The following is a 229822-nucleotide window of genomic DNA, read 5'->3' as shown; positions in this document are numbered from 1 at the left end:
CGCCGCCATGGACCGGGCGCGTCACGCTTTGGCCGTCAACCCTCAGGCAGCGGCGACCATTGGCACGGCTCAGATGCCCAGCACTGTGCGCACTCCCAGCAACTCCGGGAAGAAGGTGAGGTCCAGCGCCTTCTTGAGGAAGCCTACGCCGGAAGAGCCGCCCGTGCCGCGGCGGTGGCCGATGATGCGCTCCACCGCCTTCATGTGGCGGAAGCGCCAGAGCTGGAAGCTTTCCTCGATGTCCACCAGCGTCTCGCACAGATGGAACTCGCTCCAGAAACTTTCCGGTGCCTCGTAGATGCGCCGGAATACCGGCAGCAAGCCGTCGTGGCGCTGCCAGGGCTGGCTGACATCGCGCTCCAGGATATCGCGCGGGACCGCATGGCCGTGCCGCGCCAGCCAATGCAAGGCCTCGTCGTAGAGGCTGGGCGCATGCAGCGTGTCGCGCAGGCCCTGCTGGATCGCCGCGTCGTGCGCGAACACCTCGAGCATGTCGGCGTTCTTGTTGCCGAGCAGGAACTCCACCGTGCGGTACTGCGCCGACTGGAAACCGGACGACGGCCCCAGCACATCGCGGAACGCGAGGTATTCGTGCGGCGTCATCGTCTCCAGCACCGCCCATTGCTCGAACAGCTGGCGCTGGATCTGCTTCACCCGCGCCAGCACCTTGAGCGCGGGGCCGATGCGCTCGCCGCGCATGAATTCCATCGCCGCGCGCAGCTCGTGGATCAGCAGTTTCAGCCACAGCTCCGACACATGGTGCTGCACGATGAACAGCATCTCGTCGTGGTACGGCGGATCGGATACCGGCCGCTGCGCGGACAGCAGGGTATCCAGCCGCAGGTAGCCCGCATAGGTCATGCGTCCTGAGAGGTCGCGTTCGATGCCCGTTTCGAGCTCGCGCTGGTTGTCCGTCATGGTCGATCGCGATGGTCGGAAACGACCATGGTAACCGCTGGCGTCGCCGCCGTTTCTTGCGAACCCCGTACCCGTCCGCATGCTGCGGCGTGCCTTGCGACGCAACATGCCCGCCTGCTATCAATATGCGGCTTTTCCCGGCCGTTTTGATCGCCACGGCGGTCGCCGGCAAGGGAGTTTCGCGTGTCTGGCCCCACTGGATGGGCCACCGCCCCCACCCCATTCGTCACCAACGGGAGCGCGTCGTGTCCATCGCCGCCAAGTTCGAAATCGAATACCTGCAATACCTCGACGCCGAGGGCAAGCAGGTTCGGGATGACCTGCCTGAGTTCGCCAAGAACCTCGACCACATGGTCGAGCTGTACAAGCTGATGCTGTCCACCCGCGTGTTCGACGCGAAGTCGGTGGCGCTGCAGCGCACCGGCAAGCTCGGCACTTACGCGAGCTGCCTGGGCCACGAAGCCGCGCACGTCGGCATCGGCAGCGCGATGAAGCCGGAAGACGTTCTCGCCGTGAGCTACCGCGAGTACGGCGCGCAGCTGTACCGCGGCGTGCAGCCGCGCGAGGTGTACATGTACTGGGGCGGCGACGAGCGCGGCAACGACTACCAGAACGAGCCCGCGCGCCACGACTTCGCGTGGAGCGTGCCGATCGCAACGCAGTGCCTGCACGCCGCCGGTTCCGCGCTGGCATTCAAGATCCGCGGCGAGAAGCGCGTGGCCGTGTGCACCATCGGCGACGGCGGCTCGTCCAAGGGCGACTTCTACGGCGCCATCAACATCGCGGGCGCGCAGAACCTGCCGATGGTGGCGGTGATCGTCAACAACCAGTGGGCGATCTCGGTGCCGCGCAAGATCCAGTCCGGCGCGCCCACGCTGGCGCAGAAGGGCATCGCCGCCGGCCTGTACTGCATCCAGGTCGACGGCAACGACATCATCGCCGTGCGCAAGGCGATGGAAGACGCGCTGGAGCGCGCGCGCAACGGCGAAGGCGGCAGCGTGATCGAAGCCGTGACCTACCGCCTCGGCGACCACACCACCGCCGACGATGCCCGCCGCTACCGCGGCGAGCAGGAAGTGAAAGACGCCTGGGCGAAGGAGCCGATGAAGCGCCTGCGCAACTGGCTGGTGGCCAAGAAAGTGTGGGATGACCAGAAGGAAGAGGCCTGGAAGGCCGAGTGCGACGAGTGGATGGACAACGAGGTGAATGCCTACCTCGAGACCAAGACGCAGCCGGTGACGGCGATGTTCGACTACACCTTCGCCGAAGTCCCCGCCGATCTCGCCAAGCAGCGCGATCTCGTCCTCTCGCACGAAAACAAGGGCCACTGAGTCATGGCACAGATCACCCTTATCGAAGCCGTCACCCAGGCGCTCGCCTACGAGATGAAGCACGACGACAGCGTCGTGGTGCTGGGCGAGGACGTGGGCGTCAACGGCGGCGTGTTCCGCGCCACCCAGGGCCTGCAGGAAAAATTCGGCGAGCTGCGCGTGCTCGACACGCCGCTGGACGAGACCACCATCGCCGGCGTCACCGTGGGCCTGGCCGTGCAGGGCATGAAGCCGGTGGCCGAGGCACAGTTTGAAGGCTTCATCTACCCGATGATGGAGCAGATCGCCTGCCACGCCGCGCGCATGCGCAACCGCACCCGCGGCCGCCTTACCGTGCCGGCCGTGTGGCGTGCGCCGTGGGGCGGCGGCATCCGCGCGCCGGAGCACCATTCCGAGGCGAACGAGCACCTGTTCACCAACATCCCCGGCCTGCGCGTGGTGCTGCCCTCTTCGCCCGCGCGCGCCTACGGCCTGCTGCTGGCGGCGATCCGCGATCCCGATCCGGTGATCTTCCTCGAACCCAAGCGCATCTACCGCCAGTACAAGGAAGAAGTGCCCGACGACGGCGAGGCGCTGCCGTTGGACGTGTGCTTCGTGTTGCGCGACGGCACCGACGTGACCCTGGTGACTTGGGGCGCGCAGGTGAAGGAAACGCTGGAGGCCGCCGACGAACTGGCCAAGCAGGGCATCAGCGCCGAAGTCATCGACGTCGCCACGCTCACCCCGCTGGACTTCGACACCATCGCCGAATCGGTGCAGAAGACCGGCCGCTGCGTGATCGTGCACGAGGCTCCTAAGACGGCCGGTTTCGGCGCCGAGATCGCCGCGCGCGTGGCCGAGGAGTGCCTGTACGACCTGCTCGCGCCGGTCGAGCGCGTCACCGGTCCCGACACCCACATCCCGCTGTTCCGCCTGGAAATGAAGTACCTGCCCAGCGTGGAGCGCGTGGTCGAGGCCGTGCAGCGCACGCTCGCCGCATCCTGATTCCCTTCTTCCCGCCGGGGAGAAGGTGCCCCGAAAGGGGCGGATGAGGGGCCACGACTTGCGACAAAATGCAACGAAGCACGGCTTCAATGCACGCTACCGCAGGCCCAACCCCTCACCCAGGCCCTCTCCCCGGCGGGGAGAGGGAGAAAAACCAAACCTTGGAAGCTCACTCATGGCCGACATCAAGACATTCCACCTGCCCGACCTCGGCGAAGGCCTGCCCGACGCCACCATCGTCGAGTGGCACGTGAAGGAAGGCGACTACATCAAGCTCGACGCGCCGCTGTGCTCGATGGAAACCGCCAAGGCTGTGGTCGACGTTCCGTCGCCCTACACCGGCACGGTGAAGAAGCTACACGGCGCCCCCGGCGACATCATCGAGACCGGCGCCGCGCTGGCCGACTTCGAGCCGGATGCCAACGCCAAGCAGCGCGCCGAAGCCGAATCCACCGGCCACCACCACGGCCCGAAGAAGGCCGAGACGCCCGCCCCGGCTCCCGCGCCGGCCAAGGCCGCCACTGCCGACCGCGAAGACGAAGGCACCGTGGTCGGCGCGATGGTCAGCGGCAACACCGTGCACGTCGAGCAGGCCGCCAGCATCGGCGGCGTGAAGGCCGTGCCCGCGGTGCGCGCGCTGGCAAAGAAGCTCAAGGTCGATCTCGCCCGCGTGCGCCCTACCGGCGCCGACGGCGTGGTCACCATGAAGGACGTGAAGGATGCCGCCGCCAACGGCAGCGCAGCGCTGGGCGCCGCCCCGGCGCGCGCCGTGCCCGCCTCGGCTGGCCGCCACCTTGCGCCGGAACTGCCCGAGCCCGGCGCGGCGCCCAGCCGCACTGCCGTGTCGCTGGCCGGCAAGGCCGTGCGCACCGCCCCACCGAGCGTGCAGGCCAGCGGCCAGCCGGAGCAGCTCAAGGGCGTCCGCCGCAACATGGCGCGCGTGATGGCCGAAGCCCACGCCAACGTGGTGCCTACCACCCTGGTCGACGACGCCGACCTGCATGCCTGGATCGGCAAGCAGGACATCACCGCACGCCTGATCCGCGCCATCGTCGCCGCCTGCAAGGCCGTGCCGGCGCTCAACGCGTGGTTCGACGGCAAGAACCTCACCCGCACCCTGCACCCGCACGTGGACATCGGCATCGCCGTGGACACCGAGGACGGCCTGTTCGTGCCGGCGCTGCGCAATGCCGACGTGCTGGACGGCGCCGGCATCCGTGCCGCCATCAAGCGCCTGCGCACCTCGGTGGAAGACCGTTCCATCCCGGCGTCGGAGCTCTCGGGCTACACCATCAGCCTGTCGAACTTCGGCATGTTCGCCGGCCGCTACGCCACACCGGTGGTGGTGCCGCCGACCGTCGCCATCATCGGCGCTGGCAAGCTGTGCCACGACGTGGTGGCCGTGATGGGTGGCATCGAGGTGCATCGCCGCATGCCGATCAGCCTCACCTTCGACCATCGCGCCGCCACCGGCGGCGAAGCCGCGCGCTTCCTCAAGGCGCTGCTGGACGATTTGTCCGCGCCGAACTGAGGCAATGCGGCCATAGGAAGCAAACGGGGCGCCTGTGGCGCCCCGTTTGCTTTGTGCTCAATCCCGTCCCGCGAAGGCCTCGTCCAGCCATATCCGCATCAGGCGATACGAACGCGCCGCGGCTTTCGCGTCGTATTTGCATCCCGGAGAGTTCTCGCCCTCCTCGGTGAAGCAATGCACCGCATGCCCCAGCGCCACGAACTGCCAGTCGGCCGGGCTCTGGCGCATTTCGTCCATGAACTTGTCGGCGTCCTTCATCGTCCACGTGTCGTCGGCGCCGTTCATCGCCAGCACCCGTGCCTTGATGTGTTTCGCCATCGAGGCATCGTCGGTGGAGAGGTCGCCGTGGAAGGACACCACGGCCGCCACGTCGGCGCCGCTGCGGGCCAGGTCGAGCACCGCTGCGCCACCGAAACAGAAACCTATGGCAGCCAGCCTCGCGGTATCGATGGGTGCATCCTTCGCCTGCGCCCTGAGCTGGGCCAGCGCCTCGTTGATGCGCGAGCGCATCAGCGCCCGGTTCGCGTACAGGGGCTTGACGGCGACCTGCGCCTGATCGGCGTTGTCCAGTTGCGGACGCACGTTGGCGCCGTACATGTCGGTGAGCAGGATCACGTAGTCCTTGCCCGCGATCATCTCCGCCTTCTTGATGGCCTCGTCGTTCACGCCGAACCAGTTCGGCACCATTACCAGGCCGGGACGCTTCGCGCTGCTGGCGTCGTCGTAGACCAGCACGCTGTGGAAACGCGTACCGCCCTGCGTCCATTCCACCGGGCGTTGCACCATCTTCGCCTGGGCGGCGAAGGCGAGGCTGGCGAGCAGGAATACGGCGAGACAACGGACGTAACGCATGGCGAAGCCCTCCATCGTGAAGAGTGCGGCCAAGGATGGCCGCCCGTTTGAATTCCGCGTTCACGGACGAACGCAAAAAAACATCAAAGACCGGCTGCGTGCTGCGCGATGCGGCGCTTCAGCGGCACCAGCCGGTCGAGCAGACGCACCCCGAGACCTCGCGCGGCGACCAGCGGTGGCGACTGCCAGGCGTAGATGCGCGCCAGCACGTCGAAACCGCGCGCATCCAGCGTATCGGCGCTGCGGCGCCGACGCGCGTAACGGCGAAGTACGTGTGGCGAGGCAATATCACGCCCGGCTTCGCGGGCGGCACCCAGCACGTCGCAAAGCTCTGCCACGTCGCGCAGTCCGAGGTTCACACCCTGTCCGGCCAGCGGATGCACCGCGTGCGCGGCATCGCCCAACAGCACCAGGCGTTCGGCCTGATAGGTTTCTGCCAATTGCAGCTTGAGCGGGAAAGCCGCGCGTTTCGTGACTGATACGATGCGCCCCAGACGGAAATCGCTGGCGACGCCCAATTCCTGCATGAAGGCCGCGTCGCCCAGTGCCAGCACGCGTAGCGCCTCGTGCTCGGGCAACGACCAGACGACGGAACTGCGCCCGTCCGCCAACGGCAGCAAAGCCAGGGGACCGGTGGGCAGGAAGCGTTGCCACGCCGTCTGCTCGTGCGCCCGCTCGGTCGCGACATGGGCCACCACCGCACGCTGCGCATAGTCGCGACCGCGGGTGGCGATGCCCGCCATTTCGCGCAACGGCGAAGCGGCACCATCGGCGGCCACCACCAGGCGCGCGGACAGGCTTTCCCCATCGGCCAGTTCCAGCGCCACGCGATCTTCGCGCGCCTCGAAGCCACGCACTTCCGCCGGGCACAGGCGACGCACGCCGGCGGCTTCCAGCGCCTGCCACAGCGTCCACTGCACAAGATTGTTCTCAACGATATGACCGAGCAGGTCGCGCCCTTCGTCGGCGGCGTCGAAGCTCACGGCCGCGCCGTTCTCGCCGTCCCACACATGCATGCGCGCGTAGGGTCCGGAGCGCGCGTCGCGGATCGCCGCCCACACACCCAACTTGTCGAGCAAGGCTACGGACGACGGCGCCAGCCCCACTACGCGCAGATCCACCTCGTCGGCCATGCTCCACGGTTGCGGCGCACGCGCCTCCAGCAGGGCGGTGGCGAAGCCCGCGCGCGCCAGCGCCAGCGCTGCGGCGGCGCCCACCATGCCGCCGCCGACCACGGCGACATCCAGCGCGGGCGGGCGGCGGCGTTCGGCAACGGTGCTCATGGCAGGCGCTCCAGTACGGCACGCGGCGGTTCGCCGCGGAAGCCCATGCCATGCCGGGCCAGACGGTCCTGCAGCGGCGCAAAGCGGTCATTGGCGAGGAGTGCCAGCGAGCGCAGCGGCGCAAGCGTCGGCTGTTCGAGGCAGGCAAGGCGCACCAGGCCGTGGCTCATCGCCATCGTGCCCTCGCGATCGGGCGCGCGGCGCACAGCGTAACGTTCCAGCAGGTCCGGCGCGCCGGGATCGTCCGCGGCAGCGACCAGCTCGGCGAGGGTAAGCGCATCGCGCAGGCCCAGGTTGAAACCTTGTGCGCCGATGGGATGCACGGTCTGCGCCGCGTTGCCCACCAGCACCGCGCGCGGGCCGGTGAGCCGCCGCGCAGCCACGCGATGGATGGCATAGGGATGGCGCTTGCCGGGCCGCCTGAGGCGACCCAGCCGCCAGCCGAAACGCAGCTGCGCCAGCGCGACGAAATCGTCGTCGTCCATCGCCGCCACTTCATCGGCCTGTTCCGCGGGCACGGTGAGCACCAGCCCGCAATGCCCTTGCGTCAACGGCAGCAGTGCCACCGGCCCTTGATCGGAAAAGCGCTCGTAGGCGCGGTTCGCGTGCGTGCGTTCGGGAGTGACCGTAGCGACGAACAGGGTTTGCCGGTAATCGAGCCGATCGGCTTCGATACCCAACTGCGCACGCACAAAGGATTCGGTGCCATCGGCGCCCACCAGCAGCGCAGCGTCGATCATGCGCTCGCCGTCGGCGGTGCGGATGCGGGCGCGCCAGCCATCGGCCTGTGCTTCCACCGATTCCAGTTTGGCGGGCGCAAGCCGGGTCAGCCGGTTGCAGGCATCCAGCCGTCGCAGCAGTGCCGCGCCCAGTTCGCGCGCCGGCAATGTCCAGCCCAGGGCATCGACGCCGTGTTTCGCCGCATCGATGCGCGCGCTGCCGAATTCGCCGGCGCGGCTGACATGGATGTGGCGGACCGGGGTGGCTCGCGCAGCCGCATATGGCCACACGCCGATGGCGGACAGGCCGTTGACGGTGGCACGGGCCAGCGCAAGGTTGCGCTCGTCGTAGCTGGGCTGGGCGTCGATGCGCGGTACGGCAGCCTCGACCAGGGTGGCGGCGACGCCGGCGGCGTCCAACGCGATGGCAAGGCTGGCGCCGACCAGGCCGCCACCGACGATCAGCACACTGGCGGCAGGGGATGCAGGGGGATTCATGCACGTGATGATACGCGCCGGCGCATCGGGCTGGCTGCCATGGAGTTGTTCCATATCTCCGCGTGGCCTGCGCCGGGAGCCGCTTTGCATGCAGGACAAGAACGAAGGCACGCGGGAAGAGTCCGGGAATGGACTCGGCTTTTGAGGAGCGAGGCGTGGGCGTCAGTCCACGACCAAGGGATGACGCAGGCACGCGGGCAAACAGACCTGGCCCCTTCGGCCTGCGTTGCCGTGGCCGCCAGGCGACAGCAGGCGGCTTGACCTGCCAGCCACGCAGACACTGCGCCACGCGCCACTACCCGACATCCACGGCGAGGCAACACAGGCTACGTAGAGATATGGAACAGGCTCTTACGCTAAACTATTCGCCTGATTTCAGTTGCGTCGCACGGAGTAATCATGGCAACCACAACGACCCGACGCCTGGCCATCTTCCTGGCCCTGGCCCTGGTGATGGGCGTCACCCGCTTCCATCCTTCGCTGCTGCATCACGCGCTGTGGGATGCCTCGTGGGGCGTGTTCTTCCTCGCCGGCTTCTGGCTTCGCGGCCAGGGCCGCTGGGCCTTCCCGCTGCTGATGGTGGAAGCGGTGCTGGTCGATTATTTCGTCATCACCGGCCTGGGCATCGATTTCTGGAGCCACTACTGCGTGTCGGCGGCTTACTGGTTCCTGATTCCGTCCTATGGCGCGCTGTGGCTGGGCGGCAGCTGGCTGGCGAAACATCAGCACGGCCTCGACCTCACCACGCTGGGCCTTGCCGTTGCGGCACTGCTGGTCGCGGAAGGCGCGTGCTACCTGGTCTCCAACGGCAGCTTCTACTGGATCAGCGCCAGCGTGCCGGCGCCGCGCAGCTTCGGCGCGTGGTTCGCCAACCTCGGCGACTGGTACCTGCCCTTCCTCGAAGGCACCGCCCTCTATGCGGGGCTGGGTGCGGTGGTGCACGTGCTGGCGACGCAGTTGTCGCGCGCTCCACGGCATAGTGGCCACGCGCCGCACTGACGGTGGGCAATCGCCTTTCGAAAATCTACACACGCACCGGTGACGACGGTTCCACTGGCCTCGGCGACGGTTCGCGCGTGCAGAAGGATTCCCCGCGCGTAGCCGCCTATGGCACCGTGGACGAACTCAACAGCACCGTTGGCATGGTGCTCGCCAGCACGGGCGTGGACGAAGCCGTGCGCGAGGCGCTGACGCAGGTCCAGCACGAGCTGTTCGACCTCGGCGGCGAGCTGTGCATCCCCGGCATGGCGATGATCGAGGATGCCGATATCGCGCGACTCGAAGCCATACTGGACACCTTCAACGAACCGCTGCCGCCGCTCAAGGATTTCATCCTGCCCGGCGGGGGCATGGCGGCCTCCTGCTGCCACCTGGCGCGTACCGTGTGCCGCCGTGCGGAACGCGAGGTGATCGCGCTGCGCCGCGTGGAGCCCGAGGTGCGCCCGCAGACGCAGCGTTATCTCAACCGTCTCTCCGACCTGCTGTTCGTGCTCTGCCGGGTGCTCGCCCGCGCCGGCGGCCACGGCGAAGTGCTGTGGCAGCACGAGCGGCGGCGCAAGCCTGCCGCCAGCTGAAGCCCCCGCATGCTGCGGCTGTATACCCATGCCGCCTGCCTGCGGCACGACAATGGCCCCGGTCATCCCGAGACGCCGGCCCGACTGACTGCGGTGCTGCGCGCACTCGACCACGATCGATACGCCGCGCTGGATCGCGTCGAGGCGCCGCGCGCCAGCCGCGAGCAACTCCTGCGCGTGCACACGGCAGCCCATGTCGAACGCATGCTCGCCGCCGTGCCCGAAGGCGAAACGCAGCGGCTGGACGAAGACACCGCGCTGTCGCCCGGCTCTGCCGAAGCCGCCCTGCGTGCCGCCGGCGCCACGGTGGCGGCGGTGGATGCCGTGCTCGATGGCGGCCATGTGCGCAGGGCGTTCTGCGCGGTGCGGCCGCCCGGCCACCACGCCACGCACGAGCAGGCGATGGGTTTCTGTCTGTTCAACAATGTGGCAGTCGCTGCGGCGCACGCGCTGGCAGCGCACGGACTGAAGCGAGTGGCGATCGCCGACTTCGACGTACACCACGGCAACGGCACGCAGGACATCTTCTGGCGCGAACCGCGCGTGCTGTTCGCTTCCAGCCACCAGATGCCGCTGTACCCGGGCACCGGGCACCCTGAGGAACGGGGCGCGGGCAACATCTTCAACCGGCCGCTGTCCGCCGGCGACGGCCCCTACCTGTTCCGTGAACTGTGGGATGGCGACCTGTTGCCACGTCTGCACGCGTTCAAACCGCAGCTCGTCCTGGTCTCGGCGGGCTTCGACGCGCACCAGCGCGACCCGATAGGTAACCTGTGCCTGGGCAGCGAGGACTACGCCTGGATCACCGCGAAACTGGTCGACGTGGCGAACCGCCATGGGGATGGGCGGCTGGTCTCCACGCTGGAGGGGGGCTACGACCTTGCCGCCCTGGCCGCCAGCGCGGCGGCGCATGTCGAGGCATTGATGGAGTAGGAGCGCATCCTGTGTGCGAATGCTCTCTCCCTGACCGAAGCACCCAAGCCATCGCGCACAGGATGCGCTCCTACGCCGGTTCGAAGTCCAGCGCCAGCGAGTTGATGCAGTAACGCAAGCCGGTGGGCCGCGGGCCGTCAGGGAACAGGTGGCCAAGATGCGAGCCGCAATGCGCGCACCGCACCTCGGTTCGATGCACCCCGTGACTTTCGTCGTCGTGGTTGGATACCGCGGCCGGGATCAATGGCTGCCAGAAGCTGGGCCATCCGGAACCGGAGTCGTACTTGCTGTCCGAACCGAACAAGGCGCTGCGGCAGGCCACGCACACATAGATTCCCTCGGCATGGTGGCGGTACCACTTGCCGCTGAAAGGCGGCTCGGTGGCCGAGCAACGACATACCGCGTACTGTTCGGGGCTCAAATCGGCACGCCACTCCGCTTCGCTCCTGACCAACCCGGGTTCGTTCATGACTGAATCCTCGTTGCCGGCGGCAGCCTCGCGTCTGCCTGACCTGGGGTGTTTCTGCTAGTTTTACCGACCTCACTGCCGCCGGGTTTCCATCGTGACGCGCAAGCTTCCTCCACGCCGCCTGCTGGCCGTTGCCGCCGCCCTTGCCCTGATCGGGGGCCCGGTCGAAGCCGGCAGCGCCGGGCCACACCGCGGCTACACGCTGGACGGCAGCGAGCCGGCTTGCCCGCTGGGTTCCTTCACCTGCCCGCCACGCCCGTACAACTACGTGATGTGCCGGCCCAACGCCATGCTGGAGTTCTACGACCCCACCCTGAGCAAGGACAACACCGTCCGCGACACGAGCAAGACCTACGTGTGGGCCAAGCACGTGGACAGCTCCGACCAGACGGTCTATCACCTGTCCGGCGACGTGCGCCTGGACAGGGCCGATCAACGGCTGCAGGCGGACACGGTTGACTACAACCAGGACACCGCCGACTACGATGCGCGCGGCAACGTGCGCTACCAGGACTACTCGCAGCTGATGTCCGCCACGCATGCGCGGGGCAACGACGCCTCCGGCATCGGCATCGCCGACGACGTGCGCTACCAGATGCTGAATTCGCGTGGCAACGGCGTGGCCCGCCAAGGGCAGGAACTCGACGCCCAGCACACCCGCTACACGCAGGCCACCTATTCCACCTGCGACATCGGCCACCACCTCTGGGAATTCCAGGGCAAGACCATCACCGTGGACAAGGTCAACGGCGTGGGCGTGGCGCGCGACGCGACCTTCCGCGTCGGCAACGTGCCGCTGCTCTACCTGCCCTGGTTCAGCTTCCCGGTGGACAACCGGCGCAAGACCGGCTTCCTGTATCCGACCATCGGCCACAGCAGCCGCTCGGGCTTCTTCCTCAGCACGCCGTATTACCTGAACCTGGCGCCGAACTACGACGCCACGCTGGACCCGCGCATCTACACCACGCGCGGCTTCATGCTGGATACCGAATTCCGCTACCAGCTGCCTGGCAGCATCGGCACGATGGACGTGGAATACCTGCCGAACGACCATGGCCCGACCGATCCAGACACCACCGCCAACACCGCGGGCACGAACCGCTACCGCTACACCATCAAGGACACCACCCACCTGTGGGGAAGCTGGAATTTCAGCACCTCGATCGACCGCAGCTCGGACAACAACTTCTTCTACGACTTCGGCAACCAGATGGGCGGCACGCCGATCTACATCCTCACCTCCACCGCCCAGGTCGCCGGTGGCGGCAAGTGGGGAGATGTGTCGTGGTCCACCGCGGTGGGCGGTGCCGCCTACCAGAACATGAACCCGTTCCTCACGGACGCGTCGCTGCCGTACCGCGCGCTACCGTACGGCAATTTCAACCTCGACTGGCCGATCAACAACTGGCTGGAATTCGGCATGGCCAACCAGTTCGTGGCGTTCCGCAAGCCGGGCTACGTGGAAGGCAGCCGCGAAGACCTGCAGCCTTACCTGGCCGCCGACTTCGGCACCTCCGCCTGGTTCGTTCGCCCGCGCGTGGAATGGCGCTACACCGACTACCAGCTCAGTGCCGGCTACCAGCAGTACGGCTACTACGGCCTGCTGGGCAGCGGCACGGCCACACCGTTCACGCAGCAATCGCCCAGCCGTTCGCTGCCCATCGTCAGCGTGGACAGCGGCCTGGTATTCGACCGCAATACGTCGCTGTTCGGTGAGGACTACACGCAGACGCTGGAGCCACGGCTTTACTACCTGTACGTGCCGTACCGCAACCAAAACAACATGCCGCTGTTCGACAGCAGCCTGATGACGTTCGACTACTGGCAGCTGTTCTCCACCAACCAGTTCGCTGGCGCCGATCGCCAGATGAACGCGAACAACCTCACCGCGGCCATCACCACCCGCCTGCTCGACGACAGCGGTGTGGAACGGCTGTCGGCCAGCTTCGGCCAGATCCGCTACTTCACCCCGCAAGAAGTGCAGATGCCGAACAGTACGAACACCGTGTCGCCGGCCACCGACTGGAGCGGATCGGCCTACGTGGCCCAGTTGAACCTGCAGCTCAACGACCGCTGGCGCGCCAGCAGTTCCTACCAGTGGGATCCGAACACCCGCAATACCGACATGGCCATGTTCCAGTTGCAGGGACGGTTGGGCCTCGACGGCATCGTCAACTTCGCCTACATCTACCGCACCGGGCTGATGGAACAATACAGCGTCTCGGCGGTCTACCCCGTGTCCGATCGCTGGCGCCTGATCGGCGCCTGGACGTATGCGGAACCGGTCAAGGGCGTGGTCAACCCGCTCAAGGGCACCATCGAGGCCTTGGCCGGCGTGGAATACGACAGTTGCTGCGTCACCCTGCGACTGGTCGATCGCAGTTACGTGAACCAGGGTTACTACGGCGTCGCCGCCCCCATCACGGGGACTCCAGGCAACCTGCGCGACAACGCCATCATGTTCGAAGTCATCTTCAAGGGCCTGGGCTCGACCAGCAGCCAGATCGACCCGCTACTGCGCCGTGATATTCTCGGCTATCAATAATCCGCTGTATCTCACTCTTGGCTGCTCCCTGATGAAGCGTTTTCTCGCCCCGCTCCTGTCCACCCTCGTGTTCGCGCTCGCATTGCCCGCGCAAGCCCAATTGCTGCCCAACGCCGGCGCTGGTGCACCCGTGTCCTCGAACACACTGGACCGCATCGTGGCGGTGGTGAACGAAGATGTGGTCTTGCAGAGTGAACTGGACAACGCGGTGCGTTCCGTCCAGCAGCAATACGCCAGCCAGCCCGGCCAGCTGCCGCCGCTGAACGTGCTGCAGCAGCAGGTGCTGGACCGCCTGATCCTGATGAAGCTGCAATTGCAGAAGGCCGACGACCAGGGCGTGCACGTCTCCGACGCGCAAGTCGACCAGGCCGTGGCCCAGGTGGCCCAGCAGAACAAGATGAGTCCCGACCAGTTGCGCTCCGAAGTCGAGCACACCGGGCAGGACTTCGGCTCCTTCCGCCAGCAGCTGGCCGACCAGCTCACCGTGCAGCAGCTGCATCAGAGCGTGGTGCACGACTCGGTGTCGGTCACCGACAGCGAGATCGACAACCTGCTCAACAGCCCCACGTACAAGGCTGGCGAGATCCATCTGGCACACATCCAGATCAGCATTCCCAGCGGTGCCGACGCTGCCGCAATCCAGGCCGCTGCAGCCAAGGCCGAACAGGCGCTCGATGCGATCAAGGGCGGCATGGACTTCCACGCCGCAGCGATCCGCTACTCCGACGCACCCGACGCACTGGATGGCGGCGACCTCGGCTGGCGCCGCATGGACGAAATCCCGCCTGCCTTCGCCGACACCGTGGCCAACATGAAGTCCGGCGACGTCAGCTCCGCGTTGCGCGGCCCTACCGGCTTCCACATCATCAAGCTGGTCGGCCAGCGCGAACCGTCGAAGCAGATCGTCACCGAATACCACGCGCGCCAGATCCTGCTCAAGCCGAGCGAACTGATGACGGCCGACCAGGTCGAGCAGAAGGCGCAGGAGCTGTACGAGCAGATCGCCAACAAGCACGCGGACTTCGCCAAGCTGGCCAAGGACAACTCCAAGGACGACACCACCGCCAACGTCGGCGGCGACATGGGCTGGTTCGCGCAACAGGCATGGGGTGCCGCCGTGGCGCAGCAGCTCAGCCAGCTGAAGGACAACGAGGTCTCGAAGCCGTTCCAGGCCGGCGACGGCAACTGGGACATCCTGCAGTTGCTGGGTACGCGCCAGAGCGACCTCACCAGCCAGATGGCACGCGACCAGGCTCGCCAGGCCATCGGCAACCGCAAGGCCGAGCAGGCCTACGAGGACTTCTTGCGCGACCTGCGCGCGAACGCCTACATCCAGGTGCTGGTGCCCGAGCTGCGCGACGACACCAACACGCCGGCCGGGGCCGGAAAGACCTCCTGACCGGGAGCCACGGGCATGACCCTCCCGCGGCTCGCCGTCACTGCTGGTGAGCCGGCTGGCGTCGGCCCGGAATTGATCGCTCAACTGGCTGCCACGCCGCTGGCAGCCGACCTGGTGGCAATCACCGACCGTGATCTGCTCGTCCGCGCCGCTGCACGATGTGACTTGCGCATCACCCTGGCCGATGACGACGGCTCGCCCCGCGAGCAACGGGCGCCCGGCAGCCTGCGTGTGCGCCATGTGCCGCTGGGTGCCGAGGAAATCCCCGGCCGGCCCGACCCGCGCAACGCGGACCACGTGCTCGCCACGCTGACCGAGGCCGCCAATGGTTGCACGGCAGGCCGCTACACCGCCGTGGTTACCGCACCGTTGCAGAAGGCCGCGATCAACGAGGCCGGAATCCGTTTCAGCGGCCATACCGAATTCTTCGCCGAGCACGCCCACGCCGACGTGGTCATGATGCTGGCCAGCCCGGAACTGCGTGTGGCGCTGGCCACCACCCACCTGCCGCTGGGCGCGGTGCCAGCCGCCATCACGCGCACATCGCTGGAGCGCACGCTGCGTATCCTGCACGCGGAGCTGCGCGGGAAATTCGACATTGCCGTACCGCGCATCGCCGTGCTGGGTCTCAACCCGCATGCGGGCGAAAGTGGCCATCTTGGCCGCGAGGAACTGGACACCATCATCCCGCTGCTCGATAGGCTGCGCGCCGAAGGCATGATGTTGATCGGCCCGCTGCCCGCCGACACCGCCTTCGTGCCCGCGCAGCGCGCGCGCTACGACGCCGTGCTGGCGATGTACCACGACCAGGCCCTGCCGGTGCTCAAGAGCGAGGCCTTCGACCGCACCGTCAACCTTACCCTCGGCCTGCCCTTCATCCGCACCTCGGTCGACCATGGCACCGCGCTGGATCTTGCCGGCACAGGTCGCGCCGACCCGTCCAGCCTGATCGCCGCCGCGAACATGGCATTGGAACTCGTGGCGCGCCGCGGCACTCATCCATCCTCTTCCCCTTGGGGAGAGGAACGAGGTGAGGGGCCAATCTTGCGAAAAACGCCATGAACCACACCCCCGCCCGCCCCAAGAAAAGCTTCGGCCAGCACTTCCTGCACGACCGTCGCTACATCGACGACATCGTCCGCGCCATTGCGCCACGTGCCGGCGATTTCCTGGTGGAAATCGGCCCTGGCGAGGGTGCGCTCACGCTGCCGCTGCTGGCGTCCGCGGGTTCGCTCACCGCCATCGAGCTGGACACCGACCTGATCCCTGCGCTGAAAGAGCGCGCGGCCAGCGTGGGCGAACTGGCGGTGATCCACGCCGACGTACTCAAGGTGGATTTCGCCGCGCTGGCACACCGCCATGGCGTGGAACGCCTGCGCATCGCCGGCAACCTGCCCTACTACATCTCCAGCCCCATCCTGTTCCACTGCGTCGAGCATGCGTCCGCCATCGAAGACATGCACTTCATGCTGCAGAAGGAAGTGGTGGACCGCATGGCCGCCGACCCCGGCAGCAAGGTCTACGGGCGCCTGTCGGTGATGTTGCAACTGGCCTGTCGCGTGGTGCCGCTGTTCGAGGTGCCCCCGGAAGCGTTTCGGCCGCCCCCGAAGGTGGACTCCGCGGTGGTGCGCGTGGTACCGCTGGCCCCGCACGAACGCCACGATGCCGACCCCGCGCTCCTGCACGACGTGGTGAAGGCCGCCTTCGGTCAGCGTCGCAAGACGCTGGCCAATGCGCTCCGGCAACTGCTCGATGCCGAAGCGATCCGCGATGCGGACGTGGATCCCAGGGCGCGCGCCGAAACCCTTGCGCCGGAAGATTTCGTGCGATTGGCGAAACGCCTCGCCATGCGCTGAGCCACCTGCTCGCTGCGCGAACCGGCGTTCGCCCTTACAATTGCCGCATGAGCGAAAACAATCCCTACACGATCGACGTGCAGGTCAGCACCCGTTTCGTCCCCGACCAGTCCCGCCCCGACGACAACCGCTATGCGTTTGCCTACACCATCATCCTGCGCAACACCGGCGATGTGCCGGCACAGTTGCTGACCAGGCATTGGGTCATCACCGACGCCAACGGCAAGGTGGAAGAGGTGCGCGGCGACGGCGTGGTGGGCGAACAGCCATGGATGCGCCCGGGCGACGATTACGAATACACCTCCGGCGCAGTGCTGGAAACGCCAGTGGGCATCATGGGCGGCAGTTACCAGATGCTGGCTGACGACGGCACCCGCTTCGACGCGCCGATCCCGCCGTTCACGCTCGCCATACCGCGCACGTTGCACTGATGGCCACTTACGCGATCGGCGACGTGCAGGGCTGCTACCCGGAACTGCAGCGCCTGCTCGACAAGCTGCATTTCGACCCGGCGGCCGACAAACTGTGGTTCTGCGGCGACCTGGTGAACCGCGGCGGCGAATCGCTGGCCACGCTGCGGTTGATCCACGGTCTGCGCGAACACTGCATCGTCACCCTGGGTAACCACGATCTCAGCCTCCTGGCGATCGCGCTGCGCAAACCCGAGGCGCAGGCCAAGGTGAATGCCGAGTTGCGCGAAGTGCTGTTCGCCGAAGACGCGCCCGTGCTGTTCGACTGGCTGCGCTCGCAAAAACTGCTGCATCACGACGAGCAGCTCGGCTGGACGATGATCCACGCCGGCCTCGCACCTACGTGGACCCTGCGCCAGGCGCAGAAGGCCGCGCAGGAGGTGGAGCGCGAGCTCTCCAGCCCGCGTCACCCACGCATCCTGCGCAACCTGTTCGGCAACCGACCGGCTGGTTGGTCGAGCCGCCTGCAAGGGCTGGATCGCCATCGCGCCACCATCAATCTGCTGACCCGCATGCGCTACTGCGACGTCAACGGCCGTATCGACTTCGAGAGCAAGGATATGCCGGGCACGCAGCGACCCGGACTGTATCCGTGGTTCGAGGTACCGGGGATGCGTCGCCGCGAGACGCGCATCGTCTGCGGGCACTGGTCCGCGCTCGGCCGCTTCGCGGGCCTCGGCGTGTTTGCCATCGACACCGGCTGCGTGTGGGGCGGCCAGCTCACCGCACTGCGGCTGGACGGCGAGGAGCCGCAATACATCACCGTCGCCGCCGAGCCGCACCGCAAGCGCATACCTGGCGCGGACTGATCGCGTGCTAGCTTGACGACTCCCTCCTCAGGAGTCGTCGCAATGGAACACCAAGGCACCGTAGCCCGGCAGTTCGGATCGCAGGCGCAGGCTTATCTGGCCAGCTCCGTGCATGCACAGGGCCGCGACCTTGGCCAGCTCGCCGAGCTCGCCGCACGCGTGGCCGCCAACGGCGCGGCGCTCGATCTCGGTTGCGGCGCGGGCCATGCCAGCTTCGCGATGGCGCCGTACGCCGCGGAGGTTGTGGCTTACGACCTTTCGCACGGCATGCTTGATGTGGTGACCCAAGCAGCCGCTGCACGGGGCCTGGCATCCGTGCGCGTACAGCACGGCCCTGCCGAACGGTTGCCGTTCGCCGACGGCAGCTTCGACCTCGTAGCCAGTCGCTACAGCGCCCATCACTGGAACGATCCCGCGGCTGCACTGCGCGAAGCCGCGCGCGTGCTCGCACCCAGCGGTACCTTGTGCCTGATCGACGTGGTGGGTCCACAAGGCCCACATGCGACTTTGCTGGACAGTCACTTGCAGACGCTGGAACTGTTGCGCGACACCTCGCATGTGCGCGACTACAGTCGCGCCGAATGGCGCGCCATGCTCGCCGACGCCGGCTTCGCATTGCAGGACGAACACGACTGGCGGCTGGACATCGGCTTCTCCAGTTGGCTGGCGCGCATGCGCACCCCGCCTGTGCTGGAGGCAGCGATCCGGCAATTGCTCGCCCATGCACCCGACGAGGTGCTTGCCCATTACCAGGTCGATCCGGCGACGCTGGACTTCAAGCTCGAATCGGCGATGTTCGTGGCGGCACGGACGAACTGACCTCTACCGTAGATCAGCAATGAAAAACGGCCGGGTCGCCCCGGCCGTTTTCTTCATGTCCGCCTTCGGTCAGTTCAACTGGCCATGGCAATGCTTGTATTTCTTGCCCGATCCGCAGGGACAGGGATCGTTGCGGCCCACGCGCGGCCCGTCGGGCTGCTGCGGTTGCATGGCACCGGCCGGATCGGCACCCAGCGCCAACATATCGGGGGCACCACCGCCGCTGGCCATCATCTGGCGCTGCAGGCGCTCGGCGAGGCGCTGCTGTTCGGCCTCCATCGCGGCGACTTCCTCTTCGCTGCGGATGCGGATGCGTGCCAGCATCTGCACCACTTCGCCCTTGATGCGATCGAGCATTTCCGAGAACAGGCCAAACGATTCGCGCTTGAAGGCCTGCTTGGGGTCCTGCTGCGCATAGCCCACCAGATAGATGCCCTGGCGCAGGTAGTCCATGTTTGCCAGATGCTCCTTCCAGGCGTTGTCCACCACGGTGAGCATGATGTGCTTTTCCAGAGCGCGCATGGTTTCGGCGCCGATCTGCGCCTCCTTGGCCTGGAACAGCTGGTCCACGCCTTCGCGCACGTGTTCGAGGATCATCCCCGCATCGACTTCCTTCTGCTGCTCCAGCCAGTGCGGCAGATCCAGCGAGAGGCCGAACTTGCCTTCCAGCTCGCGGTCGAGAGCGGGGACATCCCACTGCTCGTCGATGCTGTCCGGTGGCACATGGCCGCGCACGATGCTCTCGACCACGTCGTGGCGGACATCGGCCACAGTGGCGGAAACATCTTCGCCTTCCAGCAGTTCGTCGCGCTGGCGGTAGATCACCTTGCGCTGGTCGTTGGCGACGTCGTCGAATTCGAGCAGGTGCTTGCGGATGTCGAAGTTGTGCTGCTCGACTTTGCGCTGCGCCTTCTCGATCTGGCGGCTGATCATGCGGTCTTCCAGCGCGTCGTTTTCCTTCATGCCGAAGCGCTTCATCCAGCGGATCAGGCCCTCGCCGCCAAAGATGCGCAGCAGGTTGTCTTCCAGCGACAGGAAGAAGCGCGAGGAGCCCGGGTCGCCCTGGCGGCCGGAACGGCCACGCAGCTGGTTGTCGATGCGGCGCGACTCGTGGCGTTCGGTGCCGATGATGTGCAGGCCGCCGGCGGCGAGCACCTGCTCGTGCAGCTTCTTCCAGTCGGCCTTGACGCGGGCGCGTTCGATCTCGGAGGCCTCTGCCGGCAACGCCGCCAGCGCAGCCTCCAGGCTGCCGCCGAGCACGATGTCGGTGCCGCGGCCAGCCATGTTGGTGGCGATGGTGACTGCGCCCGGTGCGCCGGCCTGCGCCACGATGTGCGCCTCGCGCTCGTGCTGTTTGGCGTTGAGCACCTCATGCGGGATTTTCTGCGCACGCAACTGGCCGGACAGCAGCTCGGACACCTCGATCGAGGTGGTGCCCACCAGCACGGGCTGGCCGCGCTTGTGGCAGTCCTTGATGTCCTCGATCACCGAGTTGTACTTGGCCTGCTGGCCGAGGAAGACCAGGTCCGCGTTGTCCTTGCGGATCATCGGCTTGTGGGTGGGGATCACCACCACTTCCAGGCCGTAGATGCTCTGGAACTCGAACGCCTCGGTGTCGGCTGTGCCGGTCATGCCGGCCAGCTTCTTGTACATGCGGAACAGGTTCTGGAAGGTCACCGTGGCCAGCGTCTGGTTCTCGCGCTGGATCGGCACACCTTCCTTCGCCTCCACTGCCTGGTGCAGGCCATCCGACCAGCGGCGGCCCGGCAAGGTGCGGCCGGTGAATTCGTCGACGATGATCACCTCGCCGTCGCGCACGATGTAGTCCACGTCGCGCTGGTAGATCGCGTTGGCGCGCAGCGCAGCGTTGAGGTGGTGCACTACGGCAAGGTTCTTGGAGTCGTACAGGCCGCTGTCTTCGCTGATGACGCCGGCTTCGCGCAGCAGCTCGTCGGCGTGCTGCATGCCGTCCTCGGAAAGGTGCACCTGCTTCTGCTTTTCGTCGACCCAGAAGTCGCCCTCGCCCTCCTCTTCCTTCTGGCGGACCATGCGCGGCACGATCTTGTTCACCGCGATGTAGAGCTGCGGCGAATCCTCGGCCGGCCCGGAAATGATCAGCGGTGTACGCGCCTCGTCGATCAGGATCGAGTCCACTTCGTCGACGATGGCGTAGTTGAGGCCGCGCTGGTAGCGCTGCTCCTTGCTGAGCGCCATGTTGTCGCGCAGGTAGTCGAAGCCGAATTCGTTGTTGGTGCCGTAGGTAATGTCGGCGGCGTAGGCCTTGTGCTTGTCCGCGTGATCCATACCGGGCCACACCACGTCGGTGGTAAGGCCGAGGAAGCTGTACAGCTTGCCCATCTGCGCCGAGTCGCGGCGGGCGAGGTAGTCGTTCACGGTGACCACGTGCACGCCCTTGCCTGCCAGCGCATTGAGGTACACCGGCAGCGTGCCCACCAGGGTCTTGCCCTCGCCGGTACGCATCTCGGCGATCTTGCCCTGGTGCAGCACCATGCCACCGATCATCTGCACGTCGTAGTGACGCATGCCCAGCACGCGCTTGGCACCTTCGCGCACCACCGCGAAAGCCTCCGGCAACAGCTTGTCCAACGATTCCCCGTCGGCGACGCGCTGCTTGAACTCCGCGGTCTTGCCGCGCAGTGCTTCATCGCTCAACTTCTCGAATTCGGGTTCCAGCGCATTGATGCGCACCACGATGCGCGACAGCTGGCGCAGCACGCGGTCGTTGCGGCTGCCAAAAATGCTGGTGAGGACGCGATTAAACATCGATCTTCCGAATGGCGTGGACAAAAGGTTGCGCCTTGGCGCAAACCAAACGGGCATGGTACTACACGGGCCCGGGTGGCATGCGCGGTGGCCGTCCCGGCATGGCGGCGGCGGCGTACGGATTCAAGAGCATGGGACGGGTATCATCAGCGCATCGTTCCCTCCTGGAGCCACCGGCCCATGTCCCGCGCCGCCCCATCCCGTGGTCCGCAAGCTCTCGAAGCCTGCGGATCCTTCGCAAGCCTTGCCAACAAGGCCGCTGCGCTGGACGCGATGGACCGTGCGCTGCGCCAGACCCTGCCGTTGCCACTGCGCGAAGAGGTGCGCTTTGCCAACCTGCGCGGCGGGCGCCTGTTGTTCCTCGCCAGTTCGCCTGCCTGGGCCACACGGCTGCGCCTGCTGCAGGCGCAGATTCTCGCCGCGGCACGAAGCCTGGATATCCGCGCCGAAACCATCGGCATCAAGGTGAGCCCGCTGCCGCACATCGAGCCCGAGCCCGAACGCATGCGTACACTGTCGCCATCGGCAGCCGGTCACCTGCGCGCCGCGGCCGCGGCTACGGCCGATCCCGAATGGAAGGAGTTGTTCGGCAAGCTGGCAAGGCTGGCCAAGCCTGGCGAATGATTTTTCGACCATCCCTGAGCGCATGGAGCAAATGGGAGGCCATGCATGGCATATAGCCTTGCGATCGTCCTGATCGCGAGGATCAAACGGGCGGCCATCCATGGCCGTACTCTTCAACAAGTGCTTCCCAGACAAAAAAAGCCGCCGCATTGTGGGATGCGGCGGCTTTGCTTCTTGTCCGTTGACTGTTGCGATGCGCGCTATCAGATCGCCTGCGCGGGATGCGCGTAGGAGATCGGCGAAGTGGCCGGATCGTCCTGGTAGCTGGCCTCTTCCCAGGCCGAGGCATCGGCCATCAAGGTGCGCAGCAGCTTGTTGTTGAGCTCGTGGCCGGACTTGTGCGCACTGTAGGCACCGATCAGGCTATGGCCGAGCAGGTAGAGATCGCCGATGGCATCGAGGATCTTGTGCTTGACGAACTCGTCCTCGTAGCGGAGGCCGTCCTCGTTGAGCACCCGGTAGTCGTCCAGCACCACGGCGTTGTCCATCGAGCCGCCCAGCGCAAGGTTGTGTTCGCGCAGCATCTCGATGTCGCGCATGAAGCCGAAGGTGCGCGCGCGGCTCACTTCCTTCACGAACGAGGTGGTGGAGAAGTCGATCTCGGCGCGCGAGGTGCGCTTGCTGATGATCGGATGGTTGAATTCGATCGAGAAGCCGACCTTGAATCCGTCGAACGGCTCGAAGCTGGCCCACTTGTCGCCTTCCTGCACCTTCACCGGCTTCTTGATGCGGATGAAGCGCTTGGCGACGTTCTGCTCCTCGATGCCTGCGGACTGCAGGAGGAACACGAAGGGACCCGCGCTGCCGTCCATGATGGGAACTTCGGGAGCCGACAAATCCACGTAGGCATTGTCGATGCCGAGGCCCGCCATTGCCGAGAGCAGATGCTCGACCGTGGCAACACGCACGTCGCCGTTGACCAGCGTGGTGGAGAGCCGGGTGTCGCCCACATTGTCGTGGCGTGCGCGAATATCCACCGGCGGATTGAGATCCGTGCGGCGGAACACGATGCCGGTGTTGGGTGCGGCAGGGCGCAAGGTCATGTACACCTTGTCGCCGGTGTGCAAGCCCACGCCGGTGGCGCGGATGATGTTCTTGAGCGTGCGCTGCTTGATCATTGTCGTTGGTACCTGCCAAAGAGCAGCCAATTCGGTGGCGGATGCTAACACAGTTTTAACCAGCTGCAATAGCAAACCGTACCGTACAGTCTGGTCGAGTCATCGCGCATCCCCATCCCGAGGCGCGCTTCACGAAACATGTCCAGCCACACCATGGGCATGGATGCGACACGCCACCCCGGTCCGGGACGGGAATTCCGGCACCGGGGCAACGGATCGACCAATCCGGGCTTTCGCCCGGGGCAGCGGATCATGCGCATCCCTGTCGCACTGTCTGGCAGGGTCCAGCCCCAAACGCATCACTTTGCCATTCGCTTACAGCCATGGCGCCATGTCAAGCCTGGACCCACCTTTCACGTTTCAGCTCTGACCAATTCGGCAGGCGTTCGTTCAACTCCTTATTAACAAGCCATTGGCGCCCGATACAGGCGCCTGTGCTTCAGTCGGCCTGACGACGCAGGAAAGCCGGAATGTCCAGGTAGTCCAGCCCGTTGTCCTGGCCCTTGGCCGGCGCTTCGCTGCGCGGATTGGCGCTGAACACCGGTTCCGGCTGGGCATAATCGACCACTTCGTTGCCGGTGCCGGTACGCAACACCACCGGGCGCGGGCGCTGGCGCATCTCGACCTGCCGGGCCTCCACCGCACGCACGCTCTGGCGCGCCGGGGCGCGGTTGAGGCCGGTGGCGACCACGGTCACGCGCACTTCGTCCTTCAGCTCCGGATCGAGCGAGGTGCCGATCACCACGGTGGCATCTTCGCTGGCGAAGTCGTTGATGACGCGGCCGATCTCGTCGAACTCGCGCATGGTGAGGTTGGGACCGGCGGTGACGTTGACCAGGATGCCGCAGGCGCCGTTGAGGTTGACGTCTTCCAGCAGCGGGTTCTTGATCGCCTGCTCCGCCGCGGCCTGGGCGCGGTCATCGCCACTGGCGACGCCGGTGCCCATCATGGCGAGGCCCATTTCGCTCATCACGGTGCGCACGTCGGCGAAGTCGACGTTGATCAGGCCCGGCGCAGTGATGAGGTCGGCGATGCCCTGCACCGCACCCTGCAGCACGTTGTTGGCGGCCTTGAACGCGTTGACGAGGGTGACTTCGCGGCCCAGCACACTGATCAGCTTCTCGTTCGGCACGGTGATCAGCGAGTCGACATGCTGCGAGAGGTCTTCGATGCCCTTCTGGGCGACCTGCATGCGGCGGCGTCCTTCAAACGGGAACGGCTTGGTGACCACGGCCACGGTGAGGATGCCCTTCTCCTTGGCCAGCTGCGCCACCACCGGCGCAGCGCCAGTGCCGGTGCCGCCACCCATGCCGGCGGTGATGAACACCATGTCGGCGCCTTCCAGCATCGCCTCGATGCGCTCGCGATCCTCCAGCGCGGCCTGACGGCCGACCTCGGGATTGGCACCCGCGCCCAGGCCCTTGGTGACATTGGAACCCAGCTGCAGGTGGGTGCGCGAGTTGCAACTGCTCATCGCCTGCGCGTCGGTGTTGGCGACGATGAACTCCACGCCTTCGATGTTGGCGTTGATCATGTGCGCCACGGCATTGCCGCCACCGCCGCCGACGCCGATGACCTTGATGACTGCATTTGGTGCGAGTTTCTCGATCAGTTCAAACATTTCCCGTCCTCCAGAGTTGTTGTCGTTGTAACCATGGATGCAACTCCTGTTGCTCCATGGTGGTGGGCGGCTGACCTGCCGCCCGCGGCCGCGCTTCCTGCGTTGCCAAAACCTCGCCCTTCCAGCGGATGCCTACCGGCGCCGCGCTAGAAGTTCTTCTTGAACCAACTGCTCCACTTGCCGAGCACGCCGCCGACCTGGCCGAGCGAGCTGCCGCCGCCGCGCACCGGCGCGTTGTGGCGCGAGGCGTGCAGCAGCAAGCCGGCGCCAGTGGAATACAGCGGACTGGCGATGACTTCGCCGAGGCCGCTGATTTCCTGCGGCACGCCGAGGCGCACCATCTTGTGGAAGATCTCCTCGGCCAGTTCCAGCGCACCTTCCATCTGCGCGGCGCCGCCCGTGAGCACGACGCCGGCCGCCACCAGGCTGTCGTAGCCAGAGCTGCGCAGCTTGTCCTGCACCATCTCGAAGATTTCCTCGTAGCGCGCCTGCACGCTCTGCGCCAGCGCCTGCCGCGCCAGACGGCGCGGCGGGCGGTCGCCCACGCTGGGCACCTGGATGGTTTCGTCGGCATGCGCCAGCCCGGTCAGCGCGCAGGCGTACTTGATCTTGATCTCCTCCGCGTGCGCGGTCGGCGTCTGCACCGCATAGGTGATGTCGCCGGTGATCTGGTCGCCACCGATCGGCAGCGAGGCGGTGTAGCGGATCGAACCCTGCGTGTAGATCGCGATGTCGGTGGTGCCGGCACCGATGTCGACCAGGCACACGCCGAGCTCGCGCTCGTCGGGCGTGAGCACCGCCCGCGCACTGGCCAGTGCGGATGGCACCAGTTCGTCCACCGACAGGCCGCAACGCTGGATGGATTTGGTGATGTTCTGCACCGCCGCCGCCGCGCCGGTGACCAGGTGCACGTTCGCCTCCAGCCGCACGCCGCTCATGCCGACCGGCGAACGGATGCCGTCCTGGCCGTCGATGCGGTATTCCTGCGACTCCTTGTAGAGCACCTTGCGGTCGGCCGGGATCGCCACCGCGCTGGCGGCCTCCAGCACCTGGTCGAGGTCGTCCGCGGTCACCTCGCGCTCGCGGATCGCCGCGTTGCCGTGCGAGTTGCGGGTTTCCAGGTGGCTACCGGAGATCGAGGCGGTGACGGCGCGGATGTCGCAACCAGCCATCAGCTCCGCCTGTTGCACGGCCTGCTGGATCGAGTGCACGGTGGACTCGATGTCCACCACCATGCCCTTGCGCAGACCGCGCGAGACATGGGTGCCCATGCCGATCACGGTGATTTCCTCACCCGGTTCGTATTCGCCCACGATGGCGGTCACCTTCGAGGTGCCGATATCGAGGCCCACCACCAGTTGCTTGTCGTTGCGAGTCTTCATGGGCATGGCGTTCTCAGGAGCGTCGCGTGGTGGCGGGCTTGGCGACGGCGGGTGCCTGTTCCGGCCAGCGCACGGCGAAACCGTTGGTGTAGCGAAGGTCGGCGTAGACGAAACCGTCGGTGTGGCCAGCCATCATTTGCGGGTAGACATCCAGGAAGCGGCGCAGGCGGTCGCCGGCAAGGTCGCGGTCGCCGATCACGATGCGTGCGCCGCTGGTCGTGGTTACGCTCCAGCTGCCGCGCGCGGTCAGCGCCACGCCGTTGATCGAGAGATGCGTCCCGGCGAAGGCCTTGCCCACGTCGGCGTAGAAGCTCACCACTTCGGCAAGCCGTTCGTCCGGTCCTTGCAGATCCGGCAGCGTGGCGGCGTCGGCGGCATCGATCGGCGCGTCGAACACCTTGCCCTGCCGGCTGATGAGCTGCTTTTCGTTCCAGCGCGCAAACGGCTGGCGCTCGATCACGCGCAGCTGCAGAGTGTCCGGCCAGCGCTTGCGCGCTTCCACCGACTCCACCCAGGGCAGCGCCGCCACGGCCTGCTGCACGCCGTCGAGGTTCAGCGCGAAGAAGCCCTTGCCGAGACGCGGCAGCACCGCGGCGCGGATCTGCTCCATGCCTACGTGCTTGAACTCGCCCTGCACGGTGAGTTGCGTCACCGGCCAGCGGTTGACCGCGAACCAGCCGTTCAGCACGCCCACGACAGGCAGCGCCAGCAAGGCAGCGACCAGGCACCAGACGACGGGGCGAACGCCTCCCCTCATGTGCCCTCCCGGAAGCTGGTTTCGAGCACGCGCCAGCACAGCGCCTCGTAGTCGATGCCCGCGGTGCGCGCGGCCTTGGGTACCAGCGAGTGCGAGGTCATGCCCGGGGCGGTATTCACTTCCAGCAGCCAGTTGCGCCCTTGGCGGTCACGCATCACGTCCACGCGCCCCCAGCCGGCGCAGCCCAGCGCATCGAACGCGGCCAGCGCCAGCGCGCGCAGCTCGTTCTCGGCATCGCCCTGCAGGCCGGGGCACAGGTACTGCGTGTCCTCGGCGACGTACTTCGCGTTGTAGTCGTAGAACGCGCCCTTCGGCACGATGTGGATCGAAGGCAGCACTTCGCGACCGAGGATGCCGACGGTGAGCTCGTCGCCCTCGATGAGCGTCTCCATCAGCAGGTCGCCGGGATACTTCGCCGCCAGTTCGACGGCGCTGTCCAGCTGCGTCTCCTCGAACACGCGGGTGACGCCCACACTGGAACCCTCGCAGGCCGGCTTCACGATCAGCGGGAAGCCGATCTCGCGGGCCGCCACATGCACTGCCGCGGCATCGCCGCCCCGCGGCAACGCCACGAACTTCGGCGTGGGCAGGCCCAGCGACTGCCACACGCGTTTGGAGCGCGTCTTGTCCATCGAGAGTGCCGAGCCGAGCACGCCCGAACCGGTGTACGGCACATTGAGCGATTCCAGCGCGCCCTGCAGCACGCCGTCCTCGCCGCCGCCATGCTGGCCGTGCAGGATGTTGAACACGCGCGCGAAATGGCCGGCGCGCAGTGCGTCCAGCAAGGCCGGAATGCCGTCGATCGAATGCGCATCGACGCCGCGCGCCCTCAGCGCCGCCAACACGTTGCGGCCGGAGTCCAGCGACACCTCGCGCTCGGCCGAACTGCCGCCCATCACCACCGCGACGCGGCCGAACTCGGCGGGATTGGAGATACGGGTTTCGGACTTCGTTGCCATCACGCGGCGCCCTTGGTCTTGAGTTGGCCCAGCTGCGCCAGTTCCACCGCCGCGGCACCGATGTCGCCGGCGCCGAGCAGCAGCAGCAGGTCGCCGTCGCGCAGCAGCGCCGGCAGGGTTTCCTTCAGTTCGCGCGGGTGCTCGACCAGCACCGGATCGACCTTGCCGCGCGCGCGCACCGCACGTGCCAGCGCGCGGCCATCGGCACCGGCGATGGGCGCTTCGCCGGCCGGATAGACCTCGGTCAGCACCAGCACATCGACCTCGGCCAGCACGTTGGCGAAGTCGTCCAGCAGGTCACGCGTGCGGCTGTAGCGGTGCGGCTGGAAACCGACCACGAGACGGCGCTCCGGCCAGCCGCCGCGTGCCGCGGCGAATACCGCGGCAAGTTCGCTGGGATGGTGGCCATAGTCGTCCACCAGCAATGCGGAACCCTTGTCTAATGCCAACTCACCACGGCGATGGAAACGCCGGCCGACGCCCTGGAAGTTCGCCAGCGCGCGGGCAATCGCCTCTGCTTCCACCCCGAGTTGCCAGCCGATGCTGGCGGCCGCCAATGCGTTAAGCACGTTGTGCCGGCCCGGCAGGTTCAGCGTCACCGGCACTGCGGCCGCGTTGCCGGGCAGATGCAGGTCGAAGTGCATCTGAAAGCCCTGCTGGCGCACGTTGGAAGCGCGCACGTCGGCATCTGCGCTGGCGACACCATAGGTCATCACGCGGCGCGTGGTGGTCTTCGCCAGTTCGGCCACTTCGGCGTCGTCCACGCACAGCACGGCCAGGCCGTAGAACGGCAGGCGATGCAGAAAATCGGCAAAGGCCTTCTTCACCTCGGCGAAGTCGCCGTGGTAGTTCTCGAGATGGTCGGCGTCGATGTTGGTGATCGCAGCGATCACCGGCGACAGCAGCAGGAAGGAGCCGTCCGACTCGTCGGCTTCTGCCACAAGGTACTGCCCAGTGCCCAGGCGGGCATTCGCACCCGCGGCATTGAGCTGGCCGCCGATCACGAAGGTCGGGTCATAGTTGGCCTCGGCCAGCACGCTGGCAACCAGGCTGGTCGTCGTCGTCTTGCCGTGCGTACCGGCGATGGCCACGCCGCGACGGAAACGCATCAGCTCGCCCAACATTTCCGCACGGGGAATCACCGGTATGCGCGCGGCGCGCGCGGCGAGCAGCTCGGGGTTGTCCTCGCGGATCGCGCTGGAGGTCACTACCACATCGGCGTCGCCCACGTTCGCGGCATCGTGGCCCACGTGCACCACGAGACCCAGTTGCGCAAGACGCTGCGCGGTCGGCGAGTTCGACTTGTCCGAACCCGACACCGCATAGCCAAGGTTGTGCAGCACTTCGGCGATGCCGCTCATGCCGACGCCGCCGATGCCGATGAAGTGCACGCGGCGGAAGGTGGTCATCAAATCCTCATGCGCGAGCAGGCGGCGCGGCGTCATGCGGCCACCTCCACGCAGGCGCGGGCGATGGTGGCCGCCGCGTCGGGCTTGGCGAGCGTGCGCGCGGCATCGGCCATGGCCAGCAATTGCGCGCGGTCGGCGAGCAGCGTGTCCAGACGCTGTGCGAGTCGTTCGATGTTCAAATCGCGTTCCTGGATCAGTTCCGCTGCACCAGCAGCGAGCAGCGCTTCGGCATTGCGGGTCTGGTGGTCGTCCACCGCGTGCGGGAACGGCACCAGCACGGCGCCCAAGCCGGCTGCGGTGAGTTCGGCGAGGGTGAGCGCACCGGCACGGCAAACCGCGAGATCGGCCCATGCGTAAGTGCCCGCCATGTCTTCGATGAAAGGCACCACCTGCGCGTCGATGCCCGCCTTGGCGTAGGCCTCGCGCGCTTCGTCGATGCCGCGGTTGCCGCATTGATGCAACACCTCGGGGCGTCGCTCCGGCGGCATCAGCGCCAGCGCTTGCGGCAGCGCAAGGTTCAGCGCACGCGCACCAAGGCTGCCGCCCAGCACCAGCAGGCGACCACGGCCCGTTCGCTCCGCGAAGCGCTGTGCCGGCGGCATCAACGCGGCGATCGCGCTGCGCACCGGATTGCCCACCCATTCCGCATCCGGCAACGCGTCGGCAAAGCCAGCCAGCACGCGCTGAGCGCGCGTGGCGAGCTTGCGATTGGTGAAACCGGCTACGCGATTCTGCTCGTGCACCAGCAAGGGACGGTGCAGCAGATGTGCAGCCAAGCCGCCCGGACCGGCCACGTAGCCGCCCATGGACAACACACTGCGCGGCTTCAGTTTGCGCAGCACGGCCAGGGCGGACAGCAACGCGCGCGCCAGCATCAATGGCGCCGCCAGGCGCGTCTTCCAGCCCTTGCCGCGCAGGCCGCCCACGCGGATCTCGTGCAGTTCGATGCCGTGCGCCGGCACCACTTTCGTTTCCATGCCGCCGGCCGCGCCCAGCCACGCCACCGGCACGCCCTGCGCGCGCAGGGCTTCGGCCACCGCAAGGCCGGGAAAAATGTGGCCGCCGGTGCCGCCGGCCATGATCAGCACGGGGCGCGTGTTGGCGCTCATGCCGCCACCGCCTCGTGCTGGCGCACCGCGTCATTCGCATCCGCAGCCGCCACTGCTTCCGGCATGCGCTTGGCCATTTGCCGCGCGTCGAGCGCGCGATTGATTTCCCAGGTCGCGCGCAGCAACACGCCGGCCATCGCGCAGGTCAACGCCATCGACGAGCCGCCGTAGCTGATCAGCGGCAGGGTGAGGCCCTTGGTCGGCAATGCGCCGAGGTTCACGCCCACCGACACAATGGCCTGCATCGCCAGCATCAGCGAGACGCCGAAGGCCACGTAGCCGGCGAAGCGCTGGCCTACCTCGACGCCCTTCAAGCCCATCGCCAGGCCACGCCCCACCGCCAGCGCGAACAGGCCCATCACCAGCACGATGCCGATCAAGCCAAGCTCCTCGCCGATCACTGCGAAGATGAAGTCGGTGTGGGCTTCCGGCAGGTAGGAAAGTTTGAGCACGCTGGAGCCCAGTCCGACGCCCGTCCATTCGCCGCGGCCGATCGCCATCAGCGACTGGGTGAGCTGGAAGCCGTCGGTGAACGGGTGCTCCCATGGGTTCATGAACGACGTGAGGCGCTTCATGCGGTAGCTCTCGCCGGTGGCCGCCATGTAAAGCAGCGGCATCAGCGGCAGACCCATGCCGCACAGATAGACCGGTCGCGCGCCACCCAGCCACACCATGCCGATGGTGACCGTGATCACCAGCATGGCCGAACCGAAATCGGGCTGCAGCAGCAGCAGCACCACGAGGATGCCAGCCACCATGAGCGGCTTGATCAGGCCGAGGAACTCCGTCTCGATGCTGTCGCGCCGGCGCACCAGGTAGCTGGCCATGTACACCACCAGGATCAGCTTTACCGCTTCCACTGGCTGGAAGCTGGTCACGGCCAGGTTCAACCAGCGCCGCGCCCCGTTGAGGCGCATGCCGAAGTGCGGCACGAACACCGCCAGCAGCAGCGCGAACGCCAGCGCCAGCAGCGGAAAAGCGTTTTTCTCCAGCAACTTGAGTTCGGTGCGCATCGCCACACCGGCCGCCAGCACGCCCAGCGAGAGGAACAACACGTCCTTCTTCAGGTAGTAGAAGGCTCCCTGATGGTTGCTGTCCGCCACCGCGATGGAACTGGACGTCACCATCACCAGGCCGACGCTGGCCAGTCCGATCAGCGCGACCAGCAGCCACGGATCGAAGCTGCCGCGCGGGCCCTGCCGCTTGACCGCCTGCGATGTGCCGAAACCGAACATCTCAACGCACCTTCAACGTGGCGAGGCCGATCAGCACCAGCACGACGCTGATGATCCAGAAGCGCACGATCACCCGCGGTTCGGGCCAGCCCTTCAACTCGAAGTGATGGTGGATGGGCGCCATGCGGAACACGCGTTTTCCTGTGGTCTTGAAGCTGGCCACCTGGATCATTACCGAGGCGGTTTCCAGCACGAATACGCCGCCCATCACCAGCAGCACGATCTCTTGCCGCACGATCACCGCGATGCAGCCCAGCGCGGCACCGATGGCCAGCGCGCCCACATCGCCCATGAACACCTGCGCGGGATAGGTGTTGAACCACAGGAAACCCAGACCCGCTCCAGCCAGCGCGCCGCAGTAGATCGCGAGTTCGCCCGCGCCGGGGATCGAGGGAATGCCGAGGTATTCGGAGAACACCTTGTTGCCGGCGAGGTAGGCGAATACGCCCAGCGCGCCGGACACCAGCACGGTAGGCATGATGGCGAGACCGTCGAGGCCATCGGTGAGATTCACCGCGTTGGAAAAGCCCACCACGATGAAATAGGCCACCACCACGAAGAGCACGCCCAGCGGAATCGCCACGTGCTTGAACAGCGGCACGTACAGCGCCGTTTCCGCCACCGGCACGCCGCCCATCGCCTGCGGTGCGGTGTAATACAGGAACAGCGCCGCGCCAAGGCCGAATACCGACTGCCAGAAATACTTCCAGCGCGATGCCAGGCCGCGGCTGTCCTTGAGCACCAGCTTGCGGTAATCGTCGTAGAAGCCGATCACGCCGAAGCTCAGCATTACCGCCAGCACCACCCACACGTAGCGGTTGTGCAGGTCGGCCCACAGCAGCGTGGCCACGGTGACCGCGAGCAGGATCATCACGCCGCCCATGGTCGGTGTGCCGGCCTTGGACAGGTGCGACTGCGGGCCGTCGCTGCGCACCACCTGGCCCGCCTTCAATGCGGCGAGCTTACGGATCAGTGCCGGCCCCAGCAGCAGCGACACCGCCAGCGCGGTGAGCGCGGCCATGATGGTGCGGAAGGTGATGTACTGGAACAGGTGCAGCGTGGTGAAGTGCCGCGCCATCCAGTCCGCAAGTTCAAGCAGCATCGGATGCGCCCTCCTTCTTGACCACGCCTTCGAGCGCCTTCACGACTTGTTCCATGCCCGCCGAATGCGAACCCTTGACCAGGCAGGTCACGCCACCGTGCAGGCCACTCTGCAACGCGGCGATCAGACTCACCTTGTCCGCGAAGTGCTCACCGCCGTCACCGAATGCCTCGACCGCTGCCGCGCCCAGCACGCCGACCGCGAACAGGCGTTCGATGCCATGCTCGCGCGCCTTTGCACCCACCCCTGCATGCAACGCGCGCGCGTCGGCGCCGAGTTCGGCCATGTCGCCCAGCACCAGCCAGCGCTCGCCCTGTGCCAATGCCAGCGTCTCGATGGCCGCGGCCATCGAACTGGGATTGGCGTTGTAGCTGTCGTCGATCAACGTGCCACCACCGGTCAACACGATGCGGCGCAGACGTCCCGTGACTGCGCGAGCCTGCTGCAAGCCGGCGACGATGGTGTCGAGCGGCACGTCCAGCGCCAGCGCAATGGATGCCGCAGCCAGCGCGTTGGCCACGTTGTGGCGGCCGGGCAGCGCGAAGTCGACCGCTGCCTTGCCCTGTGGCGTGACGAGCACGAAACGCGAGCCATCCGCGTGCAGCTCCAGGCTCTCCGCACTCAGGTCGGCCTTGTGCTCCAGGCCGAAGCGCAACACACGCCGCGACCCGACCAGACCGGAAAAAAAGCCGGCGAATGCATCGTCCGCGTTGATGATGGCCACGCCGTCCGCGGGCAATGCCTGGTATAGCGCGCCCTTGGTCTCGGCCACGCCTTCCACGCTGCCCATGCGCTCAAGATGCGCCGGCGCAATGATGTTGACGAGGCCGATTTCGGGCCGCGCGATGGCGGCCAAATAGGCGATGTCGCCGGGCTTGCCCGCCCCCATCTCCAGCACTGCGTATTCGGCGTCCTCGGGCATCGACAGCAAGGTCAGCGGCAGGCCGATCTCGTTGTTGAAACTGCCGGTATTGACATGGGTGCGGCCGTGCAACGACAAGATGGCCGCCGTCAGCATCTTCACCGTGGTCTTGCCGTTGGAGCCGGTGATGCCGATCACCCGTGCATGGCGCTGCGCACGCACCGCGCTGGCGAGGTCGCCCAGCGCCGTCTCCACGTCGTCCACCAGCACCTGCGGCAACGGGCTGTCCACCTTGCGCGCCACCAGCGCACCGGCCGCGCCAGCGGCTTGCGCCTGCGCGAGATAGTCATGGCCGTCCACATGCTCGCCCTTGAACGCGACAAACAGGTCACCGGGCTTGATCTTGCGCGTGTCGATCGCGACACCGCCCACGGCGGCGTCGTCACCGAGCAGACGACCGTGCGTCCACATCGCAATGGCGCCGAGTTGCATCATGCGCGGCGCTCCAGGGCCGCACGCGCGACCAGCATGTCATCAAACGGGCGCTTGCCAGCCGCGCCCTCCTGGTAGGTTTCGTGACCCTTGCCGGCGATCACCACCACGTCGTTGACCATGGCCATTTCCAGCGCCTGGCCGATGGCGGCGGCGCGGTCGCGCTGCACGCTGTATTCGCGCGCCGCGCCCATGCCGGCCACGATCTGCGCCACGATGGCGTCGCCGTTCTCGCCACGCGGGTTGTCGTCGGTAACGAGGGAAACGTCAGCCAGGCGCGCCGCGATGGCGCCCATCAGCGGCCGCTTGCCCGCATCGCGCTCACCGCCGCAGCCGAATACGCAGATCAACCGCCCGCGGCAATGCGCGCGCACGGCATTCAGCACCTGCTCCAGCGCGTCAGGCGTGTGCGCGTAATCGACCACCACCAGCGGCAGACCATCGTGCCCACCCAGCCGGCTCATGCGGCCGTTGACCGGCTGCAATTTCTCCAGTGCGGCCACGATGCGCTCGAACGGCTCACCCAACGCACCGAGGCAAGCCGCCACGGTGAGCAGGTTGGCCACATTGAACAGGCCGAGCAGGTGGCTCCTGAGCGTATGCGCGCCCCATGGCGTGCGCAGTACGAAGGACAGGCCTTCGGCGGAGCTGACCACGTTGCCCGCTGTTACGTCCCCCGCCGCATCGCCCTTCGCACTGACGCGCAATGCGCGCACTTCGGCAGGCAACTGGTCCAGCAACTGGGCGCCGAACGCATCGTCGCTATTGATGACGGCCGCGCGCAGACCGGGCCACGCGAACAGCTTGGCCTTGGCCGTGCCATAGGCCTCCATGCTGCCGTGGTAATCCAGATGGTCGCGGGTGAGGTTGGTGAATGCGGCGACCTCGAAATCCACCGCGCCGACACGGCCCTGCTCCAGCGCATGCGAGGACACCTCCATCGCCACGTGAGTAGCGCCGGCGTCGCGAAATTCGGCGAGCAGGCCATGCACGCTGATCGCATCCGGCGTGGTGCGCTCGCCATCGCGCAGCCACCCGTGGAGACCCGCTCCCAGTGTGCCAATCGTGGCGGCGCGACGGCCAAGGAACTCCAGTGCCTGCGCCAGCAATTGCACGGTCGAGGTCTTGCCGTTGGTGCCGGTGACGCCGACCACCCGCAGCTCCTCGGAGGGACGGCCGTAAAAGCGCGAGGCGATTTCGCCGACCTGCTCATGCAAGCTATCGATCCACAACACCGGCACGTCCAGCGAGGCGATTTCGACGGCCGGCGCTTCGGCCAGCACCACGGCTGCGCCGCGCTGCGCTGCGCTCGCGGCAAACTGGATGCCGTGGCCCTGCGTACCACGCAAGGCAAAGAACGCGTCGCCGCGGCCAACCTTGCGCGAATCCAGCGCGAGTCCGCTTACCGCGATGCGCGCAGCAGTCGCGGGAACGTCGGCGATGCCCAGCAGCAATTGATCGAGGCGGCCGGTCATGGCGCGTCTCCTTCCGACGGCGCTTCGTCGACCGGCGCCTCGTGCACTGGCGCGTCGTTAGCCGAAGGTTGCGGTGGCGGCGTCTGGCTGCCGACCAGGCCGCCATTGCCCTGCAGCGGGCCACCCACATACCAGCGTCCGATGTTGTCTGGCGGAATGTCGAGCAGGCGCACGGCCCCACCCATTACCGCGGAAAACACCGGCGCCGACACGGTGCCACCGAAGTAGCCACCCCTGGTGGTGCCGTTGACCACCACCACGGCCACCAGTTGCGGATCGCTGGCAGGCACGATGCCGGCGAACAAGGAGTTGTAGGTATCTTTGGAGTAACCACCGGCGATCGCCTGGTGCGAAGTGCCGGTCTTGCCGGCCACGCTGTAGTTCGCGATGCGCGCATTCGCGCCGGTGCTGTTGGGTCCGGTTACCGTCTCCAGCATGCTCACCAGCTCGTGCGCCACCTGCGGCGAGATGATCTGCTTGCCCGGGCTGTCGTCGCCCTTGATGAACGTGGGCGTGTGCATCACGCCACCGTCGGCGATCGTCGCGTAGCCAGTGGCCAACTGCAGCGGCGTGACGTTGAGGCCGTAGCCGTAGGCCATGATGGCCTTTTCCAGCGGTCGCCAGTCACGGCCGACGCGCAGCAGACCCGATGATTCGCCCGGAAAGCCGCTGCCTGTGCTGCTGCCGAAGCCGAAGGCGCGATAGGTGTTGTACATCAGCGACGTGTCTAGCGTCATCGCGATCTTCGCCGCGCCCACGTTGCTGGAACGCGTCAGTACGCCGGTAGGCGTGAGCGTTCCGTTCGGGTCGTCGTCGTGGATATCGTGGCCGTAGAAAAACCAATGGCCGTTGCCGGTCTCGATGGCCGGGCTGGTCGGCGTGTATTTGCCGCTGGACAGCGCCGCCGCCAGGGTGAACGCCTTCATCGTGGAGCCGGGCTCCACCACGTCGGTCGCCGCGCGGTTGCGTCGCTGCACCGGCTTGCTGCCGGCCAGTGCGTTCGGGTTGTAGGTCGGGAGGCTGGCCATCGCCAGGATCTCGCCGGTGTGCACGTCCATCACCACCATCGAGCCGGAAGCCGCGCTGTATTTTTCCAGCGTGTTCTTTAGCTCGTTGTAGGCAAGGAACTGGATGCCGCGGTCGATGCTGAGCGTGAGGTTTTGCCCCGGTTTGGGTGCGCGCACCTGCTCTAACTCCGCCACTTCGTGACCCTTGCCGTCGCGGATCACGCGTTTGGCACCGGGCTTGCCGGCGAGCCAGTCGTCGTAGGCCAGTTCAAGGCCTTCCTGGCCGTGGTCGTCGATATTGGTGACGCCGATGACGTGTGCGGTGACCTCGCCCGACGGATAGAAGCGCTTGAACTCGCGCTGGCTGTTGACGCCCGGGATGTCGAGGTCGAGCACGGCCTGCGCCGCCTCCGGCGGCATCTGCCGGCGCAGGTAGACGAACTCGCGATCGGAGCGCTGCTCGAGGTATTGCTCGATCTGCTGCGGATCGCCGCCCAACGCCTTCGCCAGCGCGGGGATGCGATCCGCGTTCGCCAGCAGTTCGGCCGGATTGGCCCAGATCGAGGTGACCGGCGTGGACACTGCCAGCGGCTCGCCATTGCGGTCGAAGATGGTGCCGCGCGACACCGCAATCGGCATCTCGCGCAGGAAGCGCGCATCGCCCTGCTTCTGGTAGAACTGCTTGCGCACAACTTGCAGGTCGAACGCGCGCGCCACCAGACCCAGCGAAATCAGGCCAAGCACAGCCACCACCAGCACCATGCGCTTGCGCGCACTGGAGCCGGCGCCGCGGCGCCGGCTACGCGACGACTTGGCGCGCTGCGGTTGCGGACGGATGCGGTCTCGCCACTTCATCATCGGCGCAGCAACCGGATGTCTTGCGGTCGCGGATCGACCATGCCCAATTGCTGCCGCGCCTCCTCGTCGATGCGACGCGGCTCGGCGAACGTGGCCTGCTCCAGCTCGAGCCGGCCATATTCGATGTTCATGTCGTCGCGCTGGTTCTGCAGCGCGGTCAGCTTCACGAACAGCACGCGGCTTTCGTGGCGCGCCCACACCACGCTGATGGCGCTGCCGATCACGGCAGCCAGCAGCGCAAGCATGAAAATGCCCTGGATCGCCTTCATGCCCCCTCCGCCAACGGCAGCTTCTCGGCGACCCGCAGCACGGCTGAACGTGCGCGCGGATTCGCCGTCAACTCGGCATCGGAAGGAAACTGCGCCTTGCCCACCGCCACCAACTCGGCTGGCGCGGCAACCACCGGCGGCCCACGCCGGCTGCCCACCACTCGCCCGCCATGGTCGCGGATGAATTGCTTGACGATGCGGTCTTCCAGCGAGTGGAAGCTGATGACCGCGAGCCGGCCGCCGGGCTTCAGCCGCGACAACGCGGCATCCAGCCCGCGCCGCACGGCATCCAGCTCTCCGTTCACGCGGATGCGCAGCGCCTGGAAACTGCGCGTGGCCGGATGCTTGCCCGGTTCGCGTCGACCCACCACACGCTCGATCAACGCGGCAAGTTCGCCGGTACGCGTGACGGGATTTTCAGCGCGGCGCTCGACGATGGCATGGGCGATCTTGCGGCTGAAACGCTCCTCGCCGAACTGCCACAGCACATCGGCGATTTCGCGCTCGGTGGCATGCGCGAGGAAATCCGCGGCGCTCTCGCCCCGGCTGGTATCCATACGCATGTCCAGCGGAGCATCGGCCATGAAGCTGAAACCGCGTGCGGCTTCGTCCAGCTGCGGCGAGGACACGCCGAGATCGAGCAGCACGCCGTCCAACCCTTCGGCTGTTTCGTCCCATTCGGCCATGCCCGAGAAGTTGTCGTGGCGGATCGCCACGCGCGGCTCGGCAGCGAATGACTTCCGCGCTTCGGCGACGGCCTGCGGGTCGCGATCCATCAGCAGCAGGCGACCATCGGGGCCCAGGCGCGACAGCACGGCGCGGGCGTGACCGCCGCGTCCAAACGTGCCATCCAGATAACGCCCGCCTGCCTGCACGGCAAGGCCCTCCACCGCTTCTTCCAGCATTACCGGGATGTGCCGCAATTCGGCCATGCCGCACCCTCCCGTCCGGTTCGTCCGCAAAATTTCACGCCGCGTTACAGCTGCAACGCGGCCATGTCGTCAGTGATGTCGTCTTCGCCGATGGTCTGGCGGATCTTGGCCAGGTGGGCCTGTTCGCTCCACAGCTCGAACTTGTTGCCCATACCCAACAGCACCGCCTTCTTCTCGATGCCCGCCGCCGAACGCTGACTGGCCGGCAGCAGGATGCGTGCGGCGCCGTCGGGTTCGACGACGGTTGCAGCACCCACCAGCTTCATCTGCATGTCGCGATGGGCGGCCTTGACCTTGGGCAACGCATTGACCTGATCGCGCACCTTTTCCCATTCGTCGTGCGGGAACAGCCACAGGCAGCCCAGCTCGAACGGGTTGTAGGTGACCACCAGCCGATTCGCGCAGGCGCCAACCACCAACTCGCGGTAAGCGGTCGGAATGGCCAGGCGGCCCTTGTCGTCAACGGTGATGGCAGTCTCGCCTTGGAACACGAACAGACTCCACGATTACCCACGATTTCACACTGAAATCCACGATAGTCTCGCCCTGTGAGACTGTCAAGGGATTTTTGCTTGTGAATCAATGAGAAAGGCGAAGTTATGACTGTGTTTCCAGCACTTTCTGAGGAACACCATCAAGGTGTTTGAATGCAGGGAGGTTTTTCCGCAACACACTCGACACATAGAGCCCGAAAACCATCCGCAACGGCCGCCATGGCGGCAACGGGATGAACAAGCATTCACGCTGCCGCACCGCGCACCCGCAGGCCCGCCCCGGCGCATATCGCGTCGGGACGGGCAGCAAGGGAAAGGCGGAGTCGGCCTGTAAGCCGGGTTCTGTACGCCTTGCGGCGCGACAGTCATTCCTCTCGGCCAGGCGTCGCCACCTGGCTCCAGCAACCTACCCGGGAACAACGCGGGCCGCGTTATCGTTCCCCTATTTGGTCTTGCTCCGAGTGGGGTTTACCGTGCCGTACGACGTTGGCCCCGTACGCGGTGCGCTCTTACCGCACCCTTTCACCCTTACCTGTGCCCTTGCGGGCCATCGGCGGTCTGCTCTCTGTTGCACTGGCCGTCGGCTCGCGCCGCCCAGGCGTTACCTGGCACTCTGCCCTATGGAGCCCGGACTTTCCTCGACGCGCTTGCGCGCGACGCGACTGTCCGGCCGACTCCGCTGCTCATTGTAGCGGGCAGGAAGCGGAAAAGCCCGCTCGCACGCGCCATCACGATTCATACAAGGCCTTGCGCGCCGCGCCGCTGATCGCCGCGGCCAACTTCGCCGCCTTGGCCGGCGGCAATTCCTCGCGCAGGATCGCAAAGATGCGCCGGCCTTCGGCCAGCTTCGCATCGGCCTCCTCGCCACGACCGGCAACGAGGATCACGCACTCGCCGCGCTGCTGGTCGGGATCGCTTGCCACGCGTTCGGCCAGCCGCGCCAGCGGCTGATCGATCACCGTCTCGAACATCTTGGTGAGTTCGCGCGCCAGTACCGCCTCGCGCTCATCACCGAATACCGCACGCATGTCGGCAAGGCTCTCCGCCACGCGATGCGAGGATTCGTAAAAGATCAAGGTGCGCGGTTCAGCTGCCAACTCCTGCAGGCGTGTACGCCGCGCCGCAGATTTCGGCGGCAGGAAACCTTCGAACACGAACCGATCGCTGGGCAATCCCGCCACCGACAACGCGGCAATTGCCGCACAGGCACCTGGCACCGGCGCACAACGCACACCGGCCGCCCGCGCCGCACGCACCAGCCGAAAACCCGGATCGGAAATCAACGGCGTGCCCGCATCGGAAATCAGCGCCACCGATTCGCCGCCCTGCAATCGCCTCACGATGGCGTCTACTACTTCGCGCTCGTTGTGCTCATGCAAGGCAAGCAGCGGCGTGGCGATGTTGTGGTGGAGCAGCAGCGGCTTGCTGTGGCGAGTGTCCTCGGCGGCGATCACCGCCACCTCGCGCAGCGTGGCGATGGCGCGCGCAGAGAAATCCTCGCGATGGCCGATCGGCGTGGCGACTACCCACAGGCAGCCGGGTTGGATAGGTGGCATGTGCAAGACCGGGTCACGGAAACGATGGGCTATCATCGCTCACACTCGACGCAAACATGCCGACATTGAGAGTCCAGATGCGCCTGCGCCCCGTCACCCGACAGTCCCTGCCGGCCCTCGCCTCCGTCCTGCTGCTTGCCGGCACGCTGGTTCTGAGCAGTTGCGTCCCTGGCAACACCAAGCCGTCGCCCGCCGAAACCGCCGCCACGGACAGCGCCGCGTCGCTGGCGCGTCAAGGCCAGTTCGACCAAGCCGCGCAGGCTTATCTCACGCTTGCCTCCCAATACGGCGGCCATGCCGACCATTATCGCCTGCTGGCTGCCGAGGCCTGGCGCGAGGAAGGCCGCATCGACACCGCCGCGCCCACGCTTGCGCAGATCAAGCGCGAAAACCTGCAAGGCGACGACGCCATGCGCTTCGACCTGCTGCGTGCCGATCTCGCGTTGCACCACCACGATGCCGCTGCCGCACTGCGGCTCACCACGCAACCCACCGTCGCCGTGCCGGAAGCGCTGCAACTGCGCCTGTACGAACTGCGCGCCCGCGCACAGGCGGCCACCGGCGACCACTGGGGTGCTGCGCGCACCCGTGTGCAGATGGACGATCACCTGCAAGGACTCGACCGCTCGGAAAACCGCAAGCTGGTTCTCGCCGAACTCGCCCAGCTTGACGTAGCCACCCTCAAGCAACGCGCTGCCGCGATGCAGGCGGGCGACCGCATGTTGCCGTGGACGAACGAGGCGCTGAGCCAACACGGCATCGCAGTCGCACAACCCACGCCATCGCTGCAGCAGCCGGTAGGCACCTTGTTGCCGGGCGCCAACGCCGATGTCCGGGAGGGCTACAAAATGCCCGCCCGCATAGCCCTGTTGCTGCCGCAAAGCGGCCCCTACGCCGCCGCCGGCAACACCATCCTCGAAGGCTTCTTCGCCGCCTATGCGGAGGCCGCACGCACCCATGCACCTCGCGCCTCGGTGCGCATCTATGACACCCGAGGCAATACCGATGGTGCAACCGAGGCTTATCAGCAGGCCACCAAGGACGGCGCCCAACTGGTGGTCGGCCCGCTTACTCGCGGCGCAGTAGCCGCGTTGTTCGCCCAGTCCTTGCTGCCAGTGCCGGTGCTGGCACTGAACCACCCGGACAACAAGCAACCCCCGTCCAGCGGCACCAGCGAATTCGGCCTGCTGCCGGAAACCGAAGGCGCCCAGGCAGCCGACCACATGGTCGACCGCGGCCTGCACCGGGCCTACGTAGCGATCTCCAGCGACGACTTCGCCCAGCGTGCGGCCAACGCCTTCAAGGCCGAATTCCTCGCCCGCGGCGGCAACGTGCTCGGCATGGCCACCGTACCCGCCACCGACACGGATTACACCAACACGATCAGCCAGCTCAACATGGCCGGCGCAGACAGCGATACCGGTCTCTTCATCAGCATGCGCCCCAGCCAGGCGCGCCTGCTGATGCCGCAATTGCAAATCGCCAAGATCACGTTGCCAGTATTTGGCACCTCGCACATCTACGCCGGCAGTGACAATCCCACCGCCGATGGCGATCTCAACGGCGTGGAATTCTGCGACGCCCCGTGGCTGTTCAACGCCCAGCCCGGCCTGCCCAGCCACGACGACATTGCCACCCAGTTGCCCTCCGCACGCGACGCCAACGCGCGGCTGTTCGCGTTCGGTATGGATGCGTGGAATCTCGTGCCTTATCTCGATTGGCTGCGTGACCATCCAGGCAGCTATCTCCCCGGCGCCTCCGGCCAGCTCACCGCCGACCAGTTCGGCCGCATCCGCCGCGTGCTGACCTGGGCGAAATTCGAGAACGGCGTGGCCCGCCCGCTCAGCGGCAGCCTGCAATTGGACGATCTGCCCGCATCGTCCGGCAGCGCCCCCGCGCCGGCCAGCAGCAGCGTGCAACCCGCGGCGGCTTCTTCAACCAGCAACTGATGCGCAGCACCGGCGCCGCCTTCGAGCAACGCGCCAGTGCCGAGCTCGAGCGCGCCGGCCTCGAGGTGCTCGCCCGCAACTACACCACCCGTCTCGGCGAGCTCGATCTGGTGATGCTGGATCGCGATGTGGTGGTCTTTGTCGAAGTGCGTTATCGCATACGCGCAGGCCACGGCAACGCGCTGGCCTCAGTCACCCGCAGCAAGCAGGACAAGCTGATCCGCACTGCTCAACTCTGGCTGGCTGCTCACTCGCAACACGCTCACCGGCCCTGCCGCTTCGACGTGGTCGGATACGACGGCCCCGAAGCGGATGCACGTATGCAGTGGCTGCGTGGCGCATTCGAAGCATGACGCTGCGTAGGTAACGGACTACATAACGTCGGCGCAACCCGACGCACTTTTCAGTGCATCTTCTTACATGCCCCTGTTCGTGCACGAACTAACATGCACGGCGCACAGTTTTGGGATGCATTCGACGAAACACGCGCGAGTGGCGTGACAGCATCCGCGAATGTAGCGGCTTCATATGCCATCAGGGGATTCGTCGACTAACCCAGCTCGGCACATGCCCGCACGGCGCACCACGCTGCGTCGGCTGCTCGGATGCGAATGGCTTTGGATTCTTTGGAATGGATGCACGAATGGATATCGCAGTGCTTGGACAGCGCAACGCATCGACGCGCACGCAGCGCACCAGCACTCCCTGCACGCATCTCTCCGAACAAACCCTTGTTTCAAACATGACCGTCGACAGCGGCGCTTTGTCATTTCCATGCGACGCGCGAATGGCAGCATCCATGCGGCGTTCGAAACACCCTCTTTCACTCTCAACCAGCGGATCAGCCATGGACAAGGATCTACTGAAAATGCCCCGTGCAGGCGCCATGCTGCTTGTCATCGCGGCACTCGCCGGATGCGGCACCCCGCCAGCCAAGAACTTCAGCGGCCCATGGAAACCCGTCAATCATTTCCAGAATGCGCCGACCGAGATACCGCTGAATCCGGCCTATGTGTTTTATGCCTCTCCGATGGACGAAACGCTCAAGACGATGCTTGCGCGCTGGGCCAAGGACTCGGGCAGAGAGCTGTCGTACCAGCTTCCTTTCGACGTGACGCTGTACCAGCCCGTTGTCGGCATTCGCACGACGGATGTCGACAGCGCCGTCGCGCAGCTCAACTCCATCTATGCGGCGCAGGGTGTCTCCGTCACGGCCAGCCTGCGGCGAATCGAAGTCCAGCCAGCTGCCTCCAGCGGCGCGGGCGCGCCCACCGGAAGCGCCACGCCTGCAGCACCGTCTTCCACGACTCCAATCGCCACGAAATGACCATGCGCGCCATCAACACGAAAGGGTCGAAACCCCGCCCATGCTGAAGAAAAATTCCTCCAGCCAGAAAATAGACGAAGCGGTCGCCAAGTCCGTCAATTTCGAATTGACCATTGCCGATCTCGCCAGACGCAGCGAACGCCGCGCATGGATGGTCGCGTTCGGTGCCATCACCATGTCGCTGATCCTTGCCGGCGGCTATTTCTACATGCTGCCGCTCAAGCAGAAAGTGCCTTACCTCGTCATGGCCGATGCCTACACCGGCACCAGCACAGTCGCCCGCCTCACGGACGACGTGGCCCAGCACAGGATCAGCACGAGCGAGGCGATCAATCGCAGCAACGTCGCTCACTTCGTGCTGGCACGCGAGTCCTATGACCTGGCACTGCTCAATCTTGGCGACTGGACGACGGTCCAAACCATGTCCTCGCCAGGAGTCAGCGCGGCCTACACCCAGCTCTATTCGTCGACCAATCCCGATGGCCCCTACAAGAAATACGGCAAGGACACCGCCATACGCATCAAGCTGCTGAGCATCGTGCTCACCGGTGGCGGCCCCGGCATGGCGCCCAAGGGTGCCACCGTGCGCTTCCAGCGCAGCCTCTACGACAAGCGAACCGGCAGCACTCAGCCGCTGGACAACAAGATCGCAACGATGTCGTTCGCCTACAAGTCCAACCTCGACATGGACGATCAGAGCCGCATCCAGAATCCACTTGGCTTCTGGGTCACCGAGTACCGCGTCGACGACGACTATTCGTCGGCTCCGCCTGCCGAAATCCAAAACGCAGTCTCGCGCACCGTACCTCCCCAGGGCATCAATTCGACTGCCGTTCCATCGATGGCCACCACCGCTCCGACCGCCCTGCCCCCCGCTTCCGTCGTTGCCAATCAACCCATGCAGGCACCCGCGCAAGCCTCCGGGAATTCCGCCACTGGAGTAGGCCGCCCATGAATCGATCCAACCTGCTTGGCACGACCATCGCAGCGTGCGCGGCCCTCTTCGGATTGCCCACGCTGGCGAACGCACAGGTCGTGCAACAGTACGAATACCAGCCCGATCGCATCTATCCGGTGCGCACGGGACTCGGCATCACCACGCAAATCGAGCTCAGTCCGCAGGAGAAAATCCTCGACTACAGCACCGGCTTCAGTTCCGGCTGGGAGCTCACGCGGCGCGACAACGTCTTCTACTTGAAGCCGAAGAACGTCGACGTGGATACCAACATGATGATCCGCACGGCAACGCACTCCTACATCTTCGAACTGAAGGTGGTCGCCACCGACTGGAAAACGCTCGACCAGGCTCGTCGCAGCGGCGTGGAATACAAGATCACCTTCAATTACCCGGCCGATGCCAGCTTTGCCAAAGAGATCAGCAAAGACGCGAAGACATCCGCACTCAACACCAGCCTCGTCCCGGATCGAAGCTACAACTTCAACTACGACTACGCGACGCGCAGCAAGGCTGCGCCGTGGCTGGTTCCGGTCAATGTCTACGACGACGGTCACTTCACCTACATCAAGATGAGCGACCTGAAACAGTTTCCGACCGGCGATTTCCCCGCGATCTTCATGCGCGAACAGGAAAACAGCGAAGACTCGCTGGTGAACACGACTGTCGAGGGCAACACCATCATCGTTCACGGCACGTATCCCTACCTGGTCATCCGCCACGGCAACGACGTCGTGGGTCTGCGAAGGAACACCCAGAAGTGAACTCCAATACTCCCAATCAGCCCGGTGATGGCTCCATGCCCCACGACGTGCCGGGTAACCAGGCCGATCCGCTGGCCAGCAACCCCTATTCCACCCGCTACCAGCAATCCGCTGCGCCCGATCTCGACGCAGGCGCTCCCCAGCTGAGGTCGCACGATCTCAAGCGGATGAACCAGCGTGCACTGCTGCTGCTGGGTGCGGTCGTGTTGCTTTTGTTGTTTGTTGCCTACTGGATGCTCTCCGGCGTGGGCAGCCACAACGAACAACCGAAGCCGCGCGAAGAAAAGGTCACGGTGGCGGAGCCACCCAAATCCCTGATCCTGCCGCAGCCCACCGCACCTGCACCCGCACCGCAACAAGCCGCTGCCATCCCCTTGGTGCAGCAACCACCTGTGCCTCCGATGCCGCAGCAGCCGTCGCAGGCAGCCGCCGCGCAACCACCTTCGCTGGTGCAACGCCGGATCGCCGCATTGCAAGGCTCGGATTCCGCCAATGTGGATCAACCCAGCGCCGGCCCCACCACACCGGTCGCCGCATCACCCATTGGCCCTGCAGGCAGCCTGCATGACTCGAACGTCACCAGCGCCCAGCCGCTCCGCAGTCCCGACACGCTGATGCAACGCGGCACCTACATCCGCTGCGTGCTCGAGACCCGCATCATTTCGGACATCCCCGGATATGCGTCCTGCCTGGTCACCGAACCGGTCTACTCGTTCAACGGGCAGCACTTGCTATTGCCCAAGGGCTCCAAGGTACTTGGCAGCTACGACAAGGGCCCGGTGGGCGACCGCGTGGCGGTAATCTGGGATCGCATCATCACGCCCAACGGTATTGACGTGAACATGGCCAGCCCGGGCATCGACAACCTGGGCGGAGCTGGCCTCCCCGGCTATTACAACGCCCACTGGGGCCAACGCATCGGCGCGGCCCTGCTCGTCAGCATGCTCAGCGATGCCTTCAGCTACGAGGCTGCCGAGCATGGTCCAAAGACCGCGACCATCACCAATGGCGCGGTGGTCGAGCAACCGTTCCAAAGCAATACCGCGCAAACCTTGCAGAACCTGGCCGGCCAGGCAGTGCAGGCCTCTGCCAATCGTCCCGCAACCGTCACCATCAACCAGGGCACGATCATCTATGTCTACGTCGCCAAAGACGTGGATTTCAGTGGCGTCGTGGCCCGTTTCTGATTCACCTCACTTGAAGCAACCATGCAGGAACTGGACGCCCACGTCTCGAACGAATTCCTCACCTACCAGTACGAAGTACTGGGAGTGCGGGAGTTCATGTCTTCGCCAGACGTCACCGAGATCTGCATCAACCGCCCGGGTGAGCTGTACTTGGAAAGCCACGGTGCATGGCGCCGCGTCGAGGTGCCCTCGCTCACGTTCGAACGGGCACGTCAGTTCTGTACCGCGGTCGTCAACGAGAGCAACACCGGCCAACGCATCACCGATACCGATCCGGTGGTGTCGCTGACTTTCCCCACCGGGGAGCGCGCGCAATTCGTGATACCCCCGGCGTGCGAGGCGGGCAAAGCATCCATCACCATCCGCTTGCCCTCCAAGCAGACGAAAACGCTGGCCCAATACCAGCAGGACGGCTTCTTCGACGAGATCGTCGAGGTCGGCCGCGGCATCAGCGACAGCGACCGCGAGTTGCTGGAGCTGCGCGCCAGCCGCCACTACGCGGATTTCTTCCGCAAGGCGGTGCTCAACAAGAAGAACATCGTGGTCTCCGGCGCCACCGGTAGCGGCAAGACCACCTTCATGAAGTCGCTGGTGCACCACATCCCCGACAACGAACGGCTGGTGACGATCGAGGACGCGCGCGAGTTGTTCATCACACAGCCCAACGTGGTGCACCTGCTCTATTCCAAGGGTGGCCAGAGCACCAGCAACGTCACTGCCAAGAGTTGCATGGAAGCCTGCCTGCGCATGAAGCCGGACCGCATCATCCTGGCCGAATTGCGTGGCGACGAATCGTTCTACTTCATCCGCAATTGCGCCTCGGGCCACCCGGGGTCGATCACCAGTTGCCACTCCGGGAGCACGGAACAGACCTGGGACCAGCTCGCCCTGATGGTGAAGGCCTCCAACGAAGGCGCCGGTCTGGAATTCGCCACCATCAAGCGCCTGTTGATGATGACGATCGACATCGTCGTGCACATCAAGGCGCATGCAGGGCGTCGTTGCATCACCGGGATCGATTTCGATCCGGCGCGCAGCTTTGCGCAATCCTGACCTTCACCACGCACAGAGACTGGAAATCGCACCATGTTCGCCGCAATCGGATTGATGGCTTGCCCAAACTTGGCCGTATCGGCCGAGGTAATGAGCCACATCGTCGATGTCGAATCGGGCGCCAATCCGTATGCGATCGGCGTGGTCGGTGGCCAGCTCGAACGCCAGCCGAAGAACCTGGCCGAAGCGCTGGCCACCGTGCACATGCTCGATGCCAAGGGCTACGACTATTCGCTGGGCGTAGCGCAGGTGAACCGCGCCAACCTCGGCAAGTACGGCTTGGACTCCTACGAAAAAGCCTTCGACGCCTGCCCCAACCTGGCGGCCGGTGCGCAGATACTCGCCGCGTGTTATGCCAGCTCCGGCGGCGACTGGGGCAAGGCCTTCAGCTGCTACTACTCGGGCGACTTCGTCACCGGCTATCGCGACGGCTACGTGCAGAAGGTATACGACTCCATCAACCGCGGCATGGGAGTGGCGGTGAATACCGATGACTCCCGGGCCATCCCGCTCAAGGCCGTGGCCACGACCGACAGCGCCGACAAGATATCGACGCCGCTGCCGGACAGCCCCGAATACCGCGTGGCTATCCGCAGCGTGTCGTTCTACTCGACGAAAGCTTACCCGGCAGTCGCCGGAGCCCAAGTCTTGGATCAAGCTGCCGCTGCGCTGACCAGTGCGGCGTTGGATGCCGCCAGGATCACCCCCACTCCCCCGGCAGCAACCACGATGACGACGGCGGCAGTGGCAGCGACACCAACTGCATCAACCGCTTCCACACCTGCCTTCCGACCAACCAACAACACGCCAAACAATGCCACGGCCGACTCTTCGGTCTTCGAGCCGCAGGTAACCGGGCCGAATGATCCGCCGCCCTCACCGGTGCCCGCATCCGAACCGGCCAAGTCGCCTCAGGCGACTTCCGGGGTTGCCAGCACCACAACCCATACCCCAGCCGCCCACGCACAGGAGCCCGGCGATGCCGCCTTCGTTTTCTGAAGCCGCGACGTGCTCCATCGCGTGCGCGACTCGCCCAGGTTTGCGGACCCGCAAGTCCGCGTCGGTGGCCGCACGGCCGCAAACCCGCCTTGCAACATCCAAGGCGTCCTGCAGTGAACCCGGCTGCGCACCAGCAGCATCCCCTGAAGCGGCGCACCCCTGAGCGCCACATGTTCCACACCCACCCAAGGAAATTCGACATGGCACCGAACCAGATCGTCACCGACAGCCTCCTTCGCTCCAGCCGCGCGCGCCTGGGCACGTTCTTGTACGTGGCAATCACCCTTGCTTTGATCCTGCCCAATATCGCGCTGGCCGACCCTACCGATGCCATCACCACCACTTGCACTTTCGCCAACAACATCAACATGTTGCTCAATGCCGTCTCCATCGTGGTGGTGACCATTGCGGTGGTCTTTTCCGGCTACCAGATCGCCTTCGCGCACAAGCGCATCGGCGAAGTCGCCCCTGTCATGATCGGCGCGATCCTGATTGGCGCGGCCAGCCAGATCGCCAAGATGTTCCTGGGCACCAGTGCAGGCAGCTCTTGCACCGTGCAGCAGGCGAGCCTGATTTCGCATGCATTGAGTCACTATGCATAAGAACGCGCTGTTCCGCGGCTGCACCCGCCCGCCCATGTTCATGGGCGTACCCTATGTGCCGTTTTTCATAGGTGCGGGTGGGTGCTTGCTGTTGGCGATGTACTTCAACCTGTTCTACCTGTTGCTGATTCCGCCGGTGATCTTCGTGATGCGCCAGATGGCGCGTCGCGACGAAATGATTTTCCGGCTGCTCGGCCTGCGGCTGCAGTTCCGCACCCGGGTCCGGAACCTGCGCGAGCACGACGGGATGTGGGTATTCACGCCCAACAGCTACCGCGGCCAGTCGAAAGACAAAACGTAAGCCACCAAGGCGCCCCGGCATGTCGGGGCGCCGTTTCGGATCCAGACCATGTCCAAGCCCAGCTTCATTCCCGACACCGCGATCAGCGAATTCGTCCCGCTGTCCACCCACGTATCGCCGACCGTGCTCAAGACCACGGGCGGCGATTACCTCATGGTGTGGCGCCTGGGCGGCCTGCCGTTCGTGGGGCGCGAGGAGTGGGACATCGAGCACCGCCACAACACCTTCAACCGCATGCTGCAGACCCTGCGTGCGCCGGATTTCGTGAACGTGGCGTTCTGGGTGCACGACATACGTCGCCGCCGCCGCTTCAAGGATCACGGGCGCTTCGCGCAGACCTTCAACCAGGGCATGTCGGACGCGTATTACAGCGCGCTGTCGGCGCAGAAGCTGATGCAGAACGAGCTGTACCTCACCCTGATCTACCGCCCCATCGTCGAAGGCAAGCGCTTCGCCGAGAAATCCAGCGACATCGCCCGGCTGGAATCCGAGCAGTTGCAGGCCGTCAACACCGTGCTGGAACTGGCGGGCAACGTCGAGGCCGTGCTGAAGGACTACGCGCCCTACCGGCTCGGCATGTACGAAGCCAAGAACGGCGTGGTGTTCTCCGAGCCGCTGGAGCTCTACGGTTACCTGCTCAACCGCATCGATGAACCGGTGCCGGTGCTGCCTGCACCGATCTACAGCTACCTGCCGGTAAGCAAGCACCGCTTCTCGGCCAAGACCGGCGACTTCGTCATCACCTCGCCCGACGGCACCAACCAGTTCGGCGCCATCCTCAACATCAAGGAATATACCGACGGCACCTATCCGGGCATCCTCAACGGACTGAAGTACCTCGACTTCGAATACGTCATCACCCACTCCTTCAGCCCCATGGGTCGCCACGACGCGCTGAAGGCGCTGGATCGCACCAAGGGCATGATGATCTCCTCCGGCGACAAGGCCTTCAGCCAGATCGCCGAGCTTGACCACGCCATGGACCAACTGGCCTCCGGCAACTTCGTGCTGGGCGAATACCACTTCACCATCGCGGTCTACGCGCCGAACCAGGAAACTCTTTCGCAGCAGATCGCCGCAACGCGTGCGGAGCTTTCCAACGCCGGCTTCGTATCGGTGAAGGAGGATCTCGCCGTCACCGCTTCGTTCTACTCGCAGTTGCCCTGCAACTGGAAATACCGCACGCGGCTGGCCAATGTCAGCTCGTTGAACTTCCTCGGCCTCTCGCCGCTGCACAACTTCGCCACCGGCAAGAAAGAGAACAACCCCTGGGGCGACTACGTCACCACGCTGCAGACCACCAACGGCCAGCCCTACTACTTCAACTTCCATGCCACCCACCCGGCGGAGAACTCGCTGGGCGAGAAGGCCATCGCCAACACCATGGTCATCGGCAAGTCCGGTACCGGCAAGACCGCGCTGATCAATTTCCTGCTCAGCCAGGTGCAGAAGTACACGCCCTCGCCCACGATCTTTTTCTTCGACAAGGATCGCGGCGCGGAGATCTTCGTGCGCGCCTGCGGCGGCAACTACCTGGCGCTGGAAAACGGCCAGCCCACCGGCTTCAACCCGTTCCACTGTGAGCGCACCGAAGCCAATGTGCAGTTCCTCGCCGAACTCATCAAGGTACTGGCCGGCAAGAGCGTCTACAGCTCGCGCGAGGAGGAAGACATTTTCCGCGCCGTGGAAAGCATGCTCGACACGCCGATGCGCCTGCGCAACATGACCAACTTCCAGAAGAGCCTGCCCAACATGGGCGACGACGGCCTCTACGTGCGCATGCGCAAGTGGACGGCGGGCAACTCGCTGGGCTGGGTGTTCGACAACCCGGTCGACACGATCGACCTTGAAAAAGCCAGCATCATCGGCTTCGACTACACCGACATCATCGACAACCCCGAAGTGCGCGTGCCGGTCATCAACTACCTGCTGCACCGGCTGGAAGCGCTGATCGACGGTCGGCCGCTGATCTACGTAATGGACGAATTCTGGAAGATCCTCGACGGCAAGGGCGGCCTCAAGGAATTCGCCAAGAACAAGCAGAAGACCATCCGCAAACAGAACGGCCTCGGCATCTTCGCCACCCAGAGCCCCGAGGACGCGCTGGCCAGCGACATCGCCGCCGCGCTGATCGAACAGACCGCCACCATGATCCTGCTGCCCAACCCCAACGCCAGCCGCGAGGATTACGTGGAAGGCCTCAAGCTCACCGAAGCCGAATACCAAGTGGTGGTGAGCCTGGATGAACGCTCGCGCTGCTTCCTCGTCAAGCAGGGCCACGCCAGCGCGGTATGCCAGCTCAACCTGCGCGGCATGGACGACGCGCTGTCGGTGATCTCCGCCTCCACCGACAACATAGAAATCATGCACCAAGTGCTACAAGAACGCGCCGCCACCGCGAGCGTGGGCGTGGACGAGCTGCGCCCCGACCAGTGGCTGGATGCGTTCTACGAAAATCGCAAGGGTAGCGGAAAATCCAGCCCCACCCAGCCGCCACAGTCCACGCGGCCGACCCGATCTGCAGCCCTGTAACCGAACTCGCATGAACACGAAGGAGTGCGTCATGACCAACTCACCTGCTCGCCCGGTGCCTTCGCGCTTGAAGCGCGCCCGCCACGTCGCCCTGGCCGTGACCCTGCTTGGTTGCCTCATTGCCGGCGCAATCCACGCCCAGGATGAAGTTGCCGTTTCCGACCAGACCGTCAGAAACAATACCAACAGCATCAAGACCAATACCTCCAACATCAGCAACCAGCTTGGCGGCAGCACCAGCAGCGGCTCCACCGACACGGTCAACGGCCATCTCAAGAACATCGACACCTTGGGCGCCGCGCCATCCAACGCCCTCAGCACCGTGACCGCACCCGACAGCGCCGTCAACCCGGACTCGATGGTCAGCACGCCGACGGACAACAGTGCCACGGCCTGCAATGGCGTGGCCTCGGGGCAGCAGGGCATGTGCCAAAACATCATCAAGGCCAAGGTGGCGCGATTCAACTACATGAAAGCCATGTACGACTCTACGCTCAAATTGCAAACCGCCCTCACCAACCTGCAAAACGCGCGCCAGCAAATCGGCGCGGAAGAATTCGGCAAGCTGCAAGACAACAGCAACCAGATCCTCGCCATCATCGCGCAGTTGCAGATCGACCGTCAGCAGATGGAATCGGTCAATCTCGCCTATCTGGCGTACATCGACGACCAGCAAAACCAGCAGACCCAGCTGGCTAAGTCGGCCACCGAGCCCAGCGGGGACAGCATCATCAGCAACATCGCCTCGCAAGCCATCGCCGGCGCCGTCCTGCAAGGGGCATTGAGCGTCCAATCATCCGGCACATCCCAGCCTCTCAGCATCGAAAAATCCAGTGGCTGGTAAGGATCCCATCGTGCCGGACTTCATACGTTTCGCAAGCCGGAGAACGGCACCCGGCGCGACTTGCGCCTGTCACCGCTTCACCGGAACCCTGTTCGACAAGGAAACCTGAACCATGGGCTCGTTCGTCTTTTTCACCATCATCAACAACTGGCTGAGCAACGAGATCTACATCTTCCAGAACAGCCTGTTGACGAACATGACCATGCTGATCGGTGGCGTGGCGTTGATCGTGGTGACACTGTGGGTCATGTTCCACGGCTACCGCATCGTCACCGGCCAGTCGCAGCAGCCGATGATGATGCTGGTGGGCGATTCGCTGCGCGCTGTGGTGATCGTGATGGCGGCCACCTCCATGGGCGCGGCCGGTTCGCAGCTGTACTGGACGCTCACCGACGGCACCTCCACCGCCATCGTGGAACTGGTCACCAACAGCAACACCGGCCCCTTCCAGCAGATCGATACCAACCTCGCCGAAATGCAGATCGCCATGTCCACCATCGACACCATCGAGGATGGCGGCAACGGCAACATCGCCAGCGACCTTACCCGCGACAAGTGGATGTCCGGCATCGGCGTGGCCGGCCCGGCCGTCATCGCCGGCTCGCTGCTGCTGAACAAGGTGGCGCTGGCGCTGTTCATCGGCCTCGGGCCGCTGTTCATCCTGTGCCTGCTGTTCAAGCAGACCGCCCCGCTGTTCCAGAAGTGGCTGCTCTACGGCATCGGCACCGTGTTCTCGCTGGCTGTGCTCAGCATCATGGTTACCATCGCCATGAAGATGCTCGCGGCCGTCACCGCCGCCTACGTGGCCCAGTACGTCGCCTCGATGGCCATTACTGGTGGCAGTACATCCACCGATGGCCTCAATTCCATGGCCCTGCAACAGGGTGGTATCGGCCTGATCCTCTCCACCCTTCTCATCTCCGCTCCGCCCATGGCGGCTTCCTTCTTCCAGGGCACGTTGGGGCAGGTGAACTTCTTCAGTCCGTTCGGGCGCATCGGCGAGGGCATGGCCAGCTCCCGACAACAGACAGCGTTGGGGGCTCATCCGCATCAGGCGTTGCCACCGGGGAATACCAACACTACAGCCAATCCAAATTCGAAGGGTGGCAACACGCCACAAATCACCGGCCCGAGCGGCTTCGGTGGTAGTGGTGACGATACCGTGAAGTCCTATAACCCAAACACGGGAGCCTACGGCTGATGAAACGATGGCCCTTGATCTCTCTATTCGGCGGCCTGCTCTGCGTATCGATTGCCGGCCATGCGCAACAATGCGGTTATGGCGCACAGGATGGTGGCCAGTGCGTGCCGGCGGATCAGGTACCCGGCTATCAGGACAGTCTGCAAGACAGGCAGGCTCGACCGCAGCAACCACAGGTGGTCTGGGCTGACCGCTGGGGCGCCATCGCTATCGACAACACCTCCAGCGTTGGCGTCTCTGAGAATCAGGCCAGCAAGTCCGCCGCGATTGCTGAAGCGCTTCAGCGTTGTGCATCGAAAAGCACCAACCAAAGCTGCAAAGTTTCGCTTGCTTATTATAATCAGTGCGCCGCGCTTGCATGGGGAACAAAATTTGAATCAACTGCAGGTGCATTACACGCAGAAGATGCTCAGAAAAATGCACTAATTAGCTGCTCCAAAGGAGCCTCCGACTGCAAGGTCGTTTACACCGCCTGCGCCCACCCCGTCCGCGTCCAGTAAACCCGGTGTTTGAATAGCCCCCTGCAACGGAATGAACCAGGAGACATGTCATGAAACTTCACGCCCTTTTCGCCACCGTTGCCCTCGGCGCCATCACCAGCTTGGCCACGGCCCCGGTACACGCCCAGGACAACGTCTGCGCCAGCTTCCTCTGCATGGCAGGCAAAACCCAGGGCAAGAACAATGTCCAGGGATGCACCGCCCCGGTCCAGGCGTTCTTTTCCCCCAGCCTGTACATCTACGACGAAGAAGGCATTGACTGGCCCGCCACCGCCGCGAACCGCGAGCAGTGGCTGTCCCAATGCCAAGGCAGCCAGGGCCAGAACTCCGGCATCCTCGCCACCATCATCGCCGAGTACGGCATGCGCGCTTCCGGCTGACCCGCAAAACAGTGGTCAAAGTGCAGTGCGTACTATCTTCCAAAACCAGAAGCCGGCTCACTTATCCATCGGCTAATCGTCTGCTGACTCGGCGCAAGATGAACTGCGTACCATCCATAAACTCGCACCCCCACAATTCGGCTTTGACTATGGCTCGCAAGAATACAAAAGTTAACTCGACCCCGTTTTTTGCCATTCGCTTGAAGATCGGATTCGCAGCTCTTTTGGCCGCGAGTAATGTTGCACAAGCCCAGAGTTCAAATACGCCGGCACAGTTGGATTCCGATGGCATTCGAGCCTCTTATTCCGCCTGCCTCAAGGCGGCCGATGGCGTAACGCCGGACATGCAAGATTGCATCGGCAACGAGTACACATATCAGGACAAGCGTCTGAACCGGGTCTACAAGACGTTGATGGCGCGGTTGAGCAAGGACGAACAAGCCAAGTTGCGGGACGAGGAAAGGAAATGGATCGTCCATCGCGACACTGACTGCGCGCCTCCGCCGGATGCAGGCCAAGGGCAACGCCTGGACTCCAACGATTGCGCCATGGAAGAGACCGCGAAACGCGCCGCTGCCCTGGAAGCACGCCAATCCACCAACTGACTCGGAGCATCATGCCGCACACCTTGGCCTGAGAGGAGAAGGACATGGCACAACCCGAATGGCATCTTGGTCAAACTTCTGCGCATTACGAAGGCCACGGCCCCGGCACGATTTCCAGCGGCAAGGGTGACTATGGCGGGGTCTCTTATGGCACCTACCAGTTTTCCACGCAGCCGGACGGCGGCTCGATGAAAGAGTTTTTGCACCTGTCGGTCTATCGGGACCAGTTCAAGGGATTGGAACCCGTGACGCCAGCATTCAATGCAAAATGGAAAGAGCTTGCGCAAAACGACCCCGGCTTTGCCCGGGATCAGTATGACGTGATGAAAGCAACGCACTACGACGCACTGGTCGCCCGGCTGAAGTCCGAGGGGATCGACCTGACCGGACGCGGCCCCGCCGTGCAGGATGCGTTGTGGAGCACCTCCGTGCAGTTCGGCCCCAACCACTGGCACGGCGCGGATGGTCCCGACGTTTTCGAGAAAGGTCTGCACGAAAAGTTCGGCAAGGACTACGAGTTGTCCAAGCTTTCGGATGCGGATGTCGTCGAGGCCGTGCAGGACTACAAGATCAAACACAACGAAACGCTGTTCACGCATTCCCCCAAGCAATGGGCCTCGCTTGAAAACCGGGCAAGGAACGAAAAAGCCGACCTGCTGAAGTTAGCTGGCGAAAAAATTGCCGCCAAGGAAAGCACGGCTCCACAAACACTCTCCAGGCACACGGCGCATATCCATGCCGCGCATGGACAGGCACTGGAACAAGGCGCCCACGGCCCTGCCGTCACCACCCTGCAAGCCGACCTCTCCAAGCTGGGCTACGGCCAGGATCGGAACCAGTCGCTCAAGGTCGACGGCGACTTCGGCCCCCATACCCGTCAAGCCGTCGAACGCTTCCAGCACGACCACCACCTCACCATGGACGGCAAGGCCGGCCCCGTGACTCAACAGGCCATGCACTCGGCACTGCGGCAGCATTCCATGGCGCACGCCCTGAGCGATCCGAAAAATCCCGACCATGCCCTGTACGAGCAGGCGCTGGCCGGCGTGCGTACCCTTGATGCGCATGGCCACCCTACCGATCAGCAACGTCTCAACCTTGCTGCATCGCTGGCCGTCGAGGCCAAACAGCAAGGCATGACGCGCATCGACCAGGTGGCCCTCGGCGACAACGGCAGCCGGGTCTACATCGCCCAGCATCCGACATCGCCGATGGAGATGGCGAAGTTTGGCTCCGTCGATACCGTGGCCGCCTTGCAGACGCCGATGGCCCAAAGCTCCGCGATGGCAGCCTCCGCACCGCCACCGTCCATCGCGCCGCAGGCACCGGTCATTCAACCGTCCGCACCTGCCCAAGCCATGGTCCTGTGATGCGAATGGATCGCCGATGACTCGCCAGCCCATGCTCGGCAACCACGCCTTCCGTTTTGCCTCGGGGCAAGGCGGCGTCATGATCGTCGGCTACCGCATCGTCATCCAAGCATTCAACGAGGCAGTGAAGGATGAGTCAGGGAAAATTGATTTCCACGGTGATAACGCTCCTAGTTGCCCTGCTCGGCGGCCTCTACTTCGCTGACTGGCTCACGCTGTGGCTGCTCGGCCTGAAGGGCTCGCCCCTGACCTGGAATACCTGGTGGCAGTACCACCAGGCCGCCAGCCTGCCGCAATACGCGCCATACGCCGGCAAGATCAAGCTGGCCGGTGGCCTCGGCTTCGGACTGCCCCTGCTTGCGTGGCTGCTGCTATTGATTCCGTTGTCCCGGCGCAGGGTCGAATCCCTGCACGGCGACGCCCGTTTCGCCGGTCTGCATGACCTGAAGAAAGCCGGGCTGCTCACGCAGACTCCGCAGGGCATTCTCGTCGGCAAGTACAGGGGACACTACCTGTGGTTGAACGGCGCTCAGCATGCGATCGCCATTTCGCCCACTCGGTCCGGCAAGACCACCAGCATCGCCATTCCCGTGCTGCTTTCCTACGCCCAGTCGATGGTGGTACTCGATCTCAAGGGGGAGTTGTTCAAGTCCACCAGCGGCTGGAGGGAAGCGCAAGGCCACTCCATTCGCGTGTGGGCACCTTACGACGATGCCGGAAACACCCACCGTTTCAATCCGATGTCCCTCATGGCCGGTCTGGATCCCGGCAAGCGCCTCGGCGAAATCCAGACCATGTCGGCCATCCTCTACCCGGACGAGACGGGCAAGGATCCTTTCTGGATCAGCCAGTCGCGCGCCGCCTTCGCCGCCTTCGCCTCTTTCATGTTCGAGGTCTGGGACGCCCAGGTGCTGGCCCAGCAGAACGCCGGCAGTCCCGTGTCGATGCGGCTCGATCCGGACACGTCTGCTCTGTTCCCCAGCCTTGAACGCATCCTGCGTCTTTCCAGCGGCATGGGCGGCAAGAGCAGCAGGGAGACGTTGCAGCAAATTCTCGCCGATCCGGCCTATGCCTGCGTCAGCACGCAGACGCGCACCGTGTTCGGCAATCTTCTGGGGCTTGCCGAGCAGACCTTCTCCTCGGTCATCGCGACCGTGCAGGCACCATTGCAGCAGTTCCTGAGCCCGATCCTGGCAGCCGCCACCAACGCCACGGATTTCGACGTCACTGCGCTGCGCAAGCGCCCCACCACCCTTTACGTCATCATCCCAACGAACAAGCTGGATGAGAGCAGCAAGCTCTTGAACATCTTCTTCAGCACCGTGATCGGCTCCAACCTCGGCAGGCAGCTGGGCGAAGAGCCCGACCTCAAATACCAGTTGCTGATGCTGATGGACGAATTCACTGCCATGGGCCGCGTGGACGTGTGGGCCAAGCGCATCTCGATCTCGGCCAGCTACGGCGTGCGCGACCTGTGCATCGTGCAGAGCCGGTCGCAGTTGCGCTCGACCTATGGCGACCACGACGCGCAGAACTTCATCACCAATCACGGCGCACAGATCGTGTTCGCCCCGCGCGAACAGGCCGACGCCAACGAATACAGCGAAATGCTCGGCTACAAGACAGTGCGCAGGAAACAGCGCAGCGAAAGCCGTGGCCGTGGCAACAACCAGGTCTCGACGAGCTACAGCGAAGAGAAGCGTGCGCTTTTCCTTCCGCAGGAGATCAAGGAGCTTCCGCAGGATGAGGAGATCATCTTCTACGAGGGCTGCAAACCTATCCGCGCACGCAAGAACTGGTTCTTCAGGGACAAAGAGCTCAAGGCGAGAGCCGACTTGCCTCCGGCAAAAATCAAACCGATAGCCCGCAATCCTGCAGGCGAAGCGACAAGGAACATCGTTCGGCCGCAGCAGGGACAAGCTGCGACGTGGTTGGCGCAGTAGGTCGTGCCGCGACTCCAGAAGACTTCGACCCGACCTACCCCAAACCCGACGATGAAGCATCAGCACCGATTCTTGAGGACCCGATCACCATCTCCACGACCCATGCTTGTATGGCGCTCACTTCCAATCATGAAATCTCGAATCCAACCCGTCTTGTTCCTCACCTTGACCGCGATCACAGGATGCTCCATGGCACACGGCGACCCAAGCAACCCGAAAAAGAACCCACACCCCGTCAAGCGCTATGAAATCACCGCCACGACTGAGGCTCCGGGCCCATGGGATTCGGTAAGCGGCACGGTGTTTTTCGACGTCGTCAATGTGGACTGCGTGCCGCAGGGGGCATTCACTGGCGGACGGAACATCCCGAATGTCAGCCATGAATTCGAAATGACCCGCATGGATGGAAAAACCTGGAAGGGCCTTTTCCATCGCGACCTGCTGCAAGACGAAAACTATTTCGGCAAGGGCGTCTGCCATTGGGACGCGACGGGCATGGGTCCGGTTTTTGTTGTACACGGCGCAACGTTCTCTCCGACGAGAGGCCTGGAACAAGCGATCAGGGCCGGGTCGTACACCGAGTACTTCAAGAAGAGCGCCTACAAGGACCGCTCCTTTACCGACATGAGTGCGCTGGAGTTCCTGCCAAACTCCCCTGAAGTCGCCAAGCATCCCGAGGACTTCTTCCCGATCACGGTCACCATCAAGGAGGCCGGGCCGTGAGTCCAACAGCAAGGGAACAAGCCGATGCCGCCAGCGACGCCTACACAAACCACCCAAATTACCTGCACGACAACAAGCCCGTTTACCTGGGCGGCGCCGAGTACAAAATCATTGGCTACAGGAATGATTCAACCTCGGGCTTCCACGCCACGGCCTATCAAAGCGTGGCCACGCACGAAATCATCATCGCCTACCGCGGCACCGATCCCGCCATCAAGGACATCACGAGCCACACCCTCACGACACTCCAGGACATTGCCGTCGATGCAACAATGGTGCGCGATCGAATCAATCCGCAGGAGGCCGCCGCAAGCGACTTCACCAGAGAAATAATCGACAAGGCGAAGATGCAGGGCATCTCGACGGACCAGATCACCGTCGCCGGCCACTCGCTGGGCGGCACCCTGGCTGAAATCGAGGCGTACAAGTACGGCCTGAGCGGTGCGACCTTCAACGCCTATGGAGCGGCAAGCCTGGATTACGGCGTGCCCGAGGGCGGCAGCAAGATCATCGACTATGTGATGGCGGGCGATGTGGTCAGCGCCGCCAGTCATCACAACGGTCGTGTTGCGACACTTGCCAGCCCAGAGGACCTGGAGAACATGCGGTCTGGACGCTACCTGGATCCGCCAGCCGGTGCGCAGGCGCCCAATCCTTTCCTGGCCATGAGCCTGGATGACCACAGCATCAAGCACTTCGCCCCCGGTCCCGGCGACCACATGGCAAGCGTCCTTGATCCAGATGCGTTAGCTCAATGCGAGAGGAATTACGCAGACAACAAGGCCGCCATCGATGCCTACCGCAACGATGTCTATCGCGAGCGCGGCGAATTGTCCGAAGCGTTGCGCCAAGCTCAAGGCCACGGCGCTCGCGCGCAACTTCCGCCGGACATCCGCAAGCAGTTGGACGAATACCTGACGGTGAATGTGGATCCGCTCATACAGAAGAAGGTCGAGCAGAACGGCGTCGTACTGGGTGCGGAACACGGGTTGCAAGCAGGCGCCGACGCTGCGCACGCGGGCGGCCAATATGTGCAGTCACAGTTTGAGCATGTGGCAACGGCAGTACACAAGGCGGGCGACGCTATGACGCCCGTCAATCCCATCGCGCCGCTGGCAGGCACCATCGCCGGCGAAGCCGCGCATTTGCAGGGACAGGCGGCACATGCCATAGGCGACCTCGCCGCAAACAGCCTGCACGCCACCCAAGAGGCGATCGAACGCGGCACGCACCGCGCCGCACGAACCATCGATGCAGCCGTCCACAGCTCCGAGGTCCAGGCAGGGGTCATTCATCTCGTCAACCGCGCCGTCGGTAAGTATCGAGCAGTCGAAGACGCCGGCCATGCAGCCGAGCAGACCTATGACCATGCCAAACAGGCCGTGTCGCACGGTACCGATGCAGCCAAACAGACGGCCGCCAAGGCTTATGACGACACTCGACAAGCCGTGACGCACGGCATCCAGGCTGCCGAGCACACCGCCGCAAAGGCTTACGACCATACCCGGCAAGCTGTCTCGCAAGGCATCGCCACCGCCGAGCACGCGGCCTCGCAGGCCTACAACAGCACCAGACAGGCCGTGTCACACGGTGCGGATGTCGCCGAGCACGCAGTCGGCCACGCTTACGACAAACTGACACATCCGGGGCAGTGGTTTGGGCACGACGCGGCTCCTACAACCGCCGCGCAGCTGCAACATCCGCTTTCGCGTCCGACGGCGGAATCGCCCTATACGCATGATGATCCACGCCATGCGGCAAACCCTGATCACGCGCTGTACCAGCAACTGCACGAGCGCATCCCGGCGGCCGGTGAAAAGCGTCTGTTGCAGTTCACCGCGGCCTGCCACGCCGGCGGCATCACCCACGACAACATCGGCCCGATCGCCTACGACGAGAGCCGCGGCATCATGCATTTCATGACGGTGTCGGAACTCAGGCCCCCCGTCGCGGTGGACGTGAAAACACCTTCGCCCGATCCGCAGCACTCCATTCACCAGATCCAGCAAGCCAATCAACTGCAGGCCCATATCCATGGCCAATCCCAGGCTCACGGCGCGCAAATCGGGCAATAGCAAGCTCCCCGCACGCACGAGGTCGGTACGTAGCCATGACACCGGCTCGATGACAGGTCATCGGCCAGGATCGAGTTGCCTGGCACGTGCAACAACCATGTCGCGCGTACATCGCTAAACTGGTGCGATGCCGCTCGCACCCGCCTTGTTGAATCTTCTGCACGACACATTGCCGCCCGGGGCACTCTCGATCGCCGAAGCCGATCGCCTTGCCTGCGCACACGACAACTCGCGGCTCGACGCGTTGCCCGATGCGGTGGCATTCCCCGCCGAGCATGTACAAGTAGAGGCTCTGGTACGCGCCTGCCGGGAGCATCGCGTGCCGATCACCGCGCGCGGCGGCGGCACCAGTTCCACCGGCGCCTCGGTGCCGATGGCAGGCGGCGTGGTGGCGAATTTCATGCGCATGGATCGCATCCTGCGCATCGACCCGGACAACCGCCTCGCCGTGGTGGAGCCGGGTGTGACGAACGAGGCGCTGCAGCAGGCACTGGCGCCGCACGGCTTCTTCTGGGCGCCCGATCCAGGCTCGGCGCCATGGTGCACGGTGGGCGGCAACCTTGCCTGCAACGCCTCCGGGCCGCACGCGGTGAAATACGGCTCGACCCGCGACAACGTGCTGGGCCTGCGCGCCGTGGCCGGCAACGGCGAAAGCTTCCGCTGCGGCGCGCAGACCACCAAGAGCGCGATCGGCTACGACCTCACGCGCCTGCTGGTCGGCTCGGAAGGCACGCTGGCCCTGATCACCGAGGCCACCCTCAAACTCACGCCGAAGCCCCTGGCGGTGCGCACGCTGCGTGCCACGTATCGCAATACCGCGGCAGCGATACAGGCAGTGGCGCGCATCATGGCGCAGCCGGCCACGCCATGCGCGCTGGAGTTCATGGATGCGCTGGCGCTGAAGCTGGCCCGCGAGCATCAGCCCGAAGCCGGCATACCCTCGACCGAAGCGCTGCTGATGATCGAGCTGGACGGTGCGCCGGACGCACTGGACAGCGCTGTGGCCGCCGTCGAGTCCGCCGCCCGCGTGGACGGCCTGGTGCAACTGGAGGTAGCCCGCGACGAGGCGCAGACCCGCGCGCTGTGGGCCGCGCGCAAGGCGCTCTCCTTCGCCCAGCGCGCCGCCACGCAGCACAAGATCAACGAGGACGTGGTGGTGCCAGTGAGCCGCCTGCCCGAGCTGGTGGATGGCGTGCGCCAACTGGCGGAAAGGCATGCCGTGCCCATCGTGAGCTTCGGTCATGCCGGCAACGGCAACCTGCACGTGAACCTGCTGCCGCGCGACGTGGACGAGATCGAACGCGCCTACGCCGCGTTGCCCGCGCTGTTCGCGCTGGTGATCGCGCTGGACGGCACGATCTCGGGCGAGCACGGCATCGGCGTGGTCAAGCGCGAGTTCATGCCGCTGGCGCTGTCGAGCGAAGCACTTGACCTGATGCGCGGCATCAAGGCTGCATTCGATCCCGATGGCATCCTCAATCCCGGCAAGCTGCTACCGTAGTTGCTCGCATTCGACAGGGAAATCGCATGAAGCGTGTGTTGCTTGCAGTAGTGGCCGTGCTGTGTCTCGCATTGAATGCCTGCAGCCAGCAGGCACTCATCGACAGAATGGAGCCCAAGGCCGAATCGTCCTCGGCCAAGACCATCATCGACCAGTTGCGCAATGGCGATATCGATGCCGTGAAGGCGCAGCTCGATCCGAAGTACCTCAGCCCGGACATCGACGGCAAGTTGCGCAGTGTGGCTTCGACATTCCCGGACAATCCACCGGAATCCGTAAAAACCGTCGGCGCCTATACCACCCATTTCAGCAAGTTCGGCTCGCATGAACAGAGCGTCGTGTTCAACTTGACGTATGAGTACGAATTTCGCGACACCTGGGTCGTCGCCAACGTCATGCTAAAACGGCAAGGCGGCAAGCTCATGCTCGAAGGCCTGCGCGCCAAGCGCCTCGCCGGCCCCCTGGAGGCCAGCAATGCATTTACCTTCAAGGACAAGAGCGTCACGCACTGGCTGATGTTCGCCCTGCTCATCGCGGACGTGTTGTTGTGCGTGTACGCCTTCGTGCTGTGCCTGCGCACGCCTATCGCGCGACGCAAATGGCTGTGGGCGCTGTTCACTCTCGTCGGGGTGACTACGCTGCATTTCGATTGGAGCAGCGGAAAGTTCTCGTTCCAGCCCTTGAGTGTGCAGCTGCTCAGCGGATCGGCCGTAGCGCAAGTCTACGGACCACTGGTCCTCGGCCTGTCGATCCCGCTCGGCGCGGTCTGGTTCCTGATAGTACGACGCAGGTTGATCGCCGCATCCAAACCGCCTCCGCTGCCGGATGTCCCGGCGTAACCATGAATGCGTCCGCCAGCAACGACGTCGCAGCCTTCCAAGCGCTACTGGCCGAGATCCGCGGCTGCCGTATCTGCGAAGCACACCTGCCATTGGGACCGCGTCCCGTATTGCAGGCGTCGCCGCAGTCGCGGCTGCTGATCGTGAGCCAGGCGCCGGGACGCAAGGTGCACGAAACCGGCATCCCCTTCAACGACGTCAGCGGCGATCGCCTGCGCGAATGGCTGGGCGTGGACCGCGGTGCTTTTTATGACGAGGGAAAGATCGCCATCGTACCGATGGGTTTCTGTTTTCCCGGCACCGGCAAGGGTGGCGATCTGCCGCCGCGCCCGGAGTGCGCGCCCACCTGGCACCCGCGCCTCCTGCCGCATCTGCAGCAGGTTCGGCTGACGCTGGCGATCGGCCAGTACGCGCAAGTCGGCCTGCTCGGCGAGCGGCGCGGCCGCACGCTCACCGATACCGTGTTGGCCTGGCGCGAGCATCTCGCGCACGGCGTGCTGCCGCTGCCGCATCCCAGCCCGCGCAACCGGCTGTGGCTGACGCGCAATCCATGGTTCGAGGCGGAGCTGCTGCCGGTGCTGCGTCGACAGGTTGCGGCAGCGCTTGCCGGGTAACCTCAGGCGCCACGCCTGGCAAAGATCAGGTGCAGGCCGAACAGCATGAATACCGCACCGGCACAGCCGTCGATCCAGCGTCGCAGACGCAGGTAGCCCCGGCGCATTGCCGGCAGCGCGAACACGCCGGCCACCAGGGCGAACCACAGCAGCGTCTCGGCCACCACCATCAGCCACAGCCCCCAGCGTGCCCAGGCACTCTGGCCATCGCCGACGAAGGCGGAGAAGATGCTGCCGAAATACACCACCACCTTGGGGTTGGCGAGGTTGGTGAACAGGCCGTTGCGCATGGCGCGCCACGCGCCGTCGGCCAATTTCACCGCGTGCATCGGCGCGCCGCCGGCAGGCGCGGACAGCGCGCCGCGCAGCATCTTCAGGCCCATCCAGCACAGATAGGCGCCGCCGCACACCGCGATCGCTCGCTCCAGCCACAGCACCCGATGCAGCAGCAGTTGCAGGCCGAGCAACGCCAGCGCAGCCCACACCGCCACGCCCAGCGTGATGCCCAGCACGCCAGCCAGCGCCTCGCGGCGCGAGTGGCTCACCGCGGTCTGCGAGACGTAGAAGAAATCCGGACCCGGGCTCATCAGGGCGATCAGCTGGACCACGGCGATGGTCAGGAACAAGCTCATGCAACACGCTCCGGACGGGATGGCGGAAGCGCAGTTTAGCCGCACTCGGACGATGCGCCGCGCCTTGCTGCACAGCCGGAGCTTCCTCTACTCTCGCCCGATTCCAAGCAGCATGGCCACGGGATCGTCCCCGGCCGCACAGGGGATCCAGACCCATGAGCCTCAAGCTCCGCCTCGTCGTCCTCAACTTCTTCCAGTACTACATCTGGGGCGCGTGGCTGCTGACGATCGGCACGTGGTGGTTCCAGACCCTGCACTGGTCGGGCACCAGCTTCGGCGCGATCTTCTCGACGATGGGCATCGCCTCGCTGTTCATGCCTTCGCTGGCAGGCATCGTGGCGGACAAGTGGATCAACGCGGAGCGCCTGTACGGCCTGTTCCAGATCGTGGGCGCGCTGGTGCTGTTCGCGATACCGCACGCGGCCGACCCGCAGCAGATGTTCTGGGTGGTGCTGCTGTACATGTGCTTCTACATGCCCACCATCTCGCTTGCCATCACGGTGGCGTTCAACGCGCTCAAGCAGGAGGGGCAGGACGTGGTGAGCACCTACCCGCCGATCCGCGTGTGGGGCACGGTGGGTTTCATCGCCGCCACCTGGACCACCAGCCTGCTCGGCTTCAAGGCGTCGCCGGCGCAGTTCTATGTGGCCGCGGGCGCCTCGCTGCTGCTGGGCCTTTACGCGTTCACGCTGCCGAAGTGCCCACCCAAGCTCGATGCCACGCACAGCCGCAGCCTGACGGATCGCCTCGGCCTCACTTCGTTCGTGTTGTTCAAGAACCGCAACATGGCGGTGTTCTTCGTCTTCGCCATGTTGCTGGGCGCGGCGCTGCAGCTCACCAACGCCTACGGCGACGCCTTCCTCAGCGACTTCGTCAAGGTGCCGGCCTACGCGAATCTGCTGACGGTGAAGTACTCGACCATCATCATCTCGATCTCGCAGTTCTCCGAAACCGCGTTCATCCTCACCATCCCGTTCTTCCTGAAACGCTTCGGCATCAAGGCGGTGATGACGATGAGCATGCTGGCCTGGGTGCTGCGCTTCGGCCTGTTCGCGTTCGGCAACCCGGACCCGCTCGGCGGCCTGTGGATGATCGTGCTGTCGTGCATCGTGTACGGCATGGCGTTCGACTTCTTCAACATCTCCGGCTCGCTGTTCGTCGAGGGGCAGGCCGACCCGAAGATCCGCGCCAGCGCGCAGGGGCTGTTCATGCTGATGACCAACGGCGTTGGCGCGGTGCTGGGCAGCCTGATCGCCGGCTTCGTGATCGACCACTTCTTCACCGACCACACCTGCAACGATGCCTTGCTGATCTGCAAGGACTGGCATGGCATCTGGCTGGCCTTCGCCGGCTACGCACTGGTGATGGCGTTGCTGTTCGTACCGCTGTTCAGGCATCGCCACAACGCAGGTGCCGCCCGCGGCATGCCCACGCACTGAGCCTCAGTCCAGCAAGCGACTCTCCATCACCCGGTCGCGTCCACCGGACTTGGCCGCATACAGCGCGAGGTCCGCGGCGCGCATCCAGCTCGACAGGTCGCGGCAGCGCACTCCATCGAAGGGTGCCACGCCGATGCTGATCGTCAGCCGCTCCAGCGGCAGGTCGTCGGGCATGGTCAGTGCGGCGGTTCCCGCGCGCAGTCGCTCAGCCATCCGCATGCCGGCGGCCAGGCCGGTTCGCGGGCACAGCACGGCGAACTCCTCGCCGCCGATGCGCGCCACGAAGCAGGGGGCGCCGACCGCGCCGCCCAGATAATCGGTGAGGATGCGCAGCACGCGGTCGCCTTGCGGGTGGCCGATACTGTCGTTGATGCTCTTGAAATGATCGATGTCGATCAGCAGCAACACGTGCGCCGCGATGCCTGCTTCATGCGGCCCGTCCAGCAACTCGCTGGCCCGCTGCTGGAATGCACGCCGGTTCGCTATCCCGGTGAGAGGATCGCGCAATGCCTGCGCACGCAGTTCGGCGGCGTGCCGGCGCTGCGCGCGCAACAGCAAAACGAGCAGGCCGACAATGAGCGACAGGGCCCCGGCCAGGATTGCGATCATCGCGTTGGCCAGCCGTTGGCGCTGCTGCTGTTCGCGCCGACGTTCCGCTTCGGCCTTCACTGCCCTGAGCTGCAAGTCTTTCAGCTCATTGGCATGTTCCAGCTCGCTGATGCGCAATTCCTTCTCGCGGGTGGCATAGCGCTGCTCCAGCTCGGTTTCGACGAGGCGCTGCGCCGGCGTATCGACCGTGTCGTTGAGTCGCGACGCCTCGCGCTCGTCGTCCAGTGCCTGGCGCAGGTCGCCGACCTGTTCGGCCATCCGGCTCTCCACTTGCAGCATCCCGATCAACTGACCGTTGATGCCGGCCTGGCGTGCACGCACCACGGCTTCGCGCATCCGCGCGTAGGCCTGGCGATGCTGGCCCAGCGCCGCCTCGGCCAATGCGATGTCGGTGGTGGAATCCAGCGAATCGCTGATGCGTCCGGCACCCAGCTCCTGCTTGAGCGAGGCCTGCGACAACGCCATCGCCTCGCGCGCGCGGCCCTGCTTCAGGTACATCTTCGCCAGGTTGTCGCCCACCAGCACCACCAACTGTCCCGCCTTGGCCTTGGCGTAGTGCTCGCGCGAGCGCACGTAGGCCGCGGCCGCGTCATCGACCTTGTCCTGCGAGGCCAACGCGATGCCTGTGTCGTTCTCCACGTCGCCCATGCCGAACTCGTCGTTCAGCGCGCGATAACCCGCCAGCGCTTGCTGACACACGGGCAACGCCTTGTCCGGTTTGTCGTCGAGGGTGTAGGCGTCGCACAACTGATAACGCGCCCAGGCCATGATCCGGGGATCGGTCTGCCCCAGCACCTTGTTCGCTGCCTGCAAGGCTTCGCCCAGACCGGCACTGATGCCGTTGGCGATGTCGTGGCGCGCCTGCAGAAAGCCGGCAGCCGCAGCGGCTACCGGGTCGTGCGCCACCGCTGCAAGACTGTCGAGGCGCAGCGTGGCTTCGGCCAGCGCGGCATCGTCGTTGCTGTTGATCGCAGCCGTGCCCATGCCCCACAGCAATTCGCGTTCGCGCGCGGGCGGCAATGCGGTGCCGGCCCGGTCGAGCTGCTGGCGGACCGCGGCAATCAGGCTGTGCGGATTCGTCACCGCACGCTCGCGGAACGCATCCATGGAGGCGGCGGCCGCCGGCACTGCAACCAGCATCCCCAGCACACCCAGCCACGCCCTCTTCGGCATCCTAAGCCCACCCTGTCCTGCGGTTTTCCAGAATTTTAGGGCTTGTTCGACGTCGTCGCACCCTGGCACAGCCAATCTGCATCACCCCATCGCAGGTGCGTCAACCGCCGTCGCCTGGAAGCAGGTGTTCTTGCACCAGTTGGCTGCGCGAGGCATCTAGATTTCCATCCGTATCGAAGCGCAGCACAACCAGCCAGTCGTATACGTCGCCTGGCCACGACTTGTGACCGGTGATGGCTTTGGCGTCGCCGCCGAAGGCCTCGAGCAGCTTGTCGATGTGGCCGTGGTGCCATGCGATCAGCACTACCGGCGACTGGTTGTCCTTGCCCAAGGATTTCACCAGCTTGTCCACGTCCGCGTCGGCATACGGCTGCTCGATCGGCAGGCCGAGGCGCTGCGACAGCGGCGTCAGCGTGAGGCGCGGCCGGATGCTGGACTTGCTGTCCCTGGTGGCGATCAGTCGCCCCGGCAGCAGGCTCTGGCCATCGAGCTGCAGCGGATCGAAATAGGCGGCGTAGTCCTGCGCCCGCTGCTCGCCCTGCGGGCTCAAGCCGTTGCCCGAGGCCGGCTTCTCGGCATGCCGCACGATCAGCACGGTGACATTGCTCAGCCCGCGGCTGCCCTTGTCGCCGTGATCGTGGTGCGCCAGCGCCAACGTCGGCAACAACAGCGACAGCGAAAAAAGCATCCATGAGCGCTTGCGCCAGATCGTGTTCATGCAGTGCCTCCGTCGGTTCATCGGGTCCAAAAGATCAGGCAGGTACAATACCCGCATGCAAATCGGCCCCTACCGCATCGACCCGCCGCTGGCGCTGGCCCCCATGGCCGGCGTCACCGACAAGCCTTTCCGCCTGCTGTGCAAGCGGCTGGGCGCGGGCCTGGCCGTGTCCGAGATGACAACGGCCGACCCGCGCCTGTGGCATACACGCAAGTCGCTGCGCCGCATGGACCACGCGGGCGAACCCGAGCCGGTGAGCGTGCAGATCGCCGGCTACGATCCGGCGATGCTGGCCGAGGCCGCGCGCTTCAACGTGGCCAACGGCGCACAGATCGTCGACATCAACATGGGCTGCCCGGCGAAGAAAGTCTGCAACGTGTGGTCGGGCTCCGCCCTGCTGCAGGACGAGCCGCTGGTGGCGCGCATCTGCAAGGCAGTAGCGGATGCGGTGGAAGGACCGGTGACACTGAAGATCCGCACCGGCTGGGACCGCCAGAACAAAAACGCACTGGCCATCGCGCGCATCGCCGAGGACACTGGCATCGCCGCGCTCGCCGTGCACGGCCGCACCCGCGCCGACAAGTACGAAGGCGAAGCCGAATACGAAACCATCGCCGCGGTGAAGGCCAGCGTGCGCATCCCGGTATTCGCCAACGGCGACGTCACGACACCGCAGCAGGCCAGGCACGTGCTGGCCGCAACCGGCGCGGACGCGCTGATGATCGGCCGCGGCGCACAGGGCCGCCCTTGGATCTTCCGCGAGATCGCCCACTACCTCGCCACCGGCGAACTGCTGCCCGAACCCACGCACGCCGAAGTGGCGACGATCCTGCTCGGTCATCTGGAACACCTCTACGCCTTCTATGGCGAACAGGCCGGCGTGCGCATCGCGCGCAAGCACCTGGGCTGGTATGCGAAAGATCGGCCCGAGAATGCCGCGTTCCGGCAGGTGGCGAATCGCGCGGAGAGTGCGCAGGAGCAGTTGCGGCTGGTGCGTGATTATTTCGAGGCGTTGGCGGTTGGGGAATTGTTGGCGGCGTGATGGTTTAGGCCTGCAAATCGAGGGTCAATTCGAATTGGGACGGGCATCCGGCAACCAAGCCGCCAGCAGAAAGCGAGTGCGCTGCGTCGGCGCAACAATGCCAAGAATCGGCACAAATTCGTCACCATCCCGGCGCCATATGCCAAGCAGCCAATCGTCGCTGACACTCGTGACAAACGAGGCATGGCCAATGCAACCCAGCAACCATTCACCATGCCAGCGAATGGGAAAAAACACGCCTTTCATGAATCCCGAAAAGCCATTTTCGTGGCCATCCTTATGGTCGGCGTAGTAACTCTCTGGCCCTTCCTGGCTGTCCACCGTCTCGCCCCAGGAAAAGTACTGAACATCGGTATCTTGTTCGGCAAGTTTTCGCTGTGCTTCGAACTGTGCTTGCGCGTCGGCCGGAATGTGGCCACTTAGCGCGTCGGGGTCACGGTCGCGTACGTAACGCTCAAGAGTCTTGCTAGCCAGATTGGACAATCCTGTGCAATCAGCCCATGCACAATGCACATATTCCAGCGACGTGTGGTAGTCGTAACGCACATGTACTCTATTCGGGTCAGCCCAATTGCTTCCATCCCATTGCTGAACTTCGATATCGTTAGCTGCAGCACTGTCATCATGCGAGCTCAAGGCGTAGGCGTGCCCCTCGAATTCCACGAGCGACCAGTACGAATCATCCAAACTTACGCAGCCACGGTCGAACACCGCTGGCACAGGAGCAGGCTGCACTACCCGATCACGCCAGCTGAAAATGTAAAACACCATGCCCTCGCAGTTGCCAAACATAATCTGCGAAGAAAGAGCGCCCAATCGGAAGGCATCGAGGCGGTCCAGTTCCGGGTTGAGGAATTGACCCGCTGGGCCAACCAGCTTGGTCAGTGGGCCTGTATCGAACGGCAACGATCTTGTCGGATCGTATGACTGTTCCGTTGCCGTCTTGAAAACTGCGCCGTCACTTTCCCAACTTGGTGCTCCGGGCGATTGGCTTGTGAGGTACTTCGCGATGGCAGCAGGCAGAGGCGCGTCCTTTGGCGACGTGTCAAACACATGCTGAAGAAACGCAATGCGCTCCTGGTACAACGAAGCGCCTCCTGGGCCGAACACCGCTTCGTTACGTTCACTTAGCCAGTTGCGCTGATCGCGCAACAAGGCCTCCAACTGCGACGCGGCCTTGGCACGCGCTCGTTCAAACGCCTGTGCCATCTGGCTGTCGAGCTGTGACAGCTCGGGATCGGCGCAGATCTTCTGTTCGACCGTGCTCTTTGCCTTCGCGCAATCGAACCCCGCCGCTGACGCCAGCGGAACGACGCCCAGCAGGGCCACAGCCAACGAAAGCTTCATCCAGATCGAGCGCATGACCGTCCCTCTTGCCGTCCAGCGGCAAGGGATTCTTGCATGCCTTTCGATGCCTTCTGCGGCCGCGGGCGGGCAAGCTCGTGACAAGACGAGGGCAGACCGCGTCAATCCGTCAAACCGTCCTCGACGCGCCGGCAGGAAACACGGACCTTCAGGCAGCCAGCTCGCGCGGCAACTCCAGCATCGTCAGGCGAAGCCGCGGCGGTATCTCGGCGAGCACCTCGCCACGATGCCCGAGCAGGCGCAGCACGCCGTCCGCATCCTCGGTCAGCGCGGTGAGGCTTTCCACCCAGTCACCATCGTTCGCATAGATCAGGCCGTTCCGCTCGATCAGTCCGGCGCGGTGGATGTGCCCGCAGACGATGCCGTCGAGCTGGCGCCGTGCGACATCGTCGAGGCCGGCCTGCACGAAGCGCTCGATGTAGCGCTCGGCGGCGTTGCTGCGCCGCTTCACGAATTCCGACAGCGACCAGTAGCGCAGGCCGGCGCGCCGGCGCGCGATGTTGAGCCAGCGGTTGCAGGTGAGGATGCGGTAGTACAGCCAATCACCCAGGCGCTCCTGCAGGCCGCCGAACTGGGTGACGTTGTCGTAGTCATCGCCGTGCGTCACCAGCAGTCGGCGGCCGTCGGCGGTGACGTGGACCGCACGCCGTCGCACCCGCATGCCGGGCAGCATCAATCCACACACCCGCCGCAACGGGCGGTCGTGGTTGCCCGGCACGTAGACGATCTCCGTGCCGCGGGCATGCAGCGCGTGCAGCGCCTCGATCACCCGGGTATGCGCACCGCTCCATTGCGAACGGCGCTGCGCCATCCACCACAGGTCGACGATATCGCCCACCAGGTACAGCTGCCTGCAGCGCAGGCCGTCGAGGAAGTCCGCCAGCTCCGCCGCATGGCAATGCCGCGTGCCCAGGTGCACGTCGGAAATGAACACCGCGTTCCATGGCCGCTGCGTCACCGCGACGAGGCGCCTCATGCCGGCACGCTCCGCGCCTGCAGGTAGCGTTGTCGCTTGCGCGGACGCACGCACTCCAGGTCCACCTCGATGAGTCCGTCGATGGCGCCGCTGAAGTCCGGGTCCACGCCGAAGGCGAGGAAGCGCGCGCCGCCGGGTTCGCACAGCTCGGTGTATTGCTTGTAGAGCATCGGTACCGAGGCGCCCAGCCGGGCCAGTGCCGCCTTCAGCGAGTCGAACGCCGCATTGCCGTCGTCCTGGCCGTCAGGCGCGGATGGCGCTCCCGTGGCGACGAACGGCCGGCGCGCACTGGCCAACCGTTGCGCGCTGCCGTAATAGCGCCGGTAATAGTCCACGATCCGTTCACTCGCCTCGTGCGGCATGGCCGCGCTGATCGACACTGCGCCGTAGAGGTAGCGCACGCCCGGATAACGCTGCAGATATGCACCGATGCCCTGCCACAGGTAGTCGAGGCTGCGGCTGCCCCAGTAGTCGGGCACCACGAAACTCCGTCCCAACTCAAGCCCGGAGGCCAGTCGCGGCACCGCTTCGTCCTCGTAACGGAACAGCGATGCGGTGTAGAGGCCAGCCAGCCCGCTGCGCGCCAGCGCCTCGGCGCCGCGCATCACCCGGTAGGCACCGGCGATGCACGACGCCTGCGCATCCCACACCAGGATGTGGTCGTAGTGCGCGTCGTAGGCGTCGAGGTCACGGCTGCGTCCGGTGCCTTCGCCGACTTCGCGAAAACTCAACTCGCGCAGCCTGCCGATTTCCTGCAGCAGCGGAGAGCCGCCGGCATGGCGCGCCAGGCGGATCTGCTTGCCGTCGCCAGTGCAGCCGAGCAGTTCGGTGGCCTCCATCGCGCGCGCCAGCACGTCAGCGTCGATGGCCGCTGCCAGCGGCTGCCGGCCGACCGCGGCAACGGCCAGGGCGGCGGCAGGCCTGCGGCCGCTCGCGTAGACCGCGTGACGGATGCGTTTCAACGCCGCGCCTTCGTCCTCGTCCTGCGCCAGCGACAAGGCTTCGCCCACATACAGACGCATCGGGCGCTGGCGCCGCGCGAACATCTCCCTGGCCAGGAGTGCCGTCGAAGCCGGCCGCCATAGCGCGGAAATCCCATAGAACAACGCCGAGTTGCGCGCCTCGATGCGCACCGGCAACACGGGCGCCGAGGTGCGGCGCGCGAAGCGCAGGAAGCCGGGGCGCCAGCGCGTGTCGCGCACGCCGCCTGGTCCCAGCCGCGAGACTTCGCCGGCGGGAAACACGATCACGCATTCGCCATCGCGCAGCGCGCGCTCCACCCGGCGCAGGCTGGCCGCGCCGGCGCTGCCGCCGAACACGCGCACGGGCAACAACAATTCCGCCAGCGGCTCCACCAGCGCCAGCACTTCGTTGGCGACGATGCGCACGTCGCGACGCACTCGCCCCACCATGTCCAGCAACGCCAACGCGTCGAGCCCGCCGCAAGGGTGGTTGGCGACGATCAGCAGCGGCCCCTGCGGCGGAATGCGCGCCAGCGTTTGCTCGTCCACGTCGTAGCGCAGCTGCAGATAGCGCAGCGCCGCCTCGACGAAGGCGAAGCCGTGCAGCCCGGCGTGCTCCGCCTCCGCACAGAAGGCATTGATGCCATCCAGCCCCGACCAGCTGGCCCATCCGTGCAGCAGCGGAGCGGCGAGTCGCCCGCGGTGACCGCGGAACCAGTGCGGATAGCGTTGCTGCAAACGCTGCTCGATGGCTTGCATGGCGAGTCTCCCGGCTTGGCCTGCCGCAAGATTCCGCGGTTACCGGGACGGCTGCGTTGCGCTGCTGCGTCAACGGCGTGACAGGCCGGGCGTCGAATTCCCCATGGCGTTTGGACGGCCATCCGCCCATTGACGGATGCTGCGCCACGGCGTACCTTGCGCAGCGCCGAGGTTTTCATCTCTTTATTCGAATGAAGAGATGAAATTAAAAGGGAAGCCGGTGCGAATCCGGCGCTGCCCCGCAGCGGTATGTGGAAACGACCTTCGCCATCAGCACTGGGCGCAAGCGCCTGAGCGGGAAATCATCCGTTTCGTCTCGGATATTTCTGCAGCTCAGGCTCGATGCCCGGGAAGCGGCGGACAGTAGGCGGCCGGCGCATAGCCAGCCTCGTCCACGAGCCCGAAGACCTGCCCCGGCGAAGCCTGCGCGTCACGCGAAAGCATGCGCGCGGGCTTGTATCGGCCTGGCTCTCCGCGGGGAGCGCCGCGCCCGCCGCGTGCCATGCGGCGGTTGCGTCGCGCCCGCGTGAGCCGGTTCGCCCGCGGGGGCGAAGGTCAACGGAGCAGCAACCACTGCCCATCCTTCGTTCCTCTTTGCCCATATCCGCAAGAGGAATCATTCATGTCGCTCGTTACCCATCCTGGTTTTCCCCGCATCGGCCTGAAGCGGGAGCTGAAGCGTGCGCTGGAGGCGCACTGGCGAGGCGAAACGCCTGTCGAGGCCCTGCTCGATGCCGCCCGCGAGTTGCGCGCGCGGCACTGGCGGCTGGCGCGCGACGCCGGCGCCGATGTCGTGCCCTGCAACGATTTCAGCCTTTACGACCACGTGCTCGACACCGCCGTGCTGTTCGACGCGATCCCGGAACGCTACCGGGCGCTTTTCGCGGACAGCCGTCTGGACGGCTACTTCGCGATGGCTCGCGGCCATCGGCGCGACGGCCATGATCTGCATGCGCTGGAAATGACCAAATGGTTCGACACCAACTACCACTACCTCGTGCCGGAACTGCATGCCGGCCAGCATTTCGCCCTGACCGGCGACAAGCCGTTGGCCGAACTCCGCGAGGCGCAGGCGCTGGGCCACCGGGCGCGTCCGGTGCTGCTGGGTCCGGTGTCGTTCCTGCTGCTCTCCAAGACCGTGGACGGCAGCGACCGGCTGGCCTTGCTCGACAGACTGCTGCCCGCCTACGCCGAGTTGCTGCGCCAGCTGGCCGAAGCCGGCGCGGAATGGGTGCAACTGGACGAGCCCTGCCTGGTACTCGACCAGGACGCCGATGACCACGCCGCCTACCGCAAGGCCTATGCGGCGCTGGCCGCGGCGAACGGTCCCAGGATCCTGCTCGCCAGCTATTTCGGCGCCCTGGGCGACAACCTGGCGCTGGCCACGGAGCTGCCGGTGGATGGACTGCATGTCGACCTGGTGCGCGCGCCGCAGCAGCTCGATGCCGTGCTCGATGCGTTGCCCGCAGGCCGCGTGCTCAGCGCCGGCGTGGTCGATGGACGCAACGTATGGCGCAGCCGCCCCGGACAGGTGCTGCCGCTGTTGCGCAAGGCGCACACGCGGCTCGGTGGCGAACGGCTGTGGCTCGCCCCGTCCTGCTCGCTGCTGCATGTGCCGATCGACCTCGAGGCCGAGACGACCCTTCCCGCGGAACGCCGCGCCTCGATGGCGTTCGCGAAGCAGAAGCTGGAAGAATTGCGCGCCTACGCCGATGCGCTGGCCGGCCATCCCGAAGCCGAAGCCGCGCTGCTCGCGCAGCAGACCCTGCTCGACCGCCAGGCCGGGCAGGCCGGTGTGCTGAACCCGGCTGTGCGCGGCCGCCTGCAGGCGCTCAGTCCGCAATCGGCATTGCGTCGATCGGCCTACGCCTCGCGCCGCGTCGTACAGGCCGAAGTGCTGGCGCTGCCGCCGCTGCCCACCACCACGATCGGTTCCTTTCCGCAGACCGACGAACTGCGCCAGGCACGCGCCGCGCATCGCACCGGCAAGCTGGCCGACAAGGCCTACGAAGACCGGCTGAAGGCCGAGGTAGAACGCGTGGTGCGCTTCCAGGAGGAGATCGGGCTGGACGTGCTGGTGCACGGCGAGCCCGAGCGCAACGACATGGTGGAGTACTTCGGCGAGCAACTCGACGGCTACCTGTTCACCAAGCTCGGCTGGGTGCAGAGCTACGGCTCCCGCTGCGTGAAACCACCGGTGATCTGGGGTGACGTGGCAAGACCCGCGCCGATGACGGTGCGCTGGTCGGCCTTCGCGCAATCGCTTACCGACAAGCCGATGAAGGGCATGCTCACCGGCCCCGTGACCATGCTGCAGTGGTCCTTCGTGCGCGACGATCTGCCGCGCGAGACAGTCTGCCGGCAGATCGCGCTGGCGCTGCGCGACGAGGTGCACGACCTGGAAGCCGCCGGCATCCGCGCGATCCAGATCGACGAACCTGCGCTGCGCGAGGGCCTGCCACTGCGCCGCGCCGATTGGCCGACCTACCTCGCCTGGGCGGTGGAATGCTTCCGCATCACGGCCGGTGGCGTGCGTGACGCGACCCAGATCCACACCCACATGTGCTACTCGGAGTTCAACGACATCATCGAGGCGGTGGCCGCGATGGACGCCGACGTGATCTCGATCGAGACCAGCCGCTCGCGGATGGAATTGCTGGACGCCTTCGTGCGCTTCCGCTACCCCAACGGCATCGGCCCCGGCGTGTACGACATCCACTCGCCGCGCGTACCGACGCAGGAGGAAATGCTGGCCCTGCTTCGCAAAGCCCTGGAGGTGCTGGATGCCGGCCAACTGTGGGTGAACCCGGACTGCGGCCTGAAAACCCGCGACTGGGCCGAGGTGGAACCGGCGCTTCGCCGCATGGTGGGCTGCGCCCGCCAGCTGCGCACCGACATCGTGGCCTGACCCGTTCCTGGCACGGGAGCCGGTAGAAACGCCAAGGCGTGTTTCTACCGGCCATCCCCTGCGCTTCGCACGTGGCGCGGGGCAAGGCGAAGCCCCGGAACCGGTTTAAGATGCCGTCTGGACTGCCGATAACCCCTGCCAATGGACACCACCCAGCCCAGCACCAACCCGCACGACAAAGTCGAAGTGCTCAAGCTGCGCGAGGCACAGTGGCGCCATGTAGGCGGCCTGCTGCATCGTCTGCTGGCCCAACTGGCCGGCTCGGGCGATCTGCACAACCATGTGCTGGAGAGCACGCTGGCCGAACTGCGCGGGCTCATGCGCGAGCCTGGCGGCGACAACCGTATCGCCACCCTGCTCGGCACGCTGGCCAAAGCGGTGAAGTCGCCGGACGCCGCGTTCCGCCCCGAGCCGGATGCCGCACCGACGGCAGCCAACGAATTGCTGCTCGCCGTACTTGACTACCTCGCGCTGGAAGAACCTGCCGCGGATCTGGCCGAATTGCGCCAGCAGGTCGCCGGCTGCACCGATGCGCAGGCATTGTGCGAACACGGCAAGACACTGGCCGCACTGGTCAATCGCCGGCTGAAGCAACTGTCGGAAGAACGCCGCGCGGCGGCCCAGCTGCTGCACCATGTCAATTGCCACCTGGGATCGCTGACCGAATACCTCGACCAGGACGAAAGCGCCAACCACGCCGCCGTCACCGCCCGCCACGAATTGAACGGGCGCATGCTCGACGAAGTGCAGGCGCTGGACGAATACGCCAGCGCGGCGCCCGACCTTGCCAGCCTGCGCCATGACGTGCAGGCACGGCTGGCCACCATCCGCGACCACCTTGCCTCCGCGCGCGACCGCGAAGCGGAGCGCGAGCAGGATTGGCAGAAGCGCCTGAAGCGTTCGCGCCATCGCGTCCGTCAACTGGAAGACGACATCGAACGCATGGAGACCATGCTGGCGGCGAAGGGCCATCTGGTCGACACCGATGCCCTGACCGGCCTCGCCAACCGCCGCGCGCTGGAAGTGCGCATGCCCAACTTGTGCGACACGCCCATAGGTACCACCAGCCTGCTGATGGCGGACATCGACCATTTCAAGGAAATAAACGACCGCTTGGGGCACGGCGCCGGCGACCGCGCCCTGCGTATCGTCGCGGAGCAATTGGTGGCCGCGCTACGCCCGGGGGATTTCCTTGCCCGTTATGGCGGCGAGGAATTCGTGGCCATCCTGGAAGCCGGTCCGGAAGAAGCGATACTGGTGGCCGAACGCTTGCGTGAGCGGATCGAACGCACGCGCTTCCGCAGCCAGGATCAACCTGTGCACGTCACCTTGTCCTGCGGTGTCACCACCACGCGGGCCGGTGACACCCCCGAGAGCGTGTTCGAGCGCGCCGACCGCGCGCTGTACCAGGCCAAGCGTGCCGGTCGCAACCGCTGCATGGTGTTGTAAGAACCGCCCGGCAATACTCAGATCCGGGACCTTTCCAGCGTACGATGGGCCTAACCACGACACGCGAAACCACGCCGATGGCTTCCGACCACCCCGATTCCGCCATACCCGACGCCATCGAGATGTTCGAGCGCGAGCGCGAACGCTGGCGCGAAATCGATGCGCTGCTGCGTCGCCTGCTTTCGCGCCTGACCTATGCGGCGGAGGGCCGCAACATCGGTCTGGACGCCGTGCTGAGCGATATCCGGCTGGCCACCCGGAACACTTTCGATGAGCAGCGCCTTACGCCGCTGCTCGACGCCCTGACCGACGCCGTGGCCGTGCTGGACGAGGAGCTCGCCCAGCCATCCAGGGAGGCCGCCCTGCCGCCATCGCCGCCTCCAGTTCCCTTGCCGCAGGCGGCGGAACCCGTGCTGGACCGCCTGCTGCTCGCCATCCTCGATCGCCTGCCGCTGGGCGAGACGGCCGGCGCCGAACTGGAGTCCCTGCGCCAACGCATCGTCGGCTGCCACGACACCAGGATGCTGCAGGCCCACGGCGAGGCGCTGGCCGCCCTGGTCGCGCGCCACATCGAGCAACTCGAAGAGGCCCAGCGCACCGCCAGCCGCCTGCTGGACCACGTGGACAACGAACTGACTGCGTTGACCGAGCATCTCGACGAGGACAACCAGTCGCGCAACGATGCCGTCATGGCCCGGCGCGAGCTGGGCGAACGCATGGCCGGCGAGATGCTGACGCTGCGCGAGCGAGCGCGCACAGCCTCCGACCTGCCCAGCCTGCAAGCCGACGTGCATGCGCGGCTCGCCGCGGTCGGCGCCCACCTCGCCACGCTGCGCGAGCGCGAGCAGACACGCGAGCAGGCGTGGTACGAACACACCGCACGCATGCGCGAGCGCATCCGCGAACTGGAATCCAGCACGCGCAACATGGAAGCCACGCTGAAGCAGAAGCTCCAGTTGGCCGACACCGATCCGCTCACCGGCCTCGCCAACCGCCGCGCATTGGAGGCGCGCATGGCCTCGCTGCACGAGTCGAACGCGCCCGACATCAGCCTGCTGATGCTGGACATCGACCATTTCAAGTCGATCAACGACCTGCTCGGCCACACCGCCGGCGATCGCGCGCTGCGCATCGTGGCCGAACAGCTGCAGGCCGCGCTGCGCCCCGGCGACTACCTCGCCCGCTACGGCGGCGAGGAGTTCGTGGCCCTGCTCACCGCCGATGCCAATGAGGCGATGCGGGTAGCCGAGCGCCTGCGCATACGCATCGGGCAAGCGCGCTTCCACAGCCAGAACCAGGTGGTGCCGATCACCCTGTCGTGCGGCATCGCCACGATGCGCGACGACGACACGCCCGAGTCGCTGTTCGAACGCGCCGACCAGGCGCTCTACCGGGCCAAGGACAACGGCCGCAACCGCTGCGAGGCGGCGTGAGGCCGGCGGCGGGCAGATAGCCGTCCATCCGTCCAAAGCCCGGTTCAGCCAGGGGTACAACGCCGGTACGGCGCGATGGTATGATGGCGCACTTTCTTTTATCTCTTTATCCGTACACGAGGATATAAACCCGATGTCCAGCCATCTGTTCACTTCCGAATCGGTCTCCGAAGGCCATCCGGACAAGGTCGCCGACCAGATCTCCGATGCCGTGCTCGACGCGATCCTCGCGCAGGATCCGCGCGCCCGCGTGGCCTGCGAAACCATGGTCAAGACCGGCGTGGCCATCGTCGCCGGCGAGATCACCACCAGCGCCTGGATCGACCTGGAAGCGATCACCCGCAAGGTGATCCTCGACATCGGCTACAACTCCTCCGACGTGGGTTTCGACGGCGCCACCTGCGGCGTGCTCAACCTGATCGGCAAGCAGTCGCCCGACATCAACCAGGGCGTGGACCGCAAGAAGCCCGAGGAACAGGGCGCCGGCGACCAGGGCCTGATGTTCGGCTACGCCACCAACGAGACCAAGGACGGCATGCCGGCGGCGATCCACTACTCGCATCGCCTCGTCGAGCAGCAGGCCAAGGTGCGCAAGAAGAAGAACTCGCCGTTGCCGTGGCTGCGCCCGGACGCCAAGAGCCAGGTCACCCTGCGCTACGACAACGGCGTGGCCACCGCGATCGACGCCGTGGTGCTCAGCACCCAGCATGATCCGGGCATCAAGCAGAAGGATCTGATCGAGGCCGTGCGCGAGCACATCATCAAGCCCGTGCTGCCGGGCAAGCTGCTGCACAAGGGCACCAAGTTCCACATCAACCCGACCGGCAAGTTCGAGATCGGCGGCCCGGTGGGCGACTGCGGCCTCACCGGCCGCAAGATCATCGTCGACACCTACGGCGGCTGGGCCCGCCACGGCGGCGGCGCATTCTCCGGCAAGGATCCGTCCAAAGTGGACCGTTCGGCCGCCTACGCCGCGCGCTACGTGGCGAAGAACATCGTGGCCGCCGGCATCGCCGACCGCTGCGAGGTGCAGGTGAGCTACGCCATCGGCGTGGCCGAGCCGACCTCGATCTCGGTGACCACCTTCGGCACCGGCAAGATCAGCGACGACAAGATCGAGAAGCTGATCCGCCGGCACTTCGACCTGCGCCCGTACGGCATCCTCAAGATGCTGGACCTGATCCACCCGATGTATCAGCAGACCGCCAGCTACGGCCACTTCGGCCGCAGCCCGGTCGAGATCAAGGACAAGAACGGCAAGGTCTACACCGCGTTCTCGTGGGAGAAGACCGACAAGGCTGAGGCCCTGCGTGCGGACGCCAAGCTGAAGTAAGACGGCGTCATCCTCGTCAACGAAACGGGTCGCGCAAGCGGCCCGTTTCGTTTGGCGCACCCGCCACGAACGAAGCCACGGCCGCCCTAAGGCTTGATCATGCGGATCGCCTCGTCGCGCACGCTGCGCATGGCGGCGTTGAGGGTCGCCGGGTCCATCGCGATCACCGGATCTAGGTAATGCTTGCGCACATCGGCAGCGGCGGAGGTATCGCGCAGCTTGACCAGCGCCAAGTACAACCGTGAGGCACTTTCGATACTATGCGGTGCCTCGGGACCGAAACGCTGTGCACGGGCCGCCAGCGCCTGCCGATAGGCATCGCGGGCGTTTGCCCAGTCGCCAAGATCGCTCTCGATGTCACCGATCATATTGAGCGTCCCTAACATGATCGGGTCGTCAGGTGCGAGTGTGCGGCGCTGGCCAGCCAGGGTCTCGTCTGCCTGCACTAGCGCCTGTCTGTACCGCCCGGCTTTATCGAGCAGACTGGCGAGACTGCCGCGTGCCAGCAGCGTATGCGGATGGTCAAGCCCGAGCATGCGCACATGCGAATCCATGATCACCTGCTCCAATGCAATCGCCTGCATGTAGTACGGCTGCGCCTCGCGACCAGTCGGCGCAATGTCACCCTGCTTGGCCACCAGCGCCACCAGGCCAGTCATGGCCGACACCGTCTGCGGATTGTCCGGGCCGTAACGCAGGCGACGCGTGTCCACGACATGCTGCAGCGTGCCGCGGATGCGCGAGAGCGAGGCAGGATCGTTCGCCAGCTTGGTGGCGTCCGTAGCCGCAACGTAGCGTGCGTCGATCGTGTCGGGGTGATCGGCGCCGAGCCGGCGCTGGCGGATCGCCACCACCTGCTCGGCCAGCGCCAGCGAGCGTTCGAACTCGCCGTCCGCACGCAGCAGCTTGGCCAGGGTGATCGTCGCACGCAGCGTCTCCGAATTCTCCGCGCCCAGCACGCCGCGATCCAACGCCAGCAGCGACTCCAGCTCTATACGCGCCTCGCTGCGCCGTCCCATCTGCACCAGTGTGTCGACCAGATCGCGCCGCAGCTGCATCAGGCCATGGTCAGTGGCAGGAAGCTTAGATTTCAACTCGGCGTACAGGGCCTGCTGCTCCTGTAAGGCCTGCCGCTGATGCCCTTGCGCCACCAGCATTCGTGCGCTGCCGGCTTTGGCGGCGATGCGCAGCTCGTCGACCGGCGCCAGCCCTTCGGACTCTCGGGCAATCTGGCTGTAAAGGCTCGCCGCTTCCTGGGTTTGACCCTGTGACTCCAGCGCTTGTGCGAGATCAGCGCGTGCGGACAGCAGATCGTGGACTTCGGCTGGTTCGCGTTCCCGCTCAGCGATCACCTTGCGCAGCTCGCGCGCCGCATGTGCATAGCTGCCAATACCCAGCAATACGCGCGCCAGCGACTGGCGCAAGTCGGTGGCCAGTTGCGGCGCCTCAGGGAAAGCGTGATCGAGATTGTCGAGCGTGTGCGTAACCACATACGTGTCGAATGCGGAACGCGCGATGTCGGTGGCCTGCACGGCAGCGAAGGCCTTGGTCAGCGCGCCGTCCGCGGGCGGCGCGGCGCTCGATGCGACCGGTGCCAGCGCCGCGCCGACCTGCTGCTGCGCCGCGGCGACGACGGCATGCCCCATCGCGCCGATGTCCACGCTGTCGTACATCGATTGCTGGAACTGCACCATGCGTTCCAGCTGCTGCCGGCGCTGCTCTGCCAGGCGCTGCTGGACGCGCGCCTGGTGCAGCGAGTAAAGCGACGTGCCCAGGCCGGCCAGCACGCTGAGCACCAATGCAGCGGCGGCGGTCAGCGGCCAGCGGTTGCGTTGCAGGAAACGGCGCAGGCGATATAGACGGCGCCCCCGCCGCGCCAGCACCGGCCGCCGCTCCAGCCAGTTGCGCAAGTCGTCGGCGAGCGCGCCGACGGTGGCATAACGCTCGCTGGCCTGGCGCCGCAACGCCTTCAGCGCGATCGCGTCGATATCCGCGGGCACCGTTCTGCGCGGCGATCCGGCATAACCGCCGGTGTCGTGATTCTCACTGCTGCGGCTGGGTGGCACGATCTCGCCGGTGACGATCGCCTGGCTCAACTGGTGTGGCGTGGTGATGTGCTGCCAGGGACGCCGCCCTGCCACTAGCTGGTACAGCACCATGCCCAGCCCGTAGACGTCCACCGCGATGGTCAACGGCTGTTGCTCGATCTGCTCGGGGCTGGCGTAGGCAAGGGTCAGCGCGTGCTGGCCGGTCATGGTGAGCGTGGTCTCGACGGCCTCGGCGTCGATCAGGCGCGCGATGCCGAAGTCCAGCAGCCTGGGCTCGCCTTGTGCATCGACGAGGATGTTGGCGGGCTTGAGATCGCGATGGATCACCAGGTTGCGATGCGCGTACTCCACCGCGGCGCAAACCTTGAGGAACAGTTGCACGCGTTCGCGCAGAGCCAACCCACGATGGGCACACCACGCATCGATGCGCTCGCCCTCGATGTATTCCATCGCCAGGAAGGGCTGGCCGTCGGTGAGCACGCCGCCGTCGAGCAGCCGCGCGATGCCGGGGTGCTCCAGCCGCGCCAGCAGTTGCCGCTCGCGCACGAAGCGCTCCAGCAACGTGGGGGAGCCGATGGCCGAGGCGTTCAGCACCTTCAGCGCCACCTGTTGCGCGAAGCCGCCGTCCTCGCGCTCGGCGAGGTAGACCACGCCCATGCCGCCCTCGCCCACGCGGCGCACCAGGCGGTAATGCCGCGGCGCATCGACCTGGGCGTCACTGCCGCTCAGATCCACCGTATCGCCCGGCTGCAACGGCAGCGTGGCGGTATGGCTGTTCTCGATCGCGGCAATCATCCAGCGCACTTCGCGCACCAGCACTTCGTCGCCGCCGCATTCGCGTGCAATCAGGTCATCGCGCCCTGACGCATCGATCTCCAACGCGTCCATGGCGATGCGCTTGGCAAGCAAGTAACGGTCGGTCAGCTGACCGGTCATGGGTTCCCCTGTATGCGCGGCATGGCCCGCAGCCATGCGGGCAACCCCGCATGACGCATCCTAGCGTCGAAGGATAAGCGATCAGATCGATGGTCTGCCCGTGCCCTTGCGCGGCATGGCCGCCTGGACGGGAAGACAGCCGCCTAGTCGTCCGTGTCGCTGCGCGAAGCGACCACGACGGCCGGCTTCTGCTTGCTCCGCGGGTGATGTGCCGCCAGACGGGGAGCGCTGTGACGCGTGCGATGCGCAGTGATGCCCCGACAGGTGGAACCGCTGCGCGAGCAGCTGCGTCCGGCGTCGGCGACTACCTTGCGGCCGCGCGTCGAGCGGGCCGCCGGTGCCGGGTTGCGCTGCGAAGCCGGCACAGTATCCGCATCGGCGGTCTGGATCGGCGAAATCGCTTCGAGCAGGCGTGCAGCGCGGCTGCCCGCCCGCACACCGCCGGCCTCGGCGACCAGGATCGGCGGGGTCTGCTGGCCGTCGAAGCCGTCGTCCAGCAAGCGCGCCATCAAGCGATCGCGCCCGCTCGCAGTACGGCTCCCCAACACCACGGCGAACAGGCGGTGGCCATCGCGCACGGCGGTGGAGGCGAGGTTGAAACCCGAAGCGTCGGTGAAGCCGGTCTTCAACCCGTCCATGCCCGGATAGCGGTACATCAGATTGTTGTGCCCGCGCACGATGTGGCCACGGAACACGAACTCCTGCGTGGCGAAGAAGTGGGCGTACTGCGGGAAGTCGCGGTAAAGCGCCATCGCCAGCTTCACCAGATCGTGCGCGGTGGAGGTGTTGTTGGGGTCGGGCAATCCGGACGCGTTGGCAAAATGCGTATCGCTCATGCCGAGCAGCGCTGCCTGCGCATTCATCATGTCGGCGAAGTGGCTTTCGTTGCCGCCGATGCCTTCGGCCATCACGCTGGCGGCGTCGTTGGCCGATTTGGTGATCATGCCGAGGATGCAGTCCTGTACCGCGACGGTCTGGCCGGCGTGCAAGCCCAGTTTGGTGGGTGCGCGGCTGGCGGCCCATGCCGACACCGGCATCGTCTGGTCGAGGCTCAGCTTGCCGCTCTTCAATTCCTGGAAAGCGATGTAGAGCGTCATCATCTTGGTCAGCGAGGCGGGATAATCACGCTGGTCGGCGTTGACCTGCTGCACGATCTGACCGGTTTCGCCGTCGACGACGATCGCCGCGTAGCCGGCATGCGCCGCGCAGGCAAAGCTGCCGAGGCCGCACAGCAACGTCAGCATCAGCAGCACGCGCAAGCGACCCAACGTCCGCCCCAGCCTCGTCGATTCGATGGCCACCCGACTTCCTCGCAAACAAACTGCAACCAAATGGAAACCCCACGTGGCCGCGACCTTAACCCAAGGTGGCGAAAATTTCTACAGGCAAGACTTGAAATAATTTCGTTAAATCCATGTTCCACAACGGATTGTTCAAGCCATTCGCAAGCGCATGCAGCGGCATTCGCACGGTCGCCAGCTAGAATGGCCGGATGTCCCTGATCCAACTCCATCGCGTCGATTTCAGCATCGGCGGCCCCCTCCTGCTCGAACACGTCGATTTGTCGATCGACCGCAACGAGCGCGTGTGCATCGTCGGTCGCAACGGCGAAGGCAAATCCACCCTGATGAAGCTGATCGCCGGCGAGCTGAAAGCCGACGACGGCGAAGTGCGCGTACAGACCGGCGTCGTCATCGCGCGCATGGCGCAGGAGGTGCCGCAGGGCACCGCCGGCAGCGTGTTCGACGTGGTGGCGCAAGGCCTAGGCGACCTCGGCCAGTTGCTAGCGCGTTATCACCATCTGCTGCACGAAGGCGACCTGGATGCGTTGGGCGAGGTGCAGACGCAGATCGAAGCCCGCCATGGCTGGGATCTCGACCGCCGCGTCACCGAGGTGCTGACCCGGCTCGAACTGCCCGCCGACACCGACTTCGCCGCGCTTTCCGGCGGCATGAAGCGCCGCGTGCTGCTGGCTCAGGCGCTGGTGCGCAAGCCCGACGTGCTGCTGCTGGACGAGCCCACCAACCACCTCGACATCGAAGCCATCGGCTGGCTGGAAGGCTTCCTGAAATCCTTCGACGGCAGCCTGCTCTTCGTCACCCACGACCGCAGCTTCCTGCAGGCATTGGCCACTCGCATCGTGGAGATCGACCGCGGCCAGCTCACCGACTGGCCCGGCGACTACGATAACTACCTGCGCCGCCGCGAGGAGCGCCTGCACGCCGAAGCGCAGGCCAATGCGCTGTTCGACAAGAAGCTGGCGCAGGAAGAAGTGTGGATCCGCCAGGGCATCAAGGCCCGCCGCACACGCAACGAAGGCCGCGTGCGCGCACTGAAAGCCTTGCGCGTGGAACGCGCAGAGCGCCGCGAATTGTCCGGCAACGTGAAGATGACCGCCGCCAACGCGCAGGCCTCCGGCAAGAAGGTGATCGATCTCGAGCACGTGCACCAGAGCTACGGCGGCCGCGTGCTGATCGACGACCTGAGCACGACCATCCTGCGTGGCGACCGCGTGGGTATCGTCGGCCCCAACGGTGCGGGCAAGAGCACCCTGCTGAAGATCATGCTGGGCGAACTCAAGCCCGAACGCGGCAACGCCACGCTGGGCACCGGCATCCAGATAGCCTACTTCGACCAGCACCGCCTGCAGCTGGACGATACGCAGAACGCGTTGGACAACGTGGCCGAGGGCCGCGAATACATCGAGCTCGACGGCCAGCGCAAACACATCATCGGTTATCTGCAGGATTTCCTGTTCTCGCCCGAACGCGCCCGCGCACCGATCACGCGGCTCTCCGGCGGCGAACGCAACCGCCTGCTGCTGGCCAAGCTGTTCGCGCAGCCGTCGAACCTACTGGTGATGGACGAACCCACCAACGACCTTGACGTGGAAACGCTGGAGCTGCTGGAAGAACTGCTCGCCGGCTACCAGGGCACCCTGCTGCTGGTCTCGCACGACCGCGCCTTCCTCGACAACGTGGTATCCAGCACGCTGGTGTTGGAAGGCGAAGGCAGGGTGGCCGAATACGTCGGCGGCTACAGCGACTGGCTGCGGCAACGGTCCGCGGCGGCCGCATCGGCTCCCACCCAGGCTGCAAGAAGCCAGACGCCTGCGCCCGCTCCCGCGCCGGAAGCCAAGCGCAAGCTGAGCTACAAGGACCAGCGCGAACTGGAACAACTGCCCATGCGCATCGAACAGCTCGAAGCCGACATCGCCGCACGCGGCGAAGCGATGAACGATCCGTCGTTCTTCCAGCAGGACAGCGCCGCCATCGTCAAGGCGAACGAATCGCTGGCGAAGCTGCAGCATGAGCTGGAAAGCGCCTACACGCGCTGGGCCGAACTGGACGGCTGACGCGCGACCTATCCCTGCTCCCCTGGCGCGACGCGGTTCGGCAACCACAGCCGCGCCAATGCGCCACGCGCATCGTCCCGCGCCACCAAGGCCACGCCGCCCTCGTGCGCCTCGGCGATCTGACGCGCCAGCGCCAGGCCGATGCCGGAACCGCCGGGCTTGGTGGTGAAGAACGGCACGAACAGGTTGTCGCTGGGCGGCGGTCCGGGGCCGTCGTCTTCCACTTCGATCACGGCGCACTCGCCGTCGCGGCACCAGCGCAGCCGCACGCCGCCATCCGGAAGCGAGGCTTCCACCGCATTGCGCACGAGGTTGATCAACGCCTGCTCGAGCTGATCGGGGTCTGCCGCCACCGTCAGCGGCTCGCCTGCTTCCACCGTCACCGCCATGCGTTGTTCCAGCTTCGCCAGTTTCGCCAACAGCGCGGACAACTCCACCTCTTGCGGCTGCGGTGGCGGCAGGCGCGCCAGTTTGCTGTAGCTGGAAAGGAAGCGCCCCAGGGCCTCGGCGCGATGGCCGATCAGTTCCAGCCCGCCGCGGAAATCTTCGCGCCAGTCTTCCGGCAGGGGATCGCGGGCGACCAGCGTGGCCAAGGTACCGGCCATCGACTGGATCGGCGCCAGCGAGTTGTTCACCTCGTGGCCCAGCACGCGCAACAGACGCTGCCACGCCGCACGCTCCTCTTCGCGCAGCACGCGGCCGACGTCGTTGATCACCAGCAGCCGGCCGCCGCGTCCGCCGCTGCGCAACGCCGCATGGCGGATCTCGAAGCGCCCGCTGCGCCCCGGGAATACATGCCTGAGCAGGCGCGCGGCCGGCCCATCCAGCAGCGGAGCCAGACCGAGCTCCGCAGCGCTGAGGCCGAACAGGCGATGACGCTCGGCATCCAGCAGGCGCTGCGCCGCCGGGTTGAGCAAGCGCAGCCGCTGGCCCTCGTCGAATACGAACACCGCGCTGTCCAGCGCCGCCAGCGTCTTGCCGAGCAGATAGGAGGATTCCTCGAACTCCAGCCGCTCGCGCTGCAGCCGCTCGGCCAGCGCGTTGATGTCGTAGATCGCATCGCCCAGCACGCCGCCGTGCACGCCGCGCAGGCTGTAGTCGCCTTGGCGCAATGCCTCCAACAGGCCGGACAACGTGTACAGCGGGAACACCACACGGTGGTATTGCCAGCGCGCAAGCAGCAAGGCGGCGGCAACGGCGACGGCCACGCATGTCCAGCGCAACGGCTCGCCCATAGGTATCCAGGCGAGCGCCAGCGAGGCAAGCAAGGGAGGCGTCGCCACCAGCAGGCTGCCGAGCAGCACGCGCCGCTCGAACCGCGGCATGCGGCCGGCGCGCTGCACGGGTTGCTCAGTCGGCATCGACGGCGCCGTCGCGCAGGTCGTGCTTGTCCAACCGCCGGTACAACGACTGCCGGGTGATGCCCAGCGCGTCGGCGGCGCGCTGCAGGTTGCCGTCGAAGCGTTCCAGCGCACGCTGCACCAGATGCGCCTCGGCCTGCTCCAGCGTCATGCCGTCGAGATCGGTTGCGGGCTGCGCGGCGGCCTCGCCGAAGGCCAGCGCCGCCGCCCCCACCTCGGCGTGCTCGGCGAGCAACGCAGCACGCTCCATCAGGTGCTGCAGCTCGCGCACGTTGCCAGGCCAGCGCCACGCCATCAGCGCACGTTCCGCCGAAGGCGCCAGCCGCAGCCCGTCGCGCCCGTATCGTTGCGCGTTGCGGGCAAGAAAGGCGCGCGCCAGCGGCAGGATGTCTTCCACGCGATCGCGCAACGGCGGCAGGCGCACTTCCAGCGTGTTTAGGCGGTAGAGCAGATCCCTGCGGAAGCGCCCCGCGGCCACCTCGGCGAGCAGGTCCGCGTTGGTGGCCGAGACCAGCCGCACGTCCGTCTTCTGCGTGCGCGAGGAACCCAGGCGCTCGAATTCGCCGTCCTCCAGCACGCGCAGCAGCTTCGGCTGCTGCGAAGCCGGCACGTTGCCCACTTCGTCGAGGAACAGCGTGCCGCCGTCGGCCAGTTCGAAGCGGCCGATGCGCTCGCTCTTGGCGTCAGTGTAGGCGCCGCGCACGTGGCCGAACATCTCCGATTCGAACACGCTCTCGGCAATGCCGCCCATGTTCACCTTGACCAGCGAGCTTGCCGCGCGCGGCGAGCGCTGGTGCAGCAGTTGCGCAATCACCCCTTTGCCGGTGCCGTTCTCGCCCAGCACCAGCACGTTGGCGTCGCTGCCCGCGATGCGTTCGACCAGCGCCACCACGCGGCGCATCGCCGGCGATTCGGCGACGAAGTCCTCGCCCGCCTCGCCGCGCAACAGTGCGTTCTCCGCCTCCAGCCGGCGTTGCTTGCGCGTGCCTTCGGCCAAGGCGATCTGCGTGCGCAGCACGCTGGCGAGGCGCGCGTTGTCCCACGGCTTCTCGATGAAATCGGCGGCGCCGCGGCGCATCGCCTCCACCGTGAGCGGCACGTTGCCCCATGCCGTCATCGTCACCACCGGCAAGTCGGGCGAGAGCTGGCGCAAGCGCTCCAGCAGGTTCAAACCCTCCTCGCCCGAAGTGGTGTCGCGCGAATAGTTGCAATCGATCAGCGCACAGGCGAATTCGCGCCTGCGGGCGGCCTCCACCGCCGCCGCCGGGTCGGCCACGCCGACGCTGGCAATGCCCTCGGCCTTCAACAACAGGCGCAAGGCCTCGCGCACGTCGGCCTGGTCGTCGGCGATCAGGACAGTGGGGTTCGATTCACGCGCCATGCGTTCGTTCATCCGCGCAGTGTAGAGGTCACTCGTAGCGCAAGGCGACCGCCGGATCGACGCGCAGCGCACGCAGCAGCGGCACCAGCGCGGCGAACGCGGAAACGCCGACCACCAGCAGCAGCACCGGCAAGAACACCGCCGGATCGCGCGCGCGCGTATGCAGACCCGGATCGGCCAGCACGCCCGAGCACGGCACGGCCAGCAGCACGCCGATGCTCAGCCCAAGCCCGAGCTGCCACGCCAGTTGCCGCGCCACCGTGCGCACGATGGCGCCATGCCCGGCGCCGATCGCGCGGCGGATGCCGAGCTCGCGCGTGCGCTGCGCCACCGAGAACGCCAGCACGCCGTACAGGCCTGCACCGGCCAGCAGCAGCGCGACCACCCCGAGCACCGCGAACACCTCGGTCAACACCAGCATCCTGAGGCGCGATATCGCCATCGCTCTTGCCTGGCTGTACATCGCGTGGACCACCACTTGCGGGTCCACCTCGCGCACCACGGCGGCCAGTTGCCGTGCATAGGTTTCCGCATCGGCATGCGTGCGCACCGCCAGCCCCATGCCGCGGCGCAGCGGTCCCTGGCCCGCCGATTGCTCCAGCGGCAGCAGCAGGCCGGGCAGCGGCTTTTCCAGCGCGCTGTCCAGCTGCAGCGGTTCGATCACGCCGACGACGGTGAGCGTGAGGGCCTGCATGCGACCCGGCCACAACACCAGCTTGCGGCCCAGCGCATCGCCATGCGGCCACATCGCCTCGGCCAGCTTGGCGTCGACCACGGCTACCGGCGGGCTGTCCGCGCGGTCGCGCGCATCGAAGAAGCGCCCCGCACGCAGATGCACGCCATAGGTGGCGAGGAAATGCGGATCGACGATGCCCATCTGTACTCGCGGCCAACCGTCGGACGGCTGCGGCCGGCCCGGCAGGGAAACGTCTTCGTGGCTGCCCAATGCAGCGCTCGGAATGGTGTCCGAAGCGGAAGCGTCGGCCACGACGGGATCGCTACGCAGGCGTTCGACCACGGTATCCAGGAAGCGGATGCGTTGCGCATCGCCCGCATAGCGGGCCGACGGCAAGACCACGTCCGCGGTGAGCACTTGCGCAGCATGCGTGGCGCCCGCCGAGCGCTCCGCCAGCAACGCGCCCAGCGCCCGCACGAACGTGCCCGCGCCCACCAGCAACACCACGGTCAGCACCACCTCGGCCACTACCAGCACCTTCGCCACCTGGACGAAGCCGCTGCCTGAGCCCTTGCTGCCGTCGCGGAGTGCATCCTGCAGGTCGTCGGCGCGCGCAGCACGCCAGGCAGGCACCAGCCCGGCAAGCGCGGTGCACAGCACGGCCACGCCGAAGCCGAACAGCAGCACCCGGCCGTCAATGCCGAAGCGGAGGAACATGTTCGGTGGGTTGTCGCTGGCGATGAACACGCCGACCAGCCAGCGATTGCCGAATTGCATGATCGGCACGGCCACCGCCAATGCCGCCACGCTGAGCAGCAGGCTTTCCACCAGCACGCCGACCATCAGGCGCCCGTGGCCGCTGCCCAGCGCGCTGCGCAGGGCCAGCTCGCGGCGCCGGTTCAGGGTCTGCACCAGTTGCAGGTTTGCCACGTTGACGCAGGCCAGCAGCAGCACCAGTCCGGTAGCGCCGAACATCATCCACACCCAGCCACGGATGTTCTCGGGCATGAAGCTCAGGGCCAACGGCTTGATCGTCAGCGAAGGCCCGCGCTGATCCGCCGGCAGGGCAAGCTGCATCGCATCCGACCGCGCGGCGAGTTCCGCGCGCGCCTGCGCCAGGTTGACGGACGGCAGCAACCTGGCCACACCCTGGATGTCTAGATACTGCCGCTGTCTCAGCTGCAGCGGCATCCACAACCGGCTGGCCTGCGGAAAACCGAAATCTGCCGGCAGCACCCCGATCACCGTGGCCGGTTCGCCATCCACCTGCACCGCACGCCCCACGATGTGCGGGTCGGCATGGAAATCGTGCCGCCATAGCGCGTCACCCAGCAGCACCACGGGCGCCGCGCCCGGCACCTCGTCGGAGGCGATGAAGCCGCGGCCGAGAATGGGCTTCACGCCCAGCAGTTGCATCATCGAGGCGGTGAGCAGGCTGCCGCGCGAAAAGTTCGCGCCGCCACCATTGTCCAGGTTGAAGCCCGCGGTGGCATAGGCACCGTACATGTCCACGCTGCGCAGATGCCCCTGCAACTGCAGGTACTGGTCGCTGTTGATGCTGCCGATGCCGTAGCCGTTGGACGGCTGCTCGCCAATCGCAATCAGCCGGTCGGCCTGCGGAAACGGCAGCGGCCGCAGGATCATCGTGTTGACCAGGCCGAACAGGAACAGCACCACGCCCAGCCCGACGCCCAGCATCCCCACCGACAGCAAGGCGTAGCCCGGTCGTCGCATCAACCGTCGCCATGCCTCGCGGAATTCGCGCACGATCATCTTCATTCTCCCCTCAAGGCGCGCATCGGCGGCACACGCGATGCGCGCAACGCCGGCCACAGGCAGGCCAGCAGTCCTACCGCCATCAACAACAGGCAAACCACCAGCAAGACTGCTGGATCGAACACGCTGCGCTGCATCTGCACCAAGACGGCGCGCAGCACGCCTGCCAGGACGAAGGCGATGCCCAGCCCCATGCCCAGCCCGACAACGATTTGCAGCAGCGCCCCACGCAGCACGCTGCGCACCAGCCGCGACGGCGATGCGCCCAGCGCCAGCCGCACGCCGAATTCGCGCTCGCGCAATGTCACCGCCACCGATACCACGGCGTAGATGCCCGCGGCGGCCAGCGCCAGCGCCAGCACCGCGAAGATTCCGATCAGCAGCAGATCCATGCGGGCGGCGTCCGTGGTGCCGCTGACGATGCTTTGCATGCTGCGCATGTGGGCAATCGGCTGATCGGGCGCCACCTCGGCGACGGCGGCAGCGACGGCGGCGCGATAGCTTTCCGGATCGCCGTGCACGCGCAGTGCGAAACGCAACGGCAGGTAGTTGCGCATCAAGCCCGCCAGATCGTCCGGCACCTGCTGCATCGACAGGTACAGGATGCCGTCCCGGTCACCCAGGGGACCGAACGGACTGATGTCGTCGACGACACCGACGATGCGTGCGGAAAACGGCCGAACGCCGACGCTGTTCTCGGCGGTACCGATGTCGATGGCGTGGCCCAGCGCATGCCCTCCGTACAGACGCTGGGCCAGCGTCTGGTTGACGATGGCCACCGGCTCGCCCCCTCTCACGTCCGTATCCTGGAAGCCACGTCCTTCGCGTGGAGTGATGCCGAAGGTCGGGAAATAGTCCGGGTCGACACCGCGAACCTGGGGAGAGTTCGCGAGCAGGTCCTCCGCGCCGGGCGCATGGACGTAGCCCATGTAGAAATTCTGCGTCTTGTCGCCCATCGGCAGGCCTGTGCCGACCGCGGCGCGCTCGACGCCGGGCTGCGCGCGCAGTCGATCCAGCAGTCGCCGCGTGAGTTGCTGCAGCGAGGCGGCATCGGAATAGTCGGCCTTGACCGGCGCCAACTCGAAGGTAAATACGCCCTTGCTGGAAAATCCGAGCGGAACATGCGCAGCGTCATGCAGCGCGTGCAGGAACAACCCTGCCGCACACAGCAGGGTGGCGGCCAGGGCCACCTGTGCCATCACCAGCACGCGTCCCAGTGGGCCATCGCGATGCCCCGCACTGCCGCGTCCACCCGCGCGCAAGTCCTCCATCGATATGGCCGACAGGCCGCGCCAAAGCCCCAGCGCCGCCGCCAGAAGCGCTGCAGCCATGCCAAGGCAGAACGCCACCGCCACCGTCGAGATACTGAAATGCAGCCGACTGCCTGCGAACCACTCCGGAGGTATCAATCCGCTCAGCAGATTCAGCCCGAGCCAGCCCAGAGCGATCCCCGTCAGCGTACCGCCGAGGCCGATCAGTACGCCCTCCGACAACATCGGCGATACTTGCCGCCCCCACGATGCGCCCAGCGCCCCCCGCACCGCCGCATCGTGACCGTGCGACAAGGTGCGCAGCAGCATGAGGTTGGCGAGGTTCACCCACGCAATCAGCAACACCAGTGACGCACTCGCCAGGAACATCGTCAGCACCGGCCGCGCATTGACCCGCATCGCGGTCTTGAGATCGTCGGCGCGGAACCGCAGGCCCCTCATGTACTCGCTTCCGGCGTCGTGCTTCGCCGCGAACACCGCATGCAGCCGCGTGTCGACCTCCGCTCCGACCGAGGCCGCCGTCGCCCCGGGCGCGAGCCTGGCGATTGCCCGGTAATTGTTGCTGTTGTCGTCCGTGCTCTCGAGCGGAAAAGCGACAGGCAATACGAGGTCGCCCTGCTTGAGGTCGACGCCCTCCGGCAGCACGCCGACGATGGCGTGCGCGACTCCCTCGATCGACAGGACACGGCCGATCACGCCGGCGTTGCCGCCATAGCGACGCAGCCAGAACCCGTGGCTCAGCATCACCGCCTTCGGGCCGTTCGGGCGATCCTCGTCCTCCGTGAAATTGCGACCCAGCAGCGGTTTGATTTCGAGCGTCGGCAGGTAGCCGTGATCCGCATGAATAGCCGGCACCAGCTCGGGCGTGCCATCACCGGCGATGTTGACGGACAGCGCATCCGCCTCGATCAGCCCCAACGACCGCACACCCTGCAGCGGCGGCAGATGCTGGTATTCGCTGGGCGATATCCAGTAGGCGACGCCGTACTTTTCCTGCCCCACCTGCACCAGCTCGGAGGCGCGCGGATACGCCAGCGGCTGCAGCAGCATCGCATTGACCAGGGCGAACACCGCCACGCTGGCGCCGATGCCGAGCGCCAGCACGCCGACGGCCAACGTCAGGTAGCCGGGGCGTCGGAGCATGGCGCGCCACGCGCGCCAGATTTCCGTGAGCCAGATGTTCATGTGCGAATCGCCTCTTCCATTGCTTCCATTGCTTCACTCTCCGCGCAAGGCGTGCATCGGCGCCGTCCGCCCTGCCCGCACTGCAGGCACCAGGCAGGCCAGCACGCCGGCACACGCAAGCACCACGCAGGCGACGAGTACGGCCCAGGGATCGAACACGCTGCGTCCCAGCTGCACCACCACCGCGCGCAGCACGCCCGCGCCGGCTGCGCCCAGCACCACGCCGGCCGCGAGACCCAGCACGATCTGCAGCAGGCCTCCACGCAACACCAGCAGCAACAGGCGACGCGGCGACGCGCCCAGAGCGGCGCGCACGCCGAACTCGCGTTCGCGCGCGGCGACCGCCACCGCCATCACCGCATACATGCCCACACCGGCCAGCAGCAGCGCAAGACCACCCAGCAAGCCGACCAGCATGAGGTCGAATTTCGTATCTCTGGTGATGTCGCGCACGATCCACGCCATGCTGTACACGTGGTTGATCGGCTGGTAGGGCGCCACTTCGGCCACCGCCTGCTTCACCGCATCACCGTAGCCGTCGGGGCTGCCCTGTACCTTGATGGCGAAGCGCAGCGGCTCGTAGGTGCGGAACGCGCGCAATATGTCGTCCGGCATCTGCGCCAGCGGCAGGTAGAGGATGGGCGTCGCCGCATCCGGATCTTCCGGGCCGAACTGCCAGGTGCTGGCCACCACCCCCACGATGCGCGCCGAGAGCATGTCTGCCCCCGAGCCGAGCTGGATGATCTGGCCCAGCGCACGGCCGTGGTAGTGCTGGTCGGCGAATTTCTGGTTGACGATGGCCACCGCCTCACCGCCCCGCACATCGGCATCGGCGAACAGGCGACCCTGCAGCAGGCGTATGCCGAATACCCCGAAGAAACCCGGGTCAGCCGCATGTAACTGTGCGTTGAAATCCTCGCCACCCGGCACATGCATGTTCATCCGCCACTGGCCGCTGAAATCGCCTGCCGGCAGGTTGGTACCCACCGCGGCCTGGCGCACGCCGGGAATCTGGCGCAGGCGTTCGACCAGCCGCTGCGACAAGAGCTGCACGGAAGCGGCGTCGGGATAGGTCGTCTTGACCGGCGCGAGTTCGAAGGTGAGCACACCACGCGCATCAAAGCCGAGGTCCACCTTCGCGTTGTCGAGCAGGGTGCGCAGGAACACGCCGGCCGCGCAAAGCAGCAGCGAGGCCAGCGCCACCTGGGCGATCACCAGCACGCGACCCAACAGGCCACTGCGCCGGCTGAAGCCGCTGCGGCCGCCTTCGCGCAGGCTGTCTGCCGACAATGCGGCATGACCACGCCACAAGCCCAGCAAGGTGGCGACCAGCGCGCCGAACAGGCCGACCGCAATAGCCAGCGCCCACGCCGGCCAGCCGAGACTCAGGCCGCCGGGACGCGTCCAGTCCACCACCATCCAATCGGCCGGCATCCACGTGCGTATCGCCGACAGGCCCATGCCTGCCAATGCCTGCCCGAACAATACGCCGAGCAGACCGACCAGTACGCCGTCGGCCATCGAAGGCAGCGCCACGCGCCACGGCGAAGCACCGAGCGCACCGCGCACGGAGGCGTCGTGGCTGCGCCCCATCGCACGCAGCATCATCAGGTTGGTGAGGTTGACCAGCGCGATCAGCAGCAACAGTGCGGCACTGGCCAGCCACATCAACGAGGTCGCACGCGAGCCCTGGTGTTCTTCCGCGCCGAAATCCTGCGTGGCGAAATGCGCCCGTAGCCAGTAATCGCTGGCGTATGCCTTGTGGCCTTGCGTCACGTAGAAGGTATGCAGCCGTGTCTGCACTTGCACAGCCAGCGCCTCGCGGGAAAAGCCGGGGGCCAGACGCGCCACCGCGGTGTAGTCGGTAGAGTCGTTCGGTGTGTTCGCGCGGAATGCGACCGGCAACGCGATCGATGCCTGGCCGAGGTCGAAACCCGCCGGCAACACGCCGACGATGGTGTGCGCAACGCCTTCCACCTGCATCGTCTTTCCGACCACCGCAGGATTGCCGCCGAAGCGGCGCAGCCAGAAACCGTGATAGAGCAGCACCGCCGGCGGGCCGTGCGGCTGGTCTTCCGGCGCGGTGAAGTTGCGGCCAAGCACAGGCTGCACGCGCAGCGTGGGCAGCAGGGTGTGGTCGAATTCCTGCGCTTGCACCTGCACCGGCTCACCATCGCCAGCGATGTTCGTGGCGAGAGGATCGCTCTTGAAGATGCCGAGCGAATCCGCGCCGGGCAAACCAGCCAGTTGCTGGTATTGCTGCGGCGACGCACCCACCACATTGCCTTGTTCGACCTCGCCAAGCGCCACCAGCCGCTGCGGCTCGGGATAAGGCATGGGCCGCAGCAGCACGCCGTCGATCATGGTGAACACGGCGCTGGCCGAGCCCACGCCCAGCGCCAGCACGCCCGCCGCCAGCAACAGGAAGCCCGGCCTGCGCAGGCTGGCGCGCCATGCCTGCCCGATCTCGGTAAGCCAGGTGTTCATGCAGCTGTCTCCACGTGCAAGTGGTCCGTGATGTTTGGCCAAGGCGACGCCCGGCATACCGTTGCGAAATCCATGGGCTAATCCCCCTGCAGGACACGCATGGGCTGGATCCGGCCCGCGCGGATGGCGGGCACAAGGCAGGCAAGCAGGCCGAAGGCCAGCAACAGCACGCAGACGCCGCCCGCGACCCATGGGCCGAACGCTCCGTCCGTGCCGAGCTGGTTGAACGAGGTACTCAGCACGCGCGAGAACACCCCGGCCAGGATCAGCCCCAACGTCAGGCCGACCGCGATCCGTGCCATGCCGCCACTCAGCATCAGTGTGGCCAGTCGCATCGGCGACGCACCCAGTGCCGCGCGCACGCCCAGCTCGTGCTCGCGCGCCGCCACCGCGACCGACATCACCGCATACAGGCCGGTGCCGGCGAGCAGCATGGCCAGTGCCGCGAACACGCCACTGATCCATGCGCCGGTCTGCGTGCCGTCCAGTTGCTCGGCAACGGCTTCGCGCATGCTGCCCATCGCTGCCACCGGCTGCTCCGGCGCCACCTCGGCGACGACCGCGCGCAGCGCCTCGCCATAGCTGGCGAGGTCGCCCTGTACGCGCAGTGCGTAGTGCATCGGCCCAATCGTCCGGTAGCGGGTCATGAGCGCATCGGCCATCTGCGCCAGCGGCACGTAAAGCTCAGACGGAATCCGCCCGACACCCTGCTGCGGGAAGGTGTCGTCGACCACGCCAACGATGCGCGCCGTCCACGGCTGGCCTGGATGGGCTGCATCGTCCATCAGCACCTGCTGGCCCAGCGCGTGGCCGCCGTACATCCGCCTGGCCGCCGTCTGGCTGACGATCGCCACGGCCTCGCCACCCTTGCTGTCGTCCCGCGTGAACAGGCGTCCACGCAGCAGGCGCATGCCGAACAAGCGGAAATAATCCGTACCCACGGCACGGTAGTACACGTACGTCGGCATCTGGCCTTGCGCATGCGCAGGCATGCCGAAGGTACTGAAGTAGTCGTTCACCGGCAGGCTGGTAGCAGCCACCACGTCGAGCACACCGGGCACCTGGCGCATGCGGTCGACCAGTCGCCGCGACAACTCCGTCACCGACTGTACGTCCGGGTAATCGGCCCGCACCGGGGACAACGCGAGTGTCGCCACGTTGGTGTAGTCGAAGCCCCAGCGCAAATGTGCGTTGTTCCAGGACGCGCGCAGGAAGCTGCCACACGCGCACAGCAGCGCCACTGCCAGCGTCACCTGCGCGATCACCAGCGCGCTGTAGATCCGTCCCTGGTAACGCGTTCCGCCACTGCGGCCACCCTCACGCAAATCGTCGAACGAAGAGATGGCGCGGGCACGCCACAATCCGAGCATCGCCGACACCAGCGTCGCAATCAGCGACACCAGCACCGTCAGCACCACGGTGTGCATGCCCAGATGCATTTCGCCGCCAGTGACTTCGGCCGGGAGAATGCCGAGCAGGATCGCCACGCCCAGCAGCGCAAGCAGCACGCCAAAACCGGCAGCGGACAGACCCACCAGCAGGCTTTCACCGAGCAACGGCACGGCCATGCGCAAGCTCGATGCGCCCATCGCGCTGCGCACCGCGATGTCGCGATGTCGTGCCAGTGCGCGCAGCAGCAGAAGGTTCGTCACGTTGACCAGGGCGATCAGCAGAACCAGCAGCGCGCAAGCTTGGAACAACACCAGCACGGTGCCGAGTTGCACGTTCTTGGCGGCCTGATAATCCATCGCGCCGTAACGGACGTGCATGCCGCGATCCGTGGCAGAACGGTCGGCGACCGCCTTCAACCGTGCTTCCACCTGCGCGCCTACGGCGGCAGGCGTCGCGCCATCAGCGAGGCGGGCCACCGCGACGTAGCCGAGTTGATCGCCGGAGCCGTCGGGTGTCAGCTTGGCCGGCAGCAGGATGTCGCCGCCGTTCAACGTCGTTGCGTCGAAGGTTTCGGGCAGCACGCCGATGATGGTGTGCGGCATGCCCTCCACTTTCAGGCTCTGGCCGATCGCGTCCGGATTGCCGTTGTAACGAAGCTTCCAGAAGGCATGGCTTAGCAGGACGACCGGCGCCGGTTGCGTGCCGTCCTCGCCCGCCACGAAATTGCGCCCGAACTGGGGCTGTATGCCCATCGTGGGCAGCAGGCTGTGGTCGATGTAGGCCGCGGCCACCTGCTGCGGCACGCCGTTGCCCGCGATGTTGAGCGTCGCCGTGACGAACGACTGCAGGCCGATCGAGCGCACGCCCTCCAGGTGTTGCAATGCCTCGTACTGCCGCACGCTCACCTGCGGCGGCCATCGCGGCTCCAGCCTGCCCACGGCCAACAACCGCGATGCTTGCGGCACCGGCAACGGCTTGAGCAGTATCTGGTCGACCAGGTTGAACGCAACGGCGTTGGCGCCGATGCCCAGCGCCAGCACGCCACTCGCCAGCAACAGGAAACCGGGCCGGCGCAGGCTGGCCCGCCATGCCCGCCAGACCTCGGCGAGCCAGACGTTCACGCACCCACCTCGATGCGCTGGCCGATCAGCGCGTCGAGGCGCGATTCATCCTCGCGACGCAGGCGGTCGAAGGTTTCCTCGTCCACCACGCGGCCGTCGAACAGGCGCACCTTGCGCTGCGCGAGTTCGGCGTAGCGGGCGTCATGGGTGACCATGCAGATGGTGGCGCCGCCCTTGTGCAGCTCGTCGAGCAGGGCCATCACCGCCTCGCCGTTGCGCGAGTCGAGGTTGCCGGTGGGTTCGTCGGCGAGCAGGAGCGCAGGCCTGCCGACCAGCGCGCGCGCCACCGCCACGCGCTGTTGCTGACCGCCGGAAAGCTGGGCGGGATAGTGCCGCATGCGGTGCGCCATGCCCACACGTTCCAACGCCTCCTGCACGCGCGCGCGACGCTCCGCGTTGTCGATGCCGCCGCGATAGGTAAGCGGCAGCTCGACGTTCTCCTGCACGGTGAGGTCGCCGATCAGGTTGAACGCCTGGAAAATGAAGCCGATCTCGGCGTTGCGGATGCGCGCCCGTTGCGCGGCGTTGAGCCCGGCGACGTCGTGGCCGTTCAGCACATAGCTGCCGCCGCTGGCGGTGTCGAGCAGGCCGAGGATGGACAGCAGCGTGGTCTTGCCACAGCCGGACGGCCCGGAGATGGAGACGTACTCGCCGCGCGCGACGGTAAGGTGCACGTCGCTGAGCGCGTGGGTTTCCACCTCGTCGGTCTGGAACACCTTGCGCAGGCCGTCGAGGGTGATGACGTTGGCGGGGTTGGTCATGGGCATGTCCATTTCTTCTTGGGTATGTGCGGTTTTCCTTCCCCTCCGGGAGACAAATCGGCAGGACTGCCGATTTGCACGGCGATCGCCGCCCGAAGGGTGCGGGCCATGGATGGCCCGCATGAAGGCGGCCCGAAGGTAGAGGGGTTCAACTTCGTTGCTCACTTCAACTTGATGCGGTCGTATTTGTCCCACTGGCTGGCGTCGGAAAGGACCACCCGGTCGCCGATCTTGAGTCCACGCAGTATCTGCACGCGATCTACCGAGGCTGCGCCGATGCGCACCGGCACGCGCGTGGCGGTGTTGCCGTCGGGGTCAAGGCGGAACAGGCTGAGGTCGGCATCGGCCTGGGCGAGCGCGGGACGCCCTACCGAGAGCACGTCGCGCAGCTGCGCGATCAGGATGCGGCCATCCACCGAGAGGTCGGGCCGCGCACCGGGCGGCAGCTTGCCGGTGAGCACCACGTCCACTTGCACGCTGCCGTTACGCACGGCCGGATCGATGCGCTCCACCTTGCCGTCGACGACGCCGTTGTGCGTGTCCACGCTGACCGGCATGCCCATGGCCACGTCCTTGGCCTGCACCTCGGGCACCTGCAGCCGCGCGATCAGCACGTCGGGCACCGCCACGCGCGCGAGGTTGGCGCCGGCGGCAACCTGGGCACCTTCCTGCACTGCCACTTCCTGCAGCACGCCGGCGATGCCGGCCTTCACCTGCAATGCGTCGGCCTGGCGCTGGCGCAACTGCAGGTTGCTCTGCTGCTGCACCAGCGCGGCCCGCACCGCGTCGATCTGCGCCTTCATGCTGGCGGCGAACGCGGCGACGCGCTGCTGTTCGATCTGCATCCGGCCGTTCAACTGCTTCAAGGCAATCTGACCCTGCTCGTACTGCACGCGCGGGATCACCTGCGCCTTGATCGCGATGGTGTCGGCCTCGGCCTTGACCTTGGCCGAAGCGTAATCGGACTGCGCCTGCGCGAGGGCGGAACGCTGATCGAGCAATTGCGACTCGAGTTCGGCCCTCTTGGCTGCGACCTCGGCCTGTGCCGCAGCCACCTGCGCCTGCGCGTTGCGCAGCGCGTCCTCCACCTGCGGGTCGGATAGCTGCATCAAGACGGTATCCGGCTGCACCTGCGTGCCGGGCCATACGAGGATCTTCTCCACCTGTGCCGGCGTGGCGGCGGCCAACCAGCGGATCTCGCGCGGCACCAACGTGCCGGTGGCACGCACTTCGCGCAGCATGTCGCCCTGCTGCACGGCATCGATCCACAGGCTGCCGCGGTCCGCCGCAGGCAACGCCGGCCCCAACCGCCAGACCAACACGGCCAGCACGGCCACGAGGGAGGCGCAGGCCGTCACCATGAGGCGCAGCCGTCGGCGCTTGCGGATGCCATACATCGGGTTTGCGATATCCATGCGCGATACAAGGCAAGCCGCATGCCAGCATCTATCCGCGCAAAAATGCCTTGCGAATCAAGGGCAGCTTCCCGTGCCGCCGCCAGGCATGGCGAGGCACCGTCCGCATCCGGATCGCCGCGTCCGCAAACGGACGCCCGCTTGCGGTCAATCCGCCTCGCGCTGCCTGTGCAAGCCTGCCTGCATGATGCGGTCGGTCCATGCGATGCCGATGGCCGAGAGGATGAATACCGAATGGATGATGGTCTGCCACATCACCCCCACCGGTGTAAGGGTGGCGCACTGCAGCCCGGTGGCGGCTTCGCTGCTCTCGGCAATGGCCGTCAGTTCCGCCGGCGAACAGAACGGCATCCCCTGCAGCGCACCGGCGGCAATGAAGGTCTTCAGCAGATGGATCGAGGAAATCCCGATGATCGCCATCGCCAGCTTCACCTTCAGCACCGAGGCGTTGACGTGGCTGAGCCACTCCGGCTGGTCGGGATGGTTCTCCAGCCCGAGGCGCGAGATGAAGGTCTCGTAGCCGCCCACGATCACCATGACGAGGAGGTTGGAGATCATCACCACGTCGATCAGGCCGAGCACGATCAGCATGATCTCCTGCTCGCCCAGCTTCGGCGCCTCGCGGATCAGGTGCCACAGCTCCTTGCCGAACAGGAACACGTAGACGCACTGCACCACGATCAGGCCGAGGTAGAGCGGCAACTGCAACCAGCGCGCGTTGAAGATCAGCAGAGGCAGCGGGCTGAGCTTGGGTACGGGACGGTCGGACATGGGAAACTCCCGGTTGATGCTGCGTCAGCGTAGCGGGCACACACTATGCGCGCCGCCAGCGCGGCGAATCCGACGGCCCGGCTCAGTTCGCATCGCCCGGCTGGCGCGTCGCGTAATGCACCAGTGCGACGGCCATCTGCTGCTGGCGTGCAGGATCGTTTACACAGACGGAAAATTGCTTGAGCGCCGCCGAACCTCCGCTCGCCTCAAACGACTGGGCGAGGTTCCGATCCAGGTCGGGGCGGGGGATGGCCTGCCCCGGATGTTGAAAGCTCTGGATTACCCAGGCAATCAGCGCCTGGCCGGAGCCCGTCTCCAGAAAATCGGCCACCACGCGCGCGCGATCCTCGGAAATGCAATCGCGCAGCGAGGGCGTCACGATCTCCGCGAACGTCGCATCGGAGGTCATGCCGAGTTGTCGGCTCATCTGCAGGAGCACGGCATTCTGGGCGGAGGAAGGCGGCAGCTGCGCTATACCTCGCTGGACGCCCAACTGCATGATCTGCGCGATGTGGTAATCGATCAGCAGCCGTTGCAACTGCCGGTTGCCGGACGACGCGCCTTCCTGCGCCACGGCATTTCCCGCATGCCCCATCACCAGCATCGCCATCACCGCGGCGCATAGCCACTGCTTCAGCTTCATGCCAACCCCCAGTTCCGGAACGGAGCGGTGCGCTCCGTGCATATCCGATGGCTCCGGCGAAACATCCCTCATCAACCGGTGTTCTGCAACCCCTGCGCCACGCCGTTCACGCAGCTCACCAGCGCGCGCAGCAAGGCGTCATCTTGGCGGTCGCCCGCGCGCCAGCGTCCGAGCAGGTCGACCTGGAGCAGGCTCATCGGGTCGATGTAGGGATTGCGCAGGCGGATCGACGCGGCCAGGCGCGTGTCGCCCTGCAACAGTTCGCTCGCGGCCTTGAGCTTGAGCAGCCAGCGACGGCTGCGCTCGAACTCCGCGCGGATCAGCGCGAAGAACGGCTCATGCAGGTCGCCCGCGAGTTGCGAGAATGCTTCGGCGATGTCGAGGTCGCACTTGGCCAGCAGCATTTCCACGTCGTCCAGCGCATTGGCGAAGAACGGCCAGTCGCGCGCCATCTCGGCCAGCGCCTGTTCGCCGTATTCGGCTGCGCCCCATTCCAGCGCACTGCCCAGGCCGTACCAGCCGGTGATGATGGAGCGGCACTGCGTCCACGCGAACACCCACGGGATCGCGCGCAGATCTTCCACGCCGCGCATGCTGCGCCGGCGCGAGGGGCGCGAGCCCAGCGCCATGCGCTCGATCACGTCGATGGGCGTGGCGGTACGGAAGTAGTCCACGAATCCCTCGCGTTCGACCAATGCCCGATAGGCCTGCCGGCTGCGCGTGGACAGCTCATGCATGCGTTCGCGCCACTGCACCTCGCGTGCATCCTCGTCGCGCGGACGCAGGCTGGCACGCAGCACCGCGCCCACGGTCTGTTCGAGATTGCGCAGCGCCAGCGCGCGGATGCCGTACTTGCGATGGATCACCTCGCCCTGTTCGGTGACGCGCAGCCTGCCGGCCACCGAGCCGCGCGGCGAGGACAGCAGCGCAGGCATGATGCGCGCGCCGCCGCGGCTGGCCGAACCGCCGCGGCCGTGGAAGAACGCCAGCGTGATGCCGTGCTCCCGCGCCACTTCCAGCAATTCCACCTGCGCCCGCTGCAGGCCCCAGCGCGAGGCCAGCGTGCCGCCGTCCTTGCCGCTGTCGGAATAGCCCAGCATCACCCACTGGCGGTCGCCGCGCGCGGCGAGGTGCGCGCGGTACAGCGGGTCGGCCAGCAAGGCGCGCAGCGTGGCGGGGGCGTTCTTGAGGTCGTCGATGGTTTCGAAGAGTGGAGCGATGTCCAAAGGGACATGGCTTTTTGCGTTCGCCTCCCAGCTCTTATCAGACAACACGCTTCTTGCGATCACCTCCTCTCCCCTGCGGGGAGAGGGAGAGGATCCGGCGTGCTCAACCAATCCCCCATGCCTCGCCAGCGCCAGCACCGCCAGCACGTCGGCGGCGGAGCGCGCCATGCTGATGATGTAGAGACCGGTGGCTTCCGCGCCATAGCGGCGGCGCGCATCGCGCAACGCGGCGAACACGGCACGCAGCGAAGTCGCCACGCTGTCTTCGCTGTCGACGAAACCGCGTTCGCCACGCAGGTGGGCGTGCAAGGCGGCCACGCGCTCGTCCACGCCGCGCTGCGGCCATTCGGCATCGTTGAATAATGCGCCCAGCGCATCGTCGTGCACGCGCGAATCCTGCCGCGCATCGAGTCGCGCAAGATGGAAGCCGAAGCTGCGTACGCGCCAGACCAGGCGCTTCACTGCGTAGGCACCCGCGTGCAAGCCGCGGTGGTCGACGAGGCTGGCGGCGATCAGTTCGAGGTCTTCGCGCAATTCCCCGGCACCGGCGTAAGCCTCGGGATGCCCGTCCTCGTGCGTGGCTTCCAGCCGCGCGCCGATCACGGCGAGCATGCTTCGGTAAGGCATGTCGGCATGGCGCGGCTTGATGTGCGAAGCAGCCTGCGGATAACGCGCGCGCACCTCGTCCAGCCGCTGGCGCAGGCGCGGATCGACCTGTACGCGACTGTCGGTCTGGCTGAGCAGGCGCGCCAGCGCGGCGACGTCGCCGATGTAGCGGTCCAGTATCTGCGTGCGCTGGCTGGCAAGCGTGGCAGCGATGGTATCGGCGCCCACATTGGGGTTGCCGTCCATGTCGCCGCCTACCCAGGTGGCGAAGGAAAGCAGCCGCGGCAGCGGCACCGCCACGCCGTACACCGCCTGCAGCGCGTCGGCCAGCGCCTCGTACAGCGCAGGCACGATGCGGTAGATCGGATCGGCGATATAGAAACTCACGTGTTCCCGCTCGTCCTGCACGCTGGGCCGCAGCGGCGAAGCCTCCGCTGTCTGCCAGCCGGCGGTGAGCGCCATGTGGATGCGTTCCTCGTCCTCGCCGCGTTCCTGCGGCGTGCGGCCGGCGTCGAAGCCGTCGACCAGGGCGCGCACGATGGCCTGCTCCTTCTCCAGCAGCGAGGCGCGCACCGCCTCGGTGGGATGCGCGGTGAACACCGGCTCCACTTCCAGCTTGAGCAGCCAGTCGAGCAGTTCAGGCGCGCCCACGCCCTGCGCCTTCAGGCGCTCCAGCACGTCGCGCAGCGACTCCGGCTGCGGTGCGCCGCCCTCGCGCTGATAGTCGCGGCGACGGCGGATGCGGTGCACGCGCTCGGCGATGTTCACCGCGTTGAAATAGGTGGCGAAGGCACGTGCCAGCGCTTCGGCATGCGCCACGTCGAGCCCGGCCAAGGGGGCCGTCAACTCGGCCAGCGGCGCGCCCTCCTGCCGGCGCGCGATGGCCGCCACACGCACGTGTTCCACTTCGTCGAGGAAAGCCGGCGCCACCTGTTCGGCCAGCATGCGGCCCACCAGGGCGCCCAGCCGGCGCACGTCGTCGCGCAACGGGGCATCGGGCAAGGCAGGCTCGGGACTGCGGGAAGCATTCATCTCGACGGCGTCGACTCGCAGGGGTGGAATCCCGAGCCTAACGCATATTCAGGCTGATTTGTTGCGGCGCCGCATATGACTTTCCGTCATCGGGACGGGCTTTGCAGGCGCGCCGCCATGAAGGACGCAAACGCGGCACGAAGCTATACTTTCGGCTCCCCGTCGAGGGGCGCTGCGACCGTTGTCGAACGCGGAACCATCCGCAGAGCCTGCACGTTCCCGTGCGGACTCCCCGATCAACGGCCAGGCTCGACGGCACGAACTTGCAACGGCGCTCAATCACCGCACGCGTCTTCGCGGCAGCCATCAGCGCCGCGAAGCGTAATCACCCGGAGATTCACGATGGACGCCGCAACCCACGACTACAAGATCCGCGACATCGGCCTCGCCGATTTCGGCCGCAAGGAACTCGACATCGCCGAGCACGAGATGCCCGGCCTGATGTCGATCCGCCGCAAGTACGCCGCCTCCACGCCGCTCAAGGGCGTGCGCGTCACCGGCTCGCTGCACATGACGATCCAGACCGCCGTGCTGATCGAGACGTTGAAGGACATCGGCGCCGACGTGCGCTGGGCCTCGTGCAACATCTTCAGCACGCAGGACCACGCCGCCGCCGCCATCGCCAAGACCGGCACGCCGGTGTTCGCCTGGAAGGGCGAGACGCTGGAGGAATACTGGGACTGCACGCTGGACGCGCTGTCCTTCCCCGACGGCAAGGGCGGCTTCCTCGGCCCGCAACTGGTCGTCGACGACGGCGGCGACGTGACCCTGCTGATCCACAAGGGCTACGAGCTGGAAAAGGGCGACGAGAGCTGGGTCAACAGCACCTCGGGCAGCCATGAGGAGCAGGTCATCAAGAACCTGCTGAAGCGCGTCGCCAAGGAGCGCCCGGGCTACTGGACCCGCGTCGTCGCCGACTGGAAGGGCGTGTCCGAGGAAACCACCACTGGCGTGCACCGCCTTTACCAGCTCGCCGAGGCCGGCAGCCTGCTGGTGCCCGCGATCAACGTCAACGACTCGGTGACCAAGAGCAAGTTCGACAACCTGTACGGCTGCCGCGAGTCGCTGGCCGATGGCCTGAAGCGCGCGATGGACGTGATGCTGGCCGGCAAGGTCGCCGTGGTGTGCGGCTACGGTGACGTCGGCAAGGGCTGCGCGCACAGCCTGCGCGCCTATGGCGCCCGCGTGGTGGTCACCGAGATCGATCCGATCAACGCGCTGCAGGCGGCGATGGAAGGCTTCGAGGTCAACACCGTCGAGAGCACGCTGGGCCGCGGCGACATCTACGTCACCACCACCGGCAACAAGGACGTGCTGACCCTGGCCCATATGCAGGGCATGAAGGATCAGGCCATCGTCTGCAACATCGGCCACTTCGACAACGAGATCCAGGTCGACGCGCTGAACGCCTCGGGCGCTACCCGCCTCAACATCAAGCCGCAGGTGGACAAGTACACCTTCAAGAACGGCAGCAGCATCTTCCTGCTTGCCGAAGGCCGCCTGGTGAACCTGGGCTGCGCCACCGGCCACCCCAGCTTCGTGATGTCCAACTCGTTCTCCAACCAGACCCTGGCGCAGATCGACCTGTGGGCGAACAAGGACGCGTATACCGCCAAGGTCTACATCCTGCCCAAGAAGCTGGACGAGGAAGTGGCGCGCCTGCACCTTGAGAAGATCGGCGTGAAGCTCACCACGCTCAGCGCCGAACAGGCCGCCTACCTCGGCGTGTCGGTGGATGGGCCGTACAAGCCGGATCACTATCGTTACTGATAGCGGGACCGGCCATTGCCGCAAACGCAACGGGCGCCGCAAGGCGTCCGTTTTTGCGTCCGTCCCCGGCCGACCGCGCCATGTCGCGTGCTTTGCGACAATGCCGGCAATTCCGCCGCCGCCCTCACCGCATGATCATCCGCCCCCGCCCGAATTGGTTCCGCATGCTGTTCGTGCTGCGCGGCTCGGTTCTGCCCGACATCGCGCCGCAGCTGATCGGCGTGACCCTGCTTGCGGCAGTCATCACCGTGGTGCATGGCCAGGTGCTGTCGTGGAAGATCCCGCTCAACGTCATTCCGTTTTCGCTGATCGGCATGGCGCTGGCGATCTTCCTGGGCTTCCGCAACAGCACGAGCTACGCACGCTGGTGGGAAGCGCGCACGCTGTGGGGCACCGTGCTGAACGCCGGCCGTTCGCTGGTGCGCATGGGGCTCACGCTGGCGCGCGACGGCAGTGAGCCGGAAGTGCTGGGGCGTCGCACGATCGCCTTCGTGCATGCATTGCGCCACCAGCTGCGCAACAGCGACCCGCGTGCCGATCTCGAGCGCGTGCTCGATCCGGCGGACGCCGCGCGGGCCGCCGCGGGCAGCTACAAACCCGCCGTACTGTTGCTGATGGCGGACGAATGGGTCGGGCGCAACCTGCGCGAAGGGCGCATCGATGCAGCCTGCGTACCGGCCTTCGAGCAATCGCTGGGGCACCTCACCGACGCACTGGGCGGCTGCGAGCGCATCGCCGCCACGCCGATTCCGTTCACCTATTCGGTCATCATCCACCGCACCATCTATCTCTACTGCATCCTGCTGCCGTTCGGCCTGGTCGACCAGATCGGCGTGATGACGCCCTTGATCGTCGCCTTCATCAGCTACACGTTCTTCGCGCTGGAAGCCCTGGGCAGCGAGATCGAGGAGCCATTCGGCTTCGACGCCAACGACCTCGCGCTCGACGCGATGTCGCGGATGATCGAACGCACGCTGCGCGAGATGCTCGGCGAACCGCTCCCCGCGGAGCCGGTCCCGGGCAAGGCCGTCGCCCACCTGTCGACCTGAAAGAGCGTCAGGGTCGCCAGTTCGCGTTGCCCTCCCAGAACGCCACCGCTCGGCGGTAGGCCTCGCGATCCAGCGGCACGCCGGAACCTCCCTCTTCCACACCCAGCGCATTGCGCAGCATGGTGATCGGGGCCATCGGGATTTCCTCCGGCTCCATCGTATAGATGCAGCCGACGACGCCCCAGTCGGCTTCGATGGATTCGCCTTCCTTCGCCAGTTGCTCTCGGCCGTAGAGGATGACCACGAGCCAGTTCGCCACCGGCGGCTGCACACCCTCGAACCAGCGCACCAGCACCGGCAGCTCGGCCTTGGTGCGCGCCTCGTAGGCCGAGCGCAGCAGGTGACGGTTGGCCTCGGTGATCGGCGCGGTAAGGCAGCGCGTGGAGGTCCAGTTGCGGTGTACGTGCAGCTTGCAGAACGGCGCATAGCCGTCGAGCAGCTTGAACGGCACCTCGTCGTTGAGGCGACGCTGGAATTCCTCGGGCGTGCAGTCCTGGATGGTGTTCCCACGCGGCTCGCGCGGGAACAGGCGGGCACGGGCGAAGGGTGTGAGGACGATGGACATGGCCTGACCGATGGCAAAACGCCAGAGTAGCGCATGCCCCTGCCAGGCCCGCCCGGCCACCGCTGGCATTTGGACGTCTATCTTTTCATCGCGATGGATGTATAAAATCACCCGATACATCCATCGGGAACACCCATGCCCGCCATCAGCTTCGAATTCTTCCCGCCCAAGACCGACGAGCAGCGCGCCCAGCTGGACCAGGCTGCGCAGGCGCTGAAGACCTGGCAACCCGAATATGCGTCGGTGACCTTCGGTGCCGGCGGCTCCACCTTGAGTTACACCGGCGACACCGTGGCGCACCTGCATCAGGCGCACGGTTACACGGTGGCGCCGCACCTGTCGTGCATGGGCGGCACGCGCGCGGAAATCCGCGCCCTGCTCGACGGCTACCGGGCTGCGGGTTATCGGCGCATCGTGGCGCTGCGCGGCGACCTGCCGTCCGGCATGGCCAGTGCAGGCGATTTCCGCTACGCCGCGGAACTGGTGCGCTTCATCCGCGAACACTCGGGCGACCACTTCCATATCGAAGTGGCGGCCTATCCGGAAACCCATCCGCAAGCCGACGACGCGCTCGCCGACCTGCAGCACTTCAAGGCCAAGGTGGACGCCGGCGCGAACGGCGCGATCACCCAGTATTTCTTCAATCCGGATGCGTACTTCCGCTTCGTGGACGACGCGCACAAGCTCGGCGTACGCGTGCCCATCGTGCCGGGCATCATGCCGATCGCCAACTTCACGCAGTTGAAGCGCTTCTCCGACGGTTGCGGCGCGGAGATTCCGCGCTGGATCGCCAAGCGCATGCAGGCGCACGGCGACGACGCCGCATCCGTGCGCGCATTGGGCGCGGAAGTGGTGGCACAGCTGTGCCGACGCCTGCTGGACGGCGGCGCTCCGGCGCTGCACTTCTACACCTTGAACCGCGCCAAGGCCACGCGTTCGGTGCTGGAACAGCTGGCCTGATTCACGATTGCCCAAGCCGCGCATCGCTATGCTTGGGCAATGCGCCTATTCGCCCTGCTTCTGCTGATGTTTTGCACCCTTGCCACGGCAGCACGGGCGCAGGATGCGATCCACCGCTGCGTGGACGCACACGGCAATCCGCTGTTCACCGACCAGCCGTGCCCGTCGCAACTGGCCTCGCCGGCGCCGGCGCCAACCTCCAGCCTCGCGCCGCCCGGCGCACCGGTGCCGCTGCAACGCTGCGCCGCTACCGCGGCGGAGCTGCGCCAGCGCGTGATCGATGCCTTCGCCGCGCATGATCCCAACCGGCTCGCCGGACTGATGCTGTGGGGCAGCTACGGCAACAGCTCGACAACAGGCGATCTGCGCGCGCTGGCCCAACTGGTGCGACAGCCATTGCTGGAAATCCACTTCGACAACGAGTCGGCCGCCGGCCTGCCGGCACCCGCATCCTCCGCGGCACCACCCGCAAAAGAACTGCAGCTGCGCACCGATGACGGCGGCAATGCCGGCTTTGCGATCACCCACGAGGCCGGTTGCCTGTGGTTGCGCCAGATGGATTGAATCGACCCCTGCAAACCGCGGCGGCGCACTCAGGATCCTTGCGGCATGCTGCGCCGCAAATATCGGTGTGGAAGGCCCGGGTTTATCATGGGCAGTCCCCCACGGAGAGTTCCCATGGCGCAGCAGTACCCCGATTGGATCTGGCAGAACGGCACGATCAAGCCGTGGGCCGAGGCCACCACCCACGTGATGTCGCATGCGCTGCATTACGGCTCCTCGGTGTTCGAAGGCATCCGCAGCTACGCCACGCCGGACGGCGCGGCGATCTTCCGCCTCACCGACCACCTCACGCGCCTGTTCCACTCGGCGAAGATCTACGACATGGTGCTGCCGTACACGCGCGACCAGATCGCTGCCGCCTGCCGCGACGTGGTGAAGAAGAACGGTCTATCCGCCGCCTACCTGCGGCCGGTGGCATGGCGCGGTCTGGGCGGCTTCGGCCTCTCCGCCGAAACGCCCATCGACGTGGCCGTGGCCGCGTGGCCGATGGGCCCCTACCTCGGGCCGGAAGCGCTGGAGCAGGGCATCACCGCCTGCGTGTCGAGCTGGCAGCGCTTCGCGCCCAACACCATTCCGGCTGGCGCCAAGGCCGGCGGCAACTACCTGTCCGGCCAACTGATCGCGCGTGAAGCGCGTCGCATGGGCTTCGGCGAAGGCATCGCGCTGGCCTCCACCGGCCTGCTCAGCGAAGGCGCAGGCGAGAACATCTTCCTTGTATTCGACGGCGCGCTGCACACCACGCCGGCCAGCGCCTCCATCCTCACCGGCATCACCCGCCACTCGCTGATCACGCTGGCGCGCGAGGAAGGCATCGAGGTGATCGAGCGCGACCTTCCGCGCGAGTACCTCTATCTCGCCGACGAAGTGTTCATGTGCGGTACCGCCGCCGAAGTCACCCCGATTCGCGCGGTCGATGGCAAGCAGGTTGGTGCCGGCCACGCGGGCCCCGTCACCCGTCGCATCCAGGAACTGTTCTTCGGCCTGTTCAACGGCAAGACCCACGACAAGTGGGGTTGGCTGGAGCCGGTTTGATTTTCCGCTCCCCCGGCAGGCCCGGGGGAGCACATTGCAAGCCGCTATCATGTGCGGATGACCGACATCGCCTCCGCTCTTCCCGTCATCCGCCTGAAGTCCGACCGCACGCCTGGCCACCCCTGGGTGTGGTCGGCGCAAGTGCACAAGCCCGAGGGGCGCATCCCGCCGGGCAGCGTGGTGGATGTGGTGGATGCGAAGGACCGCTTCGTCGGCCGCGGCTTCTGGAACGGCCATGCGCGCATCGCGCTGCGCCTGCTCACCGCCGACCCTGCCGAAACCATCGACGCCAGCTGGATCGCCGCACGCATCGGCCGCGCCGTACGGCTGCGCCGCGAGCTGCTGGGCCTGGACAAGACCACCGATGCCTGGCGCGTGATCCATAGCGAGGGCGACGGCCTCAGCGGCCTGATCGTGGACCGCTACGCCGACATCCTGGTCGTCGAATACTTCGCCGCCGGCATGTGGAAATTCCGCGATGCGATCCGCGACGCGCTGCTGGCGCATTTCCCCGGCGCGCGCATCTACGGCTTCGCCGAAACACACGTGCAGAAGCAGGAATCCTTCGACTGCCGCACCAGCGAGCCGCCCGCGCCGGTGGCGGTGCACGAGCACGGCCTCGCCTTCCACGCCGCGCCCGGCGCTGGCCACAAGACCGGATTCTTCGCCGACCAGCGCGACAACCGCCAGCGCTTTGCGGAACTGGCGCACGGCCGCCGCGTGCTCGACCTGTGCTGCAACGCCGGCGGCTTCGCCGTACACGCGATAGCTGCCGGCGCACGCGAAGCGACAGGCGTGGACATGGACGCCGGCATCCTCGACATCGCCCGCGCCAACGCCGCCGCGAACAAGGTCGCGGTGGATTTCCAGCAGGCCGACATCTTCGACTGGCTGCGCGACGCGGTGGCTCGCGGCGAAAAGTATGACGCGGTGATCCTCGATCCCGCCAAGCTCACCCGCGACCGCAACAAGGTGTTCGATGCGCTGAAGAAGTACTTCGCGATGAACCGCCTTGCGCTGGACGTGATCCCGCCCGGCGGCCTGCTGCTCACCTGCTCCTGCACCGGCCTGGTCAGCGAAGCGGATTTCCTCGAGATGTTGCGCCGCGTGGCGATCAACGCCGGCCGCGAGATCCAGATACTCGAAGTGCGCGGTGCCGGCGCCGACCATCCGGTGCGCGCCGACGTGCCGGAGAGCCGCTACCTCAAGGCGGTGTTCTGCCGGGTGGAGTGATACGGAAGCGACGCGCTTCCGTATCCGGCGACGGCCATACCCTGCCTTGGACCGGTGGACATACGGCGCGGCTTGCTTCTCCGCAACCGCTTTGCACAAGGCCGCTCCGATCCGGTTGCGGCACGTTGTTCAAGCGATCGGGGCCCGAGAACAAACGTCCACCATGGCGAGCGCCTCTGCCCGATGGCATCAGGCAGGTTCGTGCCACCTTGCTCACGGCTGCATTCGCTTCCATCCCGTCAGGGGAATATCGCCATTGGGACGCGCCGCGACCTGATAGCTCAGCACGTCGCCGTCCATCGTGTAATGGCGAACTTGCGTCGTCCCTTCCGAGTTGGGATAGGTCGAGCCGACCACGTGGAATGTCAGCGTGTGCGTGGCCGGATCGATCGCCACCGTTCCAAAATGGGAACTGGTCCCCATGATGGCTGCGCGAAATTCTTCGGGCGTGCCCTTGCTTCGATCATTGGCCGCAAACCTTGGGCGCGCGCTGTCAAAAATAAACATCGCGTAGTGCCCGTTGTGATCGACCTGGAATACTCCCTTGGGCGAGTCGCCGTAATCATGCCCGCGTGTGCCGTCGGGATGCCGGACATCGGCAAACGCAAGTGTCCAGGTACCTTCGAGGGCCGTGATCGAAGGTTTCATGGTGGCAGCCTCCGAGGCGGCCGCGGTATTCGCCAGTAAAAGCAACGCGCCGATGAGCGCCAGTGTTTTCGATGATTTCATGGGTCCAGATCCTTGTCGGCCTCCGTCAGGGAGGAGTGGTCATGGGCAATGCCGCAGGTATCGGCATCGTCGTTTGTGCGTTGGGCGATCAGGGGCTTCCGCAGCGGACAGGACGACCATGCGTCATCCCATGAAAGAGCATCACGTCTGTGGACGACGTAGCCATGCAGCGAAAGCAGATCGACCAAGGGAGACTTCATGCGAAGGGCGGTGCGTGAGGAAGCGGCGAGATGGAGGCATCACCGAAGCCGTCGGCATCGGGTGCAAAGCAGCGTAGTGGGGTACTATCTATTTAGAAAACACATGAATAGATATTTCAGTCATTACAAAATCACATGGTGATGGTGTGAAATCTCTCGACCTGGATGCTGTGCGGGCGTTTGTTCTCACGGCCGAGCTGCAAAGCTTCACGCGCGCCGCCGATGCGCTGGGCAGTACCCAATCGGCGGTCAGCCTGAAATTGCGGCGGCTCGAAGAGCAGTTGGGCCGACGCCTGCTGGAACGAACGCCGCGCCAGGTGCGCCTCTCTGCCGAAGGGGCCGCATTCGTCGAATCGGCGCGTCAACTGGTGCAGGCGCATGAGCGCGCCATGGCCTCTTTCGACGTGAAGCGGCGTCGACTGGTCATCGGCATCAGCCACCAGCTTGTGGGTAGCGAACTGCCAGGCTTGCTCAAGCGGATGAATCAGCACGATCCCAACTTGGTGATCGAGCTTCGCGTGGCTGGTTCACGCGAGGTCATGCAAGGCTACGACGATGGCGTACTGGACGCTGCCCTGGTACTGCAGCCGGAAGAGCAACGCCGACACGGCGAGGTGTTGTTCGATGAGTCGTTCGCGTGGATTGCCGCCGCGCACTGGGAACCCCGCGCAGGTCATCCGCTGCCACTCTCCACGCAAGGCGAGACATGCAGCATCCGCATGGCCGCCGTTGCCGCGCTGGATGCCGCCGGCATCGCGTGGACGGAGGTCTTTATCGGCAAAGGTGCGGCACTCGTGGGCGCGGCGGCCAGCATGGGATGGGCCGTTGCCGTCCTGGCGAGAAGGGCGGCCCCTGCGGGCACCATCGATATCGGGAAGGCGCTCTCCTTGCCTGCCCTGCCAACGCAACAAGTCGTGTTGCATTCGGCACTCAACGACCGGCGTTCCCGCCAGGCGCTCGGCACCTTGGCGACGGCCTTCAAGAATTTGTCTGCAGCGTAAGCGCCTTCGTCATCGTCTAGATTCGAACCTGGCTCGTTCCTGATCCTTGTTCACACCCATTGCACGTGGGGCATCGGGGTGTGCAACGGCAACATCCCGCCGATTCAGAAGTACGAAGGGCCGTGCGGCGCGTGATTCAAGCGCTGCGGGGGAGCCGCCCTCGCAGCGAAGTCGCATCGAACGGCCCGGGCTCTGCGATCAGCGCGCGCGCTGCGTCCACCTGGTCCCAGGTGTTCCACAGCAGCACGCCGCGCACGCGGTCGCGCTCCAGGTAATACACCACGCCCTCGCGATACGGTTCGCGCCAGTCCTCGACCGCCTGCAGGCGGGTGTCGAGCAGGCCGACGGCCTCATAGCCCAGGTCAAACAAGTCCGAGTAGAAAAACGGCAAGGTGTCGTAGTTGCCGGCGATGCCAGCCATCGCACGGCCGGCGTGCCGCCCCATGCTGACGGCGGCGTCCTCGTGTTCCACACGCAGGCGCCGGTCCAGTGCCGGGTTGTAAAAGTTGGCGATGTCGCCGGCTGCCCAGATGTCGGGATCGCTGCTGCGCAGTTGGGCATCCACCACGATGCCGTTGTCCACCTTGAGGGCCGCCTGTTCGGCCAGCGCGATGTTCGGTGTCACGCCGAGACCAGCCACGGCGGCCTCCACCCGCAACAGATTGCCATCGGACAGTTCCAGTTCCACGCCGCCATCGGTGGGCCAGCCGCCAACCACCCTCACGCCGGCGCGCACGTCCACGCCGCGCTGGCGGTAGTAGTCGTCCAGGTGACGCGCAAGGTCGTCGGGATAGCGGCCCGCGCCGATGTGGGCATCCGGAAACAGCATGCTCACCTTGCAGCCGGCACCGCATAGCGAGGCAGCCAGCTCGGCACCGATGAAGCCGCCACCGACCACGGCGATGGCCGCGCCAGGCTGGGCAAAACGGCGCAGCGCCTCGTAGTCGTGCAGCGTGCGGAAATGGATGACACGGTCGCCGCCCTCGAACGGCAGTCGCCGCGGCGTGGCACCGGTCGCAAGCAGCAGGCGACGGTAGTGGTAACCGTCGCCTTGCGTGTCGCGCGCGAGGTGTGCCGCATGGTCCAGCGCCACGATGCGCCGCCCGGCATAGAGCTTCGCGCCGCTGGCCGCGGTGCCCAGGTCGATGTCGGCCACGCGCTTGTCGCCTTTCCACAACGCCTTGGACAACGGCGGTCGCTGGTAAGGTGGCGAGGCCTCTTCGCCGACCATGCCGATGTCCGCCGCCGCGTCGGCCTCGCGGATCGCTTTCGCCGCCGCATCCGCCGCCATGCCGGCACCGATGATCAGGTAGTCGTGCGCGTGTTCCATGACCCGCTTCCCCGCAATGGACCTTGCCATCATGCGCGCCAGCGGCGAATGCGGCGTGAAGTCGCAAGGCCTGCGACGGCAGGCCGTACACTGATGCGTACCGTTCCCCGTGAAATCCGTCATGCCTGTCAGCGAAACCCTGCTCGTCGTCCTCATCGCCGTTGCCCTGCTGTTGCTGGCGCTGCAGATCGTCCTGCTGTTGCGTGGCCGCGGCGATGCCGGTCTGAGCGCGAAGCTCGATGCCTTGAGGGACGACAACGAACGCCTGCAACGCGCATTGCGCGAGGAGCAGCGCAGCGGACGCGAGGAATTGCAGCAGGGCTTCGAGCGTTTCCGCGGCCATGTCAACGAACAACTGGACGGCATGTCGCGCCAGCAGGCGGAACGTATCGACGGTTTCGGCCAGCGCATGGGCGCGCTCACCGACGGCACGCGCAGCGGCCTGGAATCGCTTTCGCTGCGGCTCGCCGAGGATGCACGCAAGAGCCGCGAGGAATTGACCGAGGCATTGGGCCGCTTCGGCGAGCAGCAGCAGCAGCGCCTCACCGCCCTGGGTACGCAGCACGAGCAGCGCATGGGCGAAGTGCGCGGCACGCTGGAAGGCCAGCTCAAGACGCTGCGCGAGGACAACGCGCAGCAGTTGGAAAAGATGCGCGCCACGGTGGACGAGAAACTGCAGGCCACGCTGGAGACGCGGCTGGGCCAATCCTTCCAACTGGTGTCCGAACGGCTTGAGGCCGTGCAGCGCGGGCTGGGCGAAATGCAGAGCCTCGCCACCGGCGTGGGCGACCTCAAGCGTGTGCTGGGCAACGTGAAGACGCGCGGCATCCTCGGTGAGGTGCAGCTCGGCGCCCTGCTCGACCAGTTGCTGACGTCCGAGCAGTACAGGTCGAACATCGCCACCGTGCCGGGCAGCAACGACCGCGTGGAATTCGCCCTGCGCATGCCGGGCGCCGACGCCGAGCATCCGGTGTGGCTGCCGATCGACGCCAAATTCCCGCGCGAGGACTACGAGCGCCTGCTCGATGCGCAGGAGCGCGCCGACGCCGAGGCCGCGGGCCTCGCCGCGCAGGCACTGGAACGCCGCGTGCGCGAGGAGGCGAAAACCATCCGCGAGAAATACGTGGCGCCGCCGCACACCACCGACTTCGCGATCCTGTTCCTGCCCACCGAAGGCCTGTACGCCGAAGTGCTGCGCCGCCCCGGCCTGTTCGAGGCGCTGCAGCGCGAGCACCGCGTCACCGTGGCCGGCCCGACCACGCTCACCGCCATCCTCAACGCGCTGCAGATGGGCTTCCGCACGCTGGCCATCGAGAAGCGCAGCAGCGAGGTATGGCATTTGCTCGGTGCGGTGAAGGGCGAGTTCGGCAAGTTCGGCGACGTACTGGACAAGGTGAAGAAAAAGCTGGACGAAGCCGGCAAGCACATCGACGCCACTGGCGTGCGTACCCGCGCAATCACGCGCAAGCTGCGCGACGTGGAATCGCTGCCGGAACAGGAGGCGGCCGAACTGCTCGACCATGCGCCAGCCGACGACGACGCGACGGACGAGGATGCATGAAAAAGCCGCGGCGCCCGTTTGCCGAACACCGCCTCAGGCTGGACGCGCTGGTCGGCGAAGCGCAGTGGCTATGGAAGGCACTGCCGCGGCACCAGCGGCTGATGATTGGCCTGGTGCGCGCGCTGCTTGCGGTGCTGGCCGCCAGCCTGGGTTACTTCGGCGCACGCTCGCTCGGCTTGCAGCAAGGCTACTGGGCGGCAATCACCGCGATCTCGGTGAGCCAGAGCAGCTATATCGACGTGCGCAGTTCATCGCGCGACCAGTTCCTTGGCGCGGTGATCGGCGGCTTGATCGGCATGGCCGTGGCCACGCTGGGCCATGACCGCTATCTCACCTACGTGCTGGCGGTAACGATCGGCATGGTGCTGTGCTCGGTCTTCGACCTTGGCGCCGCCGGCCGCATCAGCGGCATCACCACCACGATCATCATGCTGGTGCCGCAACACGGCGCGTTCTGGCAGATCGCACTGTTCCGTCTCGGCGAAGTGACCTTGGGTGCGACGGCCGCGCTGCTGGTGAGCGCGCTGTTCAATGCGCTGGAGCGGCGCCTGTTCGGCGCGCCGCCGACGACCTGAGCCGCGAAGCCGCTAAAATACGGCTTCACTGATCTCCGGAATCCCCCCATGAGCAAGCACGCAGCCGACGACGGCGTCACCCAGCAGCAGGCCGAAGAGGCCGTGCGCACCCTGCTGCGCTGGGCCGGCGAGGACCCCGCGCGTGAAGGCCTGCTCGACACGCCCAAGCGCGTGGTGAAGGCATACAAGGACTGGTTCTCCGGATATGGCGAGGACCCGGCCGAGTACCTTCGCCGCACCTTCAAGGAAGTCGAGGGCTACGACGAGATGGTGGTGCTGCGCGACATCGAGTTCGAGAGCCATTGCGAGCACCACATGGCGCCCATCATCGGCCGTGCCCACGTCGGCTACCTGCCGACCTGCCGCGTGGTCGGCATCAGCAAGCTGGCGCGCGTGGTGGAAGGCTATGCGCGCCGCTTCCAGGTGCAGGAGAAGCTCACCGCGCAGATTGCCAACTGCATCCAGGAGAACCTGAAGCCGGCCGGCGTGGCAGTGGTGATCGACGCCAGCCACGAATGCATGACCACCCGCGGCGTGCACAAGCGCGGCGTGTCCATGGTCACCAGCCAGATGCTGGGCGCGTTCCGCGACGACGCGCGCACGCGCGCCGAATTCCTGGACTTCATCGGGCTGCACGGCAGCATGCGCCGGTGAAGCGCCGGCTCGCCCTCGCCGCGCTGTGGCTGCTGCCGCTCGCGGCGACCGCGCAGGATTCGCGCGAAGCCTACTTGCGCCAGTTCGACACCGGCGGCAAAGACTGCGTGAACGAGGCCGAATACTTGGCCTACATGAGCCGCGGCTTCACGCAGATGGATCGCAACCACGACGGCGTGCTGGAGCCGGACGAGCTTCCCGGCGGCCACGGCAAGCCGGTGACGCTGCAGGAATGGCAGGCCAATCTGCGCCGCCAGTTCCACCGGCTGGATCGGCACCACAACGGCTGCCTGGACGCGCAAGAACTCACGGCACCGCCGGGCTGACGTCGCGTCGCACACCGAACCGCGGAGCATGACGATGCGTTATCGTTCCGCGTCTGCCGTTGCCGCCCGTGCCATGAACCAGCCCGCCGAACCCACGCCGCACCGTCGCGCCGCCCTCGCCTTCATCTTCGTCACCGTGATGCTGGACATGCTGGCGTTCGGCATCATCATCCCGGTGCTGCCGCATCTGATCGTCGACCTGATCGGCGGCAGCATCGCCAGGGCCGCCGTCTGGGTGGGCGCGTTCGGCGCGCTGTACATGACCATGCAGTTCGTGTTTTCGCCGGTGCAGGGTGCGCTGTCGGACCGCTACGGCCGGCGCACGGTGATCCTGATCTCCAGCCTCGGCCTCGGCGTGGACTTCATCGTGATGGCGCTGGCGCCGGTGCTCTGGCTGCTGTTCCTGGGCCGCGCGGTGTCGGGCGTCTGCGCAGCGAGCTTCTCCACCGCCAATGCCTACATCGCCGACATCGTGCCGAAGGAGAAACGCGCCGCTGCTTTCGGCATGCTGGGCGCGGCGTTCGGCATCGGCTTCATCGTGGGCCCGGCGCTGGGTGGCTTCCTCGGCCATTGGAACCTGCGCCTGCCGTTCTGGGTGGCCGCGTCGCTGTCCCTGGTCAACTTCTGTTACGGCTATTTCGTGCTGCCGGAATCGCTGCCGAAGGAGCGCCGCACGGCGAGCTTCGACTGGCGCCATGCCAACCCGTTCGGCGCGGTGGTGCTGCTGCGCCGCTACCCGCAGGTGTTCGCGCTGGCCACGGTGTTCTTCCTGATCAACCTCGCGCAGTTCTCGCTCAACTCCACCTATGTGCTGTTCACCGACTATCGCTTCGGCTGGGGCCCGCAGGCGGTGGGCTACACGCTGGGCCTGGTCGGCGTGTGCAGCGGCCTGGTACAGGCAGTGCTGGTGCGCCGGCTGATGCCGAAGCTGGGCGAGCGGCGGATGATCCTGATCGGCCTGTCGCTGTGCGTGCTGGGCTATCTGGCGTTCGGACTGGCGCCCACCGCCTTGCTGTTCCTGCTGGCGATCCCGGTGTTCTGCCTGGGCGGTCTCGCCGGGCCGCCGGCGCAGTCGATGATGACCCACCAGGTCGATCCACACGAGCAGGGACGCCTGCAGGGTGCGCTGAACAGTCTCGCCAGCCTTGCCGGCATCTTCGGCCCGGCGATGTTCGCCAACCTGTTCGCGCTGTTCATCAGCGACCACGCGCCGGTGTCTCACCTGCCGGGCGCGGCCTTCGTGCTGGCGGCGATGCTGCTGGCGGTGGCGACGCTGGTGGCGATCCGCGCCACCCGCCACGTTCCTCAGACGGCACATCCTGATGACGCGTCGCTCGCGAATGTGCAGCCAGCGATGGGTGACGTGCCTACGCCCGGAATACCTTCCCCCCACTCCGCGGAGCAAACCCGATGAGCCTCTCCATGTACCAGGCCAGCGCCCCCGTCTTCGTCCGCGCACTCACCAACCTGCGCCACGTGCTGCAGAAAGGCGAAGCGCATGCCCAGGCAAAGGGCATCACCGATGCCGTATTGCTGCAGACGCGCCTGATCCCCGACATGCTGCCGCTGGTGAAGCAGGTACAGATCGCCTGCGACATGGCCTGCCGCGGCACCGCACGCCTTGCCGGCGAGGAGCCGAAGAGCTTCGAGGACAACGAGACGACGATGGCCGAGATGTACGACCGCATCGATCGCGCCATCGCCTATGTGCAGTCGTTCAAGGCCGAGCAGATCGACGGCAGCGAAGACCGTGCGATCCACCTCAAGATGCGCAACGGCGAACTGGACATGAGCGGCCAGTCCTACCTGCTGCAGTTCATCCAGCCCAATCTGTATTTCCATTGCACTACGGCATACAACCTGTTCCGCGGCATGGGCGTGGAGATCGGGAAGACCGACTTCGTCGGGGCGATTTAAAGGTGGCGAAGGGTCGCCACTGAGCCACGCGACCACCCCTCTCCCCGTCGGGGTGAGGGGTGGGTGCTCACGACAACCTTTCACCTTCGCAATCCGGCTCGCCTGCGGCGGCCTTTCGATCGCCCGCCGGCGCTCGAGTCACTTCTCTTTGCCGGCCCACGCCACTGCAGGAGCAGTGGCGAACGGCGAAGCCGACCCGAAGGGCGGATGGCAGGATACCCGGAGTCAAGAGAAGTAACCCAGAGAAACGGCCCGACTCAATCCGCCGGAATTACGAGCAAGCTGTTTCGAGGACGTTGGAACCACATCTCGCGACACGCCAACTACCGCCGCCACGCCGCGCCGTATCTGGAAGTTGCGGGAGCGAATCTTTTGGTGTCCTGCTTTTCGCGTTGTTTCTGCGCGCAGGAACGCACCACTGCTCTACTGGGGCCTTTGGCCAGCGGCGATGCGTGGACGATCAGGCGGCACAACGGGCGTCGCCGCGGTGCGGCCTCTCTTTTGGCTACTTTCTCTGGCCACGCAGAGGAAGTAACTCGCGCCGCGACAACGGCACGAGGCCGCTTTGTTCCTTGCGAAGGCCCACAAGCAAAAAAACCTCCCTCCCGCAAGCGGACGAGGAGAAATGCGCGCCCTCGAAAAGAGAAAGGAGCAATCCCGCGCGAATCTGCGAAAATCCACACCGTTGCCCCAGTGAAAAATCCCCACCGCTGATGCTGCGCCTAACCGACATCAAGCTCTCGCTGGATCACCCCGCAGAAGCGCTGCCCGCCGCGATCCGCGCGAAGCTCGGCATCGCGCCCGAGGTGCTGCGCGGCTTCACCGTATTCCGCCGCGGCTACGACGCTCGCAAGCGTGGCGCAATCACCCTGATCTACACGCTCGACGTGGACGTGTCCGGCGAAGCTGCGCTGCTGGCACGGCATGCCGACGACCGCCATGTGCAGCCCACGCCGGACACCAGCTACAGGTTCGTGGCGCAGGCGCCCGCGAAGCTGGAGCACCGGCCGATCGTGATCGGTTTCGGCCCCTGCGGCATCTTCGCCGCGCTGATCCTCGCGCAATCGGGTTTCCGCCCCATCGTGCTGGAGCGCGGCAAGGCGGTGCGCGAGCGCACCAAGGACACCTGGGACCTGTGGCGCAAGCGCAACCTGCATCCGGATTCCAACGTGCAGTTCGGCGAGGGTGGCGCGGGCACGTTCTCGGACGGCAAGCTGCATAGCCAGATCCGCGACACGCAGCACCACGGCCGCAAGGTGCTGGCCGAATTCGTGAAGGCCGGCGCGCCGGAAGAGATCCTCTACGTCAGCAAGCCGCACATCGGCACGTTCCGGCTGGTGACGATGGTGGAAAACATGCGCGGCACCATCGAAGCGCTGGGCGGCGAGATCCGCTTCGACCAGCGCGTCGACGACCTCGCGGTGGAAACCGATGCGCACGGCGAGCGCCACGTGCGCGGCGTGCGGCTCGCCGACGGCAGCGAGTTGCGCAGCGACCACGTGGTGCTGGCGCTGGGCCACAGTGCGCGCGACACCTTCGAGATGCTGCACGCGCGCGGCGTGTACGTGGAGGCGAAGCCGTTTTCCATCGGTTTCCGCGTCGAGCACCCGCAATCGCTGATCGACCAGGCGCGCTTCGGCCCGCAGGCCGGCCATCCTGTCCTCGGCGCGGCGGACTACAAGCTGGTGCATCACGGCAAGGACGGCCGCTCGGTGTACAGCTTCTGCATGTGCCCCGGCGGCACCGTGGTGGCGGCCACCAGCGAACCGGGCCGCGTGGTCACCAACGGCATGAGCCAGTATTCGCGCAACGAGCGCAATGCCAACGCGGCACTGGTGTGCGACATCCGGCCCGCCGACTACGCGCCCTACGGCGAAGGTCCGCTGGCCGGCATCGCGCTGCAGCGGCACTGGGAAGCCCATGCTTTCCAGATGGGCGGCGGCGACTACAGCGCACCAGGGCAGCGCGTGGGCGACTTCCTCGCCGGCAAAGCATCGCGCGCCTTCGGCGACGTGCTGCCCTCGTACAAGCCGGGCGTGCATCTCACCGATCTTTCCACCGCGCTGCCCGATTACGCGGTGGCGGCGATCCGCGCGGCGATTCCCGCCTTCGACCGCCAGATCCGCGGCTACGCGTTGCCCGATGCCATGCTCACCGGCGTGGAAACGCGCACCTCCTCGCCCGTGCGCATCCGCCGCAACGACGACGATCTGCAGAGCCTCAACACGCGCGGTCTGTATCCGGCCGGCGAAGGCGCGGGCTATGCAGGCGGGATTCTTTCCGCGGCGGTGGATGGAATACGCGTGGCGGAAGCGGTGGCGGTTTCGATCGCCAACAAATAAGCGAAAACACGGTAGGTGCGCACCCTGTGCGCGATTGCCTTGCGCTTCGATCAGAGCAAAAGCAATCGCGCACAGGGTGCGCTACTACAGGCGCATCATTGCCACTCCACGCGCCCGACCACGCGTCCCAGGGCGGCATCCATCTTCTTGCACAGCTTGGGCGTGCCGTTGACCAGCACCGATTCGGCGGCAGGCTTGAGCATGGGCACGTCCATCAGCGAGTCGGTGTAGGCGACATGCCATTCGTGCACGCCGTGCGCAGCCAGCGCCTTGAGCTTGTTCGGGCCGATGTTGTGGAAGCCGGTGCGCATGCCCGACCAGCCTGGGCGCAACCGCGAGGCGAGCAGTTCGACGTCGCCCAGGCCCAATTGCTCGAGGATGCTGCCCACCAGTGCCTGTTCGCAGCCGGTCACCACGATCACGCGGTCGCCGGCCTGCTGGTGACGGCGCAGCTGGCGCAGCGCGTCGCGGTTGAAGCGGCGCGAATGCTGCACGAGTTCGGTAGCGCAGGCCTGGGCCTGAGCCCGATAGCGTTGTTCGCCGGTGCCGAACAGCGCGACGTGCACCAGGGTGCGCAAGGCAAGCCGGCGCGAGAACGGCAGCATCAGCAGCAACCATGGCAGACAGGGCAGCACCAGCAGCTTGCGCCACCACGAACGCTGGTAGCGGCTGCGGATGAAAAGCCCGAACGCATCGCCGTGCAACAGCACGCCATCGAAGTCGAACAGCACCACGCGCGGCATCGGCAAGCCGGCATCGGCCGTCGCGGACGGCAGTGCATCCCCTGTCTGTGTGGACATTACTTCGTACCGAACAGCCGCTTCAGTTCCATGCCCGGATCCTCGGCGCGCATGAAGGCCTCGCCGACGAGGAAGGCGTGGATGCCGCCCTCCCGCAGTTGCGCCACGTCCGCGGGCGTGCGGATGCCCGACTCGGCCACGAGGATGCGGTCGTATTCCATCAGCTCCTGCAGCCGCAGCGAGGTTTCCAGCGAAGTCTCGAAGTTGCGCAGGTTGCGGTTGTTCACGCCGACCAGCGGCACCGGCAACGCCAGCGCGCGCTCCAGCTCTTCCTCGTCGTGCACTTCGCACAGCACGTCGAGGTCGAGCTCGGCGGCCTGCAGCGACAGCTGCAGCAGCACGTCGTCATCCAGTGCCGAGACGATCAGCAGCACGCAGTCTGCGCCGATGGCGCGGGCCTCGTGCACCTGGTACGGGTCGATGATGAAGTCCTTGCGCAGCACCGGCAGCGAACATGCCGCACGCGCCTGCTGCAGGAAGGCCTCGCTGCCCTGGAAAAAATCGCTGTCGGTGAGCACGGAAAGGCAGGCGGCGCCTCCTTTCTCGTAGCTCCTGGCGATGGCTGCCGGGTCGAAGTCGGCGCGGATCACCCCCTTGCTGGGGCTGGCCTTCTTCACCTCGGCGATCACCGCGGGCAGGCCGGCCGCGATCTTTGCTTCGATCGCCGCGGCGAAACCGCGCGTTTCGGGAAGGTCGTGGATGCGCGCGGCGAGTTCGGCCAACGGCAGGCGTGCCTGGCGTTCGGCCACTTCTTCCGCCTTGCGGGCGAGGATGCGATTGAGGATGTCGGTCATGGCGCTCGGGGATGCGGGGGCCGGATCATCGTGGCGGCGCAAATGTCGCCGCGCCGTCAAGCTATCACAGCTTGTCGGCCAACCGTTGTGTCGCCTCGATGAAGGCCTGCATTTTCGCACGTGCCGCGCCGCTGGCAATCGTCGCGGCCGCCAGGGCGATGCCTTCGGCGATCGACGCGGCCACGTTGGCCGCATACAGCGCAGCCCCCGCGTTGAGGCAAACGATGTCGTGCGGCACGCCGCGCTCGCCGGCCAGCGCCTGCTCCAGCATCGCTTTCGATTCGGCCACGCCGGCCACGCGCAGATTGCGGCTCGAAGCCATGGCGAGGCCGAAATCCTCCGGCTCCACCTCGTATTCGCGCACCACGCCATCGCGCAGTTCGCCGACCAGGGTGGCCGCGCCCAGCGAGATCTCGTCCATGCCGTCGCGCCCCCACACCACCAGCGCGCGCCGCGCGCCGAGCTGCTGCAGTACGCGCACCTGAATGCCGACCAGGTCGGGATGGAACACGCCCATCAGGATGTTCGGCGCGCCGGCCGGATTGGTCAGCGGGCCGAGGATATTGAACAGCGTGCGCACGCCCATTTCCTTGCGCACGGGCGCCACCACCTTCATCGCCGGATGGTGGTTGGGCGCAAACATGAAGCCGATGCCGGTCTCGGCCAGGCACTCGGCGACCTGCGCGGGCTTGAGGTCGATGCGCGCCCCCAATGCCTCCAGCACATCCGCGCTGCCGGACTTCGACGACACGCTGCGGCCGCCATGCTTGGCGATGCGAGCGCCGGCCGCCGCCGCCACGAACATCGAAGCGGTCGAGATGTTGAAGCTGGAGGCGCCGTCGCCGCCGGTGCCCACGATATCGAGCAGGTGTGCGTCGTCGCCAGTCACCGGCACGCGCTCCGCGAGCTCGCGCATCACGCGCGCCGCGCCGGTGATCTCGCCCACCGTTTCCTTCTTCACGCGCAGGCCGGTGACGATGGCCGCGGTCATCAGCGGACTCACCTCGCCCGCCATGATCTGGCGCATCAGCGCGATCATCTCGTCGTGGAAGATCTCGCGGTGCTCGATCGTGCGCTGCAGGGCTTCCTGCGGCGTGATCGTGATCGCGCGCACACTCATGCCGCCAGCTTCCGCCGCGGCAGGCCGAGGAAGTTGGCGAGCATGTCGTGGCCATGCTGGGTGAGGATGGACTCGGGATGGAACTGCACGCCTTCGACCGGCAGCGTCTTGTGGCGCAGGCCCATGATCTCGTCGATGCTGCCGTCCGCGTTCTCCGTCCAGGCCGTGACTTCGAGACAATCCGGCAGCGAGCCCTGCTCCACCACCAGCGAATGGTAGCGCGTAGCCTCGAATGGATCGGGCAGACCGGCGAACACGCCCTGCCCGCGATGGCGCACCGGCGAAGTCTTGCCGTGCATGATCTGCTTGGCGCGGATCACCTTGCCGCCGAAGGCCTGACCGATCGCCTGATGGCCCAGGCACACGCCGAATACCGGAATCTCGTCCGACAACCCGCGCAGCACGTCCAGCGACACGCCTGCATCGTCGGGCGTGCCCGGACCGGGCGAGATCATGATGTGCGAAGGCTTCAGCGCGCGGATGTCCGCCACGCCCAGCGCATCGTTGCGCACCACCTTCACCTCCTGCCCCAGCTCGCCGAGGTACTGCACAAGGTTGAAGGTGAAGCTGTCGTAGTTGTCGATCATCAGCAGCATGGCGCGACGTCTTCGCAGGGGAAACCGGGGAGACGGCATCATACCGGCATGCGGCAATCCATGCGCCGCGCATCGTGCGATGGACGTCCAAACGCCGCGACGGGCGGCCAATGCACCACGAAGTGCACGCATCCATCTCGGCATCTCGGGTTCCGGCGATTGACATCGAATTCATTGTTAATGAGAATGCATCTCATTAACTAAATATCAATCGCCAGCTCCTGCACCGGTGCCGCGCCTTGTTTCAGGAATCCTTCCCGCGATGAATCTCCATGCACTGCTGCTGGGCATGGCTGGCGCCGTCCTGGCCTATCTGGCCAGCGCCAGACAAGGCCTGCTCGCCAAACCGCTGCCTGGAAGCGTGCGCGTGCTGGCAGCGTCCCTGCTCGCCGCCAGTGTCGCGGCGTGGATCGCGGCAGCGGGCCTCGGCGCCGGCATCGCGGCGGCGCTGACCTGCTGGGTGACAGCATGGGTGGCATTGCCCTATCTCGCATGGTGGCGCGGCGCGAAGGTGCCGTCGCGATGATCGCTCGCTGTCTTGCCGGCGTCCTGCTCGGCTTCACGCTCGCCGCCGCCCTGCCCGCGCTCCTGATGCGCGTACTGCCAGACGGGAGCGCCTGGCTGATTCCGCTGCTTATCCTGTTTTTCCCGTTGTGGATTGCCTTCATGGCCGGCGCATACGCGGCGCGCAGCGGTACGCACGCGTGGCTGGCGCTGGGTAGTGCGAATGCCGCCGCCTTCCTCGCGCTCTGGCTGCTGCCGCATTGAAGGCGGCCGATACACGATGAAAGCCGCCACGATCCGCCGTTTCCAGACCGTGCATACCTGGACCGGGCTGCTTGCCGGTTTCGCGCTGTTCGTGGCGTTCTATGCCGGTGCGCTGACCGTGTTCCACGACGAGATCGCCGCATGGCAGAACCCGCCATGGCGCGCTGCGCCGGACGCCAGAGTGCCGGTGGGCGCGCTGATCGAAAGCCTGCTCGCGCACCACCCGGAAACCCGCGACGATTTCGGCATCGTGTTGCCCGGCGGCGGCAACGGCGCGCCTTATGCGTTCTGGCAAGGCAAGGACGGGGCGCGCTTCGCTACCGCGAGTCAGATGGACGCGCCCGCCACCGATGCGGGCGGCTCCAGCCTCGCCGACTTCGTGTACGCGCTGCACGATTCGCTGGGTCTGCCGGTAGTCGGCTTGTACCTGATGGGCGTCGTCAGCGTGCTGTACGGGCTGGCGCTGGTGTCGGGTTTCCTGATCCATTTGCCGCAGCTGCTGCGCGACCTGTTCGCGCTGCGTGCAGGACGCAACCTAAAGCGGTTGTGGCAGGACGCGCACAACGCCATCGGCGTGCTCAGCCTGCCGTTCCACGTGATCTTCGCGCTGACCGGCGCGATCTTCTGCCTGTTTGCCGCCACGCTGCTTGCGCTCAATACGGTTTCGTTCAACGGCAAGCTGTTCGGACTGTTCGCGCAGGCCGTGGCGACGGCCCCGGCGACGAAGGCCAGCGGCACGACCAGCGCGATGTTGTCGCCCGATCGATTGATCGCACGTGCGCGCATCGCCGCCCTGGCGAAAGGTGTCAGCAGCTTCGATCCCGACTACCTGCACTTCGTGCACTACGGCGACCGCAACGCGGTGGCCGAGGTGCGCGGCCTGTCGCAGCACACGTTGGGCACCTACGGCACGGTGGCACTGTCGGCACGGGACGGCAGCGTGCTCGCCGCCCACGTCGGTGATGGGCATGACGCCAACAGCATCAGCTGGTCGGCGCTGTACGCGCTGCACTTCGGCAGCTTCGGCGGCGATACGGCGCGCTGGCTGTATTTCGTGCTGGGACTGGCCGGTTCCTTCCTGTTCTATTCCGGCAACCTGCTGTGGGTCGAATCGCGGCGCAAGCGGCGCCACGCCGACCAGCCGCTGCACACGCGGGTGATGGCGCGCGCCACGGTGGGCGTGTGCATCGGCACCTGCTTGGGCATTTCCGGCGCCTTCGCCGCGGCGCTGGCCTGCTCGCACCTGGGCATCGATGCGACGGCGGCGCAGCGGCTGGCCTGCTACGGACTCTTCCTCGTCGCCTGCGCCTGGGCTTTCGCGCGACCCGTCGTGCGCGCCGCCACCGAACTGCTGGGCGCGACCGCCGCACTCACCATCGCCGTGGCGATGGCCGACCTGCTCGGCAATGCCGGCCGCTGGCTGCAGCCGTGGACACCTGCGACACATGCCGTGCTGGCCGTCGATCTCACCGGCGTTGCACTCGGCCTGGTCTTCGCGCGCCTCGCGCGCGCTGCGCTGCGGCGCGGGCGCGACGGCGATCCGAACAGCGTGTGGGCACTGCCTGCGCGCGCCGCAGCGGCGACGAACTGAATCCCCTTTCCGGCAAGCCTGTGCCAGCCGGGCAAACCTGCAACACGGAGTCACTCCATGATTTTCCCGCCTCCCCGGCGCCTCGCGCGTCGGGCCATCGCCTTGCTGATCTTCGCCGCACTGGCGAACACCACCGCGTACGCAGACGACACCGGCAGCACCGCGAACCCGCAGAACGCCAAGCAGCTCGGCGCGGTGACCGTCACTGGCACCACCAGTGCGCTGGATCTCTACGGCAGCAACAACGCCAGCGCCGGCGCGCTGGGCAATCGCAGCCTGCTCGATACACCTTTCAGCATCAGCACGGCCACCTCGGACCTGATCGTCAACCGGCAGGCCATCGACATCAACGAGGCCTTCGCCACCGACTCAGGGGTGACGCCCCTGGGCAGCGGCTATGCCGGCGAGGAATCGATGTTCGCCGTGCGCGGCCTGCCGGTGGACCTGCTCAACGGCTACAAGATGGACGGCCTGTCCGTGGTGAACTGGGCCAGCGACCTGCCGCTGGAACCCTTCAGCGAAATCCAGTTGCTGAAGGGCGCTGGCGGCTTCATGTACGGCTTCGGCGCGCCCGGCGGCATCCTCAACTACGTCTCCAAGCAACCGACGCTGCAGCCCTATGCCAGCTTCACGCTGGGCTACGTGCCCGACGGCGCGCTCGAGGAAGCCGCGGATCTCGGCGGCACGTCCGGCGGACAGGGCGGCTGGGGCTACCGCCTCAATCTCGTGCACGAGGACGGCAACACCTTCGTGCAGGGCGGCCGCATCCGCCGCAACGCCGCCTCGCTGGCGCTGACCAAGGACATCGCGCCCAACCTGCACTGGCACTTCAACAGCATCTGGCAGGACCGCGACACGCGCGGCACCTACTACGGCATCATCCTCGGCCAGTACTACGGCTACCCGACCGTGGTGCACACGCCCGCACCGATGGACGGCAGCCAGCGCGTGACCCAGCCCTACACTGGCTATGGCACCTCGATGCGGGTGGCCAACACCGGCCTGAAGTGGGACCTCTCGCCCGACTGGACGGCCAGCCTGGACTACAGCTACGCCGGCCAGACGCGCTCCAACCGCGACAGCGCGATCATCCTCACCGACAACCAGGGCGGTTACACCGACCTCAACTACCTCGGCTACTCGCGCTACAACTACCAGCAGTGGCAGGGCATGCTGCAGGGCAGGTTCGACACCGGCGCGATCGGCCACCAGGTGGTGCTCGGCGCGTCGTGGCAGGCGCTGGATTACCACTATCCGACCGGCCCCTATGCCGACGGACAGGAGCTCGGACAAGGCAACCTCTACGACGTGCCCTTGCTGCCCGATCCCGGTACGCCGCTCAGCCGCAGCACCTATCTCGCGGAAACCACCACGCAGCGCGCGGTGTTCGCCAGCGACACGGTGACATTCTCGCCACAATGGTCGGCCCTGCTCGGCCTGCGCTACACGGACTACATCGACAAGGACTACGCCGCCGGCAGCAGCCTGTCCACCGCACGCTATGTGCAGAGTCCGCTGACGCCTACCATCGCCCTGCTCTACAAACCGACCGCATCGACGACGCTGTACGCCAGTTACGTCGAGTCGCTGGAACAGGCCAGCAGCGCGCCGCTGGGCACGAAGAACCAGTACCAGACGTTCGCGCCCACGCGCAGCAAGCAATACGAACTGGGCGCCAAGACCGAGCACGAAGACTGGAGCGTGGATCTCGCGCTGTTCCGCGTGGAGCGCGGGCTGCAATACATCAACTCCGAAGACGTGTACGTGTCCGACGGGCGCACGCGCTACCAGGGCATCGACTTGTCCGGCAAGTTGTCGCTGGCGCACGACTGGACGCTGCTCGGCGGCGTGATGTACCTCGACGCGTACAACCAGCAGGCTTCGGCAGGCGTGCAAGGCATGCGCGCCTACGGCACCCCGCGCGTGCAGGGCAATCTGTACGTGGAGTACGCGGTGCCGCGGATCGCGGGACTGGTGCTGGATGCCGGCGGCCGCTACGTGGGCAACGAGGCCATCGATGCCGGCAATACCGAGTTCGTCGGCGCGTATCACACCTTCGACATCGGTGTGCGCTACGCCACCAGCCTCGGCGGGCATGCGGTGACATGGCGGGCCGGCATCGACAACCTCGCCAACGAGAAATACTGGCTTGCCAGCTGGGGGTTCATCCTCAACCAGGGAACGCCGTGCACGGTGCGGGCCAGTGTGACGCTTGCGTTGTAAGTGTCGCGTGTCCCTTTTCGTGTTTGCGGGAGTAGGGATGGTTTGTGTTCTCGCAGGAAACAGAGCGGCTTCGGTCGCCTGCCGGCGCCCGAGTTACTCCTCTTTGCTGGCCCACGCCACCGCAGGAGCGGTGGTGAACAGCAAAGCTGGCCCGAAGGGCGGAGGGCAGGATGCCCGTAGTCAAGAGAAGTAACCCAGAGAAACGGCCGGGTTCAATCCGCCGAAACTACCAGCAGGCGGTGTCGAGGATTTCGGAACTACTCCCGCCTACGCGATAGACGGCGCGGCCACACCGCACCGTATCTGGAAACTGAGGGTTTGGGCCTTGTCGTTCCGGTAGGCCTTGCCTGTTTCGGGCGGTTACTGATGTAAGTGCGTGAAGATTTTGAACAGGTGCCAGCGGCTGCTCAAAGCGGCTGCTCGCTATCGAGCGAGTCGCGCATCATTGCCGTGGCGCGAGCATCTCGGCAGTGATGCCTGCTGCCACCAAGTGCTGCGGCAATGCGTGGCCAAGAGCAAGGTTCGCGCAGGCTTCGCCCATCGCAGCACTAGTCTGGATGCCGTAGCCGCCCTGCGCGGCCACCCAGAAGAAGCCTTCCGCGTCGGGTGCGAAGCCGCCCACCAGGTCGCCTTCGGTGCCGACGAAGCTGCGCAGGCCGGCCCAGCTGCGCGTCGGGCGGTTGATCGTCATCGTGGTGGCCTGCTCGATGCGGTCGATGCCCAATGCGATGTCGAAATCCTCCGGTTGCACGTCGTGCGGCGGCACCGGGTCGGCGTTGGCGGGCGAACCCAGCAGCAGACCGGCATCGGGCTTGAAGTAGAAGCTTTCCTCTGCGTCGATCACGAAGGGCCAGTGCGAGGTGTCGAGGCCCTTCGGCGGCTCGAACAGGAAGGCAGTGCGCCGCTTCGGCTGCAGGCCCAGCGGCGCCACGCCGGCGAGGCGCGCCACCTCGTCCGCCCACGCGCCCGCGGCGTCGAGCAGCAGCGGCGCGCGATACATCGTTTCGCCGCAGTCGATGTTCCACTGCCCCTGCCCGCGTTCGATGGAGCGGATGGCCACGTCGACGCGTAGCGTGCCGCCGCGCTGGCGCAAGCCGCGCAGGAAACCCTGATGCAATTCGTTGACGTCGATGTCGGCGGCACCGGGTTCGAGCATGCCGATCTGCGCGGCTTCCGGCTTCAGCACCGGCACCATCGCCTGCACTTCGTCGGCATCGAGCAGGCGCAGGCCTGGGATGTGGACGCGGTTCTCCGCGTACATCTCGCGCACGGCGCCCGCCTGCTCGGCGCTGCCGATCACCAGGGTGGGGCGTTGCGTCAGGATGGGATGCTCGGCGAAACCTTCCGGCGGATGCTCGAGGAAAGGTCGCGTGGCGCGCGACAGTGCACGCACCTGTGTCGAACCGTAGGTCTCACTGAACAGTGCCGCGGAGCGCCCGGTGGAATGCATGCCCGGCCACGACTCGCGTTCCAGTACCAGCACGCGCGCGTGCGGCGCCATGAACCACGCAACCGAGGCGCCGGCCATGCCGGCACCGATGACGATGGCGTCGAAATCGTTCGCCTGCATGTTCAATCCTGTTTCGCGTTGCCTTCCCCGTTCGCGGGGGAAGTGTTGGAGGTGTCGTTGCGCGACTGCCGCGCGACTACGCTGGCCACGGTGAGGTCGGCAGTGACGTTGCCCAGCGTGGCGAACACGTCGGGCAACGTGTCCACCGCCAGCATCAGGCCCAGCGGCGCCAGCGGCACGCCCATCGCCTGCGCCACCGGCAGATTCGTCGCCATGAAGGTGACCTGGCCGGGCAAGCCCACCGAGCCCAGGCTGATCACCACCGCCAGCGCAGCCGCCGCGGCAAGCTGCGCAGCGCCGACGTCGGTGCCGGTGGCCCACGCGATGAAGCATGCCGAGGCGATGTACTGCACGGGGCTGGTGAGCCGGCACAGCGATACCGCCATCGGCAACACCAGCGCAGTGACCTGCTGCGGGTAACCCAACCGTCGCTCCGCGCTTTCCAGCATCGCCGGCAACGAAGCGAGCGAAGACTGCGTGCTGGCCGCCACCGCCTGCGCCGGCGCCAGCGCGACCACGAAGCGCCGCAGGCGCTCGCCGCCCCACAGCACCGCCACCGGCAGCATCAGCACGGTGACCGTGAGGTACAGGATGATCTCGACCAGCACGTACACGCCCAATGCGCGCACCATGCCCAGGCCGGCGCGCGCGCAGACGGCGAGGATCAACGCGAACACGCCCAACGGCGCCAGCCACAGCACCCAGCGCACGATCACGATCATCGCGTCGGCCATGGCCTGGAAGAATTCCACCAGCATCGCGCGGCGCGAAGGCTGCAGCTGCGTGAGCGCGAAGCCGAGGAACAGCGCGAACACCACCACCGGCAGCATCGCGCTCTGCGCCGCGGCCATCAGCGCGTTGCTGGGCACGATGCCGGCGAACCAGTCGGCCCATCCCGGTGCCGAGACTTCCGTGGCGTTTACGGGGTGGCCGCTCAGCGCTGCACCCAACGCGGGGTTGTGCGGAAACATCGCCAGCAACGGCGGCGCCAGCAACGCGGCGACTGCCGCGCCCAGCGCCAGGATCGCGATGATGGCGACGAGCGCACGCCGTGCGATGCGTCCGGAGGCCGCCGCATCGCTGGCCGTGTTCACGCCCACCACCACCAACGCCAGCACCAGCGGCACCACCGTCATCTGCAAGGCGTTCAGCCACAGGTGGCCGATGGGCTGCGCCACATTCGCCGCGTGCTGCGCCCAGGCCGGCGCCCAGGTCGCCAATGCCAGTCCGGCCAACGCGCCGGCAACCAGGCTGGTCAGGACCCGCGTGGTGGCGCTCATCGACCGGCCTTCGCGTCGGGCAGCCGCCATGCGTGGCGCAGGCGCGCGTATTCGTCCTGCGGCAACAGCACGAATACCGGATGCGCCTGCGGTTTCAGCCATGCCAACAGGCGCTGCATGGTGTCCGGCGTCATCGCAGTGCAGCCGGTGGTGCCGCTGGTCGGCGACGACCAGAGATGCGCGAAGATGCAACTGCCCCCGTGCGCCACGCCGTCCGGGTTGTGCTCGATCACGAAGCCGATGCGGTAGGCCTGGTCGCCATGGAAATGCAGGTCACGCCGCATCGGCTCGCTGGAACCCCTGAGCGCGGCCTCGCCAACCTTCGCCGTATCGGCAATCCGGTTGTAGAGCGGCGTGCCGCTGACGTCCATGCAGTAATCGGTGGCGGTGAGCCCGAGATACGGCATCGCCGTGTCGGCGTGTGCCGCGTAGCCGAAGGTAGTCCCGATGCGGAACACGCCAGCCGGGCTGCGTCCGTCGCCTTCGTGCTTCTGCGGGCCGTCGGCCTGCGCTTGGTTCAAGCCGAGCCCCCAGGCCGAGCCGCTCTGGCCGATCACCACAGGTTGCGCGCTACCCACTTCGTGCCACGCACTGCCTCGATCGCGCTGGTAAGTGCGCAGCGTGCCTTCGATGGTGTTCCAGTCGGGCACGGTAACCAGCACCATCTGGTCGGCGTTGGACCAGGCGGCGGTCGGATCCGTGGCGGCAATGGCATGACCCGCGAAGGCAACGCCGGCAATCAGCAAGGCGACGAAACGGTTAAGCATGGCGTGGAATCCCCGCATGGTTTGTCACGGCTCCAGCACCTGCTGGATGCGTTCCAGGTTGGCAACCAACTGCGCGTGACGCGCGTCGTCGCCTTCGCACAACTGCACGAACAGGACGTCCAGCAGGTGTTGCAGCGCGGACTGGTAGAGCAGCGACTGGATATACGGACGCTCGTCGTGCGCGGACACCAGCAGGGCCGCGTCGGCCAGCGTGCGCAGCGGGTTGGCGCTGTGCCGGGTCACGCTGACCACCATGCCGCGCCGTTCGCGGAAATGCCGGCCGATCTTGCACAGCGCCGGATGGTTGCCGTGCTCGGAGAACACCAGCAGCACGTCGCCGGCTCCAGCGGCGGAGACATTGGCGGCCATCCGTGCGAGGTCGAAGTTGTGCACCACGGGCAGGCCGAGCAGCGCGAGCTTGTAGGCGAAGCCGCGCGCATGGATGTCGTCCTCGCCGAGGCCGATGAGGAACACCTTGCCGCCGCGGCCGGCCTTGGCCATGGCCTTGGTCACCGCGGCGAGTGTCTGCGGCGGATTGATAAGGCGCGTGGCCTCCTCCGCTTCGGACTTGCGACGCCACAGGCTGGTGGCCGGCAATTCCGCGGCCTCGCCGCGAACCTGCGCGGCGGCTTCCACCTCGTCGCCGTTGTCGGCGCGCGCGATCGCCTCGCCGACCGAATACTTGAGATCGGGATAGCCCTTGAAGCCCAGCTTCTGGGTGAACTTCACCACGCTGGACTGGCTGATGCCCAGCGCGTTGGCGAGTTGCTGCGAGGAGTAGTCGCGCAGCAGTTGCGCGTTGTCCAGCACGAAATCGGCGATGCGGCGTTCCACCGCCGACATCTGGTCGCGCTCGGAGCGGATTTTTACGAGCGGCGACATGTCAGCCCGCGATGCCCGTTTCAAGCCCGCGGATCTCGCGGATGCCCAGGCCCGGCGCATCCGTCACCGAGATCTCGGACTCGTTGAAGATCACGCCGCCGTCCACCGGGTTGAACTGGCACAGCGAAGGGCCGTCCAGGTCCACCTTGGTGATCGCGTTGGACTTCGCCACCGCCACGTGCACCGCCGCCGCCACGCTGATCGAGGTTTCCAGCATGCAGCCGATCATGCACTCCACCCCGTGCAGCGCGGCGATGTCCGCGATCTTGATCGCGTTGGAGATGCCGCCGGTCTTCATCAGCTTGATGTTGATGATGTCGGCGGCGCGCAGGCGGATCAGGTCGATCACCTCCATCGGCCCGAACACGCTTTCGTCGGCCATGATCGGCGTGTGCACGCGCTCCGTGACGTAGCGCATGCCCTCCAGGTCGCGCGCCTTCACCGGCTGTTCGACCAGCTCCAGCTTGATGCCGGCGTCTTCCAGGGTCTGCAGCGCGTACACCGCCTGTTTGGCCGTCCAGCCCTGGTTGGCGTCCAGCCGCAGCAGGGCGCGTCCCTCGACCGCCGCGTAGATCGCCTTGACGCGCTCGATGTCGACGCCGATGTCCTTGCCCACCTTGATCTTCAGCGATTCGAAACCGCGCTCCACCGCGGCGACGGAATCGGCCACCATCTTGTCGATGTAGTCCACGCTGATGGTGATGTCGGTGGTGATCACCGGATCGCCGCCGCCCAGCAGCTTGTACAGCGGCGCGCCGTAGAGCTGACCCCACAGGTCGTACAGCGCGATCTCCACCGCCGCCTTGGCGCTGGTGTTCTTCTCCATCGACGACTGCACCAGGTGGGTCAGCCGGTTGAGCTCGGCCACGTCCTGGCCGAGCAGGCGCGGCGTGATGTAGTGGCGGATCGCGTCGGTGATCGAGCCATGGGTATCGCCGGTAATCACCGCGGTGGCCGGCGCCTCGCCGTAACCGACGTGGCCGGTGTCGGTGTGCACCATCACCACGATGTCCTCGACCTGGTTCACGGTGCGCAGCGCCGTCTTGAACGGCGTCTTCAGCGGCACCCGCAGCATGCCGAATTGGATGTCGGTGATTTTCATGGGCGACCGTGTCCGTGTAACTCGGTGAAAGGCGATGGGGATCAGCGGCGGATGCGAACGATGCTGGTCATGTGGTCGATGAAGGTGGAGCCGTCCTTGCCGTAGAGCATGGGCAGCAACGGCGTCACCGACACCGCGTTGAGATCGACGTGTGCGGTGGAGCCGTCCGGCTTGAGGTAGCTCATGCCCAGCACGTCGTGGATCACCCACGGCTGCCCCTCCCACTGGCCCAGCACCATCATCACGTGACCAGGGATGTAGACCAGATCGCCAAGCTGCAACTGCAGCGCCGCCTGCAGGCGCACCGCGTGGCTGTCGGCGGCGGTGAACAGGCGATGTTCCAGTGCGGGACTCTTGGCCTGGTCACCGGTGTTGCGCGGCATCTGCACGCCGAGGCTGCGGTACACGTCGGAAACGAAGCCCGAGCAGTCGCGGCCGTCATACGAGTGGCCCCAGCCGTAGCGCTCGCCGAGGAACTTGAACGCCTGGGTGATCAGGTTGCGCGGCGTCAGCGACGGATAATCGGCCGCGGTATCGGTGTTCTTCTGCAGAAGCGCGGGCACCAGCTCCAGGCTGCCGTCGTCCCTGCGGATGGGCAGTTGCAGCGTATATGCGGCATACGGCGTCTGGCCGTTCACCGGCTGGTCGGGCGGCAGCGTGCCAAGCAGCGGCACGCGCGTGCCCATGTCCAGCTGCAGCTGAGACACCGCCGGCTGCTCGGGCGTGAACACCGTACGCACGCTGGGGCCGGTGACCACGCGGTACGGTGTCTTCGCGGCGTACGCCAGCACCATGTCCTTCGCGCCTTCCGCCACGTACCGCTTCTGCATCCATGCCGCGTAGCGTGGACTCACCACGAAAAGCCATTGGCCGTCGCGGCTGGCGTGCACGATGGCTACCGGCGTGCCGGGAAACTCGGCGCTCTCCTGGAAGCGGTCGATGTCGTGGTCGTCGTCGCTGCTGAACACGCGCAGCGTGGTGGGAAAGGTGCGCAGCGCGGCGCGCTCAACCACCAGGCCATAACGCACCGTGGTCTGTGCGGGGATCGCGTCCAGCGCCAGGTCGCTCTCCGCCTTGTCCAGCGTGGCCGCCGGCACGGACTGCCCATGTTCATCGTAGAGCGCGTGCGTGGGTCGCTTCGACAGGCGCTCGATCCAGGCAGCCACCTGCGCGCGCGGCAGCGTGGCGGGCAGCGCTGCGAGGTCGTGCATGGTGGGATCGAGCTTGAACAGCTTCGCGTTCTGCGCATCGACCTGGGCGCGGGTGAGGATCTGCCGGTCGGGCTGCGCCTGCAGGCCGATCCAGAACGCCGGCGTCAATTGCGCGTCGCCCACGCCGAGCACGCCACTGGGTGGGATCGGCAATGCACTGGTGGGCGCGTCACGCGCCTGCATCGGCAGATGGACGAGCGTGAGCGCAAAGACCAAGACTGCAAGAACCGGACGCTTCATCGTTTCACCCCTTCACCAGCCTGTCGCCAGGCGCGACAGCACGGCCATGCGGCAAGCCAAGGAATATTTGATTCCATGTAATTTCATCGTCAGCATAAATTATTGACCGCCATTTGCAAGCGTGCTACACAACGCCGCTGGGGACGCACCGCGGGGGTTTCTGATGGCGAACGTGGCAAGCACTACACGCTGGAGGACACGCTTGCTGTTCGCATCGGCCTTGCTGGCCGCACCCTTTGCAGCGACCTGGGCCACCGAGACGCCAAGCAGCATCGCCGCGCTGGTGGATGCCGGCCAGTTCCAGGCCGCCGATGCCGACATCGCGCTGGCACTCGGCCAGCCGGGGCTGGACGCCGCCATGCGCGATGCGCTGCTGTTCCAGCGCGAACGCATGCGCCGCATCCGTTACGACTTTTCGCTCGACGCCGACGCGCTGAAGGCGCGCATCCGCAAGCAGGTGCCCGACCTGCGCGACGACGAATTCCGCGACTGGGACGAGCACGGCCTGCTCGAACGCATGGCGATCGACGGCCGCGTGATGTACTTCAAGCGCGACGCCTCCAACATCTTCCGCCTCAGCGCCGAGGCCGCCGCACGCCGCGCCCATCCCGCGCCGTTCGACGACGATCCGATGCAAGTGCTGAACGACTACCACCGCGAGGTGCGTTCGGCATCGCTGCAGGAAAACCGCAGCAGCGTGCTGCCGCATCGCGTGCGCATTACCCAGACGCTCACCGTGGATGCCGACGCGGTGCCGGCCGGCAAAACCGTGCGCGCGTGGATTCCCTACCCCAAGGCACTGCCGGGCCAGCAGGACGACATCCGCTACGTGAGCAGCGTGCCCGCAAAGCACGTCATCGCGCCCGATGCCGCGCCGATGCGCACGGTGTACTTCGAAAAGGCCGCGCAGGCCGGCAAGCCCACCACGTTCTCGGTCACCTACGAAGTCACGCTGTCCGCGCAATACCACGTGATCGACCCGGCCAAGGTGGTGCCCGCGACGATCACGCCGGAACTTGCACCTTATGTCGCGGAACGTGCACCGCACCTAGTGTTCACCGAGCAGTTGCGCCTGTTCTCGCGGCAGGTGTTGGGCGACGAGAAGAATCCCTACCGCATCGCGCAGAAACTCTTCGCCGCGGTGGACGAGATCCCGTGGGCGGGCGCGCGCGAGTACTCCACCATCCCCAACCTCAGCGACTACACCCTGCACGCCGGCCACGGCGACTGCGGCCAGCAGACCATGCTGCTGATCGCCCTGCTGCGACTGAATGGCATACCGGCGCGCTGGCAGTCCGGCGCGATCTTCGCCGACCACGGCTACAACGACATCCACGACTGGGGCCAGCTCTACCTCGCGCCCTACGGTTGGGTGCCGATGGACGTCACCTTCGGCCGCCTGCATCCAGGCACGCAGGCCAAGCCCGGCGACGATGCGCTGGAGTGGTTCTACCTCGGCGGCCTGGATGCCTGGCGTGTCGCCTTCAACAGCGACTTCGGCCAAGGCTTCACGCCGGCCAAGCAGTCGTTCCGCTCCGACAACGTGGATTCGCAGCGCGGCGAAGTCGAGTGGAGCGGCGGCAACCTCTACTACGACCAGTGGAACTACGGCTTCGACTGGTCGCCGGTCGACCCACATTGATCTCCCTATCGATCCCCAAATGAACCCAGCCACCATGGACACTTCGCCCTCCACGCATTTCGACGGTGTGGACCTCGTCGCGCTCGCCGAACGGCACGGCACGCCGCTGTACGCCTATTCGGCCAATGCGATCCGCCAGCGCATCGCCGGCCTGCAGCAGGCGCTGCACGGCATGGACGCGACGATCTGCTACGCGGTCAAGGCCAACGGCAACCGGGCCATCCTCGAATTGATGGCGCAGGCCGGACTGGGTGCGGACATCGTTTCCGCCGGCGAACTGCAGCGCGCGCTGCGCGCCGGCATGCCGCCCGAGCGCATCGTGTTTTCCGGTGTGGGCAAGAACGACGGCGAGATCGCCGAGGCGCTGGCTGCAGGCATCCAGCGCTTCAACGTGGAATCGCTGGACGAACTGCACGCTATCGAACGCATCGCCGGCGAACACGGCGCCATGGCGCGCGCGGCGGTTCGCATCAATCCCGACGTGGATGCGCTCACCCACGCCAAGATCTCCACCGGCAAATCGGAAAACAAGTTCGGCGTAAGCATTGCCGAGGCGCGGCGCTGGTTCGATGCGCGCGCCACGTTGAAACATGTGCTGCTGGACGGCCTGCACGTGCACATCGGCTCGCAGATCCTCTCGCTGGAACCGTATCGCCAAGCCCTGCAGCGCGTGGCCGCGTTCTGGCGCGAGCTGCGCGACGCCGGCCATCCCGTCGCCAGCATCGACGTGGGCGGCGGCCTCGGCGTGCGCTACCGCGACGGCGATACGACTATCGCGCCGGCCGATTACGTGGCGGTGATCCGCGAGGCGCTCGCCGGCTTCGAAGGTCACCTCCTGCTGGAGCCCGGCCGCTACCTCGTGGCCGAGGCCGGCGTGCTGCTGACGCGCGTGCTGCGCATCAAGCATGGCGAGGCACGCGACTTCCTGGTGCTGGACGCGGCGATGAACGACCTCGCCCGCCCCAGCCTGTATGACGCCTGGCACGACATCGTGCCGGTATCGGGCGAAGCGCGGCCACCGGCCGTCTACGACGTGGTGGGCCCGGTCTGCGAAACCGGCGACACCTTCGCGCAAGCCCGCACGCTGCCCGCCTGCGCGGCGGGCGACCTGGTGATGATCCGCGCTACCGGCGCCTATGGCTCCTCCATGGCCTCCACCTACAACTCGCGGCCGTTGGCCGCCGAAGTGCTGCTCGATCGCGGCCGGTTCGCCCTGGTGCGCCGGCGGCAAACACTGGACGAAATGCTTGCCGGCGAACAGTCGGCCAGCCAGTGGGAGACGACATGAAACGCATTGCACGCACAGGATGCTCTCTCCTCTCAGGGGCACGCGAGGAGCGGTCGTGGATGGCCGCGACGTTGAGGAGCGAGGAGAGGGCCGGGGTGAAGAGTCGATCTCGCCACCGCCCCACGTTGCCATGCAAGGCGCTAATCGCTTTTGCATTCGCCATGCCTTGCGTCGCCGCTTTCGCTGCCTCTCCTTCCGCTCCACCCGAAACCCGCAACTACGACCAGATCCTCGACACTGTGGTCGCGCGCTACCACCTGCCTGGCATCGCACTCGGCGTGATCGAACACGGCAAGGTGGTCTACATCGCCACGCGCGGCGAAACCGTCGCCGGCTCCGGACAGAAGATCACGCCGCGCACGCTGTTCGAGATCGCTTCCAACAGCAAGGCAATGACCACCGCCCTGCTGGGCCGGCTGGTGGACCAGGGCAAGCTGCACTGGGACGACCCGGTGACGAAATACCTGCCCGACTTCCAGATGTACGACCCGTGGGTCACGAAGAACATGCGCGTGGCCGACCTGCTCACGCACTCCAGCGGCCTGCCCGAAGGCGGCGGCGACCTGATGCTGTGGCCGGAGCCGAACGCGTTCACCCGCGCCGACATCATCCATGGCCTGCGCTACATCAAGCCCGGCTACAGCTTCCGCTCGAAGTACGAATACGACAATCTGCTCTACGTGGTGGCCGGCGAAGTAGCCGCGGCCGCAGGCGGCGCGCCCTACGAAACGCTGATGCATCGCGAGGTGTTCCAGCCGCTCGGGCTTTCGCGCTGCCAGGTCGGCGAGTGGAACCGCGATACGGTGGGCGACGTGGCCGCCCCGCACTCGCGCCAGGATGGCCGCAATATTCCGCAGCAACCAGACAACCCCGTCGTGCCCGCAATCACCTCCGCGCCTGCCGGCGGCATCCGCTGCGACCTCGACGACATGCTGGCCTGGGCGCGCAACTGGCTGGTGCCCACGCCGGCGCAATTGCAGTGGCTGTCGGCGGAACAGCGCCACGTGCTGCAATCGCCGCACATGCTGATTCCCGTCTCCGAACAGCGCCACAACTGGGACGACAGCCACATCATGGCCTACGGCTACGGCTGGCGCATGACCGACGTGGACGGCACCTGGACGGTGTGGCACACCGGCACGCTGGACGGCATGTACTCCGAACTGATGCTGCTGCCCGACCGGAAGGACGGCTTCGTGTTCCTCATCAACGGCGAAGCGGAATCCGCGCGCACCGTGCTCGGCGAAGCGCTGCTCAAGCACTTCACCCAGCCGGACGACACGCACGACGTCACGTGGTACGCGGACGCGCAGCAACGCGCCGACGAGCAGGCCAGCAAACGCGCCGCCGCGCCCGACACTTCAAAAGCCACAGCTGTCGCACCCGCTGCATTGGCCGCGTGGACAGGCCGCTACCGCGACCCGTGGCTGGGCGATCTCATGCTGTGCCCGAGCGGCGGCCGCGTGCGTTTCGCCGTCGCCAAATCGCCGCGGCTCAACGGCGACGTGATGCGACTGGGCAACCGCGACCTGGTGCACTGGAGCCACCACGACATGGACCCCGACGCCTGGCTGGACTTCCATCCCGCGCAAGGCGGCCAACCCGCCATGCTGACCATGGCCAAGGTCGATGCGCTGGGCGACTTCAGTTCCGACTATGAGGACCTGCACTTCGTGCGTACAGGGGACTGCCCATGAAGCGCAGGCTCCCCGCAGGAGCGCACCCTGTGCGCGATCAGGCTTTTCGCGAAGTGCCAATCGCGCACAGGGTGCGCTCCTACGGCATCGCGTCGATCATCCTGCTCACGACCTGCCTGCAGATGGCGCGGGCAGGTGACCAACCACCGCAACTCTCGCCCGCGAAAACCGCGGCGCAGGCCGGCCTGGTGGACATTCGAACCTTGGTGCCCGACATCGCCGAGGACATCAAGTACGCCGGCAGCGACAACTTCGTCGGCCGGCCCGTGAATGGCTACCTTGCTCCCAAATGCCTGTTGCTGCGCCCCGCCGCCGAAGCACTGACGCGCGTCGAGCGCGATCTGCGCGTGCAGCACTATCGCCTGAAGCTGTGGGACTGCTATCGCCCTGCCCGCGCGGTGGCGGATTTCGTGCGCTGGGCGCACGACCCCGCCGACCAACGCACCAAGGCCGCGCACTACCCTGACCTCGACAAGTCCAAACTGCTGGGCGACTACATCGCGCCCGTCTCCGGCCACAGCCGCGGCGCCACCGTGGACCTCACCATGGAACGCTGCGCTGCCGACGGCACACATTGCGCGCCGCTGGACATGGGCACCGGCTTCGACTGGTTCGGCGTGCGCGCCCACACCGACGCGCCCGGCATCGGCGCAGAACAGCACACCAACCGCCTGCTGCTGCGCTCGGCGATGGAACACGAAGGCTTCCAGAACTACGCGCTGGAATGGTGGCATTACACGCTCACGCCCGAACCCACGCCGCAGATGCTTTACGACGTGCCGGTGCAATGAACGCTTCGATTTCATCCCACTCCTCACCACTGAGTCTCTCTCCCTCCGGGAGAGGGTTCCGTCCTACAGGCGCTAGGGCGACTGCGGAACGGCGAAGCCGGCTCCGACAGGAGAAAGCTCCATGGATAACGCGAATCCGGGCGGGTGAGTGTTCGGCCAAAGCGAAGCGTTGCGGCAACACCGAACCCTCACCCCAACCCCTCTTCCTCGCTCCTCAATGCAGGAGTCATCCATGACCCTTCTCAGCGTCCGACGAGAGAGGGGCTCACATCCAAACGCACGGAGCCTTGCCATGCGCTTCGCCACCACCCTCCTCGCATCGATGCTCATCGCCGGCACCGCAAGCGCCTCCACCGCCGACGCCATCAACCACGCCAACCAGCTGATGCAGCCCTACACCGGCGACGTGCCCGGCGCCGCGCTGCTGGTCGTCAAGGATGGCAAGCCGCTGCTCGAACGCGGCTACGGCATGGCGGACCTCGAACACCACACCGCCGCCACCTCCGCCACCGACTACCGCCTCGCTTCCGTCACCAAGCAGTTCACCGCCGCCGCGATCCTGCTGCTGGCGCAGGGCGACAAGCTGAGACTCGACGATTCGATCCGTCACTGGCTGCCCTCGCTGGCCGCCTTCACGGACAAGGTGACGCTGCGTGAGCTGCTCAGCCACACCGGCGGCCTGCTCGATTACGAAGACCTGGTGCCGCCCGGCCATACTGCTCAGCTCAACGACGACGACGTGCTGCACATGGTCGCCGCCACCACGCACGGCTACTTCCCGCCCGGCAGCGCCTATCGCTACAGCAACACCGGCTACGTGCTGCTCGGCCTGGTGGTGGAAAAGGCGTCCGGCCAGCACCTGCAGGATTTCCTCGCGCAGCGCATCTTCCGGCCGCTGCACATGGACCACACCCTGCTCTACGTGCACGACGACAAGACCGTACCGAACCGTGCCTTCGGCTACAGCGAATCCGACGGCCACTGGCAGCGCACCGACCAGGACCTCACCAGCGCCACGCGCGGCGACGGCGGCATCTATTCGAACATCGACGACCTCGCGAAGTGGGATGCCGCGCTCTACGACGACCGCCTGCTCAGCGATGCTTCGCGCAAACTCGCCTTCAGCCCGCACGTGAAAGTCGTGGGCGAGCCCTACGAAGCCGGCTACGGCTTCGGCTGGCGCATCACTGGCGACACGCTGTGGCATTCCGGCGAGAGCATCGGCTTTCGCAACGTGATCGTGCGCTGGCCGAAGCAGCACCTCACGGTGATCCTGCTCAGCAACCGCAACGATCCGGAGCCTTATCGCACCGCGCTGGCGATCGCCGAACCGTTCCTGCATTGATTGCCGTCATGCTTCACTCAACCTCACCGTCATTCCGGCGCAGGCCGGAATCCAGCGAAACAAGCGTGCGAAGCACACAAAACAGTTTTTGCGTGCGTCGCACGAGCTATCAAACTGGATGACCAGCCTCCAACTGTTGAAAATCTCTTCCGGCCTGCGCCGGAATGACGAGCAAAAGCGAGTCCCCGCATGCACCATCCCACTGCACTCAGCCGCTTGCTACGCACTGCCTGCCTGCTGGCGCTCTTGTCGCTGCTCGCCGCGTGCGCCACCGCACCGCCGCGCAATCCGCTGGCGACCTGGACGCCCTCGCCGAACTACGACATCCGTCGTCCCGTACTGATCGTGCTGCACTTCACCGACGAGCACTCCGCGCAGGAGGCGCTGGACACCCTGCGCACGCGCAACAGCGGTGGCCCGGTGAGTGCGCACTACCTGATCGGCAGCGATGGTCACATCTATCAGCTGGTGCCCGACCAGCTGCGCGCATGGCAAGCGGGGCCGGGACGCTGGGGCACCATCACCGACCTCAACTCCGCCTCCATCGGCATCGAGCTGGACAACGACGGCCACTCGCCGTTCGCGCAACCGCAGATCGCCAGCCTGCTGCGCCTGCTTGCCGACCTCACCACGCGCCTGCACATCCCGCCCACGCAGATCATCGGCCACGAAGACCTCGCGCCCGGCCGCAAGGACGACCCCGGTCCGCTGTTCCCGTGGCAGCAGCTCGCCGACGCGGGATTCGGCCGCTGGCCGCACGGCCCGCTGTGCGATCCGCCGCCCGGCTTCGATCCGTGGATGGCGATGGCCGTGGTCGGCTACGCACTGGACGACCGCATCGCCGCCGTGCACTCCTTCCACCACCACTTCCGCGGCATGGAAGGCGACACGCTGGACGCGCAGGACCTGCGCATCCTTTACAACCTCGCACAGCAGATCGAACCGACCGCGAACACCTGCACCGCACCGTCGCCGCAGGCGCCGGCAGATTAGGGACGAACCAGCACGCTCGCGGTATAGCTCTCCACCACCAGGCTGAAAGGCTGGTTGTCCTGCGTGTACAGCAGGGCGCGATGCTGCAGCACGTGGGATGGAATCGCCAATGGCTGGTTGCTTGCCGGTGGCAGCACCGCACCACTGTCCCAGCCTTGCGGCAATGGCGACCACAGCAGGTCGGCGGACAGCGTCTGGCGACGGAAATGCAACAACTGCACGACCTTGCCGAACGGCTCGTCGGTGGTGTCGAGTTGGCGGTTCATCGTCGCCGTCAGCCGCGACGGCACGTACCAGTTGTCCGCATCGGAAAGCACTACATCGCCGCAGCCCAGCTGCACGCGTCGATAGCGTACTGGCTCATCCGCGCCAATCCCGAGCAGCATGCGCCCGTCCGGCGGCAATGGCTTGTCCCCACCTTGCACGCGGTGCGCGAGGATCTTCGCCGACGCCGCCAGATGATGCGCACTGCACCAGTGCTCCAGGGTCAACGTGGCGCTGGGATGGCTCAACAACTCGGCATTGAGCGTCTGCAGTTCAGCCAGCGCCTGGGTGCGGGCGAGCGGCGTGTCCGGCCAGTCATCGCGCGCGGAAGCGGCCGGCACAATCACCAGCGCTGTTGCCAAGCACGCTGCGAAGCTCCGCCAGCGCATGCGACTACAACCCCTTCGCCGCCTGCGCCACCGCGCGGAACAACGCACGCCCCTTGTTCATCGTCTCCTCCCACTCAGCGGCAGGATCGGAGTCGTAGACGATGCCGGCGCCGGCCTGCACGTGCAGGCGGCCGTCCTGGATCACTGCGGTGCGGATCGCGATGGCGGTGTCGGCGTCGCCCCACCAGCCGATCCAGCCGATCGCGCCGGCGTAGATGTTGCGCTTGTACGGTTCCAGCTCCTGGATGATTTCCAGCGCGCGGATCTTCGGCGCGCCGCTCAGCGTGCCCGCCGGGAAGGTGGCCTTGAGTACGTCCATGTAGCTCAGGTTGGGCTTCGCCGTGCCCTGTACCTGCGAGACGATGTGCATCACGTGCGAGTAGCGCTCGATCGCGAACGACTCGCTCACCTCTACCGTGCCCGTTTCGCTGATGCGGCCGATGTCGTTGCGGCCCAGGTCGATCAGCATCACGTGCTCGGCGCGTTCCTTGGGGTCGGCGAGCAGTTCGGCTTCCAGCGCCCGGTCTTCTTCCTCGGTAGCGCCGCGCTTGCGCGTGCCGGCCAATGGGCGCACCAGCACCTTGCCGTCCTTCAGTCGCGCCAGGATCTCGGGCGAGGAGCCCACGATCTGCGTGCCGCCGAGGTCGACGAAATACATGTAAGGCGACGGATTGAGCGCACGCAGCGCGCGGTACACGTCCACCGGCCGCGCGTTGAAACCCACGCTCAGGCGCTGCGAAGGCACCACCTGGAAGATGTCGCCGGCGCGGATGTATTCCTTCGCGCGCTCCACCATCGCCTCGAATTCCTCCTTGGTGAAGGAGGAAGTGAAGTCGCCCTCGTCCAGTGCGACGGATTGCGTGAGCTGCGGATACGCCGCGCCGCCATGGCGCAGGCGGTGCACCAGCGCATCGAGCCGACGCTGAGCACATGCATACGCCTGCGGCTGCGCCGGGTCGGCATGCACGATCAGATACAAACGACCCTTGAGGTTGTCGAACACCGCGACTTCCTCGGCCAGCATCAGCAGCACGTCGGGCGTGCCCAGCTCATCGACGCGATCCCACTGCGCCAGGCGCGGCTCGATGTAGCCGATGGTCTCGAAACCGAAGTAGCCGACCAGCCCGCCGCTGAACGCGGGTAGCTGTGGCAGGCGCGGCACGTCGTATTGCTGGCGCAGCGTTTCGATCTCGGCGAGCGGGTCGGCCACGTGGCGGCGCTCGGTGATTTCGCCCGAATCCTCCACCTCCAGCTCGTGCCCGCGCAGGCGGTACACGCGCTTGGCCGGCAGGCCGATGATGGAATAGCGACCCCAGGTGGCGCCGCCCTCGACCGACTCGAACAGGAAGGTGTACGGGCCATCGGCCAGCTTCAGGTACACCGACAGCGGCGTGTCGAGGTCGGAAAACACCTCGCGCACCAGCGGGATGCGGGTATGACCTTGCGCGGCCAGCGCGTCGAAGTCGCTACGGGAGATCACGGACGGACGATCCAGAGGGGACGGATTGCACACGATAGCAGGGCAGCGCCGTTTTCCGTATGGACATCCATCCCGAACAGAACCCGCTCGAAAACGCCTGCTTTGCTGCTCTCACTTGTGCGGCGGACGCTTTTTGCCCTGCCCCGGCCGTTAGCTTCTGCGCGCAGGAGCGCGCTGCTTCTCGGGGCCCTGTGCGGCGGTGAGGCGTGGACGAAAAGGCCGCGCTGCGGGCATCGCCATGGAGGGCGATGCCTTTTCGACCGGGCAGGAGGCCGGCCGAAAAGCCCGGCCACGCCTCACGCACTCGGAGGGCAGGATGCCCGGAGAGCGCCGCCTCGGGGTGGCCTCTCTTTTGGTCACTTTTCTCTGGCCGCGCTAGAGAAAAGTGACTCGGGCCGCGGCGGCGGCTCGAAACCGCTTTGTCGCTTGCGACAAGACGCAAAGAACAGAAGCGCCTCTCCCGCAAGCGGGCGAGGGGATGCATTACAACCGCTGCCGTGGCATCCCATGCAGGCGCAAGCTGAAAGCCACTCCGCTACCGTCATCGAGGTTCCGCGCACTGGCGACGCCTCCATGACGCTCGGCCACCAACCGCACCACATACAGTCCAAGACCAAGGTGCGGCGCATCGCCCGGAGTGGCCTTGTCGCGCAGGCTCACCAGCGAATCGAACAGACGCCCCTGCATGGCCGCGGGCAATGGTGGCCCCTGGTTCGCCAACTCGATCTCCGCATCGCCGTCGATAGCCTGCAGGGACAGACGCAGCCATCCATCGGGTGGGGTGAACGACAGCGCGTTGTCGAACAGCTTGTCCAGCGCCTGCGCGATCGGCTCGGGCGCGCAATGCAGGTGCAGCGGGGCGTCCGGCAGCACGCACTCCAGCCGGCGCGCGCCGGCCAATGGGCGATAAGCTTCGGCGCAGCCACGCACCACTTCGCGCAAATCCACGTCCTCCGGCTCGGCAGCGGCGATGGCGCGCTCCATGCGGCTCGCCTCGCTCATCGCACGCACCAGCGCGCCCAGTCGGGCCACGCCGTCGCGGGCGCGGGCAAGGTATGGGTGGGCATCCGGCGGCAGCTCGGCATGTTCGAGGTTGTCCAGCGAGGATTTCACGATGGCCAGCGGCGTGTTGAGTTCGTGCGAGAGCTTGGAAGCCAGCGTCTGCAGGTAATCCGTATAACCGCCCACGGCTTCGAACAGTTTTTCGAAACTGCGTGCCAGGTCGCCGATTTCGTCCGGCGCATCGGTCATCGGGAAGCGGCCGCGTTCGAACAATCCGTCCAGACGGCCATCCGACAACTGGGCGCGTTCGGCGGCGTTGCGCAGGCGCCCAAGGCGCAGGCTCAGGCGCGTGGCGAAGAACAGCAGGATCGCTCCAGCCACCAGCAACACGCCAAAGCTGGTGAGCAGCAGGCCGAACAGCGCACGGTTCGCCAACAGGGGCACGGCCCGGCTGGCCTGCTCGAGCAACAGCACGCCGACCAACTTGCCGTCCTGTTCGATCGGTACGGCCGCGGAAAGCACCACGCTGCCGCGCTCCTCGCCATTGCGCCACACGCTCACCTGTCTGCCTGCGCGGGCGCGCTGGACCTCGGGCGTATCCAGCCGCGGCACGTCCTGTGCCCACAGGTTGGCGTCTTCGAGACGGGTCGCCAACAGCGCGCTGTAGACCAACGAGGCAAACCACCCCGGCTGCCCCTGCGCGCCGAGCGCGGTATCGAGCTTGCCGCTGCGTGCGAGCAACCAGCCTTGCGGCGACAGCACGCGCGCCCGCGTGTGGTCCGGTGCGAGGCCGGCAAGCTCGGTGGAAAGTGCGGGCGAAAAGTCCAGCAAGGGGCGCAGTTCCACCGCGGTGCGATCGCCACCGTCCAGCGCGACATAGGCACCGATGCCCATCGTCTGCAATTGCAGGCCACGCGGCAGGCGCAATTCGATGCGGAAACCGCTGCCATCTTCCTGCCATTGCGCCGGGAACGCATCGGGCAGGCCGGGCATCGGCGTCCCCGATGCGACGGCGGTGATCGCACCGGGCGCATCGCTTTCCAGCAGGTAACGTTGCTGCCCGCTGGCATTGCCCAGCACCAGGTTGAGGTGATCGGCGGAAAGCGCATTCGCGCCGTCCATCGCATCGGCGCGGGTACGCTGGGTATCGCGCACCTCGGCGTAGAGGTACAGATTGTTGGCGTCCTCGGCCAACATCAGCTTGCCACGCTGGCCGAACGGCTGGCTCCACGGCGTCAGCGGCGCCCAGTCGTCGCCATAACCGTCCACGGTGATCGGAGCGACCGCCTGCTCCACGTACCACGCCGCATCGCCCTGCGGCAGCACGGCGTGCGTCACCACCAAGCTGCGCGCCACCGCACGCGCCGAAGCGATCAGTGCCTGTGCCTGTCCTTCGCGCAGCAACGCTTCCATCTGGCGCACGTACAGCCACCCGGCCATCGGCAGCGCCAGCGTGCACAAAGCGACGAGCAGCAGCTTGCGGCGAAGATTCATTGGGCGACGATACCGAAAGGCAAACTCATTTGTTGCCTTGCAGCTTCTGTTTGCCTGTTCCGTCTTGGTACTTCATGTACATCGACTGCTCGACAACCTGCTTGAATGCTGCCAGTACTTGCTGCCGCTCTGGATCGTCGGCAGCAATAAGCATCGACCAGGAAAGGCGTATGCGGCTTGCCTTGTCCGGCTCGCAGAAAACGACCACATCGTCCTTGTGGTCATCCCTTTGGTAGAGGGAACCGAGGCATGCGAGCTTGTGTGTGTTGGCAACAGGGAATGCAACGTCCTTGGCTGCTGGATAACTCGTCCGGTAACGCTGGCGATCCTTTTGAAAATCGGCACTCAGCGTCGGCGCTCTGGCCGTCCAAATATTGAGCAACATGACCCTCTCTGGCCTGCCAGTCCATTCACCTTTGTACAGGGCAAGGTTCACGCCGATAGCCTTCGCGTGAGCGCAGCAATCCGGCGTCCATCCCATTGGCAGATCGGTAAATATGGCCCAACCGGGAATTTCTCCGTCACCGCCCCCGTAGACCAGCACCCCCGGATTCTTGTCGACACCGGCGCCACATGCCGTAAACGGGATCAACAAAGAAAAGCACAAACCGATCAAGCTCTTCATTGCAGCCTCCCTGGCTACCTTGCGATGCAGGCGCACCGCTCATCACTTCTTGGGCTCGACGTAACGTTCGTAGCGCGTGTTGGTCGCCACCTGCATGAAGGCGTCAAGCAACGGGTGCAGCGTGGCGTCGCCGTCGGCGAAGCTCATCGACCAGCTCAGGCGGATGCCGCTGGCCTGGCCTGGATCGCAGAACACCACCACGTCGTCGATGCGGTCGCTGCCCTGGTACACCACGCCCGCGCAGGGCATGTGCGGATTGCCGATGCGCAGGTCGGTAGCCTTGCCCTTGGCATCACGCTGCAAGTATTGCTTGCGATCGGCCGCCACCTCGTCGGCCAGCGTCGCCAGCTTGCGCGGCCACGTGTTGAGCACCATCACGCGGTCGGGCTTACCCGTCCATTCGCCCTGGTAAAGCACGGCATCGACACCGATGGCCTTGGCATACATGCAGCAGTCGCGGGTCCAGCCTGCAGGGCTGGCCACGGCGACGGACCATGCCGGCGCATCGCCATCGCGCGCCCCGTGGGCCAGCACGTCGTCGCCGCCCTGGGCCGCCATGGCGGAGGTGCAGAAAACAAGCAGGGCCAACGTCAGCCAGCCGCGCGCGTTCACGGCCTCCACCGGTAGCCCACGCCGTGCACGGTCTCGATCGCGTCGAACTCCGGCGCCACCGCGATGAACTTCTTGCGGATGCGCTTGATGTGCGAGGTGATGGTGGCGTCGTCCACCACCAGTTCCGCCTCGCGCATCAGCTGGTCGCGGTTCTTCACGTGGCCGGGGAAGCGGATCAGGGTGTGCACCATCCAGAACTCGGTGACGGTGAGCGGCACTTCGGCGCCGTCCCAGGTGATGCGCATGCGCTCGGACTCCATCTTGAGCGGGCCATGCTCGATGACCGTTTCGCTGGCCGTCGGCGCCTTCAGCGACTCGATGCGCCGGAACAGCGCGGCGATGCGCGCGGCGAGCTGGTGCAGGCTGGTGTCCTTGCTGAGGTAATCGTCCGCACCCAGGCGCAAGCCCGAGATCACGTCGAAATCCGAGTCGCGCGCGGTAAGGAAGATGATCGGCAACGTGGCGGACTTTGCGCGCAGCTCGCGGCAGAGGTCGAAACCGCCCTCCGGCTCGTCGCCAAGACCGATGTCGATGATGACCAGCTCGGGCAGCTTGATCGCGAACGCGTTGGACGCCTCCCGTCGCGAACCGTAGCCGCGCGTGTCGTAGCCGAAGCGGTTGAGCGCTTCGACGTAGTTGGCGCGGATCAGCGGTTCGTCCTCGACGATGGCAATGCTACGGCCCATGGGCGGCTCCAGTGCTCGATGGTGCGATGCGGTGGCGCGCAGCGTGCTATGTGCGCGCCGCCGACGCAAGCTGCGCGCCGTCGCCGCCCGCGTTTTGCCACAAACCGGCGGAAAGCGGCCCCAAGCGCGCCGCCCGCATGACCGCAGCGGGGCGTGAAATGCCTCCAACGCCCACCGGAATGCCGCCATGACCCGCAACGACGCCGCCGACCGCGATCCCAATGCCGAATTGCGCAGCTTCGAACCATTGCGGGTGACGTTGGCGGTGGGCGCACTTCTGCTTGGCCTGCTGATGGGCCTGCACTGACACTTTCCCGTGGAAGGCCGGAGTGCGGCCGGTGCGCAGGGAAGCGTGCCGGTCGCGGGGCAAGGAAACCCGTAAGACAGCCGGCCCGGTCAAGCTTCCCCCTCCATCATGGCGGTTCCTTCAATCCCCTCCATGCGAGGGGATTTTTTTGCGGTCGCCTTATGGCCATATCCCGCGGATCATCTGCGATACGAGGTCAAAAGCCTCTTCTGGCGGCCTTTGTCGTCCATCTTCTGCCGCGATCGTGTCTGGAACCATCGCTGGTGCGATGCCGAAAGCCCCCCGGCAGTTTCCGGGAACCAATCCGACAGGGGCCTGTCTGACTTACCGACTGGCGCCATCTCCATTGCCGTGGATGGCGCGGACGCGGCTATCGAACTCCCCTCCCCGGTGACCGTATCCGCGCCAAGGCGTCGGTCAATGGTGTCTCCTCGCACGTCATGCAATGGCGTTTGCCCCGGTGCTGCTCTCCAGCGCCGGGGCTTTTTGCGGCCGCCATTCAACAATGGCGCTCTTCCGCCATCGCCGGCATGTCGTCAAATATCGCTCCCTGCGGATTTGCAGCCTGCTTTACACGCGGAATTCAGCCGATGGCCGCATGCATCGCGGCGATCTCGGCGCGGTAGTCCTTGGCATGGAAGATCGCCGAACCCGCGACGAAGGTGTCCGCGCCCGCGGCGGCGATGGCGCCGATGTTCTCCGCGGTGACTCCGCCGTCCACTTCCAGCCGCACGGGCAGATCGCGCTCGTCGATCATCCGGCGCACACGGCGCAGCTTCTCCAGCGCCATCGGGATGAACTTCTGCCCGCCGAAGCCGGGGTTCACCGACATGATCAGCACGAGATCCAGCTTGTCCAGCACATAGTCCAGGCAATCCAGCGAAGTGGCCGGATTGAATACCAGGCCTGCTTTGCAGCCGGAATCCTTGATCAGCCCGATGGTGCGATCGACATGCTCGCTGGCCTCGGGGTGGAAGCTGATCAGCGTGGCACCCGCCTTGGCGAAGTCGGGCACGATGCGGTCCACCGGCTTCACCATCAGGTGCACGTCGATCGGCGCGCTGATGCCATATTTGCGCAGCGACTGCAGCACCATCGGGCCGATGGTGAGGTTGGGCACGTAGTGGTTGTCCATCACGTCGAAATGCACCCAGTCCGCACCTGCGGCCAGCGCCGCGGCGGTGTCTTCGCCCAACCGCGCGAAGTCGGCGGCGAGGATGGAAGGGGCGATGACGGGGCTCTGCTTGCTCATGGCGTCGGCTCTGCTGGTAGGAGCGCACCCTGTGCGCGATGGGAGTTTACGGCGTCACTGCTTCGTCGGCTTTTCGCGCACAGGGTGCGCTCCTACTTGAAACCGCGTTCCGCCTTGATCCGCTCGTAGGCCGCATTGATCTCGCTGGCGCGCGCCTCGGCTTGTTTGCGCATGGCTTCGGGCAGGTCGCCGAGACGGTCGGGATGATGCTCGGAAATCAGCTTGCGGTAGGCACGCTTCACCGCCCGGTCGTCGGCACTGCGCTCGATGCCCAGCACGGCGTAGGGATCGGGGCCGTGGGTATTGCGCTGCGGCGGCACGTAGCCGCCACCGCCGTAATTGTGGCCGCCGCGGCTGCCCGTGCTGCCCGCATTCCATGCGTAGCCCTTCATCGCCATCAGCGCCATCAGCTCCATGTCGCTGACGCGCAGGGCGAAGGCGAGCTGGTGCAGGATCGCCATCTTCTCCGGCGGCGGATTGCCTTCCGCAATCACGGTGTCGATCACCACGTCCAGCACAGGGAACGCGTGGTCGCGTCGCAGGCCGGCCCAGCGGCGCAGATCCTCGATGGTGGGCGCTACGTCGAACTCAGGTTGCTTGCCCGCATTGAAACTGGCGATGGCCTGCTGGCGCTGCGCCGAGTCCAGGCCCATGCGCGTCATCATGCGCTCGGCAATCGCGATTTCCGCCTCGGAAACGCGACCATCGGATTTCGCCACTGCGCCGAGCAGGGCAAACAGCGGCCCGATGAAACCGCCCGCCTCCGGCGTGGCCTGCTTGCGCTGGCTGTGGCGCAGGTTGTCGAACACGAAGCCGATCACCGCGCCAGTGATCGCACCGGGCAGATGGCCGATCAGCAGGCCGAAGAAGCCGAACCAGAGCGTGTAGCCAAAGTTCATGGCTTGGCCGCCGCCGGAATCTGCACGCTGTACCAGCGCGCCACCGCATCCAGCTCGGCATCGCTGAGCGGGCCGATCGCCGCACGCATCACCGGCACGTCGCGGCTGCCATCGCGGTAGTGTTTCAGCGCCGCGCGCAGGTAATCCAACCGCTGCCCGGCAAGGTTGGGCGCGCCTGGCATCACGGCCACGCCGGTTTCACCATGGCAAGCCGCACACAAGCCCAGCCTCGATGGCTTGGGCGACACCGTTTGCGCCACTCCCGGGAGGGCGACGACAAGGCAGAGTGCCGTGATCAACAGGTTGCGCATCGACGAGAGCCGGGCCCAAAGGCGCGAATTCTAGCAGCGCAGTCCACCTTTGACCGCGGCGGCACCTGCGCCAGCCGTTACAATGCGCGTTCCCCATTCGCCCACGGAACCGCCGTCGTGCCCACCACCCTGCCGCAATCGAACCTGCCCGGCCTGGAACTGATCCATCGCGGCAAGGTACGCGACGTCTATGCGCTGGACGACCGGCGCCTGCTGATGGTGGCCACCGACCGGCTCTCCGCGTTCGACGTGGTGCTGCCCAATCCGATTCCGGGCAAGGGCGAGATGCTCACGCAGATCTCCAACTTCTGGTTCGGCAAGACCGCGCATCTCGTGCCCAACCACCTGCTCGACGTGCCGCTGGCCGACGTGCTGCCGCCAGGCACCGACCTCAAGCTCTACGAAAAGCGCGCCGTGGTCACGCGTCGCCTGAAGCCGGTACCGGTGGAAGCCATCGCGCGCGGCTACATCATCGGCTCGGGCTGGAAGGACTACCAGAAGACCGGCACGGTGTGCGGCATCGCGTTGCCCGCGGGCCTCAAGCAGGCGCAACAGCTGCCGGCGCCGATCTTCACGCCTTCGACCAAGGCTGCCGTGGGCGACCACGACGAGAACGTAAGCTTCGACGCGGTGGTGAATGCGGTGGGCCAAGAGCTGGCCGGGCAGGTGCGCGACGCCACGCTCGCCATCTACCAGTGGGCCGCTGCCTATGCCGCCGAGCGCGGCATCGTCATCGCCGACACCAAGTTCGAATTCGGCACCGATGCCGATGGCAGGCTCTACGTGATGGACGAGATGCTTACGCCGGACTCCTCGCGCTTCTGGCCTGCCGACAGCTACCAGGTGGGCATCAGCCCGCCCAGCTACGACAAGCAGTTCGTGCGCGATTGGCTGGAAACCCAGCCGTGGAACAAGACCGCGCCCGGTCCGGTGATCCCCGATGAGGTGATCGCGCGCACGGCTGCCAAGTACGCCGAGGCGCTGGAGCGGCTGGCGGGCATCCGGCTGGACTGAGACCTCCGGCAGCCGGCTTCTTTTGCTCGTCGTTCCCGCGAAAGCGGGAATCCAGCGTCTTTGCATGCAAGGGATTGAAGTCGCTGGCTCCCCGCTTTCGCGAGGATGACGACAATGCGGGCACCACGGCTTGCGACACCCGCCATCGCCGTGCTGCTATTGCACCCTGACTCACGAGGGGAGCGCACGATGGCCACGCAAGCCGCAAACCCGCGCAGCATGCAGGACTGGCTGGACAGCTACAGCAACGACCACCGCAACCCGGTGAACCAGGTCTTCCACTGGTGCTGCGTGCCACCCATCGTGTGGACGGTGATCGCGCTGCTGTGGACGGCGCCCGTGCCGAGGGCCTACCTGCGTCCCGGCGCCTGGGCGGTAGCGGCGATGGTGCTGGCGTTCTACTGGTACTGGAAGCACTCGCGCCGCCTGGCGCTGGCGCTGTTGCTCGCTTTCGCCGTCCTCGGCCTGCTCACCCATTTCCTGTACGGGCAGCTCGGCGCAACGAATCTGCGCTGGCTCGCCGTCGGCGTGTTCGTGGTGGCGTGGATCGGCCAGTTCATCGGCCACAAGTTCGAAGGCCGCAGGCCCAGCTTCCTTACCGATCTCGCCTACCTGCTGATCGGTCCGGCCTGGCTGATGGCCAAGCTGCTGCGCCGGCTCGGCTTCAAGCACGCCGTATGAACTCCCTCACCCTCGTCAGCAGCCTGGTGTGGTGGGTGCTCTACGGCAGCATCGGCGCCCTGTTCTGCGCGCTGATCGTCTGGTCGGTGCTGCGCTGGACCGAACGCTGCAACGTGGTATTCAACCGCGTCTATCTTGCCTGCCTGCTGTGGACGCTGCTCGGCTTGCTGCTGGTGGTTGGCGTGGCTGCGTACGAAGGCCACCTGCATCCGCCGTTCCGTACGCTGCTCACTTCCGGGTTGCTGCGCTGGGCCCTGGTGGTGGACATGCTTGTGGGCGTGGCGATGGTGTGGCGGTTGACGCCAAGGGTCGATGCGCGGCGGGTGCGTGCGGGGAGCGCGTGTCTGGCAGTAGCGGCGGTGATGGCGGTGGGATTTGGGGTGGCGACAACGTTGGTTTGAAGACGGATTCAACCCAGAAGTCGACATCGCTAAATACCAAAGACAACCGCCCCGCCTCATAGAGGCCCGGGCAACTAGCCTCAACGCCGCATCTTCCGCAATCGGGCGGCAGGCCACCTTTCAGCCGCATCTGGCTCGGTACGGCACTAGGCCCAACTGTTGGCCGAGGATGCGCAGCACTCGCCCCTGCTCGCGAAGTGCTTGTGCGGGTCCGTCACTTCGACGGCGGCACCATCTTGCTCATACTCGCAGCGTCGGTGTGGGAGCGGCGTGGGAGCTCTTCAACGAAATGCCCTCACAGACATCGGCCGACTTTGCTGGTCGCGATGCGTTGAGAGCCACCGTTCGTCAGGCAGCCGCCGACTCGTTATCCAGCTGCCACGGCTCCGACGGATCAGCCGGTCGCGCATGTTGTACCAGGATCACTTCGTACTCGGGAGACGAGAGGACGACCTTGGTAGTCACCCGGGCCGCGGCGTGCATGTCGCGAGCCAATTGGCGCGCGTGCCTGATCGCCGATGCAAAGGAAAGATCTTCGAGGACGGATACATCTTCGCGGCAGACGCGCCACAGGCCGCGGGTGTCTTCCATGATGTTGAAGACGATGCTCATGCAGCACTCTCCGGTGATCAGGGAATGGTGTAGCCAGTACCGTCGACACATTGGCATTGCTGGTTGCCAACAATGGCGAACGATAGCAGTGATGGACGTCACATTGTGCAATGGATGCCCGATACGGTGCACACCGATAGGTGAACCCGGAAATCTCCGGGCCACCTCTCTCGCGCCAGATGCAGATCAACACCTGGAAATCAAAAATGAGGCGCCAGACGCATGACTTGTACCGACCGAACCGCCCACGCACGAAATCGCAGGCAAAGAAAAAGCCCTTGATTTCTCAAGGGCTTTTCAGTTTTGGCTGGGAGACTAGGATTCGAACCTAGATAGGCAGAGTCAGAGTCTGCAGTCCTACCATTAGACGATCTCCCAAGACTCTGGCGTGTCGGCGCGCTCTGACCTGGAGCGCCGCACGTCGAAGCGCGGTTAGCGCTTCGAGAACTGGGTGGCGCGGCGGGCCTTGTGGAGACCGACCTTCTTGCGCTCGACCTCGCGGGCGTCGCGGGTCACAAAGCCGGCCTTGCGCAGCGACGACTTCAGGCTTTCGTCGTATTCGATCAGCGCGCGGGCGATGCCGAGGCGGATCGCGCCGGCCTGGCCGGTGATGCCGCCGCCTTCAACGGTGACCTTGATGTCGAACTTGTCGGTGTTCTGCGTCAGTTCGAGCGGCTGGCGCACGATCATGCGCGAGGTCTCGCGACCGAAGAACTGGTCGAGGGTCTTGCCGTTGACTTCGATCGCGCCGGTGCCCTTGCGCAGGAACACGCGGGCGGCGGAGGTCTTGCGGCGGCCGGTGCCGTAATTCTGCTGAATCGCCATGATGGTTCCTTAAACTTCCAGCGCCTGCGGCTGCTGCGCGGTATGCGGGTGCTCGGCGCCGCCGTACACCTTGAGCTTGCGATACATCTCGCGGCCCAGTGCGTTCTTCGGCAGCATGCCCTTGACGGCGATCTCGATCACGCGCTCCGGGTGGGTGGCCAGCAGGTCCTTCAGACTGGTGGTCTTGAGGTTGCCGACGTAGCCGGTGAAGCGGTGGTACATCTTGTCGTCCAGCTTGGCGCCGGTGACCGCCACCTTCTGTGCGTTGACCACGACGATGTAATCGCCGGTGTCGACGTGCGGGGTGAACTCAGGCTTGTGCTTGCCGCGCAGGCGACGCGCGATTTCGGTCGACAGGCGACCGAGCGTCTTGTTCGTGGCGTCCACCACGAACCAGTCGCGCTTGACGCTTTCTGCCTTGGCGCTGAAAGTTTTCATCTCAAGATACCCGTATGCCGCCAGCGAGGGCGGTTGCACATTAATCGGTGAAGCAAAGAGGCGGAATGATAGCGAAGCTCTCGCCGCCTGCGCAAGTCCACCGAGTGGGTGGGCTGTGGGCCGGCGATGATAGCATGCTTGGCACGGCACTTGAACAGCCCCCATACGGATCGCGGGACTGACTGATCAGTGCGTGCAGTGCGGCCTGTGCCTGCCGGCTTGCCCCACCTAGGCGCTGGATCGCAGCGAGACGGAGTCACCGCGCGGGCGCATTGCCATCGCCGCCGCGCTGGCCCGCGGCGCAGCCGAGCCTACGGCGGAGCTGCGCTCCCATCTGACCATTGCCTGGGCTGCCTGAGTTGCCAGCGGGTCTGCCCCCGCCGAGGTGCGTTATGACGAGCTGCTGGTCGGGACGCGTGCCCTGCTCGGCCCGGCACCGCGACGCCCCCGACGCCCCCGACGGCCGCTGGGCCCGCTGGCCGAACGCGCCGAACGCCTGCACTTCCGGGCGCTGCCGCTGCGCGTGGCAGTGCACCTGCCCCGTACCCAGGCCAACGTGGCGCACGGCGAAACCGCGATGCTGCAACTGCTGCGGCGCGTGCCGCAGCTTGAGGTCACCTCGTTGCCGCGGCCGCCAAGCTGTTGCGGCGCGGCCGGCAGCCACCTGCTGGAATTCCCCGAGCGCGCGGCCCAACTGCGCGAAGCCGCGCTGGCGCCGGCGCGGCTGCTGTCGTCCAATATCGGTTGCCGCCTGCACCTCGCCGCCGGCGACGACGCGACGCACTCGACCACGCAACATCCGCTGAGCCTGCTGGCGCAGCAATTGGAGGATCGCCCTTGAACGCACGCACGCTGAGCCCGCTGGATCGTCTGCTCGCCGGCATCGAACGCGCACTGGAGACCGTGGCCGGCGCGCCGGAGGCGAACCGCGCCTCGCCTGCCCGCGGCACTCCCCACGCGGAACTGGACGACACCGAGCGCCGCCATGCCGCCGGCCTGATGCGCATCAACCACACCGGCGAAGTCTGCGCGCAGGCGCTGTACGACGGCCAGGCCGCGCTGGCCCGCAACGAAGCGAACCGCGAGCACCTGCTGCACGCAGCCGCCGAGGAAACCGACCATCTCGCGTGGTGCGCCGAACGCCTGAAGGAACTGGACAGCCGCCCCAGCCTGCTCAACCCGCTGTGGTATGCCGGCAGCTACGCCATCGGCGCGCTGGCCGCGCTGGCCGGCGACGCGGTGAGCCTGGGTTTTGTGGTGGAAACCGAGCGCCAGGTGGAAGCGCACCTGGCCGAGCACCTGGATCGCCTGCCTGCGCAGGACGAACGCTCGCGCGCGGTGCTGGCACAGATGCAGGCCGACGAGGTACGCCACGGGCGGGAGGCGCAGGCGCGCGGCGGGATCGACCTGCCGTTCCCGATCCCGCAGCTGATGCAGGCCAGTTCGATGGTGATGAAGAAGGTGGCGTACCGGGTCTGAGCCGTACCGCTCAACCGGCAAGCAAGGGGCCGACCTTCTGCTCCAGCAGCGCCACCAGCTCGGGCTGCATGTAGTCGTAGCGGTCCGGAATATCCAGGCACACCACCCTCTTGCCCTTGAGCCCGGCGCCGAATCTCCGGGCAAGTACCGCCTTGTGCCGGCGCTCCATGACCACGATGAGGTCGGCCCAGTCCACCTGCGCCACGTCGAGTACCGTTTCGGCATCCGAGGCCACGCCCGCGGAATCCGCCTCCACGCCGGGCACACCGGCAAACACGGCCTCCGCCGTGGGACTGCGCAGGCGATTGCGGCTGCAGACGAACAGAACGCGTAACGTCATGGGCAAAGAAAAAGCCCGCCTTCCGGCGGGCTTTTCGTCACATCAGGTTGCGGCCGTGGAACAGCTCCTCGATCTCGCGGCGCAGCAGCGATTCGATGCGCTGGCGCTCCTTGAACGAGAGGTCGTCGGCATGCGCGTCGAACAGGTAGGTATCGAGATCGAAGTCCTTCACGTGCATCTTCGTGTGGAAGATGTTTTCCTGGTACACGTTGACGTCGAACATCTCGTACTTCTGGCGGATGTGGCGCGCCAGGTAGTCTTGCACCGAGTTGATCTTGTGGTCGATGAAGTGCTTCTTGCCCTTCACGTCGCGGGTGAAGCCGCGCACGCGGTAGTCGCACACCACGATGTCCGACTCGAAGCTGTCGATCAGGTAGTTCAGCGCCTTCAGCGGCGAAATCACACCGCAGGTGGCCACGTCGATGTCGGCACGGAAGGTGGCGATGCCGTTGTGCGGATGCGTCTCGGGGTAGGTGTGGACGGTGATGTGGCTCTTGTCCATGTGCGCCACCACGGCGCCCGCGATCGAGTCGCGGCCCAGCTTCTCCACCACCGGCTCCTCGGAGATCAGGATGGTGACCGAGGCGCCCTGCGGGTCGTAGTCCTGGCGGGCCACGTTGAGGATGTTCGCGCCGATGATCTCGGCCACGTCGGTGAGGATCTGGGTGAGGCGATCGGCGTCGTACTGCTCGTCGATGTACTCGATGTAGCGCTGGCGCTGTTCTTCCGACACCGCATAGCAGATGTCGTAGATGTTGAAGCTCAGGGCCTTGGTGAGGTTGTTGAAACCCTGCAGACGCAGGCGGGGCAACGGCTTGACCACGACGACTCTCCATGACCGGATCAACGGTCAGCAGATGAGGCGGGTTAGCACCAAGGGTCCCCGCGGGAATTCGGATCGTGGGGACCCTTGTCTCCCATGATCCGGTGGACGCCCGCGACATCTGGCCGCGAGCGAAAGACTGCGAAGTATGGGGCAAAATCCCGAAAAACTGAACCTCCGTCAATCCATCACGGCTTTGCCATAATGGGGGGATAGGGGAGGACCCGGCGGCGAACCAGCCACCGGCAGCGCGCGCAACCGCATAACACAGAGAAACCAGACATCGTGGCGCTACTCAAATATCAGCTCCAGCAGGCCTTCGAGCGTTCACAGGCGCCCCTGGCCTTCGCCCCGGACCCGGCCTCGATGGAGCGCTTCCTCGCGCTCTGCCATCGCCGCCGCTACCCGAGCAAGACCGCGATCATCCGGCCCGGCGACCCGGCCAACACGCTGTACTACGTGATCGACGGCTCGCTGGCGGTATGCACCGAGGACGAGCAAGGCCGCGAGTTGATCCTCGCCTACATCAACCGCGGCCAGTTCATCGGCGAAATGGGCCTGTTCGTGGAACAGTCACAGCGCGAGTCGGTGGTGCGCACGCGCACTGTGTGCGAAATGGCCGAAGTCAGCTACGAGCGCCTGTTCACGCTGATGAAAGGCCCGCTGGCCGAAGAGTGCCCGAAGATCCTGTTCGCCATCGGCGCCCAACTCACCAACCGCCTGTTGCGCACCTCGCGCCAGGTGAGCCGCATGGCCTTCATGGACGTCACCAGCCGCATCTCGCGCACCTTGCTCGACCTGTGCGAGGAACCGGATGCGATGACCCACCCCGAGGGCACCCAGATCCGCATCTCGCGCCAGGAAGTGAGCCGCATCGTGGGTTGCTCGCGCGAGATGGTCGGCCGTGTGCTCAAGCAGCTCGAGGAACAGGGCATGATCGACGTCTCCGGCAAGACCATCGTGGTGCGCGGCACGCGCTGACCGGCCGCGCGCGCGACCGCTATGCGCTAGACACCATGCGGCTGCGGTTGCGGGCGGCCGAACAGGAAGCCCTGCCCGAATTCGCAGCCCATCGCATGCAGCGCATCGCGCTGCGCTTCGGTTTCGATGCCCTCGGCGATCACGTCGATGCCCAGCGCGCGGGCGGCCAGCGTAAGGATCGCCGACACCACGGTGTTGGCGCCCGCCCCGCCGGCAGTATCCAGTTCGCGCACGAACATCTGATCGATCTTCAGCTTGCTCAGCGGCAACGAATGCAGGTATCCCAGCGAGGAATAGCCTGTGCCGAAATCGTCCAGCGCCGCCTGCACGCCGGCGGCCCGCAGGCGTTCCAGCGTGGCGCGCACCAGCACCGGATCCTCCAGCAGCGCGTCCTCGGTCAGCTCGATCAGCAGACGTTCCGGCGGCAACCCGCTGCTCGCCAGCAACTGCAGCAACTGGCGGTCGAAACCCGCATGGCGAAGATGCAGCGGCGAAACGTTGATCGTCACGAAGCCGTCGCCCGCATCCGGTTGCGCCATGCGCTCGCAGGCCTTGCCGTACAACTGCCAGTCGATCGCCTCCAGCTGGCCGCAGTCCCGGGCCACGCGCACGAAGTCGCCCGGCGGCAAGACGCCGCGCCGCGGGTGGTTCCAGCGCAGCAACGCCTCGTGACCCACCACTTCCCCGTTGTCCAGCCGGAAGATCGGCTGGAAGTACGGCACGAACTCGCCGTGCTGCAGGGCATGGCGCAGCTCGACTTCCAGCGCCAGCTCGTCTACCGCATTCCGCTCCATCGTCTCGTCGAACAGCGCGTAGCGGCCGCGTCCCAGTTGCTTGGCGCGGTACAGCGCGATGTCGGCGTCGCGCAGCAAGGCGTCGGCCCGCTCGTGCTGCGCGGCAATCGCGATGCCCACGCTGGCGGAGGGCTCCAGCTCACGACCGCCGATCGACAGCGGCTGGCGCAGCGCCAGCAACACGCCGTGCGCCATGCGCTCGGCGACCGCCGGTTCGACCACCGCGTCCAGCAGGATCGCAAACTCGTCGCCCGACAGCCGCGCCACCACGTCCGGCACCCTCACGCAGGCACGCAGGCGGTTCGCCACCGCCTGAAGGAAAGCGTCTCCGGCCAGATGGCCAAGGCTGTCGTTGATGACCTTGAAGCGATCCACGTCCAGGTACAGCAACGCGCACGGCTTGTCCGACGACCGCCGCGCCAACCGCTCGCCCAGCCGCTCGCGCAGGAAGCCGCGATTGGGCAGGCCGGTAAGCGGGTCATGCATCACTTCGTGGCGCAGCTGGCGTTGCATCTGCTCGCGCTCGGCGATCTGCTCGCGCAGCTCGCGGGTGCGCGCCTCCACGCGGTGCTCCAACTGCAGGTTGGCCTGCAGCAGCGCGGCGGCGGCACGGCGGCGATGGATGCTGTTGGCAATCTGCAGCGCGGCGAAGCTGAGCAGCTCCTGGTCCGCCGCGCCGAAGCGCACTTCGTCGTCGTAACCCTGCACGGCGACCACGCCGATCACCGTATCGCCCGCGCGCAACGGCACGCCGAGCCAGCAGGCAGGCGGCACGCCGATGACGCGGCGCACGATCTTGCCCTCCTTTGCCAAGGCATCCAGTTCGTGGCGACTGCCCAACCAGGGCTTGCCGGTGCGCAATACGTACACGGTGATGCTGCGTTGCCCCAGCGACAGGCTGAATGCGCTCTGCACACCGGCATCCATGTAGTAGGGGAAGTGCAACTGCTGCTCTTCCTCGTCCAGCAGGGCGATGTAGAAATTGGACGCGTCGAGCAGACTGCCGACCTCGGCATGCACGCATCGATAGAACGCCTCCTCGTCGAGGTCGGCCGTGCCCAGTTCGGCCAACCGGAACAGCACCGACTGCAGGCGTCCCGCGCGCTGGCGCTCAAGCACCTCCTCCTGCAACTCGCGGTTGGCGGCGGCCAGCTCGCGGGTGCGCTGCAATACGCGGTCTTCCAGCTCGTCCTTGGTCTGCTTGCGCTCCAGTGCGGTGAGCACGTGCTCGGCAACGAAGCCGAGCACCGCACGATCCTCATCGGAGTAGCCGATGCCCTGGCGATAGCTCTGCACCACCAGTGCGCCGTGCACGCGTCCCTCACGCAGCATCGGCACGCCCAGCCAGTCCACGCTGTCAGGGCCGATCACATTCAGCGGAACGCCAATCTGCGCAGCCAGCTGCTCGGTGCTGCCCATCAGCGGCCGGCCCAGGGTGAGCAGGTGCCAGGTAAGCGAGCCGCGCATCGCCTCCAGCGAATCCTCTCGCACGATGTCGGGGCCTTCGGCGTCTTCGGTGTCGGCGTAGTACAGGAAACGCGTCGTGCCGCCTTCGGGATCGTGCCGCACGATGAAAAAGTTCTCCGCATACATCAGCGTGCCGACAATGCTGTGGATGCCGCGCAGCAGCTCGGGCATGTCGAGGTCGGCACCGGCGAGGTCGGCGATGGAGAACAGCGCGCGCAGCAGGTTTTCCGAACGCTCCAGTTGGTGATGCGAATCGTGCAACTCAGCCAGCGCCAGCAGTTGCCGCAGTTGCTGCCCGGCCAGCGCGAGGCAGCGCTCCAGCACCGTGCGCACCGACGGGCCGGCTGCGGCGTCCCGATGCAACACGAACAGCACGGCCGGAACATCCGGCGCCAGCCGCATCCGCAGTTCGCCGTCGGCAAGCGGTGGCGCACCGTGCCCATCGTTCAACACCGCCAGCATGCGCGCCGTGTCCCGCACATCCGGTTTGCCGCTGGTGGCGCGGCATTCGCCGCGCTCCAGCCACAGCACGCGGGCATCGCGGCAGGCCGGGCAGGCGCGAAGCAGTTCCACCACCAGCTCGGCCACGGCCTGCGTCGTGGATGCACCGATCAGTCGGCCCAGCCAGACCAGTTGGTCGGCCTCGCTCGGAATCGTGGCATGCGGCTCGCGGTATGAATTCATGTGCCGATGATTTCTCCCGGCCTGATGGTAGCGCCCAGCCGCGGCGGCGCACAGCACCGACTCGTACAAGCCTGCCCGGTAGAATGACCGGCTCGCCCCGGACTCCCGCATGCTCGCCGACACCACCAAGGATGCCATCCGCGCCGCTTATGCGCGCCTGAAAGACGGCCTGCCCGGCTTCCGCCCGCGCGCCTCGCAGGGAAAGATGATCGCCGAGGTGGCCAAGGCACTGGCCAGTACGGGCGGTGTTGTCGCGATCGAGGCGCCCACCGGCACCGGCAAGTCCATGGCCTACCTGATCGCTGGCTACGAGGTGGCGCGCGCGCAGAAGAAGAAGCTGCTGATCGCCACCGCCACGGTGGCGTTGCAGGAACAGCTGGTGGAGCGCGACATTCCGCTGTACCTGCAGCTCTCCGGCCACGCGGCCAAGGTCGCGCTGGCCAAGGGCCGTGGCCGCTACCTGTGCCCGCGCAACCTGGCGATGGCGCGCAACAGCGTTGCCGGCTCGACGCAGGGCAGCTTCGGCTTCGACGCCGACCTCGCGCTGTGGAGCAGACCGCCCGCGGAACGCGAGAAACAGGCGCTGGCCAAGCTCGCGCTGGCCTTCGACGACAACACCTGGAACGGCGACATGGACGCCGCACCCGAACCCGTCGGCGATCTGCTGCGCCCCATGCTCACCACCAGCGCCGGCGGCTGCACCAACCGCAAGTGCGGACAATTCATGGTCTGCCCGTTTTTCGCGGCGCGCCGCGCGGTGGACGACGCCGACATCATCGTGGCGAATCAGGACCTGGTGCTGGCCGACCTCACCATGCCGGGCGAGGACGACAACTGGGGTGGCGTGATCCTGCCGCGCCCGGACGAAACGCTGTACGTGTTCGACGAGGCCCACCACATCCCAGGCAAGGCGATCGACCGCGGTGCCTCCGACGTGCACATGGCCGTCACCGTACGCCAGCTGAGCCGGCTCGGGCGCCAGGTGCACGCGGCCTATTCGCTCACCGACAAGGAAAATCTCGGCAAGCTCACCCTGGATGCCGGCGACACGAAGCTGCAGGAACTCGGCGACGCGCTGGAGGCGCTGGAGAAGGAGATCCGCCTTGGCTGGCTGCCCGATCCTGCCGAAACCGAACCCATGTACCGCGGCTCGCTGGGGTGCCTGCCGGCAGCCTGGGTCGAACACGCACGCATGCTCAGCCTGCAGACCTCCGTAGTACAGCGCTGGCTCGCCGCCGTGCGTCGGGCGGTGGTTGAGATGACCGACGGTGGCCCCACCCAGGAAGCCTTGTCGCGCGAGCTCGGCATCGCGCTGGAACGCATCGGCAAGCAGGCTTCCTGCTGGCACGCATGGGCTTCGGAAGATCCCGACCAGGCGCCACCACTGGCGCGCTGGGTCACGCTTACCGGCGACCAGCAACTGGTCTGCCACGCCTCGTCGGTGTCCGCTGCGGGTCTGCTGCGCAGCGTGCTGTGGGGCAACGCCAGCGGCGTGGTGCTCACGTCCGCCACGTTGAGCGCAGGCGGCAACTTCCGCGGTTACGCCGATGCCGTGGGCCTGCCCGACGACACGGCCACGCTCAGCCTGCCTTCGCCCTTCGACCTCGCCGCGCAGGCACAACTCGAAGTGCCCGCCATCGATGCCCTGCCCGACGCACGCGAGGAGCACGCGCAAGCGATCAGCGACTGGCTGGCCGAACACCTCGACTGGAGCGCGGGCAACCTCGTGCTGTTCACCTCGCGCGCCAAGCTCGACCGCGTGCTGCAGCGCCTGCCCATCGACAAGGTGCGCAAAGTGCGCGCGCAAGGCTCGCTGGGCAAGACGCAACTGATCGCCGAACATATCGCGGACATCGAAGCGGGCCGCGGCAGCACGTTGTTCGGCCTGGCCAGCTTCGGCGAAGGCCTCGACCTGCCCGGCAAGCTGTGCGAAACCGTGGTCATCACGCAATTGCCCTTCGCCGTGCCTACCGATCCGGTGGGTGCCACCTATGCGGAGTGGCTGGAATCGCGGGGGCGCAATCCCTTCATCGAAGTGAGCATTCCCGAGGCCACCCGCCTGCTCACCCAGTACTGCGGACGCCTGATCCGCAACGAGAGCGATACCGGCCGCATCGTGCTGCTGGATCGGCGTGTGGTCACCAAGCGCTATGGTGCGGGGATGCTGCGGGCGTTGCCGCCGTTCAGGCGGGTTATCGAGAGATAGGGAGGCGGCCTGCGGCGGATTCGCTCTCTTTGCCCGCTTGCGTAAGCGGGCTGAGGAGGCGAGGAGGATCAGGCCGCGCTGCGGGCGAGTCCACCGATGGACTCGCCTTTTCGACCAGGCAGGAGGTCCGGACGAAAAGCCCGGCCGCTCCTCACGCACTTTCCGTCAACTGATGGACGAAAAGCGCCACCGCGGGGTGCCCTTTTCTCTGGCTACTTCTCTTTTGTGTGCCCACGCACGCGCTCCTGCGTGTGCGTGGGCACACAAAAGAGAAGTAGCTTGGGCTGCTGCAGCAACACGAAACCGCTTTGGAACTTGCGATGACGCATAGGGCAAAAGCTCCTCTCCCGCAAGCAGACGATGACCAGGATTTCATCGGTAACGAGCGAATTGATCCTCTCTCTAGCCTGCGACAATCCTTGCCAAATGCATGACTACCATGCGCGACTCACACAAACCCGCCAAGCCACACCTAAGCCATGTCCATCACCAGACTCGCCGATTCCCCGGCCAAACCTTGGAAGAACGGCATGGGCCGCACCCGTGAACTGGTCATCCATCCCGCCACCGCGACCATGGACGATTTCCAGTGGCGCGTGAGCATCGCCGAAGTGGAAAACGCCGCACCGTTTTCCCCATTCCCAGGCATCGACCGCGTCATCGCCTTGCTTGATGGCGAGGGCTTCACGATGAAGATGGGGGACGGTCGCCACCATTCGCTTACCACCCCGTGCGTGCCGTTCGCGTTTGCCGGCGAGACGGGCGTCGACATCGCTCTGGCCGGCGGACCCAGCCGGGATTTCAATCTGATGCTGCGCCGTGGTCGCGTGCGCGGCGGCATCGAGACCTGGCGAAGCGCCGGCACACGGCAACCCGACGCTTCCATCGCGTTGGTGTACTGCGCCCAGGGAACCATCGATACCGACGAAGGCCTGCTGCACACGGGCGACGCATGGCGTCCCGGCAGCGGTGCGTTGGTACTGCAGGAGGGTGCATTGGCCCTGGCGGTGCGCGTCGAGTTGCATCCGTGATGTCACCCTGAGTTGCCTATACTTCACAACACCAATCTGCGGAGCCGCCCGCCATGTCTGTGCTGATCCTCGGTCTCGTCCTGTTTCTCGGCATGCATTCGCTGCGCATCTTTGCCGACGGCTGGCGTGCCCGGCAGATCGCCCGATTGGGCCAGAAACGCTGGAAGGGCATGTACGCACTGGTCTCGCTGGTCGGCTTCGTGCTGATCTGCTGGGGCTTCGGACTGGCACGGCACGAACCGGTGCTGCTGTATTCGCCGCCGGCGTGGCTGATGCGGCTCAACGCGCTGTTCACCCTGGTGGCCTTCGTGCTGCTCGCCGCGGCGCGGGTGCCGCGCAACGGCATCAAGGCGCGGCTGCACCATCCGCAGGTACTGGCAGTGAAGACGTGGGCGTTCGGCCATCTGCTCGCCACCGGCATGCTGCACGACGTGGTGCTGTTCGGCGCCTTCCTGCTGTGGGCCGTGGTGCTGTTCGCCGCCTCGCGCCGGCGTGATCGCCGCGAGGGCACAATCTATCCGCCCGGCACGCTAAAAGGCACCGCCACCGCCGTCGTGGCAGGCGTGGTGCTCTGGGCGCTGTTCGCGTTCTGGCTGCATGCGCTGCTGATCGGCGTGAAGCCGGTGATGTAAATGCACTTGCCTGGGTGCCGAAAGACACTGCGCAGGCACTGCAGATCCGCGCTAAAGTTTGTCCATCCATTCCTCCGCGAGGTCATGTCATGGCCGCCTTCCTGCTCTGGCTGTTGCTGCTGGTTTTCTGCTGGCCGCTCGCGCTGCTGGCGCTGGTGCTGTACCCCATCGTGTGGCTGATCTGCCTGCCGTTCCGGCTGGTCGGCATCACCGTGAGCGCGGTTTTCTCCTTCCTCGGTGCGATCCTGATGCTGCCCGCCCGCGTGCTGCGCGGCAGGCCAGCCTGACCGATACGCCGCCCGCCGCGGCATGAAAGCGATCGACACGCTCACGCCCTGCCCTTGCGGCGATCCCGCCGGCTATGCCTTCTGTTGCGGTCCGTTGCACGACGGCGGTGCGGTAGCCACCAGCGCCGCGCAACTGATGCGTTCGCGCTACAGCGCCTACGTGCTCAAGCGCGAGGATTACCTGCTGGCCACCTGGCACGCCGACACCCGCCCCGCTTCGTTGCGGCTCGCCGCGCAGCAACCCGCGCCGACCTGGCTTGGCCTGGACGTGGGCAACGAGCAACGCATCGACGCAGATCACGCCACGGTGGAATTCGTGGCCCGCTACCGCCTGGGCGGCGGCCGCGCCCAGCGCCAGCATGAAATCAGCCGCTTCGTACGCGAGGCCGGACGCTGGTATTACGTGGACGGGGAGCTGTTGTAAGCACGCCTTTGCGCCTGGGGCATGGGCAAGCTCTAAAACCCCTGCACACCGACCGCGCGCAACTGTGCCGCCAGTGCACGCACATCAGGGTGCGCAAAGAAGGCCGCGAGCTGTCGGGCGCGTGACGCGCTGGCGCCATGAACACGCCAACCTTCCTCGCCCCGGGCAACCAGGGCCGCCCAATCTTCACCTGCATTCACGGCATCGTCCGGCACGCCCAGAGCTTGCAGCCAATCGTCGAATGACCGCTGGCGCGCATCGGCGAACGCCTTCGCCAGGGTGGTGCCCCTGCCTTCGCCCAGCATCGGCACTGCCGCGAGTTGTGCAGGCGCAAGCTTCAACCAGTCCAGCAGGCCGTGGACCAGGCCGGCGTTCGTCAACGCCTGCCACGTGCCCGCATTGACGCCATGCAGCCGCAAGCCCTGCTTGCCGCCCAGCCAAACGAGTCGTGACTGGAACTGAGCCTCGCAACCGGGCGTGGAATGCCAGCAGGTGAGCGGACCGTGATCCGCGGGGTCGGGCACATCCACTTCGACACGCTGCGCCGCGCGCCACGCCACCGATTGCAGGCGTGGAATGGTCAGCCCCGCCAACGCAAGCTCGACCCGGTCGCCCGGGCGGATGTCGAGCTCGCGCCAGCGCGCGAGCGAACCTATGCTCACGCGCTGCACGCGGTGATCGTCGAGTTGCACCAGTGCGATTTCCAACACCGGCGTGACGCGACCGCTGCGCCCGACGGTGAACGTCACCGCGCGCACCTCCGCCAAGGCGGTGGCGGCGGGATACTTCCATGCCACCGCCCAGTCCGGCGGACTGGCCTTCCACATGTCGGCAGGCGGCCGATGGCCTTGGCGCAACACGGTGCCGTCGGCGGCGAACGGCAATGCGTGGCGGTACCACTGATCGCGCCAGCGCCGCACTTCGGCGATCCCGGATACCGGCTGCGTGAGCGCTACGCTGTCGGCGAAACCCATCGCGCGCAGCCCGGCAAGCCGCGACGGCATGTCGGCCGGACCGCTGGGCCAGTCCCAGACGAACAGGCCGATCTTCGCGGCCGTCGCTTCATCCAGCGTGTTGCGCGCCAATGCGCCGGCCACTGCCGAACGCGCATTGACGCCGCCCGCGTCGGCTTGCACGTGGCTGGGCAAGCGCCAGACCAGTTCACCCTGCACGACTATGCGTGCCAGCGCGTTCGACAGGCGCTTGGGGATCGCATCGATCGACTGCGCCAACGCGGTCCAGTCCGAACCGTGCAGACCGTCGCCGCGGCTGCTGGCCTGTCGCAGCCGACCATCCACATAAACCAACGTCACCGCCACGCCATCGGCCTTGGGCTGGACCCACAGGTCGCGATTGCCGCGCGCCTGCATCCATGCGGTTACCGCGGCCTCGTCCGGCAGCTTGGCCAGACCGGTCTGTGCCACCGGCGACAACACGCGTCCGCCATCATCGGCCAGATGCGCCAACGGCGCCGGCGCCTGCATGGGAAAGCATTGCCGCCACGCCGCAAGCTGCTCCTCGGCCTGGTCATACACGGCATCGCTCACTGTCGAGGCGCCCTCCACGCGGTAGGCGTGGTTCCAGCCGTCCAATCGTTCACGCAGCGCGGACATCTCCTTGCGCGCCTGTTCCGGCGGCCAGTCGGGACAATCGTTTGCGTGCGCCGTGGCAATGGACGACGCGCCCAGGATCAACAACAGGCAAGCCCGGTGCATGCGTGCGCTCCAGTCGTGACGGGAGCAACGACGCTAATCGCCGCGGCGCGCAAGGTCAGACAGCGGGGCACGCTGTGCGGTGTAGGCGTGGCGCCTCAGTCCGTGGCGGCATGTGGACCGATGCCCAATCGGCTTTCGCCGAGGAAGCGGCCTTCGGGCCCGAAGCGACGCTCGACGATCACGCCCAGTCCATCGTGGCCGATCGCCACCACTGTGCTCGCACGCGTGCCGTAGTGCTCGCCGCGAATGAAAGCACTGGAAAGCCAGCGCTCGCGCTCCAGACCCACGCCGGTATCCGGCAATTCCGCGTCGGGCGCCTGCTGCTCGTCGGCGAGCGCGGCGAACAGCGGCGCGAAATCTTCGTCCGGGCTCGCGACCAGCCATGTTTGCAAGCGTGTCATCAATGCACGCGTCTTCGGCCATGGCGTGTTGAAGTCGGCGTTGGACAGGCCATGCACGCCCGGCCCCACCGCCTCGGCGCGAGGCTCCGGGCGGTTGCCGAGATAGAACGCGGCACGTGCATCGAAGGTGAGCAGGTTGAACGGCCGATAGTCCGCTGCAGAAACCAGCAGCTCCCGCGCATGCGCTGTCGCATCCGCCGCGCCCGCGAGGTAGTCCGTGGCGAGCAGGCCACGCGAGGCACCACGTTGCGGATCGCGCGGATCACGCACGTTGGTGACCACGCAGCAACGACCGGCATCGGTCACGCCCAGCCACGTGCCTCCCGCTTCGAGATCGCGCCCGGCGGCGATGGGCAAATCCGCCCAGCGCGCCAGTTCCGCGCTGGGTCGCGCATGGAACTCGTCGCGATTGCCAGCCAGCACCAGCCGCCAGCGCGGATGCGCCTGCCAGGCGAATGCGATCAAGCACATGGGTTGCTCCGGAGAAATCGGTCCGCCAGCATAACCCCGCCGACAGCGGCCGTATCACGGCCTTCGTCGCCACTCCGCGTTCGCCTTGTGCACCGCCTCGACGAAACCCGCAAAGGGGATATCGGTGATGCCGACCAGGCCGAAGTGCCCGTTCTCGCCGTCAAGCAGGCGACCGGTCACCGGCTCGTCCACGTATTCGAACCAGTGCGTGCCCACGATGTCGGGATCTGCCGCGGCCGCTTGCAGGTAGCGTGCGTAGGCCGCTCCACGCTGTCCCTCGCTCTCCACCGACACCACGCCCTGGCCGAACGGGCCGCGATCGTTTGAGCCGAAATGGAATTCGGAAATGATGACGGGCTTGTCGAGCTTGTGCATCGCCGCCGCATCGAAACCGTGCTCCGGTACGTCGGCGTAGACGTTGAAACTAACCACGTCGCAGTACCGGGCACAGACCTCGATGGCCTCGGGCGTGCTGACTGCGAAGCGGCTGCCGAGATACAGATGGTGCGGATCGTGGCGATGGATCGCGGCGGCCACGATGCGGAAGTACTGCGCGGCGTAGCGGCGCAGCCATGCGCTGTAGTCGGCGGCGATGGCGGGATGCGCCTCGTCCGGCTCTGGCGCGGGAAAATTGCCGGCATCCAGTGCACCCCATGAAGCCAGCGCGATGCCCCATGCCTTCGCGAGCTTGTCCGGCGTGCCGTACTCGCGTTTCAGATCCGCAACGAAGGCCTGCCTGGCCGCACTGCGCGCCTCGCCGTGCAGCGTGCCGACGGCCAGCGCCCAGCGGCCGTTCGGGCCGGGCGCGGCCCACGACAATTCGTTGTCGGCGAAGTAGCCCAGCAGCCACGGGTCGTCGCGCACGCCCTGTGCGGCCCTGGCCGCCGCCGTGTCGGCCGCCTGCCCAAAGCGCGGGTCGAAGGGATCGGGCATGCGTCCCCACCAGTCGTAGCCGGTGGCGACGTTGCCGAAGTCGCCCCGGATGTCCATCGAGCGCGTGTACGGCAACTGGTGCATCGCATCCAGCTCGGGGTCGCTCCAGTTGGCGATCGTGTTGAAGCCCCAGGCGTGCAGGCGCGCCAGGGTGCGCATGCGCCATGCGGCGAGCCAGTCCCGGCCATCCACCCGATACAGGTTGGCGGCGTAGAAATCGAACCAGCGGCCATGGTTGCAGCAGCGGCCGGCGCCCGCGCCCTGCTCCGCGTTGCGGTTGTCGCCCGTACCGTAGAACGCGGCCCACGCGCCACTGTCCGGCGGCAGGTCGCGGAACATGGACTCGCGGCCCTGCACGTAGGTGCGGACGTCATCGCTCCTCACCGTGTTCACGCCCAGCGAGAAGAAGCCGTTGCCCTCCGGCGTGACCAGCCACCATCGACCCTTGGCCTTCTGCACATGGAACCAGCCCGTCGCCTGCAGATGGATGCCCGGACTTCCGCCATAGCGGTCCTCGCCGCCGGCCGGTGCAACAGGCGGCACCCGCACCACGGCGGCGCGCAGCGTGGCATCGTCGGCGACCTTCTCCGGCCAGTCCCCGCGCGTGTACTGGCCGTAGCGATCCACGATGCCCGTATAGGCCTCGTGCAGAACGGGTTCGTCCGCCACCACGTCCAGTTGGCCAAGCAGGATGGACTGCGCCGCTTGCGGCGCAGGCATGGAGAGCCGTACGTCACGCACGGCGGAAAGATCCAGTGTCCCCTCCACCACGGTCGCCACCAGCATGCGCCGGCCACCGTCCTCGAACGGCCTGGTCGGACCCACCTGCATGCCGAAGGCCAAGGGCGACGACGCCCGCAGCGGAACCGCCAAAATCTGCGCAGGTCCCGCGGGCAAAGCCACTACGGCGTGCAGGTGCGATCCCGCATCCGCGCCTTCGATGTCGATTGCCAGCGTGACCGCCCACGGCATCGCGTTCTGCACACGCAGGTGCAACTCGCCCTGCCCTTGCCAGTTCCACGTGCCTTGCGCGGGCATCACCGTGATCTGCGGCTGCACGGCAGGTTGGAAGGTGTAGCGCTGCTGCCTCACGCCGTCCTGCGCGGTTTCCGGCGCTGCGATGCGCGTGACGTGCTGCAGGTCTAGGTGCGCCGAGGCCGCCGTCATGTCGGCCACTTCCGTCGCCATCAGGGGGGCGGCAAACAAGGTCGCGACGGCAAGCAGCCAGGCTCGTTTCATGCACGTCTACCCCGCATGGTTCGTGTGTTGTCGATCCTTTCGCACCTGGAACGGCTTGCGTCGGCAGGCATGATCCAAACGACTCTTTGGTAGCGGCCGTTGGATCTACGCACGCAGCAAGCGGCGTGCATTTTCAACGCCGCTGCCACCGCTGCCACAGCCAATACACCGGTGCGCCCAACGCGATGATGAGCAGGCTCATGCCCGCATCGCGCGGCGAGGAAATCGCAGTGGCGACGATCACCCCGGTCACAGTGAGCACGAACACCAGCGGCATCAGCGGGAACAGCGGCACGCGGTACGGCGCCGGTTCGTCCACGAACTTCCAGCGGTACCAGAACAGCGTGCCGATGCCGACGGCGTGGCCCAGCCACTCGCCCACGGCGGTGTAGTCCACCAGCTGACCGAAGTTGCCCCACAGCACCAGCACCACCGTCCACGCGCCCAGCGCCACCAGCGCCACCTGCGGTGTGCGCGTGCGCGGGTCGATGTAACCCACCGCGCGGAACAGCATGCCGTCGGCACCCATGGTCTGCATCACGCGCGCACCGCCGGCGATGGCGATGCTGCAATAGCCGAAGGTGGAGCAGGCGATGCCGACCGCCATCACCTTGGCGCCGGTCTCACCGAACAGCCGCCGCATCAGGTCGGCCGCGGGCGCGGAGCTGCTGGCCAGTCCCGCGTGACCCAGGCCGGTGAGGTAGGCCACGTTCGCCAGCACATAAGCCAGCACTACGCCCAGCATGCCGAGCAGCAGGGCGCGCGGCAGCGTCCGCTGCGGGTCGCGCACCTCTCCGGCAAGGTCGTTCAAATAATGGAAGCCGCCGTAGGTGAACAGCACCGGCAGCAACGCACCCACGAAGGCTCCGCCGGATACGGGATGCGTGGCGTCGTTCGCCAGCACGCCGCCGAGATGGCCGTGCGCCAGCGCCAGCCCCACCGCCACCAGCATCGCGATGGCGGCGAGCTTCAGCACCGCGAAGATGTTCTGCATCATCGCGCCGGCGCGGATACCAGTGAGGTTCACTCCCACGATGAACACGATTGCGGCCACGCCCACCGGCTTCACCCACGGCAACGGCAGGTCGAGCGCCTTGCAGAAATAATCGGCGAAAGTGGTGGCCACCGCGGCCACGCTGCCGGGGTAGTTGATCAGCGCCATCGCCCAGCCGAACAAGAAGCCCGGCAGCGAACCGAAGGCTTCGCGGATGTAGAGGTAGATGCCACCCGCGTGCGGCCGCCGCGAACCCAGCTCCGCGTAGCACAGCACTCCGGTGAGCGTGAGCAGGCCGCCCAGCACCCACACCGCCAGCAACGGCAGGCCGGAAGCCGTGCGTTCCGCCACCGTGGCCGGCGTGCGGAAGATACCGGCGCCGATCACGCCGCCGACCACGATCATCGCGCCGTCCCACACGCCGAGCCGGCGCAGGTAGGCAGGGGAGCTGGTTTCGTTCGTCATCCGGCAACCTTGCCATTGTGCCGGCACTTCCACCAGCCCCGCCACGCCATGGCCCGCACGGCCTGCCTGGCCAGCGCACCCTATCCCGAGCTCCGGGGGAAATCGAACGCCATGACCCATCCCACACCGCTGCTGCTGGCCACGGTTGGCGCCGTTATAGCCAGCTACTGGGGATGGCAGCATTACCGCGCCGTGCAGTCCCTGCTGCAAGACTGGGCACGCGCCAACAAGCTGCTCATCCTGAGCACGAAGCGGACTGGCGTCCCACCGCTGTCGCTGTGGTTTACCTCATCAAGGGCCCAGAGCCTCTACCATGTGGAAGTGCTCGACGAATCCACTCATCGCATCCGCCACGCCTGGATACGACTGGGCACGTTCTGGGGCACGGTGGACGGCGATGCCATCGATGTGCGCTGGGACGACGAGGCGTAAGCGTTTCCTGTCCAGCGCATCACGCGCCGCGCGACGCTGCATCGCTCCGTTCAAGGCAGCACCGGCGTCGCTCAAGACTTTGCCGGCACTCGATACGTCACCCCCAGCATGCACGCATAGTCCGCCAACGGCGGCAGGCCGATGGCGGTACGGCGCTTGTCCGCGTTGGCCGGGTCTTCCATGGGCCTCGGCTGCATTTGCGTCTTGCCGTCCGTCGCCGTGAACTGCGTGCCATAGCGCTGCAACTTGTGCTGCGCCAGCAACACACGATCCGTGAGCAGGGCGTAATCCTGTGCACCGACACCACCCTGGTCAGGCCGCGATTTCAATTCGTCGAGCACGTGCGCCTGAAAGGCCGGATCGCGGTCGGCATGCTGCACCAGTATGAAAGCCGCCTGTACGCCGTCGTTACCCACCTGGACCGGCGTGGGGAATCCCTGCACGGTATCGATCTGCTTGATGCGCGGGAGATTGCGGGCATCGACAGCGAGCACCGTCTTTGCCAGTTCCTGATGCTTGTATCCGTCGGCAATGACTGCATTGCGCGCTTTCTGATCGGCATCGCCCATCTTCAACAACCCGGCACGCAATTCCGGTTCACTGGGCTTGCCCAGGGGATGCGCCTTTCGATCCGCAGTGACCTCGGCTTCCTTCGCATGCATCCACGCCACCATATCCGGGCATTGCTTGGCCATCTGCGCATCCCAGTCATCTCCTGCCTGCGCCGTCGCCGGTCCGCCCGACACCATCAACGCCACCACCGTGGCCACTGCCCACGACTTTCGCATCTGCGTACTCCCTCTGCTGGCAAATTGTCCGACCCGCGAACAGCATTGGCATGCCGGGGACAAACACCCAATGGCAAAGACCGGCATGTGACGGCCAAACGCACCAGACGTTCCGACAGCGTCGTGCAGAACGAGTTCATTGCTGTGCCCTCCTGCCGTGCGGCAGAACGGCACAGGCGGATGGAAGCGTGGCCAGCACGGACAGGATGGCTTGCGCAACCGCGCAACACGGCTCACGCTGCGCATAGGGAATTCATGGAGGCAAGATGACCAGAACCACACCGTTGCTGCTCGTGCTGTTGATCGCCGTGGCGATCTGGCTGAGCTGGCGCCATTTGCAGAACGCCAAGGCCCTGTTGCAGGACTGGGCCGGCGCCAACGGCCTGCGCATCCTGCATGCAAAATCCAGCACCTTCTGGCTGTCCGTGCCGTTGTCGATGTGGTTCACCACTTCGAAGTACCAGATGATCTATCGCATCTCGGCCTACGACGAAACCACCCATCGCATCCGCAACGGCCTCGTGCGGCTGGGCACGCCCATATGGGGGTTCATGAACCCCGATGCGGTCGAGGTGTTCTGGGACGACGCCAGCTAGAACCCGGCGCCGCGCGCAACTCACGGTCGCGCGCGGCGCAACACGCTCTCGACCAGGATCGCGAGCAGGCCGGCCGCGAACACCAGCGCGTTCCAATCGTCGCCAAGCTGCAACAGCGGCAACACCAGCCACGCCAGCAGCAGCCAGGCCACGATGGTGAATGCATAGCGCCCGTCGTCGACGAACAAGCCCCAGAGTTCGCTTGCGATCGTACGCAACCAGCTCATTGAGCGACTCCCCCTGCCACGCGCCGACACCGGGCCACGCACAGCATCGCCACTGCGAGGAAAACGCATACCAGCAACGGAATGGCGCCGTCAGCACCCGGCCACGCATAGCCCATTCCCTCGCCCGCCCAGTACGTGCCGAACGCAGACAGCAGCACGCCCACTGCGAACTTCAAGGTGTTTTCCGGCACGCGCGCCAGCGGCTTGTGCACCACCACGCCCAACGCCACCACCACCATCAACGCTGCCAGCGCACCGAGACTGGCCGGCCACATGAGGCCGGGACGACCGGCGCCGATGGCGAGCACGATGAACACCACCTCGATGCCTTCGAGCACGGTGATCTTGAAAGCTGTCGCGAAGGCCAGCCTGTCCCACGCGTGTGCAGCGGCGCCCTGGCCGCGCAGCGCCTGCGCCGCGCGTTCGTAGATCGCCGTCTCGTCGTGCAGCGCGATCACCCCCGCCGCGCGCAGCACGGCCTTGCGCAACCAGCGCATGCCGAACAGCAGCAGCAGGGCGCCTACCACCATTTGCAATTTCTGCAGCGGGATGCGGGTGAGCGCGTGGCCCAATGCCACGACCAGCAGAAGCAGCGCCAGCAAGCCCGACGCACTGCCTGCCAGCGCACTGCGCCAGCCGCGCACCGCGCCTACTGCCAGCACCACGGTCAAGGCTTCCACGCATTCCACCAGCGAAGCAAGGAAGGCGGCGAGCATCGAAGGCCCGGCATGGATCATGTCGAGCGGCATGAAGGCTCCAGGGCATCAACGGATACAGGAAACCAGCATACGCCCGATTGACAGCTGCCCAGCGCGGTAAAAAAATAGGCGCCATGCATCGCCCTGCGATGCGACCCTGTTGCGTTGGCATCCGCGCCGCGCAGTCCGCGCCGAGGGGTGCTGCGACGGAGCCATCCGCCACGCTCGGCACGCGATCCTTATCGACAAGGGCGCCCTTACTTTCGAGAGCGTCCACATGTCCATCCAGCTAGCCCTTGCCACCGACGCCACGCATGCCGGCGTCCATCCCGACGACGCGCATTTCGTCGCCACACTCACCCGCCTCGGCGTGCAGCCCGTACCCTGCATATGGAGCGACCCGGACGTGGACTGGTCGCGTTTCGACGCCGTCCTGATCCGCAGTGTGTGGGATTACTTTCGACTCTATCCGCAGTTCCTGCGCTGGCTGGATCAGCTCGACGCGCTGGGCGTTCCCACCGTCAATGACAGCCGCCTGCTGCGCTGGAACAGCGACAAGCGTTACCTGCTAGAACTGGCGCAAGTCGGCGTGGATGTCATTCCGACGCGCCTCGCAGACACGGCGGAATTGCCGGCGGCGCTGCAAACCCTGCACGGGCAGGACGTGGTGGTGAAGCCGGCCGTGAGCGGCGGCGCGTGGCGCACCTTGCGCGGCGTTGCGGGGGATCCGGCGTTCGCGCAGGCCCTCGCCGCGCTGCCCGCCGGCGACTGGCTGGTGCAGCCGTTCGTGGCGGAAATCCAGCGCGACGGCGAATGGTCGCTGCTGTTCTTCGACAGCGTCTTCAGCCACGCCGTGCGCAAGTTGCCGAAGGCCGGCGACTATCGCGTGCAGGGCGAACACGGCGGCAGCGCGGAACTGGCCGAAGCGCCCGCGCCGGCACTCGCCGCGGCGCAGGCCGTGCTGGCTGCCGTGGAACGTGCCGGCCACGCCAACCCGGCCTATGCACGCATCGATGGCGTGATGTGCGACGGGCGCTTCCTGCTGATGGAGGCCGAGTTGATCGAACCGTTCCTGCATCTCGCGATACGACCCGATGCGGCGGAAAGCTATGCGGAGCGGCTCGTCGCACGGTTGACAAGTATCGCGAACGCCTAGAGAACCACCGCTTTGCACGTCATCCCGACAAAGGCCGGGATGACGTGCAAAAAGGCCGATTGATCGAACCTTCTCTAGAATCCCACCGTGCCCACCCCGCCGCGCAAAATCCTCCACGTCGACATGGATGCGTTCTACGCGTCGGTGGAGCAGCGCGACGACCCTTCGCTGCGCGGCCTGCCCGTCGTGGTCGCATGGAGGGGCGCGCGCTCGGTGGTGTGTGCGGCCAGCTACGAGGCACGCAAGTTCGGCGTGCGCTCGGCGATGCCGGCGGTACGCGCGGAACGGCTGTGTCCGCAGGCTGTCTTCGTGCCGCCGGACTTCACGCGCTACAAGGCGGTGTCGCGGCAGGTGCGCGAGATCTTCGCGCGGCATACCGACTTGATCGAGCCGCTCTCGCTGGACGAGGCCTACCTCGACGTCACCGAGACCCGAACCGGCCTGCCCTCGGCCACCGCCACCGCCGAGGCGATCCGCGCGGCGATTCGCGAGGAAACGCAGCTCACCGCCTCCGCCGGCGTGGCGCCGAACAAGTTCCTCGCCAAGATCGCCTCGGACTTCCGCAAGCCCGATGGCCTGTTCGTGGTGCGCCCACGCGACGTGCTGGATTTCCTCGCTCCGTTGCCGATCGGCCGCCTGCCGGGCGTGGGCAAGGTGATGGAAGGCAAGCTGACCGCATTGGGTCTGGCCACCGTGGGCGACCTGCGAGCATTCGCGGCGGAAGAGCTGGAGCAGCGCTTCGGCCGCTGGGGGCGACGCCTGCATGAGTTGTCGCTGGGCATCGACGATCACCCGGTGACGCCCGGCCGCCCCACCTTGCAGGTATCTGCGGAGGACACCTTCGAGCGTGACCTCACCCTGGACGAGCTGGAACCGCACATCCGCCGCCTTGCAGAAAAGGCCTGGGCCGCGCACCAGCGCGAAGCGCAAGACGGGCGCATCGCACGCACCGTCGTGCTGAAGCTGAAGACTGCGGACTTTCACACCCTCACCCGCAGCCTCACTCCCGCGCAAAGACCGGAATCCGAACGCGAACTGGCCGACATGGCATGTGCCCTGCGTACCCGCGTGGAGCACTCCGCCGACAGCCGCTACCGCCTCGTCGGCGTGGGCTTGTCGGGCTTTGTCGATGTCGACAACTATGCCGTACAGCGCGACCTGTTCGATGGCATCAGGGACGAGATGGCCGACTGACCGCCCTCATTCGCCGGAATATTTATCTTGCTATTAAATAGCGCGCTATATATACTGCAGCCATGAGCACTCGCCAGACCACCGCCCAAGCCAATTCGCCCCTGCTCCTCGATCAGCAGGTGTGCTTTGCGCTGTATGCGGCAAACCTGGCGATGGGCAAGCTCTACCGCAAGCTGCTGCATGCATTGGAGCTCACCTACCCGCAGTACCTGGTGATGCTGGTGCTGTGGGAGCACGACGGCCTGACCGTGTCGGAGATCGGCGAACGGCTATACTTGGACTCGGCCACGCTCACGCCCCTGCTCAAGCGCCTGCAAGCCGCCGGCTTGCTCGACCGTGCCCGTTCGGCCGAGGATGAGCGTCAGGTGGTGATCACCCTTACTGCCGAAGGCCGTGCGCTGAAGAAGCGCGCCAACGCCGTGCCGAACGAAGTGTTGTGCGCCGCTGGTTGCGAGGTGGACGAACTGCGCAGCCTCAAGCGCGATCTCGACCGACTCCGTTCCCACCTGTCCACCGACTCCTGAAAACGATCACCGCCAGAATTTTATCGCCCACTTAAGTAGCGCGCTATTCAATAACGCTCGAACTTTGACTCTGAGCACGCCAGACGCTCCCCCACCATCCCCCAGGCTGACACAGCCACCCACCCGAGAGGCAACCACCATGTCCATCGAAAAAGTCCTGTACCGCGCCCATGCCAAGGCCACCGGCGGCCGCGACGGCCACGCCACTTCCTCCGACGGCGTGCTCGACGTCAAGCTGACCGTGCCGAAGGAGCTCGGCGGCAACGGCGCCGCCGGCACCAACCCCGAGCAGTTGTTCGCGGCCGGCTATTCGGCCTGCTTTCTCGGCGCGATGAAATTCGTCGCCGGCCAGGACAAGCGCGTGTTGCCCGCCGACACCAGCATCGAAGGCACGGTCGGCATCGGCCAGATCTCCACCGGTTTCGGTATCGAGGTCGAACTGAAGATCCACGTGCCCGGCATGCCACGCGAGGAAGTGGAGGCGCTGGTGCAAAAGGCCCACATCGTCTGCCCCTATTCCAACGCCACCCGCGGCAACATCGACGTGTCGCTGGTCGTTGCCTGAACCAGCAGCGTCAGCCACCGCGCAAACGAACGAAGCCCGGGCCAGTCCCGGGCTTCGTTCCTATCGGACTTCAACCCAGCCTGCGCGACACCATGAAGAACACCAGGTTGCCGAGCCCGGTGGCACCCGCCAGCACGGCAACCAGCCCCGGCGTGACTTCCTCCCAGCCAAACCACTGGATCAAGCCGAAGCCCAGCGCCACCGACAGCAGCACGATGCCCCAGCGCAGCGAGGAATGGCGACGGCGCAGTTCCTCGTCGCGCAGCACCGAGGCGACCAGGTCGGCCGAACCGCCCGTGGCCACCATACGTTTGCGCACCATCGCATCCACGCATACCTTGATGGCGTAGGCGATACAGACGAACAGCGAAATCGGAATCAGTTCAGAAGGCATGGGCAGCTCCAGGCAGATGGATGAAATGACGGCTTTCGGAGACATGGATACCGGCCAGCAGCCAACGGTTGCATTCGGCACGCTGCAACCGTTCTGCACCTGCATGTATCCCTTGCGTGATGGATGACGCCCACTCCAACGACCGCGCCCTGGCGGAAGCCGTGCTGGCCAACCGGCTCGGCGCGTTCGAACGCCTCGTGCGCGAGTACCAGGGCCTGTGCTGGCACATCATCCAGCGCATGGTGCGCAACCCCGAGGACGCGCGCGAGCTGTGCCAGGACACCTTCCTGCGCGTGCACCAGTGCCTGCATCAGTACCGCGGCGAGAGCGCACTGAAATCGTGGATAGGCCGCGTGGCCTGGACCATCGCCCTGCGTCACCTGCAACACAAGCGCATCCCGCTGGTCGAAACCAGTGTCGACGACGAGGGCGACGCGCTGCTGGAAAACATTGGCGACGGTTTCGACCTCGAAGCCGCCTGCGCAGACGAAGAAACCCAGCGCCACTTGCACGAAGCCATCGAGGCGCTCCCGCCCGTGCAGCGCAGCGTGCTCACGCTGTATTACCTGGACGAACTCCCCATTCCCGAGATCGCTCGCATCACCGGGCTGGCCGGGGGTACCATCAAGAGCCACTTGTTCCGCTCACGCCTGCGCTTGCGCGAGGCGCTGGAAAACCGGACAGGAGTTGCGGCATGAATCACGACATCCCTCCTTTCGACGATCCCGCGCAGGAGCGCGAATGGCAGGCGCAGGAACGTGCCCTGCGCGCGGAGCGCCTCGGCCTCGATCCGTCCAACGGCGACGGTCGCGTGCGCCGTTACCGCCTGATGGCACGCGCGTTGCGCGAACCGCTGCCTTCGGCATTGCCGGATGACTTCGCGCAGCAGATGGCGGCACGCGTTGCCACCGCGCCAGCTCGCGACGAAATCGGGGACTCGCGTTCCGAGTTCATCCTGATGGGTCTGCTCGGCGTCGTGCTGGTCGTGGCGGCTGGTGTGGTGACTGCCGACTACGGCGCTGCCTGGCTGCCTGCGTTCCGTCTGTTGCTGCCGCAGCCCAGTTCGTCTGCAACGGAGTGGTTGCTGGCTCTGGGGGGATGTGTGGCTGCGACCTGGCTGCTTGGATTGCGGCCGGGGCGGCGTTTGGCGGGCTGATCGGCAGGCCGGCTTTTCGCCATTCCCTTTGGGCGGCGATGTGCTCCCAGACTCTCGGTCGTTGGGGGCGGGCGTCAACTTCGGCGTTTCCTTTGGCAAGGAATCAAGGCCGCTTCGGCCGCCTGCGGACGGCCGGATTCGCTCCCTTTGCCAAGCCATGTCATCGCAGTTGCGGTGGCAGGCAGCAAGGTCTGTCCATAGGATCGAAGGCAGAGACGCCACGATCAGGAGAAGGGAAATGACCGTGCTCAATCCACCGGAACAACAAACAGGCATTCCCGAGGGCATTGGCCCACACTCACCTGTGCGATAGACGACACGGCCATGGCGCGCCGCATCCGAGAACTGAGGGGGCTTACGGCATCGTGCCTCGACGATGCTCTGACCCGGGCGTTGTTTCAGCTGCCATCACCCTGGGCAGCCGAATGAAAAGGACCGCGCTGTTTGCATGAGATCAGAGCCGCCCGGTCGCTTGCGGAAGTAGCGATCCGCTACGCTTCACCACGACCGAACCTGCGCCGGAGAGAGCATGCACATCGAGCCGCCGAATACCCGGCTGGGATCCTTCAGAGATTTCGCCAAGCACTATCTGATGATCGTGCTCAGCATCCTTACCGCGCTGGGGCTGGAGGCGTGGATCGAGCACACACACCACGCCCGCGCAGCCGAGGAAGCCAGCCAGCACATCCGCACCGAGCTGCTGGCAAACCTGGCCGACATACGCAAATCGATCAAGACCAACGAAGGGCTGATCGCCCCGCTACAGCACCTCGACGAAACCCTTACCGTCGATATACGCGACAACCTGCCCGCCGCGGCGATCAACCAGCATATCCAGGCGCAGAAGGATGCTTTCCGCCTCAGCATCAACTGGCCGACGTTCGCTTCGCAATCCTGGGACGTAGCCGTCGCCAACCAATCCGCCAGTTGGATCGATGACGCCCGGCTACGCCACTACTCGCGGGCCTACGCCGATCTGCGCGAGACCTCCGACTGGGTCTCGCACGACGGTATCGCCCTGCTCGACGTACCGGCCATGGAGCGGTTGCACACGCGCGTCGATCTAGGCGCGCCCGTCGACCCGCTGGAGTTCATCAGTACCGTGCGGCAAATGTTGCACACCTCGATGGAAACCCAATCGCATCTCCATCAACTGGAAAGCCATCTTCTCTACGCGCTCGGCAAGGACGCTGATGACGACACCGCAGCTGGGCACGCCGCAAGCCCCTAGCTCGCCAGGTACGCAAACCCGGCCTGGTAATCCGCTAGGCTTCACGACCGACCAAACTCGCGCCGGAGAACGCATGCATATCGAGCCCCAGAACACCCGGCTGGAGTCCTCCAGGGATTTCGCCAAGCACTACCTGATGATCGTGCTCAGCATCCTTACCGCGCTGGGGTTGGAGGCGTGGATCGAGCATGCGCACCGCGCGCATGCGGCCGCGGCTTCCAGCGCACGGATTGAGGCGGAAATCCGCACCAATCTCGACCTGACCGAGAAATCGCTGCAACAGGATTCCGCCCAACTGCAGCGACTCGCCACGATTCGCGATGCGATTGCCGCGGACCTCCGGGCGCATACGCCGGACGAAACGATCAGGCAGCACATCCTGGCGCTGACCCGGGACAACTTCGACCTCGACCTCAACTTCCCGCAGTTACGCCACGAGGCATGGGACGTGGCCGTGGCGGACCAATCCGCCAGCTGGATCGATCACGAGCACATGCAACGCTATTCCGTGGCCTATGCCAGCCAGCGCGAGTCCGTCAGTTTGCTCAATGAGGACACCGCGCTCATCATGAACGGCTCGGGCATGGTCAATACGATCGCCGACCTGGACACCGGCGAGGTGCAGCCCCGCGACTTCCTGCACACCATCAGCCAGATGCGTGCGCTCCTCGGCCAGACCACGCAGAACCTGCGCCATTTCGAAGACACGCTCAAGGCGGCGCTGCCTCCCGCAGGCAACGGGCCAGTCCAGCAGGCCGGGCACGCCTGAACGCTCAGAGCTCCAGCACAGCGTCCAGTCCGCGGTGCAGGCCGACAAGGCCCGGCACCTTGCGGATCGCCAGCAGCGCACCATCCACGTAGGGCTTGGCGCTCCCGCCCGCGTTGTGACGGATGCTGAGGGTCTGGTCGGGCAGGCCGAAGAGGGTTTCGGCGCCCAGCACGAAGCCCGGCAGGCGCACCGCATGCACCTGACTGCCGGCCAGGGTGCCTCCGCGCGTCTCGCGCAGGCCGCGGGTTTCTTCCAGCGGCACTTCCAGTCGCGGCTGGCGCACCTTGCCCATGCGCGTGGCCAGCTCGCGCACGGTGCCGCTGGGCGCGTCCGGCTTGCCGGCGTAGGCGTAGTCGATGATCTCCCATTGCGGCAGGATCTTCGCCGCCATCTCGGAGAACTTGATCAACAGCACCGCGGTGAGCGCGAAGTTGCCGCAGGCAAGCACGCCTCGCCCTTGCTTGCGCGCCGCCGCGTCGATCTGCGCGTAGTCCTCGTCGCCAAGCCCCGATGTACCCACCACTACGTGTGCACCACGCTCCAACGCGGCAAGCACGTTCGCCCGCGCGGTATCGGGATGGGTGTATTCGACGAACACGTCGCAGGGCGCGGCCAGTGCTTCGACCGCGTTGGCGAAGACCGGCGTGGCGATCGAGGCGTCACCCAGTGCTTCACCCAGCAGTTGGCCGGCGTGCCGACGCGATACCGCGGCGACCAGCTCCAGATCCGCACTGGCGGCAATGCCACACGCCAGTTCCGAGCCGGCCCAGCCGGTGGCGCCTGCCAGACATACCTTCAGCGTCATGCTTACCTCGCAGATCCATGCACTACGCCGGGACGCGGCATGGCAATCATCGACTTATCGGGAATATGGACGTCGATGGTACCCACGCAGACACCCGCCGTCATACTCTCCACCCGCGCCCGACGCGCGACCGGCGCAGACCGGAACCAGGTGATCCGCTACGCTCGTGCGGTCCCGCCTTCGCTGGAGCCACCATGCATCTCGAACCACCGCACGCCGAACTGACATCCTTCAAGGATTTCGCCAAGCACTATCTGATGATCGTGCTCAGCATCCTTACCGCGCTGGGGCTGGAGGCGTGGATCGAGCACGCGCATCGCACGCACGCAGCAGCCACGGCCAGCGCGCAGATCGAGGCGGAACTGCAGACCAACCTCGCCGATATCCAGCGGATGCGCGATGCAGATGCAAAGCGCCTCGCCTTGCTGACGCAACTGGACAACTACCTCGTCCAGGCGGTGAAGGACGGCACCAGTGCCGCCACGATCACGCAGCATATCGACACGCAAATGGAAGGCGATTTCTCTCTTGGACTGCAGTTGCCGAAACTGCGCCACGAAGCCTGGGACGTGGCCGTCGCCAACCAGGCCGCCGGCTGGATCGATGCCGGAAAGTTGCGTCACTACGCCACGATCTACGCCTATCAGAGCGATTTCGAACGGCGCGTCTCGTTCAACACCAGCGTCAACTTGCAAGGCTCGAGGATGAACGACATCGACGCCGACCTGAAGGCCGGTACCCTCCAGCCGCTCGAGGTCATGCATACCGTGAATTCCATGGCCTCGTCGCTGGGCGACACGGTCATCGCACTGGATTCCATGAAACGGGCTTTCGGACATGAGCTGCCCGGCCTCGTCGCAGCGACATCCGCCGCGCCGGCGCACTAAGCATCGCTGTCACGGGCCATGTGCCCACGAAAAAGCCCGGCCGAAGCCGGGCTTTTCGTTTCGGAAAAGAACGCGCGCCTTACTTCTTCTTCGGAATGTAGAGGTCGGTGATGGTGCCCTCGTAGACCTCGGCCGCCATGCCCACCGATTCGCCCAGGGTGGGATGCGGATGCACGGTGAGCGCGATGTCGGCGGCTTCGCTACCCATCTCGATCGCCAGCGCCAGTTCGGAGATCAGGTCGCCCGCGTTCACGCCGACCACGGCGCCGCCCACGATGCGATGGGTCTCTTCGTCGAAGATCAGCTTGGTGAAGCCTTCGGTGCGCGCGATGCCGATGGCACGGCCGGAAGCCGCCCACGGGAACTTGCCCACGCCCACCTTGAGGCCCTTCTCCTTCGCCTCGCGCTCGGTGACACCCACCCACGCCACTTCGGGATTGGTGAAGGCGACGGACGGGATTACGCGTGCATCGAAATGTGCCTTGTGGCCCGCCGCGACTTCCGCCGCCACGTGTGCCTCATGCACCGCCTTGTGCGCCAGCATGGGCTGGCCGACGATGTCGCCGATGGCGAAGATGTGCGGCACGTTGGTGCGCAGCTGCGTGTCCACGTTGATGAAGCCGCGCTCGGTCACCGCCACGCCGGCCTTTTCCGCGCCGATCTTGTTGCCGTTGGGCGAGCGGCCCACGGCCACCAGCACGCGGTCGAACACGCTGGTTTCGGGGATGCTCTCGCCTTCGTACTTGACCTCGATGCCCTTCTTGCCGGCCTTGGCCTCGGTCACCTTGGTCTTGAGGTGGATGCCCTTGACCTTGCCGCCCAGGCGCTTGGCCAGCGGCTTGACGAGATCGGCATCGGCGCCGGGGATGATCTGGTCCATGAACTCGACCACGGTCACTTCGCTGCCCAGCGCGGCATACACCGTGGCCATTTCCAGGCCGATGATGCCGCCACCGACGACCAGCAGCTTGCCGGGCACGTCCTTCATTTCCAGTGCGCCGGTGGAATCCATCACGCGCTCGTCGTCCCACGGGAACGCAGGCAGCTTCACCGACTGCGAACCGGCGGCGATGATCGCCTGCTCGAAACGGATGAGCTTCACGCCTTCGGGCGTCTGGACTTCCATCTCGTGCGGCGACACGAAGCTGCCGGTGCCGACCACCGCGCGCACCTTGCGCTGCTTGGCCATGCCGGCCAGACCCTTGGTGAGCTGGCCCACCACGCTGACCTTGAAGTCGCGCAGCTTGGCCAGGTCGAGCTTGGGCTTGCCGAAAGTGACGCCGTGCGCGGCCATCGCCTCGGCTTCGTCGATCACCGCGGCGGCGTGCAGCAGCGCCTTGGAGGGGATGCAGCCCACGTTGAGGCAGACGCCGCCCAGGGTGTCGTAGCGCTCCACCAGCACGGTGTCGAGGCCGAGGTCGGCGGCGCGGAACGCGGCCGAATAGCCGCCGGGGCCGGAGCCGAGGACGACGAGCTGGCAGGTGATGTCCGCGGTTTTCCCAGTAACAGCTGCCGCCTGCGGTGCTTTCGCCTCCTCTCTCCTTTGGGGAGAGGATTGAGGTGAGGGGCGGGCGCTTGCGGAAGCGCTCGGCGGGGCCGTCCCCTCACCCCTGCCCTCTCCCCGGGGGGGAGAGGGGGGCGCGACGCCGGCTTCGGCGGCGGTTTCCAAAAGCAGGATGACCGTGCCCTCGGATACCTCGTCGCCCAGCTTCACCTTGAGTTCCTTCACCGTGCCGGCGGCGCTGGAGGGCACTTCCATCGTCGCCTTGTCCGACTCCAGCGTGATGAGGCTCTGTTCCTTCGTCACCGTGTCGCCGGCCTTCACCAGCACCTCGATCACCGGCACGTTGTCGTGGCCGCCGATGTCGGGAACCTTGATTTCGATCGTGTTCGCCATGGGGAATCCTTTGTTCTTGTTCGCTACCTGTTGAGGCGGTGCCGTGAGCACCCGCCCCTCACCCTGCCCTCTGCCCCGTTTACCAAATTTGTTTACGGGGGAGAGGGGAAAAGCAGGGCGTCAGAGCAGCAAGCGGCGGATGTCGCCGAGCTGCTTCGCCACGAAGGCGGCGAAGCGGGCGGCGAGTGCGCCATCGATCACGCGGTGGTCGTAGGAGAGCGACAACGGCAGGATCAGGCGCGGCGCGAATTCCTTGCCGTTCCACACCGGCTTGATCGCCGACTTGGAGACGCCGAGGATGGCCACTTCCGGCGCGTTGACGATGGGCGTGAACGCGGTGCCGCCGATGCCGCCCAGCGAGCTGATGGAGAAGCAGCCGCCGGACATGTCGTTCGGCCCCAGCTTCTTGTCGCGCGCCTTCTTGGAGATCTCGCCCAGCTCGCGGGCGAGGTCGAGCAGGCCCTTCTTGTCCACGTCGCGGATCACCGGCACCACCAGGCCGTCGGGCGTGTCCACCGCGATGCCTACGTGGAAGTACTTCTTGAGGATCAGCTTCTCGCCGGTCTCGTCCAGCGAGGCGTTGAACTGCGGGAACTCCTTCAGCGCCGCCACCACCGCCTTCATCTGGAACACCAGCGGGGTGATCTTGAGGTCCTTGTTCTCCTCGCCGAGCTTCTTGCGGAAGGCCTCCAGCTCGGTGATGTCGGCGTCCTCGTGCTGGGTGACGTGCGGAATCATCGCCCAGTTGCGTGCGAGGTTGGCGCCGGAAATCTTCTGGATGCGCGAGAGCGCCTTCTCCTCGACCGGGCCGAACTTGCTGAAGTCCACCTTGGGCCACGGCAGCAGGTTGAGGCCACCGCCGGCGGCGACGGGCGCACCGCCCTGCACCGGCCGCGCGCCCGAGGCCAGCGCGTGCTTGACGTAGGCGCTGATGTCGTCGCGCACGATGCGGCCGCCGCGCGCACTGCCCTTCACCTGCTGGATGTCCACGCCCAGCTCGCGCGCGAAGGCGCGCACCGCGGGGCTGGCGTAGGGCGCGTCGCCCGGCATCACGATGTTGGCGTCGAACGGCGGGCGCACCTCCGGTGGTACGTCACCCTCCGGCGGGTTGCCGGGCAGCACGCCACGGCCCCCCTGGGGGTCGGGCTTTTCTTCCGCTTTTGGAGCGGGAGCCGGGGCGGGCGCAGGAGCCGGAGCAGCGGGTGCGGGGGCCGCACCCTCGGCCTCGATCAACGCGATCAGCGCGCCTTCGGAAACCTCGTCGCCCAGCTTCAACTTCATTTCCTTCACCACGCCGGCAAACGGCGCAGGCACTTCCATCGTGGCCTTGTCGGATTCCAGCGTGATCAGGCCCTGGTCCTTGGCGACACGGTCGCCCGCCTTCACCAGCACCTCGATCACCGGCACGCCGCCGTGGCCGCCGATGTCGGGCACGCGCGCTTCGCGGACGCCACCACCACTGCTGGCGGCCTGGGGGGCAGGCGCAGGAGTGGGGGCGGGTGCCGGCGCGGCCGCTGCGGGAGCCGGGCTGGGTGCAGCCGCCGGTTGCGGCGCGGGGGCCGAGGCAGCGCCCTCGGCTTCGATCAGGGCGATCACCGCGCCCTCGGAAACTTCCTGTCCAAGCTTCACTTTCACTTCCTTGACCACGCCCGCGAACGGTGCCGGCACCTCCATCGTGGCCTTGTCCGACTCCAGCGTGATCAGGCTCTGTTCCTTCTCCACCCGGTCGCCGGGTTTGATCAGCACCTCGATCACCGGCACGTTGTCGTGACCGCCGATGTCGGGTACGCGGGCTTCTTGGATGGCCATGGTGTCTCCTGCGGATGGCGAGGGCAGACCGCAAAGGGGGACAGAGAGCGGCCGCAAGACTTGCATGATAGCGAACGAGGCATCCGGCGGAAGCACTACTTTCGCCGCCCCTGCACATGCGCATACGTATGCATGGCGTGACGGGCACCCCGTGACGTGCAGCCCATGCGGTCCCCTGCCTCGCCACCGCACACTGCATCCATCGCCCATAGCCGCCGCAACCATGCTCAGCATCAACCGCCTGTCCAAGACCTACGCCAATGGCGTGCGTGCGTTGCGCGATATCTCGCTGGAGATTCCCAATGGCATGTTCGGCCTGCTGGGGCCAAACGGCGCGGGCAAGTCCTCGCTGATGCGCACCATTGCGACCTTGCAGGAACCGGACGAAGGCAGCGTCCGGCTGGACGACCTGGACCTGCTGGCCAACAAGGAAGCCACCCGCCGCCTGCTCGGCTACCTGCCCCAGGAATTCGGGGTGTATCCGAAAGTTTCCGCGGAAGCGATGCTGGATCACTTCGCGGTGCTCAAGGGCGTCATCGCCAGGGGCGAGCGTCGGGAGCTGGTGGAGGCGCTGCTGCGTCAGGTGAACCTGTGGGACGTGCGCAAGCGCAAGCTGGGCACCTATTCCGGCGGCATGCGCCAACGCTTCGGCATCGCGCAGGCGCTGATCGGCGACCCGCGGCTGGTGATCGTGGACGAGCCCACCGCCGGCCTCGATCCGGAGGAACGCAACCGCTTCCTGAACCTGCTGGCCGAGATCGGCGAGCGCGTGGTGGTGATCCTCTCCACCCATATCGTCGAGGACGTCACCGACCTCTGCCAGCGCATGGCGATCATCGGCCAGGGCCAGGTGCTGCTCACCGGCGAGCCGCACGAGGCGATCCGCGCGCTGGAGGGCAGGGTCTGGCGGCGCAGCATCGACAAGGCCGAGCTGGACGGCTACCGCGCCCGCATGAACATCCTCTCCACCCGCCTCGCCGGCGGCCGCACCCTGCTGCACGTACTGGCCGACGAACAGCCGGAGGCGGGCTTCGAGCCGGTGGCACCCGACCTGGAAGACGTCTACTTCGGCCGCCTGCGGGCCCAGGCCACCACCCGTGCCGCCTGACGGACGGGCAGCCATGTTCCTCGAAATCCTCCGCTTTGAATTGCGTCAGCAACTGAAGGCGCCGCTGTTCTGGATCATCGCCGCGGTGTTTGCCGGACTGGCCTTCATCCTCACCTGTACCGACGCAGTGACGGCGGGCGGCGCCAGCGGCAATGTGCTGCGCAATGCCCCGCTGGTAATCGTGCGCCTGCTCAATGCGCTAGCGCCGCTGTGCATGCTTCTGGCCGCCGCTTTCGTGGCCGGCGCCGCGCTGCGCGACTTCGACCTAGGCACCTCCGAGCTGGTGTTCTCCACGCCATTGCGCAAGCGCGACTATCTGGGCGGCCGCTTTGCTGCGGGCCTGCTGGTGATGGTGGCGATCATGCTGCTGTGCGCGCTGGCGCTGGCCGTAGGCGGCAGCATGCCGTGGATTGACGCGACCCGGCTGGGTCCGCCGGACTGGCGCGGCTATCTCTGGGCATTCGGCGTGATGGTGTTGCCCAACCTGCTGTTCATCGCCGCAGCGCTGTTCCTGCTCGCCACCGCCACGCGCTCGCTGCTGGCCACGCTGATCGGCGTGATCGCCTTCATTGTGCTGTTGTCCATCGCCAAGCTGCTCACCCAGGACGTGAACCACTACACGCTGGCGGCCATCCTCGACCCATTCGGCAGTCGCACGCTGCAGATCGTCACGCGCTATTGGGCACCGGAACAGACCAACCACCAGTTGCCGCCGCTGGATGGCCTGCTGCTGTTCAACCGGCTGCTGTGGATCGGTGTGGCCGTGGTGCTGGCCGCCACCGCCTTCGCGCTCTTCCGTCCGGACCGCGAAGGCATCAAGCTGCGCCGCCGCGCGAAACGCGCCGAGCCGCCGATGCTGCGCCCTGCCTTCATGGCCAGCACGATGGCCATGCCCAAGGTGCGGCTGGCCAACGATTGGCGCGCGCGACTGGTCCAGTTGCGGCAACTGACGGTATTCGAGGCAGGCAGCGTGTTGCGCGGCGTTCCGTTCCTGGTGATGGTGGCCTTCGGCCTGGTCAACCTGGTGTTCGCGCTGGCGCTGAGCGGTCGCATCTACGGCACCGCCACCTACTCGGTGACGCACAGCGTGCTGGACATGGTCATCGGCGGCACGCACTGGCTGCTGTACGTGATCGTGATGTTCTATGCCGGCGAACTCGTGTGGCGCGAACGCAACCAGCACAGCGCCGAGGTGAGCGACGCGTTTCCCTTGCCCGACTGGATTTCGCTGGCCGCGAAGCTAGGCGCGTTGCTGGCGGTGATCGTGCTCTACATGTTCGCCGGCGCCGTGTTCGGCATAGGCTGGCAGCTGACCCACGGCTACACGCACATCGAGCCCGGGCTTTATCTCGGCACGCTGGCGCTGCAGGCGATTCCGTTGGTGCTGCTGGCAGTGCTGGCCCTGTTCCTGCAGGTAGCCACCAACAACCGTTATGTGGGCTATCTGCTGGTGATCCTCTGGTTCGTCAGCCAACTCGCCCTGCCTTGGCTGCACTGGGACCACAACCTGTACAACTACGCCGGCGCGCCCGACGTGCCTTATTCGGATTTGAACGGCTTCGGCCACTTCCTGACCGGCGCACTGTGGTTCTACGGCTACTGGGCCTGCCTGGCGCTGGCGCTGCTGGTGCTCGCCGCGCTGCTGTGGGTGCGCGGCACCGGGGAAGGCTGGACGGAGCGGCTGCGCGAAGCCCGCGCGCGCCTGCACCCTGCCCTGGCGATGGTGCTGGCTTTTGCACTGCTGGGTTTCGTCGGCGTCGGCGGCTGGATCTTCTACAACACCAACGTGCTCAACCATTACGAGAACGGCACGGTGCAGCAGCGCGAACACGCCGACTACGAAAAGCAGTACGCGAAGTACGCCGACCTGCCGCAGCCACGCATCACCGCGGTGAAGGCCGAGGTCGACATCCATCCGTACCGGCGGCAATTGCATATTCATGCGCACTACACCTTGGTCAACAAGCACGACGTGCCTGTCACCGAACTGCTGGTGAACTACACCGCCGGTTTCGAACCGAGGACACTCGCGTTCGCACCGCACGACACGGAGAACTTCGACCACCGCCTCGGCGTGGCCATCTACAAGCTCAGGACGCCGTTGGCGCCTGGCGCGTCGATGCCCTTCGACTTCGACCTCGACTACGCGCCCAAGGGCTTCACCAATGGCACCGGCGAGACCTTCCTGGTGCACAACGGCACTTTCTTCAACAGCTCGGTGCTGCCGCATTTCGGCTACCAGACCGGCGCGCAGCTCACCGATCGCAACGATCGCCGCAAGTACGGGCTGAAGGGCGAGCCGCCGCGCATGCCGCCGCTGGGCGACGAAAAGGCGCGCGCCAACACCTACATCGCCAACGACGCGGACTGGATCGATTTCGACACCACTGTCTCCACCGCCGCCGACCAGATCGCGCTGGCACCCGGCACGCTGGTGCAGGAATGGACCCAGGGCGGCCGCCGTTATTTCCACTACACGATGCAGCAGCCGATGCTGCCGTTCTTCGCCTGGCTGTCGGCGCGCTACGCGGTGAAGACCGTGGACTGGAAGGGCGTAGCCATCTCGATCTACTACAACCCCGATCATGCCTGGAACGTCGACCGGATGATCGAGGGTGTAAAGGACTCGCTGGACTACTACGACGCCCACTACACACCGTACCAGTTCAAACAGCTGCGCATCGTGGAGTTCCCCGGCTACGCCTCGTTCGCCCAGAGCTTCGCCAACACCATCCCGTTCTCCGAGTCCATCGGCTTCATCGCCGACCTGCGCGATACCAGCCAGATCGACTACGTGTACTACGTGACCGCGCACGAAGTGGCGCACCAGTGGTGGGCGCACCGCGTGATCGGCGCGGACATGCAGGGCTCGACCATGCTCAGCGAGTCGCTGGCGCAGTACAGCGCGCTGATGGTGATGAAGCAAAGGTACGGCGCCGACCAGATGCGCAAGTTCCTCAAGTACGAGCTGGACAGGTATCTAGCCGGTCGCAGCACCGACAAGGTGGCCGAGGAGCCGTTGGCCAAGGTGGAGAACGAACAGTACATTCACTACAACAAGGGCTCGGTGATCTTCTACGCGTTGCAGGACTATGTGGGCGAAAACAGGCTCGACGCTGTCCTCAAGCAGTTCCTGCTCGACAAAGGCTTCCAGCAACCGCCCTACACCACCTCGAAGGAATTCATGAATGCGTTGTCCGCCGGACTTGGGCCGCAATGGCAGCCGCTGCTCGACGACTTTTTCTGGAAGATCACCCTGTTCGACGACCGCATGCTCAGCGCCACCGCGAAGGAACTGCCCGACGGCAGATACGAGGTGACGATGGAAGTGCACGCCGGCATGGTTCATGCCGACGGCAAGGGCAAGGAGGCATCTGCCGCGCCCGATATCCCCATCGACATCGGCGTGTTCGCCGCTTCGCCCGGCGGCGGCAAGGACGGCAGGCCGCTGTACCTGAAGAAGCGCATGCTGCCCGATGGCGACAGCACCGTCACCGTGACCGTGGACGGCAAGCCCGCGATGGCCGGCATCGACCCGTACAACGAACTGGTCGACAAGGTGCCGGACGACAACCGCAAGACGGTGACGGTGCAATAACCGGAACCTCGCGACAGCGCATCCTGCGCGAGACGCTCCTGCGCCTGACGTCGCGCACGGGACTGCAACTCAGCGGCTGCGTTCGTCGATATCGCTGACGCGGCCGTCGACCAGGGTGACCACGATCACCCTGCCGTCGTGGCGGTACTGCCATTGCTCGCCCGAAACCGCCTTGCCGGCAAGCGGGCGTGCACGTTTGCCGTGGCGTCCCTTGTCCTGTCCCTTGGCGTGCGACTTGTGCGAAGGCTTGCCAAGCAGCGCGGTCACGGTGGCTGCGCTGTCGCCCACCACCAGAACATGACTGCCCACGCGCAAACTGTCGGTGGCGACAACTCTGTCGGCGCCAACGAACAGCAGGCACACCAGCAAGCCGGCAAACAGGTTGCGATGCATGACACGCGCCTCGTGCGGGGGGCGCGCCGCGCCCGGTCAGGCAAACTAGCCCGCACGCATCGGCGAACGACACAGATGCACGCCGAGGATCGGGTGGGTGCGGCGCCCGCATCCGCGTAGCTGCCTGCCGTCAGGAGCGTGCGTGGCTGGCCAGGTCGTGCATGTCCAGGTGAATTCCGCGCAGGCGTGGCAGTTGCCGACGCAAGCCCTTGGCGAATGCCTCCGGCAGGCCGGCAATCGCTCGTTCGAAGGCGCGTAACAACGCCGCTTCGTCTTGCGCCAGTTCACGGATCCAGGTGCTGTCGCGCCGCGTGCCGGCATGCGCCATCGTTTCGAACAACCGCCAACGCAACGCAGCGCGCCAACTGCCACGTGTGCGCGGCTCACCGCCGGCCTGCTCCACTTCGTGCTGCACGTCGGCGATGACGGCAGCAAGCGTCTGCGCATCCTCCTCCAGTACCGCGCGCAGGCCAGGCTCGTTCACGGCCGAGGCAGCACGACGATACAAGCGGCACAAATCGATGCCACGGCGGATCAGTGGATTGCAGATAGTGCCTGCGAGGATGGTTGTCATGGTCGCCCCCCGATATCGGCGCTGGGAGAGATGACGCCATCCTCGTGCATAGGCACTTAGCGGGAGATTAATCTGCGCCCACCAATTCTCTCCTCCGCCAACCCTCACTCACCAATCTGCAACAGGTTCAGCGCACGACCATGGTCGTCGCGCACACCCTGCTGCAATGCCGACAACTGCTGGATCGCCGGGCACAAGGCGGCGATCTGCGGACGCAACGCCTGCATCCGCTGGCGCATGCGCGGCTCCAGCTGCGTCGCGAGGTTCGCGGCGCGATCGCGCAGGTCGGCGGCGCCCTGCAGGTCGCCGTTCATCGCCGCGTTCAGTGCCTGCTGGCCAAGATCCCCTGCGACCAACGGCAGCAGATCGCCTTGGATCCGGGTGACGAACTGGTTCATTGCATCGCCCTGCCAGTCCTTGGTGCTGTTGCTGGTCGCTATGCGCTGCTTCAGGCTGGCCGCGTCCGCCGCCAGCCGCTGGTCGAGCTGTACGCGCGTATCGGCGTCCAAACCCATACCCGCCGCCTCCTCATGCAGCCCCCGCACCGCGATATCCACGCCCCGCTGGGCCACCGCACGCACACGGGGCGCCAGCGCACGCAGATCTCGCTCGAACAAGGCGAGGCGGTCCTGGTCCTCCGCATCCAACCTCACCGCCACGCCATCCACACGCAAGTTACCCTGGCTCAACTCCACCCGCACCGGTGCGGGCGAAGGGCGATCGAACAGCAGGCTGTCCGGCTGCAGCGTCACGTCGTAGCTGCTGGTGGCACGGCAGGTGGTAGCCAGATCCTGTGCGTGCAGCGGCAACGCGACGAACAACGGCAGCAGAAAAGACGTCAGGCGTGGAAGGCGCATCGGGGAAATTCCAGGAACACGATGGCGCAGCGATACCTTCCGCCGGAGCAACCCCTGCTGAACATAGGCAACGCCGCCACGGAAACACCCTGCAAATGGGGCGCTTTCCATGCAGCGCACGGATGCCAACCCACGCAGGGCTGTAAGGGCCTGTCCACCATCTCCCTATGGCTCGAACAGGCAACGGCCGCTGGCATGGCCAAGTTGGACACCCTCGGTTTCCGGATACGACGCGGAGTAGCTGCCGTGTCCATCCCATCGGCGGGAGTTGCTCCCAAACCCTCGATACGGCCTGCTGGTAGTCCCGGCGGGTTGAACCAGGCCGTCTACTTCTCTGGACTACCTCCCTTTGACTCGGGCAGCCCGTTCTGCGCCCATCGGGTCGGCCTCGTCGTGCCGCTGCTCCTGCGGTGGCGCGGGTCAGCCAAGGGAGGTGACTTGGGCGTCGGCAGGGAAACGAAAACGCCTCGTTCCTTAGGACAACGCAAAGCCTCTGGCTGGGGACGGCTGGATTGGAGATATTGAACAGGCCATAAGCGCCATACACGGAGCCCGGTCCATTCAGCAATGCATCCGCTCCAACCAGTTGCCCTTGCTCAACGGCGACGGCGGAACTGTCCGCGCACTACCGGCAGTCCCAATTGCCACGTCAGCCACAGCAGCACGGGGATCGCAGCGGCCTTCAACACCAGCGTCATGCGGTAGACGCGCCGCGCATGCACTACGGCCTGGCTAAGGAGGGCATCGTGGCCGAACTGGGCCAGCGCGTCGGCACTCGAGTGCTCGAACTGCGGCCACTGCGCCAGCATCATGCTGTGGGCGCTGGCCAGCGCCCACAGCACCAGCGCGCCGCAAGCCGCGCGCAGCGGTATTCGCGCCCAACCCTGGCGCAGGATGCAACCGGCACACAGCACGATCAGCACGAAGGCAGCCACGAAATAGCCGATGTCCCAGGCGAGCATGCGGTGCATCGCGAGACTGTCCGCAGGCGACAGATTCGCCCGCTGCGCCCAGAGCAACTGGGCGTGGCCAAGATTCACCACGCAGCCAAACGCTGCCAGCAGCAACACCAGCCAGACCATGACACGCCAAAATGCGAAGCTTCGCGGAGCTAGACCTGCCTCGGCCCGTACCGTCACCGCCATCAGGGAGTTGCCTTCTGCAGGCCGGCGAGGTCGGCCAGCACCTGGCCGGAATTCGCCTTGGGATCCACATCGACGTAGACCTTGGCGATCTTGCCCTGCGGGTCGATCAGGAAGGTGGTGCGCTTGGCGTAGTGCATGCCCACCATGCTGCCGAGCACGCCATATTCGGAGGCCGTCTTGCGATCCGAGTCGGCGAGCAGCGGGAACGGCACGTGGTACTTGGCGGCAAAATCCGCATGCGACTTCACGTCGTCCAGGCTTACGCCCACCACCGACGCACCTGCCTGCCGCAGTTTGGCGACGTCGTCGCGGAAAGTGCAGACCTCGGTAGTGCAGCCGGGCGTGAAATCCTTGGGATAGAAATACAGGACGAGCCAGTGGCCGTGGTAATCGGCGGGGCTGTGCCAATGACCGTTCTGGTCCTGCAGGCGGAAGGTCGGCGCGGCGGTACCGGCCTGCGGCAACGCGTCGTCGGCAAAGGCGGGAGCGACGAGCAGGCCGCACAGCAAAGTCAAGGCGAACAACACTGAAAGGCGGCGCATCGCGGTACTCCGTGGAATGGCACTCCCCAGTGTACGCCGCTGTACAAGCGAAGGGCGCCATGGGGCGCCCTTCGCTTGTACGGTTGACCTGATCGCTCAGGGACGGCTGATGGTGAACCGTCCCACCGACACGCCAAGGTTGATGCCTTCGCCATGGCCGGCCAGCGCCAGCGAAGTAGTGCCCTTGGTCAACACCTGCACGGTGCCGCTCTTCACCACGCCGGCCTCGGCACCGGCCTGCACGTACCCGCCAAATACATCGTCGAGGTCGCGCACATGCGTGATGTCTCCGGTGCCATGGTCGATGCGGTATTTGCCGGCGGTGAGGCCACCGCCCACGATCGAGATTTTCACCGCCGCCTGCTGGCCGTTGTCGCAGCGCACGGTACCGCTGCCTTCGGCGTGCTTGTAGATGGCCGACCAACCCGACAGGCTGAAATCGAGGTGGCATTTCAGGTTCGCCTCTGCAGCATGGGCTGGCATGGCCGGCACGATTGCCAAAGTGCCCGTACCCAGCAACAGGGCGGCGGCCAAGGCGAGAGTACGCTTGCTCATTGTCGTCTCCTCAGTTTGCGAGCTTGTTGCGCCCGGCCAAACCTTTGGCGGGAACGCGTGATCCAGCGTCACCGCAGCATCGTGATGGGGGCGTGAGCCTCGCGCGCTTTCGTTCATTTTGATGTTTCGCTAACACAACGGGATCCACACTGCGCCTGACACGGCTTCGCCGCGGCGGGAGTAGGCATGCCCAAGTATTCGCTGGTCGGTTACGACGGCTCGGATGCCGCCCGGCGCGCCTTCGCGTTCGCGATGGAACTCGCGCGCTGCGGCGGCGGCCGGGTGCGCGTGGTGTCAGTGCTGCAGGTGGCTGAAGGCGGCGATACTTGCGCCCTGATGATGACCGACAGCGGCACCCAGCGTGCGCAAGAGCTCAACGACGAGCTGGTCGCGCTCGATCCCGACACCGCTCGTCTCGTCGACATCGAACTCACCCATGGCAGTCCCGGCGACGTATTGCTCAGTCAGGTCGCCCAGCACGACATCGACCATATCGTGATCGGTCACACCGAACGCGGCGCGCTGGCGCGCTGGCTGGTCGGCTCGGTTTCCGACAACGTGCTGGCAGGCGCGCACGTGCCTGTGACGGTGGTGCGCTGAACCGGCTTCAACGGCCGGCGGGCACGGAGTCCTGTTCCCGCGACTCTGCGTCGATCTTGCGCTGCGCCTGCTGCTCCAGCTTCAGCCTGGCGACGTCGACCGGACGAATCTTCGTGATGAAACACGGCGGATAGCCGCGACCGGTAAGCACCTTGTCGAAGTTCATCGACACTTCGTTGGCGAAGGAAGTGAGCCCGATGGCGTTCGCGAATTCCAGGTTCGGGCACGTGCCCACGTCCAGCAGCCACGCACGGTTGGCCTGCGTATAGACGGCCAACTGGCCGTCGCTCAACGGCTCCCACGAGTACAGCTCGTAGAAATGAAAGCTGCGTACCGGCGCACCGGCGGCGGCCGCGTAGGCGGCTTGGCGTTGGGCCACCCGCTGCGCATACGGCACGCTGGAGCAGGCGCTCATTGCCATCGCCAACACAACGACCACCCACGAGGCTGTGCGGAACATGGCTGCGTCTCCTTTCTTCGATGCGCATTGGAACGCACGAATGGCAAGCCGGTGCACCAACGCTATTTCTTGCTCCCCTTCTTCGACAGCGCCTGCCACTGGCCGGACACGAAGCCGCCCACCTCGTAGACCAGCTCCACCTTCTTCTCGCCGTCCTGCATGGTGACGGGCAGGCTGATCTTTTTCGACTTCTCCAGCAGGGCGATGAAACCCTTGTCGTCGCGGATCATCAGCGCCGGCTCACCCGTGGGCGGCGCAAAGGCCTTGATCGGGTGCGGCTTGTCGTCGAACTTCGCGGCGATGGTGCAATCGCCCTTGCAGACGAATCCGTGGGCGTCGCTGTACAGGAAGGCACTCTGGCCCCAACTGGTGTGCCGGCGCAGCACCAGCCGCACGCGCACGTCGGCGGGCTGGCTCTCGTAGATAGCCGCGGTGGACTGGGTGCCGCCTTCCATCGGCGCCACCTGGTATTGCCACAGCGCAGCGAGGCGCGCCTTTTCGCTGTTCTCCTTCCAGCGCTTCTCGATGTCGGGCAGGGTCTGTTGCACTTCCTTCGCCGCCGCACTGCCGGGGAAGCGCTGCACGATGTCCTCGCCCATCGACACCGCCATCTGGTCGTTGTGTATGCGCAACAACTGGCGATAGGTGTCGAGGTTGCGCGACGCCTCGTCGGCTTGCGCCTGCGCTTGCTGTTGCGCGGCGTCCGGCGCGGGCGCGGGCGCGCCCTGCGAACAACCCGCGAGGATCAAGGTGCCGGCAAGGGCGGCGAGTGCGTAGCGGGAGCGAAACGGCGCAGGGAGCATCGGCGAACATCCGGAGCGGAACCAGCGGTTAGCTTGGAACGATCCCGAGCCGCGACGCAAGCTCATTCGCCCATGGCGGGCTGCCCGCCATAGCGTTCGCGCAGGGCCGCGCGATAACGGCGGCTGCACGGAACTGCCGTGCCGTCGCGCAGGCGCAGGCGCGCATCGCCGCTTTCCAACGGCTCGATCTCGGCAAGGTAGTCGAGGTTGACGAAGTAGCCGCGATGCACGCGCAGGAAACGCGCCGGGTCCAGCCGCGCCTCGATGCCGGCCATGGTGCTGCGCAACGGATAGTCGCGCCCGCGCACGTGCAGGTTCACGTAGTTGCCCGCGGCCTGCAGCCACTCGATCTCGCTGGCGTTGAGCAGGAACTCCTTGCCCAGCTTGCGCACCAGGAAACGTACCGGCCGCTCGACCGGCTCCACCGGCGGCCCATCATCCGGTTCGGCCAGCAGCTTCGCCTCGCCTTGCTGGCGCAGCAACCACAGCCGCGACAGGCAGATCAGCGCGACGATGGTGAAATAGCTGCGGATGTCCTTCAGATACTCGTAGCCGAAGTTCGGCCACCACGCGCCGAAATGGTAGTGATGCCCGGCCATTCCGTAAGCCAGCTTGCGCAGCCCGACCATGCCGGCCACGTGCACCAGGCTGAACGCCACGCTGGCCAGCAGATGCCACGGCAGGCTGTGGCGCCACGTATCGAAGCGGAATGGGCAGCGCCGCTCCGCCGCCTTGACGAAGGGAATCAGCAGCAGGACCAGCAGCGCGCTGCTCGATTCCCTCACCCATGGCTCCCAGGCTGCCGTGCGGGCATCGTCGATCTGCGCAACGATGCAGTTGAACACCGTATTGAGAGCGAACAGTGCTACCCAGAAGGCCACCTCGACCGAGGTGGGCCAACGCTGAAAATCCCTGTATCCGACATCCGCCTGCTCGTTCATCCCGGCGATTCTACGTGGCCGCGGCGGAATCCCCATGCGCCCCGTCCCGCGTCGAAGTCAGTTCGTCCCTGGCCGCCCACGATCCGTCACCGCGCGCTGGGATTGGCAGTGGTGCGGGCCCATGCTGGCCACTGTCCATCCCGTCCGGAGCGATACGATGAAAAGGCGCGACTTGCTGAAGGCTGCCGCCACCCTTCCCCTGCTGCCCTTGCTTATGCGCAGCGGCACGAGCCTGGCGCGCGGCGCCGGTGCTCTCGCGACCACCTTGCGCTCGCGGGTACGTCCGGGCCAGCCAGGCTGGCCCACGGCCACGGAATGGGAGCAACTGAAGCGGCAGGTCGGTGGCCGGTTGCTGAAGCTGGAGCCACCGTTCGCCCATGGCGAGGCGTCGCAGACACTCAAGCAACTGGACAACCCGTTCGCGGTGGGCGACAACCCGGCACTGACCCAGACCAGCGGCTGGGCCAACGCATGGACCTCCCAACCCAGCGCCTACGCAGTGGCGGCGGAGAGCGCGGCCGACGTGGTCGCCGCCGTCGACTTCGCGCGCCGGCACCACCTACGGCTGGTGGTAAAAGGCGGCGGCCACAGCTACCAGGGCACCTCGGACGCACCGGATTCGTTGCTGGTGTGGACGCGCCACATGAACCAGGTGAGCCTGCACGATGCCTTCGTGCCGCAAGGCTGCGCCGGCTTCGTGGCACCGCAGGCGGCGGTGAGCGTGCAGGCGGGCGCCATGTGGATCGACGCCTACAGCGCCGTGACCACCCGGGGTGGCCGTTACGTACAGGGCGGCGGCTGCACCACAGTGGGCGTGGCCGGGCTGGTGCAGAGTGGCGGCTTCGGCAGCCTGTCGAAGCGCTGGGGCACCGCGGCGTCCAACCTGCTGGAAGCCGAAGTCGTTACCGCCGACGGCGAGGTGCGCATCGCCAATGCCCGCACGAACCCGGAGCTGTTCTGGGGTCTCAAGGGCGGCGGCGGCGGCAGCCTTGGCGTCGTCACGCGACTGACCCTGCGCACCTTCGAGCTGCCCGAGTTCTTCGGCGCGGTCAACCTCACCATCAAGGCCAGCTCGGACGCGGCTTACCGCGCCTTGATCGCCGAGGCGGTGAGCTTCTATCAACGCGCGCTGTTCAATCCGCACTGGGGCGAGCAGCTGAAATTCTACGGTGGCGACACCTTCGAAGTTTCCATGATGTTCCAAGACCTCACCAAGCAGCAGGCAGAACAGACCTGGGCACCCTTCCTGGCCTGGGTACAGGCCCGCAGGGATTGCCGCGTCACCAAGCCATTCGAGGCGCTGGCGGCACCGGCCCGGCATCTCTGGGACGTCGAATTCCTGCGCAAGCACCTACCGGACGCCATCGTGCCGGACGACCGGCCGGATGCGCCCCGCCACCACTTCGCGTGGGCCGGCGACCGCGACCAGGCGGGCTGGTTTATCTATGGCTACCAGTCCGCGTGGCTGCCGGCTTCGCTACTGCAACCGGGACGGCAGACGCCGTTGGTGGATGCTTTGTTCGAGGCTGCGCGGCACTTCGGCGTCTCACTGCATCTCAACAAGGGCCTGGCTGGCGCGCCGGCGGACGTGATCGCCCGCGCCCGCGACACCGCCACGCATCCACAGGTGCTTGACGCCTTCGCCCTCGCGATCAGTGCCAATGGCGGCGATCCCGCCTTTCCCGGCATGCCGGGCGGGAAGCCCGACCTGGCCAGGGCGCGGCGCGATGCCACAGCCATCGAACATACGATGGCCGCGTTGCGCGCCGTAGCGCCGGATGCGGGCTCCTACGTCTCGGAAAGCGACTACTTCCTGCATGACTGGCAGCAGGGCTTCTGGGGCAGTAACTATCCGCGCCTCGCCGCGGCGAAGCGCAAGTACGACCCGGACGGCCTGTTCTTCGTGCACCACGGCGTCGGCAGCGAGAACTGGAGCCCGGATGGTTTCACCCAGTTGCGGACGTAGCACGCGAACCCGCTCGGTTTTCGCTGTCCAGCGTGGAAGTCGAGATGCTCCACGCTGGCGATCTCGTCCAGCCACATCCAACAGTGCCAGCCGGGTTCGTCGGGCCGCTCCAGCCACAGCCCGCCGTCGATGCCCAGGTGTTGCTCGGCAGGGTCGAAATAGACCTGCGCGCTGGCACGTTCCGCGATCACGCCTTCGCAGATGCCGCCGTCTTTCAGCGTCAGGCGCACGTGCCCATTGGCGGAAAGCTTGCTCGCTATCGCTTGAAGTGCCGCTACGGCGGCCGGATCGGAATAGACATGCCTGGCGGACCTGCCCATCGGTACATATCTCCTCGGGGAAGGCCGCTCCCACGGTAGCCGCGTGCGGGGAAAGCCCGGATCAAATCCGCGGCATGGCGACGTCAAGCCGCGCCGGCTGCCGGCGCAGGCGGCGCGGCTACAATGCGCGCACCCCAAGGATGCCCATGTCGAACCCCACACTCCCTTCCGCTGCCGCGGATTCCCCGCTGCGTCATCGTGCCTTCGTGCAGTTCTGGTGCGCACGCATCGCCTCCGGCTTCGGCTTCCAGATGCTGTCGGTGGCGGTGGGCTGGCAGATCTATGCGATCACCGGACGTGCCTTCGATCTCGGCCTCATCGGCCTGGTGCAGTTCTTCCCCTCGGTGTTGCTGGCGCTGCCGGCCGGGCACGTGGCCGACCAGTTCGAACGGCGACGCGTGGTGCTGATCGGACAAATCGTGGAGTGGACGGCCATCGTGCTGCTGGCCGTGCTGACCCTGCTGGGCCGCGTCCACGAAGCAGGCATCCTGCTGCTGGTATTCGTGATCGGCGTGGCCAAGGCCTTCGAGTCACCGTCGATGCAATCCCTGCTGCCGGCGCTGGTGCCCCCGGCGATCCTGCCGCGTGCGGTGGCGGTGAGCGGCTCGGCGTTCCAGATGGCGATGATCCTCGGCCCTGCCGTGGGCGGCCTGCTCTACGTTGCGGGTCCCGGCGTGGTCTATCTGAGTGCCGCCGCGCTGTACCTGGTCGCCGCCAGCATGATGGCCATGCTGCGCTACGAGCAGGCGCCGCCGAAGCGCGAGCCAGCCACGCTGAAGACGCTGTTCGCGGGTGTGCACTTCATCCGCGAGCGCAAGGACGTGCTGGGCGTGATCTCGCTGGACCTGTTCGCCGTGCTGCTGGGCGGCGTCACTTCGTTGTTGCCGATCTTCGCGCGCGACATCCTGCATACCGGACCGTGGGGACTGGGCTTGCTGCGCGCGGCACCTGCAGTGGGTGCGCTGCTGATGTCGCTGTGGCTGGCGAAGCACGACCTGCAGCGACGCGTGGGCATGACCATGTTTGCCGCAGTGGCAGGCTTCGGCGTGGCCACTCTGGTGTTCGCGATCTCCGGCACGCTGTGGCTGTCGCTGGCCGCGTTGTTCGCGCTGGGCGCATTCGACATGGTGAGCATGGTGATCCGCGGCTCGCTGGTACAGCTGGACACACCTGACGCAATGCGCGGCCGGGTCAATGCGGTGAACTCCATCTTCATCAACACTTCCAACCAGCTCGGCGAATTCGAATCGGGCATGCTCGCCGCCTGGCTGGGCGCGGTGGGCTCCGCGGTGGTCGGCGGCCTGGGCACGCTGGTGGTGGTCGGCCTGTGGATGGCGATGTTCCCCGGCCTGCGCCGGCGCCAGAGCCTGCATCTGGAAGAACCTGCCAACGAGGCGCTGGGTACCGCCGAATCGGTGTAGGTCCAGCGGCAGTGGGCGCCGCCGTCGCGGGCGGCTAGGATCGGCGGATGAACACACTCGCCATCCTCCGCGCCGCCGGCGCCGCCCTCGTCCTGTCCGTCCTTGCACCCGCCGCGCGTGCGACCGACGGCGGCCCGCGCATCCTGGTCAGTTTCACCGCCCAGGCACATGCGCAGCCGGTAACCGGCCGCGTCTATGTGGCAATCAGCCGCGACGCGGACAAGCCGCCGATCGAGGAAGCCGACGTCACCGGCGTGCCGCTGTTCGGCCATGACGTGGCTGCGCTGACGCCGGGCCAGGTCGTGGCGATCGACGCCAGCGATTTCGGCGCGCCGCTGGCCAGCCTGCGCCAGCTGCCCGCCGGCGACTACTGGATGCAGCCCTTCGTCAACGTCTACACCGAGTTCAAGCGTGCCGACGGCCACACCGTATGGCTGCACATGGACCAGTGGGAAGGCCAGGACTGGAAGCACTCGCCCGGCAATCTCTACGGCAAGCCGGTGAAGGTGCATTACGACCCGGCCGCGCCGACGCCCTTGCATCTGATCGCCGACCAGGTGATCGCGCCGATCCCGTTCCCCAAGGACACGCCCCAGGTCAAGCGCTTCCGCATTCAGAGCAAGCTGCTCAGCGCCTGGTGGGGCCACCCGATCTACCTGGGTGCGACCGTGCTGCTGCCGAAGGATTACGACAAGCATCCCGGCATGCGCTACCCGGTGATCTACGAACAGGGCCACTTCTCCACCGCGGCGCCGGGCGGCTTCGACCGCCCCAAGAGCGGCTTCCGCGACTACTGGCTTGCCGACGGCACACCGCGCTACATCATGGTGAGCCTGCAGCATCCCTCGCCCTACTACGACGACTCCTACGCGGTGAACTCGGCCAACGAAGGCCCCTACGACGATGCCATCCACCAGGAACTGCTGCCTGAGATCGCGCGGCGCTTCCGCACCATCGAGCAACCCTGGGCACGCATCCTCGAGGGCGGATCCACCGGCGGCTGGATCACGGTGGCGCAGACCGTGTTCCATCCGGCGTTCTACGGGGGCGCGTTCGCCTCGTGTCCGGACGCACTGGATTTCCGCTACCACCAGGTGGTGAACATCTACGACGACGCCAACGCCTACTGGATCGACAAGGGCTGGGTGAAGGTCGAGCGCGTGGACATGCGCCAGCCGGACGGCAACATCAAGGCGATGATGAAGGACGAGAACTGGTACGAGCTGGCGGTGGGCGACCACGACCGCTCCGGCGGCCAATGGGACATCTGGGAGTCCGCCTTCGGCCCGGTGGGCGCGGACGGCTATCCGCAGCGCTTGTGGAACAAGCGCAGCGGCGACATCGACCACGCGGTGGCGGAGTACTGGAAGCAGCACTTCGACCTGCGCTACCTGCTGCAGACGCACTGGCCCGAGCTGGGGCCGAAGCTGGCCGACAAGCTGCACATCTATGTCGGCGACATGGACACCTACAACCTCAATATGGGCGTGCGCGAAATGGACGCCTTCCTGCACAGTGCGCGCGATCCCGCCTTCGGCGGCAGCATCACCTATCAGCCGATGGCGCCGCATTGCTGGGGACCGCGCGGCAAGGAGCTGATCGAAGACATCACCCACTACATCGACAGCCACGCGCCCGCGGACGCGGACCTCAAGAGCTGGCGATACTGAGAGCAAGACTACGCTGTTGCCCGGTGCGCACAAACCCGCGCGCCCGTCATGCCCACCACGGAGAGTCGCGCATGTCTGTACCACCGCCGCTGCGTTCCACCTTCGTCACCGTATTGGCGTGGGTGTTCATCGGCATGGCCGGCTTCGCCACGCTGATCGCCGCGCTGCAGAACCTGATGTTGCAGTGGTTGTTCCTGCCGGCGATGCAGGCGCAGCCCATGCCGCCGCTGCCGCAGGGGATGCCGGTTCCGATGCAGTGGATGTTCGGGCATATGGCCTGGTTCTTCCGCGCCTTCCTGCTGGTCTCCAGCCTCACCCTGATCGCCGCCATCGGCCTGTTGCGCCGGCACGAGTGGGCACGACGCATGTTCATTGGCCTGATGGGCTTCGCCATCGCTTACCACCTGCTCGGATTGGCATGGCAGTGGTGGTTCATGGGATCGATGGACACCTTTGTGCACGCACCCGGCATGCCCGCGGATGCAAGCGCGGTCATGCATGGATTCATGCGCGCCATCCAGCTGTTCAGCACGCTGATGGCACTTGGTTTCTGCGTGCTGTTCGGCTGGATCATCCGTCGCCTGCACAGCGCCCAGGTGCGTGACGAATTCCGTCCGTGGGCGGCTTCGTCCTGAACGCAGCCACGCAGCCTTTACGCACTGCTCACAACAGCGCTGGCAGCGTGAAGGCGTTATCCGCAGGAGTCCGCCATGAGCACACGCCGCAACATCGAACGAAGCATGGATGAACTCGGCGACCGCGCCCGCCATTGCGCCGACGACGCCAACGCCACCGCCCGTGACTGGATCGCCCGCGGTAGGCGCGCGGCGGGGCGTTTTGATGGCGAGGGCTATCAGCGCCGGCTGGCGCGCGCCGCCGAGGACTTCGTCGACGAAACGAACTATCGCTACCGCCGGCTGAAGCGCCAGGTTAACCGTCACCCGGTCGCCACCGCCACGATCGTGGCCGGCGCCATCGGTGCCTTCCTGCTGCTGCGCCGGGCTTTGCGCAGCAGCGACGAGGAGTGAACCCGTTGCGCCACACTCCATACGCTGGATGGTGAAAAGCACCTCGATGCAAGGCGCAGCACGTTTTAGTCGATCCACGGACCGATAGGCTTCCGGCCATCTCGAAATCGGACCCGATGGTGCACACGTGGCGCGATCGCCGTACATCCGTTCCGCCTGCGCCGCACTGAGTTTGCGCTGGACGAGACGGCAAACGAGCCGACTCGTCCAGCCGGTCTCGACTGCAGGCCCTTCTTGAATGCACCCATGCGCATCGGGCATGGGCGCGCAGCGGCTCCAGACAGGCTTGCGTCATGCCGAGCCGATGCGCAATACCGGCATGGCGGCCCCTCTGACCGAACGCAATCGTGCGCAGGCATGCCGCGGCCAGGGCAGTCGCCCGAGGGAGACCTTGCGGTACTCGCAAGCCTTATGCTTGGCCGTCGTTGCCGCCCATCGGTCCCACCATGTCCACGCAAGATCTCCGCTTCCACCATCCGCTCGCGTTCTGGTTGGGTTGCATCGCCGTGGCGACCGGCGTGGTGCTGCACCTGCCGATGTTCCTGATGGCCGCGCCGATGCACTACCACCTTGCCGGCATGCCGATGGACACCGGCATGATGGTCGGCATGGTGCTGATCCCCGGTGGCGTGCTGTTGGCCGGGTACGGGCTGATGCCGCGGCTGGCGCAATTGCGTCACAGCCGGCGCGACCACGGCCGCCGGCCGCACCTGCATATCGCCGACAGCGTGCCGCTGAACCGCGCGCACTGGGCGCTGGCCGCTGCGTTGGCGGTGGCATTGGCGATCGACGTGATGAAGCCGGCCTCGCTGGCCTTCGTGATGCCGGGCGTGACGACTGAGTACGGCATCGACATGACGACCGCAGGCTGGCTGGCGCTGTCGGCGCTCACCGGCACGGCACTCGGCTCGCTGGTGTGGGGCCGCATGGCCGACCTGTTCGGCCGACGCGCGGCGATCCTGCTCTCGGCGCTGTTGTTCATGGGTACGGCGATCTGCGGCACGATGCCGGCGTTCGGCTGGAATCTGGCGATGTGCTTCATGATGGGCGCAGCGGCTGGCGGCATGCTGCCGATCGCCTTCACCCTGATGGCCGAGACCGTACCCGCAGCCCATCGCGGCTGGTTGCTGGTGGCGCTTGGCGGCCTGGGCACTTCAGCCGGCTATCTCGCCGCCTCGGGCGCGGCCACCGCCCTGGAACCGACCTTCAGCTGGCGCGCGCTATGGCTGCTGAACCTGCCGACCGGTGCGTTGATCGTGTTCATCAACCGCTATATCCCGGAGTCGCCGCGCTTCCTCGCCGATGCCGGACTGCATGCGCAAGCGCGCGCCGTGCTCGCACGCTTCGCCGGTTCGCCCGCGGCGCTGCGCGAAGATCCCACTGGCGTGGACAGCGATCCGCCGATCCTGGAAAGTGCGCATCCGGCCGCCGACCTGCGCCAGTTGCTGCGCGGCCGGCATGCAAGGCTCACGCTGGGGTTGTGCACCTGTGGCCTGGCCTGGGGGCTGGTGAACTTCGGCTTCCTGCTGTGGCTGCCGGCCAATCTGGCCAAGCTCGGCATGGACGCCCATGCCGCCAGCTTCCTGCTCGCACGCTCGGCGCTGCTGGCGGTGCCGGGCACGGCGGCCGTGGTGTGGTTGTACCAGCGCTGGAGCAGCTTCCGTACCCTGGTGCTGTTCATCGCGCTGACTGCGGCGTCGCTGGCCACGTTCTGCACCCTCGCCTTCGTCGGAGCGAGCGCCGATGGCGCCATGGTCGCCGCTACGGCGGGGTTGCTGGTGAGCAGCGGCGGGGTGATCGCCACGATGATCCCGTACGCGGCGGAGATCTATCCGGTGCACCTGCGCGGCAGCGGTTCGGGCCTGATCGCCGCCAGCTCCAAGTTCGGCGGCATCCTCGGCGCGGCGCTGGGCGTGCTGGGGCTGTTCGCGCACTTCGCGCTGTCGGCGCTGCTGATCGCATTGCCGATGGCCATGGCCGGCTGGCAACTGGCACGCCACGGCGTGGAGACGCGCGGGCATGCACTGGAGGCGATACAGCGCACGCTGTCGGAGTGAGCGCGCACAAATCCTTTGGAGGTCGCCCACGATCGCCGGAATCAAGCGACTGGCGATGGATGGCCATGCCTTCCAAGAGAAAGCCCGCCTTCCGGCGGGCTTTCTGTTTGCGGCAACCGACTCAGACGGTAAGCGGGTTGGGCTTCTCCGGATCGAGCTTGTACTCGCGGATGGCACGGGCGACGTCCTTGGCGTTGACCTTGCCGTCCTTCGCCAGCGCGGCCAGCGCGGCGTGGGCGATCCAGTAGCGGTCCACCTCGAAGAAGCCGCGCAGGTGCTCGCGCGTGTCCGAGCGGCCGAAGCCGTCGGTGCCGAGCACGGTGTAACGCATGCCATCGGGGATGAAGGCGCGGATCTGGTCGGCGTATTCGCGCACGTAGTCGGTGGCGGCGACGGCCGGACCCTGGCGACCCTGCAACAGCCCGGTGATGTGCGGCACGCGCTGCTCGGCTTCCGGATGCAGGCGGTTCCAGCGTTCGGCGTCGAAACCGTCGCGGCGCAGCTCGACAAAGCTTGGGCAGGACCAGATGTCGGCGCTGACGCCGAAGTCCTTTTCCAACAGCTCGGCAGCGGCAATGACTTCGCGCAGGATGGTGCCCGAGCCGAGCAGTTGCACGCGCGGCTCGCCCTTCTTCGGCTTGCCGGCGTCCTTGAACAGATACATGCCCTTGATGATGTCCTCCTCGACGCCTTGCGGCAGGTCGGGGTGGCTGTAGTTCTCGTTCATCACGGTGATGTAGTAGTAGACGTCTTCCTGCTCCTGCACCATGCGGCGGGTACCGTCCTGCAGGATCACCGCCACTTCATACGAGAACGTGGGGTCGTACGACTTCACGTTGGGGATCGCACCGGCCATCAGATGCGAGGAGCCGTCCTCGTGCTGCAGGCCTTCGCCGTTGAGCGTGGTGCGACCCGCGGTGCCGCCGATCAGGAAGCCGCGCGCGCGCATGTCGCCGGCCGCCCAGGCCAGGTCGCCGATGCGCTGGAAGCCGAACATCGAGTAGTAGATGAAGAACGGCAGCATTGCCTGGTTGCTGATGCTGTAGCTGGTGGCCGCAGCCATCCATGCCGCCATGCCGCCGGCCTCGGAGATGCCTTCCTGCAGCACCTGGCCCTTCTGGTCTTCGCGGTAGTACAGCAGCTGGTCGGCGTCCTGCGGGCGGTACTTCTGGCCGAACGGCGCGTAGATGCCGATCTGACGGAACATGCCTTCCATGCCGAAGGTGCGCGCTTCGTCGGCGACGATGGGCACGATGCGCTCGCCGATCTGCTTGTCGCGCAGCAGCAGGTTCATGCCGCGCACCAGCGCCATGGTGGTCGAGATCTCGCGCTCGCCCGTGCCCTTGGTGATCTGCTCGAACGCCGAGAGTTCCGGCGCCTTGAGCTTGGCGTCGGCATGGCGGCGGCGCTGCGGCAGGAAGCCGCCCAGCGCACGACGGCGCTCCATCATGTATTCCACTTCCGGCGAGTTCTTGCCCGGGTGGAAGTAAGGCACGTCGCCCAGCTTGTCGTCGGCGACCGGGATGTTGAAGCGGTCGCGGAAGTGGCGCACGGCTTCGGCATCCAGCTTCTTCTGCTGGTGCGTGGGGTTCTGCGATTCGCCGGCCGCGCCCATGCCGTAGCCCTTCACGGTCTTGGCCAGGATCACCGTGGGCATGCCCTTGGTGTTCACGGCCTGGTGATAGGCGGCGTACACCTTGTGCGGATCGTGGCCGCCGCGGTTGAGGCGCCAGATGTCGTCGTCCGACAGGTTGGTCACCATCTCACGGGTTTCGGGGTACTTGTTGAAAAAGTGCTCGCGCGTATAGGCGCCGCCGAAGGCCTTGCAGGCCTGGTACTCGCCGTCGATGGTTTCCATCATCAGCTTGCGCAGCACGCCGTTCTTGTCGCGCGCGAGGAGCGGATCCCAGTAGCTGCCCCAGATCACCTTGATGGCGTTCCAGCCGGCGCCGCGGAACACGCCTTCCAGTTCCTGGATGATCTTGCCGTTGCCGCGCACCGGACCGTCGAGGCGCTGCAGGTTGCAGTTGATCACGAAGACGAGGTTGTCCAGGCCTTCGCGGCCGGCCAGCGAGATGGCGCCGAGGGATTCCGGCTCGTCGGTTTCGCCGTCGCCCATGAAGCACCAGATCTTGCGGTCGCTCTTCGGAATCAGGCCGCGGTGCTCGAGGTACTTCCAGAACTGCGCCTGGTAGATCGCCTGGATCGGACCCAGGCCCATCGACACCGTGGGCACCTGCCAGTAATCCGGCATCAGCCACGGGTGCGGGTAGGAGGACAGGCCGCGGCCCTTGCCCGCCACTTCCATGCGGAACAGGTCGAGCTGCTCTTCGCCGACGCGCCCTTCAAGGAACGAACGCGCGTAGATGCCCGGGCTGGAATGGCCCTGATGGAACACCAGATCGCCCGGATGGTCGGCGCTGGGTGCGCGCCAGAAATGGTTGAAGCCCACGTCGTACAGCGTGGCGGAGGAAGCGAAGCTGGCGATGTGGCCGCCCAGTTCGCCCGGCTTGCGGTTGGCGCGCACCACCATCGCCATCGCGTTCCAGCGGATCAGCGTGCGGATGCGCCATTCCATCGCCGCGTCGCCCGGCATCTTCGCCTCGTTGGCGGGCGCGATGGTGTTGACGTAGGCGGTGGTGGGATCGAACGGCAGGTAGCCGCCGGCGCGACGCGTCGAATCGACCATCTGCTCAAGCAGGAAGTGCGCGCGCTCGGTGCCGTCGTGGTTGATGACCGCGTTGAGCGAGTCGATCCACTCGCGGGTTTCGGTGGGATCGAGATCCTGGTTGAGGATGTCGTCGAGTTGATCCATGGGGGATTCTCCGCGGCGCCGAACGGCGCAATGCCTGAAAGGAAAGCGGCCACCGAGGGGAAGCGGCAGGCCGACACCCGAGTTTAGCTTTCGCGGCTGGCCGCTGCCAGTTGGACGTCCGTCTATGTGGGCCATGCGGTGGCGCATGGCGGCTGGCTCTCTCCCTCTCCCCTCGGGGCGAAGCCTTGCTGCTTGCCTGACTCAAGCTCGCGCATGGCCGAGCGTCGAGCGCTGGCGCGAAGGCCGGGGGCTACGGGCGCGGAACGAGCCAGATAATGGGCCAGCGCGAGGAGGATGCGCTGGAGACTCGGGCTACGAAGCATGCTTCGATGCGCGATTTCGCGAGCACCCGCCCCTCACCTCAATCCTCTCCCCGAAAGGGAGAGGAAGCGAACGCGGTGAGCGGATTCGCCTGCCAGACGTCCCGGGGGCTGGCAACGTCCGTCTTCGACGCAGCCCTCATTTCTTCGCGCAACTAGCAGGCTGCCGGAGACAGCCTGCTAGTTGCGCGCGCGGATCTGCGCATCCACCGCCGCGATGGCGGTCATGTTGACCACGCGGCGCACGCTGGAGGAAGTCGTGAGGATGTGCACCGGCTTGTCGACGCCCATCAGGATCGGCCCGATCGCCACGCCGTCGGTCATCACGCGCACCATGTTGTAGACGATGTTGGCGGCGTCGAGGTTGGGCATCACGAACAGGTTGGCGCGACCGCCGAGTGTGGTGCCGGGGAACACGCGCTTGCGCAACGTCTCGTCCCAGGCGGTGTCGGCCTGCATTTCGCCGTCCATGTCCAGCTTGGGCGCGCGCGCCATCAGGATCTCGCGCACCTTGCGCATCTTCGCCGCGCTCGGAGTGTCGTGGCTACCGTAGTTGGAGTGCGACAACAGCGCCACCTTGGGCTCGATGCCGAACAGCTTGAGACGGTAAGTCGCCTGCAGCGTGGCCTCGGCGATCTGCTCGGCAGAGGGGTCGGCCTGCACGTGGGTGTCGAGGAAGAACCACGCACCCTTCTCGTTGATGACGCCGGTCATCGCCGAAGTGCACGACACACCAGGGTCGAGGCCGATCACGCTGCGCAGGTAGCCCAGCTTCTTGTGGTAGCGGCCGACCAGTCCGCAGATCAACGCATCGGCTTCGCCGCGCTCCACCATCATCGCGGCAATCAGCGCGGTGCGGGTGCGCATCAGGGCCTTGGCTGCATCCGGCGTGACGCCTCGGCGCTCGGTCATGGCGTGGTACTGCTGCCAGTACTCGTTGTAGCGCGGGTCGTCGTTGATATTGGTCAGCTCGAAATCCACGCCCTGTCGCAGGCGCAGGCCGAGGCGCTGGATGCGCATATCGATCACTTCGGGGCGACCGATCAGGATCGGGAAAGCGAGCTTTTCGTCCACCACGGTCTGCACCGCGCGCAGCACGGTTTCCTCCTCGCCCTCGGCGTAGACCACGCGCTTGCGGTCGGCGCGGGCGCGGTCGTACACCGGCTTCATGAGGAGGCCGGTGCGGTAGACGAACTGGCCCAGCGTTTCCCGGTAGGCCTCCATGTCGGTGATGGGCCGCGTGGCCACGCCCGAGTCCATCGCCGCCTGCGCCACAGCGGAGGACAGCTCCACCACCAGGCGCGGGTCGAACGGGCGCGGGATCAGATAGTCCGGCCCGAAGGTCGGCGGCTCGCCGCCGTACACCGAGGCCAGGTCGCCCGCCTCCATCCGTGCCATCCGCGCGATGGCGCGTACGCAGGCGATCTTCATTTCCTCGTTGATGGCCGTGGCGCCTACGTCCAGTGCCCCGCGGAACAGATACGGGAAACAGAGGACGTTGTTGATCTGGTTGGGATAATCGGAGCGGCCGGTACCGATGATCGCGTCCGGACGCACCTTCTTGGCGTCCTCCGGCAGGATTTCCGGGTTGGGGTTGGCCAGCGCCATGATGATCGGGCGCTCGGCCATCGTGGCCACCATCTCCGGCTTCAGGATGCCGCCGGCAGACAGGCCGAGGAAGATGTCCGCGCCCTCGACGATCTCGGCCAGCGTGCGCTTGTCGGTGTCGCGGGCATAGCGCTGCTTGTCCGGGTCGAGGTCGGTGCGACCGGTGTGCAGCACGCCGTCGCGATCCAGCGCGAGGATGTTCTCCGGCTTCAGGCCCAACGCCACCAGCATGTTCACGCAGGAGATGCCGGCCGCGCCCATGCCCGTGGTCGCGAGCTTCACGTCGCCGATCTTCTTGCCCACCACGTCCAGCGCGTTGATCACCGCCGCGCCCACGATGATCGCGGTGCCGTGCTGGTCGTCGTGGAACACCGGGATCTTCATGCGCTCGCGCAGCTTGCGCTCGACCACGAAGCATTCCGGCGCCTTGATGTCCTCGAGGTTGATGCCGCCGAAGGTGGGCTCCATCGCGGCGATGATGTCCACCAGTTTGTCCGGATCGTGTTCGGCCAGCTCGATGTCGAACACGTCGATGCCGGCGAACTTCTTGAACAGCACGCCCTTGCCTTCCATCACCGGCTTGCCGGCGAGCGGCCCGATGTTGCCTAGGCCCAGCACCGCGGTGCCGTTGGTGATGACCGCCACCAGATTGGCGCGTGCGGTCAGCTCGCTGGCCGCCTGCGGATTCTCCACGATGGCCTCGCACGCGTATGCCACGCCCGGCGAATAGGCCAGCGACAGGTCGCGTTGGGTCAACAGCGACGTGGTCGGGCTGACCTGGATCTTGCCCGGGCGCGGGTGACGGTGATATTCGAGCGCGGCGCGGCGCAGATCGTCGGATTGGGCCATGGAGGGGGCTTTTCGTGGGGGCGTGGGGCCGCGAATCGGCCCGGGTCATGGTAACACCGGGCCGTCGGCTAGACGCCCAGCGCCAGGTCGTCCGCATCCACCTTGCCCATGCGGATGCCGTTGACGAACACCGAGAACGCCAGCTTGCCGGCCAGACCGTGCACGTGCCCCATCCAGGGCGGCAGCCAGCGCGGCGGCGCAATGGCACCGGATTCGAAATGCGGCTGCAGCGCGACCACGTCGGACAGGGTGAGCTTGCCGGCGAACAGGTAGCGCAGCAGCTCCAGCCGCCGCTCCTTCAGCGCCCAGCGGAAGAAGGTATGCACGGTGAGCAGGCCGCTGAGGTATACGTTGTCCTTGGCGAAAGCCGCACCACCGCCGGTGGGCACGCCGCGGAATACGCGCTGGGTGGAGTGGAAGCTGTCCGCTACGCCTTGGCCGCTTGCGTGAAAGAACCGGTATACCTCCACGAAGTCGGCGCCGTCCAATGCTTTCTCGATGGCAAGGATGCGCAGGCTGATGCGCTGCAGCCGCGCAATGTCGATGGCGCCGGACATCAGCTCGGCAAACACCGCCAGGCCTTCCTGCGTGGCGGTGACGCGCGGCGATGTGCGCGCCAGCGAAGCCAGCAGCGGCTGCTCCCGCCCGTTGAGCGCGGTGAGCGTGTGCACCAGCGCCTCGTGCGCCAGCAACTGGTGGCGGTCGTAGTCGTTGAAACTGGCACCGCCACGCAGGCGGATGCGCGTGGCGCCGGCGGCCGCCTTGGCGGTGAGTTCGGGGTCGACCTCCACCGTTACCCGACCGGCACCGAAAAAATCGTCGAGCGTGCGTGCCATCTCGTCGCGCAAGGCCTCGGCGCTCATGCCTTCGCACGCTTCGTCCACAGCCAGGCCGGCACCCAACTCGTCCGACAACTCGACGAAATAGCGCGCCGCGTCGAGGTTGCTGCGCCCGCTGCCGGGAATCGTGTCGCCAGGGCGGCCATACAACAGGATCGACGGCTCGGTAACCTGCGCCGTGCCAACCACATCCAGCATCTCGGCCGCGATGCGCCAGGACTCGGCCGTGCGCGCCAGATACTCACCCAAGGCACCGCCCTGTCCAAGCGACTCGCGCTCGATGGTTTCCAGTTCGGTGCGCGCCGCACCGAGGTCGGGCCGCTGGTACTGCACCTCGGGTAGAGCGAAACGGCCCGCCGCGAAATCCGCGATCAGCCGGTTCTCCAACGATGCCGGCCATGCCACCGTGGGCAGGATGCGGATCCCTTTCACCGCGGCCAGCAGGCGCTGGTCGAGCGCGGCGATGTGTTGCAGATCGTGGTTCAAGTCGTTCATGCGTGCCGCCGCGCTTCGGCGATGCGCTGGCGCAACTCGGCGCCAATATCGCCCGCCGCGCCGCGCCGCGTGATGAAGTGGACCCGGTCGCCAAACACGCACGGCGGGTCCAACTCCAACGTGACGAGGTTGCTCCGACGCTCCGCCTCCACCATCGCGATATTCTCCAAGGGCGCGCGGTCGGACTCCTCGCCACGCTTCAACAGCAAGTCTCCGTCCTCCACCAGGACTTCATCGATCACAGGGGGTGCCAGCAGCCGGCGGCCGCGCGTCGCGAGTATCGCGATGGCCGGCGCCGACCAGACACCCAGCATCGCCAGCCACGACGTGTGGCCATCGCGCCATGCAAGGCCGCCCGCCACCATGGCCAGCAACATGAACCCCAAGATCGCAAGGGTGTAATAACGGTCATGGTCCGGCTTGGCCAAGGCCGAAAGCCGGCGCATTCCGAGCCTGGTTGGCGTCTGCCGCATGCCGTCACTCCCGTTCCCGCTTGCCGCGCGGCGCATGCGGCCGCTCGACCGGACGGCCTCCACGTTGACGGCGCAGCTTCGCCTCCAGCGTGCTGGCCTGCTCCTCGCGCTCATCGCGCAGCTTGAGGTAGTTGCGCCAGCGCTCGGGCGACAGCTCGCCACTGTCCAGAGCGGCCTGCACCGCGCAGCCGGGTTCGCTGCCATGGCCGCAGTCGGCGAAGCGGCAGGCTTCGGCCAGTTCCTCGATGTCGGCGAACAGGTCGAGGTTCTCCTCGCCGGTGAGTTTCAGCTCGCGCATGCCCGGCGTGTCGATCAGGCAGCCGCCGGTGGGCAGTTGCAGCAGCGCGCGGTGCGTGGTGGTGTGGCGGCCGCGACTGTCGTGGTGGCGCACCGCACCGGTGGCCATCCTGTCGATACCGAGCAGGGTATTGGTAAGCGTGGACTTGCCCGCGCCGGAGGAGCCCACCAGTACCGCGCTGTCACCGGGCTGCAGGTAGGGCGCGAGTTGCGCCGCGCTGGTAGCGTCTTTGCCATTGATCGCGTGGATCGCCGTGCCGGGCGCCAGCCGCGCACGCAACTCGGCGATGCGTTCGGCGGCGTCCTCGTGCAGGTCGGTCTTGCTGAGCAGGACCACTGGCCGCGCACCGGAGTCCTCGATCAGCGAAAGGTAGCGCTCGATGCGCGCAGGGTTGTAGTCGCCGTCCAGCCCGGTGAGCACCAGCACGCAATCGATATTGGTGGCGATGACCTGCCGCGCGTAACGTTCGCCCGCGGCAGCGCGCGACAACACGGTGCGCCGTGGCAACACGGTGACGATGTGCGGCGGCTGGCCGGGCTCGATCTCCACGAAATCGCCCACCGCCGGCCGTTCGCCCGGGTCGAGGCTGCGTTTCAGGAAATGCCCGGCCGGCTGTGCGCCGAAGCTCTGCTCGCCGTCGTGCAACTCGTAGCCCGCACGGTGCTGCGCCACCACCCGCGCCAGCCGCCGGCCGGTCGCGGGCAGGGCTTCGCCGCGCCAACCGATGCGCCGTAGCCGTTCTATCGTTTCCGCATCACTCATGAGACTGGGGACTTCGACAAGTGGCCCGATTATGCCCTGCCCCGGAAATGCCCGCGCAATGGCTCGCGCTGCACCGCACCACGCTGCTAGGATCGGCGGCAACCCGGCCATGCGCCGGCCCAGGATACCGAGGATTCCGGCGTTGGCTTCGATCAAACCCAGCACGCATCTGGCGGACGTGCGTTACGAGATCCGCGGCGCACTCACCCGGCGCGCACGCGAGCTGGAGGCCGCCGGCCACGACATCATCAAGCTCAACATCGGCAACCCCGGCCGCTACGGCTTCGAGACACCCCCGCACCTGCGCGAGGCCATCGCCGGCCACTTGCGCGACAGCGAAGCCTACGGGCACGAACAGGGCCTGGAAGCCGCCCGCGAAACCATCGCCGCCCAGCAACGTGCGCGCGGCGCACGCCACGTGGACGTGGAACGCGTCTTCATTGGCAACGGCGTCAGCGAGCTGATCGATCTCAGCCTGCGCGCCCTGCTGCAACCCGGCGACGAAGTACTGCTGCCCAGCCCCGACTACCCGCTGTGGAGCGCCGCCACCATCCTCAACGGCGGCAAGCCACGCTATTACCGCTGCCTCGCGGAGAACGGCCATGTGCCCGACGCCGACGAGATCGAGGCACTGGTGACACCGCGCACCCGCGCGCTTGTACTGATCAACCCGAACAACCCCACCGGCGCGGTCTATCCGCGCGCATTGCTGGAGCGCATCGTGGCGGTGGCCGCGCGGCACAACCTGCTGCTGCTGGCCGACGAGATCTACGACGAGATCCTCTACGACGGCGTGGCATTCCAGCCGCTGGCGGAAGTCGCCGGCGAACTTCCCTGCGTGAGCTTCGGCGGCCTGAGCAAGGTGCATCGCGCCTGCGGCTACCGCGTGGGCTGGCTCTCGCTTTCCGGCAACCACGCACGCAGCGCCGACTACCGCGACGCGCTGCAACTGCTGGCCGCGCTGCGCCTGTGCGCCAACGTCACCGCGCAGTGGGCGGTGATCCCTGCGCTGCAGGACGCGCCCACCATCACCATGCTGACCGCGCCGGGCGGACGCCTGCACGAAGCGCGCAAGGCCGTGCTCGATGGCGTGGCCGCCAGCGCCTACCTCGATGTGGTTTCGCCCGCCGGTGCGTTGTACGCCTTCCCGCGGGTTCGCGCCGACGCCATCCCGGCTTTTGACGACAACGCCTTCGCGCTGCGCCTGCTGGAAGAGGAGTCGGTGCTGGTGGTGCCCGGCTCCAGCTTCAACGTGCCGGCCAGCCGCCACCTGCGCCTCACCCTGCTGCCGCAGCCCGCCCAGTTGCGCGAGGTGTTCGCGCGCATCGAGCAGGTGCTGATGCGCATGGCAGCCGAGCAGCCCCGTCGCGCTGCCGTGGCGTGATATTCAAAGCCCCTCTCCCGTCGGACGCGGGGAAGGGCCATGGATGGTCCTGCTCTGAGCAGCGAGGAAGAGGGGATGGGTGAGGGTTCGGATACCCTCGCCACCACACTCTGCCCCGAACCTCATCCGGCCCTCCGGGCCACCTCTCCCGAGGGGGAGAAGGAAGCGCAGGAAACTCGCATGCCATCGACCTATCTCGCTCTCGGCGATTCCTACACCATAGGCGAAAGCGTACCGACCGAAAGTCGTTGGCCGATGCAATTGGCTGCCATGCTGCGCGACGAAGGCAAGGCGCTGGCTGATCCGACCATCCTCGCCACCACCGGCTGGACCACCGACGAGCTTTCCAGCGCAATGGATGGCGCGACCTTCGCGCCACGTTACGACCTGGTCAGCCTGCTGATCGGCGTAAACAACCAGTATCGCGGCCGCAGTCTGGACGACTATCGGGGGGAGTTCCGCCGCCTGCTGCAACGTGCAGTCGCACTGGCTGACGGCCGTCCCGGACGTACGCTGGTGCTGTCGATTCCCGACTGGGGCGTCACCCCCTTCGCGCGCGACGGCGGCCGCGACATCGCACGCATCGCCACCGAGCTGGACGCGTACAACGCTGCCGCCCGCGATGAAACCCTGCTGGCGGGCGCGCACTGGGTGGACATCACGCCGATCTCGCGCCGGCACCCCGGCCTGCTCGCCGACGACGGCCTGCACCCCTCGGCCGCGCAGTACACGTTATGGACCGAGGCCGCGCTGCCCGTGGCTCGCGCAATGCTGACGGCTTGAAGCCGCGCGGGGGAGGCGTCATATCGGCAGGAGGTATCATTGACCTTCTTTGCCGGAGCCTCCCATGTCCCTCGACGCCACCACCCGCGAACGTATCGAATCCCTGCTCAAGAGCCACCGCGTGGTGCTGTTCATGAAGGGACATCGCCACCAGCCGATGTGCGGTTTCTCCGCCGCCGCGACCAACACGCTCAACGAGCTGCTGCCGGACTACCACACGGTGAACGTGCTGGACGACCCGGAGATCCGCGAGGGCATCAAGGCCTACGGCGACTGGCCCACCATCCCGCAGCTCTACGTGGAAGGCGAGCTGGTCGGCGGCGCCGACATCATTCGCCAGATGTACGGCAGCGGCGAGCTGCACGCGCTGTTCGGCGTCGCAGCGCCGGATCGCACGCCGCCGGAAATCACCGTCACCGACGCCGCCGCCAAGGCCATCCGCGAAGGCACCGCCAACGCGCAGGGCCTTGCGCTGCACCTGGAAATCGGCCCCGACCACAGCGCCGGCTTCCAGCTCGCACCCGCCAGCGAGCACGACATCGTGGCCCACGCCAACGGCCTCGAGGTGCACTTCGACCCCGCCAGCGCCCAGCGCGCCAAGGGCATCGTGATTGATTGGGTGTCCACCGTACAGGGCGAAGGCCTGAGCCTGAAATTCCCCGGCGCGCAGGAAGTGAAGTCGCTGACCGTGCAGGAACTGCAACAACGTCTTGCCGCGGGCAACATCACCCTGATCGACGTGCGACCCGCCGCCGCGCGCGCGGACCTTGCTCCGCTGCCGCAGGCACGCATCCTCGAAGACGAGGGCTACGAAGCACTCGCCACCTTGCCCAAGGACACCGCACTCGCCTTTATCTGCACGCGTGGCATTTCCAGCCAGGGCGTGGCCGAGCGCTTCGCCGCGCATGGTTTTAGCAACGTGCACAACGTGGCCGGCGGGATGCTGGCGGTGGAAGAACACCGCTGATGTCGAACCCCGCCTCCTCATGCGGGAGCGGGTCAGAAACAGCCAGGAGCCTCATGGTCCCTACCGACACCCCTTCATTGAACGATCTGCTGGCCAGCGCGTCTCGCGCCATTACGGCGCAAAAACTGGCAACCGCGGAGCAAACCCTGAAGCTGGCTGCACGCGTCGCGCCAGCGTCGGCCGAGGTGCAGCGACTTTCGGGCGTCGTGCAGCTCATGCGCGGCAGCGCGAGCAAAGCCCTCGAGTTCCTGCGACGAGCTGTGGAGTTGAAACCCGACGATTTCAACGCGCACATGAATCTCGGCAGTGCCCTGTTCCAGTGCCGGGATCCCGAGGCCGCCTTCGCAAGCATGCGCCGCGCCTGCGAACTGGCTCCCGATGTGAGTGCCCCCTGGTACAACCTCGGCCGCACCCTGCACATTGCACGGCATACCGATGAAGCGCGACCGGTACTGGAGCAGGCGATGGCGCTTGACCCCACGCACGTCATGACGCGAATGACCCTGGCCAGCGTGCTTAGCGGCCTGGGTGACATCGACGAAGCCGCCAGGCTTTATCGCAGCGTCCTGCGGCACCAACCGAATCATGCCGAAGCCTGGTACTCGCTGGCCAACCTCAAGACAGTGAAGCTCGACAGCATCGAGGTCCAGCACATCAGGCAGCTGCTGGAACGGCCCGGCCTCTCGGCCGACGATCGCGTGTGGCTGGGTTTTGCGCTGGCCAAGCTGCTTGAAGACCAGCACGACCTGGCAGCCTCCTTCCATACCCTGCAAACGGCGAACGCCATAAAACGCCGCTACACCTCATGGGATATCGCAGCCGAACACCGACGGGTCGACAATCTCATCCGAGCCTTCACCCAGCCGCTGCCTCCTCCAGTGAACCCAGGCCTCGGCAGCGAGGTCATTTTCATTGCCTGCCTGCCGCGCTCGGGATCGACGCTTACCGAGCACATCCTTGCCTCCCATTCCCAGGTGGAAGGCGCCAACGAAATACCGGACTTGGCTAGCGTCCTCGCAGGCGAATCCAGACGCAGGCAACAAACGCTCGGCGGATGGGCTCCGCGGGCCACGGCCGAAGACTGGCATCGACTCGGCTGTGAATACCTGGAGCGCACCGCGCACTGGCGCAAGGACAAACCCCGGTTCACTGACAAGAATCTGGGCAACTGGTCGCTGGTCGGCCCTGTACTGGCGATGCTACCGGGCGCCCGCGTGGTGAATACCCGGCGCGACCCGCTGGAAACCTGCTTTGCCTGTTATCGCCAGTTGCTCGGCGAAGGCGCCGATTTCAGCTGCGACCTTGAATCCATGGTGCATTACTACGTCGGTTACGACCGCCTGAGCCGTTTCTGGCAGCATCGCTTCCCTGGTCGCTGCCACGATCACGTCTACGAAGACATGCTGGCCGACCCGGAAGGCAGGATCCGCGAACTGCTGGCGTTCTGCAATTTGCCATTCGAATCGGCCTGCATGGAATTCCACAAGACTGCCCGTCCCGTCTACAGCACTGCCAGCGCTGCCCAGGTGCGACAACCACTGCGATCGGACACCGCCCGTTCGGCCCGCTATGGCGCCCTGCTGGATCCATTGCGCGACCTGCTGCGACAGCATGGTATCGCCTGACCGCCCCTCAACTCTCTGGGGCCTCTGACTTCACAGAGCACAGCCCTGCTGGCCTGCAGCGTGATGGCCTCCTTGACGGACGACACAAGGCCGCGCCGCCTGGCAATCCATCGAAAGCCTTCCAGGTGCCCTGACACAGGAGCTATCACGCACACTTTCTGACAAGCCAGAAGCAGAAGCAAAAGGCCGCCGGTCTCCCGGCGGCCTTTGCGTTTCTCCAAACCCCGATCCCCAGGGGCCTGTTGTTGCGGTCATCAGTAATCGTACGTGATACCGAACTGCACGTAACGCGGCGCTTCCATGCCAACCGGGGACAGATAGTCCGGCATCGGCCCAGGCGTGCCATTTGCCGCGGAGTACGTCGTCGTGCCGTACTCCGGGCTGATCTGCGTGACCTTCTGCTCGTTGAACACGTTGTGGATTTGCAGCTGGAAATCCAACCGGCTCTTCGCAAACGCCGGACGGTAATCCAGCTGCAGGTCCAACTGGTGCGTCCACGGCGTGAAGCCGGTGGTGCCCGGCGGCGTCGGCACGCCACCGCACCAGTGGTACGCGCCGCCACCCGTCGAAACCGAAGCGTAGTTCTGGTAATTGGTCTGGCCGGGGCCGTACCAACCCAGGCAGGATTCCGGCGTACCCGAAGCGATGCGGTAGGTCGCACCGACCCTCCATTCCGGGGTGATGTTGTACGAACCGTAGAGGCGCAACTGGTGCTTCTGGTCGTTGGCCTGGTCGCCGTTAGCGTACTGCATGATCTGCCAGAAGTCCCACTGCTCGGTGCCCGACTGCGAGCTGCCGCCCTGACCGATGTTCGACTGCACCGGACCTTCGGTATCGCCGTAGCTGCGCGAGAACACGTAGTCGATCTTGCCGTACCACTTGCCGTCGAACACGTGCTCCAGGTACAGGTCCAGCGAGTAGTAATTGCGCTTCACCTTCGGGTAGTTGAAGGCGGAGCCCGGCATCGTGACCTGCGCCCAACCACCCGAGGTGGTCGGAACGTTCAGCACCATGCTGCTGCCCGGGTTGATCAGCGTGCTGCCGCTGAGCAGGGCCGTATTGATGCTCACGCCCTGGGCCTTGGCCAGGTCGAGAAGCGCCGTGTCAGCCGAACCGATCCCCGCATAGACCTGCGGATCGAAGTCGTCGATGACACGACCCAGCTTGTTCACGGTGCCAGTGACGCCGTACACCCAGCTCTGGTCGAACATCTTGAACTGTTGCTGCATGCCCAGGACGAACTGATCCTGGTATTCGGCCTTGAGGTTGGCCGCTGCTGCCGCCTTCGGATTGACCAGGCTGCCGTTTTCGTTGTTGACGATAAATTCGTTGCCAGCGGCACCGGCACAGGTAGCAACAGAGCAAATCCCCACAGGTGCCGCCGCCACACCCTGCGGGGTGCCGTCGGCATTGACGCCGGTGTAAGTGAAGTAAGTGTACGTGAACAGCGGGTTGCTGGCTTCGCGCAGCGCCACCGAGGCAGGCATCGCCAGGTAGTAGCGGCCAGCGTTGCCGAACACCTTCATGCTGGAGTCGCCGAACACATCCCAGCTGAAGCCCAGACGCGGCGCCCACTGCGGCTTGGTCAGGCGCAGGTAGGCTTCGCCCGCCGGGTTGTAGTTGGTGAATTCGTCATCGCGCAGGCCGATGTTCAACAGCAGGTTGGGCGTCACCTGCCAGTTGTCCTCGATGTACTGGGCACGCTGCCTGACCACCAGTGACGTGGTGAGGGTGCTGAACCGGTACTGGGCCACGTAGCCCGGGCCGTACGTCCAGGCATAACCGTTGCCGCTCTGGTAACCCGGACCGGTCATCTCCGAGCCATCCATGCGGTCCACGCTGTTGTCGTTGTCGATACCGAACTGGAGGTCGTGGTTGCCCAGTTTCCAGTCGAGATCGAGGCGCAGGTTGCGATCTTCCGACGTATGACTCGAATTGTTGACGGTGGTGTAGATGTTGCTGTTGGTGCAGCCGTGACTGCACGGCGCACCGACCTGCTGCGACGCGGTAAGGATATTGGGCAGGTCGGCATCGTAGTCCGGGCCGAACGCGGTGTAGTACTTGCCGCTCATCTTGCCGTACATCAGATTCAGCGTCAGGTCGTCGGTGATGTACGAGGTGTACTTGCCGATCCAGATGTCGAAGGTGTTCTTCTGTTCCAGGCCGTAGTTCGAGAAAGCGCCCTTCGTGTACTGGTTGTTGTCGTAGCTGTAGTCGGAGTAGGTGGCCGGATCACGGGTCCACCCGTTGTAGATGTTCGTCAGCGACAGGATGTTGCTGTCGTTGATGTTCCAGTCCAGCTTGGCGTAGTACTTGGGCTGGCTCTGACGCTGGCTGTAGACCTTTCCGGCCGTGACGTTGTCCGCCTCGTTGTTGTACTGCGTCTTGTCGGATTCGGCCGACAGGAAGAAGAACAGCTTGTCCTGGATCAGCGGACCGCTGACGTACGCGTCGTAGACGGTATTCCACGTGTTGGTACCCGCCGCCTTGTTGGGCTGGTACATCTGGCCATAGGCTTCGTTTGGCTGGTAATTGCCACCGGCACTTGCCGGGCCACCGGCATTCGCCGAGGTGAATCTCGGGTTGCTGTAGTACCAGTTGTTGTAGCCGTCCTGCGCGAACGCCGGCGCCCACAGGACCTGGCCACCGAAGTGCCAGTCGTTGGTGCCGCTCTTGCCGATCTGGCTGATCACGCCGCCGGCCGAACGGCCGTACTTGGCGTCGTAGCCGCT

At 66.1% G+C, this 229822-nt stretch carries 200 protein-coding genes, 1 tRNA gene, 1 other RNA gene and 3 riboswitches; of the genes, 103 read left to right on the top strand and 99 right to left on the bottom strand.

What is annotated here, in order from left to right; all coding sequences use genetic code 11:
* Positions 1 to 69: 69 nt before the first annotated feature.
* A complete protein-coding gene (locus IHE49_RS13920) occupies positions 70 to 918 on the bottom strand; it encodes a tryptophan 2,3-dioxygenase family protein (protein ID WP_192158891.1) in 849 nt (282 codons plus the stop codon).
* Positions 919 to 1163: 245 nt separating this feature from the next.
* On the opposite strand from IHE49_RS13920, the gene pdhA reads away from it, so the two are divergent.
* From pdhA to IHE49_RS13905, 3 genes are all read left to right on the top strand, one after another.
* Positions 1164 to 2249, top strand: coding sequence for a pyruvate dehydrogenase (acetyl-transferring) E1 component subunit alpha (gene pdhA / locus IHE49_RS13915; RefSeq protein ID WP_192158889.1), 1086 nt, complete (start codon positions 1164 to 1166; stop codon positions 2247 to 2249).
* Positions 2250 to 2252: 3 nt separating this feature from the next.
* Positions 2253 to 3233: an alpha-ketoacid dehydrogenase subunit beta gene (locus IHE49_RS13910; protein WP_192158887.1), complete on the top strand. Its 981-nt coding sequence runs from the start codon at positions 2253 to 2255 to the stop codon at positions 3231 to 3233.
* A gap of 175 nt (positions 3234 to 3408) precedes the next feature.
* Positions 3409 to 4764: a dihydrolipoamide acetyltransferase family protein gene (locus IHE49_RS13905; RefSeq protein ID WP_192158885.1), complete on the top strand. Its 1356-nt coding sequence runs from the start codon at positions 3409 to 3411 to the stop codon at positions 4762 to 4764.
* A 57-nt stretch (positions 4765 to 4821) separates the two neighbouring features.
* Here IHE49_RS13905 and IHE49_RS13900 read toward each other — a convergent pair whose 3' ends face one another.
* The 3 genes from IHE49_RS13900 to ubiH form a co-directional block, all read right to left on the bottom strand.
* Positions 4822 to 5616: a dienelactone hydrolase family protein gene (locus IHE49_RS13900; RefSeq protein WP_192158883.1), complete on the bottom strand. Its 795-nt coding sequence runs from the start codon at positions 5614 to 5616 to the stop codon at positions 4822 to 4824.
* Between the two features lie 83 nt (positions 5617 to 5699).
* The gene (locus tag IHE49_RS13895; RefSeq protein ID WP_192158881.1) at positions 5700 to 6899 is read right to left on the bottom strand and encodes a UbiH/UbiF/VisC/COQ6 family ubiquinone biosynthesis hydroxylase; all 1200 of its coding nucleotides are present in this window, start codon (positions 6897 to 6899) and stop codon (positions 5700 to 5702) included.
* The gene (gene ubiH, locus IHE49_RS13890) at positions 6896 to 8116 is read right to left on the bottom strand and encodes a 2-octaprenyl-6-methoxyphenyl hydroxylase (protein WP_192158879.1); all 1221 of its coding nucleotides are present in this window, start codon (positions 8114 to 8116) and stop codon (positions 6896 to 6898) included. Before ubiH ends, IHE49_RS13895 begins: the two co-directional genes overlap by 4 nt.
* A gap of 399 nt (positions 8117 to 8515) precedes the next feature.
* Here ubiH and IHE49_RS13885 point away from each other — a divergent pair, with 399 nt between their 5' ends.
* The 3 genes from IHE49_RS13885 to IHE49_RS13875 are packed head-to-tail and all read left to right on the top strand — an operon-like array spanning position 8516 to position 10623.
* On the top strand, positions 8516 to 9115 hold the full coding sequence (locus IHE49_RS13885; protein WP_192158877.1) for a hypothetical protein: 600 nt from the start codon (positions 8516 to 8518) through the stop codon (positions 9113 to 9115).
* Positions 9116 to 9117: 2 nt separating this feature from the next.
* Entirely contained in the window at positions 9118 to 9690 is a 573-nt protein-coding gene (locus IHE49_RS13880) for a cob(I)yrinic acid a,c-diamide adenosyltransferase (protein WP_192158875.1), read from the top strand.
* 9 nt (positions 9691 to 9699) lie between these two features.
* On the top strand, positions 9700 to 10623 hold the full coding sequence (locus IHE49_RS13875; protein ID WP_192158873.1) for a histone deacetylase family protein: 924 nt from the start codon (positions 9700 to 9702) through the stop codon (positions 10621 to 10623).
* 70 nt (positions 10624 to 10693) lie between these two features.
* Here IHE49_RS13875 and msrB read toward each other — a convergent pair whose 3' ends face one another.
* Entirely contained in the window at positions 10694 to 11092 is a 399-nt protein-coding gene (gene msrB / locus IHE49_RS13870; protein WP_192158871.1) for a peptide-methionine (R)-S-oxide reductase MsrB, read from the bottom strand.
* Between the two features lie 94 nt (positions 11093 to 11186).
* On the opposite strand from msrB, the gene lptD reads away from it, so the two are divergent.
* Genes lptD through IHE49_RS13835 form a run of 7 tightly spaced genes read left to right on the top strand, consistent with a single transcriptional unit; the run spans position 11187 to position 18990 of the window.
* Entirely contained in the window at positions 11187 to 13637 is a 2451-nt protein-coding gene (gene lptD / locus IHE49_RS13865; protein WP_192158869.1) for an LPS assembly protein LptD, read from the top strand.
* A gap of 31 nt (positions 13638 to 13668) precedes the next feature.
* A complete protein-coding gene (locus tag IHE49_RS13860; protein ID WP_192158861.1) occupies positions 13669 to 15036 on the top strand; it encodes a peptidylprolyl isomerase in 1368 nt (455 codons plus the stop codon).
* 15 nt (positions 15037 to 15051) lie between these two features.
* Positions 15052 to 16098, top strand: coding sequence for a 4-hydroxythreonine-4-phosphate dehydrogenase PdxA (pdxA, locus tag IHE49_RS13855; protein ID WP_192158859.1), 1047 nt, complete (start codon positions 15052 to 15054; stop codon positions 16096 to 16098).
* The gene (gene rsmA / locus IHE49_RS13850) at positions 16095 to 16892 is read left to right on the top strand and encodes a 16S rRNA (adenine(1518)-N(6)/adenine(1519)-N(6))-dimethyltransferase RsmA (RefSeq protein WP_192158857.1); all 798 of its coding nucleotides are present in this window, start codon (positions 16095 to 16097) and stop codon (positions 16890 to 16892) included. Before pdxA ends, rsmA begins: the two co-directional genes overlap by 4 nt.
* A gap of 47 nt (positions 16893 to 16939) precedes the next feature.
* A complete protein-coding gene (gene apaG / locus IHE49_RS13845; protein ID WP_192158855.1) occupies positions 16940 to 17323 on the top strand; it encodes a Co2+/Mg2+ efflux protein ApaG in 384 nt (127 codons plus the stop codon).
* Positions 17323 to 18171: a symmetrical bis(5'-nucleosyl)-tetraphosphatase gene (locus tag IHE49_RS13840; RefSeq protein ID WP_192158854.1), complete on the top strand. Its 849-nt coding sequence runs from the start codon at positions 17323 to 17325 to the stop codon at positions 18169 to 18171. The genes apaG and IHE49_RS13840 overlap by 1 nt, the downstream gene beginning before the upstream one ends.
* 42 nt (positions 18172 to 18213) lie before the next feature.
* Positions 18214 to 18990: a class I SAM-dependent methyltransferase gene (locus IHE49_RS13835; protein WP_192158852.1), complete on the top strand. Its 777-nt coding sequence runs from the start codon at positions 18214 to 18216 to the stop codon at positions 18988 to 18990.
* Positions 18991 to 19059: 69 nt separating this feature from the next.
* Here the strand turns inward: IHE49_RS13835 and secA are convergent, their stop codons facing one another.
* Complete coding sequence (gene secA / locus IHE49_RS13830) at positions 19060 to 21774, bottom strand: preprotein translocase subunit SecA (protein WP_192158850.1); 2715 nt, start codon at positions 21772 to 21774, stop codon at positions 19060 to 19062.
* Between the two features lie 180 nt (positions 21775 to 21954).
* Here secA and IHE49_RS13825 point away from each other — a divergent pair, with 180 nt between their 5' ends.
* Positions 21955 to 22398: a DUF721 domain-containing protein gene (locus IHE49_RS13825; protein ID WP_192158842.1), complete on the top strand. Its 444-nt coding sequence runs from the start codon at positions 21955 to 21957 to the stop codon at positions 22396 to 22398.
* Positions 22399 to 22601: 203 nt separating this feature from the next.
* Here IHE49_RS13825 and lpxC read toward each other — a convergent pair whose 3' ends face one another.
* From lpxC to rsmI, 17 genes are all read right to left on the bottom strand, one after another.
* The gene (gene lpxC, locus IHE49_RS13820) at positions 22602 to 23516 is read right to left on the bottom strand and encodes a UDP-3-O-acyl-N-acetylglucosamine deacetylase (protein ID WP_192158840.1); all 915 of its coding nucleotides are present in this window, start codon (positions 23514 to 23516) and stop codon (positions 22602 to 22604) included.
* Between the two features lie 439 nt (positions 23517 to 23955).
* Positions 23956 to 25137, bottom strand: a complete 1182-nt coding sequence (gene ftsZ, locus IHE49_RS13815; protein WP_192158838.1) for a cell division protein FtsZ — start codon at positions 25135 to 25137, stop codon at positions 23956 to 23958.
* Between the two features lie 146 nt (positions 25138 to 25283).
* Positions 25284 to 26519 (bottom strand): cell division protein FtsA, encoded by a 1236-nt coding sequence (gene ftsA / locus IHE49_RS13810; protein WP_192158995.1) that lies wholly within the window; start codon positions 26517 to 26519, stop codon positions 25284 to 25286.
* Between the two features lie 13 nt (positions 26520 to 26532).
* On the bottom strand, positions 26533 to 27276 hold the full coding sequence (locus IHE49_RS13805) for a cell division protein FtsQ/DivIB (protein WP_192158836.1): 744 nt from the start codon (positions 27274 to 27276) through the stop codon (positions 26533 to 26535).
* The gene (locus IHE49_RS13800) at positions 27273 to 28235 is read right to left on the bottom strand and encodes a D-alanine--D-alanine ligase (protein ID WP_192158834.1); all 963 of its coding nucleotides are present in this window, start codon (positions 28233 to 28235) and stop codon (positions 27273 to 27275) included. The genes IHE49_RS13805 and IHE49_RS13800 overlap by 4 nt, the downstream gene beginning before the upstream one ends.
* Complete coding sequence (gene murC / locus IHE49_RS13795; RefSeq protein WP_192158832.1) at positions 28235 to 29680, bottom strand: UDP-N-acetylmuramate--L-alanine ligase; 1446 nt, start codon at positions 29678 to 29680, stop codon at positions 28235 to 28237. The genes IHE49_RS13800 and murC overlap by 1 nt, the downstream gene beginning before the upstream one ends.
* Positions 29677 to 30753, bottom strand: a complete 1077-nt coding sequence (murG, locus tag IHE49_RS13790) for an undecaprenyldiphospho-muramoylpentapeptide beta-N-acetylglucosaminyltransferase (protein WP_192158831.1) — start codon at positions 30751 to 30753, stop codon at positions 29677 to 29679. The genes murC and murG overlap by 4 nt, the downstream gene beginning before the upstream one ends.
* Positions 30750 to 31988, bottom strand: a complete 1239-nt coding sequence (gene ftsW / locus IHE49_RS13785) for a putative lipid II flippase FtsW (RefSeq protein ID WP_192158829.1) — start codon at positions 31986 to 31988, stop codon at positions 30750 to 30752. Before ftsW ends, murG begins: the two co-directional genes overlap by 4 nt.
* Before the next feature lies 1 nt (position 31989).
* Complete coding sequence (gene mraY, locus IHE49_RS13780) at positions 31990 to 33090, bottom strand: phospho-N-acetylmuramoyl-pentapeptide-transferase (protein WP_192158827.1); 1101 nt, start codon at positions 33088 to 33090, stop codon at positions 31990 to 31992.
* Positions 33080 to 34447, bottom strand: coding sequence for a UDP-N-acetylmuramoyl-tripeptide--D-alanyl-D-alanine ligase (gene murF / locus IHE49_RS13775; protein ID WP_192158825.1), 1368 nt, complete (start codon positions 34445 to 34447; stop codon positions 33080 to 33082). Before murF ends, mraY begins: the two co-directional genes overlap by 11 nt.
* Complete coding sequence (locus tag IHE49_RS13770; protein WP_192158823.1) at positions 34444 to 35919, bottom strand: UDP-N-acetylmuramoyl-L-alanyl-D-glutamate--2,6-diaminopimelate ligase; 1476 nt, start codon at positions 35917 to 35919, stop codon at positions 34444 to 34446. Before IHE49_RS13770 ends, murF begins: the two co-directional genes overlap by 4 nt.
* On the bottom strand, positions 35916 to 37781 hold the full coding sequence (locus tag IHE49_RS13765) for a penicillin-binding protein 2 (protein ID WP_192158993.1): 1866 nt from the start codon (positions 37779 to 37781) through the stop codon (positions 35916 to 35918). The genes IHE49_RS13770 and IHE49_RS13765 overlap by 4 nt, the downstream gene beginning before the upstream one ends.
* Positions 37781 to 38044 carry a cell division protein FtsL gene (gene ftsL, locus IHE49_RS13760; RefSeq protein WP_192158992.1) on the bottom strand — a complete coding sequence of 88 codons (264 nt, stop codon included), beginning with the start codon at positions 38042 to 38044 and terminating at the stop codon, positions 37781 to 37783. Before ftsL ends, IHE49_RS13765 begins: the two co-directional genes overlap by 1 nt.
* 5 nt (positions 38045 to 38049) lie before the next feature.
* Positions 38050 to 38985, bottom strand: coding sequence for a 16S rRNA (cytosine(1402)-N(4))-methyltransferase RsmH (gene rsmH / locus IHE49_RS13755; protein ID WP_192158821.1), 936 nt, complete (start codon positions 38983 to 38985; stop codon positions 38050 to 38052).
* Between the two features lie 44 nt (positions 38986 to 39029).
* Positions 39030 to 39476 carry a division/cell wall cluster transcriptional repressor MraZ gene (gene mraZ / locus IHE49_RS13750; protein WP_192158819.1) on the bottom strand — a complete coding sequence of 149 codons (447 nt, stop codon included), beginning with the start codon at positions 39474 to 39476 and terminating at the stop codon, positions 39030 to 39032.
* Between the two features lie 318 nt (positions 39477 to 39794).
* Positions 39795 to 40157: RNase P RNA component class A (gene rnpB, locus IHE49_RS13745), an RNA gene on the bottom strand.
* A 50-nt stretch (positions 40158 to 40207) separates the two neighbouring features.
* Positions 40208 to 41035 (bottom strand): 16S rRNA (cytidine(1402)-2'-O)-methyltransferase, encoded by an 828-nt coding sequence (gene rsmI, locus IHE49_RS13740; RefSeq protein WP_192158817.1) that lies wholly within the window; start codon positions 41033 to 41035, stop codon positions 40208 to 40210.
* 77 nt (positions 41036 to 41112) lie between these two features.
* Between rsmI and IHE49_RS13735 the strand changes: the two genes are divergently transcribed.
* The 23 genes from IHE49_RS13735 (at position 41113) to IHE49_RS13625 (ending at position 65299) form a co-directional block, all read left to right on the top strand.
* A complete protein-coding gene (locus IHE49_RS13735; RefSeq protein ID WP_192158815.1) occupies positions 41113 to 42984 on the top strand; it encodes a penicillin-binding protein activator in 1872 nt (623 codons plus the stop codon).
* Positions 42984 to 43337, top strand: coding sequence for a YraN family protein (locus tag IHE49_RS13730; protein WP_192158813.1), 354 nt, complete (start codon positions 42984 to 42986; stop codon positions 43335 to 43337). Before IHE49_RS13735 ends, IHE49_RS13730 begins: the two co-directional genes overlap by 1 nt.
* Positions 43338 to 43852: 515 nt before the next feature.
* Positions 43853 to 44311, top strand: a complete 459-nt coding sequence (locus IHE49_RS13725) for a hypothetical protein (protein WP_192158990.1) — start codon at positions 43853 to 43855, stop codon at positions 44309 to 44311.
* Positions 44312 to 44351: 40 nt separating this feature from the next.
* Positions 44352 to 45266 (top strand): type IV secretion system protein, encoded by a 915-nt coding sequence (locus tag IHE49_RS13720; protein WP_192158812.1) that lies wholly within the window; start codon positions 44352 to 44354, stop codon positions 45264 to 45266.
* Entirely contained in the window at positions 45263 to 46030 is a 768-nt protein-coding gene (locus tag IHE49_RS13715; RefSeq protein ID WP_192158810.1) for a TrbG/VirB9 family P-type conjugative transfer protein, read from the top strand. The genes IHE49_RS13720 and IHE49_RS13715 overlap by 4 nt, the downstream gene beginning before the upstream one ends.
* Before the next feature lie 35 nt (positions 46031 to 46065).
* Positions 46066 to 47217 (top strand): TrbI/VirB10 family protein, encoded by a 1152-nt coding sequence (locus IHE49_RS13710; RefSeq protein WP_225578441.1) that lies wholly within the window; start codon positions 46066 to 46068, stop codon positions 47215 to 47217.
* A gap of 21 nt (positions 47218 to 47238) precedes the next feature.
* Positions 47239 to 48270: a P-type DNA transfer ATPase VirB11 gene (gene virB11, locus IHE49_RS13705; RefSeq protein WP_192158806.1), complete on the top strand. Its 1032-nt coding sequence runs from the start codon at positions 47239 to 47241 to the stop codon at positions 48268 to 48270.
* 33 nt (positions 48271 to 48303) lie between these two features.
* A complete protein-coding gene (locus tag IHE49_RS18675; RefSeq protein WP_192158804.1) occupies positions 48304 to 49269 on the top strand; it encodes a lytic transglycosylase domain-containing protein in 966 nt (321 codons plus the stop codon).
* A 200-nt stretch (positions 49270 to 49469) separates the two neighbouring features.
* Positions 49470 to 49871, top strand: coding sequence for a TrbC/VirB2 family protein (locus IHE49_RS13695; RefSeq protein ID WP_192158802.1), 402 nt, complete (start codon positions 49470 to 49472; stop codon positions 49869 to 49871).
* On the top strand, positions 49864 to 50172 hold the full coding sequence (locus IHE49_RS13690) for a VirB3 family type IV secretion system protein (protein WP_192158800.1): 309 nt from the start codon (positions 49864 to 49866) through the stop codon (positions 50170 to 50172). The genes IHE49_RS13695 and IHE49_RS13690 overlap by 8 nt, the downstream gene beginning before the upstream one ends.
* A gap of 48 nt (positions 50173 to 50220) precedes the next feature.
* A complete protein-coding gene (locus tag IHE49_RS13685; protein WP_192158798.1) occupies positions 50221 to 52704 on the top strand; it encodes a VirB4 family type IV secretion/conjugal transfer ATPase in 2484 nt (827 codons plus the stop codon).
* A gap of 31 nt (positions 52705 to 52735) precedes the next feature.
* Positions 52736 to 53548: a hypothetical protein gene (locus IHE49_RS13680; protein ID WP_192158796.1), complete on the top strand. Its 813-nt coding sequence runs from the start codon at positions 52736 to 52738 to the stop codon at positions 53546 to 53548.
* Between the two features lie 112 nt (positions 53549 to 53660).
* Entirely contained in the window at positions 53661 to 54749 is a 1089-nt protein-coding gene (locus tag IHE49_RS13675) for a type IV secretion system protein (RefSeq protein ID WP_192158794.1), read from the top strand.
* Entirely contained in the window at positions 54749 to 55249 is a 501-nt protein-coding gene (locus IHE49_RS13670) for a DUF4189 domain-containing protein (protein ID WP_192158792.1), read from the top strand. Before IHE49_RS13675 ends, IHE49_RS13670 begins: the two co-directional genes overlap by 1 nt.
* A gap of 50 nt (positions 55250 to 55299) precedes the next feature.
* A complete protein-coding gene (locus IHE49_RS13665) occupies positions 55300 to 55629 on the top strand; it encodes a hypothetical protein (RefSeq protein WP_192158790.1) in 330 nt (109 codons plus the stop codon).
* A 149-nt stretch (positions 55630 to 55778) separates the two neighbouring features.
* Positions 55779 to 56234 (top strand): lysozyme inhibitor LprI family protein, encoded by a 456-nt coding sequence (locus tag IHE49_RS18505; protein WP_225578440.1) that lies wholly within the window; start codon positions 55779 to 55781, stop codon positions 56232 to 56234.
* Between the two features lie 44 nt (positions 56235 to 56278).
* A complete protein-coding gene (locus IHE49_RS13655; protein ID WP_192158788.1) occupies positions 56279 to 57604 on the top strand; it encodes a peptidoglycan-binding domain-containing protein in 1326 nt (441 codons plus the stop codon).
* 131 nt (positions 57605 to 57735) lie between these two features.
* Positions 57736 to 59547 carry a type IV secretory system conjugative DNA transfer family protein gene (locus IHE49_RS13650; protein ID WP_192158786.1) on the top strand — a complete coding sequence of 604 codons (1812 nt, stop codon included), beginning with the start codon at positions 57736 to 57738 and terminating at the stop codon, positions 59545 to 59547.
* Between the two features lie 189 nt (positions 59548 to 59736).
* Positions 59737 to 60270 carry a hypothetical protein gene (locus tag IHE49_RS13645; protein ID WP_192158784.1) on the top strand — a complete coding sequence of 178 codons (534 nt, stop codon included), beginning with the start codon at positions 59737 to 59739 and terminating at the stop codon, positions 60268 to 60270.
* A complete protein-coding gene (locus IHE49_RS13640) occupies positions 60267 to 62345 on the top strand; it encodes a hypothetical protein (RefSeq protein WP_192158782.1) in 2079 nt (692 codons plus the stop codon). Before IHE49_RS13645 ends, IHE49_RS13640 begins: the two co-directional genes overlap by 4 nt.
* Before the next feature lie 127 nt (positions 62346 to 62472).
* On the top strand, positions 62473 to 63846 hold the full coding sequence (locus IHE49_RS13635) for an FAD-linked oxidase C-terminal domain-containing protein (protein WP_192158780.1): 1374 nt from the start codon (positions 62473 to 62475) through the stop codon (positions 63844 to 63846).
* Positions 63847 to 63953: 107 nt separating this feature from the next.
* Positions 63954 to 64685 (top strand): hypothetical protein, encoded by a 732-nt coding sequence (locus tag IHE49_RS13630; protein ID WP_192158778.1) that lies wholly within the window; start codon positions 63954 to 63956, stop codon positions 64683 to 64685.
* A 2-nt stretch (positions 64686 to 64687) separates the two neighbouring features.
* Positions 64688 to 65299 carry a uracil-DNA glycosylase family protein gene (locus IHE49_RS13625; RefSeq protein WP_192158776.1) on the top strand — a complete coding sequence of 204 codons (612 nt, stop codon included), beginning with the start codon at positions 64688 to 64690 and terminating at the stop codon, positions 65297 to 65299.
* A 2-nt stretch (positions 65300 to 65301) separates the two neighbouring features.
* On the opposite strand, the gene IHE49_RS13620 is transcribed toward IHE49_RS13625, so the two are convergent.
* Positions 65302 to 65931 carry a homoserine/threonine efflux transporter gene (locus IHE49_RS13620; protein WP_192158774.1) on the bottom strand — a complete coding sequence of 210 codons (630 nt, stop codon included), beginning with the start codon at positions 65929 to 65931 and terminating at the stop codon, positions 65302 to 65304.
* A gap of 155 nt (positions 65932 to 66086) precedes the next feature.
* Here IHE49_RS13620 and IHE49_RS13615 point away from each other — a divergent pair, with 155 nt between their 5' ends.
* The gene (locus tag IHE49_RS13615; protein WP_192158773.1) at positions 66087 to 67370 is read left to right on the top strand and encodes a nucleoside permease; all 1284 of its coding nucleotides are present in this window, start codon (positions 66087 to 66089) and stop codon (positions 67368 to 67370) included.
* Positions 67371 to 67373: 3 nt separating this feature from the next.
* Here the strand turns inward: IHE49_RS13615 and IHE49_RS13610 are convergent, their stop codons facing one another.
* Together IHE49_RS13610 and IHE49_RS13605 are read right to left on the bottom strand one after the other, a co-directional pair.
* A complete protein-coding gene (locus tag IHE49_RS13610; RefSeq protein ID WP_192158771.1) occupies positions 67374 to 69152 on the bottom strand; it encodes a GGDEF domain-containing protein in 1779 nt (592 codons plus the stop codon).
* A gap of 100 nt (positions 69153 to 69252) precedes the next feature.
* Positions 69253 to 69870: a flagellar basal body-associated protein FliL gene (locus IHE49_RS13605; protein WP_192158768.1), complete on the bottom strand. Its 618-nt coding sequence runs from the start codon at positions 69868 to 69870 to the stop codon at positions 69253 to 69255.
* Positions 69871 to 69925: 55 nt separating this feature from the next.
* On the opposite strand from IHE49_RS13605, the gene dusB reads away from it, so the two are divergent.
* Positions 69926 to 70912 carry a tRNA dihydrouridine synthase DusB gene (dusB, locus tag IHE49_RS13600; protein ID WP_192158766.1) on the top strand — a complete coding sequence of 329 codons (987 nt, stop codon included), beginning with the start codon at positions 69926 to 69928 and terminating at the stop codon, positions 70910 to 70912.
* A gap of 24 nt (positions 70913 to 70936) precedes the next feature.
* Here the strand turns inward: dusB and IHE49_RS13595 are convergent, their stop codons facing one another.
* From IHE49_RS13595 to IHE49_RS13585, 3 genes are all read right to left on the bottom strand, one after another.
* Complete coding sequence (locus IHE49_RS13595; RefSeq protein WP_192158764.1) at positions 70937 to 72274, bottom strand: lysozyme inhibitor LprI family protein; 1338 nt, start codon at positions 72272 to 72274, stop codon at positions 70937 to 70939.
* 151 nt (positions 72275 to 72425) lie between these two features.
* Positions 72426 to 73253 (bottom strand): UDP-2,3-diacylglucosamine diphosphatase, encoded by an 828-nt coding sequence (locus IHE49_RS13590; RefSeq protein ID WP_192158763.1) that lies wholly within the window; start codon positions 73251 to 73253, stop codon positions 72426 to 72428.
* Positions 73250 to 74974, bottom strand: coding sequence for a lysophospholipid acyltransferase family protein (locus IHE49_RS13585; protein ID WP_192158761.1), 1725 nt, complete (start codon positions 74972 to 74974; stop codon positions 73250 to 73252). The genes IHE49_RS13590 and IHE49_RS13585 overlap by 4 nt, the downstream gene beginning before the upstream one ends.
* A 152-nt stretch (positions 74975 to 75126) precedes the next feature.
* A riboswitch (cobalamin riboswitch) is annotated at positions 75127 to 75405 on the top strand.
* Positions 75406 to 75596: 191 nt separating this feature from the next.
* Here IHE49_RS13585 and metE point away from each other — a divergent pair.
* From metE to metK, 4 genes are all read left to right on the top strand, one after another.
* Positions 75597 to 77882, top strand: coding sequence for a 5-methyltetrahydropteroyltriglutamate--homocysteine S-methyltransferase (gene metE / locus IHE49_RS13580; RefSeq protein WP_192158759.1), 2286 nt, complete (start codon positions 75597 to 75599; stop codon positions 77880 to 77882).
* Between the two features lie 141 nt (positions 77883 to 78023).
* A complete protein-coding gene (locus tag IHE49_RS13575; protein ID WP_192158757.1) occupies positions 78024 to 79331 on the top strand; it encodes a GGDEF domain-containing protein in 1308 nt (435 codons plus the stop codon).
* A 77-nt stretch (positions 79332 to 79408) separates the two neighbouring features.
* Positions 79409 to 80764, top strand: a complete 1356-nt coding sequence (locus tag IHE49_RS13570; RefSeq protein ID WP_192158755.1) for a GGDEF domain-containing protein — start codon at positions 79409 to 79411, stop codon at positions 80762 to 80764.
* A 133-nt stretch (positions 80765 to 80897) separates the two neighbouring features.
* On the top strand, positions 80898 to 82097 hold the full coding sequence (gene metK, locus IHE49_RS13565; protein WP_192158753.1) for a methionine adenosyltransferase: 1200 nt from the start codon (positions 80898 to 80900) through the stop codon (positions 82095 to 82097).
* An 86-nt stretch (positions 82098 to 82183) separates the two neighbouring features.
* On the opposite strand, the gene IHE49_RS13560 is transcribed toward metK, so the two are convergent.
* Complete coding sequence (locus IHE49_RS13560; RefSeq protein WP_192158751.1) at positions 82184 to 85081, bottom strand: protein kinase; 2898 nt, start codon at positions 85079 to 85081, stop codon at positions 82184 to 82186.
* A 143-nt stretch (positions 85082 to 85224) separates the two neighbouring features.
* The gene (locus IHE49_RS13555; protein ID WP_343227581.1) at positions 85225 to 86382 is read right to left on the bottom strand and encodes a D-alanyl-D-alanine carboxypeptidase family protein; all 1158 of its coding nucleotides are present in this window, start codon (positions 86380 to 86382) and stop codon (positions 85225 to 85227) included.
* 191 nt (positions 86383 to 86573) lie between these two features.
* Here IHE49_RS13555 and IHE49_RS13550 point away from each other — a divergent pair, with 191 nt between their 5' ends.
* A complete protein-coding gene (locus IHE49_RS13550; protein WP_192158749.1) occupies positions 86574 to 88436 on the top strand; it encodes an ATP-binding cassette domain-containing protein in 1863 nt (620 codons plus the stop codon).
* An 8-nt stretch (positions 88437 to 88444) separates the two neighbouring features.
* Here the strand turns inward: IHE49_RS13550 and IHE49_RS13545 are convergent, their stop codons facing one another.
* From IHE49_RS13545 to ppc, 11 genes are all read right to left on the bottom strand, one after another.
* Positions 88445 to 89797 (bottom strand): ATP-binding protein, encoded by a 1353-nt coding sequence (locus tag IHE49_RS13545; RefSeq protein WP_225578439.1) that lies wholly within the window; start codon positions 89795 to 89797, stop codon positions 88445 to 88447.
* Entirely contained in the window at positions 89787 to 91178 is a 1392-nt protein-coding gene (locus tag IHE49_RS13540) for a sigma-54 dependent transcriptional regulator (RefSeq protein ID WP_225578438.1), read from the bottom strand. Before IHE49_RS13540 ends, IHE49_RS13545 begins: the two co-directional genes overlap by 11 nt.
* Positions 91179 to 91206: 28 nt before the next feature.
* The gene (locus IHE49_RS13535) at positions 91207 to 93633 is read right to left on the bottom strand and encodes an ADOP family duplicated permease (RefSeq protein WP_225578437.1); all 2427 of its coding nucleotides are present in this window, start codon (positions 93631 to 93633) and stop codon (positions 91207 to 91209) included.
* Complete coding sequence (locus IHE49_RS13530; protein ID WP_192158745.1) at positions 93630 to 96086, bottom strand: ADOP family duplicated permease; 2457 nt, start codon at positions 96084 to 96086, stop codon at positions 93630 to 93632. The genes IHE49_RS13535 and IHE49_RS13530 overlap by 4 nt, the downstream gene beginning before the upstream one ends.
* Before the next feature lie 33 nt (positions 96087 to 96119).
* Complete coding sequence (locus tag IHE49_RS13525) at positions 96120 to 98573, bottom strand: ABC transporter permease (protein ID WP_192158743.1); 2454 nt, start codon at positions 98571 to 98573, stop codon at positions 96120 to 96122.
* A 77-nt stretch (positions 98574 to 98650) separates the two neighbouring features.
* Positions 98651 to 101086 carry an ABC transporter permease gene (locus tag IHE49_RS13520; RefSeq protein WP_192158741.1) on the bottom strand — a complete coding sequence of 812 codons (2436 nt, stop codon included), beginning with the start codon at positions 101084 to 101086 and terminating at the stop codon, positions 98651 to 98653.
* The gene (locus IHE49_RS13515) at positions 101083 to 101847 is read right to left on the bottom strand and encodes an ABC transporter ATP-binding protein (protein WP_192158739.1); all 765 of its coding nucleotides are present in this window, start codon (positions 101845 to 101847) and stop codon (positions 101083 to 101085) included. The genes IHE49_RS13520 and IHE49_RS13515 overlap by 4 nt, the downstream gene beginning before the upstream one ends.
* 161 nt (positions 101848 to 102008) lie before the next feature.
* Positions 102009 to 103262 carry an HlyD family efflux transporter periplasmic adaptor subunit gene (locus IHE49_RS13510; RefSeq protein WP_192158737.1) on the bottom strand — a complete coding sequence of 418 codons (1254 nt, stop codon included), beginning with the start codon at positions 103260 to 103262 and terminating at the stop codon, positions 102009 to 102011.
* Between the two features lie 147 nt (positions 103263 to 103409).
* Positions 103410 to 104033: a TIGR00645 family protein gene (locus IHE49_RS13505; protein ID WP_192158735.1), complete on the bottom strand. Its 624-nt coding sequence runs from the start codon at positions 104031 to 104033 to the stop codon at positions 103410 to 103412.
* A gap of 82 nt (positions 104034 to 104115) precedes the next feature.
* Entirely contained in the window at positions 104116 to 104643 is a 528-nt protein-coding gene (locus IHE49_RS13500; protein ID WP_192158733.1) for a hypothetical protein, read from the bottom strand.
* Positions 104644 to 104747: 104 nt separating this feature from the next.
* Positions 104748 to 107540, bottom strand: coding sequence for a phosphoenolpyruvate carboxylase (gene ppc / locus IHE49_RS13495; protein WP_192158731.1), 2793 nt, complete (start codon positions 107538 to 107540; stop codon positions 104748 to 104750).
* 158 nt (positions 107541 to 107698) lie between these two features.
* Positions 107699 to 107824: riboswitch (S-adenosyl-L-homocysteine riboswitch) on the top strand.
* 58 nt (positions 107825 to 107882) lie between these two features.
* Between ppc and ahcY the strand changes: the two genes are divergently transcribed.
* Complete coding sequence (ahcY, locus tag IHE49_RS13490) at positions 107883 to 109310, top strand: adenosylhomocysteinase (RefSeq protein WP_192158729.1); 1428 nt, start codon at positions 107883 to 107885, stop codon at positions 109308 to 109310.
* Between the two features lie 131 nt (positions 109311 to 109441).
* Positions 109442 to 110359: a bestrophin family ion channel gene (locus IHE49_RS13485; RefSeq protein ID WP_192158727.1), complete on the top strand. Its 918-nt coding sequence runs from the start codon at positions 109442 to 109444 to the stop codon at positions 110357 to 110359.
* Positions 110360 to 110366: 7 nt separating this feature from the next.
* Here IHE49_RS13485 and IHE49_RS13480 read toward each other — a convergent pair whose 3' ends face one another.
* Positions 110367 to 110924 (bottom strand): DUF3228 family protein, encoded by a 558-nt coding sequence (locus IHE49_RS13480; RefSeq protein WP_192158725.1) that lies wholly within the window; start codon positions 110922 to 110924, stop codon positions 110367 to 110369.
* A gap of 135 nt (positions 110925 to 111059) precedes the next feature.
* Between IHE49_RS13480 and metF the strand changes: the two genes are divergently transcribed.
* From metF to IHE49_RS13460, 4 genes are all read left to right on the top strand, one after another.
* The gene (metF, locus tag IHE49_RS13475) at positions 111060 to 111884 is read left to right on the top strand and encodes a methylenetetrahydrofolate reductase [NAD(P)H] (protein ID WP_192158723.1); all 825 of its coding nucleotides are present in this window, start codon (positions 111060 to 111062) and stop codon (positions 111882 to 111884) included.
* Between the two features lie 66 nt (positions 111885 to 111950).
* Positions 111951 to 112448, top strand: coding sequence for a DUF4124 domain-containing protein (locus IHE49_RS13470; RefSeq protein ID WP_192158721.1), 498 nt, complete (start codon positions 111951 to 111953; stop codon positions 112446 to 112448).
* 114 nt (positions 112449 to 112562) lie between these two features.
* The gene (locus tag IHE49_RS13465) at positions 112563 to 113480 is read left to right on the top strand and encodes a branched-chain amino acid transaminase (protein WP_192158719.1); all 918 of its coding nucleotides are present in this window, start codon (positions 112563 to 112565) and stop codon (positions 113478 to 113480) included.
* 57 nt (positions 113481 to 113537) lie between these two features.
* Complete coding sequence (locus IHE49_RS13460) at positions 113538 to 114713, top strand: class I SAM-dependent rRNA methyltransferase (RefSeq protein WP_192158717.1); 1176 nt, start codon at positions 113538 to 113540, stop codon at positions 114711 to 114713.
* 213 nt (positions 114714 to 114926) lie between these two features.
* On the opposite strand, the gene IHE49_RS13455 is transcribed toward IHE49_RS13460, so the two are convergent.
* Together IHE49_RS13455 and IHE49_RS13450 are read right to left on the bottom strand one after the other, a co-directional pair.
* Positions 114927 to 115442: a lipocalin-like domain-containing protein gene (locus tag IHE49_RS13455; protein WP_225578436.1), complete on the bottom strand. Its 516-nt coding sequence runs from the start codon at positions 115440 to 115442 to the stop codon at positions 114927 to 114929.
* Positions 115439 to 115630: a hypothetical protein gene (locus IHE49_RS13450; protein WP_192158715.1), complete on the bottom strand. Its 192-nt coding sequence runs from the start codon at positions 115628 to 115630 to the stop codon at positions 115439 to 115441. The genes IHE49_RS13455 and IHE49_RS13450 overlap by 4 nt, the downstream gene beginning before the upstream one ends.
* A 158-nt stretch (positions 115631 to 115788) precedes the next feature.
* On the opposite strand from IHE49_RS13450, the gene IHE49_RS13445 reads away from it, so the two are divergent.
* Positions 115789 to 116643 (top strand): LysR family transcriptional regulator, encoded by an 855-nt coding sequence (locus IHE49_RS13445; RefSeq protein WP_192158713.1) that lies wholly within the window; start codon positions 115789 to 115791, stop codon positions 116641 to 116643.
* Between the two features lie 136 nt (positions 116644 to 116779).
* Here IHE49_RS13445 and IHE49_RS13440 read toward each other — a convergent pair whose 3' ends face one another.
* Positions 116780 to 117973 carry an FAD-dependent oxidoreductase gene (locus tag IHE49_RS13440; protein WP_192158711.1) on the bottom strand — a complete coding sequence of 398 codons (1194 nt, stop codon included), beginning with the start codon at positions 117971 to 117973 and terminating at the stop codon, positions 116780 to 116782.
* Positions 117974 to 118094: 121 nt separating this feature from the next.
* Here IHE49_RS13440 and rmuC point away from each other — a divergent pair, with 121 nt between their 5' ends.
* The 7 genes from rmuC to IHE49_RS13405 all read left to right on the top strand — a co-directional run bounded on the left by rmuC (position 118095) and on the right by IHE49_RS13405 (position 125348).
* Positions 118095 to 119534, top strand: coding sequence for a DNA recombination protein RmuC (gene rmuC, locus IHE49_RS13435; protein WP_192158709.1), 1440 nt, complete (start codon positions 118095 to 118097; stop codon positions 119532 to 119534).
* A complete protein-coding gene (locus IHE49_RS13430; protein WP_192158707.1) occupies positions 119531 to 120109 on the top strand; it encodes an FUSC family protein in 579 nt (192 codons plus the stop codon). The genes rmuC and IHE49_RS13430 overlap by 4 nt, the downstream gene beginning before the upstream one ends.
* 48 nt (positions 120110 to 120157) lie before the next feature.
* Positions 120158 to 120763 (top strand): GTP cyclohydrolase I FolE, encoded by a 606-nt coding sequence (gene folE / locus IHE49_RS13425; RefSeq protein WP_192158705.1) that lies wholly within the window; start codon positions 120158 to 120160, stop codon positions 120761 to 120763.
* Positions 120760 to 121089: a hypothetical protein gene (locus IHE49_RS13420; RefSeq protein WP_192158703.1), complete on the top strand. Its 330-nt coding sequence runs from the start codon at positions 120760 to 120762 to the stop codon at positions 121087 to 121089. Before folE ends, IHE49_RS13420 begins: the two co-directional genes overlap by 4 nt.
* Positions 121090 to 121162: 73 nt before the next feature.
* Positions 121163 to 122503, top strand: a complete 1341-nt coding sequence (locus IHE49_RS13415) for a TCR/Tet family MFS transporter (protein WP_192158976.1) — start codon at positions 121163 to 121165, stop codon at positions 122501 to 122503.
* Positions 122500 to 123006: a DUF1993 domain-containing protein gene (locus IHE49_RS13410; RefSeq protein WP_192158701.1), complete on the top strand. Its 507-nt coding sequence runs from the start codon at positions 122500 to 122502 to the stop codon at positions 123004 to 123006. Before IHE49_RS13415 ends, IHE49_RS13410 begins: the two co-directional genes overlap by 4 nt.
* A gap of 713 nt (positions 123007 to 123719) precedes the next feature.
* Complete coding sequence (locus tag IHE49_RS13405; protein WP_192158699.1) at positions 123720 to 125348, top strand: NAD(P)/FAD-dependent oxidoreductase; 1629 nt, start codon at positions 123720 to 123722, stop codon at positions 125346 to 125348.
* Between the two features lie 95 nt (positions 125349 to 125443).
* On the opposite strand, the gene IHE49_RS13400 is transcribed toward IHE49_RS13405, so the two are convergent.
* The 4 genes from IHE49_RS13400 to IHE49_RS13385 form a co-directional block, all read right to left on the bottom strand.
* Positions 125444 to 126148, bottom strand: a complete 705-nt coding sequence (locus IHE49_RS13400; protein WP_192158697.1) for an HAD family hydrolase — start codon at positions 126146 to 126148, stop codon at positions 125444 to 125446.
* Positions 126148 to 126942, bottom strand: a complete 795-nt coding sequence (gene trpC / locus IHE49_RS13395; RefSeq protein ID WP_192158695.1) for an indole-3-glycerol phosphate synthase TrpC — start codon at positions 126940 to 126942, stop codon at positions 126148 to 126150. The genes IHE49_RS13400 and trpC overlap by 1 nt, the downstream gene beginning before the upstream one ends.
* 64 nt (positions 126943 to 127006) lie before the next feature.
* Positions 127007 to 128062, bottom strand: a complete 1056-nt coding sequence (gene trpD / locus IHE49_RS13390; protein WP_192158693.1) for an anthranilate phosphoribosyltransferase — start codon at positions 128060 to 128062, stop codon at positions 127007 to 127009.
* Positions 128059 to 128658: an aminodeoxychorismate/anthranilate synthase component II gene (locus IHE49_RS13385; RefSeq protein WP_192158691.1), complete on the bottom strand. Its 600-nt coding sequence runs from the start codon at positions 128656 to 128658 to the stop codon at positions 128059 to 128061. The genes trpD and IHE49_RS13385 overlap by 4 nt, the downstream gene beginning before the upstream one ends.
* A 262-nt stretch (positions 128659 to 128920) precedes the next feature.
* On the opposite strand from IHE49_RS13385, the gene IHE49_RS13380 reads away from it, so the two are divergent.
* Genes IHE49_RS13380 through IHE49_RS13365 form a run of 4 tightly spaced genes read left to right on the top strand, consistent with a single transcriptional unit; the run spans position 128921 to position 133240 of the window.
* Positions 128921 to 129184 carry a hypothetical protein gene (locus IHE49_RS13380; protein WP_192158689.1) on the top strand — a complete coding sequence of 88 codons (264 nt, stop codon included), beginning with the start codon at positions 128921 to 128923 and terminating at the stop codon, positions 129182 to 129184.
* Complete coding sequence (locus IHE49_RS13375; RefSeq protein ID WP_192158687.1) at positions 129127 to 129426, top strand: hypothetical protein; 300 nt, start codon at positions 129127 to 129129, stop codon at positions 129424 to 129426. Before IHE49_RS13380 ends, IHE49_RS13375 begins: the two co-directional genes overlap by 58 nt.
* Positions 129427 to 129442: 16 nt before the next feature.
* Positions 129443 to 131017: a PepSY-associated TM helix domain-containing protein gene (locus IHE49_RS13370; RefSeq protein ID WP_192158685.1), complete on the top strand. Its 1575-nt coding sequence runs from the start codon at positions 129443 to 129445 to the stop codon at positions 131015 to 131017.
* Between the two features lie 57 nt (positions 131018 to 131074).
* On the top strand, positions 131075 to 133240 hold the full coding sequence (locus IHE49_RS13365) for a TonB-dependent siderophore receptor (RefSeq protein WP_192158683.1): 2166 nt from the start codon (positions 131075 to 131077) through the stop codon (positions 133238 to 133240).
* A gap of 442 nt (positions 133241 to 133682) precedes the next feature.
* On the opposite strand, the gene IHE49_RS13360 is transcribed toward IHE49_RS13365, so the two are convergent.
* The 6 genes from IHE49_RS13360 to IHE49_RS13335 are packed head-to-tail and all read right to left on the bottom strand — an operon-like array spanning position 133683 to position 140292.
* Complete coding sequence (locus IHE49_RS13360) at positions 133683 to 134810, bottom strand: FAD-dependent oxidoreductase (protein WP_192158681.1); 1128 nt, start codon at positions 134808 to 134810, stop codon at positions 133683 to 133685.
* 2 nt (positions 134811 to 134812) lie between these two features.
* Positions 134813 to 136090 carry a cation:dicarboxylase symporter family transporter gene (locus tag IHE49_RS13355; RefSeq protein WP_192158679.1) on the bottom strand — a complete coding sequence of 426 codons (1278 nt, stop codon included), beginning with the start codon at positions 136088 to 136090 and terminating at the stop codon, positions 134813 to 134815.
* The gene (locus tag IHE49_RS13350) at positions 136087 to 136857 is read right to left on the bottom strand and encodes a hypothetical protein (RefSeq protein WP_192158677.1); all 771 of its coding nucleotides are present in this window, start codon (positions 136855 to 136857) and stop codon (positions 136087 to 136089) included. Before IHE49_RS13350 ends, IHE49_RS13355 begins: the two co-directional genes overlap by 4 nt.
* A gap of 24 nt (positions 136858 to 136881) precedes the next feature.
* On the bottom strand, positions 136882 to 137739 hold the full coding sequence (locus tag IHE49_RS13345) for a MurR/RpiR family transcriptional regulator (protein WP_192158675.1): 858 nt from the start codon (positions 137737 to 137739) through the stop codon (positions 136882 to 136884).
* A 1-nt stretch (position 137740) separates the two neighbouring features.
* The gene (locus IHE49_RS13340; protein WP_192158673.1) at positions 137741 to 138841 is read right to left on the bottom strand and encodes a dipeptide epimerase; all 1101 of its coding nucleotides are present in this window, start codon (positions 138839 to 138841) and stop codon (positions 137741 to 137743) included.
* Positions 138842 to 138882: 41 nt separating this feature from the next.
* Positions 138883 to 140292: an SH3 domain-containing protein gene (locus IHE49_RS13335; protein WP_192158671.1), complete on the bottom strand. Its 1410-nt coding sequence runs from the start codon at positions 140290 to 140292 to the stop codon at positions 138883 to 138885.
* A gap of 163 nt (positions 140293 to 140455) precedes the next feature.
* Here IHE49_RS13335 and IHE49_RS13330 point away from each other — a divergent pair, with 163 nt between their 5' ends.
* The 6 genes from IHE49_RS13330 to IHE49_RS13305 all read left to right on the top strand — a co-directional run bounded on the left by IHE49_RS13330 (position 140456) and on the right by IHE49_RS13305 (position 148048).
* Positions 140456 to 141934, top strand: a complete 1479-nt coding sequence (locus IHE49_RS13330) for a transglutaminase domain-containing protein (RefSeq protein ID WP_192158669.1) — start codon at positions 140456 to 140458, stop codon at positions 141932 to 141934.
* 19 nt (positions 141935 to 141953) lie between these two features.
* Positions 141954 to 143222, top strand: coding sequence for a diaminopimelate decarboxylase (gene lysA, locus IHE49_RS13325; protein ID WP_192158667.1), 1269 nt, complete (start codon positions 141954 to 141956; stop codon positions 143220 to 143222).
* A gap of 161 nt (positions 143223 to 143383) precedes the next feature.
* Positions 143384 to 144919 carry a serine hydrolase gene (locus IHE49_RS13320; protein WP_192158665.1) on the top strand — a complete coding sequence of 512 codons (1536 nt, stop codon included), beginning with the start codon at positions 143384 to 143386 and terminating at the stop codon, positions 144917 to 144919.
* A gap of 122 nt (positions 144920 to 145041) precedes the next feature.
* The gene (locus IHE49_RS13315) at positions 145042 to 145710 is read left to right on the top strand and encodes a M15 family metallopeptidase (RefSeq protein ID WP_192158974.1); all 669 of its coding nucleotides are present in this window, start codon (positions 145042 to 145044) and stop codon (positions 145708 to 145710) included.
* Positions 145711 to 146002: 292 nt separating this feature from the next.
* Entirely contained in the window at positions 146003 to 147055 is a 1053-nt protein-coding gene (locus IHE49_RS13310; RefSeq protein ID WP_192158663.1) for a serine hydrolase domain-containing protein, read from the top strand.
* 189 nt (positions 147056 to 147244) lie between these two features.
* The gene (locus tag IHE49_RS13305; RefSeq protein ID WP_192158661.1) at positions 147245 to 148048 is read left to right on the top strand and encodes an N-acetylmuramoyl-L-alanine amidase; all 804 of its coding nucleotides are present in this window, start codon (positions 147245 to 147247) and stop codon (positions 148046 to 148048) included.
* Here the strand turns inward: IHE49_RS13305 and IHE49_RS13300 are convergent.
* The 9 genes from IHE49_RS13300 to IHE49_RS13260 form a co-directional block, all read right to left on the bottom strand.
* A complete protein-coding gene (locus IHE49_RS13300) occupies positions 148045 to 148674 on the bottom strand; it encodes a hypothetical protein (protein ID WP_225578435.1) in 630 nt (209 codons plus the stop codon). The genes IHE49_RS13305 and IHE49_RS13300 overlap by 4 nt on opposite strands.
* A 31-nt stretch (positions 148675 to 148705) precedes the next feature.
* Positions 148706 to 150181, bottom strand: coding sequence for an anthranilate synthase component I (trpE, locus tag IHE49_RS13295; RefSeq protein ID WP_192158658.1), 1476 nt, complete (start codon positions 150179 to 150181; stop codon positions 148706 to 148708).
* A 483-nt stretch (positions 150182 to 150664) separates the two neighbouring features.
* Positions 150665 to 152677 carry an ATP-binding protein gene (locus IHE49_RS13290; protein ID WP_192158656.1) on the bottom strand — a complete coding sequence of 671 codons (2013 nt, stop codon included), beginning with the start codon at positions 152675 to 152677 and terminating at the stop codon, positions 150665 to 150667.
* 25 nt (positions 152678 to 152702) lie between these two features.
* On the bottom strand, positions 152703 to 153302 hold the full coding sequence (locus tag IHE49_RS13285; protein WP_192158655.1) for a hypothetical protein: 600 nt from the start codon (positions 153300 to 153302) through the stop codon (positions 152703 to 152705).
* A gap of 42 nt (positions 153303 to 153344) precedes the next feature.
* Positions 153345 to 153914 (bottom strand): hypothetical protein, encoded by a 570-nt coding sequence (locus IHE49_RS13280; protein WP_343227580.1) that lies wholly within the window; start codon positions 153912 to 153914, stop codon positions 153345 to 153347.
* Positions 153911 to 154600 (bottom strand): proteobacterial dedicated sortase system response regulator, encoded by a 690-nt coding sequence (gene pdsR / locus IHE49_RS13275; protein WP_192158653.1) that lies wholly within the window; start codon positions 154598 to 154600, stop codon positions 153911 to 153913. Before pdsR ends, IHE49_RS13280 begins: the two co-directional genes overlap by 4 nt.
* Before the next feature lie 890 nt (positions 154601 to 155490).
* Positions 155491 to 156159 carry a ribulose-phosphate 3-epimerase gene (rpe, locus tag IHE49_RS13270; RefSeq protein ID WP_192158651.1) on the bottom strand — a complete coding sequence of 223 codons (669 nt, stop codon included), beginning with the start codon at positions 156157 to 156159 and terminating at the stop codon, positions 155491 to 155493.
* 92 nt (positions 156160 to 156251) lie between these two features.
* Positions 156252 to 157058, bottom strand: coding sequence for a co-chaperone DjlA (gene djlA / locus IHE49_RS13265; RefSeq protein ID WP_192158650.1), 807 nt, complete (start codon positions 157056 to 157058; stop codon positions 156252 to 156254).
* Positions 157055 to 157369 (bottom strand): c-type cytochrome, encoded by a 315-nt coding sequence (locus tag IHE49_RS13260; RefSeq protein WP_192158648.1) that lies wholly within the window; start codon positions 157367 to 157369, stop codon positions 157055 to 157057. Before IHE49_RS13260 ends, djlA begins: the two co-directional genes overlap by 4 nt.
* 117 nt (positions 157370 to 157486) lie before the next feature.
* Between IHE49_RS13260 and IHE49_RS13255 the strand changes: the two genes are divergently transcribed.
* The 3 genes from IHE49_RS13255 to IHE49_RS13245 all read left to right on the top strand — a co-directional run bounded on the left by IHE49_RS13255 (position 157487) and on the right by IHE49_RS13245 (position 159465).
* Positions 157487 to 158383 carry a phosphoribosylaminoimidazolesuccinocarboxamide synthase gene (locus tag IHE49_RS13255; protein WP_192158647.1) on the top strand — a complete coding sequence of 299 codons (897 nt, stop codon included), beginning with the start codon at positions 157487 to 157489 and terminating at the stop codon, positions 158381 to 158383.
* Positions 158384 to 158572: 189 nt separating this feature from the next.
* Complete coding sequence (locus tag IHE49_RS13250) at positions 158573 to 159064, top strand: Mpo1-like protein (RefSeq protein WP_225578434.1); 492 nt, start codon at positions 158573 to 158575, stop codon at positions 159062 to 159064.
* Positions 159061 to 159465 carry a hypothetical protein gene (locus tag IHE49_RS13245; RefSeq protein ID WP_192158645.1) on the top strand — a complete coding sequence of 135 codons (405 nt, stop codon included), beginning with the start codon at positions 159061 to 159063 and terminating at the stop codon, positions 159463 to 159465. The genes IHE49_RS13250 and IHE49_RS13245 overlap by 4 nt, the downstream gene beginning before the upstream one ends.
* Before the next feature lie 348 nt (positions 159466 to 159813).
* Here IHE49_RS13245 and IHE49_RS13240 read toward each other — a convergent pair whose 3' ends face one another.
* The 4 genes from IHE49_RS13240 to rplM all read right to left on the bottom strand — a co-directional run bounded on the left by IHE49_RS13240 (position 159814) and on the right by rplM (position 161340).
* Positions 159814 to 160077, bottom strand: coding sequence for a hypothetical protein (locus tag IHE49_RS13240; protein WP_192158644.1), 264 nt, complete (start codon positions 160075 to 160077; stop codon positions 159814 to 159816).
* 304 nt (positions 160078 to 160381) lie between these two features.
* Positions 160382 to 160455 (bottom strand) — tRNA-Gln (locus IHE49_RS13235).
* A 54-nt stretch (positions 160456 to 160509) separates the two neighbouring features.
* Complete coding sequence (gene rpsI, locus IHE49_RS13230) at positions 160510 to 160902, bottom strand: 30S ribosomal protein S9 (RefSeq protein WP_077484758.1); 393 nt, start codon at positions 160900 to 160902, stop codon at positions 160510 to 160512.
* Between the two features lie 9 nt (positions 160903 to 160911).
* Complete coding sequence (gene rplM / locus IHE49_RS13225; protein WP_192158642.1) at positions 160912 to 161340, bottom strand: 50S ribosomal protein L13; 429 nt, start codon at positions 161338 to 161340, stop codon at positions 160912 to 160914.
* Positions 161341 to 161725: 385 nt separating this feature from the next.
* Between rplM and IHE49_RS18495 the strand changes: the two genes are divergently transcribed.
* Both IHE49_RS18495 and coq7 read left to right on the top strand, forming a co-directional pair.
* The gene (locus tag IHE49_RS18495; RefSeq protein WP_225578433.1) at positions 161726 to 162181 is read left to right on the top strand and encodes a (Fe-S)-binding protein; all 456 of its coding nucleotides are present in this window, start codon (positions 161726 to 161728) and stop codon (positions 162179 to 162181) included.
* Positions 162178 to 162819 (top strand): 2-polyprenyl-3-methyl-6-methoxy-1,4-benzoquinone monooxygenase, encoded by a 642-nt coding sequence (coq7, locus tag IHE49_RS13215; RefSeq protein WP_192158640.1) that lies wholly within the window; start codon positions 162178 to 162180, stop codon positions 162817 to 162819. The genes IHE49_RS18495 and coq7 overlap by 4 nt, the downstream gene beginning before the upstream one ends.
* A 10-nt stretch (positions 162820 to 162829) precedes the next feature.
* Here coq7 and IHE49_RS13210 read toward each other — a convergent pair whose 3' ends face one another.
* Together IHE49_RS13210 and speD are read right to left on the bottom strand one after the other, a co-directional pair.
* The gene (locus IHE49_RS13210) at positions 162830 to 163159 is read right to left on the bottom strand and encodes a low molecular weight protein tyrosine phosphatase family protein (RefSeq protein WP_192158638.1); all 330 of its coding nucleotides are present in this window, start codon (positions 163157 to 163159) and stop codon (positions 162830 to 162832) included.
* Between the two features lie 37 nt (positions 163160 to 163196).
* Positions 163197 to 163982 carry an adenosylmethionine decarboxylase gene (gene speD / locus IHE49_RS13205; protein ID WP_192107335.1) on the bottom strand — a complete coding sequence of 262 codons (786 nt, stop codon included), beginning with the start codon at positions 163980 to 163982 and terminating at the stop codon, positions 163197 to 163199.
* 285 nt (positions 163983 to 164267) lie between these two features.
* On the opposite strand from speD, the gene crp reads away from it, so the two are divergent.
* Positions 164268 to 164963, top strand: coding sequence for a cAMP-activated global transcriptional regulator CRP (crp, locus tag IHE49_RS13200; protein ID WP_192158636.1), 696 nt, complete (start codon positions 164268 to 164270; stop codon positions 164961 to 164963).
* A gap of 26 nt (positions 164964 to 164989) precedes the next feature.
* On the opposite strand, the gene IHE49_RS13195 is transcribed toward crp, so the two are convergent.
* Positions 164990 to 167908, bottom strand: a complete 2919-nt coding sequence (locus IHE49_RS13195; RefSeq protein WP_192158634.1) for a GGDEF domain-containing protein — start codon at positions 167906 to 167908, stop codon at positions 164990 to 164992.
* A gap of 109 nt (positions 167909 to 168017) precedes the next feature.
* On the opposite strand from IHE49_RS13195, the gene dinG reads away from it, so the two are divergent.
* From dinG to IHE49_RS13170, 5 genes are all read left to right on the top strand, one after another.
* Positions 168018 to 170114, top strand: a complete 2097-nt coding sequence (dinG, locus tag IHE49_RS13190) for an ATP-dependent DNA helicase DinG (protein ID WP_192158632.1) — start codon at positions 168018 to 168020, stop codon at positions 170112 to 170114.
* 479 nt (positions 170115 to 170593) lie between these two features.
* A complete protein-coding gene (locus IHE49_RS13185; RefSeq protein WP_192158630.1) occupies positions 170594 to 171145 on the top strand; it encodes a HutD family protein in 552 nt (183 codons plus the stop codon).
* 53 nt (positions 171146 to 171198) lie between these two features.
* The gene (locus IHE49_RS13180) at positions 171199 to 171777 is read left to right on the top strand and encodes an NnrU family protein (protein ID WP_192158629.1); all 579 of its coding nucleotides are present in this window, start codon (positions 171199 to 171201) and stop codon (positions 171775 to 171777) included.
* 89 nt (positions 171778 to 171866) lie between these two features.
* Positions 171867 to 172064, top strand: coding sequence for a hypothetical protein (locus IHE49_RS13175; protein ID WP_192158627.1), 198 nt, complete (start codon positions 171867 to 171869; stop codon positions 172062 to 172064).
* Positions 172065 to 172086: 22 nt separating this feature from the next.
* The gene (locus IHE49_RS13170) at positions 172087 to 172488 is read left to right on the top strand and encodes a YchJ family metal-binding protein (RefSeq protein WP_192158625.1); all 402 of its coding nucleotides are present in this window, start codon (positions 172087 to 172089) and stop codon (positions 172486 to 172488) included.
* A 32-nt stretch (positions 172489 to 172520) separates the two neighbouring features.
* Here the strand turns inward: IHE49_RS13170 and ligB are convergent, their stop codons facing one another.
* The 4 genes from ligB to IHE49_RS13150 all read right to left on the bottom strand — a co-directional run bounded on the left by ligB (position 172521) and on the right by IHE49_RS13150 (position 178706).
* Positions 172521 to 174203 carry an NAD-dependent DNA ligase LigB gene (gene ligB, locus IHE49_RS13165; RefSeq protein ID WP_192158623.1) on the bottom strand — a complete coding sequence of 561 codons (1683 nt, stop codon included), beginning with the start codon at positions 174201 to 174203 and terminating at the stop codon, positions 172521 to 172523.
* A gap of 95 nt (positions 174204 to 174298) precedes the next feature.
* On the bottom strand, positions 174299 to 175075 hold the full coding sequence (locus IHE49_RS13160) for an NRDE family protein (protein WP_192158621.1): 777 nt from the start codon (positions 175073 to 175075) through the stop codon (positions 174299 to 174301).
* A 54-nt stretch (positions 175076 to 175129) separates the two neighbouring features.
* The gene (locus IHE49_RS13155; RefSeq protein WP_192158619.1) at positions 175130 to 177247 is read right to left on the bottom strand and encodes a beta-agarase; all 2118 of its coding nucleotides are present in this window, start codon (positions 177245 to 177247) and stop codon (positions 175130 to 175132) included.
* A gap of 133 nt (positions 177248 to 177380) precedes the next feature.
* Entirely contained in the window at positions 177381 to 178706 is a 1326-nt protein-coding gene (locus IHE49_RS13150) for an amino acid permease (RefSeq protein ID WP_192158617.1), read from the bottom strand.
* A 111-nt stretch (positions 178707 to 178817) separates the two neighbouring features.
* Here IHE49_RS13150 and IHE49_RS13145 point away from each other — a divergent pair, with 111 nt between their 5' ends.
* Complete coding sequence (locus tag IHE49_RS13145) at positions 178818 to 179138, top strand: hypothetical protein (protein WP_192158616.1); 321 nt, start codon at positions 178818 to 178820, stop codon at positions 179136 to 179138.
* Between the two features lie 71 nt (positions 179139 to 179209).
* Here IHE49_RS13145 and IHE49_RS13140 read toward each other — a convergent pair whose 3' ends face one another.
* Positions 179210 to 180013, bottom strand: a complete 804-nt coding sequence (locus IHE49_RS13140) for a DUF6624 domain-containing protein (protein ID WP_192158614.1) — start codon at positions 180011 to 180013, stop codon at positions 179210 to 179212.
* A gap of 179 nt (positions 180014 to 180192) precedes the next feature.
* On the opposite strand from IHE49_RS13140, the gene IHE49_RS13135 reads away from it, so the two are divergent.
* Entirely contained in the window at positions 180193 to 180522 is a 330-nt protein-coding gene (locus tag IHE49_RS13135) for a hypothetical protein (protein ID WP_192158612.1), read from the top strand.
* Between the two features lie 20 nt (positions 180523 to 180542).
* On the opposite strand, the gene IHE49_RS13130 is transcribed toward IHE49_RS13135, so the two are convergent.
* A complete protein-coding gene (locus IHE49_RS13130; RefSeq protein WP_192158611.1) occupies positions 180543 to 180749 on the bottom strand; it encodes a hypothetical protein in 207 nt (68 codons plus the stop codon).
* The gene (locus IHE49_RS13125) at positions 180746 to 181498 is read right to left on the bottom strand and encodes a TMEM165/GDT1 family protein (RefSeq protein ID WP_192158609.1); all 753 of its coding nucleotides are present in this window, start codon (positions 181496 to 181498) and stop codon (positions 180746 to 180748) included. Before IHE49_RS13125 ends, IHE49_RS13130 begins: the two co-directional genes overlap by 4 nt.
* A gap of 136 nt (positions 181499 to 181634) precedes the next feature.
* A riboswitch (S-adenosyl-L-homocysteine riboswitch) is annotated at positions 181635 to 181711 on the top strand.
* A gap of 13 nt (positions 181712 to 181724) precedes the next feature.
* Here IHE49_RS13125 and IHE49_RS13120 point away from each other — a divergent pair.
* The 4 genes from IHE49_RS13120 (at position 181725) to IHE49_RS13105 (ending at position 184886) form a co-directional block, all read left to right on the top strand.
* Positions 181725 to 182603 (top strand): hypothetical protein, encoded by an 879-nt coding sequence (locus IHE49_RS13120; protein WP_192158607.1) that lies wholly within the window; start codon positions 181725 to 181727, stop codon positions 182601 to 182603.
* An 87-nt stretch (positions 182604 to 182690) separates the two neighbouring features.
* On the top strand, positions 182691 to 183797 hold the full coding sequence (dinB, locus tag IHE49_RS13115; protein ID WP_192158605.1) for a DNA polymerase IV: 1107 nt from the start codon (positions 182691 to 182693) through the stop codon (positions 183795 to 183797).
* A gap of 62 nt (positions 183798 to 183859) precedes the next feature.
* Complete coding sequence (locus tag IHE49_RS13110; RefSeq protein WP_192158601.1) at positions 183860 to 184321, top strand: MarR family transcriptional regulator; 462 nt, start codon at positions 183860 to 183862, stop codon at positions 184319 to 184321.
* Positions 184322 to 184460: 139 nt separating this feature from the next.
* Positions 184461 to 184886, top strand: a complete 426-nt coding sequence (locus IHE49_RS13105) for an organic hydroperoxide resistance protein (protein WP_192158599.1) — start codon at positions 184461 to 184463, stop codon at positions 184884 to 184886.
* Positions 184887 to 184956: 70 nt separating this feature from the next.
* Here the strand turns inward: IHE49_RS13105 and IHE49_RS13100 are convergent, their stop codons facing one another.
* Entirely contained in the window at positions 184957 to 185280 is a 324-nt protein-coding gene (locus IHE49_RS13100; RefSeq protein ID WP_192158597.1) for a hypothetical protein, read from the bottom strand.
* Positions 185281 to 185399: 119 nt separating this feature from the next.
* Here IHE49_RS13100 and IHE49_RS13095 point away from each other — a divergent pair, with 119 nt between their 5' ends.
* The 4 genes from IHE49_RS13095 to IHE49_RS13080 all read left to right on the top strand — a co-directional run bounded on the left by IHE49_RS13095 (position 185400) and on the right by IHE49_RS13080 (position 188436).
* Entirely contained in the window at positions 185400 to 185978 is a 579-nt protein-coding gene (locus IHE49_RS13095) for a sigma-70 family RNA polymerase sigma factor (protein WP_192158595.1), read from the top strand.
* Positions 185975 to 186436, top strand: coding sequence for a hypothetical protein (locus IHE49_RS13090; RefSeq protein ID WP_192158593.1), 462 nt, complete (start codon positions 185975 to 185977; stop codon positions 186434 to 186436). The genes IHE49_RS13095 and IHE49_RS13090 overlap by 4 nt, the downstream gene beginning before the upstream one ends.
* Before the next feature lie 529 nt (positions 186437 to 186965).
* Positions 186966 to 187667 (top strand): hypothetical protein, encoded by a 702-nt coding sequence (locus IHE49_RS13085; RefSeq protein WP_192158591.1) that lies wholly within the window; start codon positions 186966 to 186968, stop codon positions 187665 to 187667.
* Positions 187668 to 187740: 73 nt separating this feature from the next.
* Positions 187741 to 188436, top strand: a complete 696-nt coding sequence (locus IHE49_RS13080; RefSeq protein ID WP_192158589.1) for a hypothetical protein — start codon at positions 187741 to 187743, stop codon at positions 188434 to 188436.
* Between the two features lie 4 nt (positions 188437 to 188440).
* Here the strand turns inward: IHE49_RS13080 and dapB are convergent, their stop codons facing one another.
* A complete protein-coding gene (gene dapB / locus IHE49_RS13075; protein WP_192158587.1) occupies positions 188441 to 189241 on the bottom strand; it encodes a 4-hydroxy-tetrahydrodipicolinate reductase in 801 nt (266 codons plus the stop codon).
* A 194-nt stretch (positions 189242 to 189435) separates the two neighbouring features.
* On the opposite strand from dapB, the gene IHE49_RS13070 reads away from it, so the two are divergent.
* A complete protein-coding gene (locus IHE49_RS13070; RefSeq protein ID WP_192158585.1) occupies positions 189436 to 190128 on the top strand; it encodes a hypothetical protein in 693 nt (230 codons plus the stop codon).
* Positions 190129 to 190207: 79 nt separating this feature from the next.
* Here IHE49_RS13070 and lpdA read toward each other — a convergent pair whose 3' ends face one another.
* Together lpdA and aceF are read right to left on the bottom strand one after the other, a co-directional pair.
* On the bottom strand, positions 190208 to 192025 hold the full coding sequence (lpdA, locus tag IHE49_RS13065; protein WP_192158584.1) for a dihydrolipoyl dehydrogenase: 1818 nt from the start codon (positions 192023 to 192025) through the stop codon (positions 190208 to 190210).
* 120 nt (positions 192026 to 192145) lie between these two features.
* Positions 192146 to 193834, bottom strand: a complete 1689-nt coding sequence (gene aceF, locus IHE49_RS13060) for a dihydrolipoyllysine-residue acetyltransferase (protein ID WP_192158582.1) — start codon at positions 193832 to 193834, stop codon at positions 192146 to 192148.
* 223 nt (positions 193835 to 194057) lie between these two features.
* On the opposite strand from aceF, the gene IHE49_RS13055 reads away from it, so the two are divergent.
* Positions 194058 to 194942 (top strand): ABC transporter ATP-binding protein, encoded by an 885-nt coding sequence (locus IHE49_RS13055; protein ID WP_192158580.1) that lies wholly within the window; start codon positions 194058 to 194060, stop codon positions 194940 to 194942.
* Positions 194943 to 194955: 13 nt separating this feature from the next.
* Positions 194956 to 198540, top strand: coding sequence for a M1 family aminopeptidase (locus tag IHE49_RS13050; protein ID WP_192158579.1), 3585 nt, complete (start codon positions 194956 to 194958; stop codon positions 198538 to 198540).
* A gap of 69 nt (positions 198541 to 198609) precedes the next feature.
* Here IHE49_RS13050 and IHE49_RS13045 read toward each other — a convergent pair whose 3' ends face one another.
* The 6 genes from IHE49_RS13045 to IHE49_RS13020 form a co-directional block, all read right to left on the bottom strand.
* Entirely contained in the window at positions 198610 to 198933 is a 324-nt protein-coding gene (locus IHE49_RS13045; RefSeq protein WP_192158578.1) for a DUF2845 domain-containing protein, read from the bottom strand.
* Between the two features lie 130 nt (positions 198934 to 199063).
* Positions 199064 to 199507, bottom strand: coding sequence for a PA2169 family four-helix-bundle protein (locus IHE49_RS13040; protein ID WP_192158576.1), 444 nt, complete (start codon positions 199505 to 199507; stop codon positions 199064 to 199066).
* A 104-nt stretch (positions 199508 to 199611) separates the two neighbouring features.
* Positions 199612 to 200364, bottom strand: a complete 753-nt coding sequence (locus IHE49_RS13035) for a DUF2884 family protein (RefSeq protein WP_192158574.1) — start codon at positions 200362 to 200364, stop codon at positions 199612 to 199614.
* A 596-nt stretch (positions 200365 to 200960) separates the two neighbouring features.
* Positions 200961 to 201446, bottom strand: coding sequence for a hypothetical protein (locus tag IHE49_RS13030; protein WP_192158572.1), 486 nt, complete (start codon positions 201444 to 201446; stop codon positions 200961 to 200963).
* A 62-nt stretch (positions 201447 to 201508) separates the two neighbouring features.
* Positions 201509 to 202051, bottom strand: coding sequence for a peroxiredoxin (locus IHE49_RS13025; protein ID WP_192158570.1), 543 nt, complete (start codon positions 202049 to 202051; stop codon positions 201509 to 201511).
* Between the two features lie 96 nt (positions 202052 to 202147).
* Complete coding sequence (locus IHE49_RS13020) at positions 202148 to 202606, bottom strand: hypothetical protein (RefSeq protein ID WP_192158568.1); 459 nt, start codon at positions 202604 to 202606, stop codon at positions 202148 to 202150.
* A gap of 186 nt (positions 202607 to 202792) precedes the next feature.
* On the opposite strand from IHE49_RS13020, the gene IHE49_RS13015 reads away from it, so the two are divergent.
* Positions 202793 to 203206, top strand: coding sequence for a universal stress protein (locus tag IHE49_RS13015; protein ID WP_192158566.1), 414 nt, complete (start codon positions 202793 to 202795; stop codon positions 203204 to 203206).
* Positions 203207 to 203213: 7 nt separating this feature from the next.
* Here IHE49_RS13015 and IHE49_RS13010 read toward each other — a convergent pair whose 3' ends face one another.
* The 3 genes from IHE49_RS13010 to IHE49_RS13000 form a co-directional block, all read right to left on the bottom strand.
* Positions 203214 to 203666, bottom strand: coding sequence for a DUF6491 family protein (locus tag IHE49_RS13010; RefSeq protein ID WP_192158564.1), 453 nt, complete (start codon positions 203664 to 203666; stop codon positions 203214 to 203216).
* A gap of 62 nt (positions 203667 to 203728) precedes the next feature.
* Positions 203729 to 204469 carry a hypothetical protein gene (locus tag IHE49_RS13005; protein ID WP_192158562.1) on the bottom strand — a complete coding sequence of 247 codons (741 nt, stop codon included), beginning with the start codon at positions 204467 to 204469 and terminating at the stop codon, positions 203729 to 203731.
* 62 nt (positions 204470 to 204531) lie between these two features.
* On the bottom strand, positions 204532 to 205410 hold the full coding sequence (locus tag IHE49_RS13000) for a LytTR family DNA-binding domain-containing protein (RefSeq protein ID WP_192158561.1): 879 nt from the start codon (positions 205408 to 205410) through the stop codon (positions 204532 to 204534).
* A 157-nt stretch (positions 205411 to 205567) separates the two neighbouring features.
* Between IHE49_RS13000 and IHE49_RS12995 the strand changes: the two genes are divergently transcribed.
* Positions 205568 to 207376: an FAD-dependent oxidoreductase gene (locus IHE49_RS12995; RefSeq protein WP_192158559.1), complete on the top strand. Its 1809-nt coding sequence runs from the start codon at positions 205568 to 205570 to the stop codon at positions 207374 to 207376.
* Here IHE49_RS12995 and IHE49_RS12990 read toward each other — a convergent pair.
* Complete coding sequence (locus IHE49_RS12990; protein WP_192158558.1) at positions 207259 to 207696, bottom strand: DUF3247 family protein; 438 nt, start codon at positions 207694 to 207696, stop codon at positions 207259 to 207261. The two genes, IHE49_RS12995 and IHE49_RS12990, sit on opposite strands and share 118 nt — an antisense overlap.
* Before the next feature lie 146 nt (positions 207697 to 207842).
* Between IHE49_RS12990 and IHE49_RS12985 the strand changes: the two genes are divergently transcribed.
* The 5 genes from IHE49_RS12985 to IHE49_RS12965 all read left to right on the top strand — a co-directional run bounded on the left by IHE49_RS12985 (position 207843) and on the right by IHE49_RS12965 (position 213872).
* Positions 207843 to 209117 (top strand): MFS transporter, encoded by a 1275-nt coding sequence (locus IHE49_RS12985; protein ID WP_192158556.1) that lies wholly within the window; start codon positions 207843 to 207845, stop codon positions 209115 to 209117.
* Between the two features lie 47 nt (positions 209118 to 209164).
* Complete coding sequence (locus IHE49_RS12980; protein WP_192158554.1) at positions 209165 to 210787, top strand: alpha/beta hydrolase-fold protein; 1623 nt, start codon at positions 209165 to 209167, stop codon at positions 210785 to 210787.
* Positions 210788 to 210858: 71 nt separating this feature from the next.
* Positions 210859 to 211422 carry a hypothetical protein gene (locus tag IHE49_RS12975; RefSeq protein ID WP_192158552.1) on the top strand — a complete coding sequence of 188 codons (564 nt, stop codon included), beginning with the start codon at positions 210859 to 210861 and terminating at the stop codon, positions 211420 to 211422.
* A 75-nt stretch (positions 211423 to 211497) separates the two neighbouring features.
* Entirely contained in the window at positions 211498 to 211815 is a 318-nt protein-coding gene (locus tag IHE49_RS12970) for a hypothetical protein (protein WP_192158550.1), read from the top strand.
* 446 nt (positions 211816 to 212261) lie between these two features.
* Positions 212262 to 213872 (top strand): MFS transporter, encoded by a 1611-nt coding sequence (locus tag IHE49_RS12965; protein WP_192158548.1) that lies wholly within the window; start codon positions 212262 to 212264, stop codon positions 213870 to 213872.
* Positions 213873 to 213993: 121 nt separating this feature from the next.
* On the opposite strand, the gene aceE is transcribed toward IHE49_RS12965, so the two are convergent.
* The 5 genes from aceE to rsgA form a co-directional block, all read right to left on the bottom strand.
* Complete coding sequence (gene aceE, locus IHE49_RS12960; protein WP_192158546.1) at positions 213994 to 216687, bottom strand: pyruvate dehydrogenase (acetyl-transferring), homodimeric type; 2694 nt, start codon at positions 216685 to 216687, stop codon at positions 213994 to 213996.
* Between the two features lie 500 nt (positions 216688 to 217187).
* Positions 217188 to 219464, bottom strand: coding sequence for an NADP-dependent malic enzyme (locus tag IHE49_RS12955; RefSeq protein WP_192158544.1), 2277 nt, complete (start codon positions 219462 to 219464; stop codon positions 217188 to 217190).
* 68 nt (positions 219465 to 219532) lie between these two features.
* Positions 219533 to 220798: a flavohemoglobin expression-modulating QEGLA motif protein gene (locus tag IHE49_RS12950; RefSeq protein WP_192158542.1), complete on the bottom strand. Its 1266-nt coding sequence runs from the start codon at positions 220796 to 220798 to the stop codon at positions 219533 to 219535.
* Positions 220795 to 221271 (bottom strand): hypothetical protein, encoded by a 477-nt coding sequence (locus tag IHE49_RS12945; protein ID WP_192158540.1) that lies wholly within the window; start codon positions 221269 to 221271, stop codon positions 220795 to 220797. The genes IHE49_RS12950 and IHE49_RS12945 overlap by 4 nt, the downstream gene beginning before the upstream one ends.
* A 4-nt stretch (positions 221272 to 221275) precedes the next feature.
* Entirely contained in the window at positions 221276 to 222331 is a 1056-nt protein-coding gene (rsgA, locus tag IHE49_RS12940; protein WP_192158538.1) for a ribosome small subunit-dependent GTPase A, read from the bottom strand.
* 142 nt (positions 222332 to 222473) lie between these two features.
* On the opposite strand from rsgA, the gene IHE49_RS12935 reads away from it, so the two are divergent.
* The 4 genes from IHE49_RS12935 to IHE49_RS12920 all read left to right on the top strand — a co-directional run bounded on the left by IHE49_RS12935 (position 222474) and on the right by IHE49_RS12920 (position 227090).
* Entirely contained in the window at positions 222474 to 223715 is a 1242-nt protein-coding gene (locus tag IHE49_RS12935; RefSeq protein ID WP_192158537.1) for an aminotransferase class I/II-fold pyridoxal phosphate-dependent enzyme, read from the top strand.
* 180 nt (positions 223716 to 223895) lie between these two features.
* Positions 223896 to 224498, top strand: a complete 603-nt coding sequence (locus IHE49_RS12930; RefSeq protein WP_192158535.1) for an SGNH/GDSL hydrolase family protein — start codon at positions 223896 to 223898, stop codon at positions 224496 to 224498.
* A 64-nt stretch (positions 224499 to 224562) separates the two neighbouring features.
* The gene (grxD, locus tag IHE49_RS12925) at positions 224563 to 225465 is read left to right on the top strand and encodes a Grx4 family monothiol glutaredoxin (protein WP_192158533.1); all 903 of its coding nucleotides are present in this window, start codon (positions 224563 to 224565) and stop codon (positions 225463 to 225465) included.
* 53 nt (positions 225466 to 225518) lie between these two features.
* Positions 225519 to 227090 carry a tetratricopeptide repeat-containing sulfotransferase family protein gene (locus IHE49_RS12920; RefSeq protein WP_192158531.1) on the top strand — a complete coding sequence of 524 codons (1572 nt, stop codon included), beginning with the start codon at positions 225519 to 225521 and terminating at the stop codon, positions 227088 to 227090.
* Positions 227091 to 227344: 254 nt separating this feature from the next.
* Here IHE49_RS12920 and IHE49_RS12915 read toward each other — a convergent pair.
* Positions 227345 to 229822 (bottom strand): TonB-dependent receptor (locus IHE49_RS12915; RefSeq protein WP_192158530.1); only part of this gene is annotated, 2478 nt, incomplete at its 5' end.

Origin of the sequence: Rhodanobacter sp. 7MK24 (assembly GCF_014842995.1) — a bacterium.
Classification (GTDB): Bacteria; Pseudomonadota; Gammaproteobacteria; order Xanthomonadales; family Rhodanobacteraceae; genus Rhodanobacter_A.
The sequence above is the reverse complement of the archived record's forward strand: the minus strand, read 5'-3'. Positions and strand labels throughout refer to the sequence as shown.

What these genes read in the sequence shown, in the direction of transcription:
- IHE49_RS13920 (WP_192158891.1), bottom strand. Translation starts at nt 918, where the DNA reads ATGACGGACAACCAGCGCGAGCTCGAAACGGGCATCGAACGCGACCTC.
- IHE49_RS13910 (WP_192158887.1), top strand. Translation starts at nt 2,253, where the DNA reads ATGGCACAGATCACCCTTATCGAAGCCGTCACCCAGGCGCTCGCCTAC.
- IHE49_RS13905 (WP_192158885.1), top strand. Translation starts at nt 3,409, where the DNA reads ATGGCCGACATCAAGACATTCCACCTGCCCGACCTCGGCGAAGGCCTG.
- IHE49_RS13900 (WP_192158883.1), bottom strand. Translation starts at nt 5,616, where the DNA reads ATGCGTTACGTCCGTTGTCTCGCCGTATTCCTGCTCGCCAGCCTCGCC.
- IHE49_RS13895 (WP_192158881.1), bottom strand. Translation starts at nt 6,899, where the DNA reads ATGAGCACCGTTGCCGAACGCCGCCGCCCGCCCGCGCTGGATGTCGCC.
- ubiH (WP_192158879.1), bottom strand. Translation starts at nt 8,116, where the DNA reads ATGAATCCCCCTGCATCCCCTGCCGCCAGTGTGCTGATCGTCGGTGGC.
- IHE49_RS13885 (WP_192158877.1), top strand. Translation starts at nt 8,516, where the DNA reads ATGGCAACCACAACGACCCGACGCCTGGCCATCTTCCTGGCCCTGGCC.
- IHE49_RS13875 (WP_192158873.1), top strand. Translation starts at nt 9,700, where the DNA reads ATGCTGCGGCTGTATACCCATGCCGCCTGCCTGCGGCACGACAATGGC.
- msrB (WP_192158871.1), bottom strand. Translation starts at nt 11,092, where the DNA reads ATGAACGAACCCGGGTTGGTCAGGAGCGAAGCGGAGTGGCGTGCCGAT.
- IHE49_RS13860 (WP_192158861.1), top strand. Translation starts at nt 13,669, where the DNA reads ATGAAGCGTTTTCTCGCCCCGCTCCTGTCCACCCTCGTGTTCGCGCTC.
- pdxA (WP_192158859.1), top strand. Translation starts at nt 15,052, where the DNA reads ATGACCCTCCCGCGGCTCGCCGTCACTGCTGGTGAGCCGGCTGGCGTC.
- rsmA (WP_192158857.1), top strand. Translation starts at nt 16,095, where the DNA reads ATGAACCACACCCCCGCCCGCCCCAAGAAAAGCTTCGGCCAGCACTTC.
- apaG (WP_192158855.1), top strand. Translation starts at nt 16,940, where the DNA reads ATGAGCGAAAACAATCCCTACACGATCGACGTGCAGGTCAGCACCCGT.
- IHE49_RS13840 (WP_192158854.1), top strand. Translation starts at nt 17,323, where the DNA reads ATGGCCACTTACGCGATCGGCGACGTGCAGGGCTGCTACCCGGAACTG.
- IHE49_RS13835 (WP_192158852.1), top strand. Translation starts at nt 18,214, where the DNA reads ATGGAACACCAAGGCACCGTAGCCCGGCAGTTCGGATCGCAGGCGCAG.
- secA (WP_192158850.1), bottom strand. Translation starts at nt 21,774, where the DNA reads ATGTTTAATCGCGTCCTCACCAGCATTTTTGGCAGCCGCAACGACCGC.
- IHE49_RS13825 (WP_192158842.1), top strand. Translation starts at nt 21,955, where the DNA reads ATGTCCCGCGCCGCCCCATCCCGTGGTCCGCAAGCTCTCGAAGCCTGC.
- lpxC (WP_192158840.1), bottom strand. Translation starts at nt 23,516, where the DNA reads ATGATCAAGCAGCGCACGCTCAAGAACATCATCCGCGCCACCGGCGTG.
- ftsZ (WP_192158838.1), bottom strand. Translation starts at nt 25,137, where the DNA reads ATGTTTGAACTGATCGAGAAACTCGCACCAAATGCAGTCATCAAGGTC.
- ftsA (WP_192158995.1), bottom strand. Translation starts at nt 26,519, where the DNA reads ATGAAGACTCGCAACGACAAGCAACTGGTGGTGGGCCTCGATATCGGC.
- IHE49_RS13805 (WP_192158836.1), bottom strand. Translation starts at nt 27,276, where the DNA reads ATGAGGGGAGGCGTTCGCCCCGTCGTCTGGTGCCTGGTCGCTGCCTTG.
- IHE49_RS13800 (WP_192158834.1), bottom strand. Translation starts at nt 28,235, where the DNA reads ATGGCAACGAAGTCCGAAACCCGTATCTCCAATCCCGCCGAGTTCGGC.
- murC (WP_192158832.1), bottom strand. Translation starts at nt 29,680, where the DNA reads ATGACGCCGCGCCGCCTGCTCGCGCATGAGGATTTGATGACCACCTTC.
- murG (WP_192158831.1), bottom strand. Translation starts at nt 30,753, where the DNA reads ATGAGCGCCAACACGCGCCCCGTGCTGATCATGGCCGGCGGCACCGGC.
- ftsW (WP_192158829.1), bottom strand. Translation starts at nt 31,988, where the DNA reads ATGTTCGGTTTCGGCACATCGCAGGCGGTCAAGCGGCAGGGCCCGCGC.
- mraY (WP_192158827.1), bottom strand. Translation starts at nt 33,090, where the DNA reads ATGCTGCTTGAACTTGCGGACTGGATGGCGCGGCACTTCACCACGCTG.
- murF (WP_192158825.1), bottom strand. Translation starts at nt 34,447, where the DNA reads ATGATGCAACTCGGCGCCATTGCGATGTGGACGCACGGTCGTCTGCTC.
- IHE49_RS13770 (WP_192158823.1), bottom strand. Translation starts at nt 35,919, where the DNA reads ATGACCGGCCGCCTCGATCAATTGCTGCTGGGCATCGCCGACGTTCCC.
- IHE49_RS13765 (WP_192158993.1), bottom strand. Translation starts at nt 37,781, where the DNA reads ATGAAGTGGCGAGACCGCATCCGTCCGCAACCGCAGCGCGCCAAGTCG.
- rsmH (WP_192158821.1), bottom strand. Translation starts at nt 38,985, where the DNA reads ATGGCCGAATTGCGGCACATCCCGGTAATGCTGGAAGAAGCGGTGGAG.
- rsmI (WP_192158817.1), bottom strand. Translation starts at nt 41,035, where the DNA reads ATGCCACCTATCCAACCCGGCTGCCTGTGGGTAGTCGCCACGCCGATC.
- IHE49_RS13735 (WP_192158815.1), top strand. Translation starts at nt 41,113, where the DNA reads ATGCGCCTGCGCCCCGTCACCCGACAGTCCCTGCCGGCCCTCGCCTCC.
- IHE49_RS13730 (WP_192158813.1), top strand. Translation starts at nt 42,984, where the DNA reads ATGCGCAGCACCGGCGCCGCCTTCGAGCAACGCGCCAGTGCCGAGCTC.
- IHE49_RS13725 (WP_192158990.1), top strand. Translation starts at nt 43,853, where the DNA reads ATGCCCCGTGCAGGCGCCATGCTGCTTGTCATCGCGGCACTCGCCGGA.
- IHE49_RS13720 (WP_192158812.1), top strand. Translation starts at nt 44,352, where the DNA reads ATGCTGAAGAAAAATTCCTCCAGCCAGAAAATAGACGAAGCGGTCGCC.
- IHE49_RS13715 (WP_192158810.1), top strand. Translation starts at nt 45,263, where the DNA reads ATGAATCGATCCAACCTGCTTGGCACGACCATCGCAGCGTGCGCGGCC.
- IHE49_RS13710 (WP_225578441.1), top strand. Translation starts at nt 46,066, where the DNA reads ATGCCCCACGACGTGCCGGGTAACCAGGCCGATCCGCTGGCCAGCAAC.
- virB11 (WP_192158806.1), top strand. Translation starts at nt 47,239, where the DNA reads ATGCAGGAACTGGACGCCCACGTCTCGAACGAATTCCTCACCTACCAG.
- IHE49_RS18675 (WP_192158804.1), top strand. Translation starts at nt 48,304, where the DNA reads ATGTTCGCCGCAATCGGATTGATGGCTTGCCCAAACTTGGCCGTATCG.
- IHE49_RS13695 (WP_192158802.1), top strand. Translation starts at nt 49,470, where the DNA reads ATGGCACCGAACCAGATCGTCACCGACAGCCTCCTTCGCTCCAGCCGC.
- IHE49_RS13690 (WP_192158800.1), top strand. Translation starts at nt 49,864, where the DNA reads ATGCATAAGAACGCGCTGTTCCGCGGCTGCACCCGCCCGCCCATGTTC.
- IHE49_RS13685 (WP_192158798.1), top strand. Translation starts at nt 50,221, where the DNA reads ATGTCCAAGCCCAGCTTCATTCCCGACACCGCGATCAGCGAATTCGTC.
- IHE49_RS13680 (WP_192158796.1), top strand. Translation starts at nt 52,736, where the DNA reads ATGACCAACTCACCTGCTCGCCCGGTGCCTTCGCGCTTGAAGCGCGCC.
- IHE49_RS13675 (WP_192158794.1), top strand. Translation starts at nt 53,661, where the DNA reads ATGGGCTCGTTCGTCTTTTTCACCATCATCAACAACTGGCTGAGCAAC.
- IHE49_RS13670 (WP_192158792.1), top strand. Translation starts at nt 54,749, where the DNA reads ATGAAACGATGGCCCTTGATCTCTCTATTCGGCGGCCTGCTCTGCGTA.
- IHE49_RS13665 (WP_192158790.1), top strand. Translation starts at nt 55,300, where the DNA reads ATGAAACTTCACGCCCTTTTCGCCACCGTTGCCCTCGGCGCCATCACC.
- IHE49_RS18505 (WP_225578440.1), top strand. Translation starts at nt 55,779, where the DNA reads ATGGCTCGCAAGAATACAAAAGTTAACTCGACCCCGTTTTTTGCCATT.
- IHE49_RS13655 (WP_192158788.1), top strand. Translation starts at nt 56,279, where the DNA reads ATGGCACAACCCGAATGGCATCTTGGTCAAACTTCTGCGCATTACGAA.
- IHE49_RS13650 (WP_192158786.1), top strand. Translation starts at nt 57,736, where the DNA reads ATGAGTCAGGGAAAATTGATTTCCACGGTGATAACGCTCCTAGTTGCC.
- IHE49_RS13645 (WP_192158784.1), top strand. Translation starts at nt 59,737, where the DNA reads ATGGCACACGGCGACCCAAGCAACCCGAAAAAGAACCCACACCCCGTC.
- IHE49_RS13635 (WP_192158780.1), top strand. Translation starts at nt 62,473, where the DNA reads ATGCCGCTCGCACCCGCCTTGTTGAATCTTCTGCACGACACATTGCCG.
- IHE49_RS13630 (WP_192158778.1), top strand. Translation starts at nt 63,954, where the DNA reads ATGGAGCCCAAGGCCGAATCGTCCTCGGCCAAGACCATCATCGACCAG.
- IHE49_RS13625 (WP_192158776.1), top strand. Translation starts at nt 64,688, where the DNA reads ATGAATGCGTCCGCCAGCAACGACGTCGCAGCCTTCCAAGCGCTACTG.
- IHE49_RS13620 (WP_192158774.1), bottom strand. Translation starts at nt 65,931, where the DNA reads ATGAGCTTGTTCCTGACCATCGCCGTGGTCCAGCTGATCGCCCTGATG.
- IHE49_RS13615 (WP_192158773.1), top strand. Translation starts at nt 66,087, where the DNA reads ATGAGCCTCAAGCTCCGCCTCGTCGTCCTCAACTTCTTCCAGTACTAC.
- IHE49_RS13610 (WP_192158771.1), bottom strand. Translation starts at nt 69,152, where the DNA reads ATGCCGAAGAGGGCGTGGCTGGGTGTGCTGGGGATGCTGGTTGCAGTG.
- IHE49_RS13605 (WP_192158768.1), bottom strand. Translation starts at nt 69,870, where the DNA reads ATGAACACGATCTGGCGCAAGCGCTCATGGATGCTTTTTTCGCTGTCG.
- dusB (WP_192158766.1), top strand. Translation starts at nt 69,926, where the DNA reads ATGCAAATCGGCCCCTACCGCATCGACCCGCCGCTGGCGCTGGCCCCC.
- IHE49_RS13595 (WP_192158764.1), bottom strand. Translation starts at nt 72,274, where the DNA reads ATGCGCTCGATCTGGATGAAGCTTTCGTTGGCTGTGGCCCTGCTGGGC.
- IHE49_RS13590 (WP_192158763.1), bottom strand. Translation starts at nt 73,253, where the DNA reads ATGAGGCGCCTCGTCGCGGTGACGCAGCGGCCATGGAACGCGGTGTTC.
- IHE49_RS13585 (WP_192158761.1), bottom strand. Translation starts at nt 74,974, where the DNA reads ATGCAAGCCATCGAGCAGCGTTTGCAGCAACGCTATCCGCACTGGTTC.
- metE (WP_192158759.1), top strand. Translation starts at nt 75,597, where the DNA reads ATGTCGCTCGTTACCCATCCTGGTTTTCCCCGCATCGGCCTGAAGCGG.
- IHE49_RS13575 (WP_192158757.1), top strand. Translation starts at nt 78,024, where the DNA reads ATGGACACCACCCAGCCCAGCACCAACCCGCACGACAAAGTCGAAGTG.
- IHE49_RS13570 (WP_192158755.1), top strand. Translation starts at nt 79,409, where the DNA reads ATGGCTTCCGACCACCCCGATTCCGCCATACCCGACGCCATCGAGATG.
- metK (WP_192158753.1), top strand. Translation starts at nt 80,898, where the DNA reads ATGTCCAGCCATCTGTTCACTTCCGAATCGGTCTCCGAAGGCCATCCG.
- IHE49_RS13560 (WP_192158751.1), bottom strand. Translation starts at nt 85,081, where the DNA reads ATGACCGGTCAGCTGACCGACCGTTACTTGCTTGCCAAGCGCATCGCC.
- IHE49_RS13550 (WP_192158749.1), top strand. Translation starts at nt 86,574, where the DNA reads ATGTCCCTGATCCAACTCCATCGCGTCGATTTCAGCATCGGCGGCCCC.
- IHE49_RS13545 (WP_225578439.1), bottom strand. Translation starts at nt 89,797, where the DNA reads ATGCCGACTGAGCAACCCGTGCAGCGCGCCGGCCGCATGCCGCGGTTC.
- IHE49_RS13540 (WP_225578438.1), bottom strand. Translation starts at nt 91,178, where the DNA reads ATGGCGCGTGAATCGAACCCCACTGTCCTGATCGCCGACGACCAGGCC.
- IHE49_RS13535 (WP_225578437.1), bottom strand. Translation starts at nt 93,633, where the DNA reads ATGAAGATGATCGTGCGCGAATTCCGCGAGGCATGGCGACGGTTGATG.
- IHE49_RS13530 (WP_192158745.1), bottom strand. Translation starts at nt 96,086, where the DNA reads ATGAACATCTGGCTCACGGAAATCTGGCGCGCGTGGCGCGCCATGCTC.
- IHE49_RS13525 (WP_192158743.1), bottom strand. Translation starts at nt 98,573, where the DNA reads ATGAACACCTGGCTTACCGAGATCGGGCAGGCATGGCGCGCCAGCCTG.
- IHE49_RS13515 (WP_192158739.1), bottom strand. Translation starts at nt 101,847, where the DNA reads ATGACCAACCCCGCCAACGTCATCACCCTCGACGGCCTGCGCAAGGTG.
- IHE49_RS13510 (WP_192158737.1), bottom strand. Translation starts at nt 103,262, where the DNA reads ATGGATATCGCAAACCCGATGTATGGCATCCGCAAGCGCCGACGGCTG.
- IHE49_RS13505 (WP_192158735.1), bottom strand. Translation starts at nt 104,033, where the DNA reads ATGTCCGACCGTCCCGTACCCAAGCTCAGCCCGCTGCCTCTGCTGATC.
- IHE49_RS13500 (WP_192158733.1), bottom strand. Translation starts at nt 104,643, where the DNA reads ATGGCGATGCTGGTGATGGGGCATGCGGGAAATGCCGTGGCGCAGGAA.
- ppc (WP_192158731.1), bottom strand. Translation starts at nt 107,540, where the DNA reads ATGAATGCTTCCCGCAGTCCCGAGCCTGCCTTGCCCGATGCCCCGTTG.
- ahcY (WP_192158729.1), top strand. Translation starts at nt 107,883, where the DNA reads ATGGACGCCGCAACCCACGACTACAAGATCCGCGACATCGGCCTCGCC.
- IHE49_RS13485 (WP_192158727.1), top strand. Translation starts at nt 109,442, where the DNA reads ATGATCATCCGCCCCCGCCCGAATTGGTTCCGCATGCTGTTCGTGCTG.
- IHE49_RS13480 (WP_192158725.1), bottom strand. Translation starts at nt 110,924, where the DNA reads ATGTCCATCGTCCTCACACCCTTCGCCCGTGCCCGCCTGTTCCCGCGC.
- metF (WP_192158723.1), top strand. Translation starts at nt 111,060, where the DNA reads ATGCCCGCCATCAGCTTCGAATTCTTCCCGCCCAAGACCGACGAGCAG.
- IHE49_RS13470 (WP_192158721.1), top strand. Translation starts at nt 111,951, where the DNA reads ATGTTTTGCACCCTTGCCACGGCAGCACGGGCGCAGGATGCGATCCAC.
- IHE49_RS13465 (WP_192158719.1), top strand. Translation starts at nt 112,563, where the DNA reads ATGGCGCAGCAGTACCCCGATTGGATCTGGCAGAACGGCACGATCAAG.
- IHE49_RS13460 (WP_192158717.1), top strand. Translation starts at nt 113,538, where the DNA reads ATGACCGACATCGCCTCCGCTCTTCCCGTCATCCGCCTGAAGTCCGAC.
- IHE49_RS13455 (WP_225578436.1), bottom strand. Translation starts at nt 115,442, where the DNA reads ATGAAATCATCGAAAACACTGGCGCTCATCGGCGCGTTGCTTTTACTG.
- IHE49_RS13440 (WP_192158711.1), bottom strand. Translation starts at nt 117,973, where the DNA reads ATGGAACACGCGCACGACTACCTGATCATCGGTGCCGGCATGGCGGCG.
- rmuC (WP_192158709.1), top strand. Translation starts at nt 118,095, where the DNA reads ATGCCTGTCAGCGAAACCCTGCTCGTCGTCCTCATCGCCGTTGCCCTG.
- IHE49_RS13430 (WP_192158707.1), top strand. Translation starts at nt 119,531, where the DNA reads ATGAAAAAGCCGCGGCGCCCGTTTGCCGAACACCGCCTCAGGCTGGAC.
- folE (WP_192158705.1), top strand. Translation starts at nt 120,158, where the DNA reads ATGAGCAAGCACGCAGCCGACGACGGCGTCACCCAGCAGCAGGCCGAA.
- IHE49_RS13415 (WP_192158976.1), top strand. Translation starts at nt 121,163, where the DNA reads ATGAACCAGCCCGCCGAACCCACGCCGCACCGTCGCGCCGCCCTCGCC.
- IHE49_RS13410 (WP_192158701.1), top strand. Translation starts at nt 122,500, where the DNA reads ATGAGCCTCTCCATGTACCAGGCCAGCGCCCCCGTCTTCGTCCGCGCA.
- IHE49_RS13405 (WP_192158699.1), top strand. Translation starts at nt 123,720, where the DNA reads ATGCTGCGCCTAACCGACATCAAGCTCTCGCTGGATCACCCCGCAGAA.
- IHE49_RS13400 (WP_192158697.1), bottom strand. Translation starts at nt 126,148, where the DNA reads ATGTCCACACAGACAGGGGATGCACTGCCGTCCGCGACGGCCGATGCC.
- trpC (WP_192158695.1), bottom strand. Translation starts at nt 126,942, where the DNA reads ATGACCGACATCCTCAATCGCATCCTCGCCCGCAAGGCGGAAGAAGTG.
- trpD (WP_192158693.1), bottom strand. Translation starts at nt 128,062, where the DNA reads ATGAGTGTGCGCGCGATCACGATCACGCCGCAGGAAGCCCTGCAGCGC.
- IHE49_RS13385 (WP_192158691.1), bottom strand. Translation starts at nt 128,658, where the DNA reads ATGCTGCTGATGATCGACAACTACGACAGCTTCACCTTCAACCTTGTG.
- IHE49_RS13380 (WP_192158689.1), top strand. Translation starts at nt 128,921, where the DNA reads ATGAATCTCCATGCACTGCTGCTGGGCATGGCTGGCGCCGTCCTGGCC.
- IHE49_RS13375 (WP_192158687.1), top strand. Translation starts at nt 129,127, where the DNA reads ATGGGTGGCATTGCCCTATCTCGCATGGTGGCGCGGCGCGAAGGTGCC.
- IHE49_RS13370 (WP_192158685.1), top strand. Translation starts at nt 129,443, where the DNA reads ATGAAAGCCGCCACGATCCGCCGTTTCCAGACCGTGCATACCTGGACC.
- IHE49_RS13365 (WP_192158683.1), top strand. Translation starts at nt 131,075, where the DNA reads ATGATTTTCCCGCCTCCCCGGCGCCTCGCGCGTCGGGCCATCGCCTTG.
- IHE49_RS13360 (WP_192158681.1), bottom strand. Translation starts at nt 134,810, where the DNA reads ATGCAGGCGAACGATTTCGACGCCATCGTCATCGGTGCCGGCATGGCC.
- IHE49_RS13355 (WP_192158679.1), bottom strand. Translation starts at nt 136,090, where the DNA reads ATGAGCGCCACCACGCGGGTCCTGACCAGCCTGGTTGCCGGCGCGTTG.
- IHE49_RS13350 (WP_192158677.1), bottom strand. Translation starts at nt 136,857, where the DNA reads ATGCTTAACCGTTTCGTCGCCTTGCTGATTGCCGGCGTTGCCTTCGCG.
- IHE49_RS13345 (WP_192158675.1), bottom strand. Translation starts at nt 137,739, where the DNA reads ATGTCGCCGCTCGTAAAAATCCGCTCCGAGCGCGACCAGATGTCGGCG.
- IHE49_RS13340 (WP_192158673.1), bottom strand. Translation starts at nt 138,841, where the DNA reads ATGAAAATCACCGACATCCAATTCGGCATGCTGCGGGTGCCGCTGAAG.
- IHE49_RS13335 (WP_192158671.1), bottom strand. Translation starts at nt 140,292, where the DNA reads ATGAAGCGTCCGGTTCTTGCAGTCTTGGTCTTTGCGCTCACGCTCGTC.
- IHE49_RS13330 (WP_192158669.1), top strand. Translation starts at nt 140,456, where the DNA reads ATGGCGAACGTGGCAAGCACTACACGCTGGAGGACACGCTTGCTGTTC.
- lysA (WP_192158667.1), top strand. Translation starts at nt 141,954, where the DNA reads ATGAACCCAGCCACCATGGACACTTCGCCCTCCACGCATTTCGACGGT.
- IHE49_RS13320 (WP_192158665.1), top strand. Translation starts at nt 143,384, where the DNA reads ATGCCTTGCGTCGCCGCTTTCGCTGCCTCTCCTTCCGCTCCACCCGAA.
- IHE49_RS13315 (WP_192158974.1), top strand. Translation starts at nt 145,042, where the DNA reads ATGGCGCGGGCAGGTGACCAACCACCGCAACTCTCGCCCGCGAAAACC.
- IHE49_RS13310 (WP_192158663.1), top strand. Translation starts at nt 146,003, where the DNA reads ATGCGCTTCGCCACCACCCTCCTCGCATCGATGCTCATCGCCGGCACC.
- IHE49_RS13305 (WP_192158661.1), top strand. Translation starts at nt 147,245, where the DNA reads ATGCACCATCCCACTGCACTCAGCCGCTTGCTACGCACTGCCTGCCTG.
- IHE49_RS13290 (WP_192158656.1), bottom strand. Translation starts at nt 152,677, where the DNA reads ATGAATCTTCGCCGCAAGCTGCTGCTCGTCGCTTTGTGCACGCTGGCG.
- IHE49_RS13285 (WP_192158655.1), bottom strand. Translation starts at nt 153,302, where the DNA reads ATGAAGAGCTTGATCGGTTTGTGCTTTTCTTTGTTGATCCCGTTTACG.
- pdsR (WP_192158653.1), bottom strand. Translation starts at nt 154,600, where the DNA reads ATGGGCCGTAGCATTGCCATCGTCGAGGACGAACCGCTGATCCGCGCC.
- rpe (WP_192158651.1), bottom strand. Translation starts at nt 156,159, where the DNA reads ATGAGCAAGCAGAGCCCCGTCATCGCCCCTTCCATCCTCGCCGCCGAC.
- djlA (WP_192158650.1), bottom strand. Translation starts at nt 157,058, where the DNA reads ATGAACTTTGGCTACACGCTCTGGTTCGGCTTCTTCGGCCTGCTGATC.
- IHE49_RS13260 (WP_192158648.1), bottom strand. Translation starts at nt 157,369, where the DNA reads ATGCGCAACCTGTTGATCACGGCACTCTGCCTTGTCGTCGCCCTCCCG.
- IHE49_RS13250 (WP_225578434.1), top strand. Translation starts at nt 158,573, where the DNA reads ATGGCCACGCAAGCCGCAAACCCGCGCAGCATGCAGGACTGGCTGGAC.
- IHE49_RS13245 (WP_192158645.1), top strand. Translation starts at nt 159,061, where the DNA reads ATGAACTCCCTCACCCTCGTCAGCAGCCTGGTGTGGTGGGTGCTCTAC.
- IHE49_RS13240 (WP_192158644.1), bottom strand. Translation starts at nt 160,077, where the DNA reads ATGAGCATCGTCTTCAACATCATGGAAGACACCCGCGGCCTGTGGCGC.
- rpsI (WP_077484758.1), bottom strand. Translation starts at nt 160,902, where the DNA reads ATGGCGATTCAGCAGAATTACGGCACCGGCCGCCGCAAGACCTCCGCC.
- rplM (WP_192158642.1), bottom strand. Translation starts at nt 161,340, where the DNA reads ATGAAAACTTTCAGCGCCAAGGCAGAAAGCGTCAAGCGCGACTGGTTC.
- IHE49_RS13210 (WP_192158638.1), bottom strand. Translation starts at nt 163,159, where the DNA reads ATGACGTTACGCGTTCTGTTCGTCTGCAGCCGCAATCGCCTGCGCAGT.
- IHE49_RS13195 (WP_192158634.1), bottom strand. Translation starts at nt 167,908, where the DNA reads ATGAATTCATACCGCGAGCCGCATGCCACGATTCCGAGCGAGGCCGAC.
- dinG (WP_192158632.1), top strand. Translation starts at nt 168,018, where the DNA reads ATGCTCGCCGACACCACCAAGGATGCCATCCGCGCCGCTTATGCGCGC.
- IHE49_RS13185 (WP_192158630.1), top strand. Translation starts at nt 170,594, where the DNA reads ATGTCCATCACCAGACTCGCCGATTCCCCGGCCAAACCTTGGAAGAAC.
- IHE49_RS13180 (WP_192158629.1), top strand. Translation starts at nt 171,199, where the DNA reads ATGTCTGTGCTGATCCTCGGTCTCGTCCTGTTTCTCGGCATGCATTCG.
- IHE49_RS13175 (WP_192158627.1), top strand. Translation starts at nt 171,867, where the DNA reads ATGGCCGCCTTCCTGCTCTGGCTGTTGCTGCTGGTTTTCTGCTGGCCG.
- IHE49_RS13170 (WP_192158625.1), top strand. Translation starts at nt 172,087, where the DNA reads ATGAAAGCGATCGACACGCTCACGCCCTGCCCTTGCGGCGATCCCGCC.
- ligB (WP_192158623.1), bottom strand. Translation starts at nt 174,203, where the DNA reads ATGCACCGGGCTTGCCTGTTGTTGATCCTGGGCGCGTCGTCCATTGCC.
- IHE49_RS13160 (WP_192158621.1), bottom strand. Translation starts at nt 175,075, where the DNA reads ATGTGCTTGATCGCATTCGCCTGGCAGGCGCATCCGCGCTGGCGGCTG.
- IHE49_RS13155 (WP_192158619.1), bottom strand. Translation starts at nt 177,247, where the DNA reads ATGAAACGAGCCTGGCTGCTTGCCGTCGCGACCTTGTTTGCCGCCCCC.
- IHE49_RS13150 (WP_192158617.1), bottom strand. Translation starts at nt 178,706, where the DNA reads ATGACGAACGAAACCAGCTCCCCTGCCTACCTGCGCCGGCTCGGCGTG.
- IHE49_RS13145 (WP_192158616.1), top strand. Translation starts at nt 178,818, where the DNA reads ATGACCCATCCCACACCGCTGCTGCTGGCCACGGTTGGCGCCGTTATA.
- IHE49_RS13140 (WP_192158614.1), bottom strand. Translation starts at nt 180,013, where the DNA reads ATGCCGGTCTTTGCCATTGGGTGTTTGTCCCCGGCATGCCAATGCTGT.
- IHE49_RS13135 (WP_192158612.1), top strand. Translation starts at nt 180,193, where the DNA reads ATGACCAGAACCACACCGTTGCTGCTCGTGCTGTTGATCGCCGTGGCG.
- IHE49_RS13130 (WP_192158611.1), bottom strand. Translation starts at nt 180,749, where the DNA reads ATGAGCTGGTTGCGTACGATCGCAAGCGAACTCTGGGGCTTGTTCGTC.
- IHE49_RS13125 (WP_192158609.1), bottom strand. Translation starts at nt 181,498, where the DNA reads ATGCCGCTCGACATGATCCATGCCGGGCCTTCGATGCTCGCCGCCTTC.
- IHE49_RS13120 (WP_192158607.1), top strand. Translation starts at nt 181,725, where the DNA reads ATGTCCATCCAGCTAGCCCTTGCCACCGACGCCACGCATGCCGGCGTC.
- IHE49_RS13110 (WP_192158601.1), top strand. Translation starts at nt 183,860, where the DNA reads ATGAGCACTCGCCAGACCACCGCCCAAGCCAATTCGCCCCTGCTCCTC.
- IHE49_RS13105 (WP_192158599.1), top strand. Translation starts at nt 184,461, where the DNA reads ATGTCCATCGAAAAAGTCCTGTACCGCGCCCATGCCAAGGCCACCGGC.
- IHE49_RS13100 (WP_192158597.1), bottom strand. Translation starts at nt 185,280, where the DNA reads ATGCCTTCTGAACTGATTCCGATTTCGCTGTTCGTCTGTATCGCCTAC.
- IHE49_RS13095 (WP_192158595.1), top strand. Translation starts at nt 185,400, where the DNA reads ATGGATGACGCCCACTCCAACGACCGCGCCCTGGCGGAAGCCGTGCTG.
- IHE49_RS13090 (WP_192158593.1), top strand. Translation starts at nt 185,975, where the DNA reads ATGAATCACGACATCCCTCCTTTCGACGATCCCGCGCAGGAGCGCGAA.
- IHE49_RS13085 (WP_192158591.1), top strand. Translation starts at nt 186,966, where the DNA reads ATGCACATCGAGCCGCCGAATACCCGGCTGGGATCCTTCAGAGATTTC.
- IHE49_RS13080 (WP_192158589.1), top strand. Translation starts at nt 187,741, where the DNA reads ATGCATATCGAGCCCCAGAACACCCGGCTGGAGTCCTCCAGGGATTTC.
- dapB (WP_192158587.1), bottom strand. Translation starts at nt 189,241, where the DNA reads ATGACGCTGAAGGTATGTCTGGCAGGCGCCACCGGCTGGGCCGGCTCG.
- IHE49_RS13070 (WP_192158585.1), top strand. Translation starts at nt 189,436, where the DNA reads ATGCATCTCGAACCACCGCACGCCGAACTGACATCCTTCAAGGATTTC.
- lpdA (WP_192158584.1), bottom strand. Translation starts at nt 192,025, where the DNA reads ATGGCGAACACGATCGAAATCAAGGTTCCCGACATCGGCGGCCACGAC.
- aceF (WP_192158582.1), bottom strand. Translation starts at nt 193,834, where the DNA reads ATGGCCATCCAAGAAGCCCGCGTACCCGACATCGGCGGTCACGACAAC.
- IHE49_RS13055 (WP_192158580.1), top strand. Translation starts at nt 194,058, where the DNA reads ATGCTCAGCATCAACCGCCTGTCCAAGACCTACGCCAATGGCGTGCGT.
- IHE49_RS13050 (WP_192158579.1), top strand. Translation starts at nt 194,956, where the DNA reads ATGTTCCTCGAAATCCTCCGCTTTGAATTGCGTCAGCAACTGAAGGCG.
- IHE49_RS13045 (WP_192158578.1), bottom strand. Translation starts at nt 198,933, where the DNA reads ATGCATCGCAACCTGTTTGCCGGCTTGCTGGTGTGCCTGCTGTTCGTT.
- IHE49_RS13040 (WP_192158576.1), bottom strand. Translation starts at nt 199,507, where the DNA reads ATGACAACCATCCTCGCAGGCACTATCTGCAATCCACTGATCCGCCGT.
- IHE49_RS13035 (WP_192158574.1), bottom strand. Translation starts at nt 200,364, where the DNA reads ATGCGCCTTCCACGCCTGACGTCTTTTCTGCTGCCGTTGTTCGTCGCG.
- IHE49_RS13030 (WP_192158572.1), bottom strand. Translation starts at nt 201,446, where the DNA reads ATGGTCTGGCTGGTGTTGCTGCTGGCAGCGTTTGGCTGCGTGGTGAAT.
- IHE49_RS13025 (WP_192158570.1), bottom strand. Translation starts at nt 202,051, where the DNA reads ATGCGCCGCCTTTCAGTGTTGTTCGCCTTGACTTTGCTGTGCGGCCTG.
- IHE49_RS13020 (WP_192158568.1), bottom strand. Translation starts at nt 202,606, where the DNA reads ATGAGCAAGCGTACTCTCGCCTTGGCCGCCGCCCTGTTGCTGGGTACG.
- IHE49_RS13015 (WP_192158566.1), top strand. Translation starts at nt 202,793, where the DNA reads ATGCCCAAGTATTCGCTGGTCGGTTACGACGGCTCGGATGCCGCCCGG.
- IHE49_RS13010 (WP_192158564.1), bottom strand. Translation starts at nt 203,666, where the DNA reads ATGTTCCGCACAGCCTCGTGGGTGGTCGTTGTGTTGGCGATGGCAATG.
- IHE49_RS13005 (WP_192158562.1), bottom strand. Translation starts at nt 204,469, where the DNA reads ATGCTCCCTGCGCCGTTTCGCTCCCGCTACGCACTCGCCGCCCTTGCC.
- IHE49_RS13000 (WP_192158561.1), bottom strand. Translation starts at nt 205,410, where the DNA reads ATGAACGAGCAGGCGGATGTCGGATACAGGGATTTTCAGCGTTGGCCC.
- IHE49_RS12995 (WP_192158559.1), top strand. Translation starts at nt 205,568, where the DNA reads ATGAAAAGGCGCGACTTGCTGAAGGCTGCCGCCACCCTTCCCCTGCTG.
- IHE49_RS12990 (WP_192158558.1), bottom strand. Translation starts at nt 207,696, where the DNA reads ATGGGCAGGTCCGCCAGGCATGTCTATTCCGATCCGGCCGCCGTAGCG.
- IHE49_RS12985 (WP_192158556.1), top strand. Translation starts at nt 207,843, where the DNA reads ATGTCGAACCCCACACTCCCTTCCGCTGCCGCGGATTCCCCGCTGCGT.
- IHE49_RS12980 (WP_192158554.1), top strand. Translation starts at nt 209,165, where the DNA reads ATGAACACACTCGCCATCCTCCGCGCCGCCGGCGCCGCCCTCGTCCTG.
- IHE49_RS12975 (WP_192158552.1), top strand. Translation starts at nt 210,859, where the DNA reads ATGTCTGTACCACCGCCGCTGCGTTCCACCTTCGTCACCGTATTGGCG.
- IHE49_RS12970 (WP_192158550.1), top strand. Translation starts at nt 211,498, where the DNA reads ATGAGCACACGCCGCAACATCGAACGAAGCATGGATGAACTCGGCGAC.
- IHE49_RS12965 (WP_192158548.1), top strand. Translation starts at nt 212,262, where the DNA reads ATGTCCACGCAAGATCTCCGCTTCCACCATCCGCTCGCGTTCTGGTTG.
- aceE (WP_192158546.1), bottom strand. Translation starts at nt 216,687, where the DNA reads ATGGATCAACTCGACGACATCCTCAACCAGGATCTCGATCCCACCGAA.
- IHE49_RS12955 (WP_192158544.1), bottom strand. Translation starts at nt 219,464, where the DNA reads ATGGCCCAATCCGACGATCTGCGCCGCGCCGCGCTCGAATATCACCGT.
- IHE49_RS12950 (WP_192158542.1), bottom strand. Translation starts at nt 220,798, where the DNA reads ATGAACGACTTGAACCACGATCTGCAACACATCGCCGCGCTCGACCAG.
- IHE49_RS12945 (WP_192158540.1), bottom strand. Translation starts at nt 221,271, where the DNA reads ATGCGGCAGACGCCAACCAGGCTCGGAATGCGCCGGCTTTCGGCCTTG.
- rsgA (WP_192158538.1), bottom strand. Translation starts at nt 222,331, where the DNA reads ATGAGTGATGCGGAAACGATAGAACGGCTACGGCGCATCGGTTGGCGC.
- IHE49_RS12930 (WP_192158535.1), top strand. Translation starts at nt 223,896, where the DNA reads ATGCCATCGACCTATCTCGCTCTCGGCGATTCCTACACCATAGGCGAA.
- grxD (WP_192158533.1), top strand. Translation starts at nt 224,563, where the DNA reads ATGTCCCTCGACGCCACCACCCGCGAACGTATCGAATCCCTGCTCAAG.
- IHE49_RS12920 (WP_192158531.1), top strand. Translation starts at nt 225,519, where the DNA reads ATGGTCCCTACCGACACCCCTTCATTGAACGATCTGCTGGCCAGCGCG.